149 protein-coding genes and 3 pseudogenes are annotated in these 162,555 nt (G+C 39.3%); 99 read left to right on the top strand and 53 right to left on the bottom strand.

Features of this window, described 5'->3' with window-relative positions; genetic code table 11:
* Positions 1-182 precede the first annotated feature (182 nt).
* The 7 genes and pseudogenes from MMP60_RS12365 (at position 183) to MMP60_RS12335 (ending at position 5,033) form a co-directional block, all read left to right on the top strand.
* The gene (locus MMP60_RS12365; RefSeq protein WP_241328693.1) at positions 183-524 is read left to right on the top strand and encodes a hypothetical protein; all 342 of its coding nucleotides are present in this window, start codon (positions 183-185) and stop codon (positions 522-524) included.
* Positions 525-596: 72 nt separating this feature from the next.
* Entirely contained in the window at positions 597-989 is a 393-nt protein-coding gene (locus MMP60_RS12360) for a DUF2007 domain-containing protein (protein WP_241336564.1), read from the top strand.
* Positions 990-1,072: 83 nt separating this feature from the next.
* Positions 1,073-1,468: a hypothetical protein gene (locus MMP60_RS12355; protein WP_241336562.1), complete on the top strand. Its 396-nt coding sequence runs from the start codon at positions 1,073-1,075 to the stop codon at positions 1,466-1,468.
* Between the two features lie 65 nt (positions 1,469-1,533).
* A complete protein-coding gene (locus tag MMP60_RS12350; RefSeq protein WP_241336559.1) occupies positions 1,534-1,881 on the top strand; it encodes a GFA family protein in 348 nt (115 codons plus the stop codon).
* 22 nt (positions 1,882-1,903) lie between these two features.
* Positions 1,904-2,467, top strand: a pseudogene (locus tag MMP60_RS12345) (DUF4256 domain-containing protein).
* 137 nt (positions 2,468-2,604) lie between these two features.
* Entirely contained in the window at positions 2,605-3,768 is a 1,164-nt protein-coding gene (locus MMP60_RS12340) for an acyl-CoA dehydrogenase family protein (RefSeq protein ID WP_241336557.1), read from the top strand.
* A 92-nt stretch (positions 3,769-3,860) separates the two neighbouring features.
* The gene (locus MMP60_RS12335; protein WP_241336555.1) at positions 3,861-5,033 is read left to right on the top strand and encodes an acyl-CoA dehydrogenase family protein; all 1,173 of its coding nucleotides are present in this window, start codon (positions 3,861-3,863) and stop codon (positions 5,031-5,033) included.
* A gap of 53 nt (positions 5,034-5,086) precedes the next feature.
* Here the strand turns inward: MMP60_RS12335 and MMP60_RS12330 are convergent, their stop codons facing one another.
* The 3 genes from MMP60_RS12330 to MMP60_RS12320 form a co-directional block, all read right to left on the bottom strand.
* Positions 5,087-5,824, bottom strand: coding sequence for a hypothetical protein (locus MMP60_RS12330; RefSeq protein WP_241336554.1), 738 nt, complete (start codon positions 5,822-5,824; stop codon positions 5,087-5,089).
* A gap of 16 nt (positions 5,825-5,840) precedes the next feature.
* Complete coding sequence (locus MMP60_RS12325; RefSeq protein WP_241336553.1) at positions 5,841-6,458, bottom strand: hypothetical protein; 618 nt, start codon at positions 6,456-6,458, stop codon at positions 5,841-5,843.
* 304 nt (positions 6,459-6,762) lie between these two features.
* Positions 6,763-7,098 (bottom strand): TIGR01244 family sulfur transferase, encoded by a 336-nt coding sequence (locus MMP60_RS12320; protein WP_018677680.1) that lies wholly within the window; start codon positions 7,096-7,098, stop codon positions 6,763-6,765.
* Positions 7,099-7,221: 123 nt separating this feature from the next.
* Here MMP60_RS12320 and MMP60_RS12315 point away from each other — a divergent pair, with 123 nt between their 5' ends.
* From MMP60_RS12315 to MMP60_RS12295, 5 genes are all read left to right on the top strand, one after another.
* Complete coding sequence (locus MMP60_RS12315) at positions 7,222-8,118, top strand: alpha/beta fold hydrolase (protein WP_241336552.1); 897 nt, start codon at positions 7,222-7,224, stop codon at positions 8,116-8,118.
* A complete protein-coding gene (trxC, locus tag MMP60_RS12310; protein ID WP_241336551.1) occupies positions 8,119-8,556 on the top strand; it encodes a thioredoxin TrxC in 438 nt (145 codons plus the stop codon).
* A gap of 1 nt (position 8,557) precedes the next feature.
* Positions 8,558-8,971, top strand: coding sequence for an acyl-CoA thioesterase (locus MMP60_RS12305; RefSeq protein WP_241336546.1), 414 nt, complete (start codon positions 8,558-8,560; stop codon positions 8,969-8,971).
* 198 nt (positions 8,972-9,169) lie between these two features.
* On the top strand, positions 9,170-9,904 hold the full coding sequence (locus tag MMP60_RS12300) for a Bax inhibitor-1/YccA family protein (protein WP_241336544.1): 735 nt from the start codon (positions 9,170-9,172) through the stop codon (positions 9,902-9,904).
* A 139-nt stretch (positions 9,905-10,043) separates the two neighbouring features.
* Positions 10,044-10,847 carry an enoyl-ACP reductase gene (locus MMP60_RS12295; protein WP_241336542.1) on the top strand — a complete coding sequence of 268 codons (804 nt, stop codon included), beginning with the start codon at positions 10,044-10,046 and terminating at the stop codon, positions 10,845-10,847.
* A gap of 117 nt (positions 10,848-10,964) precedes the next feature.
* On the opposite strand, the gene MMP60_RS12290 is transcribed toward MMP60_RS12295, so the two are convergent.
* From MMP60_RS12290 to MMP60_RS12270, 5 genes are all read right to left on the bottom strand, one after another.
* The gene (locus MMP60_RS12290; RefSeq protein ID WP_241336540.1) at positions 10,965-11,276 is read right to left on the bottom strand and encodes a hypothetical protein; all 312 of its coding nucleotides are present in this window, start codon (positions 11,274-11,276) and stop codon (positions 10,965-10,967) included.
* Between the two features lie 442 nt (positions 11,277-11,718).
* Positions 11,719-13,119 (bottom strand): efflux transporter outer membrane subunit, encoded by a 1,401-nt coding sequence (locus tag MMP60_RS12285; protein WP_241336539.1) that lies wholly within the window; start codon positions 13,117-13,119, stop codon positions 11,719-11,721.
* Positions 13,120-13,246: 127 nt separating this feature from the next.
* Complete coding sequence (locus MMP60_RS12280; RefSeq protein ID WP_241336537.1) at positions 13,247-15,238, bottom strand: MacB family efflux pump subunit; 1,992 nt, start codon at positions 15,236-15,238, stop codon at positions 13,247-13,249.
* Between the two features lies 1 nt (position 15,239).
* A complete protein-coding gene (locus tag MMP60_RS12275; RefSeq protein ID WP_241336535.1) occupies positions 15,240-16,574 on the bottom strand; it encodes an efflux RND transporter periplasmic adaptor subunit in 1,335 nt (444 codons plus the stop codon).
* A 108-nt stretch (positions 16,575-16,682) separates the two neighbouring features.
* Complete coding sequence (locus MMP60_RS12270) at positions 16,683-17,510, bottom strand: Sir2 family NAD-dependent protein deacetylase (RefSeq protein ID WP_241336534.1); 828 nt, start codon at positions 17,508-17,510, stop codon at positions 16,683-16,685.
* A gap of 501 nt (positions 17,511-18,011) precedes the next feature.
* On the opposite strand from MMP60_RS12270, the gene MMP60_RS12265 reads away from it, so the two are divergent.
* Complete coding sequence (locus MMP60_RS12265) at positions 18,012-18,461, top strand: bacteriohemerythrin (protein WP_241336532.1); 450 nt, start codon at positions 18,012-18,014, stop codon at positions 18,459-18,461.
* A gap of 4 nt (positions 18,462-18,465) precedes the next feature.
* Here MMP60_RS12265 and holA read toward each other — a convergent pair whose 3' ends face one another.
* From holA to MMP60_RS12245, 4 genes are all read right to left on the bottom strand, one after another.
* Positions 18,466-19,455, bottom strand: coding sequence for a DNA polymerase III subunit delta (gene holA / locus MMP60_RS12260; RefSeq protein WP_241336531.1), 990 nt, complete (start codon positions 19,453-19,455; stop codon positions 18,466-18,468).
* A gap of 9 nt (positions 19,456-19,464) precedes the next feature.
* Positions 19,465-19,974, bottom strand: a complete 510-nt coding sequence (lptE, locus tag MMP60_RS12255; RefSeq protein ID WP_241336530.1) for an LPS assembly lipoprotein LptE — start codon at positions 19,972-19,974, stop codon at positions 19,465-19,467.
* Between the two features lie 88 nt (positions 19,975-20,062).
* Positions 20,063-22,702, bottom strand: a complete 2,640-nt coding sequence (gene leuS / locus MMP60_RS12250; RefSeq protein WP_241336527.1) for a leucine--tRNA ligase — start codon at positions 22,700-22,702, stop codon at positions 20,063-20,065.
* Between the two features lie 327 nt (positions 22,703-23,029).
* Positions 23,030-23,398, bottom strand: a complete 369-nt coding sequence (locus MMP60_RS12245; protein WP_241336525.1) for a DUF4124 domain-containing protein — start codon at positions 23,396-23,398, stop codon at positions 23,030-23,032.
* Positions 23,399-23,906: 508 nt separating this feature from the next.
* Between MMP60_RS12245 and MMP60_RS12240 the strand changes: the two genes are divergently transcribed.
* From MMP60_RS12240 to ilvC, 3 genes are all read left to right on the top strand, one after another.
* Positions 23,907-25,631, top strand: a complete 1,725-nt coding sequence (locus tag MMP60_RS12240; RefSeq protein WP_241336523.1) for an acetolactate synthase 3 large subunit — start codon at positions 23,907-23,909, stop codon at positions 25,629-25,631.
* Positions 25,631-26,122, top strand: a complete 492-nt coding sequence (gene ilvN, locus MMP60_RS12235; RefSeq protein WP_241336522.1) for an acetolactate synthase small subunit — start codon at positions 25,631-25,633, stop codon at positions 26,120-26,122. Before MMP60_RS12240 ends, ilvN begins: the two co-directional genes overlap by 1 nt.
* Before the next feature lie 104 nt (positions 26,123-26,226).
* The gene (ilvC, locus tag MMP60_RS12230; protein WP_004655853.1) at positions 26,227-27,243 is read left to right on the top strand and encodes a ketol-acid reductoisomerase; all 1,017 of its coding nucleotides are present in this window, start codon (positions 26,227-26,229) and stop codon (positions 27,241-27,243) included.
* Positions 27,244-27,483: 240 nt separating this feature from the next.
* Here the strand turns inward: ilvC and MMP60_RS12225 are convergent, their stop codons facing one another.
* Positions 27,484-28,614: a hypothetical protein gene (locus MMP60_RS12225; RefSeq protein WP_241336514.1), complete on the bottom strand. Its 1,131-nt coding sequence runs from the start codon at positions 28,612-28,614 to the stop codon at positions 27,484-27,486.
* 548 nt (positions 28,615-29,162) lie between these two features.
* On the opposite strand from MMP60_RS12225, the gene MMP60_RS12220 reads away from it, so the two are divergent.
* Positions 29,163-31,223: an EAL domain-containing protein gene (locus MMP60_RS12220; RefSeq protein ID WP_241336512.1), complete on the top strand. Its 2,061-nt coding sequence runs from the start codon at positions 29,163-29,165 to the stop codon at positions 31,221-31,223.
* A 110-nt stretch (positions 31,224-31,333) separates the two neighbouring features.
* Here MMP60_RS12220 and MMP60_RS12215 read toward each other — a convergent pair whose 3' ends face one another.
* The gene (locus MMP60_RS12215) at positions 31,334-32,482 is read right to left on the bottom strand and encodes an alpha/beta fold hydrolase (protein WP_241336511.1); all 1,149 of its coding nucleotides are present in this window, start codon (positions 32,480-32,482) and stop codon (positions 31,334-31,336) included.
* A gap of 262 nt (positions 32,483-32,744) precedes the next feature.
* Here MMP60_RS12215 and arsC point away from each other — a divergent pair, with 262 nt between their 5' ends.
* Genes arsC through arsH form a run of 5 tightly spaced genes read left to right on the top strand, consistent with a single transcriptional unit; the run spans position 32,745 to position 35,796 of the window.
* Positions 32,745-33,179, top strand: coding sequence for an arsenate reductase (glutaredoxin) (gene arsC, locus MMP60_RS12210; RefSeq protein WP_241336510.1), 435 nt, complete (start codon positions 32,745-32,747; stop codon positions 33,177-33,179).
* Between the two features lie 58 nt (positions 33,180-33,237).
* Positions 33,238-33,558 carry a metalloregulator ArsR/SmtB family transcription factor gene (locus MMP60_RS12205; RefSeq protein WP_241336509.1) on the top strand — a complete coding sequence of 107 codons (321 nt, stop codon included), beginning with the start codon at positions 33,238-33,240 and terminating at the stop codon, positions 33,556-33,558.
* A gap of 6 nt (positions 33,559-33,564) precedes the next feature.
* The gene (locus MMP60_RS12200) at positions 33,565-34,038 is read left to right on the top strand and encodes an arsenate reductase ArsC (protein WP_241336508.1); all 474 of its coding nucleotides are present in this window, start codon (positions 33,565-33,567) and stop codon (positions 34,036-34,038) included.
* Between the two features lie 7 nt (positions 34,039-34,045).
* Complete coding sequence (gene arsB, locus MMP60_RS12195) at positions 34,046-35,086, top strand: ACR3 family arsenite efflux transporter (RefSeq protein WP_241336507.1); 1,041 nt, start codon at positions 34,046-34,048, stop codon at positions 35,084-35,086.
* Positions 35,087-35,091: 5 nt separating this feature from the next.
* A complete protein-coding gene (gene arsH / locus MMP60_RS12190; protein WP_018677628.1) occupies positions 35,092-35,796 on the top strand; it encodes an arsenical resistance protein ArsH in 705 nt (234 codons plus the stop codon).
* 94 nt (positions 35,797-35,890) lie between these two features.
* Here the strand turns inward: arsH and MMP60_RS12185 are convergent, their stop codons facing one another.
* From MMP60_RS12185 to MMP60_RS12175, 3 genes are all read right to left on the bottom strand, one after another.
* Positions 35,891-38,116, bottom strand: coding sequence for a TonB-dependent siderophore receptor (locus MMP60_RS12185; protein ID WP_241336505.1), 2,226 nt, complete (start codon positions 38,114-38,116; stop codon positions 35,891-35,893).
* 216 nt (positions 38,117-38,332) lie between these two features.
* Entirely contained in the window at positions 38,333-39,148 is an 816-nt protein-coding gene (locus tag MMP60_RS12180) for a metal-dependent hydrolase (RefSeq protein ID WP_241336503.1), read from the bottom strand.
* Positions 39,149-39,170: 22 nt separating this feature from the next.
* Positions 39,171-39,545, bottom strand: coding sequence for a hypothetical protein (locus MMP60_RS12175; RefSeq protein ID WP_241336502.1), 375 nt, complete (start codon positions 39,543-39,545; stop codon positions 39,171-39,173).
* 113 nt (positions 39,546-39,658) lie between these two features.
* Between MMP60_RS12175 and MMP60_RS12170 the strand changes: the two genes are divergently transcribed.
* Both MMP60_RS12170 and MMP60_RS12165 read left to right on the top strand, forming a co-directional pair.
* Positions 39,659-40,105 carry a MarR family winged helix-turn-helix transcriptional regulator gene (locus MMP60_RS12170; RefSeq protein WP_241336574.1) on the top strand — a complete coding sequence of 149 codons (447 nt, stop codon included), beginning with the start codon at positions 39,659-39,661 and terminating at the stop codon, positions 40,103-40,105.
* Entirely contained in the window at positions 40,102-40,725 is a 624-nt protein-coding gene (locus tag MMP60_RS12165; protein WP_241336500.1) for a class I SAM-dependent methyltransferase, read from the top strand. The genes MMP60_RS12170 and MMP60_RS12165 overlap by 4 nt, the downstream gene beginning before the upstream one ends.
* 247 nt (positions 40,726-40,972) lie before the next feature.
* On the opposite strand, the gene MMP60_RS12160 is transcribed toward MMP60_RS12165, so the two are convergent.
* Positions 40,973-42,202 carry a GGDEF domain-containing protein gene (locus MMP60_RS12160; protein WP_241336498.1) on the bottom strand — a complete coding sequence of 410 codons (1,230 nt, stop codon included), beginning with the start codon at positions 42,200-42,202 and terminating at the stop codon, positions 40,973-40,975.
* A gap of 393 nt (positions 42,203-42,595) precedes the next feature.
* On the opposite strand from MMP60_RS12160, the gene MMP60_RS12155 reads away from it, so the two are divergent.
* The 4 genes from MMP60_RS12155 to MMP60_RS12140 all read left to right on the top strand — a co-directional run bounded on the left by MMP60_RS12155 (position 42,596) and on the right by MMP60_RS12140 (position 47,036).
* Positions 42,596-44,185: a peptide chain release factor 3 gene (locus tag MMP60_RS12155; protein ID WP_241336496.1), complete on the top strand. Its 1,590-nt coding sequence runs from the start codon at positions 42,596-42,598 to the stop codon at positions 44,183-44,185.
* Positions 44,186-44,347: 162 nt separating this feature from the next.
* Positions 44,348-45,175: a hypothetical protein gene (locus tag MMP60_RS12150; protein ID WP_241336494.1), complete on the top strand. Its 828-nt coding sequence runs from the start codon at positions 44,348-44,350 to the stop codon at positions 45,173-45,175.
* Positions 45,176-45,294: 119 nt separating this feature from the next.
* Positions 45,295-46,206 (top strand): RsiV family protein, encoded by a 912-nt coding sequence (locus MMP60_RS12145; RefSeq protein ID WP_241336492.1) that lies wholly within the window; start codon positions 45,295-45,297, stop codon positions 46,204-46,206.
* Positions 46,206-47,036 (top strand): TatD family hydrolase, encoded by an 831-nt coding sequence (locus tag MMP60_RS12140; protein ID WP_241336490.1) that lies wholly within the window; start codon positions 46,206-46,208, stop codon positions 47,034-47,036. Before MMP60_RS12145 ends, MMP60_RS12140 begins: the two co-directional genes overlap by 1 nt.
* On the opposite strand, the gene MMP60_RS12135 is transcribed toward MMP60_RS12140, so the two are convergent.
* Positions 47,017-49,437 carry a hypothetical protein gene (locus MMP60_RS12135; RefSeq protein WP_241336488.1) on the bottom strand — a complete coding sequence of 807 codons (2,421 nt, stop codon included), beginning with the start codon at positions 49,435-49,437 and terminating at the stop codon, positions 47,017-47,019. The two genes, MMP60_RS12140 and MMP60_RS12135, sit on opposite strands and share 20 nt — an antisense overlap.
* A 206-nt stretch (positions 49,438-49,643) precedes the next feature.
* Between MMP60_RS12135 and acnA the strand changes: the two genes are divergently transcribed.
* Together acnA and MMP60_RS12125 are read left to right on the top strand one after the other, a co-directional pair.
* On the top strand, positions 49,644-52,397 hold the full coding sequence (gene acnA / locus MMP60_RS12130) for an aconitate hydratase AcnA (protein WP_241336486.1): 2,754 nt from the start codon (positions 49,644-49,646) through the stop codon (positions 52,395-52,397).
* Between the two features lie 129 nt (positions 52,398-52,526).
* Positions 52,527-53,294, top strand: coding sequence for a tRNA threonylcarbamoyladenosine dehydratase (locus MMP60_RS12125; protein ID WP_241336485.1), 768 nt, complete (start codon positions 52,527-52,529; stop codon positions 53,292-53,294).
* A 10-nt stretch (positions 53,295-53,304) separates the two neighbouring features.
* Here the strand turns inward: MMP60_RS12125 and MMP60_RS12120 are convergent, their stop codons facing one another.
* Positions 53,305-53,784 carry a CHAP domain-containing protein gene (locus tag MMP60_RS12120; RefSeq protein ID WP_023274532.1) on the bottom strand — a complete coding sequence of 160 codons (480 nt, stop codon included), beginning with the start codon at positions 53,782-53,784 and terminating at the stop codon, positions 53,305-53,307.
* Positions 53,785-54,107: 323 nt separating this feature from the next.
* Here MMP60_RS12120 and MMP60_RS12115 point away from each other — a divergent pair, with 323 nt between their 5' ends.
* Positions 54,108-54,539 carry a GNAT family N-acetyltransferase gene (locus MMP60_RS12115; protein ID WP_241336483.1) on the top strand — a complete coding sequence of 144 codons (432 nt, stop codon included), beginning with the start codon at positions 54,108-54,110 and terminating at the stop codon, positions 54,537-54,539.
* 9 nt (positions 54,540-54,548) lie between these two features.
* Here the strand turns inward: MMP60_RS12115 and dusA are convergent, their stop codons facing one another.
* On the bottom strand, positions 54,549-55,547 hold the full coding sequence (dusA, locus tag MMP60_RS12110) for a tRNA dihydrouridine(20/20a) synthase DusA (protein ID WP_241336571.1): 999 nt from the start codon (positions 55,545-55,547) through the stop codon (positions 54,549-54,551).
* A 151-nt stretch (positions 55,548-55,698) separates the two neighbouring features.
* Between dusA and MMP60_RS12105 the strand changes: the two genes are divergently transcribed.
* Complete coding sequence (locus MMP60_RS12105; protein ID WP_241336482.1) at positions 55,699-56,847, top strand: tyrosine-type recombinase/integrase; 1,149 nt, start codon at positions 55,699-55,701, stop codon at positions 56,845-56,847.
* Here the strand turns inward: MMP60_RS12105 and MMP60_RS12100 are convergent.
* Entirely contained in the window at positions 56,831-57,103 is a 273-nt protein-coding gene (locus MMP60_RS12100; RefSeq protein WP_004644614.1) for a pyocin activator PrtN family protein, read from the bottom strand. The genes MMP60_RS12105 and MMP60_RS12100 overlap by 17 nt on opposite strands.
* A 184-nt stretch (positions 57,104-57,287) precedes the next feature.
* Between MMP60_RS12100 and MMP60_RS12095 the strand changes: the two genes are divergently transcribed.
* The gene (locus tag MMP60_RS12095; protein ID WP_241336480.1) at positions 57,288-58,169 is read left to right on the top strand and encodes a hypothetical protein; all 882 of its coding nucleotides are present in this window, start codon (positions 57,288-57,290) and stop codon (positions 58,167-58,169) included.
* Between the two features lie 126 nt (positions 58,170-58,295).
* On the opposite strand, the gene MMP60_RS12090 is transcribed toward MMP60_RS12095, so the two are convergent.
* Positions 58,296-59,240 carry a hypothetical protein gene (locus MMP60_RS12090; protein ID WP_241336479.1) on the bottom strand — a complete coding sequence of 315 codons (945 nt, stop codon included), beginning with the start codon at positions 59,238-59,240 and terminating at the stop codon, positions 58,296-58,298.
* Positions 59,241-59,415: 175 nt separating this feature from the next.
* On the opposite strand from MMP60_RS12090, the gene MMP60_RS12085 reads away from it, so the two are divergent.
* The 3 genes from MMP60_RS12085 (at position 59,416) to MMP60_RS12075 (ending at position 63,669) form a co-directional block, all read left to right on the top strand.
* Positions 59,416-61,206: a hypothetical protein gene (locus MMP60_RS12085; protein ID WP_241336478.1), complete on the top strand. Its 1,791-nt coding sequence runs from the start codon at positions 59,416-59,418 to the stop codon at positions 61,204-61,206.
* Between the two features lie 456 nt (positions 61,207-61,662).
* A complete protein-coding gene (locus MMP60_RS12080; protein WP_241336477.1) occupies positions 61,663-62,664 on the top strand; it encodes an inovirus-type Gp2 protein in 1,002 nt (333 codons plus the stop codon).
* Between the two features lie 42 nt (positions 62,665-62,706).
* Entirely contained in the window at positions 62,707-63,669 is a 963-nt protein-coding gene (locus tag MMP60_RS12075; RefSeq protein WP_241336476.1) for a hypothetical protein, read from the top strand.
* Between the two features lie 38 nt (positions 63,670-63,707).
* On the opposite strand, the pseudogene MMP60_RS12070 reads toward MMP60_RS12075, so the two are convergent.
* A pseudogene (locus tag MMP60_RS12070) lies at positions 63,708-64,004 on the bottom strand (helix-turn-helix domain-containing protein); the annotation flags it as partial.
* Between the two features lie 309 nt (positions 64,005-64,313).
* On the opposite strand from MMP60_RS12070, the gene MMP60_RS12065 reads away from it, so the two are divergent.
* The 10 genes from MMP60_RS12065 to MMP60_RS12020 all read left to right on the top strand — a co-directional run bounded on the left by MMP60_RS12065 (position 64,314) and on the right by MMP60_RS12020 (position 74,443).
* Positions 64,314-64,763, top strand: a complete 450-nt coding sequence (locus tag MMP60_RS12065; RefSeq protein ID WP_241336475.1) for a hypothetical protein — start codon at positions 64,314-64,316, stop codon at positions 64,761-64,763.
* 46 nt (positions 64,764-64,809) lie between these two features.
* Positions 64,810-66,009, top strand: a complete 1,200-nt coding sequence (locus MMP60_RS12060; RefSeq protein WP_241336474.1) for a TolC family protein — start codon at positions 64,810-64,812, stop codon at positions 66,007-66,009.
* A gap of 11 nt (positions 66,010-66,020) precedes the next feature.
* Positions 66,021-67,499 (top strand): efflux RND transporter periplasmic adaptor subunit, encoded by a 1,479-nt coding sequence (locus tag MMP60_RS12055; protein WP_183175986.1) that lies wholly within the window; start codon positions 66,021-66,023, stop codon positions 67,497-67,499.
* Between the two features lie 12 nt (positions 67,500-67,511).
* Positions 67,512-70,643 (top strand): CusA/CzcA family heavy metal efflux RND transporter, encoded by a 3,132-nt coding sequence (locus MMP60_RS12050; protein WP_241336473.1) that lies wholly within the window; start codon positions 67,512-67,514, stop codon positions 70,641-70,643.
* Positions 70,644-70,654: 11 nt separating this feature from the next.
* Complete coding sequence (locus MMP60_RS12045) at positions 70,655-71,017, top strand: hypothetical protein (RefSeq protein ID WP_000971913.1); 363 nt, start codon at positions 70,655-70,657, stop codon at positions 71,015-71,017.
* 18 nt (positions 71,018-71,035) lie between these two features.
* Positions 71,036-71,749, top strand: a complete 714-nt coding sequence (locus MMP60_RS12040; protein ID WP_241336472.1) for a HupE/UreJ family protein — start codon at positions 71,036-71,038, stop codon at positions 71,747-71,749.
* A gap of 12 nt (positions 71,750-71,761) precedes the next feature.
* On the top strand, positions 71,762-72,409 hold the full coding sequence (locus MMP60_RS12035) for a hypothetical protein (RefSeq protein ID WP_002123386.1): 648 nt from the start codon (positions 71,762-71,764) through the stop codon (positions 72,407-72,409).
* Positions 72,410-72,503: 94 nt separating this feature from the next.
* A complete protein-coding gene (locus tag MMP60_RS12030; protein ID WP_241336471.1) occupies positions 72,504-73,811 on the top strand; it encodes an MFS transporter in 1,308 nt (435 codons plus the stop codon).
* Positions 73,812-74,240, top strand: coding sequence for a YqaA family protein (locus MMP60_RS12025; RefSeq protein WP_002123402.1), 429 nt, complete (start codon positions 73,812-73,814; stop codon positions 74,238-74,240).
* A gap of 77 nt (positions 74,241-74,317) precedes the next feature.
* A complete protein-coding gene (locus tag MMP60_RS12020; protein WP_004644597.1) occupies positions 74,318-74,443 on the top strand; it encodes a YHYH domain-containing protein in 126 nt (41 codons plus the stop codon).
* Between the two features lie 396 nt (positions 74,444-74,839).
* Here the strand turns inward: MMP60_RS12020 and MMP60_RS12015 are convergent, their stop codons facing one another.
* Complete coding sequence (locus MMP60_RS12015) at positions 74,840-75,106, bottom strand: metal/formaldehyde-sensitive transcriptional repressor (protein ID WP_004644596.1); 267 nt, start codon at positions 75,104-75,106, stop codon at positions 74,840-74,842.
* 57 nt (positions 75,107-75,163) lie between these two features.
* Between MMP60_RS12015 and dmeF the strand changes: the two genes are divergently transcribed.
* Positions 75,164-76,147, top strand: a complete 984-nt coding sequence (gene dmeF / locus MMP60_RS12010; RefSeq protein WP_002123401.1) for a CDF family Co(II)/Ni(II) efflux transporter DmeF — start codon at positions 75,164-75,166, stop codon at positions 76,145-76,147.
* 41 nt (positions 76,148-76,188) lie between these two features.
* On the opposite strand, the gene chrA is transcribed toward dmeF, so the two are convergent.
* Both chrA and MMP60_RS12000 read right to left on the bottom strand, forming a co-directional pair.
* The gene (gene chrA / locus MMP60_RS12005; protein ID WP_002123392.1) at positions 76,189-77,535 is read right to left on the bottom strand and encodes a chromate efflux transporter; all 1,347 of its coding nucleotides are present in this window, start codon (positions 77,533-77,535) and stop codon (positions 76,189-76,191) included.
* On the bottom strand, positions 77,532-78,458 hold the full coding sequence (locus MMP60_RS12000; protein ID WP_241336470.1) for a chromate resistance protein ChrB domain-containing protein: 927 nt from the start codon (positions 78,456-78,458) through the stop codon (positions 77,532-77,534). The genes chrA and MMP60_RS12000 overlap by 4 nt, the downstream gene beginning before the upstream one ends.
* 259 nt (positions 78,459-78,717) lie before the next feature.
* On the opposite strand from MMP60_RS12000, the pseudogene MMP60_RS11995 reads away from it, so the two are divergent.
* The 18 genes and pseudogenes from MMP60_RS11995 to nudC all read left to right on the top strand — a co-directional run.
* A pseudogene (locus tag MMP60_RS11995) lies at positions 78,718-79,287 on the top strand (hypothetical protein); the annotation flags it as partial.
* Between the two features lie 595 nt (positions 79,288-79,882).
* Positions 79,883-80,143 carry a hypothetical protein gene (locus MMP60_RS11990; protein ID WP_075400249.1) on the top strand — a complete coding sequence of 87 codons (261 nt, stop codon included), beginning with the start codon at positions 79,883-79,885 and terminating at the stop codon, positions 80,141-80,143.
* A 17-nt stretch (positions 80,144-80,160) separates the two neighbouring features.
* A complete protein-coding gene (locus tag MMP60_RS11985; RefSeq protein ID WP_075399982.1) occupies positions 80,161-80,742 on the top strand; it encodes a hypothetical protein in 582 nt (193 codons plus the stop codon).
* A gap of 11 nt (positions 80,743-80,753) precedes the next feature.
* Positions 80,754-81,134, top strand: a complete 381-nt coding sequence (locus MMP60_RS11980; protein WP_038349929.1) for a hypothetical protein — start codon at positions 80,754-80,756, stop codon at positions 81,132-81,134.
* A gap of 118 nt (positions 81,135-81,252) precedes the next feature.
* Positions 81,253-81,552 (top strand): hypothetical protein, encoded by a 300-nt coding sequence (locus tag MMP60_RS11975; RefSeq protein ID WP_002126054.1) that lies wholly within the window; start codon positions 81,253-81,255, stop codon positions 81,550-81,552.
* A 111-nt stretch (positions 81,553-81,663) separates the two neighbouring features.
* A complete protein-coding gene (locus MMP60_RS11970) occupies positions 81,664-82,701 on the top strand; it encodes a DUF932 domain-containing protein (RefSeq protein WP_241336468.1) in 1,038 nt (345 codons plus the stop codon).
* A 147-nt stretch (positions 82,702-82,848) separates the two neighbouring features.
* Positions 82,849-83,886, top strand: coding sequence for a lambda-exonuclease family protein (locus tag MMP60_RS11965; protein WP_241336467.1), 1,038 nt, complete (start codon positions 82,849-82,851; stop codon positions 83,884-83,886).
* A gap of 174 nt (positions 83,887-84,060) precedes the next feature.
* Positions 84,061-84,963 carry a hydrolase or metal-binding protein gene (locus MMP60_RS11960; protein WP_241336466.1) on the top strand — a complete coding sequence of 301 codons (903 nt, stop codon included), beginning with the start codon at positions 84,061-84,063 and terminating at the stop codon, positions 84,961-84,963.
* Positions 84,964-85,203: 240 nt separating this feature from the next.
* Positions 85,204-86,934 (top strand): class I SAM-dependent DNA methyltransferase, encoded by a 1,731-nt coding sequence (locus tag MMP60_RS11955; protein WP_241336465.1) that lies wholly within the window; start codon positions 85,204-85,206, stop codon positions 86,932-86,934.
* Positions 86,924-88,327: a helix-turn-helix domain-containing protein gene (locus tag MMP60_RS11950; protein WP_241336464.1), complete on the top strand. Its 1,404-nt coding sequence runs from the start codon at positions 86,924-86,926 to the stop codon at positions 88,325-88,327. The genes MMP60_RS11955 and MMP60_RS11950 overlap by 11 nt, the downstream gene beginning before the upstream one ends.
* Positions 88,324-89,718, top strand: a complete 1,395-nt coding sequence (locus MMP60_RS15955) for a restriction endonuclease subunit S (protein ID WP_241336463.1) — start codon at positions 88,324-88,326, stop codon at positions 89,716-89,718. Before MMP60_RS11950 ends, MMP60_RS15955 begins: the two co-directional genes overlap by 4 nt.
* A 2-nt stretch (positions 89,719-89,720) precedes the next feature.
* Positions 89,721-90,419 carry a DUF3800 domain-containing protein gene (locus MMP60_RS11940; RefSeq protein WP_241336462.1) on the top strand — a complete coding sequence of 233 codons (699 nt, stop codon included), beginning with the start codon at positions 89,721-89,723 and terminating at the stop codon, positions 90,417-90,419.
* Positions 90,416-90,592, top strand: a complete 177-nt coding sequence (locus tag MMP60_RS11935) for a hypothetical protein (protein WP_241336461.1) — start codon at positions 90,416-90,418, stop codon at positions 90,590-90,592. Before MMP60_RS11940 ends, MMP60_RS11935 begins: the two co-directional genes overlap by 4 nt.
* Positions 90,589-90,915, top strand: a complete 327-nt coding sequence (locus tag MMP60_RS11930) for a hypothetical protein (RefSeq protein ID WP_241336460.1) — start codon at positions 90,589-90,591, stop codon at positions 90,913-90,915. Before MMP60_RS11935 ends, MMP60_RS11930 begins: the two co-directional genes overlap by 4 nt.
* A gap of 170 nt (positions 90,916-91,085) precedes the next feature.
* A complete protein-coding gene (locus tag MMP60_RS11925) occupies positions 91,086-94,187 on the top strand; it encodes a type I restriction endonuclease subunit R (protein WP_241336459.1) in 3,102 nt (1,033 codons plus the stop codon).
* 293 nt (positions 94,188-94,480) lie between these two features.
* A complete protein-coding gene (locus MMP60_RS11920) occupies positions 94,481-97,054 on the top strand; it encodes an AAA family ATPase (RefSeq protein ID WP_241336458.1) in 2,574 nt (857 codons plus the stop codon).
* A 586-nt stretch (positions 97,055-97,640) separates the two neighbouring features.
* On the top strand, positions 97,641-97,904 hold the full coding sequence (locus MMP60_RS11915; RefSeq protein ID WP_241336457.1) for a TIGR03643 family protein: 264 nt from the start codon (positions 97,641-97,643) through the stop codon (positions 97,902-97,904).
* An 89-nt stretch (positions 97,905-97,993) separates the two neighbouring features.
* The gene (nudC, locus tag MMP60_RS11910; RefSeq protein WP_241336456.1) at positions 97,994-98,764 is read left to right on the top strand and encodes an NAD(+) diphosphatase; all 771 of its coding nucleotides are present in this window, start codon (positions 97,994-97,996) and stop codon (positions 98,762-98,764) included.
* A 116-nt stretch (positions 98,765-98,880) separates the two neighbouring features.
* Here nudC and MMP60_RS11905 read toward each other — a convergent pair whose 3' ends face one another.
* Together MMP60_RS11905 and MMP60_RS11900 are read right to left on the bottom strand one after the other, a co-directional pair.
* Entirely contained in the window at positions 98,881-100,080 is a 1,200-nt protein-coding gene (locus MMP60_RS11905) for an MFS transporter (RefSeq protein WP_241336455.1), read from the bottom strand.
* Between the two features lie 18 nt (positions 100,081-100,098).
* The gene (locus tag MMP60_RS11900) at positions 100,099-100,518 is read right to left on the bottom strand and encodes a Rid family hydrolase (RefSeq protein WP_241336454.1); all 420 of its coding nucleotides are present in this window, start codon (positions 100,516-100,518) and stop codon (positions 100,099-100,101) included.
* Between the two features lie 66 nt (positions 100,519-100,584).
* On the opposite strand from MMP60_RS11900, the gene soxR reads away from it, so the two are divergent.
* The 4 genes from soxR (at position 100,585) to MMP60_RS11880 (ending at position 104,686) form a co-directional block, all read left to right on the top strand.
* Complete coding sequence (gene soxR / locus MMP60_RS11895; RefSeq protein ID WP_241336453.1) at positions 100,585-101,061, top strand: redox-sensitive transcriptional activator SoxR; 477 nt, start codon at positions 100,585-100,587, stop codon at positions 101,059-101,061.
* 704 nt (positions 101,062-101,765) lie between these two features.
* Positions 101,766-102,893 (top strand): Re/Si-specific NAD(P)(+) transhydrogenase subunit alpha, encoded by a 1,128-nt coding sequence (locus MMP60_RS11890; protein ID WP_241336452.1) that lies wholly within the window; start codon positions 101,766-101,768, stop codon positions 102,891-102,893.
* Positions 102,894-102,904: 11 nt separating this feature from the next.
* Complete coding sequence (locus MMP60_RS11885; RefSeq protein ID WP_004664154.1) at positions 102,905-103,228, top strand: proton-translocating transhydrogenase family protein; 324 nt, start codon at positions 102,905-102,907, stop codon at positions 103,226-103,228.
* A gap of 3 nt (positions 103,229-103,231) precedes the next feature.
* Positions 103,232-104,686, top strand: coding sequence for an NAD(P)(+) transhydrogenase (Re/Si-specific) subunit beta (locus tag MMP60_RS11880; protein WP_241336451.1), 1,455 nt, complete (start codon positions 103,232-103,234; stop codon positions 104,684-104,686).
* 62 nt (positions 104,687-104,748) lie between these two features.
* Here MMP60_RS11880 and MMP60_RS11875 read toward each other — a convergent pair whose 3' ends face one another.
* The gene (locus MMP60_RS11875) at positions 104,749-105,570 is read right to left on the bottom strand and encodes an SDR family NAD(P)-dependent oxidoreductase (RefSeq protein WP_241336450.1); all 822 of its coding nucleotides are present in this window, start codon (positions 105,568-105,570) and stop codon (positions 104,749-104,751) included.
* Positions 105,571-105,788: 218 nt separating this feature from the next.
* Between MMP60_RS11875 and MMP60_RS11870 the strand changes: the two genes are divergently transcribed.
* Complete coding sequence (locus MMP60_RS11870; RefSeq protein WP_241336449.1) at positions 105,789-106,199, top strand: hypothetical protein; 411 nt, start codon at positions 105,789-105,791, stop codon at positions 106,197-106,199.
* A gap of 90 nt (positions 106,200-106,289) precedes the next feature.
* Here MMP60_RS11870 and rsfS read toward each other — a convergent pair whose 3' ends face one another.
* The 5 genes from rsfS to MMP60_RS11845 form a co-directional block, all read right to left on the bottom strand.
* Positions 106,290-106,688, bottom strand: a complete 399-nt coding sequence (gene rsfS / locus MMP60_RS11865) for a ribosome silencing factor (protein WP_004664160.1) — start codon at positions 106,686-106,688, stop codon at positions 106,290-106,292.
* Between the two features lie 81 nt (positions 106,689-106,769).
* Entirely contained in the window at positions 106,770-107,564 is a 795-nt protein-coding gene (locus tag MMP60_RS11860; RefSeq protein WP_241336448.1) for a TIM barrel protein, read from the bottom strand.
* 23 nt (positions 107,565-107,587) lie between these two features.
* Positions 107,588-108,454: an NAD(P)-dependent oxidoreductase gene (locus MMP60_RS11855; protein ID WP_241336447.1), complete on the bottom strand. Its 867-nt coding sequence runs from the start codon at positions 108,452-108,454 to the stop codon at positions 107,588-107,590.
* Between the two features lie 22 nt (positions 108,455-108,476).
* Positions 108,477-109,265 carry a crotonase/enoyl-CoA hydratase family protein gene (locus MMP60_RS11850; RefSeq protein ID WP_241336446.1) on the bottom strand — a complete coding sequence of 263 codons (789 nt, stop codon included), beginning with the start codon at positions 109,263-109,265 and terminating at the stop codon, positions 108,477-108,479.
* A 76-nt stretch (positions 109,266-109,341) separates the two neighbouring features.
* The gene (locus tag MMP60_RS11845) at positions 109,342-112,152 is read right to left on the bottom strand and encodes an ATP-binding protein (protein ID WP_241336445.1); all 2,811 of its coding nucleotides are present in this window, start codon (positions 112,150-112,152) and stop codon (positions 109,342-109,344) included.
* A 149-nt stretch (positions 112,153-112,301) separates the two neighbouring features.
* Here MMP60_RS11845 and cysM point away from each other — a divergent pair, with 149 nt between their 5' ends.
* From cysM to MMP60_RS11825, 4 genes are all read left to right on the top strand, one after another.
* Positions 112,302-113,225, top strand: a complete 924-nt coding sequence (gene cysM, locus MMP60_RS11840; RefSeq protein ID WP_241336444.1) for a cysteine synthase CysM — start codon at positions 112,302-112,304, stop codon at positions 113,223-113,225.
* Between the two features lie 103 nt (positions 113,226-113,328).
* Complete coding sequence (locus MMP60_RS11835; RefSeq protein ID WP_241336443.1) at positions 113,329-114,150, top strand: 3'-5' exonuclease; 822 nt, start codon at positions 113,329-113,331, stop codon at positions 114,148-114,150.
* Between the two features lie 9 nt (positions 114,151-114,159).
* A complete protein-coding gene (rlmD, locus tag MMP60_RS11830; RefSeq protein WP_241336442.1) occupies positions 114,160-115,548 on the top strand; it encodes a 23S rRNA (uracil(1939)-C(5))-methyltransferase RlmD in 1,389 nt (462 codons plus the stop codon).
* Between the two features lie 56 nt (positions 115,549-115,604).
* The gene (locus MMP60_RS11825) at positions 115,605-117,911 is read left to right on the top strand and encodes a bifunctional (p)ppGpp synthetase/guanosine-3',5'-bis(diphosphate) 3'-pyrophosphohydrolase (protein ID WP_241336441.1); all 2,307 of its coding nucleotides are present in this window, start codon (positions 115,605-115,607) and stop codon (positions 117,909-117,911) included.
* 45 nt (positions 117,912-117,956) lie between these two features.
* Here MMP60_RS11825 and MMP60_RS11820 read toward each other — a convergent pair whose 3' ends face one another.
* A complete protein-coding gene (locus MMP60_RS11820) occupies positions 117,957-118,730 on the bottom strand; it encodes an SDR family oxidoreductase (protein ID WP_018677544.1) in 774 nt (257 codons plus the stop codon).
* Positions 118,731-118,824: 94 nt separating this feature from the next.
* On the opposite strand from MMP60_RS11820, the gene mazG reads away from it, so the two are divergent.
* The 9 genes from mazG (at position 118,825) to yjgA (ending at position 125,487) form a co-directional block, all read left to right on the top strand.
* Complete coding sequence (gene mazG / locus MMP60_RS11815) at positions 118,825-119,631, top strand: nucleoside triphosphate pyrophosphohydrolase (RefSeq protein WP_241336440.1); 807 nt, start codon at positions 118,825-118,827, stop codon at positions 119,629-119,631.
* Positions 119,600-120,028, top strand: coding sequence for a ComEA family DNA-binding protein (locus MMP60_RS11810; protein WP_241336439.1), 429 nt, complete (start codon positions 119,600-119,602; stop codon positions 120,026-120,028). Before mazG ends, MMP60_RS11810 begins: the two co-directional genes overlap by 32 nt.
* Before the next feature lie 139 nt (positions 120,029-120,167).
* The gene (pcnB, locus tag MMP60_RS11805) at positions 120,168-121,622 is read left to right on the top strand and encodes a polynucleotide adenylyltransferase PcnB (protein ID WP_241336438.1); all 1,455 of its coding nucleotides are present in this window, start codon (positions 120,168-120,170) and stop codon (positions 121,620-121,622) included.
* A complete protein-coding gene (gene folK, locus MMP60_RS11800; RefSeq protein WP_241336437.1) occupies positions 121,619-122,107 on the top strand; it encodes a 2-amino-4-hydroxy-6-hydroxymethyldihydropteridine diphosphokinase in 489 nt (162 codons plus the stop codon). Before pcnB ends, folK begins: the two co-directional genes overlap by 4 nt.
* Positions 122,108-122,145: 38 nt before the next feature.
* The gene (panB, locus tag MMP60_RS11795; RefSeq protein ID WP_241336436.1) at positions 122,146-122,955 is read left to right on the top strand and encodes a 3-methyl-2-oxobutanoate hydroxymethyltransferase; all 810 of its coding nucleotides are present in this window, start codon (positions 122,146-122,148) and stop codon (positions 122,953-122,955) included.
* Positions 122,956-122,958: 3 nt separating this feature from the next.
* Positions 122,959-123,804 carry a pantoate--beta-alanine ligase gene (panC, locus tag MMP60_RS11790; RefSeq protein ID WP_241336435.1) on the top strand — a complete coding sequence of 282 codons (846 nt, stop codon included), beginning with the start codon at positions 122,959-122,961 and terminating at the stop codon, positions 123,802-123,804.
* Positions 123,805-123,827: 23 nt separating this feature from the next.
* Entirely contained in the window at positions 123,828-124,679 is an 852-nt protein-coding gene (gene rapZ / locus MMP60_RS11785; protein WP_004664195.1) for an RNase adapter RapZ, read from the top strand.
* Positions 124,676-124,945: an HPr family phosphocarrier protein gene (locus MMP60_RS11780; protein WP_241336434.1), complete on the top strand. Its 270-nt coding sequence runs from the start codon at positions 124,676-124,678 to the stop codon at positions 124,943-124,945. The genes rapZ and MMP60_RS11780 overlap by 4 nt, the downstream gene beginning before the upstream one ends.
* Positions 124,946-124,947: 2 nt before the next feature.
* Positions 124,948-125,487, top strand: a complete 540-nt coding sequence (gene yjgA, locus MMP60_RS11775; protein WP_005164369.1) for a ribosome biogenesis factor YjgA — start codon at positions 124,948-124,950, stop codon at positions 125,485-125,487.
* 45 nt (positions 125,488-125,532) lie between these two features.
* Here the strand turns inward: yjgA and MMP60_RS11770 are convergent, their stop codons facing one another.
* Positions 125,533-127,176, bottom strand: a complete 1,644-nt coding sequence (locus MMP60_RS11770; protein ID WP_241336433.1) for an acyl-CoA synthetase — start codon at positions 127,174-127,176, stop codon at positions 125,533-125,535.
* Between the two features lie 264 nt (positions 127,177-127,440).
* On the opposite strand from MMP60_RS11770, the gene thrS reads away from it, so the two are divergent.
* From thrS to MMP60_RS11750, 4 genes are all read left to right on the top strand, one after another.
* The gene (thrS, locus tag MMP60_RS11765) at positions 127,441-129,363 is read left to right on the top strand and encodes a threonine--tRNA ligase (RefSeq protein ID WP_241336432.1); all 1,923 of its coding nucleotides are present in this window, start codon (positions 127,441-127,443) and stop codon (positions 129,361-129,363) included.
* Positions 129,364-129,368: 5 nt separating this feature from the next.
* Positions 129,369-129,920 (top strand): translation initiation factor IF-3, encoded by a 552-nt coding sequence (gene infC / locus MMP60_RS11760; protein ID WP_081399795.1) that lies wholly within the window; start codon positions 129,369-129,371, stop codon positions 129,918-129,920.
* A 395-nt stretch (positions 129,921-130,315) separates the two neighbouring features.
* Positions 130,316-130,933 carry a glutathione S-transferase N-terminal domain-containing protein gene (locus MMP60_RS11755; protein WP_241336431.1) on the top strand — a complete coding sequence of 206 codons (618 nt, stop codon included), beginning with the start codon at positions 130,316-130,318 and terminating at the stop codon, positions 130,931-130,933.
* 27 nt (positions 130,934-130,960) lie between these two features.
* Positions 130,961-131,386 (top strand): YqaA family protein, encoded by a 426-nt coding sequence (locus MMP60_RS11750; RefSeq protein ID WP_241336430.1) that lies wholly within the window; start codon positions 130,961-130,963, stop codon positions 131,384-131,386.
* A gap of 34 nt (positions 131,387-131,420) precedes the next feature.
* Here MMP60_RS11750 and MMP60_RS11745 read toward each other — a convergent pair whose 3' ends face one another.
* A complete protein-coding gene (locus tag MMP60_RS11745) occupies positions 131,421-132,674 on the bottom strand; it encodes an MFS transporter (RefSeq protein WP_241336429.1) in 1,254 nt (417 codons plus the stop codon).
* Between the two features lie 236 nt (positions 132,675-132,910).
* Between MMP60_RS11745 and rpmI the strand changes: the two genes are divergently transcribed.
* Positions 132,911-133,105: a 50S ribosomal protein L35 gene (rpmI, locus tag MMP60_RS11740; protein ID WP_004637967.1), complete on the top strand. Its 195-nt coding sequence runs from the start codon at positions 132,911-132,913 to the stop codon at positions 133,103-133,105.
* Positions 133,106-133,116: 11 nt separating this feature from the next.
* Positions 133,117-133,476, top strand: coding sequence for a 50S ribosomal protein L20 (gene rplT, locus MMP60_RS11735; protein WP_004675688.1), 360 nt, complete (start codon positions 133,117-133,119; stop codon positions 133,474-133,476).
* A gap of 27 nt (positions 133,477-133,503) precedes the next feature.
* Here rplT and MMP60_RS11730 read toward each other — a convergent pair whose 3' ends face one another.
* Positions 133,504-134,640, bottom strand: coding sequence for a hypothetical protein (locus MMP60_RS11730; protein WP_241336428.1), 1,137 nt, complete (start codon positions 134,638-134,640; stop codon positions 133,504-133,506).
* A gap of 112 nt (positions 134,641-134,752) precedes the next feature.
* Entirely contained in the window at positions 134,753-135,751 is a 999-nt protein-coding gene (locus tag MMP60_RS11725; protein ID WP_241336427.1) for a hypothetical protein, read from the bottom strand.
* A 231-nt stretch (positions 135,752-135,982) separates the two neighbouring features.
* On the opposite strand from MMP60_RS11725, the gene pheS reads away from it, so the two are divergent.
* From pheS to MMP60_RS11710, 3 genes are all read left to right on the top strand, one after another.
* Positions 135,983-136,963 (top strand): phenylalanine--tRNA ligase subunit alpha, encoded by a 981-nt coding sequence (pheS, locus tag MMP60_RS11720; protein WP_241336426.1) that lies wholly within the window; start codon positions 135,983-135,985, stop codon positions 136,961-136,963.
* Between the two features lie 135 nt (positions 136,964-137,098).
* On the top strand, positions 137,099-139,480 hold the full coding sequence (pheT, locus tag MMP60_RS11715) for a phenylalanine--tRNA ligase subunit beta (protein WP_241336425.1): 2,382 nt from the start codon (positions 137,099-137,101) through the stop codon (positions 139,478-139,480).
* Positions 139,477-139,773 carry an integration host factor subunit alpha gene (locus MMP60_RS11710; RefSeq protein ID WP_004664224.1) on the top strand — a complete coding sequence of 99 codons (297 nt, stop codon included), beginning with the start codon at positions 139,477-139,479 and terminating at the stop codon, positions 139,771-139,773. Before pheT ends, MMP60_RS11710 begins: the two co-directional genes overlap by 4 nt.
* A gap of 102 nt (positions 139,774-139,875) precedes the next feature.
* Here the strand turns inward: MMP60_RS11710 and MMP60_RS11705 are convergent, their stop codons facing one another.
* The 3 genes from MMP60_RS11705 to trxA form a co-directional block, all read right to left on the bottom strand.
* Positions 139,876-140,130, bottom strand: coding sequence for a hypothetical protein (locus MMP60_RS11705; RefSeq protein WP_241336424.1), 255 nt, complete (start codon positions 140,128-140,130; stop codon positions 139,876-139,878).
* 393 nt (positions 140,131-140,523) lie between these two features.
* Positions 140,524-141,792, bottom strand: a complete 1,269-nt coding sequence (gene rho / locus MMP60_RS11700; RefSeq protein WP_241336423.1) for a transcription termination factor Rho — start codon at positions 141,790-141,792, stop codon at positions 140,524-140,526.
* A 330-nt stretch (positions 141,793-142,122) separates the two neighbouring features.
* On the bottom strand, positions 142,123-142,449 hold the full coding sequence (gene trxA / locus MMP60_RS11695) for a thioredoxin (protein WP_004675702.1): 327 nt from the start codon (positions 142,447-142,449) through the stop codon (positions 142,123-142,125).
* 273 nt (positions 142,450-142,722) lie between these two features.
* Between trxA and ppx the strand changes: the two genes are divergently transcribed.
* Genes ppx through MMP60_RS11670 form a run of 5 tightly spaced genes read left to right on the top strand, consistent with a single transcriptional unit; the run spans position 142,723 to position 147,858 of the window.
* A complete protein-coding gene (ppx, locus tag MMP60_RS11690) occupies positions 142,723-144,243 on the top strand; it encodes an exopolyphosphatase (RefSeq protein WP_241336422.1) in 1,521 nt (506 codons plus the stop codon).
* A gap of 33 nt (positions 144,244-144,276) precedes the next feature.
* Entirely contained in the window at positions 144,277-145,101 is an 825-nt protein-coding gene (locus MMP60_RS11685) for an acetyl-CoA carboxylase carboxyltransferase subunit alpha (protein ID WP_241336421.1), read from the top strand.
* Positions 145,038-146,429 carry a tRNA lysidine(34) synthetase TilS gene (gene tilS / locus MMP60_RS11680; protein WP_277603735.1) on the top strand — a complete coding sequence of 464 codons (1,392 nt, stop codon included), beginning with the start codon at positions 145,038-145,040 and terminating at the stop codon, positions 146,427-146,429. Before MMP60_RS11685 ends, tilS begins: the two co-directional genes overlap by 64 nt.
* A gap of 3 nt (positions 146,430-146,432) precedes the next feature.
* The gene (gene proC, locus MMP60_RS11675; RefSeq protein WP_241336420.1) at positions 146,433-147,272 is read left to right on the top strand and encodes a pyrroline-5-carboxylate reductase; all 840 of its coding nucleotides are present in this window, start codon (positions 146,433-146,435) and stop codon (positions 147,270-147,272) included.
* 16 nt (positions 147,273-147,288) lie between these two features.
* On the top strand, positions 147,289-147,858 hold the full coding sequence (locus MMP60_RS11670) for a YggT family protein (RefSeq protein WP_004664238.1): 570 nt from the start codon (positions 147,289-147,291) through the stop codon (positions 147,856-147,858).
* 60 nt (positions 147,859-147,918) lie between these two features.
* Here MMP60_RS11670 and polA read toward each other — a convergent pair whose 3' ends face one another.
* Positions 147,919-150,684, bottom strand: coding sequence for a DNA polymerase I (polA, locus tag MMP60_RS11665; protein ID WP_241336419.1), 2,766 nt, complete (start codon positions 150,682-150,684; stop codon positions 147,919-147,921).
* Positions 150,685-150,873: 189 nt separating this feature from the next.
* Here polA and MMP60_RS11660 point away from each other — a divergent pair, with 189 nt between their 5' ends.
* Positions 150,874-153,750 (top strand): DUF2339 domain-containing protein, encoded by a 2,877-nt coding sequence (locus MMP60_RS11660; protein ID WP_241336418.1) that lies wholly within the window; start codon positions 150,874-150,876, stop codon positions 153,748-153,750.
* On the opposite strand, the gene MMP60_RS11655 is transcribed toward MMP60_RS11660, so the two are convergent.
* Positions 153,751-154,668 (bottom strand): mechanosensitive ion channel family protein, encoded by a 918-nt coding sequence (locus tag MMP60_RS11655; RefSeq protein WP_241336417.1) that lies wholly within the window; start codon positions 154,666-154,668, stop codon positions 153,751-153,753. It lies immediately after the preceding gene.
* 9 nt (positions 154,669-154,677) lie between these two features.
* Positions 154,678-155,499 carry a hypothetical protein gene (locus tag MMP60_RS11650; RefSeq protein ID WP_241336416.1) on the bottom strand — a complete coding sequence of 274 codons (822 nt, stop codon included), beginning with the start codon at positions 155,497-155,499 and terminating at the stop codon, positions 154,678-154,680.
* Between the two features lie 93 nt (positions 155,500-155,592).
* Between MMP60_RS11650 and gspE the strand changes: the two genes are divergently transcribed.
* Entirely contained in the window at positions 155,593-157,083 is a 1,491-nt protein-coding gene (gene gspE, locus MMP60_RS11645) for a type II secretion system ATPase GspE (protein WP_241336415.1), read from the top strand.
* Between the two features lie 71 nt (positions 157,084-157,154).
* Here gspE and MMP60_RS11640 read toward each other — a convergent pair whose 3' ends face one another.
* From MMP60_RS11640 to MMP60_RS11610, 7 genes are all read right to left on the bottom strand, one after another.
* The gene (locus tag MMP60_RS11640; RefSeq protein WP_241336414.1) at positions 157,155-157,589 is read right to left on the bottom strand and encodes an organic hydroperoxide resistance protein; all 435 of its coding nucleotides are present in this window, start codon (positions 157,587-157,589) and stop codon (positions 157,155-157,157) included.
* 87 nt (positions 157,590-157,676) lie between these two features.
* Complete coding sequence (locus MMP60_RS11635; RefSeq protein ID WP_241336413.1) at positions 157,677-158,114, bottom strand: MarR family transcriptional regulator; 438 nt, start codon at positions 158,112-158,114, stop codon at positions 157,677-157,679.
* An 80-nt stretch (positions 158,115-158,194) separates the two neighbouring features.
* Entirely contained in the window at positions 158,195-158,542 is a 348-nt protein-coding gene (locus MMP60_RS11630) for a DUF4951 domain-containing protein (protein ID WP_241336412.1), read from the bottom strand.
* Between the two features lie 209 nt (positions 158,543-158,751).
* Entirely contained in the window at positions 158,752-159,576 is an 825-nt protein-coding gene (locus MMP60_RS11625) for a carbon-nitrogen hydrolase family protein (protein ID WP_241336411.1), read from the bottom strand.
* Positions 159,577-159,604: 28 nt separating this feature from the next.
* Complete coding sequence (gigB, locus tag MMP60_RS11620) at positions 159,605-160,126, bottom strand: STAS domain-containing protein (RefSeq protein ID WP_241336410.1); 522 nt, start codon at positions 160,124-160,126, stop codon at positions 159,605-159,607.
* A gap of 102 nt (positions 160,127-160,228) precedes the next feature.
* A complete protein-coding gene (gene gigA, locus MMP60_RS11615) occupies positions 160,229-161,197 on the bottom strand; it encodes an RsbU family protein phosphatase GigA (protein WP_241336566.1) in 969 nt (322 codons plus the stop codon).
* Between the two features lie 131 nt (positions 161,198-161,328).
* On the bottom strand, positions 161,329-162,216 hold the full coding sequence (locus MMP60_RS11610; RefSeq protein WP_241336409.1) for a VacJ family lipoprotein: 888 nt from the start codon (positions 162,214-162,216) through the stop codon (positions 161,329-161,331).
* Positions 162,217-162,555: the final 339 nt, after the last annotated feature.

Raw genomic sequence — 162,555 nt, 5'->3', positions numbered from 1 at the left:
ATGGTAGTGTGGCGTTTGCCATGTGAGAGTAAGTCATCGCCAGCTTTTAAATTAAATCACCCCCTCCGCTAATGCTGAGGGGGTGTTTTTTATTGGGAAGAAAAATACATTAAATAGCGTATCTTGAGGAATATGTTATTGTTTTATAGGTTGAATCAAAATAATAAAAGGATGAAATTTAAATGATCAATAATCACCTTGCCATGACTTCAGAAGAATTCGTAGAGGAATTTAAACTTTTAAGAGATGATCTGATTCAGAGTTACTTTACTGTTGATTCTGAAATATCACGAATTAGTCTATTAGAAAAATCTGGTATGAATCATGAACAGATTAATTTAACGAAAAAAATTGTTTCAGAAGCTCTAACTGATGCGTTGTATACGGTTTTGTTAGGCCTTGAAGGCAGTGCAACAATTGGTCAATATCAGATCATGTATAAGCTATTGGATGAGCAATCCAATGAACTGACTGGCGACTTGGAGTCGATTGCATGGGAAAAATTTCATGGCCAAAATATATAACAACAAATTTGAGCATTGTGCACTGAGATGAACTGAGCTTAGAATTTATATTTATTCTATTTTGATATTCCTATGAAATGGGTGGTCGCTGAAACGTATTCTTTTCCCTATGAAGCTCAGATTGCTAAAACACAATTGGAAGCAGCTGAAATTCCAGCACGTATTGAAAATGAACATACCATTAATATGGATTGGCTTTACTCCAATGCTTTAGGTGGTGTGCGATTATTAGTTCCTGAAAGCTATGCAGAAGAGGCTAAAGCATTACTTGCTCAAGATTTTAGTCAGGAATTAGAACAACAGTTTGGATTAAGCGAAAGCTGTCCTAATTGTGGCAGTACTGATATACAACCTTATACAGAAGGTAAACGCCCCGCTTATGTGGTTTTTCTATTGTTGGGTTTTCCGCTCTTTTCTTATAAAAATGGAACGAAGTGTCGGCAGTGCCAACATTTTTGGATTTAATGTCGTATAGAAAGTCAGCAAGATGTTTTAAATCATGAATGATCTGTATATGCTCAAATTAAAACAAAAAGAGCATTTAAATAATGAAGATTGCCAAGCAAATTTTGTGGATAGACTGTACTGCGGCTGCATCTGCTGGGCCGATCGTATTACTAGCTGCACCATGGTTAAGTCAACTCTATCATTTACCCAAGGGGATTATTGTTTTCGTGGGTTGCGTGAATCTCTTATACGCAAGTTATTCATTTACACTAGCCAATTATAAAAAACGCTCACTGTTCCTCATCAATATCTTGGTAATTGCAAATAGCATCTGGGTCTTGGTTTGTCTGGTTATCCTTTGGCGATTTTGGCAACAAATGACTATCTTTGCAGTGATCCATATTGCTGGAGAGGCTATCTTTGTTGGTGCTTTGGCTCGATTGGAATATCAATGGCGACATCAACTTACATTTTCTTATCACGAAAGAAATAACTAAATTAAGTGGACATCATTTAAGCAGCTTTGTTTAATACGGTAGAACAATATAAAAAGGACAATAAGATGGAATATAAAGGAAGTTGCCATTGTGGAAAAATCACCTTCATTGCACAAGGTGATTTGACTGAAGCAATGTCATGCAATTGCTCGATTTGCCAAAGGAAAGGTTCTTTATTGTGGTTCTTGCCTACGGATAAAGTTGATGTTTCAGTTCAAGAAAATACTTTAACTAGTTACCAATTTAATAAGCATGTGATCAATCATCATTTTTGTAAGATCTGTGGTATTCATCCTTATGCAACAGGCATTGATCCGCAAGGGAATCAGATGTATGCCATTAATATCAGATGTATCGAAGATTTAGATTTGGAAAGCATCAAAATCAATCATTTTGATGGTCGTTCGGTGTAGTATTAAAATTTAGAGAAGAAAAATGACTAAGAAAAAACAGTTAAGTGCTGAACAGATGATCGTGTTGTTCGAAATATTTAAAAAGCGTTTTGAAGCAAATATGCATCGGCATCACGGTTTGAATTGGGTTGATATCGAAGATCAGTTGAAACAAAAACCTGAAAAGCTATGGTCACTCAATCAAATGGAAGAGACTGGTGGAGAACCAGATATCGTGTCATTTGATTCAAAATCATCTGAAATTATCTTTTATGATTGTGCCGTAGAAACACCAAAAGGGCGTAGAAGCCTTTGTTATGATCGTGCTGCTTTGGATGCACGTAAAGAACATAAGCCAGAAAACAATGCAGTTGAGGTTGCAGAGACAATTGGAATTGAATTGCTCACAGAAGAGCAATACAAGCAATTGCAGTCGGTTGAGCATTTTGATTTAAAAACTTCGAGTTGGGTAAAAACACCAGAAGATCTACGCAAATAGGGTGGTGCAATTTTTTGTGATAATCGCTATGGACGAGTTTTTATTTATCACAATGGTGCGCAATCTTATTATGCGACTCGTGGTTTTCGTGGTCGACTAAAAATATAATTTTGAACTTTATACCATTATTCTAAAATTTCTTAATTTTAAATTTTGCCAAGCGCTTGCTTGGTTTTTATGGTTTTGATACCTTAGTGCTCACTAAATACTCGAAAACAATGATCAATAATTATTAGGAAGCAAGCATGCTACTCAACCCTTTATATTACACCGAGCAACATTTAGCCTTTGCTGAGAGTGTTAGGCGCTTTACTGAAAAAGAAATTAGTCCTTTTATCACTGAATGGGATGAAGCGGAAACTTTTCCGCATGAGCTGTATAAAAAGGCCGCTGATATAGGCTTGCTTGGTGTGGGCTTTGATGAAAATTATGGTGGTATTGCGGGAACGGATGCATTTTATACTCTGCTTGCCTCAGTGGAGTTAGCGAAGTGCGCATCAGGTGGTTTGGCTGCATCATTGCTTTCACATACGATTGGAACACCACCAATTCAGCATTTTGCTCAAGAAGAGGTCAAGGCTGAAGTTTTACCACAAATTTTGTCAGGAGAGAAAATCTCTGCATTGGCAATTACTGAACCTAGCGGTGGTTCTGATGTCGCGGCTTTGAAAACCAAAGCGGTTCGAGATGGTGACGATTATATTGTCAGTGGTGAAAAGACCTTTATTACATCGGGTATTCGAGCAGATTATTATTCAGTAGCAGTACGTACTGATCCTGATGCTAAGGGAGCTAATGGTATTTCAATGCTGTTGATTGATGCGCATAGTGAAGGCATTACAAAATCAAAGCTAGATAAAATGGGTTGGTGGGCATCGGATACAGCGCATTTGCACTTTGATCATGTGCGTGTGCCAGCTAAAAACTTACTTGGTGCCGAAAATATGGGCTTCTTTGTTATTATGAACAACTTTAACATGGAGCGATTTTTTCTTGCAGCCAGTAGCTATGGTTATGCGTTGGTTTGCTATGAAGAAGCTTTGGATTGGGCTAAACAACGACAAACTTTTGGTAAACGCTTAATTGATCATCAAGTCGTTCGCCATAAGCTAGTAGATATGGCGACACGTTTAACTTCAACTCGTGCGTTATTGGAAGATACAGCCTATCGTTTAGGAAAACCAGAATTGCAGGGTAATGAACTGATTGCACAAATTTGCATGCTTAAAAATGTAGCAACACAAACCATGCAATTTTGTGCTGATGCTGCCGTTCAGACTTTAGGAGGGATGGGTTTTATGCGTGGCACAAAATCTGAACGTATCTATCGTGAAGTGAAAGTGAACATGATTGGTGGTGGTGCAGAGGAAATTATGAAAGACCTTGCCAGCCGCCAACTCGGTTATTAAGCGAAATTTTAAGGCTTTAAACCATGATGAGATTGGTCTAAAGCCGTATTTATAAAAGAACAATTAGTTAAATAATAATTTAGGAAAAAGACATGGATGGTTTATCACTTAACCCGATTTATTACACATCTGAACATCGGGCCTTTGCAGACAGTGTCAAACGGTTTGTAGAGAAAGAAATTTCACCTTATGTGAATGAATGGGATGAGGCAGGAATATTTCCACGAGAACTTTATCAACAGGCTGCAAATATCGGTTTAATGGGTCTCGGCTATGATGCTGAACATGGTGGCATTCCCGATGCAGATGCCTTCTACGTGATGTTGGCAGCAATTGAGATGGCAAAAGCTGGATCTGGTGGTGTGCATATTTCGCTTATGATCCATAGCATTGGAACACCACCCATTCATCATTTTGCTCGACCTGAGATTCGTAATGAAGTTATGCCACAGATTATTGCAGGTGAAAAAATATCAGCCTTGGCAATTACAGAGCCTAGTGGCGGTTCTGATGTCGCTGCAATTAAAACCAAAGCAGTTCGAGAAGGAGATCATTTTATTTTGAATGGTGAAAAGACCTTTATCACATCAGGAATGCGAGCAGATTATTATACGGTTGCGGTCAAAACTGATCTAAATGCCCAAGGTGCCAAAGGGATTTCCATGTTATTGGTCGATGCGCATAGCAAGGGAATAACCAAATCAACATTAAAGAAAATGGGTTGGTGGGCATCAGACACTGCGCATTTGCATTTTGACAATGTCCAAGTCCCAGTTAGTCACTTGTTAGGTGAGGAAAATGCTGGTTTTAAAGTCATTATGAATAACTTTAATATGGAACGTTTTTGGCTAGCCGCGATGGCATATGGTTATGCCTTGGTCTGTTATGAGGAAGCCTTAGATTGGGCAAAACAGCGTCAAACTTTTGGAAAGCGCTTGGTGGATCATCAGGTGGTTCGCCACAAACTTGTAGATATGGCAACACAATTGACTACAACACGAGCATTATTAGAAGATACAGCTTATCGAATGGGACAAAAAGAGCTGCAAGGAGCAGACCTCATTGCACAAATTTCGATGTCAAAAAATGTAGCGACTCGTACGATGCAATTTTGTGCGGATGCTGCGGTGCAAACTTTGGGTGGAATGGGTTTTATGCGTGGAACGAAGTCCGAAAGAATTTATCGTGAAGTCAAAGTGAATATGATTGGTGGTGGTGCTGAAGAAATTATGAAGGATCTAATCAGTAAGCAGCTAGACTATTAATACCTATGACGAATAAAAAGCGCGGTTAATTTCCGCACTTTTTATTTTCAAATTTATTCTAGTTCAGCTAATTCTTCTAAAGAGATTTGGCGGATTTCAAATATAGGTTGTTTCAAAAATGAGTTCAAAGTTTTTATATCGATAAATTTTATATTATCTAAGGCAATACCTTGGATACTGTCTTTTTCAGCATCGTAACGAATATCTGGAGTTTGTTCGATAAACTGTTTGAGTAATAGTGGACTATCGCTTAACTCTGCAAGTGGTTTGTCCATCAAAGCTTCAAACTCATAGTCCATCGCATAAATATTGGCTTCCCACGACACATCACCAAAGTTTTCATCTTGGCTAGAAATAATGCTGCCAGTTTCATAGCCACTAAAATAGTCTTCTTCAGAGTTGATCCAGAGTACATAGCAGGGCTGTGATGCATCAACTTCCAATAATTGGTACCAGACAATACCTGAGATTTTAGCAAATTCAAAAGCATCATCTTCATTCAATTTAGGAATTTCACCATCATCTATATTAAAAGTTTTTCCTGTTTTTTCTAAAATTAAAGCTTCAAGTTTTTCGTATATTTCATCATCTGCTTCACCATTGCCAATGTCATAGTTACATAGTTCATCATAGTATAAGCCTTCTACGACTAGTGATTTGTATGCCTTTTCAGCTTCAGCTTTATCTGTATAAATCTGCTTGATCGCCCCAGTTGAAACGCAATTGGTCAGATGCCATTCATCATTGTAAGCAAAGTCATTTTGGCGAATGATGTATTGGATATTACTCATTTTTATTCCCCGTAGATTAGGCAATTCTAGTTTTCAATTCTTGTAACTTAGCTGCACTTGGGGGCACAGCCATCCCATTGTCCATCCAAAGTTCAAAACGCATCGGATTAAAAAAGAAATCTGGACTAATATCAAAATCAATAAATTTGGCTTCGCCTTTTCCCATCATTGGCAGGATGGTATTGATAAACCAGCTATTATGCGTAATTAGTAAAGATTTGAGTTGACCTGTTACCGATAATGGCGAGAGTAGTGTTGCTGAGATTTTTGGGTCATCAATCACATCGCGATGGAACTTTTCTAAGCGTTTGGCTAGTCCGTCTGTAGGAATATCTTGCATCGATGCAACGAAATCCCCAATTGTTGGAATAAAACGATGGTGGAAATCAACGAGCAGATGATCTTTCTCGCAGAGGTCTTTGACTTCAATACTTTTACCTGCACTGTTTTCAAAGTGATGTCCAAAAATCGGAATAATCACTTCTTGAACACCCCAAAAAGTATGCAAGATGCGATGGCGATTGTCGGTACAGAGCATTTTAGTGCTGTCGATGAGCGCATGAATATCAATATAATCTTCAAGCTCGCCCCCACGACGTTTTACTGAAATATTGGCATGTTGTACGGGGTTCATTTTTACTATTTCTTGTAATCATTTGATGTTTAAGCAGAATAGCAGTTTTTTATTTAAACGAAAATACAGGAAAAGAGTTAGGCGTTAAGTTATGTCGTGCTTAAATATTATTTTAAATCATCATCCTACTTAATGACCGATGTACTTGAACAATAGTGCCATCGATCATGCCGTATTGTGACTGATGCAAGATTTTTGAATGTGTGGACTATCTTCGCTCAGTCAGTATTTATGGGGTGATTCAATTCAACTTCCTTATGAATTGCTCCACCCCAGTATCGCTAGGTCATATTGAACAATATTTTTAATCATCCAATAAATCCATTTGTTTTGCGAGTTGGTATAAATTATTTGAGCGATTACCTGTGCGACAGAACATCAAGATCGGTTTTGGTAGCTCATTATAATGGTTTGCAAATGTGCGAACATCTAACTCTGTAATTTGACCTGCAACAACTGGTTGGTAGACATAATCTAAGCCCGCATTACGTGCAGATTCTTCAATCTGCACACTTGTAGGTTGTTCAGAGCCACCTTCCATGTCAGGGCGATTATTGATAATAGATTTAAACCCTTTTTCAACGACTTGTTCTACATGTTCAGGGCCAATTTGACCTGCAAAACCAACATTTTCTGACATCTTGTCACTCCAAAAATAAACAAAACATTTTATGCTCTATCATAGCATTAAGCTCGATCTTGGGTTTAAATGTCTATAGCAAATAAATGATGATAAGTAATAATATAAAGCAATGGAGCGCGCATGCACACCTATACAGTTGAGCCGTTGTATGTTCCAAGTGATGATGAAACCATCGCTGCTGATTTTTATCTTCCCAAAACAAATATGAAGCCTGCCGTGATTCTTATGGCTCATGGTTTTGCTGGATTGCGCCAATTCAAATTAGTTCAGTATGCACAACGTTTTGCTCAAGCAGGTTATGCGGTGATTTTATTTGATTATCGTTACTGGGGGGGGAGTACAGGTAAGCCTCGTGAATTGGTGTCCTTGAGTGCGCAATTAGATGATTGGAAAACCATTGTTCAATATGCATCGAACTGTAAGTTAATTGATAGCCGACGAATTATTCTTTGGGGAACTTCATTAAGTGGTGGTTATGCTTTAAGTCTGGCAACTGATCTTAAAAATATTCAAGCCGTGATGGTACAAGTACCTTATGTCGATGGTGCTGAGACAGCCAAACTTTATCCCTTGCAGCGTTATCCAGAGGCTTTAAAGCGTTCTAGTCAGGATTATATGGGGTCTAAGATGGGGCTAGTGCCTAAAACCTTGCCTGTTGTGGATCAATATAAATTATGCTTTTTACCAACCTCAGATAGTTACTATGGTTATCACTCGATTGTAAATCCTGACTATTATTGGAGTGGTGAAGTTCCTGCACGTGTCTTCTTTAATTTAATGCGTTATCGTCCGATTCAGTTTGTACGCAAAATTAATATCCCTGTTTTATTTATCGCGGCTAAGCACGATACTCTAATTCCAATAGAATCAAGCCGTGAAGCAGCGACCAATATTGCGCCATTTGTGAGCTATTATGAATGGGAGATGAAACATTTTGATATTTATCACGGTTCTTGGTTTGAAAAAGCAGTCACAACCCAATTAGAATTTTTACATCAACATATTGGAGTGGTGTAAATGATTATTGTCTGTGCATCATGTGGTGCAAAAAATCGTGTACCTGAAGAAAAATTGGCAGTTCATCCAAATTGTGGGCAATGCCATCAAGCATTGTTAACTTTAGCGCCAATTGAATTAAATGAACAAAATTTTAGTCATTTCATTAGCAATTCTGATCTACCTGTATTGATTGATCTTTGGGCGGAATGGTGTGGTCCATGTAAGATGATGGCACCACATTTTGCTCAGGTTGTAAAGCAAAATCCTTATGTAGTTTTTGCAAAAATTGACACCGAAGCCAATCCACGTTTAAGTGCTGCGTTTAATGTTCGCAGCATTCCGACCTTAGTCTTAATGAATAAAACCACTGAATTGGCGAGAATGAGTGGGGCATTACGCGCACCTGAGTTACAACAATGGTTAGATCAGCAATTACAGCAACATCAAGGACATTAATATGACGGATCGTTCAAATCATCCAGAAGGAGTTTTATCCTTACAAAATATTGCGATGCCAGCAGATACGAACTGGAGTGGCGATGTCTTTGGGGGATGGATTGTATCTCAGATGGATTTAGCTGGAGCGATTCATGTTGAACGTTTTAGTAAAGGTCGTTGTGCAACGATTGCAATTAATGAAATGACTTTTCTCGTCCCAGTTAAAGTTGGTAACGTGATTAGTTGTTATACCAAAGTGTTGAAAGTAGGAAATACTTCGGTACAGGTGCAAATTGAAGTATGGAATAGTCATGATGATTCTCGTGCCCCTATTCTCATTACTCAAGGCGTTTTTACTTTTGTCGCTGTAGATGTGAATGGGAATAAGCGACAGATATCAGAACAAATTAAGCAAGAATTTTTAGCAAGTTAATTAAGCCTCTCTTGAAGTAGCTTGATATTTATTTTAACTAAGCGCCTGATGAGTTTCATTGGGCGTTTTTTATATTAGCCTTAGATAATTTTACTGGCGTAAGTGGATTCTTTTTATTGAATGTAAAAAACATTGGGCTTGAGCGAAAAATATCATAAACTCAATTTTTTATTTGCCTACTATAAAAAGAGAGCTTATATGCAAAGTAATAATCCTATTTTAACTCGGGTTGAAACCTATAGTAATTTATCCGAGCCTATGACCATTCAAGGTGCGATTCAAAAGTCAGTGGTATTGACAGTGATTGCAGCCGTATTGGGAATGGCACTATTTTTATATTGTGCGATTACAGCGAATCTTTCAATTGCTTATGCTGCAACGATCATTGGTGCAATTGGTGGTCTCATTCTCGCTTTGATTACGACGTTTAAGTCAAATACCGCACCTGCTTTAGCAATTCCTTATGCTTTATTTGAAGGCGCATTCTTAGGTGGAGTGTCTTTTATTTTCCAGTTGAAGTTTCCTGGTGTTCCTTTACAAGCTTTGCTTGCGACTTTTGTGACAACTTTAGTTTTATTTGCGTTGTATAAATTCCAAATTATTCGTGCCACTGAAAAATTTAAGGCTGTCGTGATTTCGGCTTCTGTCGCGATTGCTTTGGTTTTCGTTGTGCAAATTGTTTTGAGTTTGATCTTTGGTTCAAGTATTCCTTATATTTTTGAAAGCAATTGGTTAGGTATTGGTTTTGCTGCATTTGTTGCAGTAATTGCATCACTTAATCTGATTTTAGATTTTGATCTTATTGAGAATGCAGCAGCACAACGTGCTCCTAAAGCATTTGAATGGGTCTGTGCGATTGCTTTGCTTGCAACCTTAGTGTGGATGTATTACTCATTCCTACGTTTGTTGAGCCTGATTCAAGGTGATGACTAAGTCAAAATTGAAATAAAATATAAATCGCCTTTTATCAGGCGATTTTTTTATGCAAGATTGTAAAAAAGGTGGATTATGCAATTCCGAAAAATCTGGAATGTTGGCATGATGTGGTGAAAATTTTTCGAGTGAGAATAAGATGTCACAAGGACTTTTAGCTGGTAAGCGTTTTTTAATCGCTGGTATTGCAAGTAAATTATCAATTGCTTTCGGTATTGCGGCAGCATTACACCGTGAAGGCGCAGAGTTAGCATTTACTTATCCAAATGAAAAGCTAAAAAAGCGTGTTGATGACTTTGCAGCACAGTTTGGTTCAACCCTCGTTTTCCCTTGTGATGTAGCGATTGATGCAGAAATTGATGGTGCATTTGCTGAGTTAGCAAAACATTGGGACGGTTTAGATGGTGTTGTGCATTCGATTGGTTTTGCACCTGCACATACGCTAGATGGTGATTTCACCGACGTGACTGACCGTGACGGTTTTAAAATTGCACATGACATTAGTGCATATAGTTTTGTCGCGATGGCACGTGCGGCTAAACCTTTATTACAAGCACGTAAAGGTTGTTTATTAACCTTGACTTATCAGGGTTCTGAGCGTGTGATGCCAAACTATAATGTGATGGGTATGGCAAAAGCATCGTTAGAAGCGGGTGTGCGTTATTTAGCATTAAGCTTGGGTAAAGAGGGAATTCGTGTAAATGCGATCTCTGCGGGCCCAATCCGTACTTTGGCTGCGTCTGGTATCAAATCATTCCGTAAAATGTTAGATGCCAATGAAAAGATCGCGCCATTACAACGTAATGTAACGATTGAAGAAGTGGGTAATGCAGCATTATTCCTTTGTTCACCATGGGCTTCTGGTATTACGGGTGAAATCTTATATGTTGATGGTGGTTTCAATACTGTTGGTATGAGCCAATCACTGATGGATGATGAATAATTAGATTAATCTAAATTATTTAACAAAGCCGCTTTTATAGCGGCTTTGTTTTTTTGAGAGTTTGATGTTAACTCTAGCCTCATTTCAAAATTGATGCAAAATACAGCTATGGTCTAATTATTCAATTTTGGCATATGGTCCTTCGATAGACCATTCATAATTTTCGTAATATTCAAGCCATTCTTCAAACATTCGATCATCTATGCCGTAGCGCGAGAATTCATTTTCTAGAATACAAGAAAATGAGTTGCTCTCCATAATCCATTTAATAGATTTGATTTTTTGGTTTCTTTCTAGAGGGAAGTCAATTTCTAAGCCAACGAAAGGAATAAATGGCATCTCAATTTTTTTATATGCAAGTGCCCAATTATTCGACTCTTCTAAAGTTTGTCTATCCCAAATATATAGTAGCAGGTTAACGTTATACATATTACTCCATGTATTGTATTGATATTATTACCCATAAAAAGTAGACAGTTTAAGATTGAACAGTATTTGATATTGTGAATTTGAGATCAAGCCCATTACACTGATGGTTTCCCAATTTGCTTCAATTAATTTGATTCTTTTACCTACCACTTTCTCAGAATATGGATTACAACCTAAAATAGCATTTTTCATTTCTTCAGATAAAGATAGATTTAAACTAGATATAAACAAGCTTCTACTATCGATTCTAACTTCTCACATGCTTGATGAGCTCTTGCACCATCATTCATGTTAACTTTAAACTACCGAGATATATTTCAATGGTCAGCAACTTTCTTATGAGGTTGTGTTTGATGATCTGGACAATATTAAACGTATTCACCAGATCCAGAATAATCCAGATCTGGTGAAAGAATAAGAGCGCAAAACAATAGCGACTAGGCTATTGTTTCGATAGTTCTTTTATAGGACTTCCGCCAAGTGCTTGCATCAAAGTGACATACGCATTGTATTGATTTTGCTTAGTCTCTACCAAGCTGAGTTTGGCATTACGTGTGGTTTCTTGCGCATCGAGCAAATTCTTTAATGCGATTGCACCATTGCGATAACGAACTTCGGTAAGTCGCTCAGTTTTATTACCTAACTCGACATTGCGTTGTTGCAATTGTACTTGCTGATTCAGTTGAGTGCGATTGGATAAGGCATTTTCCACATCGGCAAAAGCTTGGTACAAGGTTTGACGATATTGAGTAATGGCTTTTTCATACTCAAGATCACTAATCGCAATATCTTTTTTCATATCATTATATTGAAGAAAAGGTAGGCTTAAACTTGCACCTAAGGTGAGTGCTGGATTCTTCAAAAGTTGTGTCAATGAAGTACTCGAAGAACCTAGATTACCTGTGAGATTAATCGAAGGATAATAACTGGCTTTAGTCGCATCTTTATTGGCTAAGGTTTTACGCAAACGTAATTCTGAAGCTTGTAAGTCAGGGCGACGCGATAAAATATCAGCAGGAAGTCCGACAGCGATATTTGGTAAAGCATTACGAGGTAACTGGGCAGGTTCTTGAATATTCAACTGTTGTACAGGTTCATGTAGTAATACAGCAATCGCCGTACGTGCTTCGACTCGTTGTTGCTCAATTTGACTCAAACTGGCTTTTTGGCTTTGCACAGATTGTTCCGCTTGAGTCAAATCTAAACCTGAAACCGCACCTGCTTTATATTGTGATTGCACCAAAGCATAAATCTTTTGGGTCGAGCTTAAGTTTTGTTGAGCGGTTTGGTAACGTTCGTTTAAATAGCCCAATTGCCAATACAGTTTTGCTGTTGTACCAACCAGACTTTGTGCGGTGGCTTGCAAGTCTTGCTCACTGGCTAAGGCTTCCCAACGGCTTGCTTCGGTTTGATTGGCGAGCTTGCCAAATAAATCGAGTTCATAGCTAACGCCAACACTGGTCGATAAACCACGATCACTTCCATTACCTGAACGGAGGTCATAGTTATGACCTGTGGAAACACTCGAACTGGTACGAATACCTTGTTTATTTTCAGCCAAGCCTGCTTGTAATCGAGCTTGTTGAAGGGTGATACCTGCGACACTTAAGTCACTATTTTTAGCCAAAACTTGTTCGACCAATTGACTCAACTGAGCATCATTAAACAAAGTCCACCATTGATCGGTGAGATTCACATTCTTATTTTTTTGCGTATCGTATTGGAACTGTTGTGGCACTTGGACTGTTGGTGCGTTATAGGGTGTTTTGACCACAGCAGAACAACCAACGAGTGTTGTGCTGAGACAAAGTGCAAGTGCGATTTTATGTTGTTTGAATAACATTGATCGTCATTCCTTTAATAATTTGAAAAATATTATCGTCTTGATCTATTCTTAAAAATCCTTCCCAATCTCCTTTGAAAAAAGGAGGAATTCCCCTCTTTTTAAAAGAGGGGGTAGGGGGAGATTTTTATTCTCTCGCTAAAGCTGCAACTGGGTCGAGTTGTGCTGCATTTCGTGCTGGCAAGAAGCCAAATACAATACCGATCAGACTAGAACACACAAAGGCGGCTACGATTGACGTGGTTGAATAACTCATCTCAATAATGCCTTTGGCAAAGTGCCCAATAATTTGCCCAATCCCTAAAGAGAGTAGTACGCCGAGTACACCACCCAATAAACAGACTAAAATTGCTTCAATCAGAAATTGCTGCAAAATATCGCTTTGTCGTGCGCCAACCGCCATACGTACCCCAATTTCTTGAGTACGTTCAGTCACAGAGACCAACATGATGTTCATTACTCCAATACCACCAACGACCAAAGAGATCACGGCGATTGCAGAAATTAACAGTGTCATGGTTGCTGTGGTTTGCTGAATGGTTTCACGAATACTGTCGGAGTTTTGGGTAAATACGTCCTGTGCGCCGTGACGTTGCTCAAGTAGAGTCAAAATGGCATTTTCAGCGGCACCACTTGGGTATTCATCTTTAATACGAACAATAATGCTGCGTACATTAGACTGACCTAACATACGACTCATGACCGTGGAATAGGGCAGATAAACGTTTAAGCTATCTGAATTTCCCATAAAGCCTTGTTGGGCATCAATCACGCCGATGATTCGACTTGGTACGCTACCTAACAGCAATACTTGACCAACAGGATTAGTACCATCTGCAAAGAAAGTTTTCTCGGTATTGGTATCAATCACCACATCTTGCGCACGTTGTGTGACGCTATCTTTATCGAAAGCTTGTCCTGATTTAAAGGTCATGCCACGGACATAGAAGAAATCAGCACTGACGCCATTGACCGTGGCTGATGCCTCAGTATCTTTGTAGCGCAAAGTCACACTGGTATTGGCAGATGGGCTGACCCCATCGACATAAGGTTGTTCAGCTAGCGCATCCGCATCGGCAGGCACAAGCGTTTTCACTTGGGAGGCGCGTGAATTATCACCAAAACCACGACCCTGATACACGGTAATGGTGTTAGTCCCCAAACTACTGATATTTTCTAAAATCTGCTTTTGTGAGCCATTACCGAGAGCCACCACCGAGACCACGGATGCAATCCCGATAATAATCCCAAGCATGGTCAGGAAAGTTCGCATGCGGTGGGCATTCATCGCAAGTAGCGCCATACGGAATGCTTCACCCAGACGATCGAAGAAAGAGCGCCACGCTGAAGTTTTCTTTTGCGGTGAGCGTTGCAGGATTTGATGTTCTAAATTGGAATCAGTATTTTCAGGCTCATTGGCACTGTCTGAAATAATGTTCCCATCACTAATCTCAATAATACGGGTTGCATTCTTGGCAACGTTAAGATCATGCGTCACCAGAATAATGGTATGACCTTTAGCATTCAGCTCGCGCAAAATGCGCATGACTTCAACACCACTATTTTTATCCAATGCTCCTGTGGGTTCATCGGCGAGAATGACATCACCGCCATTCATCAAGGCACGGGCAATTGACACACGTTGTTGCTGACCGCCTGAGAGTTGGCTAGGGCGATGATGTAGACGTTCTTCGAGTCCAAGTTCTGAGAGTAGCTCAGCAGAACGTTGTTGGCGGAGTTGGCTGTCCACACCTGCATAAATCGCAGGAACTTCGACATTACCTGCGGCGCTTAAATCACCGAGCAAATGATAACGTTGGAAAATAAAGCCAAAATATTCACGGCGAAGTTGTGCTAGTTCATCTGCTTCGAGTAGACGTGTTTCTCGACCACTGACTTGATAGCTCCCTGCCGTTGGTTTATCCAAACAACCCAAAATATTCATCAGGGTCGATTTACCTGAGCCTGATTGCCCGACAATCGCAACCAGTTCACCGGCATAAATTTTTAAATTAATGCCTTTGAGGATTTGCACTGTTCCTTCGCCCGCAGGAAATTCACGAGTAAGGTTGCTGACTTCAAGTAATGGTTGTGAAGAACGTATTTGATCTTGGGTCATATTACATTCTCATTGCACGTTGATTGCTACGTTTCGCCGATTCATTTGAGCTATCGGTTGCATCCGCAATCACTACTTGATCGCCTTGTTTTAAACCTCTAAGCACTTGCGCTGTGACACGATTGTTAAGACCGATCAGGACAGGTTGTGGTTGAGCAGTCCCGTCTGCTTGTAAGATTCGTACGATGCCTGTTGATGCTTTGCCTTGAGCAATCAAGGTTTTTTCATCTGTAGTCAAATCGAGACGTTTCGGTTGTTGCATTTTTTGAGTATCGGTAGTTTTTGCTTGATTTGCCGCCGTTGAATTAGTGCTATTGTCTTTTTTGTTTGAACGTTTGCTTTGTATCGCAGCAGCAGGGATCGTCAGCACATTTTTCGCTTCAGCTAAAACAATATACACCTGTGCAGTCATATCAATACGTAACTTACCATCTTCATTTGGGACATCAAATAAAGCATTGTAATACACGGCTGTGCTTGATGAAGATGAACTGGTATTGGTTGTTTCGGTGTTAATTGAGTTTGGTGCTGGCTCAACTTGACGTAGCTGTGCGTAATGTTTTTTATCGCTATTGCCTAACGTGGTGAAGTAAACTGTTTGACCTTTTTCAACCTTCATCACATCAGCTTCAGAAATTTGGGCTTTGATGGTCATGGTGTCGAGCTTTGCCAATTTCACAATCGTTGGTGCAGTTTGGTTGGCATTTACGGTTTGACCTTCTTCGGTCACGATCGCAACGACAGTACCATCCATGGGTGCAACAATACTGGTATAACCTAAATTCTCTTGCGCAGTTGCGAGGGTTAAACGAGATTGCTCAATTTGCGCATTGATTGCTGCAATTTGTGCTTGTGCTGTTTTAAAGTTTGCTAAGGCTGTTTCAAGTTCTGCACGTGAAGTTGCATCTTGGCTAAACATGGCTTGTTGACGTTTATATTCAGCCCCGACTTTGGCTAGATTGGCTTGTTGTACCGCCAATTGAGCCTGTTGATTTTGAATACTGGCTTTGGCTGTTTTCAACTCATTTTCTTGGCGAATCGAGTCAATTTGTGCAATCAGTTGACCTTGTTTGACTTGATCTCCTAACTGTACATACATTTTTTTCACTTGACCTGAAACCTGTGCACCGACGCTGACCATTTTGGTGGCTTCAAGCACACCTGTTGCCAATACCGAATTTTCAATATCACCTTTAGAGACTTCAGCACTAATATATTGTGGTGCTTGATCTTTAGGTTTAAAGAAGAACCATGCAACGGCTGCAATAATCGCGACACCAATAGCGATCATTATTATTTTACTGAATGGTATTTTTTTAGAACTTGTTTTTGGCATGGCAACAGATCAAAATTTGGAAACTGCAGCTAGTATAAAAGCGAAATGAGGATAAAACGTGGATATTTTTAATCTAGAATGAGAATTATTATCAAATTCTTATCTAAGTTATTCGAAAAAAATTTGATAAACACTTTGAATACCCATGACAGCATTTTCTGCGATTGAAACTCCTCCTTTGGATGGAAGCATTGCTTCACGAGGATTGATTCGGATGAGTTGTGGTGCGAAACGCTCACTGAAATAACGAACGGTTGGAATGGTTGTGCCTGCACCTATTTCAATGACAAGAGGTTGATTGTGGGCTTCTAAAAAAATTTCTAAGCGTCTTGCTTGTTGAGTATGTCTTTGGCTGACCCAAGCATAATCATTAAACATCAAAATATTTGGACGGGATAACGTTCCACAATGTGGACATAGTGGAAGTTGTCCTAACCATTGACAATTTTGATGATCAATCTCAGGCGTTAATTCATTTGCTGACCATGTTTTTAGTTGGCAAGGTTCTGAGCATTGAAGATGGTGGATCGAGCCATGACACTCATAAATTTGGTTTGGATCAAAACCTGCTTTTTGGAATTGACCATCAACATTTGAGGTAAACACAAAGTAGGGTAGTGCTAACCTTTCAGCCAGTTGTTTGAGTAAATTAAAACCTTGATGTGGCATGGTTTGACGATATAGTGCCAAACGATGTCCATAAAAACCCCATGCTAAATGTGGCTGACATTTAAATGCTGCTGGATTGGCAATTTCAGTAAAGTCGATACGTTGTTTCCCCAATTCTGGATAAGCTCGCCACATGCCTTGATTGCCTCTAAAGTCGGGCAGACCTGAGTCAACGCCCATGCCTGCACCCGCACTGATGATCAGGCTATCGGCTTTTGAGAATAAACTTTTGATTCTTTCAATTTTGATTGAGCTGAGCTGCTGCATGATCCGTATTCTTATCCTCTGTCATCGTGGTGTATTGAGATGATCTCAACATAATTTACCCCAAAAATTGAGAAATTTTGAGCAAATCATGACTTGCTGATGATGATTGATCTAACAGCGATTGATGACTTCTTGAGTTCTATAAATGAGATGATCTTGGTTTGGAAAAGATCACGTTTATGTACTTAAATGAAAGTAGGTTGAATTACATCATTCATTAAAAAAGAGTTACCTCTCTGATTTACTTTTTTCAGTCCTCACATATTTTTATTAAAATAATTGTTTTTAAAATAATGATTATAAATTTCATTTGCTTATGTTTATTTTATTATAAGGTAAATAAATTTAATAAAACCTTAATTTTTTTATGGATTTAAAGTTGTAAAAATTGTAAGATCTAATCCCATATTTTTTTTATGGTTTTAATCTAAGTAATAAAATCATAAGAAATATGCCAATAAGTACAAGTGATTTAACAGGAAAATTCACAGGGGAAATAAAATGGAATGGCAAGAAAGCTTTAATATCGGTATTGATGTGATTGATCATCAGCATCGTCAAATATTGGATTATATCAATAGATTAGAAGAAATTCGGGTGAGTGGGCATCGCTCTAAAATCCAAGAAGTATTGGAAGATCTGATTGATTACACGCAATCACATTTTAGCTTTGAAGAAAATTTATTAATGCAGGTCAATTATCAATATTTACCTTCGCATAAAGGTATACATGATTTATTTGTCAAAAGACTAAATGAGTATCGTCAACGCTTTGAAAAAGGTGAGGCAGTTGAAAATGACCTATATCGACTTCTGTCCAAATGGTTGATTAATCATATACAGCACGATGATCAGGATTATGTCGATGCGGTGCGTGACAATATGATTCGATATTTACGCACCCAAGAACAAACCAAAGGCAAGAGCTGGTTCGCTCGTTTATTTAACTAAAAAGTTATGATGAGAACAGGCGGTTGCCACATAATTCGCCAACTGCCTGTAGCATCAGATGTTCAGGATTTTCTTTAGACATGCCTTTAATTGCAGCATCTATGCGGAGCAATAGTTCAGGCCAAGCCAAAAATTGTCTTGGATTTAGGCGACGTAAGGCTTGTTGATATTGTGAAACTTTGGTTTTCCAAATACCAATTTGTATCGCATTGTGTGGCTGCTCAAATAACTGCATGAGGAGACGCATTTCTTTATTCAGTGTCCATAAAATCAGACTGTCAGGTTCACCTGCGGCAATCAAGTATTGATAAATCTTAATCGATTGCGCCAAGTTACCCGTGAGTAGAGCATCGCTGAGATCATAAGTTGTGTAACGAGATTGATCTTGTAAGCAGGCGTAGAGCTGTTCGATCTGGATTTGTTGAATGTCAGGAAAGGTATCAGCTACACGCATCAAACTATTTTTAGCTGCGAGTAAATTATGTTCATGATGCTGCATCAGCCATTGCCAAGCATCATTATTTAGCTGAATTCCCAATTTTTCTGCTTCGATTGCCAAAATGCGTTGACGGTCTTGTGGATATGCTGCTGCAAGTTGCACAACCACACCGTTTGCTTCGACGACTTGGAAAAAGGCAGACTTTAAACTACTGCTGTCTTGTTTCGGTAAAACGATCAGCAATAAGTTATGTTCATTATGTTGAATATAACTTTTAAGCAGTTTTAAGCCGTTGGCATCGGGCTTGATATTGCCATGTACTTCAATGGCGAGTTGTTGTGAAAATAGCGATAAACTATTCAGTGCATTAAAGACATTTTTCCAGTCATTAACACTGCTAATGTCATGACGCTGACGTTCAACTTCTTGTTGTTGCCAACTTTTACGGAATGCATCAAGTAGATTTTGCTCAAGCAAAGGTTCTTGCCCATGAATGATCCATGCACCACGGGCTTCATTGATACGTTTTAATGCTTGAACATAATCTAACTTCATAAAAAGTAATTATGGTTGAGCTTTTGGTAAACGATTGGCTGCAATCTGACGTGTCACTTGCTGAGCAATATCATCAATCACGATTCGATTCAAATAAGCTTCTTGTTGGTTATCGGTGTTTACTGTTGCCACATCATATTGGTAAGTACGTGATGCGGTGAGTGTGCGTGGTTCAGTAATTTTATTACCTTGGCGATCTTCGATTTGGAAAGTCACAGTTAAACGCAATAGCACTTCAGTTAATGTACCATTGAGTAACTGGCGGCGAGGCGTGTAATCTAAAATGCGAAGTACATAGGCATCATTGGCATTACTGAGTTGTACGCCTGTAGCACTGAGATAGATACTTAAACGATTTTCGAGTTCATCCGTATTGTCAGGTAAAACCAAAGTGAGTTTGTTATAAACCAATGGAGTTGCCGTTGGATAGCTTCCCTTTAAATGAAAGCCACAGCCAACTAAGCCTGCACTTAGACCTAAAGTTAAAACGATAGCAGCTAAACGTTGTGCTAAGTGCATATTTATTCCTCTAATCAAATCTATTCTAATTCCTCTTTGGTAGAGGGTTAAAACCTCTCTTATGTTTAAGAGAGGTTAGAAAGAATTATTAAACAACTAAATTAACAAGTTTATTTGGCACCACAATTTCTTTCTTGGTTGGACCAGTCAAGAATTGTTGAACTTCTGGTAATGCTTTTGCCAAAGCCAATAACTCATCTTTAGAGATATCGACTGCGACGTCTAACTTACCACGAAGCTTACCATTCACTTGTACAACAATCGTTTGCGTATTACGGGTTAACGCTGACTCATCTACTTGTGGGAACAACACCGTAGTTAAATCAATACCAAACTCAGCCAATAAAGTTTGACTTAAATGAGGTGCAAATGGTGCTAATAATGTAAGAAGCGTGATGATCGATTCACGTTGAACCATTAAATCATCATGTCCTCTTTCATTAAACTTGTTAATGGCATTGAGTAATTCCATTAATGCAGCAATAGCTGTATTAAATGCATGACGACGTTCAATATCATCGCCAACTTTTTGAATGGTTTCATGGGTTTTACGACGTAGATCTTTCGCTTGATCCGTCATATTTTCTTGAGTAGGAAGTGGGATTGTATCTACTTTCTGTTCAAGAAAACTTGTAGCCAAACGCCAAACACGTTTTAAGAAACGGTTTGAACCTTCAAGCCCTTCATCTGACCAAATAAGTGATTGATCGGGTGGTGCAGCAAACATCATAAACACACGTGCAGTATCTGCTCCCCAAATATCAATAATATATTGTGGGTCAATACCATTATTTTTCGATTTCGACATTTTCTCAGTGCCGTTGAAAACAACAGGTAAACCGTCGACTTTTAATTCGCATTCAAAACTTGAACCTACTTTCCCTGCATCAAACCTCGTGTATTTATTGACTTCATCAGGGTTATACCAAGTTTTTTTACCATTTCCATCTTCACGATAAAAACTATCTGCCAAAACCATGCCTTGTGTTAACAAGTTAGTAAATGGTTCATTACCTTGTACCACGCCTTCATCACGCATCAATTTATGGAAGAAACGTGCATAAAGTAAGTGCAGGATTGCGTGTTCTACACCACCGATATATTGGTTCACAGGAAGCCAGCTTTGCGCCGCTTCAGGTTTCACCATACCGCCAGTAAAGTCTGGAGATGCATAACGTGCATAGTACCAAGAGGATTCTACGAACGTATCCAAAGTATCGGTTTCACGACGTGCATCGCCACCACAGCTTGGGCACTTGGTTTCGTAGAACTCAGGCATCTTGTTCAATGGATTACCTGAACCATCTGGTACGACGTCAGTTGGTAATACCACTGGCAATTGATCTTCTGGAACAGTGACTTGACCACAGCTATTACAGTTGATCATTGGAATTGGGCAACCCCAGTAACGTTGACGAGAAACACCCCAGTCACGTAAACGGAATTGAACCTTAGCATTCGCTAAAGTTTGTGGTTCTAATTTTGCAAGGAAAGCATCAAATGCAGCTTGGAATGCCAAGCCGTCAAATTCGCCTGAATTAACCAGTTTGCCTTCTTTAGAACCATACCATTCTTGCCATTCAGTTGCTGAGTATTCAGCATCATCAGCACCTTTGGCATCAATCACTTGTTTGATTGCTAAATTGAATTTATTGGCAAATTCAAAATCACGTTCGTCATGTGCAGGAACTGCCATCACAGCACCTGAGCCGTATGACATCAATACATAGTTCGCAATCCAAACAGGCAAGTCTTCACCTGTGACTGGATGCTTCACGAATAAGCCTGTTGCCATGCCTTTCTTTTCAGCAGTGGCTAAATCAGCTTCTGCGACTGAACCCATACGGCATTCTTCAATAAATGCAGCAAGTTCAGGATTATTTTCAGACGCTTTAAGTGCCATAGGGTGTTCTGCTGCAACTGCAACATAAGTCACACCCATCAACGTATCAGCACGCGTGGTATAAACGGTTAAACCATCTGCATAGATTTCAGTATTGGCAGAAGGGAAGGTGATTTCCATCCCTGTAGAACGGCCGATCCAGTTACGTTGCATGGTCAAGACCTGTTGTGGCCAACCGTCTTTTAATGTATCTAAATCGTCTAATAGTTCTTGTGCATAGTCGGTGATGCGGAAGTAGTACATTGGAATATCGCGTTTTTCTACCAATGCACCTGAACGCCAGCCACGACCATTTTCAACCTGTTCATTCGCAAGTACAGTCTGGTCTACAGGATCCCAGTTCACGGTTGAAAGCTTACGATAGATCAAGCCTTTCTTATAAAGTTGTACGAATAACCACTGTTCCCAATGGTAGTACTCTGGTGTGCAGGTCGCAAACTCGCGATCCCAATCGACAGACAAGCCCAATTTTTTTAATTGGTCACGCATGTACGCAATGTTTTCAAATGTCCATTTTGCTGGTGCAACTTGGTGTGCAATCGCTGCATTTTCAGCAGGCAAACCAAACGCATCCCAACCCATAGGTTGCAATACCGTTTCACCTTTTAAACGATAAAAACGGCTGATCACGTCACCAATGGTGTAGTTACGCACATGCCCCATATGCAGTTTGCCACTTGGGTAGGGGAACATCGACAGGATATAGCGATGTTTGCCCTCTACAGTGTCTGCAACTTTAAAAACTTTGCGATTGTCCCAGTCTTGTTGAACTTGAGGCTCAATGGCACTTGCTTGATATTCGGAGTCAATGTGAGAAGTCGTCATAGGGATATGCGATACAACAAAAATTAAAGTTAAGATTGCCGCACAGCATAGCGCAAAATAGGTGGGGATGTCAGTTTTTAGCTGAGGATTTTATCTTCTAAATGATATGAGTGGAAACCAGTTGGGGTATTTTTAAAAAGTGAATGGCTTTGAATTTGCTAAAGGTTCTCTTTTTCAGATGAAGAGGCATCCAATACAGTCCTCATAATAATCTGTAAATATTGAAATAGTATTGATATATTAATTTGTTTTTAATAGAATTTTTGTTTTATCCAAACAAAGTGACGAATCTAAAATAGTCACCTTGTTTGAACCGACTAAAACAGTTTAAAGATTTGGTTTTACTCTAACTGGTGCTGCGACGGGTGTTTGAATAGGTGGTGCAGAAGCAGGAGCTTGAGGTGCAGCATTAACAGGTGCTGGATTAGTATTTTGTGTCTGCTGAGCTACTGGTTGCGGAGCTTCATTCTGTGCTTGTGGGGCTGCTGGCGGAGCTACATTTGAATGACTACTGCCATAAGTAGAAATTTTATTTAAACTTTTTGCCCCTTTAGGTGGTGGTGTGGTGGTGTAATGTGTCGAGCCGTTTGCATCCATCCACTTGTAATATTGTTGTGCATAATTCTGGCTAGAACAAAAAAGTAGCGTTACAGTTGCGATGGTATATAAACTTGTTTTTAAATATGATGGTTTCATGATTTGATCTCCCCAAAAGAATGCTGTCTATATTCGATCAAAGTGCTTAAATGAGCAAATCACAATGCCTAGTTTTGTGTAAAAAGAAAATAGTTTTTTGATAAATGGACATTTGATTCGACCAAATTGCTTTGGTGTGCAAGCTTAAAAAAACAACAGCTAAAAAATATTCTTAAAAAACCTTTTCTTTATTCTTGACTTTGTGTATGAAAGCAACAAAAATGCTTGCTTTAGTTTTATATGCGCTTATTTGATCACCCTTCGAATAAATGTCATGGCTTGCAATGGACATTCTTTCTAGCCGAGAGAATGATTTTTTGGAATATGTTTATCCCAACATGTTTTGATTCGAGATGTAATAACAGCTTATACGGCTGATGAGTCAGAAAATTTTTCCTATTGCAGCAAAAACGAGTAGAATACGCACACTTAAAAAAGTGCATAAGTTAATGAATGAAAATACAATTTATGTCTCCCATAAATTGTACTAACACTAGGGTGAATCACGTTGGAACTTTTATCTGGTGGTGAAATGCTCGTTCGTGCGCTTGCGGACGAAGGCGTAGAGCATGTTTTTGGTTATCCAGGCGGCGCAGTTTTACATATTTATGATGCGCTTTTTCAACAAGACAAAATCAATCATTACCTCGTACGTCATGAGCAAGCTGCTGGTCATATGGCAGATGCATATTCGCGCGTAACAGGGAAAACGGGTGTTGTTCTTGTGACTTCTGGTCCAGGTGCAACAAATACTGTGACTCCAATTGCAACAGCTTATATGGACTCAATCCCAATGGTGATTTTGTCTGGTCAAGTTGCGAGTCATTTAATCGGTGAAGATGCATTCCAAGAAACGGATATGGTTGGTATTTCTCGTCCAATCGTAAAACACAGTTTCCAAGTGCGTCATGCCAGCGAAATTCCTGCAATTATTAAGAAAGCATTCTATATCGCAGCTTCTGGCCGTCCAGGCCCAGTTGTAATTGATATTCCAAAGGATGCAACCAATCCAGCAGAAAAATTTGCCTACGAATATCCTGAAAAAGTGAAGATGCGTTCTTATCAACCGCCTTCACGTGGACATTCAGGTCAAATTCGTAAAGCAATTGATGAGCTGATCACTGCTAAACGCCCAATTATCTATACGGGTGGTGGTGTTGTTCAAGGTAATGCGTCTGCATTACTGACTGAACTTGCGCATCTATTGGGTTATCCAGTGACCAATACCTTGATGGGCTTAGGTGCTTTCCCAGGTAATGATCCACAATTTGTGGGTATGTTAGGGATGCATGGTACTTATGAAGCCAATATGACGATGCACAATGCAGACGTGATTTTGGCCATTGGTGCGCGTTTCGATGACCGTGTAACCAATAACCCTGCGAAATTCTGTTTGAATGCGAAAGTTATTCATATTGATGTAGATCCAGCGACCATTTCTAAAACGATCATGGCGCACATTCCTATCGTTGGTGCGGTTGAGCCAGTTCTTCAAGAAATGTTAGCTCAGCTTAAACAGATGAATGTGTCTAAGCCAAATCCAGAAGCAATTGCTGAATGGTGGTCTCAGATTAATGAGTGGCGTAAAGTTCATGGCTTACGCTATGAAGCGGCTCAAAATGGTGAAATGAAACCACAACAAGTGGTTGAAGCACTTGATCGTGTGACCAATGGTGAGGCGATTATTACGTCTGACGTAGGTCAGCACCAAATGTTTGGCGCAAACTACTACAAATACAAACGTCCACGCCAATGGATTAACTCTGGTGGTCTAGGCACTATGGGTGTTGGTTTGCCGTATGCAATGGCAGCGAAGCTTGCATTCCCAGATCAACAAGTAGTGTGTATCACAGGTGAAGCATCAATTCAGATGTGTATCCAAGAATTATCAACATGTAAGCAATATGGCTTAAATGTGAAAATTCTTTGCTTGAATAACCAAGCTTTAGGCATGGTGAAGCAGTGGCAAGACATGAACTATGAAGGGCGTCATTCAAGCTCTTATGTAGATTCTTTACCTGATTTTGCAAAATTGATGGAAGCTTATGGTCACGTAGGTATTCAAATCAATCATGCAGATGAATTGGAATCTAAACTTGCTGAGGCGATGGCAATTAATGATAAATGTGTATTCATTAATGTCATGGTTGATCGTACAGAACATGTTTATCCAATGTTGATTGCAGGTCAATCGATGAAAGATATGTGGTTAGGTAAAGGGGAGCGCACATAATGAGACATATTATTTCTGTACTCGTTGAAAATGAAGCTGGTGCGCTTTCTCGTCTTGTGGGTTTATTTAGCCAACGTGGTTACAACATCGAGACACTCAATGTTGCGCCTACTGAAGATGAAACTTTATCTCGTTTGACACTCACCACTTATGGTGATGATCATAAAATTGAGCAAATCACTAAACAACTCAATAAATTAGTTGAAGTTGTTAAAGTGGTTGACCTATCAGAAGGTTCACATATTGAACGTGAATTGATGTTGATTAAAGTCAAAGCGCTCGGTGCTGCTCGTGCTGAAATTAAACGTACAGCAGACATCTTCCGTGCTCAAATCGTCGATGTAACACCAACCACTTATACGATTCAGATCGCTGGTACAACAGATAAAATTGATGGATTTATTGATGCGCTTGCTGAAAATACCATTCTAGAAGTTGTACGTTCTGGTGTATCGGGCATCGCACGTGGTGAAAAAGTTTTAAGTATTTAATCGCTTCCCCAATTCTTCATATAGAAATGTAAGAATTGGGAAGTTCCAAAGAATCTATCCTTGTATAACAAGGGAAATGACAAAAATTTTAGCGGAGAAAACAGATGCAAATTTTTTACGATAAAGACTGTGACTTATCAATCATCCAAGGCAAGAAAGTTGCAATCATTGGTTATGGTTCACAAGGTCATGCTCACGCACTTAACTTGAAAGACTCTGGCGTTGACGTAACTGTTGGTTTACGTGCAGGTTCTACTTCTTGGAAAAAAGCTGAAAATTCTGGTCTTAAAGTATCTGAAGTTCCAGCGGCTGTTGCTCAAGCTGACTTAGTGATGATTTTGACTCCAGATGAGTTTCAATCTCAACTTTATCGTGATGTGATTGAGCCGAATATTAAAGAAGGTGCGACTTTAGCATTTGCTCATGGTTTCTCAATTCTTTATAACCAAGTTGTTCCACGTAAAGACTTAGACGTAATCATGGTTGCTCCAAAAGCACCAGGTCACACTGTACGTTCTGAATATCAACGTGGTTCAGGTGTACCTGACTTAATCGCAATTCACCAAGATGCTTCTGGTAATGCACGTAACGTTGCTCTTTCTTACGCTTCTGGTGTAGGTGGTGGTCGTACAGGTATCATCGAAACTTCTTTCCGTGAAGAAACTGAAACTGACTTATTCGGTGAGCAAGCAGTTCTTTGTGGTGGTGCGGTTGAATTGGTTAAAATGGGCTTCGAAACTTTGGTCGAAGCTGGTTATGCACCAGAAATGGCTTACTTCGAATGCTTACATGAACTTAAGTTAATCGTTGACTTAATGTTCGAAGGCGGTATCGCGGACATGAATTACTCAGTGTCTAACAACGCTGAGTACGGTGAATATGTGACTGGTACTGAAGTGATCAATGAACAGTCTCGTGAAGCAATGCGTAATGCATTGAAACGTATCCAATCTGGTGAATATGCGAAAATGTTCATCCAAGAAGGTGCGTTAAACTACCCATCTATGACTGCTCGTCGTCGTCAAAACGCTGCTCATGGTATCGAAGTAACAGGTAATAAGTTACGTGCGATGATGCCTTGGATTCAAGCGAACAAGATTGTTGATAAAGAGAAGAACTAAGTTTTAGTTTAATCTTTAAAAAAACCCTTGTTTCTACAAGGGTTTTTTTATTAGCGTAATCCTTACGCTGCGTGCCTTAGCGAAGCATAGCTTCACTCTTACGCAGGGGAAAAGCGATGCTTTTCTATTTCCCTGCTCATACCTTGGATTCAAGCGAACAAGATCGTAGACAAAGAAAAGAACTAATTTTTAGTTTAATCGTTAAAAGCCCTTGTTTGTACAAGGGTTTTTTATGTCATTTTATAGGTGAGGATGTTGGTAATAATCAAAATATTTTCGAGAGTTTAGATGATAGAAATAAAAGGTCATGAGAATGATGAAACTAAAAATTAAACTCATTACTCCGATAATTATGTGTATAGAGAACATCATAATAAAGGAGACAACAATACAAATACCAACACATAGTCCTATGCTGTATTCTAATTGTTGATTCTGTTTGTGTTTTTGTTTTGCTGATAAGGATGGAAATGGTGAATGCCAAATCTCCTGTTGTTGAGGGTGATTACTATATTTGAGTTTCTGATAGAAGTTAAAATCGATTTCCTCAAAGCATTCAAATAAAGCACGTTCAAAAATAGGGAAATTGGAAAGTTCAGATGAAATATGAAAATCGGAAGCGTTATTACAATGCAGTTGAATTATAAATCTAGGCTTGTCGATCAGTCTGTTGAAGCTGATCTGTTGAACATCAAATGTACATACAGATTCTTTTATTAGAATACCTTGCTGATGTAATGACCATTGTTGATTTTGCCTGAAAAATAATCCTGTTTTTATATGTATAAATTCTAGTTCTTGAGAACAGTCTGGCATGATCTGAATTTGTAAGAGCAAATATGATTGAGGTAGTAAATAGAGTTCGACTGTTTGTCCAATCAATTTCTCAGGATCATATGTAGCCTTTATTGTGTCAAATTGAGGGTAAGGAATATTAAAGACACGTATTAATGATGATCCATCCAGTGTTTGAAAACTAATTTCTAATTTGAGTTGTTTGAGAGTCTTGTTCCATTGTTGAATCTTTTGAATTGTTCCCTGTGTGATGAGGTATCTTTTCTCATTAATTTCATGCTGATAAATTCTTAATTTATATTTTTGTAGTTGCAGAGTGTACAGTTCATATAGACGAGGAATGATAGATATAATAATCATCGCAATAGCAAAGCGCCGTGAATAAGGTTGAGGAAAGGTAAAGACTGCTAATACAGCAATTAAATAAGTATAGCCTCCAATCAATCTAAGTCTCTTATCAACTTTCTCTTGATAGAATGATGAGGGGAAATAATAGATGGACAACTGTTTTTTTAAGTAATCGAATTGTTCTGTAGACGTAATGGTCTTTATCACAGGTAGATTCTGAGGGGTCATGCGCCACATTTTTTTTTGTTTATGAATTAACCATATCATAATTTAGTTTGTGAATATATTCTATCATTATGATAAGAAAAGGTATTTTTATTAAATCATGGCAGCTTTGATGATCTGTTGATAACAGAGTTATAACAATACTGACATTAAAAAGGCATAAGATATTTATAAGCCAAGTACTTTATATCGTACTTAATACATGACAAAAACAACAAAACTGCTGCTTATTTTTAGGCTGCAGCCCGATTTAAAACAAACAAAAAAATATCCATTTATATACTAAAAATATCTCGCAAAAGTAAGTCAGTCTTTTGATAAAAAGATGCAATAAAAAAACAAACCTTTTCATTGGTTTGAAATGATTACATGTTTTTATTCTATTGATTTATAAAATGAAAAAGACTTGACCTTATGCTAGATGATGTTATTGTTAAGGAGAGTTTATGAATACACAATTTGTATCTTTTTTGAGTGTTAAGGATCGTTCTAGTTCCGAGCAATTCGCTCAACAAATAAAAAAAAGTACTGAATAATCATGGAAGTCCTTTATGGTTCACGTTGATTACGATAGCACATGGGTCATCGTTTCCATTTTGGTTGCAGTAGCGACTTGCTATGCTGCAGTTTCAATGGAAGAGCTCGTTTTTAAAACTGCTTATAAGAAGTTTGAAAGAAGCATTTTAGCAATGAGTGGATTGATCCTAGGTTTGGCAATTTGGTCAATGCATTTTGTTGGAATGCTAGCGAGCCATTTGCCCCAAGGCTATCATTTTGATATTAGTTTGACTGTGCTTTCATATTTGATAGGCGCAACAGCCTCTATTTTTGCAGTTTGGCTAACCACTAGACCGACTTTGCCTTTGCCACGTTTAATACTAGGTGCATTGTTCCTTGGTTTAGGTATTTCGGGGATGCATTATACAGGGATGCTGGCTCTCTCAATTGAACAGCATGAATTGCGTTATGACCCAGTATTAGTGATTTGTTCGGTATTAATTGCAGTCAGTGGCTCAGGTTTGAGTTGCCTATTCGTTTTCAAGTACAAAACGGCAGTGAAGTATAAAAAGACCTTAAAAGCAGTTGTTGCGGTATTAATGGCTTTTAGTATTGTTGGTATGCACTATACAGGCATGGCGGCGACTTATTTTGATGCTGGTGTTGCAGAAGCACTTGGTTCGGCACAAACAGAACAAGCCATTTTGTTATTTACCATTATTTTTATTACTAGTTTAGTTTTTGTATCAGGCTTTGCAGTTGCCGTGTTAGAAGCACGATTAGAAGAACGAAATCAACAATTGGTGAGGATAAATAAAGAGTTAGCAACGCAGTCATTGCATGATTCTTTGACGAAGTTGCCGAATCGTTTGTATTTAACTGACTATGCCGAAGTGATATTTAGTCACCACCGTTTAAAAGAAGAAAAAGCCGCATTTTTGTATGTCGATTTAGACCGTTTTAAATCAGTGAATGATGCTTTTGGACATCATGTTGGCGATCAGCTCTTAATTCAGATGGCAAATCGTTTGCATGACAAGTTAAGCCTAGATCATAAATTATTTCGTATTGGTGGTGATGAGTTTGTACTGGTCTCTGAAAACACTGATCTTAATGAAGCGATGATCCTTGCGGAACAAGTCCTACATTTTATTCAGGAAACGTATCTGATCGCAACCAAGGAAATTAATATATCCGCGAGTTTGGGAATTGCGATGTATCCTGAGCATGGAAGCAATGTACAGGATTTATTGATTAATGCAGATGTGGCAATGCTGGCATCTAAAGAACAGGGGCGAAATACGTTTACGGTTTTCCATTCTGTTACAGATCAGCAAGATGTCCGTAGTCAATCCAAACTGATTAATGATTTATATAAAGCGGTAGATGAGCAGCAATTTGTGTTGTTCTATCAACCTAAGTTTACTTCAAGTTATCAAGTCTGTGGCGTGGAAGCCTTGATTCGTTGGAAACATCCAACGCTAGGCTTATTAACCCCTCAAATGTTTATTGAAGGTGCTGAAAAAACAGGGTTAATTATTCCAATGGGATATTGGGCATTGGAGCAAGCCTGTCAGCAAATCCAGAAATGGGAACGAAGTAATAGTCCTTTTTATCCAATTGCTGTCAACTTATCTGCACTACAATTTGAAAATAAAAAGTTATTTAGTGTGTTAGAACAATTATTAAAACAATATCAAATTCAACCGCATAATCTTATTTTAGAAATCACAGAATCAACCGCAATGCATCATATCGATTCAAGTATTCGTACTTTAGAACGTTTGCGTAAGTTGGGGATTCGTATTGCGATTGATGATTTTGGCACAGGTTATTCAAGTTTCTTATATTTAAAAGATCTACCGATAGATGAACTTAAAATTGATCGTGGTTTCTTGATTGATTTACAACCTAATTCCAAAGAAGAAGCAATTTTGGAAAGTATCATTCATCTTGCCGCTAAATTGCAGCTTATTGTGACTGCTGAAGGTGTAGAAACACAACAACAAGCTGATATTTTAACCAATTTGGGTTGTAATCAATTGCAGGGCTATCTGTTAGGTATGCCTGTCAATGTTGAGAGTTTGGTTTTAAATCGTCATCACTTTGCTTAATACATTTTGATGCAGTACTTGTTTGCATCCTTTACTCAATAAAAGGCTGTTCATATCCGTAAGTTCGAGATATGTCACAGCCAATATTGTGGTTTGAAAAATACAGTGAATTAATTTGAGCGTTGGCTCAGCCATGCTGTAATCACAGGCCATACGGCTTGTGGAGCTTGGCTACCAGAGACTAAGCCCATGTGTCCACCTGATACGATTTTAAAGGTTTTATCGGGGCTACTAATCAAATCCATCAATGGTCGTACGGCTTCAGCAGTCACAATGATGTCGGTATCTCCGCCAATCGCGAGTACTGAGCATTCAATATCTTTCAAATGCGCTGTTTGATCCCCAAATTTAACGATGCCTGTCGATAGTTCATTATCAATCCAGAAGCGTAGAATAATGTCACGCATCACGCCACCAGGGTAAGCAAGCATGTTGTCAACAAATGAACTTGATGTTGCGTGATTAATAACAAACTGTCGATCGTTCAAATTTTTCAGTAATTGCCAATAATTTTTAAAATTACCCACTGGATCTGTGAGCTTAAACCCAAGCGTATTTTGCCAACCGTGAATATGGAAATAGCGGCTTGGAATTTGACGGATTCGGAAATTAGTATTGGTCCGCACCCATTGTGCTGGTGTGTTTAACTTTTGATAAAGCTTGCCGATATAACCTGATTGATGAGTGTTAATTGGTGATGCCAAAATCATTAAATTCTTAATATTTTTATCTTTAAATAATGAGGTATAGCAAAGTGAGATAGCCCCACCTAGACTCCAGCCATACAGTGATAGTTGTTGTTGTCCGCTATGTTCACGAATTTTGTTGATAAAGTCGGGCATAAAGATTTTGATATATGTACCGAAATTATATTTGGCTTGTTTACGGCTTGGTGTGCCCCAGTCAATCATATACACATCAAAACCTTGACTTTGAAAGTAACGAATGAGACTACGATCAGGAAACAAATCGAACACTAAGGTATTCGCTGCTAATGGCGGAATAATGACGAGTGGTACACGGTGTTTATTTTCACCTGTTTCTACATCTGCCTTGTAAAACCGTAAGCTAATAATTTCACGTTCATAAACGACTTCAAAAGGTGTCTTTCCTGACAATGCCAGTTGATGTCCCCTCAAGAAACGATCTGCCGCATTTGAAAATACTTGTGCAGCTTGCTTACCCGCACGCGTTTTTAAGATTGATTGGGCTGTTTTAGCGTTAACAAAGGTATCTTTAACTTTAGGCAATTGAGTCATCGTGCAAGAACTCTATGGTTACAACTGTGTAGCCGCATATTAGAAGAAAAAGTCTCTAAGCTCAGTGACTCATTTGCTTAACTTGTATTCCAAAATGATCAACTTGAGACAATATTCTGTAATTTGCACGATTGAATTTTGAAGTTTTGGAAAAAGAGACCGTTAGGGAGAGGTGATTTAATTGTGGTGCACTATATATGAATTTGCATATATATGGAAATTCATATATAAAGATTTTAAAAATTAATTAGGTTTTAATGCGATGGCAACTTCATTAGATGTGACGATTTATCACAATCCAGCATGTGGAACTTCACGTAACACATTAGCTTTGATTCGTAATGCAGGCATTGAGCCAAATGTTATTGAATACTTGATTACACCGCCTACGCGTAGTGAGTTGATTCAACTGATTCAAGATGCCAATTTAACGGTTAGAGCAGCGATTCGTAAAAATGTAGATCCTTATCGTGATCTAGAACTGGATCGTGAAGATTGGACGGATGAGCAACTAATCAGTTTTATGCTTGAGCATCCTATTTTGATTAATCGACCATTTGTGGTGACGGCGTTAGGAACTCGCTTGAGTCGTCCATCCGAAGCTGTCTTGGATATTTTGCCATTGGCACAGCAGGGTGCTTTTACTAAAGAGGATGGTGAGCAGGTGATTGATGAAAATGGAAAAAGAGTAAATTAAAAATTTAGGTTTTATATATGATGATCTGCATATTCAAATAAGCAGATGGGAAGTGAAGATGGATCGAGTTAATTTTTTTAAATGCTTATCAGATGAAACACGGCTCAATATCGTCACTTTAGTTGCCGAGCATAAAGAGTTATGCGTTTGTGATTTGACTGAGAAGTTACAACTCAGTCAACCCAAGATTTCTAGACATTTAGCTTTATTACGTTCATCAGGTTTATTGCAAGATAGGCGACAAAGCCAGTGGGTCTACTACAGCATTAATCCACAATTGCCGGCTTGGTGTCATGAACTACTCAATATCTTGGTACGTGAACAAAGCTTCGCAAGTAACCAATCCCAGCCTCTCCAAATTAAAAGTTATTGTGAGTAATACCGCATGAAATTTATTTTCCTATGTACTGGAAATAGTTGTCGCAGCATTTTGTCCGAAGTACTTTTTAACAGTCGTGCACCTGAAAATTGGAAAGCATATAGCGCAGGCAGTAAGCCTTCTGGACAGGTTCACCCATTGACGATAGAAACGCTTGAAAACTTAAGCCTTTCAACCGATGGTTTGTGGAGTAAAACCATTGATGATTGTGAACAATACCAAGCGGATGTGGTGATTACGGTCTGTGATTCTGCGGCTCAGGAAGCTTGCCCACTTTATTTAGGTGGTGCAATCAAAGCACATTGGGGCTTGGCTGATCCTTCACATTTAGATTTACCTAAACCAGAAAAATTACAAGCATTCCAAGTGACTGTAGATCATATCAACCGCCGTTTAGATGCTCTATTTGCATTGGATACCACCAGTATGTCTCGTCCTGAATTGATTGCTGCAATCAATCACATCTCAGATATTGAATGAGAACATCATGGCTCAGCAAAGATTGTCATTCTTAGATCGTAACTTAACCCTATGGATTTTTATTGCCATGGGGATGGGAATTGCGATCGGTGTGTTTTTACCTCAAGCTTCTGTTGCTTTAGACAAAATGAGTGTGGATTCCGTCAATATTCCAATTGCGATTGGTTTGATTTTGATGATGTATCCACCCTTAGCAAAGGTTGACTATGCGGCGTTGCCACAGGTATTTAAAGATAAAAAAACCTTAACTTTATCTTTGGTTCAGAACTGGATTATTGCGCCTGTTTTGATGTTTGCATTAGCGATTATTTTTCTACACAGCTATCCAGAATACATGACAGGTTTAATTCTGATTGGCTTAGCACGCTGTATTGCGATGGTTTTGGTGTGGAATGGCTTAGCCTGTGGTGATAACCAATATGTTGCGGCATTGGTTGCATTTAACAGTATTTTCCAGATTTTATTCTTTAGTAGTTATGCTTGGCTATTTCTCACTTTCTTGCCACCTTATTTTGGTATTGCAGGACAAGTCATTCATGTAGATTTTTGGACCATTACCCATGCGGTGCTGGTTTACTTGGGCATTCCTTTTTTTCTTGGTTTTATGACGCGATTGATTCTAGTGAAAGCCAAAGGTCTCGCTTGGTATCAAGATGTCTTTTTGCCGAAGATCAGTCCTTTAAGTTTGTTGGCATTACTGTTTACGATCGTTGCGATGTTTAGCCTAAAAGGTGCTGATGTCGTGAGCTTGCCTTTCGATGTGATTCGTATTGCGATTCCCTTGACCATCTACTTTATTGTGATGTTCTTCATCAGCTTTTTTATGAGTAAATGGATGGGCAATGATTACCCTAAAACCACCGCAATCTCTTTTACTGCCGCAGGTAATAACTTTGAATTGGCATTGGCTGTCGCTATTGCAACCTTTGGTTTAGCTTCACCTGTGGCATTTACCACAGTGATTGGTCCATTGGTTGAAGTGCCTGTGCTGATTGCTTTGGTCAGTGTGTCTTTATGGCTCAGAAAAAAGTATTTTAAGTCGGTGTAATTGTGATGACTCTTCCAAATGTAGATATGAATTTGCTTGATCAACCCACTTTAGAAAAAGTGCAAGCACAAGCCTTGAATCATGCACCACGTATTTTATTGCTGTACGGCTCTAACCGTGAGCGTTCGTATAGTCGTTTAGCCGTGATGGAAGCAGGGCGCATCTTGGAGCATTTTGGGGCGGAAGTAAAAATCTTTCACCCTAAAGGTTTACCCTTACCAGAAGATGCGGATATGGAACACCCAAAAGCCAAAGAATTACATGAGTTGTTAGCGTGGTCAGAGGGCATGGTGTGGTGTTCGCCTGAACGTCATGGTTCGATGAGTTCCATCTTCAAATCGCAAATTGATTGGATTCCACTGGCAGGTGGTGCGATTCGCGCAACGCAAGGTAAGACTTTGGCATTGATGCAAGTCAGTGGTGGCTCGCAGTCTTTTAATAGTGTCAATCAAATGCGTATTTTAGGACGTTGGATGCGCATGATTACCATCCCGAATCAGTCTTCAATTCCAAAAGCATTTTTAGAATTTGAAGAAGATGGTCGTATGAAAGCATCTTCTTACTATGATCGTATCGTGGATGTGATGGAAGAACTGTATAAATTCACACTATTGACGCGAGGGCAGAGTCAGTATTTCACCGACCGTTATTCTGAACGTAAAGAATCGGCTGAAGCGTTATCGAAGCGTGTCAATCAACGCAATTTATAATGTCTAGTTATACTTTAAGTCAGAAAAAAATAGCCTCATCATGAGGCTATTTTTTTCATTAAAATCCATCGTTTAACGATGGACTTTTTAGGTCTTAGTATTTGAAGTTAATTGATAATACTGCACTACGTCCTTCTGCTTCAGTTGCATAGTGTGATTGATAAGCTTTAGTGAAATAACGTTTATCAGATAAATTATTTACATTTAACTGTAAATCAACATTCTTGTTTACGTTATAACGTGCCATTGCATCATAGCGCACATAACCAGACACATATTTAGTATTTGCTGTATCACCATAAACTTTATCCATACCTAATGCACCAGCACCTAGGCTTAGTTGAGGTGATACTTTATAAGTTGTCCACAGCGTAGCGCTATTTTTTGGAACGTTTGGTAATTGTTTGCCTTGAGCTGGGTTTGGATAAGTACATACACCAGTACGGGTGCATGATGGGCCTGGATTGGTCATTTCACTGTCTAAATAAGAATATCCAGCAGTAATGTCCCATTTGTCAGTGATTTTACCAGTTGCGGTAAGTTCAATACCATCAACTTTACTTTCACCACCATTCGTATAAGTACCAGCATCAAGTTGAATACGTGTATTTTGCTTTTCGGTACGGAATATTGCAGCTGTCAGGTTTAAACGATCACTGAGAAGATCCCATTTCGTTCCTAATTCAATGGTACGTGCTTCTTCAGGCTTCAAATCCATATATGCTTGGCCAATAGCTTCAGAACCATCACCACCATCAACACCTACAGGGTTAGCTGATGTTGCATAGCTTGTATAAATAGAACCATTTTCAACAGGTTTAAAAGTGATACCAGCTTGATATGTAAAAAAGTCTTTCTTGTTTTCAATCTTCGCACCAGTTGCATTAGTTACTTGTTTGGTATCGAACTTATCCCAACGTGCGCCCAAGTCAAGTAACCATTGTGGGCTAAATTCAATATTATCTAATAAGTAGATAGATGTAACTTTAGTTGTGGTCGTTGTTGTATTACGGTTTGCAATAATAGAACCTAACCATTCATCTTTTGAGTTAGGGTTTGTTAAAGATGTACACCACGCATCATTGATTTTGCAATCACTATTAAAACCACCTGTTGTTGTTCCTGTATAACCTGGGTACTTTGTTGTATAGCTACCTTTGTCTGATTTTTGATCGCTATATTCCGCACCAGTACTAAATTTATGCTTGATTGCACCAGTATTAAATAGACCAGTTAAAGAAAGCTGATCAGTAAAAATATCAGTATCGGTAATACGTGAGTTAATGCGACGCCAAACTTTATCATTTAATACATTACCTTTAGAATCATCTGGTTGAGTCCAAAGGTAGTCATTAGTTGATTTGTTAAAAACAGCCGTATTACTTAGCGTTAGGTTGTCTGTTAAATCATGTTCTACTTTAATAGTGCCAATTTGATTTTCTTGTTTTTGGAAATCGCGACTATGTAAACCATAATAAATACCTTGTTTAACATTTACTGGTTTGCCTACTGTTGCTTTTTTTATAGCATCATAATTATAAGGTACTCCAGAGTCAGGCGTATCATCGGATTTTAAATAGTAATAGCTTAGAGTTGCTCTTGTATCACCATCTAGACCAAAGGTAATGCTTGGTGCAATACCTGCACGTTTATATTCAGCACCATCTTGTTGACCTGCTTTTTCGTTTTGATGACCCATCACAACGACACGTGCTGCGATACCATTACCGAAATCTTTATTTCCGTCTAAAGTGATACGTGCATAATTATCTGTACCCCCTGAGATCGAGCCTTCTAAAGCATCGCCTTTTTTAGCAACCTTAGAAATCATATTCACACTACCACCAACAGAACCAGCACCACCTAAAGAGGAAGCAGAACCTTTGGTGACTTCAACTTGTTCAACAGCAAACATTTCGCGGTTTTGAGAAGTTGCGTTGCGGACACCGTCTACATACATTGAACTTTCTGAGTTATAGCCACGAATAAATGGACGGTCACCATTTGGGTTACCACCTTCACCAGCACCTAAAGTAATCCCTGGAACTGTACGAAGTGCATCGCTTAAAGTCGTTACTTGGGTATCCGCAATCAATTGTTTTGAAATAACTGAAACTGATTTTGGAGTATCTAAAAGAGGAACAACAAATTTACTATTTGATGATTGGTCTACTTTTAAACCTTGTTCTTGTTGTGCTTGTGTATGAATTGTTGGGAGTTGTACTGGCTGATCTTGAGCGATGGCTGGTACTGCAATCACAGATAGTGAAGATGCAATTGCGGAAGATACTAATTTCTTACGTGATTTGATAAAAGACATAATCGTTCACTCAGATATGAGAAAAATTGTGAGAATAGTAATGATTCTTAATCCCAAATTCAATTGATAAGTCAACTATTTGTCAGATTGGTCGAAGTTAATATACAAATGTCTTAATTTATTTGAGCAGGGTGTATGCCAATATACCTGTTTTAAAAAGAAATTTAGTCTTTTTAGCTTTAGTCGGGGCGATGGTGTGGAAAAGCCCCTTTTAGCTTACAGACTGAGTTTTTGTCTCCAATGTTCAACTAAGTTTTCTGTATTACGTTGATCAGGGTGAAAGTCTTTATCGTAAAACTCAAGGTAGTGTTTACCAATCTTGGTTAAGATGCCACTTTTCTTACCCAGTAACCATTGCCAGCCATGATAAATAGAATGCCAATCAGTTTTATCATTAATTTGATGACTCAATTGGAAATAATGAATGCTATAAAAACCAAGAAAAGTAAAAGTATTCACGATCATTTCTGACAAGCGAATCCATTCATTATCAACTTGTTCTTTATATACATCGAAAGCCACTGATTTATGTTCAACTTCTTCCAAGGCATGCCATAGCCAGAGTTCTTTAACTTGTGGATGTGCACCTTCAAGTATCTCAGGGTGTAGCAAAATCATTTCACCAAACATTGCAGTGAAATGCTCTAAAGCAACAGTTTTCGCAAGTTGTCTTTCAGGAGAGATATGTCTAGCGTACCAATCTAGAAAATTCTTAACTAGAACCTCAATAGATCGAGTCGGCATTCCAGCATGGGTCATGAGCGTATTCAAAGCATCATGTTCATAGCCATGATGAGCTTCTTGACCAATGAAACCACGAACATCTGCTTGTAATTCAGCATTTTTAATCATGGGTTGGAAATATCTCAGGCTGCGAATAAAAAAACGTTCGCCTTCTGGGAGTGTGGCTGAAAAAGCAGTCATTAAAATACTTTTAAACTGATCACCTGCAAACCAGTAGCGTGGAATATCTGCTGCAAATTGGAAGTTCATCCGTCTCGGAATCACTTTACTTGATTTTAAGCTACTCATTTTTATTCTCCATTTTGATCTTTTATATTGTTGAGTCTGCCTTAGTTAGAAGTTGTTGAATTCTTTGCTGTAATTGTTCCATTGTTTTTATGGATTCGAAGTCTGAGGCACTGATCACTAGTTCTAATGATTTATTTGGCGTTTTAAAAAATATGGCAGGTAAGTCAGCTTCTAGGTTTCCATAAGCTTTGATAAAGGTGTCTCTATGAAAGTATTCAGCTTGAATGTTTAGCTCATGAATAAAATTCTTCCAATCTTTACTTTGGCGTACACCATCATAAACAATCGCACAGAGCTGACATTCGTAAGTTTCAGGAGAAACGGCTTTGTGCATCAAATGCATTAAACCATTGATCAAACCACTGTCACCATTATAAACAAAGACTAAAGGTTGCATTTTTTGATCCCATAATTGAATTAGTACATGATGTGGACTAAAATAGAATTGAAAATGAAATTTGTCAACACTATGTACTAATTTCTAGATTAAGGGAGTCTCTCTTGGATTTAATGAATAACGGTCTACCTCCATCTGCAACTTTACTCATGTTGAAAGCAACCTGTGATGTAAAGAGGATCGGGGAAAAAATTTCTTTACAACGCTGTAAGGTCAAATCTTTGCCCTTTGCTTTTTTTGCATCACTAATGTCAGGACCCTGCACACTGACTCAAATCGCAAAGACTTTGGAATGCTCCAAACAAGAAGCTAGTCGGTTGTTAAAAAGAGCAGATGAAAATGGTTGGGTTGAGGTTGAGAACTCGGAACAAGATCGGCGAGAAAAACAAGTTTCACTCTCTGATACAGGCATGTCATTGTTTGGCATTGGTGTAGAAGTTCATCAAACCATTGAACAAAAATTAGAAGAATGTTTAGGGCACGATGAATATCAAATATTGAATCGATTATTAGGTCAAGCTGTTGAATGTCTTTCAAAAATTGAGAAGGATTTAAAATGAGCAATAATTATTGGGAAGATGTTTATCAATCGAAGCAGCCTGATCAAGTGAGTTGGTATCAGCAGCAGGCTGAAAAAACACTGGAATTGATTCGGTCTCAGAATTTATCACTGGATGCAGAGCTGATTGATGTTGGAAGTGGTGCATCACTGTTAATTGATCAGCTGATTGAGGCAGGTTATAAAAATCTATATGTGCTTGATTTATCTGAGACTGCATTAAAGACAACACAAGCAAGATTGATTGATAAAGGGTTGGATGCTCGTCATATTCAATGGCAAGTTGCTGATATTTGTACCGTGGAATTAGAAGCTCAACGCTTTGATTTATGGCATGATCGAGCTGTATTTCATTTTATGGTGAAAGAGGAACAACAAGCACAATATTTACAAAATGTACGTCATGCATTGAAGCCAAATGGGGTGTTGATCATATCTACTTTTGCTGAAGATGGCCCAACACAATGTAGTGGTTTGCCTGTAGAGCGTTACAGTGTTGAAAAGTTAGCACAGAGACTCGGAAAAGGCTTTAAGCTCATCGAGTCTGCTACCGAAATTCATACAACACCATGGGGTTCTGAACAGAAGTTTCTGAATACTCAGTGGTTATTACTGCAATAAAACATGGTTAAGCGTCTGTGAAGGGGTGGTATATTCCATAATGATAAAAAGGTGATATAGGTGTATTTAAAATCACCGTAGTGACCACAGAAGATATTCCAGCAACTGTGGTCAGCTGGCGCACGTCTCAATGCTGCATTCAGTGGTATCTTGTTGAATGGCAATAGATATTTTTAGTGTGTGTATATGATAAGTACGTATTACATACACATTGAACGCTGAATAATAGATGAGATTTTTAATAGGATTACATTACTTCGTGAATTTCATGATAGGTCGTGGTCAGGTGATACTGATTTCGACCATTACTTTTCGCGATGTATAGTGCGTGATCTGCTTGTGCAATAAATTCTGAAAGGTTGTCATTTAAATGAGGAATCGTGGTTGCAACGCCAACACTTACAGTGACATGCTTTGAGACATTACTTTGAGGATGAATAATTCCAATATTTCGTATCAATTCCATCAAGCGTTGTGCTTGTATCAAAGCTTGATCTTGATTTGTCATCGCAAATAACAGTAAAAATTCTTCGCCACCATAACGAGCTGCAAGATCATCACTACGTGAGGAAATTGAGCTTAGAAGAATAGAAATTCGCTTTAAACATTGGTCACCTTGGAGATGTCCTAAGCTATCGTTATATAACTTAAAGTAATCAATATCAATCATCATAATTGTAATGGGTGTTTGATGACGCATTGCACGATTCCATTCAATCTCAAGTACTTCATCTAGGTAGCGTCGATTTGCTAGACCTGTTAACGGATCTTGATGCGATAGAATAGAAAGCTGTTGTGCTTGGCGCATGAGTTCGAGTCGGTTTAACTCGATCATACAATTTTGCAAATAGTTTTCTCGATGTTGCCGATCTATGGCATAAGCCAATGCCATGCCAAGGAAACTACTAAAAGTATAAGTTCGATTTAAAAAAATCCAATCAATAGAACCATTCAGCCATGTGCTGATAACGATACCAATTAAACCACCACACCAACCTGCAATCATAGCAGTATAAAATTTCATCCCCACAAAACCATAAATGATTACAACGGCATACATCATTGCCGCATGAAACAATACATTATTTTGACCGTGATCTAAGACATTGATTAATGTGAAAGTAAGCGCAACAGCAGCCATTGACCCGAAACCAACATAATGGTCAAACCATTTATTCATTGTCGGGATAAAAGCAAGAAACCATGCGATAGCAATGATAATGCCAACCCAACCATAAAAAGCGATCCATTCTGCACGCACTGTGGTTGGTAATGCTTGGTATGTACCAAAGCTTAAATATGAATAGAGTCCTAAAATGATGGGGGCACGATAACGAAATTCATGAGCAGCACCATTTCTATATTGATCTTTATAGATGGCTTCTAATTCTTTTGGAAATTGAACTAAATTGAGACCACGAGAAATCAATAGATCATTTTGTTTTAATCTCAATAGCGTAGATGCTTTTAATTTCATTTTTTCACTGCCCCAATATTTTTATCATAAACAGGGATTGCTCATCTACTAAGTTACACCTAATTGCGCAAAGTGTGAATTGCATTACGATGAAGTGATATTTTTTTGACTTATTACGAATTTTTAAATCGTTCTATTTAGCTTAATTTTGATTGCTCAGAAGTGGTTATTCGAGTTGCTTCATATCGTTGAAGCTATACTAGAAAAGCATAGTTGGGGATATGTAAAGTATAACTGGGCTGAACAGTGGATAACTTAGGACATATCAACAATCCATAAAACACAACTTATAAATCTGCTACAATTGCGCCAATTTTGAATTATCACTTTTTCAGTTAAGGTACATATTAAGAAATGTGTACATAACTGCGTACATATTGAAGATTGTTTCTCATGTTTAAAGATGAATTAGCGGCACAAGTTGCCCAACGACGTACCTTTGCGATCATTTCCCACCCCGATGCGGGTAAAACCACCATGACAGAAAAACTTTTGTTATGGGGTAAAGCGATTCAGGTTGCGGGGATGGTAAAAAGCCGTAAGTCTGATCGCGCGGCAACATCTGACTGGATGGAAATGGAAAAAGAACGTGGTATTTCGATTACAACGTCAGTTATGCAATTTCCATATAAAAAGCACACCATTAATCTTCTTGATACACCGGGACATGAAGATTTCTCGGAAGATACTTATCGTACTTTAACGGCGGTCGATTCTGCACTGATGGTGATTGATGGTGCAAAAGGTGTTGAAGAACGTACCATTAAATTGATGGAAGTGTGTCGTATGCGCGATACACCGATCATTTCATTCGTCAACAAAATGGACCGCGAAATTCGCGAGCCATTAGAGTTGCTCGATGAAATTGAAAATGTCTTGAATATTCGCTGTGTTCCACTCACATGGCCGCTCGGTATGGGGCGTGACTTTGCAGGCGTATATCATTTACTTGAGAATAAACTTTATGTTTATAAAGCGGGCTTCGGTTCAACCATTACCGATATTGAAGTGCGTGATGGCTATGATCATGCCGATATTCGTGAAAAAGTGGGTGAATTAGCTTGGGCATCTTTTGAAGAATCACTTGAACTCGTACAAATGGCAAATGAGCCACTTGACCGTGAGTTGTTCTTACAAGGTAAACAAACGCCTGTACTGTTTGGTACAGCATTGGGTAACTTCGCCGTTGATCACGTGCTTGATGCATTTATCAACTGGGCACCAGAACCTAAAGCGCATCCAACTCAAGAACGTATCGTAGATGCCAATGAAGAAGGTTTCACAGGTTTTGTATTTAAGATTCAAGCCAATATGGATCCTAAACACCGTGACCGTATTGCCTTTATGCGTATTTGCTCAGGTAAATATGAAAAAGGTTTGAAAATGAATCATGTGCGTATTGGTAAAGATGTACGTATTAGTGATGCATTAACTTTCCTTGCAGGCGAGCGTGAGCATCTCGAAGAAGCGTGGCCAGGCGACATCATTGGTCTGCATAACCACGGTACAATCCAGATCGGAGATACGTTCACCAGTGGTGAAAAATTACATTTCACGGGGATTCCACACTTTGCTCCTGAAATGTTCCGCCGTGTGCGTTTACGTGATCCTTTGAAATCTAAGCAATTACAAAAAGGTCTGAAAGAGTTATCTGAAGAAGGTGCAACTCAGGTATTCATGCCACAAATGAGTAACGATCTCATTGTCGGTGCGGTAGGGGTGCTACAGTTTGATGTGGTCGCTTATCGTTTGAAAGAAGAATACAAAGTCGACTGTATTTATGAGCCAGTGAGTGTGCATACTGTACGTTGGGTGCATTGTGATGATGAAAAGATTTTCAATGAATTTAAGAAAAAAGCACATGATCAATTGTCTGTTGATGGTGGTGGTCACTTAACGTATTTAGCACCAAGCCGTGTAAACTTGCAGTTGATGCAAGAGCGCTGGCCTGATATTCAGTTCCGTAACACACGCGAACACTAGAATCTCCCTTGCGGAGCTTTAACGCTCCTCACCCATCTTTATAAAAGAGGGACTTTTTCATGAGTTCTATCATTATTTAGATTCGTGATGCTCCTCCCTTTTATAAAGGGTGAGCTGCGATTGTAGCAGCGTAAGGGAGGGATTAAAATAAAGGATGATGAGATGAACACTTTAAGACCACTTTTTGCTGTCAGTATAATGATTGGAATGTTGGCTTTAACTGCTTGTGATCATCCTAAGCAAAAGGACAATAATTCAGAAAAATCAGCAACCGAGCAGAGCGCACACGCTGAAAAAGCAGAGGTTTTACCCTACCTCAATATGCAAGAAGCTAAGGCTGATTACGCATTACCATTCTGTGAAAAGAAGAACTGTATTGATGTGGATATTCAAACCATTAAGACCCAAGATGAATGGTTAAATGGTTGGATTGCAAAAAATCAGGCCAATGTCATACAACAGCAGATTGAGCAGAATAAAAATCTAACACTTCAACAAGCAGTGAATGCCTATGTGAAAAAGTCTGATGAATGGCAAGATAAATATTCAAGAAATAAAGCGTATGAGTTGCATGTCAGTACACGCATTGCATCACAGCGCAATCAATATATTTTGTTGCAAGTTGGTGTCGATGCCCAACAAGAAGATATTGCGGTTAAAGACCGTTTCTATTTCTTTGTGGCAGATCGTAAGTTACAGAAGAACCTTACCATGCTTGATGTCATACAAAAAAATCAGCAAAATGTCTTGAATGATATTATCCAAACGCATTATCAACAGTGGATTGAGAAGCAATCTTCGGAAGTTAAAAAACAAGTACCGAAAAAATTGTATTGGGGGCAAGCAGACTGGTTCTTTGATGGTGAAGGAATTGGTTTACATTATCGTGCCAATGAAATCAGTAAAGATGCGCCACAGTTGGATATTTATTTAACAATCGAGCAAAGTAAACAAATCTTACAACCTGAAATTTATCAACAAATGTTTTAGTCTGTGTAAGGCAAAGTTTCCTGAATTTCGTATAGAAATTGCATGTGCTTGTAGCGGTTTTGCATTAAGTTCGATAGCATCTAAAAATCTTGTGTAATAACAATGCGTATGGGTTTCAGATGAAAACATTTTATAAATATAGCATTCTTGCTTGTGCCATTTTACTTACAGCATGCCAACCGAAATCAGAACCTAAAACGCCAGAGGATAAACCACAAGACCCACCTGTTGTACAGCCAACCGAACCCACTTTACGTGGCGAAACTGTCAAATTACAAGTGACGCTGCCTGAGTGTAAGGGCAATACTTGCCCTGATTTTACCGTTGAACGTTTGCAAACCAATTTCCCATTTATTGATCAATTATTGGATCAGCAGATTCTAGATCAACTCAGTAAAATACTCGATGTGGTTGGTGCTGATGATTCGGTTGTATCAACCCCACAGACCAATGAACAAAAGCAAAGTTTAGATATCCAAGCTCAACGATATGCCAATTCATTTATAAAGATTGATGAAGAGCTGAAGGCTTTGAGCAGTAGTCATCAAATCAGTTTGATGATTAAGCCAAAGATTTTACAACCGAAAGGCAAGCTCGCAACTGTGGTATTGAATAGCAGTAGTTATCTTGGAGGAGCGCATGGTTCAACGTCGCAACGTTACTATAACTTTGATTTAGCACATCAGAAGCAGGTGCAATTGCATGATCTATTGTTGCCAAAACAAAAGGCAAAATTGGATAAGTTGGCACATGATGCGTTTAAAGTCTGGATTGTTGATGCCAAGCTTGCGAATAATCCTGAAGAATATGAACAGGCATGGCAGTTCCAAGTGACCGATAACTTTTTATTGGGAGAGCAAGGTCTAATTCTACAATATGGTGAATATGAAATAGGTCCATATGTGGTGGGCTTACCGCGGTTGGTGATTCCATTTAGTGAATTACAAGGCGTGTTAAAGCCTGAGTATTTGCCAAAAGTGGATATCGCAGCAGCGTCTACACCTGTTGCAACTGATACCCGTAAAAGTTAATGCAATTATTTGATACTCATACTCATTTTGATGTTGCCGATTTTGATGCTGATCGGCAACAATTGGCTTTACACGCCAAGCGAGTAGGGGTCGATGCACTGGTCTTAATTGGTTTCTTGGAATCGAGATTTGATGAACTCATCCAGACGCATCAGCAATTACAACATTGGGAAAATGTCCCTCAGTCTTATCTTGCACCAGGTTTACATCCTTTTTATATCGAACAGCATCAACAGGTACATTTACAGCGGCTTGAGCAGATATTGCAACAACATGATTGTGTGGCGGTGGGTGAAATTGGTTTAGATACTTTTTTAAAACAACATAAGCAGTCCGAACTTTTCGCTAAACAGCAGTATTATTTTATTGAGCAACTGGAACTTGCCAAGCAATATCAAAAACCTGTGTTATTGCATATCCGCAAAGCACATGCAGAAAGCATTGCCATTTTAAAAGCGCAAAAGTTTAAATTAGGTGGTATCGCCCATGCTTTTAGTGGTGGCGTAGAAGAAGCCAAAGCACTGATCAAGCTAGGTTTTAAAATTGGGGTCACAGGACAAATTACCAATCCGAATGCCAAAAAACTGCATCAAGTGGTGCAAGTTATAGGCAGTGAAAATTTGGTGATTGAAACAGATTGTCCTGATATGACGCCGTTGTGTTGTCAAACTTCGACTGAGCATCGCACCAGAAATACACCTGTGAATTTGCCTTATGTATTACAAGATTTAAGCCAAGTTCTTAATATAGAATCTGAAAGCTTGGCTCAAAAGTTATGGGAAAATAGTATTCAAGCCTTAAGTTTATTCGTTAATCATAGGGATATTTAAGATGAGTTGCTAAATCCTCGGTATTAAAAATAGTCTCTAATAGATCCATTCTTTGTTTAAAATTTAGGATTTCATTTTGATAACGAGTATTTTTCCATAGTGGGAATTGCTTTTTCAAATTGTTCGCAACACAGTAATCACCTACCATGTTTAAAGCCAGACTGATAAATAAATTGCGTATATCAATTGCTTTTTGCGTAAAATCATCCAGCACTAAATAGTTCAATGCCTGATGACGCATTTCATCAATCATATGAATCAACCATTCTTTGGCTTCTCTAGATGTTTGAGATTGTATTTCTGGAATTCGAATAAAAGTTTGATTTAAATCTGAAATAAATCCTTGATTGGCAATAACTTGTCTATATTGTGCTTCGATATTTAAAAATTCTGGGCTTTTGGATTCAGGAATGAAAAATTTGGAAATATTTTCACATGGCGTTTGCAGAGTTTTATTCAGTTCATCAAATTTTTCGGGGTGGGCTGCAAAATAAATTTCATTTCCGCCCCAACCCTCATTATCGCCAAGACTATAAATAACCTTATTTGTTATATTAAAATGTTGTAATATTTGATGAAATACAGCCATGATGGATGGTTGATTCACCCAATCTCTGCCCATAAAATCATAAATAAAAAAATGATAATATTTTTCATTATATTGGAAATAGAAATCTTTAATACTTTGCCATTCTAATTGAGGGTTAACTTGATTGAAATGAATAATTTGGTCGCTTGGAATATTCGATAAATCTGCATCATTCCAAAACCATTTAACTTTATACGGGAAAAAGTTATTGAATAATGCTATATAGAATGGTTCATCACCTCTAGGATTGTACATTAAAAAATTTTCGGCTTCATTGTCTGGAAATAAAGCATTAGGAAGGACAGGATAATCAGGGTTAAATACTTTATTTGAAGGAATGGCTTCGGCATCAATCAGCATTTGAAAGATTTGTTCTGATGTTAAACCTTGTTTTTGCCATTTTAAAGCACATTTTTCCCATTTGCCTAATAAATCAAAATATGAGTCAGGTACATTAAAATCTAATGAATGAATTATCTCAGTAAGTTCTTTATGCAGATGTTTTTGTTCGCTAAAGTGGTCTATACATTTTTCTAAACCATCCAATAATGTGTGTTCTAATTGTTGGTGTTGGAGTGAGTTTAAATCATAAGATTTTAATACATGAGCTAAATATCCAATCGGAGCTGCATTGACATAATCATTAGCATCAACTTTAAGCATCCGTTGAAACATTGCAGCAATTGCATCAATGACAGAGCTAATAATCTTTTGTTGTATTTCAATTTCTTTACTATAATTATGTAAAGGTTTACAGGCTTCGTAGCACCATTGAGTGCTTTGTAATGCCAATAAAGTTTCATCTAAACTAAAAAAATCGGTTTGTTTAAATAAATCATAACTATAGACGAAACCGTTATTACTCGAACAACTGCCCCAACGTTGATTTAATGGCAGAGTGAGTAAATTATGGGTGAGCTCTTGCTTGAGAGGATGCTGTTGTTGGAAAGTTAAGAAATATACTAAAATTGATTCAAAACGAATCGCAATATGTAAATTTTTATTTTCAATAATTTGATTTAAAAGCTCTTTGGTTTTTGTATTTGGTAAATAACGTAAAAAATCAATATAACCTTCGATTGTATTGGCTTGATGATTTTGTAGTGCATGAAGATAAGTTTCAGTAAAATATGGCGTTGGTTCTTTTAATAAATCACTCAGTATAAGCTGCATAATCGTAGCAATTTTTTCTCTAATGTTTAAATTTTCGCTGCGTTCTGCCCAATTTTTTAGATCATGATAAATATTATAACGATAACCTTTTTTAGTAAACTCTAGTAATTTATCCAAAACTCCATAATCTTGATTATGCCAATAACTACATTGGATAAGTTGTTGGATCAGCTTGGTATTCTCTATAGTGACGTATTGACAAAGATAAGTTGGGATTTTTTGAAAACTAAAATAAAATAAGCAACAGGCATTAAATAAAGATTCAAATTCTAAAAAATAACTAGGAATATCTTGATATTTTAGATGTTGAAGTAAAACTTCTTCAAATTTCTCTAAATCCAAAATATCAGGATATTTTTTCTGAGGTTCTTTGATGTAGCTGATAAATGCACTGCGATGATCAGGTTTTTGTAAAAGTAGAAACGTTAAAATTTTGCTAATGTCTTGTTGTTGATGATGGTAGTTTTTGACTAATAAGCTATAAAATTGAAAATAAGCATAAGGAGCTTGATTATGCTCAATCCAGACTAAAAACTCAGGGTCATCAATATCAAACTCAGAAAGAAATTGATTAAATTCTTCAAGCTCAAATTCATTTTTCCAGTCAGTAAATCTTAAAAAAGATAGTTGTGATGACATTCTAAATTAATCCCGTAAGTTTTTGTTTTGTAAATTATTAATTCTGAAAATTAGCATAATAAAAATATGTAAACAAGAGATGAATAAGACAATAATCTCGATAAAAATAAGATAACCAAAAGGGAACAAACTCTTTTCTAAACAGGCTTACATTAAAGGAAGAACATCATAATAAATAAACTCGCCAATACTGGGAGGGTAACCTAATGGCCAGATATAGCAAAATCAATAGTTTCAATGCATTACAAACGCTCAGGGTAGGTACAAAATCCTATCAAATTTTTAATCTCCCTCAAGCCGCTCAAACACTAGGAAATATTGATCGATTGCCTAAGTCATTAAAGATTTTGCTTGAAAACTTACTTCGTTTTGAAGATCAAAAAAGTGTAAAAGTAGAGCATATTCAAGCCTTAGTCGATTGGCAAAAACACAGAAGCTCAGATCAGGAAATTCAATATCGACCTGCACGTGTATTGATGCAGGATTTCACAGGTGTTCCTGCGGTGGTTGACCTTGCTGCGATGCGTGCTGCAATGGCTCAAGTGGGGGGTGATCCAAACCGTATCAATCCCTTATCGCCAGTCGATTTGGTGATTGACCATTCTGTGATGGTTGATCACTTTGCAGATGAAAATGCTTTTGCTGAAAATGTTGAAATTGAAATGCAGCGTAATGGTGAGCGCTATCAATTTTTACGTTGGGGACAATCAGCATTTAATAACTTTAGTGTTGTTCCACCCGGTACGGGGATTTGCCACCAAGTCAATTTAGAGTATCTGGCTCAAGCGGTATGGCTAGGCGAAGATGAGGGACAAACTTTTGCTTTCCCTGATACATTGGTGGGAACAGACTCACACACCACCATGATCAATGGATTGGGTGTATTGGGCTGGGGTGTCGGAGGGATTGAAGCAGAAGCGGCAATGCTTGGGCAGCCAGTGTCGATGCTGATTCCTGAAGTGATTGGTTTCAAATTGACAGGAAAACTCAATGAAGGGATTACCGCAACAGATCTAGTGTTAACCATTACTCAGATGTTACGTCAAAAAGGTGTGGTTGGTAAATTTGTCGAATTCTACGGTGATGGTTTGGCGGATTTACCTTTAGCTGACCGTGCCACCATAGCCAATATGGCGCCAGAATACGGTGCAACCTGTGGTTTCTTCCCGATTGATGAAGTAACTTTGGCATATTTGGTACTGACAGGTCGCCAACAAGATCGAATTGATTTGGTCGAAGCCTATAGTAAAGCGCAGGGCCTATGGCGTAATGCAGGCGATGAACCCGTTTTTACTGATACACTGAGCTTGGATATGACGACTGTTCAGGCAAGTTTGGCAGGCCCTAAACGTCCACAAGATCGTGTTTTGTTGTCAGATGTTCCTAAAACTTTTCATGCATTGATGGAACTAACGCTAAAGCCCGCCAAAGAGGCGAAAGAGCGTTTGGAAAATGAAGGCGGCGGCACAGCGGTCGAAGTCAAAACAGCAAACTTATCCAATCAAAGCCCTTCCTGTATGATTGATGGAAAATCTTATCCACTCCATGATGGTGATGTGGTGATTTCTGCGATTACCTCATGTACCAATACGTCTAACCCGAGTGTGATGTTAGCCGCAGGACTCCTCGCTAAGAAAGCGATTGAAAAAGGTCTACAGCGTAAACCGTGGGTGAAAAGTTCGCTTGCCCCTGGTTCTAAAGTGGTGACCGATTATTTGGCTGCGGCAGGTTTAACGCTGTATTTGGATGAGTTGGGTTATAACCTTGTCGGTTATGGCTGTACCACATGTATTGGTAACTCTGGGCCTCTGCCTGAACCGATTGAAGAAGCGATTCAGTGCCATGACCTGAATGTAGCTTCAGTTCTTTCAGGTAATCGTAATTTTGAAGGGCGTGTTCATCCTTTAGTGAAAACTAACTGGTTGGCTTCACCACCTTTGGTGGTGGCTTATGGTTTGACAGGCAATATCCGTACAGATTTAACGACGCAACCGATTGGTCTAGGGAAGGATGGGCAAGCGGTCTATTTGAAAGATATTTGGCCAAGTCAGGCGGAAATTGATCATGCGCTACAGCGTGTAAATACAGCGATGTTCCATAAAGAGTACGCAGCAGTATTTGATGGTGATGCAGCATGGCAGGCGATTCAGATTCCTCAAAGTCAGACCTATGCTTGGCAAGATCATTCGACCTATATTCGTCATCCTCCGTTTTTTGAAAACATTAGCCAGCCACCGAAACCGATTCGTAATATTGAACAAGCACGTATTTTGGCTGTGCTTGGAGATTCAGTGACTACCGATCATATTTCTCCTGCGGGTAATATCAAGAAAGATAGTCCTGCTGGACGCTATCTACAAGAACAAGGCGTTGAAGCCAAAGATTTCAACTCTTATGGATCTCGACGTGGCAACCATGAAGTGATGATGCGAGGAACTTTTGCCAATATCCGCATTAAGAATGAAATGTTGGGCGGCGAAGAAGGTGGAAACACGATCTATATTCCAACAGGAGAAAAGTTGCCGATTTATGATGCTTCTATGCTTTATCAGCAGCAACAAACGCCATTAATTATTATTGCGGGTAAGGAATATGGCACTGGGTCATCCCGTGATTGGGCTGCCAAAGGCACGAATTTATTGGGTGTAAAAGCAGTGATTGCCGAAAGTTTTGAACGAATTCACCGTTCCAATCTGGTCGGTATGGGGGTATTGCCATTGCAGTTTGTGGATGGGCAAAGTCGCCAATCCTTAAATTTAACAGGTCGTGAAGTGCTCTCAATTCATGGATTGTCCGATGATATTCAACCGCATCAAGGTTTGGATATTGACGTATTGCGAGAGGATGGCAGCCAAGGCCAGTTTAAAGTGTTGTGCCGAATCGATACTTTGAACGAGGTCGAATATTTTAAAGCAGGTGGTATTTTGCATTATGTACTGCGTCATTTAATTGCGGCTTGATATAAATCGAATGCAGCCCTGTAGGCAGCAGGGCTTTATTCTTGTTGGGATGAAATCTATCAGCCTACATTCAATCCAAGGACATATTCAGGTAAAATAAACACGATTTTACCAATTTTAGATGTACGCATGACTGATCTCCAAAATGATGAATATGACCGCCGTTTTGCAGGTGTTGCCAAAATTTATGGAGAAACTTCATTTGTACATTATGAGCAAAGTCATGTCATGGTGATTGGGATTGGTGGTGTTGGAAGCTGGGCAGTTGAAGCATTAGCACGTACAGGCATCGGTGAATTAACACTGGTTGATATGGATGTGGTGGCTGCATCGAATATTAATCGTCAATTGCCTGCGATGAGTTCGACACTTGGACAAGAAAAAATCGAAGTCATGGCGGAGCGTTGTCGTCAGATCAATCCAAGAATGAAAGTGAATGTGATTGATGACTATCTCACCCCTGAAAATGTCAAAGAACTCTTAAATCCAGTTCCAACGATTATTCTAGATTGTATTGATGACGTTAAAGCTAAATTTGCTTTAATGCTGCATTGTCGTTTTAACAAAATCCCGTTGATTGTTTCGGGAGGGGCAGGTGGCAAGCTTGACCCATTGAAAATCCGTGTCGCAGATCTATCTAAAACTGAACAAGACCCGATGTTAGCAAAGCTACGTACACAGCTACGCGCCAAAGGTATTTGTAAAAAACCAAAAGAAAAGTTTGGAATTACCTGCGTGTATTCGATTGATAATCCATTTTCTAGTGCTGAGGTTTGTCCAAGTGCTGGATTACGTTGTGGTGGCTATGGTTCAGCTGTAGTGGTTACTTCAAGTTTCGCGATGGTGGCTGTAGCAGAAGTACTGAAAAAGATAGATAAAATCAGACTTAAATCCTAAACTTAATTCATTAAGCTTGCGAAGATTGTGGTGCTAAACGATAGTAGCTATAAGTCACATTTTGGTCATTATAAACATCATAGCTCGTTTGCTTAAAATCAGAAACCCATTGCGAGCCTGTAAAGCCAGCGATATGCCCATAACGGTGTTTCTTGGTACGATGAATAATATAGATGTCGCCAGGTTTTGGATTATTAAAATCAGGGGTAATTTGCTGATAACCGATCTGTTGTAAGGTGCGTCCCCAGTCTGATGCAGCAATAGGATGTTGAACAATATTTGCCCCTGCGGATTGCAAGGCAATTCTGACAAATTTAGCGCATTGTGATGAGCTACGATAAGATGCTCTACGGGTAAGTTTTTGCGAAAATTTACTGACATCAATTGAGCTTGATATTGGTAATTTAGGTGTATTTCTAGATGCCACAACCAGTTGTTGAGAAGGCATATGAATCATGCTGTGATCAATTGGGGGGACATCGTAAATCATCTAAAATCTCTATTACATCTTAAAAATAACCAAATTCATGCCAGATTCTTGGCGATGGACATGGTAAGCGATAAATCTTAAAAAAACTTAATCGCAATGTAATAACATAGCTTTTAGCGAGTCATAGATATAACTTAGCGCACAATTCATATAAAGAATTTTTTTATTTTCAAAAGCTTGAGGTTTATTTAGTTTGGGTAAAATGAATTGTAAGATTATATTTCTTTTTAGATGAAAAGTGGTCTTTCTGATGAGTTTGCTTTATCGGATGTGTCTGTTATAAATTATTGTTTATTAATGTTATAACAAAGAAATAAGTAAAAATGATACGTTCTGCCAAGCCTTCTGATATTGATGAAATTGTTGCATTAATTCAGCCATATATCATCGATTTTGTAATAAGTACTGAAGGCGAAGAAAAATTTAATCGTACAATGATCGAAAAATTACTCGAAATGCCAAGTATGCAATATTTTGTCTTTGAGAAAAATGCGCAGTTCATTGGTGTCATTGCTTATAGGCAACCAGCCCATTTAATTCACTTCTTTGTGCATCAAAATTTTCAACGACAAGGAGTGGGTAAGCAGATGTGGCAATTTGTGGAAAATAAAATCAAAGAAAATAGTTCAAGTGTCACGGTCAATTCAAGTTGTTATGCTCAAGCAATCTATGAAAAATTTGGATTTACCACCATCTCATCTGTCATTGAAAATGGTGGACTACGTTATATTCCGATGCAGAAAAGCGATCTTTAAAACATCAACTTAGTGTTGATGTTCTCTCACATAATCTTCTGTTCGTTGCATCGCCACTTGGATGTTTTGAATTGCATGTTCAATATCAGTGATGGTTTTGGCATTCCCGCCACTGAGCGCTTGACGCCATTTACGTGCACCTGGCAAGTTTTGGAATAAACCAAGAATATGGCGCGTAATAATTGAAAGTGGGGCACCTTCCGCAACACGCTGATGAATATAGGGCAGCATTTGTTGCATAATATCAAAACGATTAGGTGCTTCTAAATTCCATAATTGCCCCATTTCCGCCAATAAATAGGGATTGTGATACGCTTCACGACCAATCATCACACCATCGACATGGTGTAGATGTTGCTGTGTTTCTTCAAAGGTTTTGATTCCACCATTAATCTCAATCGTGAGCTGAGGGCGTTCTTGTTTCAAACGATAGACATCCTCATAGCGTAAAGGTGGAACTTCACGATTCTCTTTTGGCGACAAGCCTTGCAAGATAGCAATACGCGCATGCACGATAAAGTGTGTACAGCCTGTTGCAGCAACTGTATCGACAAAATGCAGCATTTCTTCATAAGACTGCATATCATCAATGCCGATACGATGCTTCACTGTCACAGGAATAGAGACTGCTTTTTGCATACTGTGAATACATTCAGCAACTAAATTAGGTTCTGCCATGAGGCATGCACCAATCTTATTATTTTGAACACGATCACTTGGACAGCCCACATTTAAATTGACTTCGTTATAGCCCCAGTCTTCCGCCATTTTTGTACAGGTGGCTAATTCTTGTGGATTTGAGCCACCTAGCTGTAAAACAATCGGGTGTTCTTGTTGATTAAAATCTAAATGGCGATTTGCGCCACCATAAATAATCGCACCTGTAGTCACCATTTCTGTATACAACACGACATTCGGATTAAATAGGCGAGCAAAAAAACGGTAGTCTTTTGTTGTCCAATCCATCATCGGGGCAACACTGATTCTCGGAGATTGAGTGTTTTCAATGTTTTTGTTAATAGTCATTAAAAATCATACCTTTAATCTATATTCTGCAACCTGCGAGAATTTGTTTGAACCTGTGTTTAGGTGGGTGAATCCGTTTGCATTTACACCAAATTTTACACCATAATAGAAAAAATAGCTTTTGGTGTAAATTATGGGTTCAATTACAGCAAGGAAAGGTGCAGATGGTAAAGTTAACTATCGTGCTGCGATTCGAATCACTCGAAAGGGCTTTCCTGCTTTTTCTGAAAGTAAAACATTTCACTCAAAGAAATTAGCTGAAAACTGGATTAAGAAACGAGAAGTCGAAATTCAAGAAAATCCTGATATTTTGCTTGGCAAAGAAAAGTTGATTGATCTGACCTTATCAGATGCCATAGATAAATATTTGGATGAAGTCGGGAGCGAGTACGGAAGGACGAAACGCTATTCTCTGCTCTTAATTAAGAAGCTACCAATTGCGCGCAATATTATCACAAAAATAAAATCAGTACATTTGGCCGAGCATGTGGCTTTAAGGAAGGGTGGAATTCCGTACCTCGATCTTGAACCTATTGCGACTAGTACACTGCAACATGAGCTTTTACATATCAGAGGTGTTCTTTCTCATGCTGCTGTTATGTGGGAAATGGATATTGATTTAAATAGCTTTGATAAAGCTACTGCTCAGTTAAGAAAAACACGTCAAATATCCTCCAGTCAAAAAAGAGACCGACTGCCTTCGAGAGATGAATTGATTGCATTGACGAAGTATTTTGCAGAACGATGGAAGCTAAATCGTTATGGCTCTAAATACCCAATGCATTTGATTATGTGGTTTGCAATTTTCTCATGCAGACGTGAAGCTGAATTAACACGATTGTATCTTCGAGATTATGACCCACATCATTCAACGTGGAAAGTGCATGATTTAAAGAATCCTAATGGTTCTAAAGGTAATCATAAGTCATTTGATGTACTTGATCCTTGTAAGGAGCTGATCAAAAGACTGAAACATTCAGAAGTTCGAGAACGGATGCTAAAGCTTGGACATAATGAAAATTTGTTATTGCCTTTGAATCCCAAAAGTTTGGGTAAAGAGTTTAGAGAAGCTTGTAAAATTTTGGGGATTAAAGATTTACGATTTCATGACTTGAGACATGAAGGCTGTACTCGATTAGCTGAACAGAGTTTTACTATTCCTGAAATTCAGAAAGTAAGTTTGCACGATTCTTGGGGGAGTTTACAGCGTTATGTATCAGTGAAAGCGAGAAGAAATATATTACAGTTGGAGGAGGTGCTACGCCTCATCGATGAAACGTAGCAAAATCTTTGGATGCCTCTGAATATTGCTTATCCAAGACAGCAGCAAGATCCTTAATGTGTACCAAAAATGGAGCACGTTTACTTTTATCTATTTTGAATACTGAGAAAGGGAATTGTTGATTATTCGCTTTTCTCAGTGCTTCGGCTTTGCTGAGGTGGGGGTAATAGTCAGAAACTACTGTCATTAGTTCAACGGTCATAGAACGATACTTTATAAAAAGTAGTTCGGTAGTATTAATTTGAAAGCAATTCATGAAGTGGTATTCCATACATAAAACTTTTTTAATTTGAATGGGTCACCTTTGAAGTAAGGCTGACCATCCCTATGTCTTAATCTTATTTTTTTGATGTAGGTCTTTATGTAATACTAATAATTAGAAATAATATTTTACTAGAGTTGTGGTATAACATATTGAAAACTATTATTTAGATTCATAAATGAAAAATTGCACACTTCTTGATTTTGAGCAATTGAAGGATGAAATTCTGAATTGCTTTTTGGATCATGCTGGACGTTTTTTAAGAGAACATAAAATAATAAGCGATCCTGACCCAAAGACTGAGTTTGAAGCGTCAGAACGCGAATTTTTGGTTGAACTGATGGTAGAGCATAGCCAAATGCAGTTCGTTGGTGAAACGTATTCGGTACAGGACTTGCTGAATTTGCTTGGTCAAATTAATACGGTAATAGAGGGGATTCGTGATTATAGACAGCAGCAGATTAATGAGAAATATTCTGAAATATTAAATAAATATATTGAGTTGGTTGTTGATGACGGCGAAAGAGTCTACACCTATAACCTGAGTTTGAAGCGTAGAATCAATGGAATTTTGAATATAAGAAAACGATATGCGCCGCTGTTGCATAAAAAGCTTGAAATATTCTATTCAGAATTAACTGGTTATGCTCAAAAAAATGGAAGATTTAAAAATGCTTCGCAGGCAGTACAACTGATTTTACCCACGCTGCAAATCAAGTTTAGAGAGTTTGATTTGCAATGGGTTCAAAGCAGATTAGAGACAAATAAACAGAAAATTTTAGATTTAACAGAAGCCAGAAAAAATAACGAGAATAAAGAAACCTGTGAAGATGATGATTTTGGTGTGTCATTTAAAATTCAGGATAGAACCTATCTAAACCAGATCAGGGAATTACAGAATGAAAATAAAAAATGGGAACAGTTTCTACAGCATCCAGAGCGGTATTTTCCACAGCAAAAGCAACTCCCATTTAATACAGCATATTGCGATGAAGTGCTGGTCAATCACTTAAGGCGTCGTCCTGATTTATTGAAAGAGATTATCCAAGTTCAATTATGAATATCATTGAGGTGATGAGGGGGGCTCGTTCTTGGGCAGCAAGTGGATGAGGTGTGCTCGTTCTTAGGCAGCAAGTGGATGAGGTGTGCTATTGCTGCTTGCTCCTAGAAATGAGTAACTGTTAGCTCAGGTTTGAGCTGGTACAACTTCATCGTCATTTTGTACGGTACTGCCATATTGATGATGCTGATCAAATCCTAAAGCATAATTGGTATTTGGTTGATTTTTGATTGTTAAAAATAGCTTTTGTTTTGCGCATTCATTTCTCAATTGAGTTTCAATTTCGCTAAGTGCTTCGGGTGCAAGAGTTTGGTTAATGCTTTGTTGATCTGCTTCGTTAATCTTGCCTAAAAAAGCTTTAATTTTCTCTAATTCAATGGTTTGATTTGTAGCCAATTGAATTAGGTATTCCTCAAATTCTTTTGCAGATTTGCTCATGTTTTCGTGGATGATATTTTTTTGGTGCACGAGTTCTTTTTCGAGTTCTGTAATTTTTTCATCCTTAAATTTCAATTCTTGCTTTAAATTATAATCATGATTTAAATTTTGCTCTTTTTTGAGTCTTGATATTATTTTATCTTTTTCACTTAATTTAAAATTATGTGCATCAATTAAAAATTCTAAGCAATTATCTAGACTTTTAAATTTACAATTTTTTTTAATTTTCTCAAGTTGTTTTAATATATTTTCGTCCATTGTTATTTGTTTGGTGATACGGTTGGCTTTCTTTTTCTCAGAGTGGTATTTAAATAAAAGGAATTTCTTTTTTAAAATTGAAAAATGTTCATCATTAGTTTCAATAATAAAATTTGTTGTCTCACATATGAGGGGGTTTATAAATCTTTCGTTTGTGTGGGATGTCCTAGCCGGGTTTTGTAGAGAATCTGATATTAAATTCTCATGTGATCTAGGTTGGGGGTGATTTGTAGATATGTAAACAATCTTTTGGCCAGGTTCATCAAGCTTAGTTAATAGACTTTCCTTCATGTAGCTCTCTTGATCCAAGAAATCTTTTTTTAAGTCCGTGTCAGTCGATAACCATTTATCTAAGGTTAAATGTGGTCGTGCCATTTTACAATTCATAAATATTTACTTAACATTTATATATCAGTAATTAAATATTAAGTAAATATTAATTATGCATTAACTGTTAAAAAAACAAATTTCAATTATCATTTCATGCCTATCATTATTGCTGTAAAATACATATACCCAAAGGAGAACTTGGTGTGTGGGAATTTTTAGCATGATTATTCAGGATTCTGAACAGCGCTTTTTGGCGCTATTTATGGCTTTCTATCAAAGGGTGGAGGGGCAAATTTCAGCCTATGCTTTTTGGGCATTAATCACGTTTATCAGAAATTTTGGAGTCGGAAGTACATCATTGCCACTCGGTGAATTATCAAAAGTGATCGGCATACAGGTTAAAAAATTACGGGGTGTATTGAATGAGTTGGAACAACAGGAAATATTAAAAATAGATTTTCCTGAAACTGGAAAAAGGTCTAGAGTTCGTCATTTACAACTTAATCTTACTTATATAAGGCTTGATTCAGCCACGTCTATTGAATGGTTAGAAAATAGTAATAAGCGTATGGTTAGGCTGATCCCTTTATTAAAATTAATTCAGACTTTATTGATAAAGAGTGATGGCATAAGTATTAACAATTTACCTAAAAAAATAGAGATCGACTGCTATCTTGATTATCGAAGTTATCTTGTTTTATTACGGTTGCTTTACGGTGCAGACTCGTTTGGGATTGTTATAGGGTGTGGAATTGGTGAAATTGAGCGAGCCACGGGTTTAAGCAAACAATCTATTTATCGCGCTATACAGCAGCTTAAAAAAAACGGATTTATCCGCTGCCAAGCGGATGGCGCAATTCGAAATAGTTTTATTCAAACAAAGTTTCCAATATACGCTTTAAACCTTTCGCATCGGTTTTGGGGGGATGCTGCGATCTACGGCAAATTTTATATTTTGAAGTACCCCCAGCCGCATGTTTTTGAAGTTCAGAAAGTGGCCTCTATTTTTACCGTGCTTGATCAAAAGAGTGACTTGCTCCTAAACGATGGAAAAGACAACTCAAAAACTGGTTTGGAGGTATTGAAATATAAAAATAACTATTTGCTGCACGATCCTTTGTGTTGGATGAAGCCCATTCTATACAAAAAGAATAATGATTTTGATGTAATACAAAGAGCGGAAGTCATGAAATTCTTTGATCATTATTTAGAGTTAAAGCAGCTGCGTCCAGAAAACCCATTATCAGCGACGTTTTATTTAAAGCCGCATGAAAATATTTTGAAGGATGAGGCGGTTTTGGGTCATTTAGCATCTATCCAGCATACTAAACTCAGCGGGATGAACAACCGCTTAGGTCTTTTTCAAAGCTTGCTTGAACAGTGGTGCTGCCAGATATACAGTCAGAATAAATCGCTTTTTAAAATGCTGAAAGAAGCTAACCCAGTAGTAATCGATGATGAAAGCTTTGAACGTTTAGGGTGCACAGACTTTCTCTATCCGTATTCATTGCAAGCGACTCAAATCAAAACAATCAAAGATGATATGACACTAAAAAATGAGTCTGATAAAATTGAATCAATGATCACCTTCAAGTTAAATGCTGAGCAGTCCAGAATTCATCAGTTTTTAATGGCCCTTATGGATCTAATTGCATATAACCAAATTTATTTTTTTCAGCAATGTATGCGGAAACATTCTGATATTGACCAAAAGCTCAGTGCAACTAAAAGTAGTTTGGAAAGGGTGTTGGTAAATGCAACTGAAATAGTGACGCCTTTTAGGATTTTACCTCGGTCATTTATACAGAATACTTACAGCTGTTGCTTTGTCCCTGATCAGCATGCGGAAACTAACAGGTATTTCTTAAGTGAATTGGCGTTTCAAGAACCCTTTCAGGATGGAACTCGCTTTGATTTTCCTACACAGCAAATAACAGAAACTTCACCAACACTGGCAGAACTTAAAGATTACGGACTGCTGCATCACCACTGTTTGTCATTATTCGAATAGTTTTTTGCGCTAAGTTTTTTTGAAAAAACCATTTTTCTGACCTAACTATCGTAACGTTAAACATATAAAAAGCCGAGCTTATCAGAAGGTTTGGAAATCGTGCTGATCGGCTGGGCTATCATTATTGCTTTTGCGCTAAGACGGTTTTATATATTATTAATATATAGAGATTAATACTAATAATAGATTAATGACTATACATCATAGAACTATAAATATTAAATATACCAATACAATTACTCATACAGATAACAAGAACCACGAGACATGTCATACAGATCTGAATACATATCCCAATATGGATGATGCTATGGATCAATAGTTCATGCAGGATGAGAGCACTATTCGATATATGCGGATAGTGGATGACTTGTCCTTACTTGAGATAAGGACTCCATTTAAAAAAATAAGTCGATTGCTTAACTATGACGTGAATCATAGTTAAGGAAGTTCAACGTGTTTCCATTAGATCTGGATCATCAAGCAGGGGTGATGTATACCATTCATCGCTTTGTAGATGTATGTCTTAATTTTGATATTTCAGACGAAGCATTCATTTTTAACTTAGAACGCTTGTATTGCGCATTTGAAGCGTTTAAACAAGAAGGGCTTGAGTATGCAGCATCAATTCGGGCCTTTATTGCAGTCACTGAATACGTCAATAGTCAGCGTGGCATGCTCAGCTTTGCTGAATATCTGACAGGGCTTTCAATAGGGGAAATTAAGGCATTAAGACGAATCCTGCATGCGCATCGAGGGCTGATACGTGATGAGATCAAAAGCTTTGCGAGACGGAAAGAATTGAATCGAGTGGCATTACTTGAGGAGTTCGAAGGCGCAATCAAGGGGTATTATTCGGTTCTAGTGATCAGAGTGGATTTGAGCTATAGCAAGGACAGCATGAGTGAAATTACAGTAAATGACTTCTATCAGCATATTGGAAAACTGCGTGATTTGATCACTGATAAGAATGGATATTTTGATGCACTTTTGACCTATGCGATCGCACTGGAGCAGGGTATAACCAAAGGCTTTCATGCTCATTTAACATTGGTGATTAATAGATCGAAGCATCAGAGTGATTATAAAATTGCTGAGGGAGTGATCGATAAGTGGAAGGAAATCACATTCGATAAGGGTTTTGGGCGGAACATCAACACGACAGCGAATAAAGACAACTACGAGAAGCAAGGTCGTTTAGGTATTGGAGATATTCGTCGAACGACACCCGAACAAGGCAACAATGCTTTGGGTGCAGTTGCTTATCTCAGTGACCCTGATAAATACGAGCAGACGTTATTGGTTAAACCACGAGGGCGTAAAACGTTTTATAAGGGGGATTATCAGCATCATGGTCGCCCAATACCTGATACAGAAGAAAATAGAAGAATCAAAGAATGGGATGCGCAGACCGCTTTAGCAAAGCTGGAAGAGGAGGTTTGGTTTAAAAAATTATGAATGTGCCAGTTCTATGAAATCAATTCATTCATAGGACAACATATGAGTCATTCAGAGTTAGAGTTTGTTACAGCACCGCGTTTAGAGCAGGATGTTTTAGAGTATTACCAAACGATTCGCTTTGCCCCGATTCCAGAAGGTGTTCATTACGAAGATCATCAAAAAAATATAGATCAGGAGTTTAAACGTAAGCTGTCTGGTTATTTTTCAGCATGGCGCAGAATGATGGCCGTTGGCATTCATGAGCATTTGTCTTTTTCCTTTTGGGCAGACAAGTTATTTCAGGCTTACTGCAGTGTATTACAGGAAGAGCAGATTCGGTTCTTTGAGGTCACGGCGCAAAGAAGCGCTGGTTTTTATATCGATAAGATCGTAAAGCGGCTGAGAGGGCTGTTTGAAAGCACCAGCTTAACTGAAGAAATGCATAAGCTGAATGAGCGCTACGAGAAGCGGATTGAAAAGCTGAGAGAATCCTACCGTAATACAAGCCAGATCTATCCCGATGCTGCGGATTTAAAGCTGGAACTAAGTCTAAATGAGGGTGGAAATGAAATTATCGATTTGCGACAGTTAGAGCGATTTTTATCAAATTTCCAAAAAAGTCTAGCGGCTGAGTATTGGTATAGAACACAAGCCATTTACCGCTTTTATCAAATTGTACGGGATGATGTTCAGCAGCGGTATGTGATCCACTTTTATCTGAGCTTTAACCGATCACTCTATGCTGATCCATTATTTTATTGCAGTGTCATAGAGCGTTGCTGGGCCCAGGTCACGAATTATATGGGTACCTGCAGTTGCCTTAGTCTGACAGATCAAAATAGTGTGGTTGATGCTGAACAGATGTTTCGGATTGATCGAATTATTCAAGAAGACGTCCAATGTCCGCTGAGTGCATTAAATAGCATGCCTGAAAATCAAACAGGAAGGCATGGACTTGCGAATAGAATCTGCATCTACCCCAAAGGATTTAAATGGTTTGATGGAGCACCTGTACGACGCTGAAAATTTATATCAGAGTCCTGCACTTGCTTGATGCTCTACATTGCGCAGATTATCCTTCTCATCAATTCTGTTTGCAAACGTCGAGCACCCAGATTTCTAGCCGAGCGCATTTCCAATATTAAGGCCTCTAGCTCAGCATTGATTTTAGTATTTGGAGATTTTAATGGGCGTTTACTCTGACTACTTAATCCATCAATACCTTGCTCAGAATATCGTTTCCACCACTTGCGTAATGTTGGTCTAGAAATGCCACATCTCCGACAGACTAGGCCAGCATCATTGGTCTCTTCAAATAATTTAACCCATACGAGTCTTTGTTGAATTTCTCTGTTCATAGACACCAATTATATTGAAATGATGTCTATGAATCACACATTTAATGACTAGATTTCATTGGAGATTTTGGATGAGTTCAATTGCCACCACCTCTAAGATAAGTAAGCTTACTTTGTACTAGCTCAAACTAGGTACAGCTTAAATCCTTTTAGTACAGTTCCAGAAAATAACTAAATAAAGCTTCATTTCCCATAAGCTATCCATTGATAAAGAGATAGCTTGTAAATTTGAGATATATTTTCATATAGGATTTACTTCCTAGAAGCTATTCAGTATTCTTTTCACGTTTCATTTTGATCTGACTTGCTATGTTGGCTAATAAGTTTTTTAAGCTTATTCTCGTATCAGTCCTGTTTTTGTTTGCTATAACAACGACGGGGATTTATACGTGGGCGCCTGTAATAGCAAAAAATCTAGATCATCATCATGAACTGAGTATTTCTGTAGAAACAGAAGATTCTAGCCAATGGTCATTAGTTCATCATGATGAAGTTCTGAATACAGCAGATCAAGATAAAAAAAATCATAACTGGACAAGTTATGATGAACCCGCATTTCATCATTCAGTAAAACCAATTCAAGCTGATGATCATTTCTCAATTGATCCAGTCTTTTTCCTTAGTTTTGCTTTACCTTTAATCCTCTTATTTTTAGGTTTATTTGAACGCCCAATTCGTTCTTTTAAGCTTAGGAAAAGGATTCCCTTTCTTTGTAATACCTACGCATTTACCAAAACTCTCATTGTTCTAAGGAGTTGATTTAACTATACAAAAATATTTTTCATTTTTTGTATAGGTTATAGTCATGTCTAAAAAAAGTCAGGTAATTTTCGCCTGTGGCTTAGTCATCATTGCTCCTCAGTTATTAGCAGGAACAAATTATGCACAGTTACAGCAGCAAGCTATTGCAAATGATTCAGTTCTAAAAGGTTTGCAGCAATCTCAGCAAGCTTATGATGTAAATCAAAAATATGCTGGTCGGATGAACAATCCAACTTTCAATGTCGAATTGGATAATTTGGGTAATTCTAAGCTGAAAGATTTGGATGGCCCAACTGCATTCATGGGTTTGTCCCAAGAAATTCCGTTGAATAATAAACTCGCTTTGCGTAAGCAATTGGCAGGTTTGCAAGGAAATAATAACCAATTTGAGATTACTCAACGACAAGCAGAGTTAAAAGCTGATTTTCGAATCTGTATGTCTAATTGGTATGCAGCTGCTCAGCGAGCAGAAATTTATGCTGCAGAGAGCAAGCTGAGTGCAAGACAAGCAACAGTTCTAAATGAAAAGCTAAAGTATGGACGTGTGATTCCATCTGATGTTCAGCTTAATTCAGCTTTATCTGCTGAGTCCAAGTTACGTTATCAAAATGAGCTGAAAAAGGTTCAGTTTCAGAAAAATCTCTGTTCAAAATTTGCTTTTGATTTGCCAGCCAATGCTATAGATGTTCCTTTAACGATTAACTTCACTGACAAGGTTAGCTTATCTGAAAAGCAGGCTTTACTAAAAAAGCAGCAGGCAAAAACTCAATTTGAATTAGCAAGAAAAGAAGCGGTTCCTGATATCACGCTTGGCGTTGGTGTACGTAATTATCAAGAAACAGATGACAAAGTTTTTTTGGTTTCCACTTCTATTCCGCTTTCGATATTCAATCGCAACAGTGGAAATATTGCACTCGCTCAAGCACAGCAAACCAATGCTGAAACTCGTTCAGAATTAATCAATCGAAATTCAAAGATTGAATTGGATAACAAATCTATTGAGGTATCCAGTTTGATTGATGCAATCAAGCAATATGACCAATCTGTTTTACCTGCAACAAAAGAAAGTTTACGCATTGCAGAAATGGGTTATCAGGCAGGAAAAATTTCATTATTGGAATTTAATAGCATTAAACAAGTTTGGTTAGACAAACATCTCGCTCGATTTGATCTGTGGTTGGCTTTGCAAAATCAGATTGCAGAAGTTGAACGAAATTATGTAACGAATTTAGATCAAGAATAAGGGCAGAGAATATGAATAAACCAAAGAATACAGTAATTGCTACAGGCGTTATAGCTTTACTTGTCATGTTGTGTGCTCTGGCTTGGTACAAAACAGGAAACAAATCACAGACGTCTTCAGCACATGGTGAAGCTGTCGAAGAAAAAGCTGCTGTCGCAGGCGATGAAAAAGGTCCACATGGTGGACGCTTATATCGTGATGGAGACTTTTCGGCAGAGGTAAAAATTTTTGAAGAAGGTGTAGAGCCGCATTTACGTGTCTATGGCTACTACAAAGATCAGCCTTTAAAGCCGAGTGAGATTAACGCCAATATTTTTATTAAGCGTTTAGATGCTGAGCAAACCATTCGCTTCAAACCTGAAAGTGATTACTTGATTGGCGATGAAATTGTTTATGAACCGCATTCGTTCTTGATGGTGATTAATGTTGATTATCAAGGCAAGAAACACAGCTGGAAATGGGATACCAAAGAAGGCCGTGTAACGATGCTGGATAGCAGTATCAAAAGCAGCGGTTTAGAACTTCTTAAAGTTGAACCTATGACTTTTGAGAATGCGCTTGAGCTAAAAGGCGAACTTAAGTTCCCAGACAATTTTGAAAGTTTCATTACACCTAAAGCAAGCGGAACACTCATTAAAACCTATCGCACTATTGGTGATAAAGTCAGCCAAGGTGATCTGTTAGCGACTGTTCAAAGCCAAGATCTGATCCGCTTAAATGCTGAGCGATCCATTGCATTAGATAATTTGCAATTTTCACGCAAAAAAATGGAACAGGAACGTGCATTATTTCAAAAACGCGTATCGCCTGAAATTGACTACATCAATGCAAAACGAGAGTTTGATGATGCTCAGACTCGTGCCAATGAGTTAAACAGTTTAATTCGTGCTTATGGTGGTTCAGGGAATGGAACAATTGAAGTACGTTCTGCAATGTCAGGCACGATTTTACAAGTCCTTGCTGCGGTTGGTTCAAACGTCACCCCAGCTTCGCCATTGTTCAAAATTGCCAATACCTCTCAATTATTGGCAGTGGTGAATGTTCCAGCGGATAAGCTGAATGCGATTAATCCCACTGCTAAAGTGACGATTAAGCCTCAAGTGCAAACAGGTACAGAGGAAGCTTTAGGTCGTATTAAATATATCAGTGATGTCATTGATCCGAAAACGCGCACAGCTCAAGTCTTTATCGAAATTGCCAACCAATTCAAATGGCGTTCTGGTCAGCTTGTTACCGCACAAATATTCGAAAATCAAAGCACGAAAGCCATGGTTGTGCGAGAGGATGCATTACAAAACTTCCGTGATTGGGATGTGGTCTTCATCCGTGTAGGAAATGACTTTGAAGCACGTCCTTTAGAACTAGGCGATAAATATAATGGTTTTGTCGAGGTGAAATCTGGTCTTAAAGCAGGTCAGGTGTATGCAGCAGGCAATTCCTATTTATTAAAAGCAGAGCTGGGTAAATCTGGCGCTACTCATGATCACTAAGGGGTAGCGACTATGTTTGATCAAATTGTTAAGCTCTCGATCAAGAATCGATGGCTTGTACTGATTGTCTTTCTGTTTATCGGTGCATTTGGCGTTTATAACTATTTTAAACTGCCGATTGATGCTGTACCTGACATTACCAATGTACAAGTCCAAATCAATAGTGAAGCGCAAGGCTTATCTCCAATGGAGATGGAGTCACAAGTGACCTATCCAATTGAAACGGCTTTGGCTGGTATTCCTAATCTGGAATACACACGTTCTGTATCGAGATATGGTTTATCTCAGGTTACGGCGATTTTCAAGGAAGGTACGGATATCTATTTTGCTCGTCAACTTGTAAATGAAAAGTTGCAAGGGGTTACTCCAACACTTCCGACTGGCATATCGACTTCAATGGGGCCTGTTTCAACAGGGCTTGGCGAAATCTTTATGTACACTGTTGAGAATGCAAAAGATAATCCAAATCCATTATCTCCCACTGAATTAAGAACTCTGCAAGATTGGGTGATTAAACCACAGCTTCGAAATGTTGAAGGTGTGAATGAAATCAATACGATTGGCGGTTATCTAAAACAATTCGTGGTACAGCCGGATTATGCATATTTACACAGCATTGGTTTAGATCAGCAGGATATCTTGGATGCTATTTCTAAAAATAGCATGAACAAAGGGGCTGGTTATATTGAGAAGAATGGTGAGCAGTATTTGATTCGCTCAGATTCTCAAATTAACTCAATTGAGCAAATTCAAAATATCCCTATCACGACAAGCAGCGGTTACATTCTGCGATTGAAAGATGTGGCAAAAATATCGATTGGTCACGAGTTACGTACAGGTGCAGCAACTAAAGATGGGCAAGAAATTGTCTTAGGTACTGCATTTATGCTGATTGGTGAAAACTCGCGAAATGTTGCTCATGCGGTAGATCAAAAGTTACAAAAAGTCCAAGAGTCATTGCCAGAAGGTGTTGAGGCAAAAGCAGTTTATAACCGTACAACCTTGGTTGATGCGACGATAGACACGGTGAAGAAAAACCTTCTAGAAGGTGCAATCCTCGTTATTGTCGTTCTTTTCTTATTTCTTGGACATTTCCGTGCAGCGCTCATCACTGCGATGGTGATTCCTTTATCAATGCTCATGACCATTACAGGCATGGTGAATCAACGAATCAGTGCAAACTTAATGAGTTTAGGTGCGCTAGATTTCGGGATCATTGTCGATGGTGCTGTCGTCATTGTTGAAGCTTCACTTGCAAAATTAGCGATGAAGCAAAAAGAGTTGGGCCGGATTCTGACGCGTAAAGAACGTTTTATTACCGTATTTGAAGCAACTAGAGAATCTCGAAAAGCGATTCTTTATGGTCAATTGATCATTATCTTAGTGTATCTGCCTGTCATGACGCTTACTGGTGTTGAAGGCAAGATGTTTACACCGATGGCAGCTACAGTTGTTATGGCTCTCGTGGCTGCAATGGTTCTTTCGATTACTTTTGTTCCTGCAATGGTGGCTTTAGTCACGACAGGTGAAATTAAGGAAGAGGAATCTAAGATTGTTCATTTCATTAAGAAAGTCTATAGCCCAATTTTAGATTGGTCATTGAGTCATCGTTATAAGCTGATTGCGTTCGTCGCTATTTTCTTTGTATTCAGTGCAAGCCTTTCAACTCGCTTAGGCTCTGAATTTATTCCCTCATTAGATGAAGGTGATGTGGCATTACATGCACTTCGAATTCCCGGTACTTCTTTAACTCAAGCTGTTGAAATGCAGTATGCACTTGAAAAAGAAATCGTCAAAATTCCTGAAGTGAAAACCATGTTTGCTAAAGTGGGTACAGCTGAAATTGCGACAGACCCAGTTCCACCAAACGTCGCTGATAATTTTGTGATATTGAAACCACGTAGCGAATGGCCGAATCCTGACAAAGAAAAATCAGCTGTTGTTGCCGATATTGAACGTGTAGCAAAAGGCGTTTATGGAAACAACTATGAGTTTACTCAGCCGATTCAAATGCGTTTTAACGAGCTGATTTCAGGTGTTCGTACAGATGTTGCAGTGAAGATTTATGGTGATGATTTAGATCAGTTACTTGAATCAGCCAATGCCGCTGCGAAGATTCTTGAAGGTGTAAACGGGACTGCGGACTTAAAAGTAGAACAGATGACAGGTTTACCGATGGTCTCTGTCGAACTGAAAAAAGACATGATTGCCAATTATGGCTTAGATGCTGAGGATGTGCAGGAGCAGGTTTCCAGCCTGATCACAGGCCAAACCGCAGGTAAGGTTTTTGAGGGGGATCGTAAGTTCGACATTGTGGTCCGTATGGATCAAAACTCTGTCACCGATTTAGAGAAGCTTTACCAAGTTCCAGTCAATTTACCTGATGGTTCGAGTGTACTTTTGTCTGAACTGATCGAATTGAAGAATGTTCAGGGTCCAAACCAAATTTCACGTGAAAACGGTAAACGCCGAATTGTAATTACTGCCAATGTTCGCGGTACGGATATCGGAAGTTATATCGCAGAAGCCCAATCTAAACTCAATGCTGACTTTAAATTACCTGAAGGCTATTGGCTGACATGGGGCGGTACATTTGAACAAATGGAATCAGCTTCAAATCGTCTAATGATTGTTGTCCCTCTGGCTTTGATCTTAATTTTTGCCATGATCTATATGGCATTAGGAAATGTCAGAAATAGCGTGCTGGTATTTACAGGTGTCCCATTTGCATTAACCGGAGGTGTGATTGCATTAGCTCTGCGTGATATTCCATTCTCTATTTCAGCAGCAGTTGGTTTTATTGCACTTTCAGGTGTTGCTGTGTTGAATGGTTTAGTCTTAGTTTCTGCTATTCAGCGATTGAGAGATCAAGGTGAGGGATTACTTGAGGCTGTTAAACAAGGTGCTTTAGGGAGACTTCGTCCAGTACTAATTACCGCTTTAGTGGCATCTTTAGGCTTTATCCCAATGGCACTAAATGTGGGAATTGGATCTGAAGTACAGCGACCAATAGCGACTGTTGTGATCGGTGGAATTATCTCGTCAACTTTATTGACGTTGATTATTTTGCCTACTCTTTACGTTTGGTTTAACCAAGGACGCAAAAAGCAATCAGATGATTTTTCTGAGCAGCAAGATGCCTAGGTGAAATTGAAATGATGGGTATGGTGCGAGATAGAAAATATCGAAATATGGTGATGTGGCTTGTCTGCATCATCAGTCTTGCACTATGCCTGCATTTTAATCAGCACAATACAGATACAGCATTCCAAGAACATACAGTTTATGAATTTGAAAGCGTACATTTTCATGATGTACAGCAACATAAACAGAATCATATTCATCATGATAATTTTCATGAGCATTTTGGTGAACATCAGTCTAGTCAGCAGACCAAATTGTTATTCACTTTATCTTTTATATCCATCATTGATAGCGTAAAAAATTATCTCTATCTCATGATCAGCCGTATTTTCAAACCTCCAAAAACAGCCCTAAAAACTTTTCTTTTTAGTTAACTTTGGAGTTTGATTTACATGCAATTTATTTTTTCACAATGGGTGAGACTCAAGGCATTTTTAAAGTTGTTGATTACTTTAAGTGCTGTTTTGATGAGTCCTGCACTTTTGGCACATGGCGTGGCAGAAGGTGACAAAGGCTATATTCAAGAAATTTATGGGGTTCACATCATTCCCTTTATTTACCTCGGGGCAAAGCACATGGTTACAGGTTATGACCATTTGCTGTTCCTCGTCGGGATTATCTTTTTCTTATATCGCATGAAAGACATTGGCTTATATGTCAGCCTTTTTGCGATTGGTCACTCTGTGACAATGCTGATTGGGGTGTATTACAACATTTCCATGAATGCATACATTATTGATGCAATTATTGGTTTTTCTATTGTTTATAAAGCTTTGGATAATTTAGGTGCATATCAGCGTTGGTTTGGTTTCCAGCCCAACACTAAAGCAGCGACGTTAATTTTTGGTCTGATTCATGGCTTCGGTTTAGCGGTAAAAATTCAAGAGTATGAAGTTTCGGCAGATGGTCTATTGGCAAACCTCATTGCATTTAATGTCGGGGTAGAGCTTGGTCAATTTATGGCTTTAGCGATGATTTTGCTGTTGATGACAATGTGGCGAAAAACGCCGTATTTCTTCAAAACAGCTTATCAAAGCAACGTTTTTTTAATGTTCCTTGGCTTTTTACTTGTGGGCTTTCAGCTTACTGGCTTCGTTACTCAATAAGGATTTTCAAATATGTACAACGCTCAAATTCCACAAGATGTTGAATTACCTTCTGCAAAGAAACTTGTTAAATCAACCATTATCGCTGCAGTGAGTGCTGCAGTTGTCTTAGTTACAGTTGTTATGCCAGCTGAATACAATATTGATCCTACTGGGGTTGGTAAAGTTCTAGGCTTAACAACGATGGGTGAAATTAAGCAATCTTTGGCTCAAGAGTCTGAAAATGGTATGGGAGAGGCAGTTTCAAACACGATATCGAGTGAAGCTGCAAGTGACCCTAATATTCAATCATCTATGCCAATTGGTGAAGCAGAAAAAATGCTAATGCCTGCAATTCAAAAGCAACAGATGACAGTTGAGTTGAAGCCCGGACAAGCCACTGAAATTAAGTTGGCGATGCCGGAAAGTGCTAGCGTGAATTTTAAATGGACAACATCAGGCGGTGGTCTAAATTATGACACGCATGGTGATCCAGTGAGCGCTCCTAAGGGCTTTTACCATGGTTATGGCAAAGGACGTAATGAAACTCAGCAAACAGGTACATTAACAGCAGCTTTTGATGGTAAACACGGCTGGTTCTGGCGTAATAGAACTGAAAGTCCTGTTTCAGTGACATTGGAAGTTGAAGGCCAATTCAGTGATATGAAGAAAGTCTTTTAAGCTTTAAAAAAATCTCCTTGGAATAAAATCCAAGGAGATTTTAATTGGCATTGATTTTAGAAATAAAAAATAGGTTCTAAAAGGGGTCCCAAAAATGCTAGAAGTTTTAAAAAATACAACGTATAGGCATTTGTTCTTAGCTCAAGTCATTGCGCTTATTGGAACTGGGCTGATTACGATTGCTTTGGCTTTACAGGCGTATGATATTGCTAAAGGGGAGGCTGCTCAGGTCTTAGGCATAGCATTGGCGATAAAGATGATTGCTTATATTGGGGTAGCACCTATTGCTTCAGCATTTGCAGAAAGGCTGCCACGTAAAAAAGTTTTAGTGGGGTTGGATATCATCCGTGCTTTAACTGCTTTATGCCTGCCTTTTGTGACCCAAATTTGGCAAATCTATATTCTAATTTTTATTCTGCAATCTGCATCAGCTGCATTCACACCTACTTTTCAGGCCATGATTCCTGATGTATTGCCTGAAGAAAAAGATTATACCAATGCCTTGTCTCTTTCTCGTTTGGCTTATGATTTAGAGAATATTATTAGCCCAATGTTGGCAGGATTTTTACTTGGATTTATAAGCTATCACAATCTATTTTTAGGCACAGTCATTGGCTTTATTGGTTCAGCACTTTTTGTTGTCAGTGCAAAATTGCCTGCTGCTAAAGTACCTGTATTTAAAGGGGGGTATTACAGAATAAAGCAGGGGACAAAAATTTATTTTAATACTCCGCGTTTAAAGGCACTCCTAGCGTTAAACCTTGCGATTGCGTCAGCCAGTGCTGTAGTGATTGTAAATACGGTTGTACTCGTTCAATCAACCTTTAAGCTAAATGAACATGCCACCACTTGGGCCTTTGGCTTGTTTGGCTTAGGGTCTATGCTCTCGGCATTTATATTGCCTAATGTTCTGGATAAATTTAACGATCGAGCTGTGATGCTGAGCGGCACAGCTGTATTAGTCGTTGGCTTATTCTGTGGGTTTTTTATTAACTCATACAACGGACTATTAGTTTTATGGTTTGTCTTGGGAATAGGTTACTCAGTATCTCAAACACCTACAGGCCGGTTAATTCGTAAATCTGCATCTAGTGAAAATAGAACTTCATTATTTGCCGCGCAGTTCGCTTTTTCACACGCATGCTGGTTGATAGCTTACCCTTTAGTGGGTTGGCTGAGTACCAATTTTGGAACACTCTTTACATTTGTGCCTATGGCGGTCATTGCTCTAGTAGCAATGAGTATTGCCTTTATGATTTGGCCAAAACAAGATGAATCCGTAATCGTACATTCACATGATGATTTACCTGTGGATCATGAACATCTACTCAGTCACAACCATGATGGAAAGCATTCACATGACTATGTGATAGATGAAAACCATCAAAGATGGCCGAAATAAATGATGGCCTATGTTTTATTATTTTTAAGTGCCTTTGGTGCAGCAACACTATTGCCCCTGCAATCTGAGACAGTGTTAGCAGGCTTTTTTCTGTTAGGTCGGCATTCTGAGCTGTTGCTCATACTTGTAGCAACAGTTGGGAATGTACTTGGTTCTTGTGTGAACTGGTGGTTGGGTATCAAGCTAGAAGTCTATAAAGACAAGCGTTGGTTTCCAGTATCAGAGAAGCATTTATTAAAGGCTCAAATCTTATATGCAAAGTATGGTTCACCCATGTTATTACTCAGTTGGGTGCCTGTGATTGGTGATCCAATTACGTTAGTCAGTGGAGTTTTAAAGGAAAAATTTACTATATTTATAATTTTGGTTTTCACGGCTAAATTTTTAAGATATATCGTTGTTTACATGATCTATTTAGAGGTTGCTTGAAATATATTCTAATAAAAAAAAGGAACTTGGTTATTCTATAATCTAAAAGTTTTATTCAACTCGGGGAAGATACAAAAATGAAAAAAATAGTTTTAGTTTGTGTGCTGGGAATGTTTGTAACTTATACAAATGCGCATTCGGGTGGTACAAATAAACAAGGTTGCCATACTAACAGCAAAACAGGTGATTACCACTGTCATTAAAGTCTACAAGAGGTCAAAAGACCTCTTTTTTATGAGTTGAAATAAAATAGTAATGTAATCATTAATGCAAAAGCCCCATACAAAGTATGAGGCTAACTTTAAAAATTAGTTTGTTAATACGGAGATTTCGGCAGTTGTATAGCCTCGCTCATAAAGGATACTGTGAATCGCATTTTTTATGCTTTGGCAGTTGGTTTTTTTAAACCTTTTAAAAAGTTCAAAGTCACAGTGATGACTTAAATTGAACTTTATTTCGAGCGCTTTTGAATCTGGAGTTGAATAAAGAGAAGTTAAAAACTTACGTATTCGGGGTCGCATATAAACTATTAAGCAATAAAGATGTACTCATCATATCAAGTCTATAAAAATTGAAAAGAGATTTTTTATCATGTCATTTTATTGATAGCGGCTGAGTAATGCTAAAAACTCTTTTAACTCTTCTTTATTAATCGCATCTTTATCTTTGATTACATGCTCTTTTAGATGTGCTTCAATCAATTGATTCATTAATCCATTCACAGCACCACGGACTGCAGCGACCTGTTGCAGTACTTCTATGCATGATTTGTTAGGGTCGGCCAAACTCTGCTCAACGGCGTTGATTTGTCCTTGAATACGCTTAACCCGATTTAAAATTTTTTTGTCTTGATGCAAATGAGACATAGCATTTCTGTCCAAACTAAATATACTGTAGGGGAGTATTATTGATGGCATAAAAAAATGCAATATCTAAGTAATGTTAAAAGCAACCATACGCATCAATTCGATGAAGGAAATCCGCTAGCGCAGAAGAAAATTTTAATTGCGACAATCCTGACGGGCGTCATGATGGTCTTTGAAATTTTTGGAGGTTGGTTCTTTAATTCGATGGCTTTACTTGCAGATGGCTGGCACATGAGTTCACATATGCTGGCATTGGGCTTAGCATATTTCGCATACCGAATGGCACGTAAATATTCACAAGATCAGCGATTCTGTTTTGGTACATGGAAGATAGAAATTTTAGCTGGATACTCTAGTGCGATCTTACTCATGGTTGTGGCATTGTTTATGGGAATACAATCGGTGGAGCGCCTATTTAATCCCGTCAATATTCACTATAACGAAGCAATATCAATTGCAGTGATTGGTCTTGCTGTGAACTTTATTTGTGCTTGGTTACTACACGATAGTGGGCATCATCACCATCATCACCACGAACATGATCACCATCATGATCATGGACACCATCACCATGATGAAGATGGGCATCATGAACATGATTTAAATCAGAAAGCGGCTTTCTTACATGTCGTTGCAGATGCTGTGACTTCTGTATTAGCGATCATTGCATTATTTGCAGGTAAATTTTTTGGCTGGGATTTCTTAGATGCAGTTTTGGGTATTGTAGGTGCATTTCTAGTCGCACATTGGTCTTGGGGGCTTATTCGCGAGACAGGCAAAACTTTACTGGATGCTGAAATGGAACATCCAGTTGTTCAAGAAATTCAGGAAGTCATTGATGACTTAGATAGCCGAATCGTAATTACTGATATTCATGTATGGAAGGTAGGTAAAGGTAAGTTTTCTTGTATCTTGTCACTAGATGTAAGCAGTTTAAATATCACGGCAGATGAAGTCAGAAAAGCCTTATCTATTCATGAGGAAATTGTGCACGTTTCAGTAGAAATTAATACAAGTTCTAGACTCCAAGCTGCAGTATAAAAATAGATAAAAAGGAGCAGCTCATTTGAGCTGCTCTTTTTTTATATGCTTAGTTTAATGATAAGCCCTAAAATTGCAGCAGCACCGATGACTCTTAATACACTTTGATTGAATTTAAAGAGAGCAATACAAGCGAGTATGGTTATTACTGCAGCTATGTAGTCAAATTGCCCCTCAAACCCTTTTGGCCATAGTACATGGTAAGCAAAGAAGAGGGCCAAATTAAGAATTACGCCGACAACGGCTGCGGTAATTGCTGTCAGTGGTGCAGTAAATTTGATTTGATTGTGAGTGGATTCGATTACGGGTGCTCCACCGAGAATAAACACAAACGAAAATAGGAAGGTGAACCAAGTAACAATTGTTGCTCCAAAAGCACCAGCTAAAAACTTATGTTCAGGCCCTAATAGGTCAAGGTTGTACCCGCCCATAAACCCAACGAAAGCAACGACCATAATGAGTGGGCCGGGTGTGCTTTCACCCAACGCTAAACCATCGATCATTTGGGTTGGTTTAAGCCACTCATAGAAGTTAACAGCACCTTGATATACATAAGGTAAAACCGCATAAGCTCCACCAAATGTCATTAAGGCTGCTTTAGTGAAAAACCAAGCCATTTGTGTATAAGCGTGAGACCAGCCATAAGCTACTGTCAGTAATGCTATAGGGAGACACCACAAAATAATTGCAACAACCAGCAATTTAATCAAGCGAGACCATTTGAAAATGGCATGTTCAGGTGTGGGCGTATCATCATCAATAATTGCTTTCCCGTAGTCTTTGAGACTTGATGCGTGAACATTGCTAGTGAATAATTTTGGGTCAAATTTACTTAAGAGATAACCACTTAAAGCAGCCAGCAGCACAATAAGGGGGAACGGAACATTAAAGGCAAAAATGAGAATAAATGCGGCACATGCAATAGCATACATATATTTATTCTTCAGTGACTTACTGCCAATACGATAGGTTGCATGAAAGACGATAGCGGTGACAGCAGGTTTAATGCCATAAAAAAGCCCTGCAATGACAGGTACATTTCCAAATTTTGCATAGACCCATGAAAGACCGATGAGAATAAAAAGGGAAGGTAAAATGAAAAATAGTCCGGCTATGATACCGCCTTTTGTTTTGTGCATTAGCCAGCCAATATAGGTTGCTAATTGTTGTGCTTCAGGCCCCGGAAGCAACATGCAGTAATTGAGCGCATGCATAAATCGCTTTTCAGAGATCCATTTTTTTTGTTCTACCAATTCTTGGTGCATGACAGAGATTTGGCCTGCAGGCCCGCCAAAGCTGATAAATCCGAGTTTTAACCAAAACAGTATGGCCTCTTTAAAGCTAACCTCTGGATTGGGCTCGAAATCGTTTTCTTGCAATTGATTCATGAATTCTCGCCTTTAAAATTGGTATATAGACCATCAAAAATGTGATTGGATAATTCCATCAACTGTTGATCAGCATGAATACTGCTTCTTAGTCCTTGTAATATTTTTTCTAGCCCAAGTGCTTCTGGTGGCTCATTTCCGCCAATATCTAGGTAATGGACAATTTCAGCGATTTTCAGAAGTGATTTATCGGCTAAATTAAAGCTGTGTAAAAGTACTTCGAATGACACAAGCTCACCAACATGGGTAAACGTTGCACCGTCAAAATCAAAACCATAAGCATCTGCTGGACAATCTTTAATATCTTGTAGCCAAATAAAAGTAGGGTCTTTATCAATAAATTTTTGAATGAGCCACGTACAAGCTAAACGATCCACCCAAGGTCGTTTTCGCGTAGCCCAAGTTTTAGATTGGAAGTCATGAAGATTAAGAGAAGGTAGATCACTATTTATAGAAGAGGGCTCATTTGATTCCCCTAGGTGATGAATTTTAAGTTCGAGTTTTGATATCGCGTTTAAGGCTGTGTTTTGTAATTCATTAGGAAAGAAATCAATATCGATGAGAGATGAAAGTTGCTTTCTTAATTTTCTAATGCTTTTTAAATGTTCATTTTTTTGCTCAACATTCAGTGAACTCTCTATTTCATTCAGTTGTAGCAAAAATTCAGAGTATTCACTTTTTCTATTAAATAGTTGAATTAAGTCTAAATTATTGTTGCTAACGGAATCGAATAGATAGGCAATGCCATCGGCACTTTGATGCTCGTCAATAATGGGGTCAAAGCGCTGCTTTTGTTCATTAGGTAGCACATAGACACCATCACGCAGAGTTGCTGCGCCACAGCTTTTGATGGAACGCCAAATTCTCATTCGAGCAGAAGAGTTTTGTGTGGAAAGGCTAGAAATGAGGATGCTTATATTCATGTTATAAACTCTACAAATTTTGTATATTTTATAACAAATAAATTTGACGTGATAATTTTTATACTTAATTAGTTATTCAGGGAATCTGATATATTGTTTGCTGATATACGTAAGGATCATCCCTTTCAATCACTGAATCTAAGAAATTTTCGGGTATTGTACAGATCTATTTTGCGGTAGTTTTTACGGTAAATGTAGAACAAGAATTGATGAAATTTATTAAAAATCAGTGTCTTGGATTGTGTCTATTGTGCGCGCTGAGCGCTACGAGAAGCGGACTGAAAAGTTGAGAGAATCCTACCGTAATACAAGCCAGATCTATCCTGATGCAGCGGATTTAAAACTGGAACTAAGTCTAAATGACGGTGGAAATGAAATTATCGATTTGCGACAGTTAGAGCGATTTTTATCAAATTTCCAAAATAGTTTACCCACAGTATTTTGGTATCGAACGCAGGTGGTCTATCGTTTTTATCGGATTGTGCGTGATGATGTTCAGCAGCGTTATGTGATCCACTTTTATCTGAGCTTTAACCGATTACTCTATTCTGATCCTTTGGGATATTGCAATGATAGCAGAGAGCACTGGATGAGAGCGACTGGATATCTGGGCACATGCGTTTATCCAGAAATGCATCATCAGCTTTCCGATGCTGATGCACAAAAAGCGCTGAGAATTGATCGGATTATGCCAGAAGAAGCGGGCTGTCCTTTGGGTGCATTAAATAGCATGCCGGAGAATCAAACGGGTCAGTTTGGGCTTCCGAATAGAATCTGCATTTACCCTAAAGGATTTAAATGGTTTGATGGAGCACCTGTACGGCGCTGAAAATTTATATGAGTGTCCTGCGCTTGCTTGACGCTCTACATTGCGCAGATTATCCTTAACCTGCTGACCTACATTGTCAGCGGGTTTTAGCAGACCCATTTACACACAAGCACATCAAAAAAGTAATTTTTTGGTGGCGAACTCGTTCGTTCCTCCTCCGTTGCGGTAGGGCGAGGGAGGGACGCCTTGTGCGTGCTGATTCTTGTGTGTCAGTCTGCTAACCCTCTCTCGTTCTGCCACCATTATTTAGCAGTAATTTGGTAGAACTCTTTCACACAAGGAGTACGCCATGCGCTTACATCAAGACCGTCTTTTATATTTCTCTTTTTTCATGTTTGTGCCGTTGGGTGATTAGACCTGACGCTGTGCAGTCAATGCATAGCTGTGTCCATGACTTTCTAAGAATAAAACTTTTTCAAGTACATATTACCGATATGAAGATGAATCTCTCATGCTGTTTTGAGGGGCGTAGATTTGTGTGCTTTATCGTCTATAACACTTCAAAAAAACATAGATATTCATTCCAGCATTTATGACATGGGGAACACTGCGTCTGATTAAGACCAGTGATGCCTATAAAAAAGAGAAAATGATGATGTTTAAAACTTTCCTAAAAACGACTCTGATTTCATCACTACTTGCAGGCGCATCATTGGCGCAGGCAGGCTGGTTTGCACAAGCCAGTGAATCCTACCTTGTTCAAGCACGTCATACAGGTGGTGGGGTTTATCAATGTCTTTATAAAACCAATCCTGGCAACCGTGGTTGGCGTAATTTCACGGTGAACTTTCAAGGTGGTTGTCCACGCTTTGTTTACTTTAATGCGCAGAATGGTCAAGTCACTGTGCCCAACTAAATGAGGGGAACATTCAAATGACCCAAAAAACCATATTGGGCTTGGCGGCAATCTTAGCCCTGACCTTGATCAGCATCGCAGGCTTCTACTTCTTTAGCCCTAAACACGCAACTGAAAAAACGGTTCCAGCCAGTACGTCTGAGGTCAGCTCTGCACAACCTTTAGAATCCGCCAGTTCAGAAGCAGTATCCACTGAGATTGCAGCGGCAGAAGTGGATGGCATCGATGTCAAAGAATTGACCACGGGAAGCAAGCGTTTGAGTCCATCAGATCATGAACCTGAATTGCTGAGTTTTGAGTTTGATCAAAACCTTAAGGCGGTGGATACCTTACTGTCGATGCTGCCTTATGATGAACTGCCTGAATTTGAGCAGGACAATATAGACAAGTATCAGCGCTATATCTTTGCCAAAGCCGCAAAAGATACAGGCAAATCAGTGCAAGACTTTAGCTTGCAAGAACATGGCGCATTGGAGTCGGAGCAAGCGGGTAATCGCTACTACGTTTATAAATTTGATAACGGCACAGACTGTGAAATCCATTTGGCCAGCATTGATTTAAATACAGGCGATTATGGCGTGAGCTATAACTACTGTTAAGGATGAACTTGATGAAGCAACTTTTAAAACCCTTACTCCTCGCAGTGACTACAACGACAGGCATCATGTTGAGTGGCTGTAATGCAGGTCTTGATCCAAACACGTTTACGGTCGAACTCGATGTAATTGATACCAGTAACTGGTATGCCCAAAATCAATCCGCTACGGTATTAACGATCCGTTCTAACAGTGCAGATCCGATTGATGTGACCAATGTGCTGATCAACAACGGTGAATGCAGTTATGAAGGTTATCGCCGATCATTGGAATATCCGCAGCATTTTAAAATGGGTTTGCGTTTAAGGCTGAAATTAACCGGTTGTGGCTATGACAATGTAGTGCGTGTCGATGTTGAAACAGAAAAAGGCACTGCAAGCTACAGCTTTCAATAGCGGCCTTTAACTCTAAAAGACGAACCAAAATATCAATCAAACCGTGTCCTCCATGGGCACGGTTTTTTTATGTCCTCAATTCGCTCTTCGCACTGAATTCATTTCGCAAGGAATACCCATGTCTTTTATTCGATGTCCCTACTGTCAGTCTACCCAGGTCAGACAAACCGATTCAGGCAATGCGCATGCCAATTATTTTGAGCAACTACAACGTTGTATTTCCCCCACACAGATGGCGATGTTTGGCATGCAGGTCGCTCGCAAGTCAGGCTTTTCACCGCTCTTCGGTGCAGCTGTTGGGGTAGTGGTGGGTGGCGTACTGGTGGTGGTGAGTCAGTATGCCTTTGAAAAATACTACAGCAATGCCGAGCAGTATCTCTGTCTGGATTGCCAACAAGCGTTTGCATGGGTGCCGTAATCGCATCTCTGACTTTACACGGTTACATCTTTAAATAGATGGATTGTTTAAACCCTTACAGCACATTTCTGCATCTTTACATCTTTCACTTTTATTTAAGGAATAATCAAAATGGCACATCAACTTGAACAAATGGCGTATGTCGGACAAACCCCTTGGCACGGTCTGGGCAATCAACTTAGCCAAAATCAACCGATTGAAGTCTGGGCCAAGCAAGCAGGTATGGATTGGCGTATTGAATCCTCCAATGTCAGCTACATGGCTCAAAACGCGCGTGGGCAAAGCATCATCATGCCGTATGAAGAACAACGGGTACTGTACCGTTCAGATACCCATGCTCCTTTATCGGTGGTGAGTCAGCGTTATCAAGAAGTCCAACCGATGGAAATTCTGGAGTTCTACCGTGATCTGACTGAGCAATCAGGCTTTGAACTGGAAACCGCAGGTGTCCTAAAAGGTGGGAAAAAGTTCTGGGCTTTGGCACGTACAGGACAAACTGCAGAATTGAAAGGTGGAGATGTCAGCAATGGCTATATTCTGCTAGCAACCGCATGTGATGGTACTTTAGCCACCACCGCACAATTCACCAATATCCGTGTGGTGTGCAATAACACCTTAGCGATTGCCTTACGAGGGCAGAGTTCCAATGCAGGCGTGGTCAAAGTACCGCACAGTACTAAGTTTGATGCCGACAAAGTCAAAGATCAACTCGGTATTTCAGTGAAAACATGGTATGACCACATGTATGAAATGAAACAACTCACCCAACGTAAAGTCACCCAGAAAGAAGCAGCAGCTTATTTTGATGCGGTATTTAACAATAATAGCCTAAGTGCGATGGAACAGGAGGATAACATTATTCAGTACTACCGTAATGTCGCGTCCCAAGCCAATCCACAGCCCAATAAAACTGAACCGAATGGACGTGCCATGACCAAAGTCATGAATATGTTTAATGGGCAGGGACGTGGAGCAGACTTATCTTCAGCCAAAGACACCTCCTATGGACTACTTTGTGCGATCACCGAGTTTGTCGACCATGAACGTCGAGCAATGAGTACTGATCACCGCCTCGATTCGGCATGGTTTGGTGCAGGGGCAGCATTGAAACAACGTGGATTGGAACAAGCTTTACGCATGTTGGCCTAACTGTAAGTAATCTATTGATAGCCTAAGCAGATTCATCACCATACTTAAACGCTCAATCTTACAAATACTTAACTCATTCATTCAAAAGCTGTGTCTACGGACACGGCTTTTTTTATGTCCAAAATTTAACAATGACAGGAAATAGTTATGAACACAGCTTTAATTCAACCAAACAATGCAACACTAAATATACATGCTAACCGACCAAAACTGTTTACTGCAAAACGCTTCGTAGAGACCAAAAATATGACTCAGGTCGAATGGCTAGAAGTCCGTAGAAAAGGTATCGGTAGCAGTGACTGTGCCGCTGCTTGTGGTCTAAACCCTTATATGTCGATATTGGAATTGTGGATGATTAAAACAGGACGTATTCAACAGAATATCGAAGATGAAAGCGAAGGCCATGCACCGCTGTACTGGGGTAAGCAGCTGGAACCTTTGGTGGCAGAGTTCTATAGCATGCACACCAATAACAAGGTGCGACGGATCAATGCGGTACTTCAGCATCCTGATCCCGATAAACACTTTATGCTAGCCAATCTGGATTACAGCGTGGTCGGCAGTGATGATGTTCAGATACTGGAATGTAAAACAGCAGGTGAGCATGGAGCAAAATTGTGGCGTGATGGTGTGCCTTTATACGTGCTGTGTCAGGTGCAACATCAACTGGCCGTAACTGGTAAACAGGCAGCGCATGTTTGTGTCTTGATCTGTGGGCATGAAACCAAGATCTTCAAAGTGACACGGTCTGAATCCGTGATTGAGCATATTGTTAAAGCAGAACGATATTTCTGGGAGTGTGTGGAAACGGATACTCCTCCATCAGTCGATGCCAGTGAATCCGCAGCTAAAGCGATTCAACAACTTTATCCAGCGCATGTACCTTTAACCGTAGAGGATCTCTCGCAAAATGAAAATGCCAATTTGATGTTCGACCAGCTCATCAAAATGAAAGAAGAGATTCAGCATAAGCAGGAATGCTTTGACCAGCTTAAACATGAAATCCAGATGATGATGCAAGACAAGGAAAGGGCCGTCTTTGCTCATGGCTCGGTAGTTTGGAAGAAAGCCAAGGATTCTATCAGCCTCAATACCAAAGCATTGCTTCAGCACCAGCCTGAACTCATTGAGCTTTATCCACTTCAAAAACAGGGTAGTCGTCGATTCAACATCTTTACCGACTAGCCTGTTTCAGCCCATTTAAATAGCAAGGCGCAAAAACCGCTCCCCGCCCTCCATTCACTAGGCATAGAGGGCAAACGGTCGCGGCTTTTGTAGCGAGCTATATACATATTTCTTGAATCAGGTGATCTGCATAAAGCTGGATGATCTGTACAAAATCAAATTGAGGAAAATAAAATGATTAAAGGTTTAGCGATTACACCCCCTACGCTGGGGCGTATCAGTATTGGCCGGGTAGTAGAAAAGAATGGTAAACGCCTACCTGAAAAAGATGATCAGTTCACCATTACTTCCCAGATCCAAAGCAAAGAGAATGGCTGGATAAAACATCCCCTGGATGAACAGCTTCGAGCGAATGTACCCAATCAAAAGCTACGTTCAATCCCGGTCAGAATGATCTTTAATGATCCTGATCTGAACTTACGCGCGGAGTATAGCTTGTTTGACCGACAGACTGGACGGCCAGTCTGTGTCGGCAATGGTGAAACCTGCCAGCGTTTAACCAGTCAAGGGGTCGAGCAACATTCATGTCCATCCCCTGATTTATGCCCATTGGCTCAAGGAGGGAACTGCAAGCCCTACGGTCGCCTGCATGTGAATTTGGATGATTCTGATGAATTTGGCACCTTTATCTTTAGAACCACAGGCTTTAACAGTATTCGAACTTTGGCTGCGCGACTGAGTTATTACCATGCAGCGTCTAATGGTTTGTTATCTTGCCTCCCATTGCAGTTGATATTGCGTGGTAAGAGTACGACACAGAGCTATCGTCAGCCAGTCTATTACGTGGATCTGACTTTAAGAGAAGGGATTAGCTTGAATGAGGCGATTATTCAGGCGAAGCAAATTGATGAACAGAGCAAGCAGGCGGGGTTTTATCAGGAAGCTTTAGACTTTACCGCAAGGAAGGGTTTTGCCAATGCACGGTTTGAAACGGATATAGAGGAAGGGTTAGAGGTGCTGGAGGAATACTACCCTGAACAAGAACAAAACCGAACGGTGGAGCAACAAGCTTCGCATGAAGGGTTTGTGCAGGATATTCAGCAGGGGTTGCAGCAATCAGTCAGACCCGTCAACTAATCGGTTGGTTGGAGAAGAGCAGCTTTCCAGGTTGCTCTTTTTTACGACAGTATTAGTCGTGGGAGTCGTCAAAGTACTATTTTAGCTATAGTTATCTCGTTAAAATAACAAGACTTAATTAATCTCTATTTTTTTTGTTAAGTGCATGACTTTTAATAGGTCGTAGATATGCTAACTTAGCAACATTGTTTAACATTAAGTATAAAACCAAAGCGGTTGATCTTGGATTGAGGAAATAAAATGCATTCATTGGAACAAAAATTTCTAAATGACTTAGATGACAAGCTTTGGAAAGCCGCCGATAAATTACGCAGCAGTCTGGATGCCGCTAACTACAAGCATATTGTTTTAGGACTGATTTTCTTAAAGTACGTATCAGATGCTTTTGATGAACGGCAATCAGAACTCAAAGAATTGTTTGCACAAAAAGACGATCACAACATCTATTACATGCCGCGTGATCAGTACGACAGCGAAGAAGAATACCAACAGGCTATTGCTGATGAACTAGAAATACTGGATTACTACCAAGAAAAAAACATATTTTGGGTGCCAAAAGCAGCACGTTGGTTAAGTATCCGTAATGCAGCAGCACAAGCGATTGGCTCTATCATTTGGCAGGATGAACAAGGGCAAGATGTCAAACTACGCTCTGTATCCTGGCTGATTGACAATGCCTTTGATGAAATTGAAAAAGCCAATCCAAAGCTTAAGGGCATTCTGAATCGTATTGGACAGTACCAGCTGGACAATGACAAGTTGCTTGATCTGATCAATACTTTTTCTGACACCAGTTTTACCAAGCCTGAATATAATGGCGAGAAACTCAGTCTGCACAGTAAAGATATTCTCGGGCATGTCTACGAATACTTTTTAGGACAGTTTGCTTTGGCTGAAGGCAAGCAAGGTGGGCAGTACTACACGCCTAAAAGCATCGTAACTTTAATCGTTGAAATGTTGCAGCCTTATAAAGGTCGTGTGTATGACCCTGCAATGGGTTCAGGTGGATTCTTTGTATCCAGTGAAAAGTTTATTGAACAACACGCACAGGAAAAGCATTACAAAGCCTCCGAACAGAAAAAGCATATTTCTATTTATGGGCAGGAAAGCAATCCGACCACATGGAAGTTGGCAGCTATGAACATGGCGATTCGCGGGATTGATTTTAATTTCGGTAAGAAAAATGCTGACAGCTTTCTAGATGATCAGCATCCAGACTTACGCGCCGACTTTGTCATGGCCAACCCACCTTTTAATATCAAGGATTGGTGGCATGCTTCGCTAGAAAGTGATGTACGTTGGAAATACGGTACACCGCCACAAGGTAATGCCAACTTTGCTTGGATGCAGCACATGCTACATCATCTGTCACCAACAGGCAGCATGGCACTTTTACTTGCCAATGGTTCGATGAGTTCCAATACCAACAATGAAGGCGAGATTCGTAAAAACTTGATCGAAGCTGATCTGGTGGAATGTATTGTCGCGTTACCGGGACAACTGTTTACCAACACGCAAATTCCAGCTTGTATTTGGTTCTTGACCAAAGATAAAAAGAACGGCTTATCCTTGGATAAAAAGAAAGCCAACCGTGAAGGCAAGACGCTGTTCATCGATGCCCGTAATTTGGGCTATATGAAAGATCGCGTACTGCGTGACTTTACCGATGCTGATATCGCCAAAATCACCAATGCTTTACATTCTTGGCAACAAGGCGAAAATTTTGAAGGCAAAGCGTATCAGGATGAGAAAGGTTTCTGTTTCTCTGCTGAGTTAAAAGATATTCAGAAGCACGACTACGTACTGACTCCGGGGCGTTATGTTGGTGCAGTAGAGCAGGAAGATGATGGCGAGCCATTTGCTGAAAAAATGCTACGTTTGACTGCTCAGCTCAAAGAGCAATTTGCTGAAAGTGCTGTCTTGGAAAGTGAGATTAAAAAGAATCTAAAAGGCTTGGGTTATGAGTTCTGATCATCCTTTATTGCAGGAAATTCAGAAGGGTGAAAGTCAAACCCTCGAATTTAAAGAGCAGTTACCGAAAGGACAACAGGTGGCAAAGACCCTGATTGCTTTTGCCAATACCAGTGGTGGTAAATTGGTGGTGGGTGTGAGTGATGATCGCCAACTCGTAGGTATTCAAGATGATATTTTTGAGTTGCAAGATCAGATCACTTCGATGATCAATGAACTGTGTGTGCCAAACATTCTGCCGTATATCTATATCGAGAATATCCAAGGCATAGAGTTGCTGGTGATTGAAGTCAGCCGTGGTTCATTGTTGCCTTATTATCTCAAGCCACAAGGCAAGGCACAGGGAACCTATATCCGTCTAGGTGCAAGTAATCGTGTGGCATCGCCTGAGTATATCCAGCAACTCGAATTGCAGCGTCTGAACCAAACTTTTGATGAACAGCCGAATCCGCAATACAGTTTAGATGACATCGATTTACAGCCTTTAAAGCAAGCCTTTGCTGAGGTGGGTAAAGAGCTGTCTTTGCAGAAGATGCGGAATCTTAAATTGATTATTCAGCAGAATGGACAGGATTACCCAAGTCATGGGTTACTCATTTTGTTAGGGCTTTATGAGCAGGTTGAGATTAAATGCAGTCGCTTTAAAGGCACGACCATGACCGTATTTTTGGATAAAAAAGAATACCGTGGAGACTTGTTTAGCCAGTTGAAGCAAACAGAGCAATTCATCAAGAATCATCTGCATCTACGGGCAGAAATTTTAGGGTTACAACGTACAGAAAGCTATGAGATCCCTATTCCTGCAATTCGTGAAGCCTTGGTGAATGCAGTGTTGCATCGTGACTATAGTAATGCAGGGCGTGATATTAAGGTTGGCATCTATGATGACATCCTGAATATTGTATCCCCGGGTGGCTTGCCCAATGGTCTGACTGAAGAAGATTTGGCTCAAGGTCGTTCCGAGATCCGTAACCGTGTTTTGGCGCGTGTGTTTAAAGAGCTGGGTTATATCGAGCAGTGGGGCAGTGGGATTGCTCGTATTAAAGATCTATGTTTGCAGGCAGGTAATGCAGAACCTCAACTGAAAGCACAAGGTGATTTTGTCGATTGGGAGTTTTACCGTCCTTCGACTGAGAAAATAGGTGGCTCAATAGGTGGCTCAATAGGTAGCTCAATCCAAGAAACTATGCTGACAGATCGTCAAAAAGAGATTTTAGTTTTAATTCAGCACAACCCGAAAGTTTCCTATCGTTCTATGGCAGAGCAGCTCGGTATTAATGAGTCAGCAGTGAAAAAGCATCTGAATCATTTAAAAGATGCAGGCTGGCTGGAGCGTGTGGGTGGAACTCGTGGCTATTGGGCGATTAAGAAAGAATTTGGGGGTGGGGTGTGACTGTTGATTGGTCTTATGTACGATTGAAAGATTATTGTACAAAAATTGGGAGTGGCTCTACACCAAGGGGCGGGGCTAATGTATATCTTGATAGTGGAAGCGTTTGCTTAATTCGCAGTCAAAATATTTATAACGATGGATTTAGCGAGAATGGGTTAGTTTTTATTTCTAATAGTGATGCAGAGAAATTAAATAATGTAGAAATAGAGTTGAATGATGTTCTAATTAATATTACAGGTGATTCTGTTGCCCGAGTTTGCTTAGCTCCTAAAGATAAATTACCTGCAAGAGTTAATCAGCATGTAGCTATTATCAGAACAGTAAAAAATGAGCTTGATCCAAAGTTTGTTAGATATTTTTTGACTGATAGGAATACACAAAATCATTTGCTAACGTTAGCGGGAACAGGTGCGACAAGAAATGCTTTAACCAAAGGAATGTTGGAAGAGTTTTTAGTTCCGAAACCTGATATTTTGATTCAAAAAAAAATATCTAAGATTCTTTCTGATCTTGATGAAAAAATTCATCTAAATAATCAAATTAACCAAACACTAGAATCCATCGCCCAAGCCATTTTTAAAAGTTGGTTTATCGACTTTAACCCTGTGCGTGCCAAAATTGCAGCTAAGCAGGAAGGTAATGATCCTGAGCTTGCTGCGATGTGTGCGATTAGCGGTAAAAGTGAAGCGGAAATTGAGCAAATGGCAAAAGATGATTTTGCTGAATTACAGGCGACTGCCGCGCTATTTCCTGATGAGTTAGTAGAGAGTGAGTTAGGGGAAGTGCCGAAGGGGTGGGATGCAACAGCTTTAGGAAATTTTCTTGAAATTAAACGAGGTGGCTCCCCTAGACCAATTCAAAACTTTATGGCACCTACAGGATATCCATGGGTTAAGATTGCTGATGCAACAGCTGATCCTTCGCCTTTTTTATTTAAAACAAAAGAATTTATTATAAAAGAAGGGCTGAGAAAAACTGTTTATCTCAAAAAAGGTTCGTTAATATTAACAAATAGTGCAACTCCTGGATTACCTAAGTTTTTAGAATTAGATGCATGTATTCATGATGGGTGGTTATATTTCCCTCAAAAACAACATTTTTCAGATAATTACTTATATTTCTTATTCTTAAAATTAAGAACTCAACTAGTTGCTCAAGGTAATGGTAGTGTTTTTACAAACTTAAAAACAGATATTTTGCGTAATCAAGTTGTTTTAGTACCAACTAAAGAGGTTATTGAAAAATTTGATCTTCAAGTTGGCAAGATATTAGAAATGATGAAAACTCAGTGTATTCAATCCAGTAATTTATCTGATTTGAGAGATGCTTTATTACCAAAGCTACTATCGGGTGAGTTGGACGTGTCGGGTTTACAAATCGAGGTGGCTTGAGCGTGAGTGTTTTTAATATTTATTGTGATGAAAGCTGTCATCTCGAAAATGATGGCTTTGCTGCAATGGTACTTGGTGCAATATGGTGCCCAGATTCACATCATAAGTATTTAGCAAGAAAAGTTAAGCAACTCAAAAAAGAATTTGAGATCTCTGCAAATAATGAAATTAAATGGACGAAAGTTTCTAAAAGCAAACTCCCATTTTATAAAGCACTCGTAGATTTATTTTTTGATGAACCTCTTCTTTATTTTAGAGGTGTTGTGATTCCAGATAAAAGTAAATTAAATCATGCAAACTTTATGCAGAGTCACGATGATTTTTATTATAAGCAATGGTACTTACTGCTGAATCGTTTAATTGCACCAAATCATAATTACAAAATCTACTTAGATATTAAAGATACTAAGGGACAAGAGAAAGTAACAAAGTTGCGTGAGGTTTTATGCAATGCGAATTATGATTTTGATCGCACTATTATCCACTCAATAGATTTGGTGCAATCACATGATGTTTTGTTGCTACAGTTAGCAGACTTGTTTATAGGTGCTTTATCGTATTTACATAGAGGGCTAAAGACGAGTGAAGCGAAGCTTGAACTCATTCATTATTTACAAAATCGTTCACAGTTGAGCTTGCAGATAAGCACATTGCTTAAAGCGGAAAAGTTTAATTTGTTCATATGGAGTCCTCAATATTGAATACTCCTCCTGAACTGATTGCTTTTGCGGGATTTGATAGCTGGAATGACTATGAAAATGAAATCTACGCTGTTTATTTAGAAACAGTTGTCAATGCCAACTTATTGTTTTTAAATACACCCGTAAAAGTCAGATTTCGTCCGACAACAAAAGATAAAGCTTTTGGCATTTGATTTCTGAAGCTGCAGATCAAAATAATAAAAATGAAGAGGACAGACTTCCAGATCTAAAGCGTTGTGAGAGAATTCGGTGGGTGGCTTGGTGTATAACGAATGCACATCAAGCAGGTTTTCTATATTGGGAAAATCAGCGTGGCAGGGAAACCCATGTTGTCATTTGGGCGGAACATCTAGATTTTGTGGTTATTTTAGCTAAGCGTAAAACAGATTTAGATGAAAAATATTATTTATTGAAAACAGCATATTGCCTAAGAGAGCATACAAAACGTAAGCTTAGAAAAGAATATGAAAGTTTTCATACCTTTAAAAAAGGCTAAAGCCCCGATATATTGCTATATAAGGACTTCGTATACTCCTTCTACACTAGGTAGATGAGCTAGGCACATTATAAGTAAACTGATATAGGGTCGCAATAGCAGTTACAAAAGATAATGAATGCATATAAGACGGTGAAGATTAATTGAATTTAAATGAACTGGGGGAATCCATGAACGAAACACAACTTGAAAATCTATGCCTCGATTGGTTCTTAGAGAATGGTTGGGAGGTCGTTCATGGTATTGATATTGCGCCTGACAGCAGCAATCCCGTACGCAAAGACTATAAACAGATTTTACTGGAAGCTGACATTCAGGCAGCTTTTGAGCGCTTAAATCCGCATTTGCCTACGAGCTGTTTTGAACAAGTTTTACAAAAGCTGAATCAACCTGAAAGTCTGGATCTAGTCACCAATAACCGTGCCTTCCATCGTATGCTGTTGGAGGGTGTACCAGTTACATATAAGAAACAGGACGATTGGGTGCATGACCATGCCTTCTTGGTGGATTTCAACCATGTGCATCAAAATCGATTTGTTGCTATCAATCAATTTACTGTTCTAGGTGCTAAACAACCTCGACGTCCCGACATCATCTGCTTTATCAATGGTATTCCCTTGGCGGTGTTGGAGTTAAAAAGTCCAACCGATGAAAATGCGGATATTTGGGATGCTTTTAACCAATTGCAGACATACAAAGAAGAAGTCTCTGATCTATTTATCTTTAATGAAGCTTTAGTTGTAAGTGATGGCGTAACAGCTCGTATTGGTTCACTGACAGCGAATCAGGAACGCTTTTTGCCGTGGCGTACGATTAAGAATGAAGATGACAAACCTGCTTTAGAGTGGGAGCTAGAAACGGTTGTTCGAGGCTTCTTTGATCGAGAATTGTTCCTAGATTACATTCGATTCTTTGTGCTGTTTGAAACAGATGGCGAAAAGACCATTAAGAAAATTGCAGGCTACCATCAGTTCCATGCGGTTAGAGAAGCCGTACAAGCGACCATTGCGGCAGCCAATCCGAATGGAGATAAGAAAGCAGGCGTTGTTTGGCATACCCAAGGCTCGGGTAAAAGTATTTCTATGTGTTGCTATGCAGGCAAGCTTTTACAGCAGCCCGCTATGCACAACCCAACCTTGTTAATCGTGACTGACCGTAATGACTTGGATGGGCAGCTTTTTGAAACCTTTAGCAATGCTCAAGATTTATTAAAACAAACGCCAGTACAAGCCAATAACCGTGATGAGCTGAGAAAGTTTTTAGCTGAGCGTGAGTCTGGTGGGATTATCTTTACCACGGTACAAAAGTTTGCATTACTGGAAGGTGAGACTGAGCATCCCTTATTGAATGGACGCCACAATATTGTTGTGATGTCAGATGAAGCACATCGTAGCCAATATGGGTTAAAAGCAAAGCTAAGCAATGATGGCACGTACAAGTTCGGCTATGCCAAGCATATGCGCGATGCCTTGAAAAATGCAGCATTTATTGGATTTACTGGAACCCCGATTTCGAGTGAAGATAAAGACACCCGAGCGGTCTTTGGTGACTATGTTTCCATCTATGACATTCAGGATGCCGTGGATGATGGGGCAACCGTCCCGATCTACTACGAATCACGCTTGGCAAAGCTGGACATCAATCAGGCTGAAATCGAAGAGCTGTCTGATCAAGTGGATGAGGTTGTAGAAGATGAAGAAGATGTTGGTAACCGAGAAAAGACTAAAAGTGAGTGGAGCCGACTAGAAAAGCTGGTGGGTGCCACACCACGGCTGAAACAGATTGCTGCGGATTTAGTCGCACACTTTGAAGCCCGTACAGAAGCCACGGCGGGTAAAGGCATGATTGTGACCATGAGCCGCGAGATCTGTGTCCACCTTTACAATGAAATTGTTGCTTTGCGTCCAGATTGGCATGACCCTGATCCTGAAAAAGGCAAAATCAAAATTGTGATGACGGGTTCAGCTTCAGATAAACCATTATTACAGCCGCATATCTACAATAAGCAAACTAAAAAACGCCTTGAGAAACGCTTTAAGGACGTAACCGATCCTTTACAACTGGTGATTGTACGCGATATGTGGCTTACAGGTTTTGATGCACCGTGTACGCACACCATGTATATCGACAAACCGATGAAGGGGCACAACCTCATGCAGGCAATTGCACGTGTGAACCGGGTCTTTAAAGATAAGCAGGGTGGTCTGGTTGTTGACTATATCGGCATTGCTAATGAATTGAAGCAGGCCTTAAAAACCTATACCGATGCCAAAGGGAAAGGTGAGCCGACTTTACGTGCAGAAGAAGCCTATGCAGTGCTTGCTGAAAAGATGGATGCAATACGAGGAATGTTCGCCAAAACCAACGAGCAGGCAGGTATGGATTTAAGTGCTTATGAAACTCAGGCACACCGACTGATTATCCCCGCAGCTAACTATGTGCTGAGCTTGAAGGATGGTAAAAAGCGTTTTCTTGATTTAGTTCTGGCAATCAATAAAGCCTTCTCTTTATGCAGCACCTTGGATGAGGCGAAGAACCTGCACAAAGAAATTGCCTTTTACTCAGCCATTAAAGCGGTCATTAGCAAGCATACCTCTGTAGATCGTAAACTGTCGCAAGCTGAAAAGGACAGTACACTAAAACAGATTCTGGATAATGCTGTCATTGCAGATGGGGTAACAGATGTTTTTGCAATGTGTGGTTTAGATAAACCCAACATTGGCTTGCTTTCAGATGAGTTCTTAGAAGATGTACGGCAGATGCCATATCGTAATTTGGCAGTTGAACTTCTAGAAAAGTTGTTGAATGACAGCATTAAAGCAAAGACACGAAACAATGTGGTACAGGAAAAACGCTTCTCTGACCGTTTGCAGGAAACCTTGAGGAAATACAATAACCGAGCGATTGAAACTTCTCAGGTCATTGAAGAACTCATTCAAATGGCAAAAGAATTTCAGGCAGAGATGCAGCGTGAAGCTTCACTTGGGTTAAATCCAGATGAAATCGCTTTCTATGATGCTTTGGCAAACAATGAAAGTGCGGTCAGAGAGCTTGGAGACGATACGCTGAAACAGATCGCACGAGAGATTACCGAGAAGCTTAGGAAGTCAACGACAGTGGATTGGCAGGTTAGGGATAGTGTGCGTGCTCAGCTGAAAATATTAGTACGTCGGACCTTGCAGCGTTGGAAGTATCCACCTGATAAAGCAGCCGAAGCAATTGAGTTGGTGATGAAGCAGGCTGAACAGTTGTCGAATGCTTGGACAAAATAAAGGAAGTGTATTAACTCTGCTGTGTTAGTACGCTAACTTTATTTTAACATTGGAAAATCAGAATCTGGAAGTTAATTGGTTTTACATTTGATAAAAGAATATATTTAAGTATCTGGAATTTAAGATTTAGTTTGATATTTCTAAATTTAAAAGAATTTATAGCTGAATAATTAATTTATCATCATACCTAAAACCATAGGAAATGGTGTTTTACAGATATTTTTATGTGCTGATTTTTTTAGAATTTAGCTATATTTAAACAGTTTAAAGCATAAATATTAAGTGGGGGAATTATGATAATTGAACTTGAGATTAAAAAATGGCTATTAACACAAGCCGATTGGTTACAAGAAGCGGCGATACGAATACTTCAGAAAGGTCAGCTTGATGATAATGACTATAAGGATTTATGCATACTAATAAAAACTCCCGAAGGCAAAGTGGTAACAACTCACCGAACTTATGATGACTTGACTGTAAACCAAGTCAAAAATGAATTGCGTCTAAATGCTATCAATGAAGTTGTTGGTATAGAAAACTTAGCTCCTAAAAGCCCCTTAACATTTGGAAAAGGGAATTTAAGTGTAATTTATGGACATAATGGTTCAGGTAAGTCGAGCTATACACGTATATTAAAAAAAGTATCAGGAGTTCCAAGAGCACAGAATTTAAAATCAAATGTTTTTTTGCCGCCACCCGATCTTAGTCATTGTACATTTGTAATTGATATAGATGGGAGTGAGCAAGAAATTAAGTGGGGTGCTCATGAGTCATGTTTAGATGACCTTGTTTCAATTGATATTTTTGATAGTGAAGAAGCAAATTATTATTTAACCAAAGAGAGTACTGCTACATATACGCCTCCAGCAGTTACCTTGTTTGCAGAATTGGCAAAAGTTTGCTCAATAGTAAAGGATATACTACAAACCGAGCAGGATGCTCTTTTCAGTAAATTACCAAAGCTTCCTAGTCAATTCTATTCAACAGAAATAGCTACTAAGTTGAATGCATTAAATGACCAAACGAATGATAAATTCCTAGAGAGCTTTACTTTATGGTCTGAAAATGATCAACAGCAACTCAATAATTTGAATTTAAGGTTGAGTACAGATAATCCAACTGAACTTGCGAAACAAAGAAGAAATACAGCCTTACAAGTGAAGGAAATTATTAAAGCACTTGAAGGGGCACAACACTCGCTAAGCTCTTTGAATATCGAATTGCTTAGATTTCTTAAACAAGATGTAGTGCAAAAGCGCCAAGTTGCCTTAGATGCAGCAAAGAATATAGCTGGTGAATTAACTGGAGTAGGTGGTGATACTTGGCGAGCAATGTGGAGCGCTGCTAGAAAGTATTCTCAAGTGGTATATTCAGAACAAAAATTTCCAGTTACGGATGATGCAAAATGTTTACTTTGCCATCAAGAGCTTAATCTTGAGGCAAAAGAACGACTACAAAATTTTGAAAAATTTGTATGTAGTACTCTTGAACAAGATGCTGCAAATGCAGAAAAAACCTATAAAGCTAGCCTTGCCCAACTTCCTTTAGCTTTAACGGATCAACAAATAAGAACTCAATGTGAGGCTGCGGGAATCGGTACTGACGATTGGTTAAATTGTTTGGGGGGTATCTGGTTAAAAATTAAGAATAATAGTTTGGTTCTTAATGCTCATGAAGAGCAGGGGGTACTTAGCGATATTTCCGAAGTACAAAAAGTAATAGTTGATCTTAATGAATATACAGATCGATTAAATCGAGAAGCAAATCAATTTGATCAGGATGCTACAGAGTTTGATAGAGTTCTGGCTAATAAGCAAAAGTTAGAATTAGAAGCTAAGATGTGGGCCAGTCAGCAAGTTGAATCAATAAAGCAAGAAGTACTTAGATTAAGAAATCATAAGCAGTACGAGTTGTGGAAGTCACTAACAAATCCTAGACATATTTCCACTAAAGCCGCATCAATTTCTGAAAGAGCTATTACTGAAGCATATATTCGGCGTTTCAATGACGAATTACGATTATTGGGGGCACATCATTTAAAGGTTGAGTTAATAAAAGCGAGAACAGCGAGAGGGGAAGTTTTTCATAAAATTCAATTAAAGGGGGCAACTAATCAAAACTTACTACCAGAATCAGTTTTAAGTGAAGGGGAGCGTAGAATAATTTCTTTAGCAGCTTTCTTAGCAGATGTGGTCAATAAGCCTTATTTGGCTCCATTTATATTTGATGACCCAATTTCCTCCTTAGATCATGATTATGAATGGCATGTGGCCTCCCGTTTAGCAGATTTAGCCAAACAACGCCAAGTTATTATATTTACACATCGTCTATCACTTTTTGGCACAATGGAAGATGTATCTAAGAAAAATGGTGAACAATGGCATAAGGTCCATTTCTCGGCATTATGTATTGAGAGTTTTAATGGGAGTGTGGGACACCCTGCACATCAGCAAACTTGGAATTCTAATACAAAAACAGCTAATAATATTCTTCTAGATAGATTAAGGGATGCTTCTAAGATAGGCCAACAATCTGGAGTAGAAGTTTATCGACAATTAGCTCAAGCCATTTGTAGCGATTTTAGGAAATTATTAGAGAAAAGTGTTGAAGATGACTTATTGAATTCAATTGTAAGAAGACATCGTCGATCTATCACAACAGATAATAAAATACATTCTTTAGCATTGATTGAAAAAGATGATTGTATATTTATAGAACAATTGATGACTAAGTATTCATGCTTTGAACATAGTCAGTCAACAGAAATCCCAATACGTATTCCTGAAGAAAATGAGCTACGTTCAGATATTGAGAGTCTGATAAGATGGAGAGAAGAGCTTTCAGCTAAGCGAAAAAATGCTAGCTAGCAGTAATTGTTGTTTTTAAAAAAATTATGGATGGTGATACTCACTATCCATTTTTTATTATAACGAATATGTATTTTGTGACCCACTAAGTTATTTGATGTTTTCTTGAAAGGTTTATGATTTACACCAATTTTACGCCACAATATTTTTACATTAAGCTAACTCATTGATAATAAATATTTAATTTTATTTGTATGTCCAATCCATCATCGGGGCGACACTGATGCGAGGCTTTAATGATTTAAGTGCTTCCATAACGGTTCTCGGAGATGAACAAGAAAAGAAAGGGCTGCATTATACGAGTTTTGTGAATGATTCACCAATTGCCTAACCCTGATTAAAAGATCATTTGTATTTAAAAATGATCAAATATGACTAATGCCATGATTTTAAATTAAAACTATTTATCTAAAAGTATAGCTATAGCTAAAGTGTGAAAAGGAAGCTTTCTGCTATGCTCTTCGGTTTAATTATCAAAGCATTTCCAATATTAATAAAATCACATTTTCTTCATTTTTAATTCGCTATTATCTGAAATCAAAACATTAAGCATGTGTTGTTTATTACTTTTAGGCGGTCTCATTCTATGGTGCATATGACCCATTTTAATTCTGCCGATCTTTCAAGAGTCATTGAAATGGCTTGGGAGGATCGGACTCCTTTTGAAGCACTAGAACGTGAATATGGTCTGAATATATCGGCTGTTATAAAATTGATGCGAATGAACTTACAACCGAGCAGTTTTAAGCTTTGGCGCAAACGGATGGTAGGTCGAAAAACCAAGCATTTAAAATTACGCTCACCTGAGATTAGCCGTGGTTATTGCTCACGCCAATATAAACATCATTAATAGCCATGTTTTATATGTGGAGTTTTCATCTTATAAGCCAAGCTATTTTTCATTTATGTTATTCATTTAAATCATGTTTAGGTCAATAAATGTCAGACTTATCAATTGCTTATATATTTCAACAACAACAGCTTTTAGTCGATGATGATTTTCAATTGCTACAGGTTGAAAAATTAAAAAATGATCTTGTACTTTCAACCGATCAACAGGTGATTGCGAGAGATTTGTTGCACAATGAAATCATTCCTATTGGCTATCAACTCGTACCTATTCGCCAATTATTACAATATTGGAATCATCAACAGTTTGAGGAAGCCAGTCGTGCTGTACAGCTTTTAGAGTGGAGACGTAATCATCAATTTTGTGGACGATGTGGTGTAAAGACGCAGCAAAGCATCGATCAGTTTGCAATGATGTGCCCTAGTTGTGGCTACAACCAATATCCGCGTGTTAATCCATGTGTCATTACGATTATTACGCGAAATGATGATGAAATTTTACTTGCAAGAACGACACGTAATAAAACAATGTATAGTTTAATCGCAGGGTTTGTTGAAGTGGGTGAAACTCTCGAGCAAGCCGTCCGCAGAGAGACACTTGAAGAAGTTGGTCTCCACATCAAAAATATTCAATATCTTGCAAGTCAACCGTGGCCATTTCCAAGTAATTTGATGGTTGCCTTCAAAGCAGAATATCATTCGGGAGAAATTGAGTTACAAGAAAAAGAAATCAGTGATGCTCAATTCTTTAAGTTCGATCAACTTCCTGAAATCCCATTTAAAGGGAGTATTGCTTACGCAATGATCATGCATATTATTTATGGGATACAAGTTGCAGATGATACATATGAATGGTTGTAATCCTGCAACGTGAACCCATCAGCCATTTAGTGCTGTACTGTTTTGTTTCAGAGATATAACCCTCGATATGACGGACTGTAGGGTTATTTTCATTACTTGGCTGGCGTGATGAAATGTTAATAACCATCAGTGACAGTATTTTTTTTCAGCAAAAAATTATCTAATACACTAAAAAATATGCAGGCAAACACAAGAGCGATTCCAGCGAGGCAAGTCATCGTCCACCCGCCGTGATTCCATGAAAAAATTCCAAGTGCTGAACCACATGCACCTCCTGTAAAATAAGCGGTCATATAAATGGCATTAATACGAGATTTTGCATCAGGACGTAAACGGAAAATAATACTTTGATTACTGGTATGAACGAGCGCTAGTGCTAATTGGATGAGTGCAAATCCGAAGATATAACTGAATAAAAATGTTTGACCATAATAAAAACAAATCCAACTGAGTATGAATAAGCCACAGCCCATCCAAGTCAATTGTTTGGTATAACCTTGATCGGCATATCGACCAATATATTGTGTTGATAATGCCCCAAAAATGCCTACTAAACTGACCATTCCGATCACAAGATCTGGCAGGTGATGTGCAGCTGTCAACAGTAATGCAATTGTAGAATATAGAATACTGACCGCAGCAAAGGCGAATCCACCAGTCAATGCTCGTAATAATAAACGTTTTTCTTGTTTTAATAGCTCAGCCATAGAAACAAAAATTTGCCCATAATTCATTTTCATGCGCATGACATAAGGTAGGCGGCTTTTTAGTGCATACGCTAAAATCAGCATTAGGACGCCACTAATGACATAAATGACTTTCCAATGGAATAAATTAGAAAATAGTCCTGCAAGACTGGTCGAAAGCAAGATGCCCACCAATAAACCACTCATAAGAAAGCCGACAATTTCACCAGTTTTTTCAGGTTCAACAGTCATGGTTGCGAGGGGAATCAAAACCTGAGCAGCAACAGAAAACAACCCAACCAGAATGGTTCCAACCCAAAGCATTGGCAAATTCACTGAAAAAGCACACAGGAATAAGCCGACTGCACATAAAGCCATTAATAAAGGAATAAATTTGGTTTTATTGACGACATCGCCTAAGGGCACAATAAAAAGCAAGCCGAGCGCATAAGAAACTTGAGCAAAAGTAACGGTAAGCGCAGCTTGACCTTCCGTTACAGCAAAAAACTGCTGAATAGAATGAATGAGTGGTTGGCTATAATAGTTCGCACCTGCGCATAAACCGCATGCTGCCGCCATAAACCAAAGTAAGGCTTTATTTTGACTAATATTTTTTTGAGGGGCTGACATAATTCTCTCTTATCTGATCTATGCAGTATATGCGGTCGCTTCAATTTCAATTTGCATGTCTGATAATGCTAAGCCTGTGACAGGAATAAGTGTACAGACAGGAAAAACGTGATCTTTCCATAGACTTCGTATGTGTCTAATCAGAATCTGATGTTTTTCAGGATGATGATGAACAACAAGAATGCGTAAAACAGCAATATCTGAAAGCTGTGCTTGAGCTGAAGCTAAAGCTTGTTGAATATTATAAAAGACTTGTTGTACCTGTTGGTCAAAAAAAGGTGAAATTTCACCATTTTTATTTTCTCCTCCTTGCCCTGCGATATGAATCACTCGCATATTCGGTGGTACAACAGCGATATGGCTATACCCGTTAGAGCGAGGATTATAGAGTTCGTGTGGATTGATGATTTGAAAGGCTTGCCTACTCATTTTGTTCATGACTGCACTTTTTTATGAGATTTGAGCTAGTATCGAAGCTCAAGTTAACTAGAGGTCAAGTGAATTTTGAAACAAGAATATTCAGAAGTTTGGCTCACGATTGGAGAACTTGCAAAACGTAGTGGGGTCAGTGTTGCGACCATTCGGTTTTATGAAGAAAAAGATCTCATTTGGAGTACGAGAACCGCTGGTAATCAGCGAAGATACCAAAGAGCGATGCTTCGGCGAATCGCGATTGTTAAAGCCGCCCAACAAGTGGGCATTAGCCTGAAACAAATCAAAGAGACCTTGAGCACTTTACCAAAACAGCAAGTGGCGACTAAAAAAGATTGGCAGATCATGTCTCAGCAATGGCAGGGGCAGCTTGATCAGCAAATTATGATGTTATTGCAGTTACGGCAACAATTGGATCAATGTATTGGTTGTGGATGCTTATCTTTAGAGCAATGTCCTTTACGGAATCCTGATGATTGTCTAGCTGAGATGGCGATGGGAGCGCATTTTCAGGAAATTTTATTTTTATTAAATCAAAAAAATGAGTGATTTGTTCAATAAGTTCTTAATTTGCACTGTTTTTGTGCATATTGTGGAGCGCAATTGGGTAAAATCCTACAAATATCACTTGAAAAAATGCCAATTTAAATTTTTACATTTATTTTTGATAATGATCTTTTCTAGGTCCAAACCTTAATAATCTTTGATTTAAGCGAATCAATTTCTGTTTACGATTGCTAAAGTGGTATTTAGAAATAAATGCGCAAAAAGTCGCCGTAAAAACTGATAAAAGTTAAAACAAGCCAATCCTTCAAGTGAATTGCACGATTATGATGCCGATTCAATCGGTTGATTGATGGAAATACAGTCACGATATTCATCAATATAATGCAACTGTAGCAATCAACTCGGCTTGAATAAGAAATCTGATTTTATGGATGACCTATCATTTTTATAGGTTGTGACTCGCTTAGATATGGAAATGAACAGATTGATATGAAATATATTCAGATTTTCAGATAGGGCGTGTATGAGTAAAATATTTTACGCGATTAGCAGACAAACGTGCTGATCATACAAGGTCTAAATATAAATCTGAATCATTAGTTCAAAATATAGGTATTTATTAAATAAATAGTGGGTGGAATTTTAAAAAAGTTCCATTAGAATCCAAAATTCAACAAAGAATACTCCTGGGGGAAACATTGCTACCCGCGATGTTTACTTAAGAAAAACTAGCTTGAGGAACGCTCATGCAGATCGGAATCCCAACCGAAACTGTTGCAGGTGAAAGTCGTGTAGCGGCAACACCAGAAACAGTGAAGAAGTTGATTAACGCAGGTCATCGTATTGTCATTCAACGTGGCGCTGGTGTTAAAGCAGCCTATATTGACAGTGCTTATGAACAAGTTGGCGCAACCATTACAGATGATGCTTATACAGGCAGCCAAATTATTTTGAAAGTACGTGCCCCAAGTGGTGACGAAATTCAAAAACTTGCGGCGAATACGACTGTAGTGGCAATGTTTGACCCTTACCGCAATACAGAATTAGACCAGTTTGCTGCTCAGCAAGTATCTGCTTTTGCGCTTGAGTTACTTCCACGTACACTTTCACGTGCACAAAATATGGATGTACTTTCGTCTCAAGCAAACTTGGCAGGTTATAAGTCTGTATTGTTAGCTGCGGCTGAATATCAACGTATGTTCCCAATGTTAATGACAGCTGCGGGTACCGTAAAACCTGCGCGTGTCGTGATCATGGGTGTTGGTGTTGCTGGTCTTCAAGCAATTGCGACTGCAAAACGTTTAGGTGCAGTTGTAGAAGCAACTGACTTACGTCCAACTGCTAAAGAACAAGTTGAGTCTTTAGGTGGTAAATGGTTAGACGTTCCAATGTCAGATGAAGAAAAACAACGTGCTGCTGAAGCTGCGAAAAGCGGTTATGGTTGGCAGCCGGGTGAGCAATACATCAAAGATCAAGCTGCGATTGTGGATAAAGCTGTATCAAATGCTGACATCGTAATCACGACTGCATTGATTCCTGGTCGTAATGCTCCGCGTCTGATCAAGGCTGAAACTGTTGCCAAGATGAAACCGGGTTCTGTCATTTTAGATATGGCAGTTGAAACGGGTGGTAACGTTGAAGGTTCTAAAGACGGCGAAACAGTGACAACTGAGAATGGCGTGAAAATTTTGGGTATCCCAAATATTCCAGGCACGGTTGCAACTGAAGCATCTGCACTATATGCACGTAACGTTTTTAACTTCCTTGAAACATTATTCGATAAAGACAAAGCCTTTGCGATTAATCCAGAAGAAGAAATCCAAAAAGCGTTACTCGTGACTCATGGCGGTCAAGTACTGCTCAAGCGCGGTTAAGGAGAGTTCTCATGGTTGAAACGATTACAATTTTCGTCCTTGCCATCTTTGTAGGTTATTACGTGGTGTGGGGTGTAACGCCAGCGTTACATACACCATTAATGGCTGTAACGAATGCGTTGTCTTCAATTATTGTGGTTGGAGCGATGATCCAGACTGTAGGGATGCCTGCAATTGGTGTTGATGCCAATGTAGCATTCCAAAGTGTAAATGTTGTGAGCATTTTAGGTGCTGTTGCTGTGTTCTTAGCAAGTATCAACATTTTTGGTGGCTTTGCTGTAACTGCTCGTATGCTTGAAATGTTCAAACCGAAGCAAAAGAAAAAAGAGGGCTAATTGATGGAATTTATTCGAGACTATGCGGATTGGTTCTACCTTGTTGGTGCTGTCCTCTTTATCTTAACCTTACGTGGTTTGTCAGGTCCTAAAACTGCAATTGCAGGTAACCGTTACGGTATGATTGCTATGGCAATTGCTGTAGTGACCACCTTCTTTGTTGCTGAACATCCAGTCATTTGGATGATTGGCGGTGCGATGGTATTGGGTGCAGTTGTTGGTATCGCTCGTGCGAAAACAGTACCAATGACTCAAATGCCTGAAACTGTTGCTTTAATGCACTCTTTAGTGGGTTTGGCTGCGGTACTGATTGCAATTGCTGCGATTCTCCATAACAACCAACTGACTGTGTTGTTTGAACAAAACGAAGCTGCTTTAACTGCTGCTGGTGTTCAACATGCACATATGAGTTCGGTTCATTTATTTGAATTGTTTGTGGGTTGTTTCGTTGGTGCGATCACATTTACTGCATCTGTATTTGCTTACGGTAAATTGGCTGCGAAGAAATGGGCAAAAACAATTTCTGGCGCATGGGTTAAACCAGTTCAAGCAACCATCTTTATTGCGATGCTTGCATGTGGTTTTTACTTCTTCACCACGGGTAATATGACTGCATTCTGGGCAATGACAGCACTTGCACTTGCATTTGGCTGGGTGTGGATTGCACCAGTCGGTGGTGGTGATATGCCAGTTGTGGTATCACTGTTGAACTCATTCTCTGGTTGGGCTGCAGCAGGTATTGGTTTCACACTTGAAAACAATATGTTGATCGTTGCGGGTTCACTTGTAGGTTCTTCTGGTGCGATTCTCTCTTACATCATGTGTAAGGCGATGAACCGTTCGATCATCAACGTATTGTTTGGTGGTGCGATGGGCGGTGCAGCAGTTGCATCAGCAGATAAAGGTGAGCAAGTTCAACGTAACCACCGTTCTGGTTCGGCAGATGACGCAGGTTTCTTGATGTCAAATGCAGACAGCGTTGTGATTGTACCTGGTTATGGTATGGCGCAAGGTCGTGCACAGAATGCGGTTAAAGAATTATGTGAAATCTTGAAAGAACAAGGTGTTAAAGTTCGCTTTGCGATCCACCCAGTTGCAGGTCGTATGCCTGGTCACATGAACGTATTACTTGCAGAAGCAGATGTTGCTTATGAAGACATCTTAGAGATGGATGAGATTAACTCAGACTTCCCTGCAACTGATGTAGTACTCGTAATTGGTGCAAACGACGTGGTTAACCCTGCGGCGAAAGACGATCCGACATCACCAATTTATGGTATGCCGATTCTTGAAGCACACAAAGCACGTACCATCATGGTGATCAAACGTTCTATGGCAACAGGTTATGCTGGTTTAGACAACGATTTGTTCTACAATGAAAAAACAATGATGATCTTCGGTGATGCGAAGAAAGTTGTTGAAGATATGACGAAAGCAATCAATGGTGGTGGTCACTAATCTGACCCCATTAGGATTGTAGAAGCCACCCTTGGGTGGCTTTTTTATTGGTGTTTATTTAGCTAAAGATATTTTTTCACTAGATCCATAGACTGTGCATAAAGGTCACGCGCAAGTTGTTGGTTTTTAGCATGTGGTGATTTCCAGTCTGGCATATGTGCACTGACATATTCACCATTGCGCTTTGACCATTCATCTCCAGTTGCCATTTGTGTAATCAACTTTGCAGGAACAGAAGTGGGTACTAAACCTAATTTCATGACTTCATAAACAGGCTTTGGTAAATCACGATAAATATCCGAAGCAACACCACCAGGATGTAGGGCATTGTTTGTAATCGTGCTATTTGCCATTTGTTCGGCCAGTGCATTGCTGAATAATAGATTCGCTAATTTAGACTGACCATAATAGAACAGGGGATTATAAAAACCTTCTGCACGGAATTTATTGGGTTTGATTGAGCCTGCCCAATGTGCAATAGAGGCAAGATGCACAATACGAGCCTTAGGCGCTTTTTGTAAAATAGGAAGTAGTTTTTGAGTCAGCAAAAAATGACCCAAATAGTTGACACCGAATTGTTGTTCAAAACCATCAGCGGTGAGTTGTTTTGTTTTTGCAAAAAGACCTGCATTATTAATCAAGACATCAAGGCTACCATAACGATCTGCAATCTCATCAGCTGCTTTTCGGGTGAGTTCAAGGCTGTTGAGGTCGAGGGAGATGAGATCAACTTGTCCTTGATTGAGTGAGCGTAATTTATTTTGTGCATCTTGTGCTTTTTGCAGATTTCGGCACGCCAGAATCACGTGTTGCCCTTGTTTAACTAGCTGCTCTGCTGTGGCAAAACCAATGCCTGTGTTTGCGCCTGTAATCAGTATTTTCACTTCCTGTACTCCAGTTATGCTATTTCTTAGTGAGATTTCAAGAGTCTGTATAGTGCTGTAGTTTTGACAATTTGTCATGTCAATTTTAAAGGTGGGTGATGATTGGTCTTTATAAGTGCTTATAGAAGGGAGTGTTATTTTATGGAGCTTTAAAGAAAGCTGATTTTAGATGATCTTTTGTTTTAATTCGGCACTAAGGGTGCTAATGTTCTATCGATGTGTTGAACTTATTTCAAGAGGTTTTGCTGATTAAAAAAATAATATTTTTCGTAATTTCTCTTACGAGTTTTTTCTCTTCCTCAGTCCTTTTAGCAAACCCTCTTGAAGAGGCGAGTGCGAAATATGCAGATTGTTTGATACAACAGGTTGAGCCGCAAATAAAAATGAATAAAGATGAAAATGATATTTTGAATGATGCTTTTGCTAAGTGTAGACAAGAGGAGCAAGAATTGATGGTTAGTTTTGATATGAAAAAAATAGAAGGTGAAAATTATAAAAATATGAGTGAAGCGCAACTAAAACTGTTGGGAGGTATGATTGAGGGCATAGTAGGAAAAATGAGGAAAGAGATTTTCGAAACAATGCTTAAACTTATTCGACAAGAGCGAAACGGTGCAATTACACAATAAAACATCACGATTTAAAAAGAAGATTTGATCTGTAAATGAAAATCTAAGAAATTAAAAAAGCGACCTATTCGGTCGCTTTTTTTGAGAGCTTTAAGCTACAGATTCGGGCGCACGCCATAAGCTTTCTAAGTCATAGAACTTACGAGCAGTAGGCAACATAACGTGTACAACAACGAAACCTAGGTCAATTAAGATCCATTCAGCGTCTCGTTCACCCTCGACACCAATTGGTCGAAAGCCTGCTTTACGTGCTTCATCGGCAACATTATCAGCAAGTGCTTTGACATGGCGAGTCGATGTACCGCTTGCAATCACAATTGCATCGGCAACATTGCTAATAGAACTCACATCAAGTTCTAGAATATCTTTGGCTTTTACATCAGTAAGGGCTTCATGTACAACTTTTAGGCAAGCATGTACATCTTTGTTAGCTGTTTTGATTTTTAGGTCGTGAGAATTAGAAGCGCTGGGCGATGGTTCTAAATTCATAGAGGGTATATTTTCCTGACAATTACTCATCGTCAAATATACCGTTTTTCTCTAGAAAATTCAAATTTCAGCAGTAACAGTTTATGTATTTACATCATTGGAAAAATATTTTTCTTTCCATGCAAAAGATTGATCTGATTGATCTTTTGGTCTGTATTCTGCACCAATATAACCTTGATAGTCACTTTGACGTAACCAATCAAAAATTTGCTTAAATGGGACATTTCCTGTGTCTGGTTCATGGCGGTTTGGGTAATCGGCAAACTGAATATGTCCAATTTGATGCAGATTCTCTTGTAATCCTGCTAAAACTTCTTCACCCATCATTGCCATGTGATAACAGTCATACTGCATTTTTAGAGCAGGATGATGAATCACTTCGAGCATTTCCTGTGCTTGAGCGATATTCTGAATGAGAAAGCGTGGCATATCTGTGCCATTAATCATTTCAAAAACAGGCTCGATACCTTGTTCAGTCAACATGTGACAAGCGAGTTTTAGATTGCTTGCGAGGGTATTCAGACAAGGCAGTAGATCAGCATCTAGAGGTTGCTTGCCTGCCAGAATATTGACACGAGGAACATTGAGAGCATTTGCATATGTGATGGCTAACATGAGTGCATGATGAAATTCGATTTCTTTGCCTGGGATACCCGCAAGTCCATTGCCACCTTGCATTAAATCTCCAGCAGGGACATTAATGAGGCAAAGGGAAAGATCATATTGTTCAAGTTGAGTTTGAATATCGATAACATCTAATTCATATGGAAACTGAATTTCAATATGTTGGAAGCCATGTGCATGAGCTAAAGCAAAACGCTCAATCAAAGGAACTTCTGTAAAAATCATCGATAAATTGACTGCAAGATGGCTCATATTCAAACTCCTCGAATCAATTATTATTGCTCTATATATTGAATAATAGTCGCTAAATCATTCTCAGAAAAGCCATTTTCTTGGTGAGCTTGTAACTGTAATAGAGCTTTTTGTGCGACAGGTATCTTTAAATTAAAACTCTGTGCAAGTTTTAATGCATTATTAAGGTCTTTTGATAAGGTTTGTACTTTCCATTGTACTGGCTCAAAAGTGTGTGTTGCCATACGGGGAGCAAGAATTTGGAAAGGTTTAGAGTCTGCAAAGCCACCTGCGAGTGCTGGGGCAAGTAAGCGAGTATCTACACCGGCTTGGTCTGCTAGTGCAACGGCTTCAGCAATCAGTGTGCTATTTGCTGCAACAATCAATTGATTACAAATCTTGGTGGCTTGTCCCGTACCTGTTTCACCCATACGGGTGACACGTTGTGATAAGACTTCATAAATAGGTTTAAGCGCTTCAATTGTTTGAGCATCACCGCCTGCAAAAATGACTAATGTGCCTTGCTCAGCCCCCATCGTTCCACCTGAAACAGGCGAGTCGATCCAAGTGACGTGTTGCTGTTGAGCGAATTGTGCCAGTTGTTGTGTGGCTGCTACCGACAAGCTAGAGAAATCAACAATAATTTGCTCTGCTTTTAAATATGCTTGAATCTGAGCAAAAACATTGTGGACAGCCTGATCATCGGCTAAACAGGTCAAAATGACAGGGTAATTGCTAATTTTTTCCAATTCTAAGGCGGTTGCACCTTGTTGAATCAGTGCTTCACATGCATGGGGGGTGCGATTCCAGACGGCTACAGCATAACCTGCTTGAAGCAGTCGCGTTACCATACGTGTACCCATTAACCCCATGCCTAAGAAAGCGATTGGTGTTTGTTGATTAACATGCATGTGAAATATACTCAGTGAATGATTATTTGTATTGACGTGGCAAGAATTGAATGTCTGGATTCTTGTCTTTTTTACGTGCAAGGCTACTGTTTTTACCCAAGAGTAATTTAAGCTGCCAAAGTTTTTCTAAACGTAATGCCTTTTCTGGTTGATGCTCCATTGCATCTAACACCCGTTTCGCTGCCATAATCGCATCAGGTGAGCGTTGTAAGATTTCTTGAGCAATCATATTGGCTTTGGCTAAAGGATCATTGTCTAAGTGTGTCACCAGACCTATTTCTTTGGCATATCTTGCATCAAAGATACGTGCAGTCAGTGTCAATTCCTTAGCTAAATCAACACCGATGAGTCCTTTTAATGAACGTGTTAAGCCCATATCTGGAACTAAGCCCCAACGGCTTTCCATAATTGACATTTGAGTGTTTGGTGTTGCAATACGAATGTCTGCGGCTAGCGCAAGTTGCATGCCTGCACCAAAACAAAAACCTTCGATTGCTGCAATAACTGGAATTGGTAAATTTTGCCAAATTAAGAAAGCTTTTTGAAATAAGCTTTGTCCTGGCTTAATCAGTTCCCATGCTGCAAATGCTGTATTTTTAGGATTATTCAAATCAGATAAGTCGATGCCTGCACTAAACACTTGTGCTTCACCTGTGAGGATGACGCAACGAATCGAACGATCTTTCTCAATTTTTTTGGCAGTTGCAACCAGTTCTTTTAATAAAGCAAAGCTCATTGCATTGCGTTTATCTGGTCGGTTTAAAGAAACGATTGCGATTCCATTGTTTTTTTCAATGCGTAAAAGTGCCATTTGCCTTACTCTTATTGTGTTTGATTGAGGCAGCATAGCATGAGTCTTTCACTCGAAACATGACACGGCAGTCACATTAACTATCGTGAGAATGTAAGACTAAGTTTGCTGCTTGACGAACCTGTTCGATCGCAATATTCAATTCATTAAAACGATGATTGGTTTCTCGAATAAAGCCATCATCTGCTTTGCGTCGTTCCTTACGCAAGGTTGAGACAAATTGTTCAAATTCGCCAGAGACTTGCTGCAAATTAGGTACGCCGACATAACGTGTAGCTCCATAAAGGCGGTGCAGTACATGTTCAAGCTGAGGAAAATCTTCCATTTCAATAAGTTGTTGCATTTCAGCAAGTTCAGTATCAAAACTATCCACCAACATACCCAATAAATCTTGTGCTAGATCTTCTTTGTTGGCTGCTAATTGAACGCTTTGTTGCCAATTTAAAATTTGAGGATCAATGGTTTCAGTCGAACGCTTTTGTTCCGTATTTGCAGGTTGAGCCGAGAAATTGTTTTTCGTCCAATGCGTTAAGATCTGAATGATTTGTTCCATTTGGATCGGTTTGGTCACGTAATCGTTCATACCAACTTTAAGCAGTTTTTGCTTTTCATCCGCCAGCGCATGTGCAGTTAAGGCAATAATCGGAAGCTGCATGCCTGTATCTAGGGTTGACTCTAAAGAGCGAATCGCTCGGGTTGTGTCGATTCCAGACATCACAGGCATTTGAATGTCCATAAAGACCAAATCAAATGGTGGTAATTTTTGTTGTATCCGTGCTTGAATGATGTCGATGGCTTTTTGTCCACTTAACGCTTTTGTGGTCGTGACATTTAATTCACCAAGCAATGCTTCAAGTACGATTAGATTCGGTAGGTGGTCATCCACAGCCAGTACATGTAATCCTTGACCATTAAAGTTTTCTGGTTCTGGCTCAAAAATCGGTTGATTTCCTAACAGTTGCACCAGTTCTCGGCGACTCAATGGTTGATAGAGTGGACGCGCACGATATTCATTGAGCATGTTTGGTTCAAGGCTCATTTGATAACCGTAAACGGCTAAATTTCCTTGATAGCGCTGACGAATTTCTTTGAGTAAGGCTTCTGTATCACCACTATGGTCAACAATGAGCCATGTGTTTTCTTGTTGATTCAAATGATTTAAACGACTAAATAAGTCCAAAATGGACTGCGTTTCAATATGTGAAACACGATAATTTTCTAAATATGAACGAAGTACGCTCGCCGTAGCAGGGTGAGCGAGGTAAGACACCACTTGTAAATGATCGAAATGTGGATGCTCAACAAATTCATCTTGTTCATCCACTTTGAATGAAGCCGTAAACCAAAAGGTTGAACCTTTTTCTGTCGGTGCACGTTCTTGGTTGTCTTCAAAGCCAATTTGACCGTGCATCAAATGAACCAGTTGTTTCGAAATCGCTAGACCTAGTCCAGTACCGCCAAATTGACGGGTAACCGAAGCATCACCTTGAGAGAATGATTCAAATAACTTTTTACGGTCAGTACCACTGAGACCAATACCACTATCTTGTACACTGAAATGTAAGAGACATTGTCCAATTTCATCATCTTCCATACGTACACGAACAATGATTTCACCATCGGGGGTAAATTTGATGGCATTAGAAATCAAATTAGTGAGAATTTGTTTAAAGCGTAAGGCATCACCAATCACATGCTGTGGAATATTTTCGGCATAGTAAAATGCCATACTGATATGTTTTTGTGCCGCGAGAGGGGAAAGCATATCCATCACATCAAAAATAGCTTCTTCCAAATCAAATGGTGCAGTTTCGAGTTCTAATTTACCTGCATCAATTTTAGAGAAATCAAGTACATCATTAATCAGTGCCAATAGGTGAGCAGATGATTTACGAATAGTCTGGAGGTACAGGTTTTGTTCATTGCTGAGGTTCTGCTGACGAAGCAATAAATGAATAAAGCCATCAATACTGTTGAGAGGTGTTCTTAGCTCATGGCTGATATTGGCTAAAAAGACCGACTTGGATTGATTTGATGAAATCGCTTGGTCACGTGCTTGACGATAGGTAATGTTCTGAACTTCGAGTGTGTCTAAGGTACGACGTAAGTCTTCTTCAGTTTGTTCGGTATGTTCTTTTAATTCTAAAAAACTAAAGTGCAAGCGTTTGACTACATTGGCAATATCGCGCTGGAGTAAACGTAACTCGCCTGTACTGTTGACTACAATATGCTGATCAAGCGTATCGGCATTGAGTCGTTGCATTTGCATCCGAATTTCATAGAGTGGTGCAAGCCAAATCCGTGAAAATACGTTTAAACAGAGCAATAAAAGTAACAAGGTGATCAGCCCAGTGACGACCAGTGCCAATAGAATTTTATAGCGAGCTAATTCTAATGGTTGATTGTCCAATTCAATCATTAACCAAATAGAACCTGTACCGTTGTTCGCTAATTTTTCACCATAAATACTGTTATGGTTGTGCGCGATTGGGCCAAAAAAATTACTGTTATTCGGAAAGGTCGGCCAAAAACGATTATTTTGATAGCCAATACTTAAGTATGTTTGCCCTTGATTATCAATAATGACGGCACGTTGTAAGTTTTTTTCATCAAACATTTTTTGCATGATGTTTTGAGCGCGATCATATTGATCTGGGTGCTGTTGCACGAGTTGGAGCAGTTTTTCTGCTGTTTGATGATAACGAGCTAAGATCGCTGAAGCATCGGAATGCTGTTGTTGTTTGGCTGCACTGGTGGTTTCAGATAAAACCCATAAAATTCCAACACCTGTCAGTACGGCGATCGGCACTAAAATAAGCGCAATCAATTGTCCATAGGCATGATTAAGCCGTAAGCGTTTAGAGAGGGTCTTATTGAAATTTGACATAGTGCGGTCAGATTTATCATTCTGCGAAACATCTTATCATGCTTTACCGAAATCAGAGGTATTGGCTAGCCAATAAAAAGCATAGTGAAAAGGTGCAGTATTTCTGTTTTTTTCATACAATAGTCGCCACCTTAATATCGGTGTCGATCATGACGAATACGCAAACTGATTTTTTAGCAGATGAATTTTTACTAGACTATTATGTCGGTAAAAGCCCTTTAGTGCGTTTGCAACGTTTAGCAAGTCATACTCAAGCTACCGTATTAGCGAAATTGGAAGGCAATAACCCTGCGGGTTCAGTCAAAGATCGTCCAGCTTATAATATGATTGTTCAAGCAGAGAAGCGTGGGCAAATTAAATCAGGTGATACTTTAATTGAAGCCACCAGTGGTAATACAGGCATTGCTTTAGCTATGGTTGCAGCCATGCGTGGCTATAAAATGAAGCTGATCATGCCAAATAACATGAGCCAAGAACGTAAAGATGCAATGTTGGCGTATGGTGCCGAGCTGATAGAAGTGACTCAACAGCAAGGTATGGAAGGCGCGCGCGATTTAGCTTTACAAATGCAGGCGGAAGGCAAGGGTTTTGTCCTCAATCAATTTGGTAATCCTGACAATGTAGATGCACATTACCTCACAACTGGACCAGAAATCTGGAAGCAGACAGGTGGGAAAATTACTCATTTTGTCAGCTCAATGGGGACGACTGGAACGATTATGGGTGTCTCTAAATATTTGAAAGAGCAAAATCCAGAGATTCAAATTGTGGGTTTACAGCCGTCTGATGGCTCAAGTATTGCAGGGATTCGTCGTTGGCCTGAAGAATATCTTCCAACAATTTTTGATCGTCGTCGTGTCGATCGTATTATTGATATTCCACAGATTGAAGCAGAAAAAACCATGCGTAAGTTGGCGCGCACAGAAGGTATTAGTGCTGGAACTTCTTCAGGTGGTGCAGTTTGGGCGTCGATTAAGATCGCTGAAGAACATCCCGATGCTGTGATTGTTTGTATTATTTGTGATCGTGGTGATCGTTACTTGTCGACTGGATTATTTTCGGTTCAAGATTAAAATCTCCTTTACGGAGCTATAACCGCTCCTCACCTCTGTTCAAAAGAGGGGGAACTCCTCCCTTTATAAAGGGAGGTTGGGAGGGATTTGAAGAGATTTCAAGATGAGTTTACGCTTTCCGACTTTAGTTTTTGATATTGAAACACTGACCGATTTAAAGGCTGGTGCCCATCTTCATCATCTCGATTTACCTGAGGCTGATGTTGAACAAGCATTAACGAAGATTCGCCGTCAAGAATCAGGTAGTGATTTTCAACGTTTGCCACTGCATGAAATCGTTTGTATTTCGGGTTTGTGGATTGATGAAAAAGGTTTTCGTTTGTTTTCATTTAGCCGTGAACAAAATACCGAAGCCGAAATGTTGGCGAAATTCTTTTCGATCTTTGAGAAAAAGCAACCGACTTTAGTGAGCTGGAATGGTTCACAGTTTGATTTGTCCGTTATTCTGTTTCGTGCCATGTATCATGGGCTGTCTGCACCAAGCCTATTTGATCAAGGTGAAATCGATCACCAAAAACGTTTTAATAACTATCAAAACCGTTATCACCATCGTCATGTTGATTTGATGGATGTGATGGCTATGTTTAATGGTCGAAACTTTCAGAAACTTGATGATATTGCGAGCTTTCTAGGTTTTCCTGGGAAACGTGGTGAATCAGGTTATCACGTACCAAAGTATGTTCAGACTCAGCAGTGGTTGAAATTGACCAGTTACTGTGAGGGCGATGTCTTGAATACATGGTTGATTTATTTACGTTGGTTATTATTGAAAGGTCAACTTAGTCAACAAGATCATCAGCAATGGCTTCAGGCAACGATTGATTATTTGCACACTCAAACGCAACAAACAGAATTCTTACAGGTATGGCGACAAACATCGCAATATACTGTATTCACCGCACACACTTTTGCAGCAAAAAATTAGGTTGATCTTTTGAAACATAAAGCGAAACAGCGTCCAGCTCAATATCCAACATATACCTTTCACATCGAAGCTTTTTCTCATGAGGGGCGTGGAATTGCGCATTATGGAACGCATCCAGATCATCCTAAAGAAAAGCATGGTAAGAAAGTGTTCATCCGCTATGCCTTAGTGGGTGAGACTGTCCAAGCCAAGATCACCAATCAAACTTCGCGTTTAGAAGAAGCAGACATGGTCAAGCTTGAAAGTGATGCTGCTCTTGAGCGAGTTGAGCCTATTTGCCCACATTTTGGGGTGTGTGGCGGTTGTAGCTTGCAGCACATTCATCCTGACGAGCAGATTCGCCTTAAGCAGAATGTTTTACAATCCCATTTACAGCATTTTGCTGGTTTGCAACCAGAGCAATGGTTAGATCCAATCCGTTCTGAAAAAATAGATTATCGTCGTCGCGCTCGAGTAGGCGTTCGCTACCTTGCTAAACAAAATCGTTTGGTGATGGGATTTCGGGAACATCACAGTAATCAGTTAACCGCAATTCAGCAATGTCGTGTTCTTGATCAGATCTTGTCTGATAGTTTGGTAGAGTTAAAAAAACTACTCGAAAGTCTAACAGGCAAAGCCCACATTGGTCATATAGAATTGGCAATGGGAGACACTGAAGTTGCATTATTGATTCGTCACTTAGATGAATTAAATGTGTCGGATGTCAACCAATTGCGTCAATTTGCGTTACTAAAGGATTGGCAGTTGTATTTGCAACCTAAAGGCGCAGATAGTGTATATCGAGTAGATGACGCTCAGGCACCGATGCGTCTGCATTACAGTCTGGACGAGTTTGCGATCAAATTTGCATTTTCACCATTAGATTTTACTCAAGTAAACAGTGGTGTAAATGCAAAAATGATTCAGTTGGCATGTGAATTGCTACAGTTGCAGGATGGGGAAAGAGTACTTGACCTATTCTGTGGGTTAGGCAATTTTTCTCTCCCTTTAGCACGTTGTGTGGGTGAGACGGGTCAAGTGGTGGGTGTTGAAGCAAGTGATGAAATGGTACAGCGAGCAACTGACAATGCGAAAGCAAATCAATTGTCTCAGGCTGTGTTCTTTTCACAAGATTTAACAAAAGACTTTTCGCATCATTCTTGGGCAAAACAAGGATTTGATGCATTATTAATTGATCCTCCACGATCGGGTGCGTTTGAAGTTATGCAATATGTACCTAATTTCGGAGCAAAAAGAATCGTTTATGTTTCATGTAACCCATCAACACTGGCAAGGGATGCGGGTGTACTGGCACAATATGGCTATCGACTCAAGAAAGCAGCAGTGATGGATATGTTTACCCATACTGAACATGTTGAATCGATTGCTCTATTTGAAAAAACTGAGCAGGCAGTTTGACAAGCCCCACGAGATAAACGATTAGAGAATGAGTTACATATCCAGAGGAGAATGGTATGGTCACAGTACGTGAGCAGTTACCAGGACGACTCCACGAGTTGTCTGAGGAAACGACTGTAGAACATGCCGCTGAAGCGCAAAGTGGTCTAGTATCTTGGCTAGATCGAGTGCGTGATATTTTGGATGGGGCACAGCTAAAGCAACTTCAACAGGTTGCAGAGCTGACCTTGGCAAAAGAATTAGAAACTACGGTGAATCGTCGTAGCAATACCTTTAGTACAGGTATTGGTATGGCTGATATTTTAGCGCATTTACATGTTGATGAAGACACATTGTCAGCGGCAGTGTTATATCGCAGTGTGCGCGAAGGCTTAATTACCTTAGAGGATATCCAACAACAATTTGGCGAACAGGTGCTGAGTCTTGTACAAGGCACGCTTGCAATGGGTAAGCTCTCCGAGTTGATTGAAAAAAATAAACGTTTAGAAGACCATTTCAATAATAATCAACGTGAGCACTTAAACGGCATTTATAAAATGCTGATTTCGGTGACAGAAGATGTACGTGTTGTTTTAATCAAACTGGCTGAACGTACTTATGCCTTGCGTGAATTGGCAACGGCGAGTAAAGAACGTCAAGAGCGTGTTGCACGTGAGATTTTAACGATCTATTCGCCACTTGCACATCGCTTAGGCATAGCACAGCTCAAATGGGAGCTAGAAGATCTTGCTTTCCGTTATTTAGCACCAGAACGCTATAAAGAAATTGCATCGTTACTGAACGAAAAACGTTTAGAGCGTGAGCAATATATTCAATTTGTCATTGATAAGTTGAAAACGGAATTGGGTACGCATCATATCCAAGCTGAAATCACTGGGCGAGTGAAGCACATTTATTCGATTTATCGAAAAATGAAAAGCAAAAACCTGAGTTTCGATCAGCTTTACGATATTCGTGCGGTACGTGTATTGGTAAAAAGTGTACCTGATTGTTATCACGCTTTAGGTATTGTGCATCAATTATGGCGGCATATTCCCAACCAGTTTGATGACTATGTCACCAATCCAAAGGCAAATGGTTATCGCTCATTACATACTGCGGTGATTGCAGAAAATAAATCTTTAGAAGTGCAAATTCGTACCTTTGAAATGCACAATGAAGCAGAGTTAGGTGTTTGTTCGCACTTCAATTATAAAGAAGGCGCAAAAAATACCGATCATTCATTTAACCATCGTTTGCATTCTTTACGTGCCGTACTTGAGCATTATCAAGAGCGTACTGAAACGACGCCACATGGCGAAGATGAAGAGTCAAATGGCATAGATCAAATTCAAGATTTTGAGAATTTTGAAAAGATTTATGTATTTAGTCGTGATGGTGATATTAAGGAATTACCACGAGGTTCAACCGTTTTAGATTTCGCTTATCATGTGCATACTGAAGTTGGAAACAAGTGCTACGCAGCACGTGTCAATCAGCGCTATGTGCCATTAACCTATACCTTGAAAACAGGTGAGCAGGTTGAAATCTTAACCAAGAAAGACCGCGAACCTAACCGTGATTGGTTAGTCAATTCTTTAGGCTATATCAAAACGGCGCGTGCGCGTGACAAGTTACGCCATTGGTTTAGACAGCAAGATCGCAGCAAAAACGTTGAAGTTGGACGTGAGTTACTGAATAAAGAATTATCTCGTTTAGCTATTCATCCAAAGAGTATTGATTTAAAAGATTATTCATCTCATTTCAACCTGAAAGCGGGTGATGATATTTTAGTGGCTTTGGTGAGTGGTGATATCAGCCTTCATGCCTTGATGAATCAAGTCAATCGTCAGATGCACTTGGATCAAGATGAGCCTGAACTGGTTTTAAAACCTGCGTTAAATCCTCGTGCAAGCCATACGCTCTCAGCACACGGGATTTTGATTGATGGTTTGGATAATGTTGAGCTGCATATTGCGCAATGTTGTCAACCTGTGCATGGTGAGTCGATTGGTGGTTATATCACTTTAAACCGTGGTGTCAGTATCCATAAGATCGCTTGTCCAGATTATTTGCGCATGACGACACAAGAGCCTGAGCGTGCTGTTGAAGCAGATTGGGAAATGCAACCGACCCGTGGCCAGTGTGTGCAAATCGTGGTTGAGGCTTATGATCGCCGTGGTCTACTTAAAGACCTCACCCAAGTGATTTTCTCAGACCAAATCAATATTCGTCAGGTGAATACCATTTCTGAAGCAGATGGGATTGCCAATATGAAGTTGTTGATTGAAGTCAAAGGTTTGGCGCAATTATCTCGTTTGTTGGCTCGTTTAGAGCAGCAACCAGGGATTATCAGCGCACGACGTTTGGTTCAGGGAAGTTAGAACATGAAAATAAAAAAGCTGCATTGAGATGCAGCTTTTTTATGCTTAACGCTTCGATAGAAAAATATTGGTAAGTCGATTTAAAAACTGCGGGCTAATACTCGATAATTGATACATCAGTTTGGTTTTTATGCCTACAGGGGTATGGGTTGGGATCAGGGCATGATCTTTTTGTTGGGCTAACTGTAAGACTTGTTTCGCAACATCCGCAGGGGTTAAATCCACACCAATATTTTGAATACTGCCAGCATCCATATTCTTTACCATATCGGTTTGTACAAATAGAGGCATTACATCGAGTACCCGAATATTATATTTTTGCCATTCTACATCTAAGGCCTCTGTTAAGCCTCGAACCGCAAATTTACTCGCAGAGTACGATGCTAAATCGGCTTGTCCATAAATTGCTGAGGCGGAGGATAAATTAATCACACGGGCAAAACTTGCTTTTTCTAGATGGGGTAATCCAGCATGGCAACCATTCAGAACCCCTTTGATATTGATATCCACAGTGCGATGATGGGATTGAATCGATGTATCTTCAAATGCGCCAGAGTATAAAATTCCAGCGTTATTAATTAAAATATTCAGTTCGCCTGCCCAATTTTTAAAATCTTGTAGTGCCATTTTCCACTGGCGAAAGTTACTAACATCCAAATAACCAGCTTTAGCATTTTCACCAAGCTCGTTGGCTAAACGAAGCGCTTGCTCATCATTAATATCATAAATACCGACTTTATAACCGTGACGATGAAAGATGCGCGCAATCTCAGCACCAATTCCTTGTGCCGCTCCACTAATAAATACGCTATGTTGCATTGCTTTCCCTTGCTTTATCATATTTCTTTAATCGGCGTATATTACGCATAAGCAGGTTCAAGCTGCAACAATTTGGCTGTATTTGGAGAGGATCATGGAAAAGTTATTAGAAATTATGCAAGAGTTGCGACAAAAATGCCCATGGGATCAACAACAAACACCCAATAGCTTGACTCGTTATGCGATCGAAGAAGCTTATGAGGTTGAAGCAGCGATTCGAAAGGGGGATCTCAATGAAATTCGCAACGAGTTAGGTGATTTATTATTACAAGTGGTTTTTCAATCCCAAATGTACAGTGAGCAAGGCGCATTTAACTTTCATGATGTGGTGGATGCAATTAGTGAGAAGTTAATTCGTCGCCATCCGCATGTCTTTCAGACAGAGAAATATCAGCACCTAGATTCGGAACAAGTTAGTGAATTATGGAAGCAAATTAAACAACAAGAGAAACAAGGCAAAGCTCAATCACGTTTAGATGACGTGAAGCATGCACCTGCGTTGCTACAAGCACAAGAAATTCAAAAAAAAGCCGCACAGCTCGGTTTTGATTTTGAAACGATTGATGATGCTTATGCAAAACTGGATGAAGAACTAGAAGAGTTACAACAAGCAATCAAAAATCAAAAAAGTAATGAAATACAAGAAGAGTTTGGCGATTGTCTATTTTCTTTAATCAATGTAGGACGTAAACTTGGTCTGTCGAGTGAGACCGCATTATTGGCAACCATTCATAAATTTAGAAGCCGATTTGCATATATTGAACAACAAGCACAAAGACAAGACAAAGACTTGCAAGAAATGAGTTTGGCAGAAATGGACGAACTATGGGAGCAAGCAAAAAGACACTTAAAACTTCAGGGGAAATCCAATGAATTTGCCGCAGCTACGCAGCAAACATAATCTTTTTCTATTCATTTTTTTATACTTCGGGTGTTTTTCGTATGTGGATGCACAGCCTTTTGATCAGTCCTATGAAAAATGGAAAGCGCAACAACAGGCACGTGATCAGCAATTGGCGAAGCAACCAAACAATAATTATTATTTATCAAGACCCACGCTACAGAAAAGTTCTCAGCAAGTTTCATCTTCTGTAAACATTCAAGGAGATAAAATTAGTTTGAACCAAGCAAATTTACAGCAGTTACAGACGTTGAATGGTGTGGGCGAGAAAAAGGCTCAGGCAATCGTTGAATATCGCCAAAAGAATGGTGGTTTTAAAACGGTTGATGAGTTGGTGAATGTCAAAGGAATTGGACCCAAATTGCTCGAAAAAAATAAGGCAAGGTTGGTGTTGTAGGATGAAAAGTGAAATGAATTCGCGAATTAAACAGGCTGATCTGTTGAAACTTCAACAGAATAAATTGCCCTTTGTGTGTGTTAGAGCTATGATTAGCGACAAATTGTTATTTACGTCCTGACGTAGGAGACAGTGTCTTTTGCAAACTTTGCGTGCGTCAAAATGTGGTCTGTCCACAACCCAACTCCCTTCTTCAATATTAGATGTGATTGATAGCCTGACGAAAGCTGGCTATGAGGCATATATTGTAGGCGGCGGTGTTCGCGATATGATGTTAGGTCTTAATCCAAAGGATTTTGATGCTGTCACCAATGCAACACCAGCTCAAGTGAAAGAAGTTTTTGGTCGACGTTGCCGAATTATTGGGCGACGTTTCGAACTAGCACATGTTTATTCTGGTCGTGAACTAATTGAAGTTGCGACCTTTCGCGCTCCCCCAAAAAAGGCAGTGACCAGTGCGTCTGGCATGATTCTGCGGGATAATAATTGGGGAACGATTGAGCAAGACTTTGCACGTCGAGATTTCTCAATTAATACTTTGTATTATCAACCGCGCCAAGCCATTGTACTTGATTTTTGCCATGCAGTTGATGATATTAAAACCCGTACTTTACGGTTTTTGGGTGAACCTGCGCAGCGGTTTGAAGAAGACCCTGTGCGAATGTTACGTGCCTTACGTTTTGCTGCGAAACTTAACTTTCAAATTGATCAATCGATTATTGATGTTTTTAATGTTGAGCTGACGCAACTGTTACGTGATGTCTCACCGCATCGTTTATATGATGAGTCTCAAAAGCTCTTTACCATGGGGCATCTTGCGCGCGTTTTGCCGATGTTGATTGAGTTTGGGGTTTGGAAACAGTTATTTGCTGAAATTCCTCCAGAACTCACGACTTTTATTGAACGTGCAGCCAAGAATACCGATCAGCGAATTCAAATTGGCAAGACCATTAATCCAGCATTCTTCTATGCAGTCTTGTTGTGGAAGCCATTTTTAGAACGCTGTGATTTTTATTTAAATAAAGGTGTTGTGCCTGCTGAAGCGCGTGCGCAAGCGGGTCTTGATGTGCTTAAACGTCAGGCGACACGAACCATTATTCCGCGTTTTGCAGAAACCTTTATTCGTGAAGTTTGGGAAATGCAAACCCGTTTGTTGAATCCAAAACCACAACAAATCGAGGCTTTGGCTGGACATGCACGTTTCCGTGCAGGATTTGACTTCTTATTGCTGCGTGAAAAATCAGGCGATCGTAGTACTGATGGTATGGGGGTTTGGTGGGAAGCCTACCAAGAAATGTCAACCGACCAAAAAGAAGCAGCAATTCGTCAATACAATCGTCAACGGAGTAAGACACGCCGTAAGGCTGTGGAAGTCGATGAAGCGAAAGTGACAGAGATTGAACCTTTGGTGAATGTGCCTGAGCCGAGAAGTCGTCGAGCTAAAAAAGAACGTGTGAGAGCAGATGAATCTGCGAGTCGTTTTATCGAAAAAGCGACTATGGATTCTGGTCAAATTCATACGGATCACCCGATTCTCAAACGTAAACGGGTACAACGTGATTTAGCCCAAGTTGTTTTTGGACCGACACAATGACGACTCGTACTTATATTGGTCTTGGTAGCAATTTAGGTGATTCGCAACAAATTCTGAGTGAAGCTGTTGCGAAGCTAGCAAGCTTAGGTTTAGTACAGGTTTCACGACTTTATCAAAGTCCGCCAATGGGGCCGCAAGATCAGCCGAATTATTTAAATGCGGTTGTTCAACTCGATACCACACTTGCACCACTTGCTCTATTAGATCAATTACAACAATTCGAGCAAGATGCAGGGCGTATCCGTGCGCGACGTTGGGGCGAGCGAACGCTTGATCTTGATTTGCTGATCTATGGTCAAGAACAGATTCAAAATGAACGTTTGACGGTGCCGCATATTGGTATTCTAGAACGTGATTTTGTGATTGTTCCCTTATTAGATTTAGATGCTCATTTACAGTTGAATGGGTATTCATTAAAAGATTTAGAACTGGTACAGCAGGCAAACCTGACTGTAATCGCAGACCAGTCTTGGGCAACCGCTTAAGATTGTTTTGTTCTGGAAACGCCGTAGAGGACATCATCATGATTAGTCTAAGTGACTTAAGAAAATTTAAAGCCGAAGGACGTAAGTTCTCATGTCTCACTTGTTACGATGCAAGTATGGCTAAAGCGATGGAATTGGCTGAAATTGATACGATTTTAATCGGTGATTCTCTAGGCATGGCAATTCAAGGCAGAGATTCTACGCTGCCTGTGACAGTTGAAGATATGGCTTACCATACGGCAGCCGTGCGCCGTGGGAATTCACATGCTTTAATTATGACTGATCTGCCATTTATGAGTTATGCGACGCTTGAAGATGGTCTAAAAAATGCCAAAGCTGTGATGCAAGTAGGCGCACAAATGGTCAAGATTGAAGGCGGTGCGTGGCTTAGTGAATTAGTCCAAGTCTTGACCCGTAATGGTATTCCTGTGTGTGTACATTTGGGTTTAACCCCACAATCGGTACATGTATTTGGTGGTTATAAACTTCAAGCGCGCACACGCGAAGCAGCGGATCAGTTGATTGCCGATTGCCAAGCTGTGGTTGATGCAGGGGCAGCTGTTTTGTTGCTTGAATGTGTGCCAGCACAATTAGGTCAGGAAATTGCTGAATTATTTCCAAATACACCTGTGATTGGCATTGGGGCAGGTAATCAAACCGATGGGCAAGTGTTGGTTGTACAAGATATGCTTGGTTTAACTTTTGGTCGAGTTGCACGTTTTGTGCGTAATTTTATGAAAGAACAAGCGGGGGAAACAGCAATTATAGATGCGTTTAAATCGTATCATGCTGCTGTTCAAGATCAGTCATTTCCAGCGAAAGAACATACTTTTCAAGTTGAGCTCTAACTCATGAAAACAGAAACAACAATACAAGGTTTAACTGCATCATTAGCACCAGCAAGAACAACAAAAAAATTAATTGGTTTTGTACCAACCATGGGGAATTTGCATGAAGGTCATTTGACCTTAGTGCGCGCTGCAAAAAAAATCTGTGATGTTGTGGTGGTGAGTATTTTTGTCAACCCAATTCAGTTTGGTGCAGGCGAGGATTTTGATAGTTATCCACGTACTTTAGAACAAGATAGTCGTTTATTGGCAGATGTGGGGTGCGATATTATTTTTGCACCTTCTGTTGAGCAAATGTATGGAAAACATCCTCGTTTAACCAATATTCGTGTTAGTCAAATTACCAATGATTTATGTGGTGAATCACGACCTGGTCATTTTGATGGTGTTGCAGTTGTTGTAACCAAATTATTCAATATTGTACAACCAGACTATGCTTTTTTTGGTCAGAAAGATTATCAACAATTGGCAGTGATCCGTCAGTTGGTACAAGATTTAAATATTCCGCTTGAAGTGATTGGTGTGCCGATTGTACGAGCAGCAGATGGCTTGGCTTTAAGCTCACGTAACGGTTATTTATCAGAGGAAGAGCGAATCGCTGCTCCAACGATTTATCAATTATTAAAACAAGCAGAAGTTGCATTAGGAGAAGGGCAGGCACTTTCACAAGTGTTAGCAAATATCTCAATTGAATTGACACAAGTTGGCTTTGTTGTGGATTATGTAGAAGCGCGTCAGCCTAACTTGCAACCAATTGAACAATTTGATCGCGATTTAGTTTTGTTTGTTGCGGCTAAATTGGGTTCGACACGTTTGATTGATAATTTACAAATTAACTTTAAAACATAAAATAAATTAAAGGGCGATATGCGATGAAGCGTATTCTTATCGTTACAGGACAATCAGGCTCAGGAAAATCTTCTGCATTACAGGTGCTTGAAGATTTGGGCTATTATTGTATAGATAATTTACCTTTGGCATTGTTGCCTGAAATTGTGGCTAAACTGGATCATGAGAATAACTTAGAACAGTTGGCATTAGGTGTGGATATTCGGAGTACTCGTGCGGATATGCAGGAGTTTGACCATGTTTTTGAGCAATTAAAAAAGCATGGTACGGTTGATATCATTTACTTAACCACGCAAGATCAAGATTTGGTTGCACGGTTTAGCTCTTCGCGTAGACCACACCCGTTGGCAAATCGTTTTAATAGTCTGTTGCAATGTATACAGGAAGAAAAGCAACTGCTGATTCCGATACAATTTCGTTCGACGGTGCATATTGATACGACAGGTAAAAGTGTTCATGATCTCAAACATATTTTGCTGTCTCGATTGGGGCAGTCCGATAAGTTGATTGTGATTCTACAATCCTTTGGCTATAAACATGGCATCCCGCTTGATGCCGATTATGTATTTGATGTGCGTCATTTACCTAATCCGCATTGGGATTTAGAGTTACGTCGTCTTTCTGGCTTGGATGATCCCGTCTGTCGTTTTCTAGAAAGCAATCAACAAACCAATGAGATGTTTACCGATATTTATAACTTCTTGGAAAAATGGTTGCCAGCTTTTGCAGAAGGACATCGACATTACATGACCATTTCAGTGGGATGTACAGGTGGGCAACATCGTTCAGTTTATATCGTGGATAGACTCAAACAGGCTCTTAAGGCAAAATGGACTGTCCAAATCTTACATAGAGAAATGAAGCACTGGTCATGATAGACACAACAATTGATGTAATTAATAAACTCGGTTTACATGCACGTGCATCTGGTAAACTTATTGAAGTCACAACCAAGTTTAGCTCTTCGATACAAATTGGTAAGGGTGAAAAATTGATTGATGCAAAAAATATTATGTCATTGTTGATGTTGGGTGCTGGTAAAGGCACAACATTAAGATTGGTGATTGAGGGTGCTGATGAAGAAAAGGCACTGGAAGAAATTCAAATGCTGTTCGCAGCAAAATTTTATGAGGCAGAGTAATAGTGGCACGTGGTACCCAACAACGTTATACAGATGAAGATTTTGAGTCATTAGAAGGGCGTGCGAGTAGAACCGAGCAAAAAAAAGCTGTGCAACGTATGGCTGCTTTAGGTGAGCAATTGGCTCAACTCAATCCAAAGCAAATTCAAAAGCTTCCTGTCGATGAGCGTTTGATTGATGCATTACTTGAAGTGCAAAAGATCAGTTCATTTGAAGCACGTCGTCGTCAGTTTCAACGTGTTGGTAAGTTATTGCGTAATGAAAATGAAACCACGATTTTATCTTATTTGACACCGCAGCAAGGTGCTAAAAAACAAATGCAATTGATGCGTTGGGTTGATCGGATGATTGATCAAGGTGACCCAATCATTAATGAGTTTAGTAAAGTTTTTAATGCTTCTGAACGCCATACTTTACGTCAGCATGTTTTGCGCATTCATCGAGATATCAAACAGCAAGTGAGTGAAGAAGAGCTTGCAGCATCCAAGCTTAAATTTGTGAACTATGTACAGCAAGTCGCCTTGTTATCTGATCAAGGCTAAAGCCAAAAAGAAGTTTCCTCGGAAACTTCTTTTTATTTTGGGGTATTAACTTTCAAATGAGCCATCTGCTCGTTGTTTTGCCCATTCTCTTAAAATAAATTTCTGTAATTTTCCTGTTGATGTTTTTGGAATCTCAGTAATTACGACATCTTTGGGAACTTTAAAGCGAGCCAGTTCTTTTTGGCAATGTGCAATAATTTCTTCTGCTGATGCAGATGCACCTTGTTTGAGTTCAATAAAAGCACAAGGCACTTCTTGCCAACGTTCATCAGGTTTTGCGACCACTGCGGCAGTGAGTACAGCAGGGTGGCGGTAAAGTACATCTTCGACTTCGAGCGATGAAATATTTTCACCACCTGAAATGATAATATCTTTAGAGCGATCAGTAATTTTGGCATAGCCATCAGCATGGCAGACTGCTAAATCGCCTGTATGGAACCAATCACCTTTAAAGGCTTCTTCAGTCGCTTGTGGATTTTTAAGATAACCTTTCATCACGATATTACCACGGAACATAATTTCGCCCATGGTTTGACCATCATTCGGTACTGGTTGCATCGTTTCAGGATCAAGTACCCGCATGCTGTCTTGGAGTGGATAAGGAACACCTTGACGAGAGTGTAGTTGCGCCTGTTCTTGAATGGATAAATCATTCCATCCTGCTTGCGAAGCACATAATGCCGATGGACCATACGTTTCCGTCAAACCATAGACATGATTAACATTGATTCCAAGATGACGCATACCTTCAATAATCGCAACGGGTGGGGCAGCACCTGCAACCATCACTTCGACATGGTGCTCAAAAGCTGTCTTTTGTTCTGGTGGCGTGTTAATCAGCATGGATAAGACAATTGGTGCGCCACAGAAATAATCGACTTTGTGTTCAGCGATATATTTAAAGATTAAAACTGGATCAACTCGACGTAAGCAAATATTGGTGCCGCCACTGGCTGCAATTGACCAAGCAAAACACCAACCATTACAGTGAAATAGCGGCAGTGTCCATAGATAAACTGCACGAGGTTTCATACCACATGCCAAAATATTACTGGCCGCATTGAGATAAGCACCGCGATGGTGATAAACCACGCCTTTCGGATTACCTGTTGTGCCTGAAGTGTAATTCAGACTAATTGCATCCCATTCATCTTGTGGAAGTAACCAGTCAAACTCAGAATCACCTTCAGCCAACCACGATTCATATTCATATTGCCCAAGTGCAATTTGCTCACCTTCATATTCCTGATCAAATACATCAATCACAATAATTTCTTGAGGGATCAGCGTTAAGGCTTCTGCTGCAAGTTGTCGAAATTCAGGATCGACTAAAAGGACTTTGGACTCGGCATGAGCTAACATAAAAGCAATGGTTTTTGCATCGAGGCGAGTATTCAGCGTATTGAGTACTGCACCTGCCATTGGTACAGCAAAATGTGCTTCAATCATTGCAGGTACATTCGGCAAGAGTACCGAAATGGTATCATTCTTTTGAATTCCTAACAGAGTGAGTTGATGTGCAAACTGGCGGCAACGCTGATAGCTTTGTTGCCATGTGATTTGACGCTCCCCATGAATAATTGCAGCTTGGTGTGGATAAATATAAGCAGCACGTTCTAAATAACGTAAAGGTGATAAGGCAACGAAATTTGCAGGGGTTCTCGGTAATTCATCATATGCACTAACCATGTGTTTGCTCCATTTGTGTTTTTTTCATTTATATCTATATCAACATAGTGTGTCATTCAGTCTAAATCATTTAGGCTTTAGTCGGAGATGAAGCCTAATCAATCTAGGTTTTTATGATTCAAAGGTTTCATCCTCAACTAAACCTGTGTAAAATCTTGAATACTTTTTTATCCGCCGTTTTTTATCTTTTGAGGTTCGCCTCAATACATAATCTCGCGGTGATATGCTCCTTCGTATAGGGCATCACTCCTTAAGGATTTTATTATGCCAATTATCACTTTGCCAAATGGCGATCAAAAACAGTTTGATCAAGCCGTATCTGTGATGGACGTTGCATTAAGCATTGGTCCAGGTCTTGCGAAAAATACCGTAGCAGGTCGTGTCAATGATCGTCTCGTCGATGCTTCAGACTTGATTACCGAAGATGCAACTGTACAAATTATCACGCCTAAAGATGAAGAGGGCGTAGAAATTATTCGTCACTCTTGTGCGCATTTAGTTGGTCACGCGGTTAAACAATTGTTCCCAGAAGCAAAAATGGTGATTGGTCCAGTCATTGAAGAAGGTTTCTACTATGACATTTGGATGCCACGCCCATTTACTTTAGATGATATGGCAGCGATTGAAGAGCGTATGAAAACGCTTATTGATCAAGATTACGACGTCATTAAAAAAATGACACCACGTGATGACGTGATTGCTGAATTCACAGCACGTGGCGAAGAATATAAATTGCGCTTGATCGCAGACATGCCGAATGAAACACAAATGGGCTTGTACTACCATCAAGATTATTTGGATATGTGCCGTGGTCCGCATGTACCAAACACTAAATTCTTAAAATCATTCAAGCTTACAAAAATCTCTGGTGCTTACTGGCGTGGTGATGCGAAGAATGAACAGCTTCAACGTATCTATGGTACTGCTTGGGCTGATAAAAAGCAGTTAGCTGCATATATCAAACGTATTGAAGAAGCTGAAAAGCGTGACCATCGTAAAATTGGTAAAGCTTTAGATTTGTTCCATATGCAAGAAGAAGCACCGGGTATGGTGTTCTGGCATCCAAATGGTTGGACAATCTACCAAGTGCTTGAACAATACATGCGTAAAGTTCAGCAGGACAATGGCTACTTAGAGATTAAAACGCCGCAAATCGTAGACTTTACGCTTTGGGAAAAATCTGGTCATGCAGCAAACTACGCAGACAACATGTTTACGACTCATTCAGAAAGTCGTAACTATGCAGTCAAGCCAATGAACTGCCCATGTCATGTACAGGTCTTCAACCAAGGTTTGAAATCTTACCGTGACTTACCGATTCGTTTAGCTGAATTTGGTTCTTGTCACCGTAATGAACCATCAGGTTCTTTACACGGGATTATGCGTGTTCGTGGCTTTACTCAAGATGATGCACATATTTTCTGTACCAAAGAACAAATTGGTAAAGAAGTTGCAGACTTTATTAAACTGACTTTAGATGTTTATAAAGACTTTGGCTTTGAAGAAGTGCAAATGAAGCTATCTACACGTCCTGAAAAGCGTGTCGGTGATGATGCACTTTGGGATTTAGCTGAAAAATCTTTGGCGGATGCTTTAGATGATGCAGGCTTGGCGTGGGATTTACAACCTGGTGAAGGTGCATTCTATGGTCCTAAGATTGAATTTTCACTGAAAGACTGTTTAGGTCGTGTATGGCAGTGCGGTACAATTCAATGTGACTTCAACTTACCAATTCGTTTAGATGCATCTTATGTGACTGAAGAGAATGATCGCGATCAACCAGTCATGCTTCATCGTGCAATTCTTGGCAGTTTTGAGCGTTTTATTGGTATACTAATTGAGCACTATGCGGGCTTTATGCCACCTTGGTTAACGCCAATCCAAGCGTGTGTCATGAATATCACTGATTCACAAGCAGAAGCATGTGAACAAGTGGTTGCAAAACTCAAGGAAAGTGGTCTTCGTGCTATTTCTGACTTGAGAAATGAAAAAATCGGATTTAAGATTCGTGAGCGTACCCTAGAGCGTATTCCTTACCTTCTAGTTCTTGGTGATCGAGAAGTTGAAGAAGGTACTGTTAATGTGCGTACTCGCTCAGGAAAAAATTTAGGTACTATGTCGGTAGATGCGTTTATTGACTTAGTGAAATCTGCCGTTGCCGAACGTGGCCGGTACATTGTGGAGTAATAAAGATTAAACAGCCTGACCGTAACCAGCAACAAGGTGCTAAAAGTAACCGTCCTGCAATTAACGAAGAGATCCGTGCGAAAGAAGTACGCCTCGTCGCTGCAGATGGGGAACAAAAAGGTGTTGTTTCATTAACTGAAGCATTACGTGCTGCTGAAGAAGCTAATCTTGACCTTGTTGAGATTGTTGCTAATGCAGAACCGCCTGTTTGTAAAATCATGGACTACAACAAGCACTTATTTGACTTGAAACAAAAGCAAAAAGATGCGAAGAAAAAACAGCATCAAGTGCAAGTGAAAGAAATCAAGTTACGTCCTGCAACGGACGTAGGTGATTACCAAGTAAAATTGCGTGCAATTTTACGTTTCCTTGAAGAGGGAAATAAGGTCAAAATCACCTTGCGTTTCCGTGGTCGTGAGATGGCACATCAACAGCTTGGTTTGGCTCAATTACAAAAAATTGAAGCTGACGTTGCTGAGTTTGGCGTAGTTGAACAAGCGCCGAAGATGGAAGGTCGTCAGATGGGCATGTTACTTGGTCCAAAAAAGAAAAAGTAATTTTTCTTTAAAAAAGCACCGCAAGCAGCGGTGCTTTTTTATGTCAAAAAATCATGTATTGATTTACTTAGATGTTTATAAGTGTCAATGACAGGTACTTAAAATGAAACATGTTAAACCACGATTAATTAAATGAATTCATAAATGTAAGTTATGTTTGCAATTGGTATGTTTGATTCATTTGTTTGTAGATCAGTCTCAATGGTAATCATATAGGGCATAGGTTGTTTGAATAAAATGGAAAGAATTTTTGAGGAGAATAACTGTGATTCGCACAACATTTTCTTTGAAAACATGGTTTTATTGTTTGTTTTTGTGCTTGTTTGCTAATCAGTAAGGAACAAGTGTGCTATAACGAGACAACCATTGTGAGAAAGATAAATAGGACAATATAAATGATTGACTTATATTATTGGGGTACACCCAACGGCCATAAAATAACAATCGCCTTAGAAGAAATGGGGTTGGAATATCAGATATTCCCAATCAATATTTTAGAAAATGATCAATTTCAACCGGATTTTCTAAAGATTTCTCCCAATAATAAAATTCCAGCGATTGTTGACCAAATTGGTCCACGTGGTGAGCCAATCTCTGTATTTGAATCAGGTGCGATTTTGCAATATTTAGGTCGAAAAACAGGTCTATTTTATCCGACTGATGAGCAAGAACGGGTTGAGGTGGAACAATGGTTAATGTGGCAAATGGGTGGGTTTGGTCCGATGCTGGGGCAAAATCATCATTTTAATAAATTTGCACCTGAACGTATTCCTTATGCAATTGATCGTTATATCAATGAGACTAAGCGCCTTTACACTGTTTTAAATAAGCAATTGATTGGTCAGAAGTTCGTAGCGGGTGAATACTCAATTGCAGATATGGCAATCTTGCCTTGGGCATTACGTTATGAATGGCAGGGGATTCAGTTGGAAGATTATCCTTATGTCCAAGACTATATTGAACGTTTAACCGCTCGCCCTGCGATACAAAAAGCTTTGTCGATCCAAGTCTAATTTTTCTACCGTGTTTAAGTTTGCCTCATGAGTTATTGGTTGTTGTTTATATCTGCTTTTGGGGCTGCAACATTATTGCCGTTACAGTCCGAAGCCGTATTAATCACTTTGTTAATACAAGGGTTCTCCAATCCTTTTTATCTGATCTTGGTTGCGACCATTGGTAATGTCTTGGGTTCATGTGTGAACTGGTGGTTAGGACTGAAAATTGAACATTTTAAAGATAAAAAATGGTTTCCTGTTTCAGAACAGCGCTTAGCACAAGCACAGCAGGTTTATCATAAATGTGGTTTCTATTCTTTGTTATTGAGTTGGACACCTGTGATTGGTGACCCGATTACCTTGATCGCAGGTTTGATGAAGGAAAATTTTTGGCGATTCTTATTGGTTGTGACAATTGCCAAAGGTGGTCGTTATCTCACTTTATATGCTTTATATCTAGGAATTTTTTAAAAATAAGGGAAAGGTTTAGCCTTTCCCAAAACACTCAAAGATCAGACCCTTTGGTAATATCGACTTTAAATAGATCACTGGTTTTCAACCAACAATACGTCACGACGGCAAGTGTCATACACCCTCCGAAGATTGTTGCTGTAATGGTTCCTAAATATTTGGCTGCCAGACCTGACTCAAAAGCCCCGAGTTCATTACTAGACGAAACAAACATGCCATTTACCGCAGCAACACGACCTCGCATATTTTCGGGAGGGAAAATTTGCAATACAGTTTGGCGGACTATCACTGATACACTGTCACAAGCACCGGTCATGGCTAAGGCAAATAGCGATAACCAAATATTGTTTGAAAAAGCAAACAGAATCGTGAACATACCAAAGCCTGCCACGGCGAATAACATATTTCGCCAAGCATGGTGCATGGGTGGGAATTTGGTCAGGATGATCATGGTGATGAGTGCGCCAATGGATGGAGCAGCACGTAAATAGCCTAAACCTTCAGGACCAACTTTTAAGATCTCTTCTGCAAAAATGGGTAATAATGCAATTACACCACCAAATAAAACTGAAACTAGATCTAATGATATGGCCCATAAAACGATTTTAGTTTTCCAAATAAAACGGAAACCATCGGTCAGACTTTGCAGGACATTCTCAGTTTCCATTTTGGGGAAAGTTCGTTTCTGTAAGTAATTAATCAAAATAAAGCAGATTGCCAATAACGCTGATACTGCAAAAAGGCTCGTTTCACGTCCCAGAAATGCCAACATAAAACCACCCAACATTGGCCCAATAATGACACCACTTTGCCAACCAATCGTGGTCCAGGTGGCACCATTTGCATACAGTTCGCGTGGAATTAAAAAAGGTTTTAGTGAGGTTGCTGATGGATTGTAAAAACCCCGAATAGTACCCAAGGCAAATATAACAGCATAAATGCCCCAAGAAAGTGTGCTAATGCCAATTTTTTCTAAGCCATGTAAATGGAATAAGCCCCATAGCACCAAAGGTAAAGGAATGGAAAAGAATAAACAGACTTTCATAATGCTTTGTTTATTCAGTTTATCTGCAAAATAACCACCCCATAAAGATAGAGTGATAAATGGGATTGCTTCAGCCAGACCAATAAAACCTAAGGTTAGGGGGTCACGAGTGATTTGATAGAGTGAATAAGCAACAATAATTTCCTGAATTAAAATTGCCAGTGTTAAGCAAAATTGATTCAAGGTCACGATAGAGAAATCTCGATACCGTAACGCGGCGAATGCATCATTCTGTATATTCATATGGATTATGATTTAAAAATTTGCTTCTATTATATGCACTGATTTTGTGGATATTTCTCATAATTTGAGAATTGGTTATGGGAAATAACGTTCGGGAAATAACGATTATTTGTAGTCAAAAAATGAGCATTTTGCTTTTGTTTTAACTATAGATACTATATGATACTGCCTTCCTTACCTGCAGGTCGATTTGTAATAGTGCAATCGCGCCGAACAGGTGCCCAAAAGAGGTTACTATGGCTAAGTTAAAAACTCGCCGTGGTGCAGCTAAACGCTTTAAAGCGACTGCAAACGGTTTCAAGCGCAAACAAGCATTCAAGCGCCACATTTTGACCAAAAAATCTGCTAAGCGTATCCGTCAATTGCGCGGTTGTGTAATGGTTCACGTAAGTGACGTTGCATCAGTTCGTGCTATGTGCCCATACATCTAAGGAGATTATAAATGGCTCGTGTAAAACGTGGTGTACAGGCTCATCGCCGTCACAAAAAAATTCTTGCTCGCGCTAAAGGTTACTATGGTGCTCGTTCACGCGTTTACCGCGTAGCGTTCCAAGCGGTAATCAAAGCTGGTCAATACGCTTACCGTGACCGCCGTCAAAAGAAACGTCAATTCCGTGCTTTATGGATTGCGCGTATCAATGCTGGTGCTCGTTTAAACGGTTTGTCTTACAGCCGTATGATCGATGGCTTGAAAAAAGCTCAAGTGATCATCGACCGTCGCGTATTAGCTGACATCGCTATGCATGATGCAGTTGCATTTGCTGCTTTAGCTGAAAAAGCTAAAGGTGCATTAGCTGCATAAGCTTAGAGATTCAAAGAAGACCGCTTTTTAGCGGTCTTTTTTATTTTGAATGGGTACGAGTGTTAAAAAGACCTCTTCATTAATGGTATAAGTATGCCAATGATAATGAGCAGGAAAATTGTAATCCTGATTTAATTCAAGTTGATTATTATAATAGGGGTGTTTTTTGCTGATATAAAATTTATCTTTACCATTTAAGGGCTGCCAAACTTGTTCTCTAGGATTGATTTCAATTAACTTTGCTTTAAATTCAATAGCTTTTCCAAAGCTTTGAGTGTAATAGCCATGGAGAATTGGAAGTAAGAAAAAATAACTTGCGATTGTAACAATAAAACTTGATAACAATGCACCAAAGAAAGCAAGGGTCTTAATATCTTGATAAATCAAAATAAAGCTAAAAATGAAAAGAGGAATAAAAATAGTAGTCAGAAGTAATACGTTCGGGTAATTGTTAATAAAGAAAAAAGGTGAATTTGCAGTCAAATACATTCCAATCGCTCCAATTGGAATGCAACTAATAAGTATATAAGCAATACGAGGGCTAATATTGGTTTGATATTGTTGTGAAGTCAGTTTTTGTAATTCCTTCAGTGTAAGCTGAATTTCTACTGGTTCTGATTTGAAATTATAAAATTGCTTGAGTAGCGTCAAAAAATCTTGTTGCTGTTCTTGATTGAATAGCTTGAGGTCAAGAACATTTTGCAAATTTCTCAATGGAAAAAAATACAGTTCTGGTTGTTTGGGTATTTGATTTTTAAATAAAAACTTTCTAGTCTTACTCAAGTCTAGTGTGATTTTCGCGATTTGAGCATATTCTACATGTTCTCTCTTAATAAGGGTTATGATGGGTATCTTAAATAAACGATAAAAGATTTTTTCAGGCGTAACGACTAACTTGATATAAGGAAAAATGAGCAAAAAAACGAAGTATAACATCAATAAGATCGCAATAAATTGAACATCATTTTCCTGTTTTTTATTTATCGGAAAGTGCTGTAAAGTATAAGCGATATATTGCCATATTGTATGAATACTTAAGGGGAGATGGCTTTTTGTAAACCAAGTGAAAAATGGGAAAATAAAAAGTGTAAATACGATGTAGATAAGTATAGCTAAACTAGGTGCGCCAATTATTTTATTACGATTAAAAATCGAAAACTCCATTCGTATTTTTCCCCTCATTTTATTTTTAGTGAAGTAAATCATAGCGTAAAATAAACTTTATAATATAGACAAAAGTTTTGGATGATGAATAGAGTGTTTAATTTATGAAGCGTTATAGCCCAAAATAATAAGCAACCATACAAATAATCACAGTTAGGATAATCAATTTAATAACACCTGCTGTTCCAACTTTATGATGGTGTACTTGATTAAAATGTTCTGAGGTTTCCATGGTTCGGTCAATGATTTCAGGTTCGGCAGTGAGTTGAGCTGTTTGATAATGGTTGGCTATTTTAACGATAAGCTTTGCAAATAAATCATCCGTTTTTTGTGAAAAATTACGTAGATTGATCTGTTCTTCAGGGCTAATCAGTTCACCTGAATCATGATAAGGGTGTCGTCTTTTTTCTTCTAAATAATCAGTCAAGGCTTGGGTGCGATGTAATAAACGATGTGCACAGTCCGCAGGATAATCGGTTGGAATTAGCGCAAGTTGTTTGCTTGAAATGGCTGTTGGATCAATCTCGTAGCCGTAAAAAGGGAAGTCTTGCTGTTCAGGCTCTAAAAAGTCTTCAGTATATTTATGATTGAATAACTCTCGTTCTAAGAAAACAGCGATCTCATTCCAATTTAACTTTTGTAAGTCTGTATCAACTTTCTTTGCGAATTTATCATTCAATTCATAGCGCCAAAAGCTTTCTTCGCGGAGCGTTGTGCGTTGAGAAAGCGGAGCTTCAAACTCATTATCACTGTTGTACCACTCTGCAAGTTCAAGTCCACAAATCCAAGCAGTTTTCTTATTGGCTTGATGGCTGACAATAAAGTGAGAAAAGGGAAGTAGCTCGACATTGACATTCGGGTTTTGTTCATCATTGAGAATGCTAGATAAATGTAGGCTGAGTTTTTTTACGCCTTGTTTTTTTAAACCTTCAAGCCAAATTTGGAAATGTTGAGCCAAGAGATGCTGAGAGAGTAAATCTCTAAAGATCAGTCTATTTTGGTTAAAAATTGGGTGTTCAATCCAACGACTGAAATTAAGATTTCCTGCAAGAAATTCATTGCCATAAGTGACAAGTGTAAGCTGTTGTTTCCAAATTTGATCAAGCGCCATCGTTATTATTTCTCATGGACGATAGCACTATCTTATACATTTTATTCAGTTATTGATGATTTTTTACGAAAATTTAACTGATTTGTTAGCAAACTCCTTTATTTTTTTGTTAAACCTAAGTTTGAAAAAGTACGCTATTTAAACAGTGGTTTATCTTCATAAAATAGGTAAAAAGCTGATAAACTATAGCGTTTTATTATATTCCTATATTTTGTTGCTTTGAGAGTTACTATGTCATTGGAAGCCCTGACCACTGAAGCGCTTGCTGCCATTGCAGCGGCTCAAGACCTTGCTGCACTCGATCAAGTCCGTGTGCAATTTACAGGGAAGAAAAGCCAGCTTGCAGAGCAGTCGAAAGCACTTGGAAAAATGGATCCTGAAGAGCGAAAGGTACAAGGTGCTGCGATTCATGCTGTTCGTGAAGCAATCAATACCGCTTTGACCGAGCGTCAACAGACATTGCAACAGGCTGAACTTGCGAAAAAGTTAGCAAGCGAAACGATTGATATTACTTTACCAGGTCGCGGTCAGCACATGGGAAGTATTCATCCTGTTACTCAAGTACAAGAACGTATTTGTCAATTCTTTACCAAAGCAGGTTTCCAAGTTGCACATGGGCCTGAAGTTGAAGACGATTATCATAACTTTGAAGCCTTAAATATTCCGGGTCATCACCCAGCGCGTGCTATGCATGACACGTTCTATTTTGATGCTACGCATTTGCTCCGTACTCATACTTCTGGTGTGCAAATTCGTACGATGGAAACCAGTCAACCACCTATTCGTATTGTGTGTCCTGGTCGTGTATACCGTTGTGACTCGGATCAAACGCATTCTCCGATGTTCCATCAGATCGAAGGTTTATACGTTGCTGAAAATACTAGTTTTGCTGAGTTAAAAGGTTTGTTGATTAACTTGCTGAATGAATTCTTCGAAAAAGATTTAAAAGTACGTTTCCGCCCGTCTTATTTCCCATTCACTGAGCCAAGTGCTGAAGTGGATATTATGGATGAGCGTGGTCGTTGGTTAGAAGTTCTAGGTTGTGGCATGGTGCATCCACATGTACTTCGTGCCGCAGGCATTGATCCTGATAAGTATAAAGGTTTTGCTTTTGGTCTAGGGGTAGAGCGTTTTGCAATGTTGCGTTATGGCATCAATGATTTGCGTATGTTCTACCAAAATGACGTGCGTTTCTTACGCCAGTTTGCCTAACAGTTTTATAGATTATTGATGTATTGATTAAAATCCCCCTAAGTTCCCCTTTGTGAAAGGGGACTTTCATGAATTGATGATTTGTGTTTCCCCTCTTTATTGACGAGGGGGTAGGGAGATTTAAGGACGAAACAAATGAAAATTAGTGAAAATTGGTTACGCACGTGGGTTAACCCTGCGATTGATAGCGAAACACTTTCTAATCAATTGACCATGCTCGGTTTAGAGGTTGATGAATTAGCACCCGTAGCAAAACCATTTACAGGTGTTGTGGTGGGTGAGGTTCTCACGGTGGAACAACACCCAGATGCAGATCGTTTACGTGTGACGACGATTAATATTGGTTCAGGTGAGCCATTACAAATCGTATGTGGTGCACCAAATGTTCGTGTAGGAATGAAAGCACCTGTTGCCACCATTGGTGCGGTATTACCAGGCGATTTTAAAATTAAAAAAGGCAAACTGCGTGGTGTTGAATCACAGGGGATGCTGTGTGGTGCTTCTGAAATTGATTTAGAAGATAAAATTGATGGGTTGTTAGAACTGCCTGTTGATGCACCAGTTGGAATGAATATTCGTGAATATTTAAAACTTGATGACAATGTGATTGATATTAGCATCACGCCAAACCGTGGTGACTGTTTTAGTATTCGTGGTATTGCCCGTGAAATTGCAGTGATCAATCAGCTACAAGCAAATGAACCTAAGATTCAACCGATTTCGGCAACAATTACGGATGAAAAAGCAGTCACCATTACAACTGAAGGTACGCCACGTTATTTAGGTCGTATTATTAAAAATGTGAATGTGAAAGCTGCAACACCTGAGTGGATGGTACAAGCACTTGCTCGTTCAAGTCTTCGTACTCATAGTATTTTGGTGGATATTACCAACTATGTATTGCTTGAGTTGGGTCAACCGATGCATGCTTTTGATCTAGCAAAAATCGAAGGTTCGATCCAAGTTCGCCAAGCTCAGCCACAAGAAAAATTGACTTTGCTGAATGATCAGGAAGTTGAATTGCAAGATGATATGATGGTCATTGCTGATGATCAAAAAGCATTGGCGATTGCAGGAATCATGGGTGGATTGGATTCATCTGTGACAGATGATACGCAAGATATTTTCCTTGAAAGTGCTTTCTTTGCACCTTTAGCGATTGCAGGTCGCGCACGTCGTTTTGGTTTACATACCGATTCATCACAACGTTATGAACGCGGTGTGGATTTTGAATTGCCAATGATTGCTATGCACCGTGCTTCTGAGCTGATTCAAGCCTTTGCTGGTGGTGAGTTTGGTCCAATTACGGTTGCTGAGCAAGAGGCTTTATTGCCGAAGCGTGAAGCGATTGCATTGCAACAAGTGCAAGTTGATCAGTTGTTGGGTTATGAAGTAGCTGGTGATTTTATTGCTGATGCTTTGACACGCTTGGGTTGTGTCGTTGAAACCAAAGCGCAAGGTGAATGGAGTGTTGTTCCGCCATCACACCGCTATGATATGGCAATCTATCAAGATTTAATCGAAGAAGTTGCACGTATTCACGGCTATGACAATATTCAAATCAGTTTGCCAAAAATTGATGTGCAATTAGAAAAGTATCAAGACCGTTTTGAAATTGCGCAATTACGTCAAACTGTTGCGACACTAGGTTATCAAGAAGCAATCAGCTTTAGCTTTGCTGATGCAAAACTTGAAAAGCAGTTGAATCCAAATGTACAACCATTAATGCTTGCCAATCCAATTTCAAGTGACTTGGCAGCAATGCGTAGTACCTTGTTATCGAGTTTGATTCCTTGTGTGCAGTACAATCTCAATCGTCAACAGCAGCGTGTACGTTTCTTTGAGTTGGGTTTGCGTTTTGATTATCAAAATGCTCAAAGTATTCATGATCTTCAACAAATTCCAACTTTGGCATTGATTGCCGTTGGTTCTCGTACACCAGAATCTTGGCATGTGAAACCTCAAGCAATGGATTTCTTTGATTTCAAAGGTGAGATTGAAGAGATTTTAGCTGCGGGTCGTGTGAATGTTGAATTTGTTCGTACTGAACGTGCGTGGTTACATCCAGGTCAATCTGCAGAAATTTTAGTAAATGGACAATCGATTGGTTATCTCGGTCGTTTACATCCATCTTTGGAAAATGAACTTGATTTAGGCACAACTTGGGTTGCTGAGCTAGATCAACAGGCAGTTTTGCAATCTTATGTATCTAATTTTACAGAATTATCACGTTTTCCATCGGTTAGACGTGATATTGCGCTTTTAATCTCTGATAAGATTGAGGTAAGAGATATTCAGCGATTGATTGAGCAAACTGGTGGAGAGTTACTCGACTCTACATGGTTGTTCGATGTGTATACGGGACAAGGAGTTGAACAAGGTAAACGCTCTTTAGCTTTTGCATTGTTGTGGCAACATCCAACTCGTACGCTTGAAGATGCTGAAATTAAATCTGGTATGGATAACATTATTCAAGTGTTGGAAGACACTTACCAAGCGACATTGAGGGCCTCATGACAGCATTAACAAAAGCAGAGATGGCGGACCATTTAAGTGAGCTTACTAGCTTAAATCGCCGTGAAGCAAAACAGATGGTCGAGCTATTTTTTGATGAAATTAGCCAAGCATTAATTGCTGGTGAACAAGTCAAACTTTCAGGGTTCGGTAATTTTGAGTTACGAGATAAACGAGAGCGTCCGGGACGCAATCCAAAAACAGGCGAAGAAATTCCGATTTCTGCTCGCCGAGTGGTGACGTTTAGAGCGGGTCAGAAATTTAGACAGCGTGTTGGAAATGAGCAGATCGATTGATCTGCTTTTTTTATATTTTATTTCGATATTTATGAACTTTAATAAAATTTGGGCATAAAAAAAGAGAACCAAAGGTTCTCTTTTTTATAATCTAAAATTAGATTATTGAGCAGCAGAAGCAGGAGCAGCTTCAGAAGCAGCAACGTCAGAAGCAGCAGCAGCAACGTCAGAAGCAGCAGCAGCAACGTCAGAAGCAGCAGCAGCAACGTCAGAAGCAGCAACGTCAGAAGCAGCAGCTACAGCTTCAGAAGCAGCAGCAGTAGCGTCAGTAGCAGGAGCTTCTTCTTTCTTAGAGCAACCAGCGAAAGCTAAAGTAGTAGCAACAGCAGCAGCAACAGCGAATTTTTTGAATAACATGGCATCACTCTCATAAATTGTGAGATTAAAAAAAACCTGAGTTAGTCTGTTTGTGCTTTTATTATTCCTAAACGCTTTAGGTAACAACGCAGGGAGCAGCCTAACTGGTCTGCTGCTATCCTATCAAAGCAAATCATGAATTACTACTGTTCTGTCCAACAAAACGACAAAAAGGGTCAGAATTTGGCTATTTTTTGATAGAAAAAAACTATTGAAAGTTGGTTTTGAATCGGTATACTGTTATTATTTGCATGGTATTATTATTAATAATCATATAAAACAATCATTTGTTAAATTATTGTGATTTTAGAATTTTCTGTAAATATTATGTAAGCGTGTCAACCAAATAAAAAAAGCTACCATGAAGGTAGCTTTTTCTTATGGCTTTAGTTTTTAAGTTGAAGCTTTACGTTTCATTTGATCAAAGAAATCATCGTTGGTTTTGGTTTCTTTCATACGGTCTAACAAGAACTCCATTGCTGCCAACTCATCCATTGGATGCAATAATTTACGTAAAATCCAAACTTTACGTAGATTTTCCTCACTCATGAGGCGTTCTTCACGGCGTGTACCCGATTTCTTGATGTTCATTGCAGGGAATACACGTTTCTCAGCAATGCGACGATCAAGGGTAATTTCTTGGTTACCTGTACCTTTGAATTCTTCATAGATCACATCATCCATTTTACTGCCTGTTTCAATCAATGCAGTTGAGATAATGGTGAGTGAACCACCTTCTTCGATGTTACGTGCGGCACCAAAGAAACGTTTTGGACGTTCTAAAGCATGGGCATCGACACCGCCTGTAAGCACCTTACCTGATGAAGGGATTACGGTGTTATAAGCACGAGCAAGGCGTGTAATTGAATCAAGTAAAATCACGACATCTTTTTTATGTTCAACCAAACGTTTTGCTTTTTCGATGACCATTTCTGCAACTTGAACGTGGCGAGCAGGAGCTTCATCAAATGTTGATGCAACAACTTCACCGCGAACTGTGCGTTCCATTTCAGTGACTTCTTCTGGACGTTCATCAATAAGAAGTACGATTAAGAAGACTTCTGGGTTATTACGGACAATCGATTGCGCAATGTTTTGTAATAACATTGTCTTACCTGCTTTAGGCGGCGCAACAATAATTGAACGTTGACCTTTACCAATTGGCGCAACAAGATCAACAACACGAGATGTCAAATCTTCGGTAGTACCGTTGCCCAGTTCCATCACTAATTGTTCAGTAGGAAATAATGGTGTTAGGTTTTCAAATAAAATTTTATTACGTGAGTTCTCAGGCGTGTCATAGTTAATTTGGTTTACTTTTAATAAAGCAAAATAACGTTCACCTTCTTTTGGTGGGCGAATTGTACCTGTAATGGTATCACCCGTGCGTAAGTTAAAACGGCGAATTTGTGATGGACTAACATAGATATCATCTGGTCCTGCTAAATATGAACCAGCGGCAGAGCGTAAGAAGCCAAAACCATCAGAAAGAATTTCGAGAACACCATCACCAAAAATTTCTTCACCATTCATGGCATGGCGTTTTAAAATGGCAAAAATAATATCTTGTTTACGGTTACGTGCCATACCTTCAAGGCCCATAAACTCCGCAATTTTAATGAGTTCGCCAATGGGTTTTTTCTTGAGTTCAGTTAAGTTCATAAGTGGTCAGACAGAATGGAATAAGTGGAGGAGTGTGTTGGGAAAGAATAAAAAAATCGACCGCATACATACATGCTGATGTAATTGTATAGTTACACAACCACAATTCAGTAGTCTGGTTCATTGTTTCAGAGAGAAATGTGAAAACAATTGTTATTGCCGAGCGGCGATCTTATGTTTTGTGTCTTGTAAGAAGCGCAATGAAGTAGATTCCATTCAAAGCTTCTTGATCGAAGAATATAAGCGAAACTAAGAAATTTGTCAATTTTTACTGAGAAATACGCCGTTCAATTCCGACGTATTTCCTTTATTTATACCATCAAAATCTAATTAGATATTTTGATCAATAAATGCAGCAAGTTTAGAACGAGGTGCAGCACCGACTTGTTGAGCAACAACTTCGCCATTTTTAAACATTAATAACGCAGGAATATTACGAATGTTGTATTTTACAGCGGTATCTTCACATGCAGTTACGTCAACTTTAACGATTTTTACTTTGCCTGCATATTCATTTGATAGATCTTCAAGTACGGGTGCAATGGCTTTACACGGCGCACACCAACCAGCCCAAAAGTCAACAAGTACAGGAGTTTCAGCATCTAAAACATCTGCTTGGAAGTTTTCATCAGTTGTATTAACGATAGTCGCAGACATAAGGTTGCTCCAAATTTAAGAGATAAAGTGCGAATTGGTTCATCATCATGATGAATATTACATTGCTACTTTACTCAATGTAAGGGTTTGTTCTGATTATTCAAGTTTGAAAATAAAAAGTCTAATGGATGCTCACGATGCTGATCATCGGCTTATACAATGATTTATAGAATAAAAGCGAAAATACGCGACTTTTATTGCTTAAAATGACTTTAAAATTGTAAGCATGTGAATTACTCTAATGCGTGAATTGAGCATGGGTTTATATGAATAATGTCTGATTTTCTGATTGATGAAGAATTACTTGCTGCAATTGATATGGGATCAAATAGTTTCCATCTTGCGATTGCTCGTGTTGATCACGGTGAAGTTAAAAAAGTTGCTTCAATGTCAGAGAAAGTACAGTTAGCTGCTGGGCTTGATGAAAATAAAAATTTAACAGAGGCTGCGCAACAGCGTGGATTGGCTTGTTTAGCACGATTTGTTGGGCGCTTGAGCTCAGTTCAAGCAAACCGTTTGAGAATTGTGGCGACCAATGCTTTAAGACAAGCAAAAAATGGTCATGAATTTATTCAGAAAGCAGCTGAAATTTTACCCAAACCGATTGAAATTATTGCTGGTCGTGAAGAAGCACGTCTGATTTATTTAGGTGTATCGCATACTATGGCGAATGGTGGGCGACGTCTAGTCATTGATATTGGTGGTGGGTCAACCGAATTTATTATTGGTGAGGAGTTTGAACCGCTCCATACTGAATCATTACAAATGGGCTGCGTCGCTTATAGTAAAGCTTATTTTGCTGATGGTGAGATTTCAAGCAAGGCCTTTGATAAAGCCGTGGTTGCTGCACGTAAAGAGCTTTCTGCGATTGCGAATACTTATAAAGCTGAAGGTTGGGATACCGTTGTTGGCTCAAGTGGAACCATTAAGGCTTGCCGTCAAATTGCAGTAAATCTTGGCTTAAGTGATGAACAAGAGAACTTAACGCGTGAAGGTTTATATAAATTAAAAGATCGTTTACTTAAATTTAAACATATTTCAGAGATTGATTTTGAAGGTCTGCGTGAAGATCGCCGAGCAGTTTTGCCAGCAGGTCTTTCCATTTTATATGCGATCTTTGAAGTGTTGGATATTCATAAATTGGCATATTCTGATGGTGCATTACGTGAAGGTGTGATGTACGACTTACTTGGTCGTTTCAAGCATGAGGATATCCGTGATCGCAGCGTACAAGCTTTAATGGGGCGTTATAACGCAGATCCAAAGCAAGCAGAACGAGTGGTCAATACAGCACAACAGTTGTTTGATGGTGTGGCAGATGCTTTAAATTTAACGACTGAAGACAGTGACTTACTGCGCCGTGCTGCGTATTTACATGAAATTGGATTAGCGATTAGTCATGGTGGTTATCATCGTCATGGTGCTTATTTACTACAACATTCAGATATTCCAGGTTTCTCGCAAATTGACCAAAACCATCTTTCGCATTTAGTTTCACATCATCGCCGTAAGTTGCGTGCAGATGCAAAAAATGATGTTTTAAAGGTGGGTGGTAGTCATTTACTGTATCTTTGTTTATTGCTTCGCTTAGCGGTTTTGCTGAACCATAGTCGTAGTGATCAGATGCTTCCTGCCATTGAACTGACTGTTGTAAATGATCAACAATGGCAACTCAGCGTTTCTGGTGATGCTAAACAATGGCCTCTATTGGTTGCCGATCTACATGATGAACAAGTGCAATTCAAACATTGGGACATTGGGTTAAATATTCAGTCAGACAATTTTGTTGATTAACAATATATCCTTGTTAGGGATTATCTACGACTTATGAAAAATAAAGCGACTCAGTCCAAGGCTTGGGCTACGGTTCAAATTGCACGACACCCTGAACGTCCGCAATTTCTAGATTATGTCAGTGAAATCTTTACTGAATTTGATGCACTTCACGGTGACCGTTTATTTGGTGATGATGGTGCGATGATTGGTGGTTTGGCGCGTTTTGACGGACAACCTGTAATGGTGGTCGGTCAACATCGTGGTCGCAGTACACGTGAAAAATTACAGCATAACTTCGGCATGTGCAATCCAGAAGGTTATCGTAAATCGCAACGTTTATTGGATATGGCTGAGCGTTTTAATCTGCCAGTTTTTACCTTTGTTGATACTATGGGTGCATATCCAGGTGTAGGTGCGGAAGAACGTGGTCAGGCGGAAGCGATTGCGACCAGTTTGGCGCAACTTTCAAGCTTGAAAGTTCCTGTCATTGCTACAGTATTGGGTGAGGGCGGTTCAGGCGGTGCATTGGGTATTGGTGTTGCAGATCGTGTCATCATGCTTTCACATAGTATTTATTCGGTGATTTCTCCAGAAGGTTGTGCATCAATTTTATGGAAAACAGCCGATAAAGCAGCTCAGGCGAGCGAGGCGCTTGCTTTAACCGCAGATAAGCTCAAAGCTTTAGGTATTGTTGAGTATGTTGTAGATGAAGGTGAGGGTGCGCATTTGCAACCTGAAAAAGTCATGTATGATTTGAAAGATGTACTAAAACAAGCTTTAGATGAATTGCAACCGATGGATGCTCAAGCACGATGCGACGCACGTTATCAACGTTTAATGAAGTTTGGCAGCAGCAATTTAGGCATCGTGTCTTAGCACAAACACAATATTTTCCTGAACAAGCCCAATATTTAATTGGGTGTAGCGGCGGCATGGATTCCATGCTGTTGCTATATTTAATGGCTGAAATTTTTCCAACACAAACCCGTGCGATTTATATTGATCATCAATTACAGTCGATGAGCGCTGCGTGGGGAATACGAGTACAAAAACAATCTGAAGCATTGAATATTCCTTGTATGATTCAGAAAGTCTCTGTTGAGACGGGGAATTTAGAGCAACAAGCTCGCCAAGCGCGTTATCAAGCCTATCAGCAACATTTGAAACCCAATGAAATTCTAGTTTTGGCGCATCATCAGCAAGATCAAGCTGAAACGTTATTATTACGGTTGTTTTCTGGGGCGGGAGTCAATGGTTTGGCTGCGATGCAGCAAATTGATATCCGTCAAGAGATGACCATTTGGCGACCATTTTTAGATATAAGCCGAGAACAAATTGAGCAATGGTCGCAGCAATTTGGTTTTGATTATGTTACTGATCCAAGCAATCATGATACGCATTATGATCGGGCGTGGTGCCGAGAAGAACTGTGGGCTGTTTTACAAAAACGCTTCCCGAAGATGCAAACAGCTGTGGCTCGTACCAGTTATCTTATGCAGGATGCCGCTGAAATTTTAGCGGATGTGTTACAGGATGATTGGAAGCAATGTGCTACATATCGTGAGCTTGATCTGAATGCATTTTCCCAACTGTCCGCAGCTCGACAACGTCAATTATTGTCTGCTTGGATGAAAGGAGATGACCAATATCGCCCAAGCTACGATATGGTAAAGCGCTTACAGCAAGAAGTGATTCTCGCGAAACCAGATGCTCAAGCAACTTTACATATCAATCAACATTATTTCGTTCGCTATCAGAAGAAGCTATATCGTTTAACTCATGACCAGTTATATGCAGAAAAACGATCTACCATTCCATCTGTATTGTTAGAGCGATATGAGATGGGTGAAACGATCAAAGTTGCGGCTGGAGCGTTTAAGATCGAATCTCAAGCTATTGGATTTTCATCCCAGCTTTTAGGGCGAGAGTTAAAGTTACTGAAACGGCAGGGGGGTGAAAAAATTCATCTCTATGGTCGAGTTGGGCATTGGCCTCTCAAAAAAGCCATTCAAGATGCACAGATTTTGCCTTGGTTACGTCATACAATTCAAATATTAGCCGTGGATAATGTTATGCTTGGGGTTTTTAGCCCTAAAGGTTTCTGGTTGGCACAATCTGAGTATCTAGAGCAGGGTGGTTGGCAACCAAGTTTAATTTCTGACTGTAATGACTTTTTTCAGCAGTCTTTTTCACGTGACGAGTAGGACATGGCGACAGCATTGAATCAAAATATTTGTTTTATTGGCGGCGGTAATATGGCGCAAGCCTTGATTGGTGGCTTGCTTTCTCGTGGTTTACCCACAACACGTATTACGGTTTCTGACCCTGTAGAACAGATTCGTCATATATTAGAAGAAAAAGGGATTCAAACCACAACAGATAATGTTGACGCAATTAAACATGCAGATGTGGTGGTTTTAGCGGTAAAACCACAAGTTTTGGCAACGGTTTTACAACCATTAAAAGATTTATTATCAGATAAACTCGTGATCTCAATTATTGCGGGTGCTGAGATTCAAACGATTTCAGCTTTGATTGGTGGGAGTGAACGTATTGTACGTGTCATGCCAAATACACCAGCATTGGTTCAAACTGGTGCACATGGTATTTATGCTCCAGCAGTAGTTAATGCACAAGATCGTGAATTAACCAGTCAAATTCTTGCGACTACGGGTTTAACGATTTGGGTCGATAATGAGGCTCAAATTGATGCAGTTACTGCGGTATCAGGTTCTGGTCCTGCATACTTTTTCTATTTAATGGAAAGTATGATTCGTGCGGGTAAAAATTTGGGTTTAGATGAGAAAGTCGCAACGGCATTGACCTTACAAACGGCGTTAGGTGCTGCACAAATGGCAATTACCAGTTCAAATTCTCCAGCAGAATTACGTAAAAATGTGACGTCTCCAAACGGTACAACACAGGCAGCATTAGAAGTGTTTGATCGCGCACAGATTTCACAAAATATTCAAACAGCGCTTGCAGCAGCTCAGAAGCGTAGCCAAGAGCTTGCACAAGAGTTGAGTGACAAGACTAAATCGGTTTAATTAGGATAAGACAATTATGGGTGCAAGTTCTGCGCTAATTTTTGGTGTTTTGATCAATGTTGCTATTTTATTGGTCTTTTTCCGTTTTTTAATGCAATTGGCGGCAGTCAGTCCATACAATCCAGTAGTGCTTTCAACGGTGAAAGCGACCAAGATTGTGGATGTTTTTAGCCGTATTTTTCCAACACTTGGTAAAGGCCGTGTCAATTTAGCGGCAGTTGCTTTGTTGGTTGTATTATATTTACTGAAAATTTTTGGTTTGATGTATCTGTCGGGACAAATGCCGCATAGTGCGGTGTATCTTGTGATCACGACATTTGTGACGATGATTCAAGATTTGATTCGTTTCTGTCGTTATTTGATTTTTGCAACGATCATTTTAAGTTGGGTGGTGATGTTTACACAGTCACGTTCACCCTATATTGAAGTCATACAAGAACTTGCTGAGCCATTGCTTGCACCATTTCGTCGTCTTTTACCAAACATGGGAATGATTGATCTTTCTCCAATTTTGGCTTTCTTAGCGTTATATATTGCTGAGATTTTAATGAATGAAGCGGCTAAAGTTCTTTTAACAGGTCTTTAATCTGCTTCAAAATAAAAAAGGGACTGTAATTGATACAGTCCCTTTTTTATTTACATTATTTTAGTGTGCGGCATCCCAGTTTTGTCCCTGTCCGACTTCAACCACAAATGGCACTGAAATTTCTAATACCGATTGCATCACTTCAGCAATCTGTTTTGAAAGTTCATCCGCAATGGCGACATCTGCTTCAAATACCAATTCATCGTGTACTTGTAATAACAACTTAGCCTGATCTTTAGGTAGAATCTTATCAACTGCAATCATCGCAAGTTTAATAATATCAGCCGCGCTCCCTTGCAATGGTGCATTGATTGCAGCACGTTCAGCCGCTTGTTTAATCATTTTGTTGGTTGCCAAAATGTCTGGTGTATACAGACGACGACCTAAAATGGTTTCCACAAAGCCTTGTTCACGCGCGATCTGGCGAGTACGTTCCATATAGTCGAGTACGCCCGGATAACGTTGGAAATAACGTGCAATATAGCTACGAGATTCTTCGCGTGTAAAACCCAGTTGACGAGTAAGACCAAACTCAGACATTCCGTAGAGTAAACCAAAGTTAACGGCTTTGGCTTGTCGACGTTGATCATTGGTGACATCTTCAATTGCAATTCCCAATACTTCCGATGCGGTACGACGATGTACGTCTTGACCTTGTTGGAAGGCATGGACTAAGGCATCATCCTGAGAGAAATGTGCCATCAAACGCAGTTCAATTTGTGAATAATCGGCTGCGAGTAACACACGACCTTCAGGGGCAATAAAGGCTTTACGAATCTGACGACCAATTGGCGTACGGATTGGAATATTTTGCAAATTTGGATCAGTGGAAGATAAGCGACCTGTTGCCGTGAGTGCTTGATGATAGCTGGTATGCACACGATGTGTTGTATCGTGAGATTGCTCGACCAAGCGATCAGTATAGGTATTTTTAAGCTTTGCTAATCCACGATGTTCTAAAATGACTTCAGCTAAAGGATGTTCAATTTTCTCTAAAATACTTTCACTGGTACTGTATTGCCCCGTTGCTGTTTTTTTACCCCCTTTAAGCCCAAGCTTTTCGAATAAAACTTCACCGACTTGTTTTGGCGATGCAACATTAAAGGCTTCACCTGCTAATTCGGCTGCTTGAGCTTCAAGCGTTTGAATCGTTTCAGAGAACTCGACACTGAGCTGATCCAAAAATTGATGATCGAGTTTAATCCCATCTTCTTCCATACCTGTGAGTACACGAGCAACAGGCATTTCGATGTTATGCAAAATATTGACCAGTTCAGGGTGGCTGTGCAGTTTTGCTTTTAACACTTCATAAAGACGATAGGTGACATGGGCATCTTCAGCCGCATAATGTGCTGCCACTTCCAGTTCAATCTGGTTAAAGGTTTTCTGTTTAGCACCTTTACCTGCGATTTGTTCAAAAGTTGTGGTTAAGTGGCTGAGATAAAGTCGTGCAACATCATCCATTCCGTGACGTGTCGCCGCAGCATTGAATACATAAGAAGCCAACATGGTATCGAAATACCAACCTTGAATGGTGATGCCGTGATTGGCAAAGATATGCGCATCATATTTGAGATGATGACCAATTTTTCGCACTTGTTCATTTTCAAGAGTTGGTTTGATCTGTGCAAGAATCTGTTCACGATTCAACTGTTCAGGTGCACCTTCATAATCATGTGCGACAGGAACGTAATAGGCATCATTGGCATCGAATGCGATTGAAAAGCCGACTAACTCCGCAACACGATAATCTAAGTTGGTGGTTTCAGTATCAATTGCAAAATGATCAGCATGCTGCATACGCTGAAATAAAGCATCCCAAGCATCTTGAGTTAATACAGTGTGATAGGTCGCTGTTCCGAGTTGATCATCTTGGCTAGAAAGGCTGGCATGATCTTCAGCAACCACGGGTTCTGCTTTTTGTTCAGCTTTGGCAATACTTTGCGATGTTTGCTGATAAGCAGGACTATTTGGATTGTTTGGATGATCTAAGGACTGTAGTTGGTTACGAAACTCTAATTCGGTATAGAGCTCGCGGAGCTGATCCACATTGGGATTGGCGAGTTTAAGGTCATGCCAATCTAAGGCAAGATCGAGATCACAGACGATACTGGCAAGTTGATGGTCAACTTTGATGTTGTCTACATTATCTTTAATATTCTGGCTGAGTTTGCCTTTAAGCTGATCCGCATTGGCAATGATATTGTTTAATGTGCCGTATTCATTCAGCAGCTTCGCTGCTGTTTTTGCGCCAACACCCGGAACGCCCATGATACCGTCAGAAGCATCACCCATCAGCGTGAGATAATCAATAATTTGATGTGGATGCACACCGAATTTCTCAAGCACCCCCGCTTCATCCAAAACACGTTCTTTAAAACTATCTTCAAGTTTGACATGTTCGTTGACCAATTGCGCCATGTCTTTGTCACCTGTCGAGATCAAGACATGATGACCTTCAGCCAACGCGCGTTTGGTGAGTGTCCCAATAATATCATCGGCTTCCGCACCAGGTAGGCTGTATAAAGGAATGCCTTGTGCTTTGATGAGTGCATGTAAATAAGGAATTTGTTGAGACAATTCCTCAGGCATACTTGGGCGATCGCCTTTATAAATGGGTGATAATTTATGGCGGAAAGTGGGTTCTGGTGTATCAAAAATCACAGCCATATGTGTTGGCTGAGTACGACGCATTAACTTTTGGATTGCTGAAATTGCACCACGTATTGCATTGGTATGTAAACCTGTAGAGGTTGTTAATGGCGGTAAGGCGTGAAAAGCACGAAATAAAAAATAAGACCCGTCAACCAAGACAAAAGGTGGCATTATGCAAATCCTTATGATGAACTGAAGACCATTTTACGTGAAAAAGTAGTGGCTGTCCTTGTTGTCTTGTAGAGCAAGGGCAAACGATGTTGCATTAAAAAATTGCAGTATTTTGTATGTAAAAATAGCTGCTTATCTAGTGATCAAGTAAGATAGCTTAAATGAAGCTGTCATAATTGATCTAAGTCTATGTATAAAAAAAACAAACAGGGCATTATCATCGTTTTAGTTGCTTTGACTGTGCTACTTGCTTGTGCGATTGCATTTCAATGGCAGGGAGCGATTGTTGCCGCAACAGTTGGATTAACTGTTGTTATTGTGCACGTTATTTCAGAAATTCATCAGCGTTTATGCCAGCTAGAGCAGGTTGCGCCAAGTTTTTTTGCACAATCAGCGAATATAAATGGGCAAAAAATTATCATTTATAGTGCAGCATTGGTGGCACTTTTTGCTTATGCCAATACGTGGATGTGGTTAGCTGGCGGTGCATTGTTGGTGCTGATGTTATGTTTAATTCAAACGATCAGTGCTTTTCAGACCCGTTTGCTACATTTAGAGCAATATGCAAATGTAGAGCCTGAAATAGAGGCTTTAACCCAGCAAAAGATCAATGCCCAAAATATTGAATTGCATCTTGATGAAACTAAGCAGACAGAAACTCAGACTCCAGTTTTTGAACAACATCCTGCGTGGATGAGAGCTGATCATCAGGCGATACCAAATCAAAATAGTCCGTCACCTGTTGATTTTGAGCATCAAACAACAACTCGAACAGTAACATGGTGGCAACCAGCCCTAGATTGGATGATACACGGGAATCCAATTTTACGTGTTGCCGTTGCGTTATTGATGGTCGGTGTGGTGCTGTTATTACGCTTTGCCAGTGAGCATTGGCAGTTAAGTCTAGGCGTAAAACTTAGTTTTATTGCTGTTGCTGGGGTTGTTACGACCATAGCAGGCTATTTTCTTCAAAAGAAAAATCAGCTATTTGCTGTAGCTTTACAAGGTGTGGGTTTAGCAGTTGTATTTTTAACGCTCATTTTTTCACATCATTTTGCAGTGATTGCCAGTTTAACTACCGCCAGTATTTTATTCGTCATTTTATTGTTGGCAACGGTCTATCTGAGTCTAAAACAGCAAGCTTTATATTTGTCAATGCTAGCTTTGAGCATGGCTTACCTTGCGCCATTGGTGATTCCACAAAATCATCCTGATGTGATTTTCTTATTTGGCTATTACTTTTTAATTAATTTAGCTGTTGCTGCGGTTAATTTTATTCAGCCGTGGAAAATTCTGCATCAAATCGCATTTTTCGCCACCATGTTTATTGGTGGTGCAACGATTGGGATCTATGCAAAAACATATCAGTTTGACACCTTAGATATTATCTTATGGTTGCACATTGCTTTATTTATCTGGCTGAGTATTCGTTATAGCCAGTTGATGTTACGCACACAGCATCAAGACTCAAATACAGCGCAGGAAGATCATTACAGCAGTCAACGCTTACAACCTATTTTGGATGTAGGATTGATCTTTAGTGTACCTGTACTTGGGTTCTCTCTACATGCATATTTAATGCATAACTCGACTCAAGCGCTGACTTGGGGAGCAGTTGCATTAGCTGTGGTGTATATCTCGTTAAATCTATGGATTAAACGTCAGCATCCACAATTATCCACCTTGGCAAAAAGCTTTTTTATTCTTGCAGTGGTCTTTACGGCATTAATTTTCCCATTGGCGAAAGGGGCACATTGGACATCGACGGGTTGGGTGATTCAAGGAACAGCATTGATTGTCTGGGGGGTAACTGAACGCTACCGTTTAAGTCGATATATCGGTGTCGCACTGGTCTTGCTAAGTTCAGTGGCTCTACTTTTCCAAGTTTGGTCAAATGATAATTTCCCAATTCTAAGTACAGTGATTTATGCCGTAGCACAATTTATTTCTGCTTTTTATTTGTTGCACTACCAAAATGTCGAAAAATATTTCAGTGCTCGAATGTTGAGTGGAATTTTTCTAGCGCTAGGGATGTATGCAGGAGCGATTGCAGGTGTTGAGTTTATGCAATGGCAACAACATGGACTCAGTCCATATTTAGTGATTGCAGTTTTATTGTTGGCTTTGTTTCGTCTTGCTGTTCACTTTAAATCAAAATTGCAGTGGGACAGTGTGCAACTGATCCTATTGGGAAGTTTATTGTTTCTGCTTTATGGAGAAAGTTTTGCGGAGAACGTGTATTCCGTGTTGCATTGGTCAAGTTACTTAAATCAAGTGACCTTTGCTATGGCTTCAGTTGTATTGGCTTTGATGCTAATCACCTTAAAAGCTGTCCCTTCAAAAGAAGGTCTTATTATACGGTCAACTTTATTGTGGTTGAGTTTAGCGAGTATTGGTTTGGCGGTTTTCCCAATTATGCCATTGATTGGATTAGCCCTCATTCCAGCATTGTATGGAATATTTTTAATAGCTAATAAAAATACACAAGTTTTACAACAAATACCTGTGCTTAGTTTAAGTCTAGTTTGGTTAATTCTGATTAGTTTAGATACACACTCTGCTGAACAGTATTATGTCTTGCCACTGTTAAACTTGACCGACTTGTTTTCTTTAGTGGTATTCATCGGACTGATTTGGACAATCTACCATTATAAGTTGAGTGATGAACACTCAATCGAATGGGGCTTTAAAGTGACAACCATTTTAATTGGTCTCTTGGTCTTGAGTAGTGTGGTGGTACGTGCGATGCATCATTATCTTGGGACACCACTATGGGGTATCGAGATTTGGTCGAATGGCGATGTGCAGCTGAGTTTGACTTTGTTGTGGGTGATTTTGGCTTTTGTTCTGATGACATTTTCAAGTCGCCGTCATATTCGACAAATCTGGTTTGTTGGAGCTGCATTGTTGGCAATTGTCGTCGCTAAATTATTGCTGCTTGATCTATCGCAAAGTGGCACATTAACTCGGGTTATTTCATTTATTGGTTCAGGTGCAATTATGCTTGTGATCGCTTATCTTGCACCGTTACCACCAGCACTTCAGGAATCTGAGAAAGAGAGTTGATTATTTCTCTTTCTCAGCTTTTTTCAGTTCTTTTTGATGGGTATATTGATCAACCTCGTCATTTTCTAATGGTAAAGGGCGATCAATTAAGCCCATTTTAGGTACGGGAATCTCAATCTGATTTTCCAAGAATCCATTACGGACACGTTCTTGCATTTCATCACGAACTTTTAAGGCATTTTCCTGTCGACACCAAACTGCAAATAGAAGTTCAATCGAAGATTCCCGAAATGCTGTGACAGTAACGGTTGCTTTCGGATCATCCATCACCAAGGGATATTTGGCAGCAACATCTAATAATACTTGTCGAACTTTGATGATATCTTCATGGAAATTAATCGCAAGCGTAATTGGAATTCGCCGTATTGGATATTTAGACAAATTCATGACGGGTGTTCGAATCAATTGCTCATTGGGCAGGCGAATATAGACATTATCCAGAGTAAGCAGTTTGACTGAAAGCAAGTCAATAGAAATCACTTGTCCTTCTATTGTTTGCCCTCGAATCAAGGTAATTTGAATCGTATCGCCAACCTCAAAAGAACCTTCACCAATCAAGAACAAGCCACTGATCAAATTAGTTGCTGAGGTTTGTGATGCAAAACCTAAAGCAACGGTTAGAATCCCTGCCGCACCTAAGAAGACGCTGAGTTTAAATCCAGCCTCTCTTAAACTGGTCATAATAAACAGCAGGAAAATAAAATAAAAAATACCTCGACGCCATAGCAGGCGTTGGTGGGCATTAAAACCGTTGCCAATGGTGCGAATGAAGGCATTGGATACCAGTCGAGCGATGACAAAACCGATAAAGGCGAGAATAATCGCAACAACGATTTCACTTAAGCGTTCGAAGTTAATATTGGTAAAAATACTGGTGAGGCTACTAGCAACATCCTTGGGAATATTCGAATCAGGCATAGTAACCCCTTAAAAGAATGAATCAAACATATTGAATAAGGTACTGCCAGGCGCTCGGGGAGGATGTACATAAATCACTTCACCTGCCTGAGTTGGGGTTTTATTCTCAATTCGAATACGTGCAGGATGATCTGTCCCTTCGTAATAGACTTTGATTTGTGATGTCCATAAACGCCCTGTACTTTCACTATAGAAAAGTGGAAGAGCAGGAACTGGAACATTCATACGATCAAAGCGTAATTGGTGTTGACTAGTATTGTGGAATTCAATTGGGGTAACTGCACGGAAAGCACGCGGTTTTAACAGATTTAAATCAGTACGACCGTCTACAGAAGTGGCATAGCAAATTTCACCATTTTGAGGATCTTTACCAAACCATGTGTCTTTGGGTTGGATCACAGGAATGTCAAATAGGGGTTCAGTGAGTCCATCCACCAAACCTGCAATCCATAATGGCGTACTGATATATAAAGTTCCACGTTGCCCCGCAGGAATATAAATCGGATCAACGGGTTTAATCACCACAGAGCGATCTGCTAAACGGGGCATTAAATGAAATGTACTTTGGGTGTTATGGAACATATAGCGTTCGATTTTTGCAGGTTGTGGCATTGCAAAAATCGTGTCATTCAAAATATGCCATTGCTGTTCGTAATCATGTTGAGATTGAGGACGATGATATTCCAAGCGCCATTCTTTAATGCCACGTGTTAGACGAAATAATAATGAACCAAATTGCCAAGCTTTGGCTTGCTGAATTTCAAATTGTTGTTCGCCCCACCATTTCAATGTATTGGCATGTGGTGCTTGATGTTGATTATTTTGAGACAAGATGCAAAATTCCTGTGTGAGTATGCTAAACAGACTTCACGCTGTAATCTGCTTAGAGTACACTCAATACTTTCTCTTATCATTATTTGTGTGATGCAAATACTTAAACAAATACAAATTCCTTATAGTTTTGCGAAACGACATGGCGTGTTATTACGTTATGAAGGCGATCAAATTTTTATTGTGCGACGGAAGGACACCGCGCGTATTGCTTTGCAGGAAGCACGTCGAGTTTTGGGAAGGGTGGCTCATGATCAATTGTGTACTGATCAAGAGTTTCATGCCTTACTCAGTTCTAGTTATGCAGGTGATACAGGCGAATCTCAACAAGTTGCTGCGGGTCTAGAAGATCATCCCGATTTATTAAGTTTGGCAGATCAGGTGCCTGAAGCTGAAGACTTGATGGATCAAGAAGATGATGCCCCCATTGTTCGTCTGATTAATGCCTTATTGTCTGAAGCCATTCGTGTCAGTGCCTCTGATATCCATATCGAAGCCTTTGAGAAAAAACTCTCAGTACGGTTACGTGTCGATGGACAGTTGCGTGAAATCGTTCAGCCACGCCGTGAACTTGCACCGCTTTTAGTTTCACGTATTAAAGTTATGGCGAAACTAGATATTGCTGAAAAGCGAGTCCCTCAAGACGGGCGTATTTCATTACGGTTGGCTGGGCGAGAAGTGGATGTGCGTGTTTCGACATTACCGTCATCTCACGGTGAACGTGTGGTGATGCGTTTGTTGGATAAGCAAGCAGGTCGTCTGAATATGACCCATCTCGGGTTGATGAAAAATGACTATGATCGCTTAACTCAGTTGGTACATCGACCACACGGTATTATTTTGGTGACTGGACCAACAGGTTCGGGAAAAACCACGACCTTGTATGCGGCATTGTCTGATTTGAATGACAACACCCGTAATATCTTGACTGCTGAAGATCCGATTGAATATCAAATTGAAGGGATTGGTCAAACACAAGTCAACACCAAAGTGGATATGACCTTTGCTCGTGCATTAAAGGCAATGTTGCGCCAAGACCCAGATGTGGTCATGGTGGGTGAGATTCGTGATCTTGAGACTGCTGAGATTGCGGTACAAGCCTCTTTAACGGGTCACTTAGTGCTGTCAACACTGCATACCAATACCGCTATTGGTGCGGTAACTCGTTTAAAAGATATGGGAATCGAGCCTTTCCTACTGGCGAGTTCCTTGATTGGGGTCATTGCGCAACGCTTAGTTCGTACTTTATGTCCACATTGTGTGACTTGGCGTAAAGCAGATGATTTTGAGCGGCAAGTATTCCAACATCTCAAAGTGGATCAACATATGCAGTTACCTCAACCGAATGGTTGTGAGAAGTGTTCACATGTTGGTTTTAGCGGGCGAACTGCGATTTATGAAATTGCCCCAATTGATGAGCCAATGCGCCGTTTAATTCATGGAAATGCAGCCGAATTTGAGTTGGAAAATCATGCGCGTCGTCATGCAGCTTCGATTCGTGATGATGGTTTGCTCAAGGTTCTAGCTGGTAAAACCACATTAGAAGAAGTATTGCGTGTGACCAACGAAGCGGCTGAAGAATAATTAAGTTAAGCCCTTAAATAAAAAAACAGCATGGTGATCCATGCTGTTTTTCTTTGTAAAATGCGAAATGCTTATTCTGTGGTCACGATATTAAAATTCACATCAATATTGCCACGAGTCGCATTTGAATATGGGCAAACAATGTGTGCTGCGGCAACCAATTGCTCAGCTTCAGCTTGTTCCATACCAATCAGATAAACATTTAAAGTGACTTCAATACCAAAGCCATTTGGAATTGGACCAATTCCAACTTCAGCCTCAACATAAGCATCTTTTGTAATTTTGAGTTTGTCGCGATTTGCAACAAATTTCATCGCCCCTAAGAAACATGCTGAATAACCCGCAGCAAAAAGCTGTTCAGGATTGGTGACTTCACCACCAGCACCGCCCATTTCTTTAGGTACACCGAGTTTCACATCTAATACACCATCAGATGAGGTTGCACGACCATCACGACCGCCTGTAGCTTTGGCTTTTGCACGATAAACAACTTGTTCTAGAGACATGGTTTTTATTCCGAAATAATATTGTGTACAATTAAATCGTATACGATATAAATAAAAAAACAAGTCCTTCCTCTTTAAATTTAAATATTATTTAAGTAGGTTGTCACGTAGTGCTGAAATTTGATCTTTTAAATTGTCTAGCGTTGATGGCGTACACGATGCCGCTTGGGAAATTTGATTCGGAATATCAACAGCTTTGAGTTCTAAATCTTGCCCTTGTTGTGTCAATGAAATAACAACTTGTCTTTCATCTTTGGTTGAGCGTTTGCGTGTAATCAGTTGTGATATTTCTAATTTTTTTAACAACGGAGTGAGTGTAGAGGATTCTAAGAATAGCCGTTCTCCAATTTCAGAAACACTCAGTTGATCCTTTTCCCAAAGCACTAACATCACAAGATATTGAGGATAGGTTAATCCAAGAGGGGCAAGCAATTGACGATAGACTTGATTTAAGGCAAGGTTGGTCGAATAAATCAGAAAACATAACTGATTATCTAATAACAATTGCTGATGCTCATCGCCCATGCGGTTCTCAAACGGTGGATTAATTTAATGAGTATATCGTGATCTACTAGTGATTGCCTAAGCAGATTTCATTTCGATCATTACCAAAGCTCAGCGATTTTTTTCATCAAACGCGCTCTATAACGTGCCGTTGGATTATTGGGATTCTTGAGCGCTTCTTGTTCATAATATTGTTGCCAAGCAACAATCATGTCTAAGGTTGCACCTTTTTGTTTGATAATGATGACATCCTCTCGCTGGATATTATCTAATCGTTGTCTCGCACCTTCAGCCCCAGTACCCCAACCAATCACCCATTGCCCAAAAGAATTTAGCGATAAATTTTGTGGCGTGGACAAGGTACTTTGTGGGTTCGTATTCATATCAACTACCGCTGCATGGAGTTGTGCAATTGCCCCTATAAAAAAGAAAAAAATTACTTTAAACATAAATCAGACTTGATACGAATTAATTGAAGATATTACATCAGGCATAGAATTTGATCCTTTGATCTTGTTCTACCATGATAAATAAAGTCTATTAAATCATGATCCTGAAAAACATACATTTATGAAAGCTGACTATGGCAGTCAAAGTGTTGTTAGATGGGGGAAATTTGTACAAAGGGTGGTTTTAATAGCCGTGGAGTGTCTCATTTTTAATAATTGATGAGCTTACGATGCTGCATCAGTGGCATTGCAAGGCGGATCGCATTTTGCTCGGCGAGATCAAATGAACAGGTCATTAAGCCGTGTCCTTCTGTATTGATCATTTTTAACAGTTGTCCTCGGCTATCTGTAATTCCTGCATGCCCCCAAGTTTGGCGTTGTTCACCATGCCAACCTTGTTGAGCTGCACCTAGAACATAACATTGGCTGTCCATCGCTCGTGCTTGTAGTAGTAATTGCCAATGCAGCTGACCTGTTGTGTAAGTAAATGCAGCAGGTGCAGTTAAAATATTTGCCCCTTGCTGACGTAACATTAGAGCAAGTTCAGGGAAGCGCAAGTCATAACACACCATCAGACCAATATTGCCAAACGGTGTTTTTGCAACAGCTACTTTATCACCTGCCTCAAAGAACTTTGACTCTTGATACCCACCAACCGCATCACCGACTTGTACATCAAACAAATGGATTTTGTCGTAACGTGCTTCAGTTCTTTCAGGGCTAATGCATAAGCTGACCGTTCGAACTCGACCATCATCAATAATTGAACCATCTGGACGAAAAGGACAAGGGAGTGTGCCCGCGATAATCCAGATTTGATAACGATGAGCGAGTTGTTCTAAACGCTGTTGAATGCTCTCGAATTGCGCAGCAGTTTCACGCTGTTTTCCAGCTGCAAAACAGACGAAATTTTCGGGGAAAACAATCAACTCTGCCGCTTGAGCCTTACTCTGTTGAATCAATGATTCAATGACAAGGAAATTTGCTTCAATGTCATTTTGAGAATTCATTTGTGCAACAGAAAGTAAGGTCATATCGGCATCAAGATTTGGTTTTCAACAATTATGCATTTTGTTTTTGTGAATCAAGAGATAAGCACTCTTGTTCTTTTTGCAATTGCTTCACAAGAGGCTCAAACATATTTTGGTTATTTTCATTTAAACGCATCAATGTTTTGTGTGCATCAAGTACAGTATTGAGCATTGCGCTATGTGTTACATGCTCTTCAGTCAGTTCTAAAGTACATACACTTGGATCACCACAGTAATTTAAAATTACAAATACCTGACCTAGCCCCATACTATTGGCTAAGGTGGTGATATCTGGATTTGTCGAAAGCATAACGGCTTGAATATGATGAACTTGTTTAAGTTTAAGACCTAATTTTGCAAGTACACCCAAGACAGTGCTGTCAATAAATGTAGTTTCAGTTAAATCAACAATCGCACCCACAACATTCTGTTGCTGTTCAATTTTGTTGAGTAACTTGTCTAGACTTATACAAGAGTGAGCGCGCACTTCGCCAATAAGCTTGAAAATATGCGTTCCGTTCAAACTTGCATATTCAACATGACCTGTTGACATATAAATGCCATTTTCAGAGAAAGGATATAAAATTATCCCATAGTGATATTCTAGACACAAGTGGTTGGATGCTGTGATCGAATTAAAATATTGATTTTAGGGTTAATTCATTCGGCATATGCTTAAAATAGCAATATCGTCAGCAACATGATCTGGAGCTTTGAAGGCATCATGTTGAAGGTGTTCAACTAATTGATTAAATTGATCGTTCAAACCACCATCAAAAGGCTCAAGTGCACCATCTGAACATAAAATAAATCGTGCTTGGCGGCTTAATGTACAACGATGTTCTACAACTTCTAATTCTTCTGTAAGGCCTAATGGAAAGCTACTTGTTGTTAAAATCTGTGGTGGCTGATTAGGTTCAAAGATAATCGGAGGAGGGTAGTGTCCAGCACTTGACCAACATACTTCATGTGTCGCTAGATTTAAGATGCCTGCGACCATGGTAATATGCTTTTCAATATTCTCTTGTACAAGCATCGCATTCAGTTTTTGAATTAATTGGCTCGGTGTTTTAGAGCGCCCATGAAATGCTGCCATCCATGAAGTTAATAAACTGCTTGTTACACCATGCCCAGAAACATCCGCCAAATAAAATAAAACCTCATCATCATTCAGTCGCCAGTAATCATACCAATCTCCAGAGAGATAAGCGGATGGCTGAAAAAATGCTTCAAATTGATAATTTGGTAATTCGATAGGATGAGGGAGTAATCTTTTCTGTAACTCTGCTGCTGAGGGTAAATCTCGGCTATCTTGATTACGCTTATACTGTGCATCAATCTTAAATAAGGAGTGAACTGGGTTTTTAGGTAAATCACTCCAAATCCAACCTGCGAGCGCACCCATTTCCCATGCTTGAGCTAAAGCAGTACCTTCATGTTCAAAAGCAAGTACGATTGTTGGTAATTTCCATCGGTATTTCAAGAAATCTTGCACATCCGCAATCGCAATAATGGTTTGATCATACAAATCTAAATCATCAATATGAATGATTTGCAAACTCGGTAACTCGTTTAGCGCTTGGTCTAAATAAGATATTGAGCGTGTAGGTTGAATGAAATACATAGATAAGTCGCCGACCTTTTGTATTTGTATGATCATTTTTTAATTCATCATAGATGAAATATGATGAAAAACATAGTATTGCTAAAACTTTAAATTAATACATAAGTCTATAGCTTGGGTTTACTTAGCTGTTATTTGTCATCAGCGGATGGACTATCAGAATCATCCTCATCACTAACAAATGAGACATCTGCCGAATCACCATGTTTTTCAGCAATTTGGAATGCTTTACGTTGTAAATAAAAATCACGAATCATTGAGTATTTATCACCTTTTAAGCTTTCTTCAATATCAAGAATCTGTGAACGAGCATCAACGGCTTGAAGTAGATTGGTTGACCAATAAATACCTTGTTGATCATCTAATAAATATTTTTGTGGGCGACCAAAACTATCTGCTGCTAGACCAAAACCATCACGGAATGTACTAGGACCGAAGAAAGGTAACATCACATAAGGGCCAGATGGAACACCGTAGTAACCCAAAGTTACACCAAAACTTTCTTCTTCTGCTGTCAAGCCTAAACGACGAGCAGGATCGGCAAAACCTAGAGTCGTTAATGTATTGACGGTAAAGCGACCTAATGTTTTTGCAGCACGTGTTGGGCGACCTTGTACTAATTGATTCACTGCATTCCACGGCTCGCCTAGGTTTTTCCGAAATTGGCGATATGGGCTACGAACAGTCTCAGGGACTTTGGCGACATATTGTATTGCGACAGGTTTTAATAAATTACGATCTAAAGCATCATTTAAAGCAAATATTTGGCGATTTAAAGGTTGTAGTGGATCTTTTACTGCATCAGGTTGAGCTGCATTTGCATTTACTTTTAAATCATTTTTAGTGAGATGCTTTAAATCTTTGATCGCTTGAATTGTTGATACTTTTTGTTCAACTACGATTGTAGGTCCTAATGTATTTGTTTGAGTTACTGGTTTATTAGGAACTTCTTGCGCTGATACTGATGAACACGCCCCAGCAGATAACAACCCAAGCAAGATGAAATTTGAGTAATGCATATAAGTCCTTAATCGCTGCTCGAGCGAGAATACGGTCATTAAAATGATTGCGCTGCATAACGCAAAACATAGAGTATGAGGAATACAATTTAATAATTCTCTTATTATTAAAACAAATTCGCTCGAAAAATATAAGAAAAATGTGAATTTGGTTTAAAAATATACAAACAAACAAAAAAGATTAACGGAGGGGTTGTATTGGATTGGGAATACTGTAGAATGCACATCCATCGGCGATGATGCAGATAAAAACTTGTTGAGAAACAAGGATTTGGCTAGAAAGGTTAGATTTTTGGAATGATTGATAGGTTTTAAAAATATCGAAATTACCTGTTGACT

This window comes from Acinetobacter sp. ANC 4805 (genome assembly GCF_022549495.1).
GTDB lineage: Bacteria > Pseudomonadota > Gammaproteobacteria > Pseudomonadales > Moraxellaceae > Acinetobacter.
This window is presented reverse-complemented; position numbering and strand designations above follow the sequence as displayed.

What these genes read in the sequence shown, in the direction of transcription:
- MMP60_RS12365 (WP_241328693.1), top strand. Translation starts at nt 183, where the DNA reads ATGATCAATAATCACCTTGCCATGACTTCAGAAGAATTCGTAGAGGAA.
- MMP60_RS12360 (WP_241336564.1), top strand. Translation starts at nt 597, where the DNA reads ATGAAATGGGTGGTCGCTGAAACGTATTCTTTTCCCTATGAAGCTCAG.
- MMP60_RS12355 (WP_241336562.1), top strand. Translation starts at nt 1,073, where the DNA reads ATGAAGATTGCCAAGCAAATTTTGTGGATAGACTGTACTGCGGCTGCA.
- MMP60_RS12350 (WP_241336559.1), top strand. Translation starts at nt 1,534, where the DNA reads ATGGAATATAAAGGAAGTTGCCATTGTGGAAAAATCACCTTCATTGCA.
- MMP60_RS12340 (WP_241336557.1), top strand. Translation starts at nt 2,605, where the DNA reads ATGCTACTCAACCCTTTATATTACACCGAGCAACATTTAGCCTTTGCT.
- MMP60_RS12335 (WP_241336555.1), top strand. Translation starts at nt 3,861, where the DNA reads ATGGATGGTTTATCACTTAACCCGATTTATTACACATCTGAACATCGG.
- MMP60_RS12330 (WP_241336554.1), bottom strand. Translation starts at nt 5,824, where the DNA reads ATGAGTAATATCCAATACATCATTCGCCAAAATGACTTTGCTTACAAT.
- MMP60_RS12325 (WP_241336553.1), bottom strand. Translation starts at nt 6,458, where the DNA reads ATGAACCCCGTACAACATGCCAATATTTCAGTAAAACGTCGTGGGGGC.
- MMP60_RS12320 (WP_018677680.1), bottom strand. Translation starts at nt 7,098, where the DNA reads ATGTCAGAAAATGTTGGTTTTGCAGGTCAAATTGGCCCTGAACATGTA.
- MMP60_RS12315 (WP_241336552.1), top strand. Translation starts at nt 7,222, where the DNA reads ATGCACACCTATACAGTTGAGCCGTTGTATGTTCCAAGTGATGATGAA.
- trxC (WP_241336551.1), top strand. Translation starts at nt 8,119, where the DNA reads ATGATTATTGTCTGTGCATCATGTGGTGCAAAAAATCGTGTACCTGAA.
- MMP60_RS12305 (WP_241336546.1), top strand. Translation starts at nt 8,558, where the DNA reads ATGACGGATCGTTCAAATCATCCAGAAGGAGTTTTATCCTTACAAAAT.
- MMP60_RS12300 (WP_241336544.1), top strand. Translation starts at nt 9,170, where the DNA reads ATGCAAAGTAATAATCCTATTTTAACTCGGGTTGAAACCTATAGTAAT.
- MMP60_RS12295 (WP_241336542.1), top strand. Translation starts at nt 10,044, where the DNA reads ATGTCACAAGGACTTTTAGCTGGTAAGCGTTTTTTAATCGCTGGTATT.
- MMP60_RS12290 (WP_241336540.1), bottom strand. Translation starts at nt 11,276, where the DNA reads ATGTATAACGTTAACCTGCTACTATATATTTGGGATAGACAAACTTTA.
- MMP60_RS12285 (WP_241336539.1), bottom strand. Translation starts at nt 13,119, where the DNA reads ATGTTATTCAAACAACATAAAATCGCACTTGCACTTTGTCTCAGCACA.
- MMP60_RS12280 (WP_241336537.1), bottom strand. Translation starts at nt 15,238, where the DNA reads ATGACCCAAGATCAAATACGTTCTTCACAACCATTACTTGAAGTCAGC.
- MMP60_RS12275 (WP_241336535.1), bottom strand. Translation starts at nt 16,574, where the DNA reads ATGCCAAAAACAAGTTCTAAAAAAATACCATTCAGTAAAATAATAATG.
- MMP60_RS12270 (WP_241336534.1), bottom strand. Translation starts at nt 17,510, where the DNA reads ATGCAGCAGCTCAGCTCAATCAAAATTGAAAGAATCAAAAGTTTATTC.
- MMP60_RS12265 (WP_241336532.1), top strand. Translation starts at nt 18,012, where the DNA reads ATGGAATGGCAAGAAAGCTTTAATATCGGTATTGATGTGATTGATCAT.
- holA (WP_241336531.1), bottom strand. Translation starts at nt 19,455, where the DNA reads ATGAAGTTAGATTATGTTCAAGCATTAAAACGTATCAATGAAGCCCGT.
- lptE (WP_241336530.1), bottom strand. Translation starts at nt 19,974, where the DNA reads ATGCACTTAGCACAACGTTTAGCTGCTATCGTTTTAACTTTAGGTCTA.
- leuS (WP_241336527.1), bottom strand. Translation starts at nt 22,702, where the DNA reads ATGACGACTTCTCACATTGACTCCGAATATCAAGCAAGTGCCATTGAG.
- MMP60_RS12245 (WP_241336525.1), bottom strand. Translation starts at nt 23,398, where the DNA reads ATGAAACCATCATATTTAAAAACAAGTTTATATACCATCGCAACTGTA.
- ilvN (WP_241336522.1), top strand. Translation starts at nt 25,631, where the DNA reads ATGAGACATATTATTTCTGTACTCGTTGAAAATGAAGCTGGTGCGCTT.
- ilvC (WP_004655853.1), top strand. Translation starts at nt 26,227, where the DNA reads ATGCAAATTTTTTACGATAAAGACTGTGACTTATCAATCATCCAAGGC.
- MMP60_RS12225 (WP_241336514.1), bottom strand. Translation starts at nt 28,614, where the DNA reads ATGACCCCTCAGAATCTACCTGTGATAAAGACCATTACGTCTACAGAA.
- MMP60_RS12220 (WP_241336512.1), top strand. Translation starts at nt 29,163, where the DNA reads ATGGTTCACGTTGATTACGATAGCACATGGGTCATCGTTTCCATTTTG.
- MMP60_RS12215 (WP_241336511.1), bottom strand. Translation starts at nt 32,482, where the DNA reads ATGACTCAATTGCCTAAAGTTAAAGATACCTTTGTTAACGCTAAAACA.
- arsC (WP_241336510.1), top strand. Translation starts at nt 32,745, where the DNA reads ATGGCAACTTCATTAGATGTGACGATTTATCACAATCCAGCATGTGGA.
- MMP60_RS12205 (WP_241336509.1), top strand. Translation starts at nt 33,238, where the DNA reads ATGGATCGAGTTAATTTTTTTAAATGCTTATCAGATGAAACACGGCTC.
- MMP60_RS12200 (WP_241336508.1), top strand. Translation starts at nt 33,565, where the DNA reads ATGAAATTTATTTTCCTATGTACTGGAAATAGTTGTCGCAGCATTTTG.
- arsB (WP_241336507.1), top strand. Translation starts at nt 34,046, where the DNA reads ATGGCTCAGCAAAGATTGTCATTCTTAGATCGTAACTTAACCCTATGG.
- arsH (WP_018677628.1), top strand. Translation starts at nt 35,092, where the DNA reads ATGACTCTTCCAAATGTAGATATGAATTTGCTTGATCAACCCACTTTA.
- MMP60_RS12185 (WP_241336505.1), bottom strand. Translation starts at nt 38,116, where the DNA reads ATGTCTTTTATCAAATCACGTAAGAAATTAGTATCTTCCGCAATTGCA.
- MMP60_RS12180 (WP_241336503.1), bottom strand. Translation starts at nt 39,148, where the DNA reads ATGAGTAGCTTAAAATCAAGTAAAGTGATTCCGAGACGGATGAACTTC.
- MMP60_RS12175 (WP_241336502.1), bottom strand. Translation starts at nt 39,545, where the DNA reads ATGCAACCTTTAGTCTTTGTTTATAATGGTGACAGTGGTTTGATCAAT.
- MMP60_RS12170 (WP_241336574.1), top strand. Translation starts at nt 39,659, where the DNA reads ATGAATAACGGTCTACCTCCATCTGCAACTTTACTCATGTTGAAAGCA.
- MMP60_RS12165 (WP_241336500.1), top strand. Translation starts at nt 40,102, where the DNA reads ATGAGCAATAATTATTGGGAAGATGTTTATCAATCGAAGCAGCCTGAT.
- MMP60_RS12160 (WP_241336498.1), bottom strand. Translation starts at nt 42,202, where the DNA reads ATGAAATTAAAAGCATCTACGCTATTGAGATTAAAACAAAATGATCTA.
- MMP60_RS12155 (WP_241336496.1), top strand. Translation starts at nt 42,596, where the DNA reads ATGTTTAAAGATGAATTAGCGGCACAAGTTGCCCAACGACGTACCTTT.
- MMP60_RS12150 (WP_241336494.1), top strand. Translation starts at nt 44,348, where the DNA reads ATGAACACTTTAAGACCACTTTTTGCTGTCAGTATAATGATTGGAATG.
- MMP60_RS12145 (WP_241336492.1), top strand. Translation starts at nt 45,295, where the DNA reads ATGAAAACATTTTATAAATATAGCATTCTTGCTTGTGCCATTTTACTT.
- MMP60_RS12140 (WP_241336490.1), top strand. Translation starts at nt 46,206, where the DNA reads ATGCAATTATTTGATACTCATACTCATTTTGATGTTGCCGATTTTGAT.
- MMP60_RS12135 (WP_241336488.1), bottom strand. Translation starts at nt 49,437, where the DNA reads ATGTCATCACAACTATCTTTTTTAAGATTTACTGACTGGAAAAATGAA.
- acnA (WP_241336486.1), top strand. Translation starts at nt 49,644, where the DNA reads ATGGCCAGATATAGCAAAATCAATAGTTTCAATGCATTACAAACGCTC.
- MMP60_RS12125 (WP_241336485.1), top strand. Translation starts at nt 52,527, where the DNA reads ATGACTGATCTCCAAAATGATGAATATGACCGCCGTTTTGCAGGTGTT.
- MMP60_RS12120 (WP_023274532.1), bottom strand. Translation starts at nt 53,784, where the DNA reads ATGATTTACGATGTCCCCCCAATTGATCACAGCATGATTCATATGCCT.
- MMP60_RS12115 (WP_241336483.1), top strand. Translation starts at nt 54,108, where the DNA reads ATGATACGTTCTGCCAAGCCTTCTGATATTGATGAAATTGTTGCATTA.
- MMP60_RS12105 (WP_241336482.1), top strand. Translation starts at nt 55,699, where the DNA reads ATGGGTTCAATTACAGCAAGGAAAGGTGCAGATGGTAAAGTTAACTAT.
- MMP60_RS12100 (WP_004644614.1), bottom strand. Translation starts at nt 57,103, where the DNA reads ATGAATTGCTTTCAAATTAATACTACCGAACTACTTTTTATAAAGTAT.
- MMP60_RS12095 (WP_241336480.1), top strand. Translation starts at nt 57,288, where the DNA reads ATGAAAAATTGCACACTTCTTGATTTTGAGCAATTGAAGGATGAAATT.
- MMP60_RS12090 (WP_241336479.1), bottom strand. Translation starts at nt 59,240, where the DNA reads ATGGCACGACCACATTTAACCTTAGATAAATGGTTATCGACTGACACG.
- MMP60_RS12085 (WP_241336478.1), top strand. Translation starts at nt 59,416, where the DNA reads ATGATTATTCAGGATTCTGAACAGCGCTTTTTGGCGCTATTTATGGCT.
- MMP60_RS12075 (WP_241336476.1), top strand. Translation starts at nt 62,707, where the DNA reads ATGAGTCATTCAGAGTTAGAGTTTGTTACAGCACCGCGTTTAGAGCAG.
- MMP60_RS12065 (WP_241336475.1), top strand. Translation starts at nt 64,314, where the DNA reads ATGTTGGCTAATAAGTTTTTTAAGCTTATTCTCGTATCAGTCCTGTTT.
- MMP60_RS12060 (WP_241336474.1), top strand. Translation starts at nt 64,810, where the DNA reads ATGTCTAAAAAAAGTCAGGTAATTTTCGCCTGTGGCTTAGTCATCATT.
- MMP60_RS12055 (WP_183175986.1), top strand. Translation starts at nt 66,021, where the DNA reads ATGAATAAACCAAAGAATACAGTAATTGCTACAGGCGTTATAGCTTTA.
- MMP60_RS12050 (WP_241336473.1), top strand. Translation starts at nt 67,512, where the DNA reads ATGTTTGATCAAATTGTTAAGCTCTCGATCAAGAATCGATGGCTTGTA.
- MMP60_RS12045 (WP_000971913.1), top strand. Translation starts at nt 70,655, where the DNA reads ATGATGGGTATGGTGCGAGATAGAAAATATCGAAATATGGTGATGTGG.
- MMP60_RS12040 (WP_241336472.1), top strand. Translation starts at nt 71,036, where the DNA reads ATGCAATTTATTTTTTCACAATGGGTGAGACTCAAGGCATTTTTAAAG.
- MMP60_RS12035 (WP_002123386.1), top strand. Translation starts at nt 71,762, where the DNA reads ATGTACAACGCTCAAATTCCACAAGATGTTGAATTACCTTCTGCAAAG.
- MMP60_RS12030 (WP_241336471.1), top strand. Translation starts at nt 72,504, where the DNA reads ATGCTAGAAGTTTTAAAAAATACAACGTATAGGCATTTGTTCTTAGCT.
- MMP60_RS12025 (WP_002123402.1), top strand. Translation starts at nt 73,812, where the DNA reads ATGATGGCCTATGTTTTATTATTTTTAAGTGCCTTTGGTGCAGCAACA.
- MMP60_RS12020 (WP_004644597.1), top strand. Translation starts at nt 74,318, where the DNA reads ATGAAAAAAATAGTTTTAGTTTGTGTGCTGGGAATGTTTGTAACTTAT.
- MMP60_RS12015 (WP_004644596.1), bottom strand. Translation starts at nt 75,106, where the DNA reads ATGTCTCATTTGCATCAAGACAAAAAAATTTTAAATCGGGTTAAGCGT.
- dmeF (WP_002123401.1), top strand. Translation starts at nt 75,164, where the DNA reads ATGCAATATCTAAGTAATGTTAAAAGCAACCATACGCATCAATTCGAT.
- chrA (WP_002123392.1), bottom strand. Translation starts at nt 77,535, where the DNA reads ATGAATCAATTGCAAGAAAACGATTTCGAGCCCAATCCAGAGGTTAGC.
- MMP60_RS12000 (WP_241336470.1), bottom strand. Translation starts at nt 78,458, where the DNA reads ATGAATATAAGCATCCTCATTTCTAGCCTTTCCACACAAAACTCTTCT.
- MMP60_RS11990 (WP_075400249.1), top strand. Translation starts at nt 79,883, where the DNA reads ATGTTTAAAACTTTCCTAAAAACGACTCTGATTTCATCACTACTTGCA.
- MMP60_RS11985 (WP_075399982.1), top strand. Translation starts at nt 80,161, where the DNA reads ATGACCCAAAAAACCATATTGGGCTTGGCGGCAATCTTAGCCCTGACC.
- MMP60_RS11980 (WP_038349929.1), top strand. Translation starts at nt 80,754, where the DNA reads ATGAAGCAACTTTTAAAACCCTTACTCCTCGCAGTGACTACAACGACA.
- MMP60_RS11975 (WP_002126054.1), top strand. Translation starts at nt 81,253, where the DNA reads ATGTCTTTTATTCGATGTCCCTACTGTCAGTCTACCCAGGTCAGACAA.
- MMP60_RS11970 (WP_241336468.1), top strand. Translation starts at nt 81,664, where the DNA reads ATGGCACATCAACTTGAACAAATGGCGTATGTCGGACAAACCCCTTGG.
- MMP60_RS11965 (WP_241336467.1), top strand. Translation starts at nt 82,849, where the DNA reads ATGAACACAGCTTTAATTCAACCAAACAATGCAACACTAAATATACAT.
- MMP60_RS11960 (WP_241336466.1), top strand. Translation starts at nt 84,061, where the DNA reads ATGATTAAAGGTTTAGCGATTACACCCCCTACGCTGGGGCGTATCAGT.
- MMP60_RS11955 (WP_241336465.1), top strand. Translation starts at nt 85,204, where the DNA reads ATGCATTCATTGGAACAAAAATTTCTAAATGACTTAGATGACAAGCTT.
- MMP60_RS11950 (WP_241336464.1), top strand. Translation starts at nt 86,924, where the DNA reads ATGAGTTCTGATCATCCTTTATTGCAGGAAATTCAGAAGGGTGAAAGT.
- MMP60_RS11925 (WP_241336459.1), top strand. Translation starts at nt 91,086, where the DNA reads ATGAACGAAACACAACTTGAAAATCTATGCCTCGATTGGTTCTTAGAG.
- MMP60_RS11920 (WP_241336458.1), top strand. Translation starts at nt 94,481, where the DNA reads ATGATAATTGAACTTGAGATTAAAAAATGGCTATTAACACAAGCCGAT.
- MMP60_RS11915 (WP_241336457.1), top strand. Translation starts at nt 97,641, where the DNA reads ATGGTGCATATGACCCATTTTAATTCTGCCGATCTTTCAAGAGTCATT.
- nudC (WP_241336456.1), top strand. Translation starts at nt 97,994, where the DNA reads ATGTCAGACTTATCAATTGCTTATATATTTCAACAACAACAGCTTTTA.
- MMP60_RS11905 (WP_241336455.1), bottom strand. Translation starts at nt 100,080, where the DNA reads ATGTCAGCCCCTCAAAAAAATATTAGTCAAAATAAAGCCTTACTTTGG.
- MMP60_RS11900 (WP_241336454.1), bottom strand. Translation starts at nt 100,518, where the DNA reads ATGAACAAAATGAGTAGGCAAGCCTTTCAAATCATCAATCCACACGAA.
- MMP60_RS11890 (WP_241336452.1), top strand. Translation starts at nt 101,766, where the DNA reads ATGCAGATCGGAATCCCAACCGAAACTGTTGCAGGTGAAAGTCGTGTA.
- MMP60_RS11885 (WP_004664154.1), top strand. Translation starts at nt 102,905, where the DNA reads ATGGTTGAAACGATTACAATTTTCGTCCTTGCCATCTTTGTAGGTTAT.
- MMP60_RS11880 (WP_241336451.1), top strand. Translation starts at nt 103,232, where the DNA reads ATGGAATTTATTCGAGACTATGCGGATTGGTTCTACCTTGTTGGTGCT.
- rsfS (WP_004664160.1), bottom strand. Translation starts at nt 106,688, where the DNA reads ATGAATTTAGAACCATCGCCCAGCGCTTCTAATTCTCACGACCTAAAA.
- MMP60_RS11860 (WP_241336448.1), bottom strand. Translation starts at nt 107,564, where the DNA reads ATGAGCCATCTTGCAGTCAATTTATCGATGATTTTTACAGAAGTTCCT.
- MMP60_RS11855 (WP_241336447.1), bottom strand. Translation starts at nt 108,454, where the DNA reads ATGCATGTTAATCAACAAACACCAATCGCTTTCTTAGGCATGGGGTTA.
- MMP60_RS11850 (WP_241336446.1), bottom strand. Translation starts at nt 109,265, where the DNA reads ATGGCACTTTTACGCATTGAAAAAAACAATGGAATCGCAATCGTTTCT.
- MMP60_RS11845 (WP_241336445.1), bottom strand. Translation starts at nt 112,152, where the DNA reads ATGTCAAATTTCAATAAGACCCTCTCTAAACGCTTACGGCTTAATCAT.
- cysM (WP_241336444.1), top strand. Translation starts at nt 112,302, where the DNA reads ATGACGAATACGCAAACTGATTTTTTAGCAGATGAATTTTTACTAGAC.
- MMP60_RS11835 (WP_241336443.1), top strand. Translation starts at nt 113,329, where the DNA reads ATGAGTTTACGCTTTCCGACTTTAGTTTTTGATATTGAAACACTGACC.
- MMP60_RS11825 (WP_241336441.1), top strand. Translation starts at nt 115,605, where the DNA reads ATGGTCACAGTACGTGAGCAGTTACCAGGACGACTCCACGAGTTGTCT.
- MMP60_RS11820 (WP_018677544.1), bottom strand. Translation starts at nt 118,730, where the DNA reads ATGCAACATAGCGTATTTATTAGTGGAGCGGCACAAGGAATTGGTGCT.
- mazG (WP_241336440.1), top strand. Translation starts at nt 118,825, where the DNA reads ATGGAAAAGTTATTAGAAATTATGCAAGAGTTGCGACAAAAATGCCCA.
- MMP60_RS11810 (WP_241336439.1), top strand. Translation starts at nt 119,600, where the DNA reads ATGAATTTGCCGCAGCTACGCAGCAAACATAATCTTTTTCTATTCATT.
- folK (WP_241336437.1), top strand. Translation starts at nt 121,619, where the DNA reads ATGACGACTCGTACTTATATTGGTCTTGGTAGCAATTTAGGTGATTCG.
- panB (WP_241336436.1), top strand. Translation starts at nt 122,146, where the DNA reads ATGATTAGTCTAAGTGACTTAAGAAAATTTAAAGCCGAAGGACGTAAG.
- panC (WP_241336435.1), top strand. Translation starts at nt 122,959, where the DNA reads ATGAAAACAGAAACAACAATACAAGGTTTAACTGCATCATTAGCACCA.
- rapZ (WP_004664195.1), top strand. Translation starts at nt 123,828, where the DNA reads ATGAAGCGTATTCTTATCGTTACAGGACAATCAGGCTCAGGAAAATCT.
- MMP60_RS11780 (WP_241336434.1), top strand. Translation starts at nt 124,676, where the DNA reads ATGATAGACACAACAATTGATGTAATTAATAAACTCGGTTTACATGCA.
- MMP60_RS11770 (WP_241336433.1), bottom strand. Translation starts at nt 127,176, where the DNA reads ATGGTTAGTGCATATGATGAATTACCGAGAACCCCTGCAAATTTCGTT.
- thrS (WP_241336432.1), top strand. Translation starts at nt 127,441, where the DNA reads ATGCCAATTATCACTTTGCCAAATGGCGATCAAAAACAGTTTGATCAA.
- MMP60_RS11755 (WP_241336431.1), top strand. Translation starts at nt 130,316, where the DNA reads ATGATTGACTTATATTATTGGGGTACACCCAACGGCCATAAAATAACA.
- MMP60_RS11750 (WP_241336430.1), top strand. Translation starts at nt 130,961, where the DNA reads ATGAGTTATTGGTTGTTGTTTATATCTGCTTTTGGGGCTGCAACATTA.
- MMP60_RS11745 (WP_241336429.1), bottom strand. Translation starts at nt 132,674, where the DNA reads ATGAATATACAGAATGATGCATTCGCCGCGTTACGGTATCGAGATTTC.
- rpmI (WP_004637967.1), top strand. Translation starts at nt 132,911, where the DNA reads ATGGCTAAGTTAAAAACTCGCCGTGGTGCAGCTAAACGCTTTAAAGCG.
- rplT (WP_004675688.1), top strand. Translation starts at nt 133,117, where the DNA reads ATGGCTCGTGTAAAACGTGGTGTACAGGCTCATCGCCGTCACAAAAAA.
- MMP60_RS11730 (WP_241336428.1), bottom strand. Translation starts at nt 134,640, where the DNA reads ATGGAGTTTTCGATTTTTAATCGTAATAAAATAATTGGCGCACCTAGT.
- MMP60_RS11725 (WP_241336427.1), bottom strand. Translation starts at nt 135,751, where the DNA reads ATGGCGCTTGATCAAATTTGGAAACAACAGCTTACACTTGTCACTTAT.
- pheS (WP_241336426.1), top strand. Translation starts at nt 135,983, where the DNA reads ATGTCATTGGAAGCCCTGACCACTGAAGCGCTTGCTGCCATTGCAGCG.
- pheT (WP_241336425.1), top strand. Translation starts at nt 137,099, where the DNA reads ATGAAAATTAGTGAAAATTGGTTACGCACGTGGGTTAACCCTGCGATT.
- MMP60_RS11710 (WP_004664224.1), top strand. Translation starts at nt 139,477, where the DNA reads ATGACAGCATTAACAAAAGCAGAGATGGCGGACCATTTAAGTGAGCTT.
- MMP60_RS11705 (WP_241336424.1), bottom strand. Translation starts at nt 140,130, where the DNA reads ATGTTATTCAAAAAATTCGCTGTTGCTGCTGCTGTTGCTACTACTTTA.
- rho (WP_241336423.1), bottom strand. Translation starts at nt 141,792, where the DNA reads ATGAACTTAACTGAACTCAAGAAAAAACCCATTGGCGAACTCATTAAA.
- trxA (WP_004675702.1), bottom strand. Translation starts at nt 142,449, where the DNA reads ATGTCTGCGACTATCGTTAATACAACTGATGAAAACTTCCAAGCAGAT.
- ppx (WP_241336422.1), top strand. Translation starts at nt 142,723, where the DNA reads ATGTCTGATTTTCTGATTGATGAAGAATTACTTGCTGCAATTGATATG.
- MMP60_RS11685 (WP_241336421.1), top strand. Translation starts at nt 144,277, where the DNA reads ATGAAAAATAAAGCGACTCAGTCCAAGGCTTGGGCTACGGTTCAAATT.
- tilS (WP_277603735.1), top strand. Translation starts at nt 145,038, where the DNA reads ATGCGACGCACGTTATCAACGTTTAATGAAGTTTGGCAGCAGCAATTT.
- proC (WP_241336420.1), top strand. Translation starts at nt 146,433, where the DNA reads ATGGCGACAGCATTGAATCAAAATATTTGTTTTATTGGCGGCGGTAAT.
- MMP60_RS11670 (WP_004664238.1), top strand. Translation starts at nt 147,289, where the DNA reads ATGGGTGCAAGTTCTGCGCTAATTTTTGGTGTTTTGATCAATGTTGCT.
- polA (WP_241336419.1), bottom strand. Translation starts at nt 150,684, where the DNA reads ATGCCACCTTTTGTCTTGGTTGACGGGTCTTATTTTTTATTTCGTGCT.
- MMP60_RS11660 (WP_241336418.1), top strand. Translation starts at nt 150,874, where the DNA reads ATGTATAAAAAAAACAAACAGGGCATTATCATCGTTTTAGTTGCTTTG.
- MMP60_RS11655 (WP_241336417.1), bottom strand. Translation starts at nt 154,668, where the DNA reads ATGCCTGATTCGAATATTCCCAAGGATGTTGCTAGTAGCCTCACCAGT.
- gspE (WP_241336415.1), top strand. Translation starts at nt 155,593, where the DNA reads ATGCAAATACTTAAACAAATACAAATTCCTTATAGTTTTGCGAAACGA.
- MMP60_RS11640 (WP_241336414.1), bottom strand. Translation starts at nt 157,589, where the DNA reads ATGTCTCTAGAACAAGTTGTTTATCGTGCAAAAGCCAAAGCTACAGGC.
- MMP60_RS11635 (WP_241336413.1), bottom strand. Translation starts at nt 158,114, where the DNA reads ATGGGCGATGAGCATCAGCAATTGTTATTAGATAATCAGTTATGTTTT.
- MMP60_RS11630 (WP_241336412.1), bottom strand. Translation starts at nt 158,542, where the DNA reads ATGTTTAAAGTAATTTTTTTCTTTTTTATAGGGGCAATTGCACAACTC.
- MMP60_RS11625 (WP_241336411.1), bottom strand. Translation starts at nt 159,576, where the DNA reads ATGACCTTACTTTCTGTTGCACAAATGAATTCTCAAAATGACATTGAA.
- gigB (WP_241336410.1), bottom strand. Translation starts at nt 160,126, where the DNA reads ATGTCAACAGGTCATGTTGAATATGCAAGTTTGAACGGAACGCATATT.
- gigA (WP_241336566.1), bottom strand. Translation starts at nt 161,197, where the DNA reads ATGTATTTCATTCAACCTACACGCTCAATATCTTATTTAGACCAAGCG.
- MMP60_RS11610 (WP_241336409.1), bottom strand. Translation starts at nt 162,216, where the DNA reads ATGCATTACTCAAATTTCATCTTGCTTGGGTTGTTATCTGCTGGGGCG.